Here is a 191877-nt window from a genome sequence, read left to right as displayed (position 1 = left end):
CGCAACCTCACCGTCATCGGTGACGCGATCGAGAACATCAAGGCCAACCGCGGCATCGACATCGACCTCGACACGCTGCCGATCGAGGACCCGGCCACGTACGAATTGCTCGCGCGCGGTGACACTCTCGGCGTCTTCCAGCTCGACGGCAGTGCGATGCGGGACCTGCTGCGGCGCATGCAGCCCACCGGCTTCGAGGACATCGTCGCCGTCCTGGCGCTGTACCGCCCGGGTCCGATGGGCATGAACGCCCACAACGACTACGCCGACCGCAAGAACGGGCGGCAGGAAGTCAAGCCGATCCACCCGGAGCTCGAGGAGCCGCTCAAGGAGATCCTCAAGGACACCTTCGGCCTGATCGTCTACCAGGAGCAGATCATGCAGATCGCTCAGAAGGTGGCCGGCTACTCGCTGGGACAGGCCGACATCCTCCGTCGAGCCATGGGTAAGAAGAAGCTCTCGGTGCTGGAGGAGGCCTACGCCGGCTTCCGTGACGGCATGCTGAAGAATGAGTTCTCCGAACCGGCCATCAAGGCGCTGTGGGACACCATCCTCCCGTTCGCCGGCTACGCGTTCAACAAGTCGCACGCCGCCGGGTACGGGCTGGTCTCGTTCTGGACCGCCTACCTCAAGGCCAACTATCCGGCCGAGTACATGGCCGGCCTGCTCACGTCCGTCGGCGACGACAAGGACAAGGCGGCGGTGTACCTGTCCGACTGCCGGAAGATGGGCATCACCGTGCTGCCGCCGGACGTCAACGAGTCGGAGGTCAACTTCGCCTCGGTCGGCGAGGACATCCGGTTCGGACTCGGCGCGGTGCGCAACGTCGGCGCCAACGTGGTGGCGTCGATCATCAAGGCGCGCACGGAGAAGTCGAAGTTCACCGACTTCTCCGACTACCTCGGGAAGATCGACGCACTGGCCTGCTCCAAGAAGGTCACCGAATCCCTCATCAAGGCAGGCGGATTCGACTCACTGGACCATCCCCGCAAGGGCCTGATGCTTGTCCACGCCGACGCGATCGACGCGGTGATGGGCACCAAGAAGGCCGAGGCCATGGGCCAGTTCGACCTCTTCGGCGGCGACGACGCGGACGAGTCGGTGACGTCGGTCTTCAACGTGAAGATTCCCGACGAGGAGTGGGACACCAAGCACCGGCTGGCGCTCGAGCGGGAGATGCTGGGCCTGTACGTCTCCGGGCATCCGCTCAACGGCATCGAGCACGTCCTCGCGTCGCAGTCGGACACCGCGATTCCGACCATCCTCGAGGGCGACATCAAGGACGGCACCCAGGTCACCGTCGGTGGCATCCTCGCGTCGGTGAATCGCCGCATCAACAAGAACGGCCTGACGTGGGCGTCCGCGCAGCTCGAGGATCTCTCCGGTGGTATCGAGGTGCTGTTCTTCCCACAGGCGTACTCGGTGTACGGGATGGATGTCGTCGAGGACTCGGTGGTGCTCGTCAAGGCGCGCGTGTCGATCCGGGACGATCGGGTCTCGCTGATCGCGAACGACCTTGCTGTGCCTGATCTTTCGGCGATCGGTGTCGCAAAGCCGGTCGCGGTGAGCCTGCCGGTACGGCAGTGCACCAAGGAGAAGTTGGGCGCCCTCAAACAGGTGCTCACCCGCCACCCCGGCACCTCCGACGTCCACGTGCGGTTGATCGGCAGCCGTGGAACGTCGCTGTGGAAAGTGGACGAGGTCTTGCGGGTGGAGCCGTCATCGGCGCTGATGGGCGACCTCAAGGCGTTGCTCGGGCCGAGCTGCCTGGCGGGCTGAGGTCGAGGAGGTCTCGCCCGCGTTGACGACGGTTCCCGACGTCGGAGCGTGGGCGAGTAGGCTGGAGGCTGTCGACGGCACTTCGCACGCGGGCATTCGAGGCCGCGTCGTCTGTCGATTGAAATGAACCGGCCGAATTCTCGGCCGAGGCAGGAGCGTCGTCATGACGCTACAGCGCACCCAGCTCGAGCCTACGGGGAAGTCCTCAGCCGGACCGGCCATGCACCGAGGTGTCGACGGTCCGCGGTACACGCCGCGGTTGAGGTTGAAGCCCAAGGCTCCGGGCAGCGGATACGTGGACGGCGCGTGGTGGCCGCGCTCGCGAAGTCTCGTCGACGAACTCCCGGACCTGCTGGCTGTGCTCTCGGTCCGAATCGGCCCGGTCGAGCGCGTCGTGTACAGCCTGGCCAATTGGTTCCGGACGCCCGATCGAATTGTGGCACTGGGTCGTTCGGTTCGCCTGGACGGGTACCACTATCAGCCGATCAACACGGTGTATGTGGTCGGGGTCAACCGCGAGCGCATGACCCTGCTGGTCCTCGCGCCGGAGACCGATCCGGGGTACGCGCATCGGACCATGATGCGGGCGGCCGCGCCGAACGACGCGACCACCGCGGACGATCTTCTGATGGCGGGCCTCCGCAGTGCTGCCCGAAGGGCGGACCGCGAGCTCGCGGAAGGTCGGTGGGACGGCGAGGGCGGAGCGTTGGCACGCTGAGGATCCGCGCGGTACGCGTCGTCCCGGATGGTTCTCGTGTCGAGCCGCGGGCGGATCGGGTGGACGTTCGGCGCGGTCGGTCCGGGTGTCGCGAAGTCGATCGAGAACATTCGGAATCGGATCACGTCATCCCGGTAGGCGCTGGACGGTGGGTGGACGATCTCGTCGGCCTCGTTCGCGGATGGCGATCCTCCGATCGGTCAGAGTCCGCCGATATCCGACAGGGTCTGCAGGGCGCCGTCGGTGGCGCGCCACAGCCCGTCGATCTCCTGGTCGGCGGGCTGTGCGGTCGCGGGGCTCTGCAGAGCGAAACCGTTGGCGAGGGTGATGGTGTTGTAGCCGGCGTCGGCGGCGCGCAGTAGCAACGTCGACGGCTCGCTGTTCCCGGCGAGGCGGTCGAGTCCCTCGCCGAGGAAGTAGAACCGCCACAGCGGTCCGAGATCGGCGCCGTAGAGCTCTTTCGAGAGCGTGACGATCGAGCCGCCCTTCACCGCAATCGAATCGACGATCTCGTAGTAGTCGGGAACATTCTCGGGGGTGGTCCCGCTGGTCGCGACCGCGTGGGCGAGGTCGACGGTGAGATGGGCGTTGTAGCCGGCCATCGCCACCCGCGCCGGGCTCAGTGAGCACTGCCGGGTCATCTCGAAGTAGTTCGCCCACGCGGGGTCGGTGGGGGCGCCGGAGAACTCGGCGTGAAGATTGCGGAGATAGCGGGCCAGTAGGTCGTAACTGATGGCGGGGGACCAACGCCGATCGGGGAGCGCGACGGGATCGCGCTGCAGCGGGAGGACGGCCTCGTACTCGACCGCGTTCAGGCCGACCGAGAACAGTCCACGCCAGTCCCGGTGGGCGACGAGGATTTCCGTGATGCGGCGGTGCCGCTCGGCCGCGACCTCGAGCCGATCGAGGCCCGAATCCGACAACGTGGACGTATCACTCAGATTGACGATTGCTTCGATCTCGTTCACGCCGCCCGAACTCGAGTGTCCTCACGCCACGCGCATGCCCGTGGGCAGGCGGCCGATCGGTGTTCTGAGCCGCCGGTGGCCAGCCGCGAGCGCGGCGGCTGCCACCACGGCCTGGATGCCCACGCCGAGTGGCCAGATCGGTCCGGGTCGTGCGGTGGTCGGTGCTGTCGGCGCGTTCCGGTCGGTCAGGCAGGGGATATCCTCGCCGCCGCCGCGCTGCGCGTCGCGGACGCCCGAACTGATCGATCCCATCACGCCGAAGTCCTGGGAGGTGTCGGATGCTTTGGGGACGGCGTCGGAGACGATGACGAAGGGATTGGCCGCGAGCATCCAGGCGGTGCGTTCGGTGTGCAGGAGTGTCCACGACGTCGTCTGGGTCTCGCTGCACATGTAGCGCCCACTGCCGCCGTCGTCGTCGGGTTCCCAGCCGACGACGCTGGGGGCCCGGATCTCCTCGCGGGTCAACGCCGAACCGAGGCCGAAGGCGATCGGCGTCCCCACCGTGAACGCAGCCACCAGCAGATAGGTCGCGGTCACCGCGAAGAGTGGTCGGTGCGAGCGAGCGGAGATCCCGATACCGATCGCGCACATCAGGCCGAGTTCGAGGGCCACCATCACGACGAACACCGGCAGGCTCGCGGCATGGACGCCGCCGCTGAACACCGCCCACAGTAGCGCGGGCACGGCAGCGGCGAGAAAGGCCAGCGACGCGACCCAGGCGGCCAGCCACTTGCCCCACAACAACTGGCCGGGGCGCAGCAGCGTGCCCTGCAGGATCGCGAGCGTTCCCGACGCGCGGTCTCCGCTGATCGAGTTCGCCGACATCGCCGGCACCACCAATAACGCGAACAGTAGGACGAACCCGACGACCAGTTCGAACAGGAACTGGCCGGCCATGTCGGTCGAATTGTCCGCGGCCTGCCCGAGCGCGGTGACCCCGCAGGTCAGGGCGAACCACACGACGAGTAGCACGTACCAACCGCGTGTGCGGAGCCGCTGCCGAAACTCGAGTCCGAAGATCGTCAGGACGCCGTCCAGGTACCCGAGCGTCGGTCGCGTGGTCACAGTGTGTCCTCCTGCATGCTCAGGTACGTCTGCTCCCACGTGCCGGTCGCCGGCGCGAACTCGGTCACGGCAACGCCCTCGGCGACGAGGGCCCGCAGTGCGTCGGCCGCATCGATTTCGTTCTCCACCAGGATCACCCGGTCCCCGGGGCGGCGATCGGTGGATGCGTCGAGTCGGCGTCCGGCACGCAGTAGGGAGGTATCGAGGGCGTCCGGGTCGAGGGCACGCACGACGAAGCGGCGGACCTGGGCGCCTGCCTCGGCGATCGTCTGCATGCGGACAGTCCGCCCGTCCGCCACGAAGACGGCACGATCGGCGGTCTCGTCGAGGTCCGACAGCACGTGCGAACTCACGACGACGGTGCACCCGTCGGCCGCCAAGCGGCGCAGTAGGATTCGCAGATCGATCCGCGCCCCCGGATCGAGACCCGAGGCCGGTTCGTCCAGCAACAGCACCCGGGGGTCGTTGACGAGCGCGCGCGCCAGGGACAGTCGCTGCTGCTGGCCGCGGGATAGTGCACGGGCCGGGGTGTCGGCGAGGTCGGCGAGTTTGACGGTCTCGAGGAGCTCGCCCGCTCGCCGGCCTGCGGAACTCGGGTCGATGCCGTAGAGCCGACCCATGGCGACCAGGATCTCCCGTGCGGTCAACGATTCCCAGACGCCGAGCGTGTCGGGCATCCATCCGAGCAGCGCGCGAACCGCCGAGGTCTCGGTGAGGGGATCGTGCCCGCAGATGTCGATCGAGCCGGCATCGGGGCGCAGCAGCGACGCGAGCATCAGCAGCAGCGTCGTCTTGCCGGACCCGTTCGGCCCGATGAGGGCGGTGACTTCACCGGGGTGCGCGACGAAGTCCATCGAGCGGACGGCCTGGACGGAGCCGAACGCGCGGGACAGGCCCTCGGCGCGGATGCCGGTCTCGGTGGTCGACAGGGTCATCGGCCGAACGCTACTGCGGTTCGGACAATTGCGACGCCGATTCGGGCGGGCGTTGCTCGTCCGGTACTCCGGGAGTGCGTGATTCCGGGGGTGCGTGCGGCTGGGTCAGCTACTCGGCGCCATCGAAAGGTCGCTCGGTGGGCATCATGCGACGCGCCCACCACACCACGACTGTGACACCCGCAGCGATCAGCACCGCGGTCTGCAGGACCTGCGCCACCGTGAGCACGAGCAGGAAGGCGACGAGCCCGGCTGCGATCGCCTCGAGCTTGTACAGCGGCCAGGCGGTTCCGGCCAGGTCGACGGTGGCGTGAGCGCGCCGTCGGTCGTGCCGGGGGAGTGCGGCAGTCATACGGTGCACCTCGGTTTCGCGCTTTGTTCGGCCGGGTCTGTCAATGTGTTCAGACTATCGCCACTCACAAGTTCGGTCCAGCGAACAATTGCAGGAGGCGGACGAAACTCCCAGCGTCCGGACGTTCGGGTGGTGAAGATCATGTACTCCGTGTTCACTGGTGGTCATGCCTCTCACCGGTGAATACGAACCCAGCCCCAGCTCCTGGGCCGCGGACCAGGTCGACCTGTACGAGCGCTCCGGCGGCACCGAGGGAACGATGATGGAGGGCAAGCCCGTCGTCATCCTGACCACCAAGGGTGCCAAGTCCGGCAAGCTGCGCAAGACGCCGCTCATGCGGGTCGAGAACGACGGGCAGTACGCGGTCGTCGCGTCGCTCGGCGGCGCGCCGAAGCACCCCGTCTGGTACCACAACGTGGTCGCCGACCCGCACGTCGAACTCCAGGACGGCCCGGTCAAGCGAGACATGGTCGCGCGCGAGGTGACCGGCGACGAGAAGGCCGTGTGGTGGGAGCGTGCGGTCGAAGCGTGGCCGGCCTACGCCGACTACCAGACCAAGACCGATCGTCAGATCCCGGTGTTCGTGTTGGCGCCGCAGGACTGACTCCGGCTCACGGGCGCAATTGTCGTCCCCGCGCCGAACGGTCCGGATCCGGGTAGCCTGCGAGAAGCAGGGGATCGATTCCGGACCGTTCGGACGGAGGCTGGCATGGCGGCGAAAACTGTTGCAGATCAACTTGTTTCCCAATTGATCGATGCGGGCGTGCAACGCATCTACGGCATCGTCGGGGACAGTCTCAATCCGGTCGTCGACGCGGTGCGTCGGTCCGGCGGATCGGCCGCCGGCGGCATCGACTGGGTGCACGTCCGGCACGAGGAGGTCGCGGCCTTCGCCGCCGCGGCCGAGGCGCAGATCACCGGCAGGCTCGCGGTGTGCGCGGGTTCGTGCGGACCCGGGAACCTCCATCTGATCAACGGCCTGTACGACGCGAACCGCTCCGGCGCGCCGGTGCTCGCGATCGCCTCGCACATTCCGAGCACCCAGATCGGGACCGGATACTTCCAGGAAACGCATCCCGACCGGCTGTTCGTCGAGTGTTCCCGCTACAACGAGATGATCAGCATCCCCGCGCAGGCGCCGCGGATCGTGCAGAGCGCGATGCAGCACGCGATCGCGCAATCCGGGGTCGCGGTGATCACGCTGCCCGGTGATGTCGCCGACGAGCCCGCGGTGGGCGCGGCGCCGCCGCTGGTGCGGACGGGCGCCCCGTCGGTGGTGCCGGCGGACGACGACGTCCGGGCGCTCGCCGACGCGATCAACGCCGCATCCGCGGTGGCGATCTTCGCCGGTGCCGGGGTCCGCGGCGCCCGCGACGAACTGCTCGCCCTCGCGGACACGATCGGGGCTCCGATCGGGCATTCCTTGCGGGGCAAGGAGTGGATCCAGTACGACAACCCCTTCGACGTCGGCATGACCGGTCTGCTCGGGTACGGGGCGGCGCACGACGGCATCCACGGGGCCGATCTGTTGCTGCTCGTCGGGACCGACTTCCCGTACGACCAGTTCCTGCCCGACGACGTGCGGACCGCGCAGATCGACATCGCGGCCGAGAAGCTGGGCCGGCGCACCGGCGTCGACCTCGCGGTGCACGGTGACACCCGGTCGGTGCTGCGCGCGCTGACGCCGCTCGTCGAACCCAAGGGCGATCGCGGCTTCCTCGACCGAACCCGGGACCGCCACGACAAGCTCATGACCCGCGTCGTCGGGGCCTACACCGAGCCGGCCAAGCAGCGGATCCCGATCCATCCCGAGTACGCGGCATCGATCCTCGACGATGTCGCCGCCGCCGACGCGATCTTCACCGCCGACACCGGCATGTGCAACGTGTGGACCGCTCGCTACCTCAATCCCAACGGCCGGCGCCGGTTCCTGTCGTCGGCGCTGCACGGTTCGATGGCGAACGCTCTGCCGCACGCGATCGGTGCGCAGTTCGCGCAGCCGGACCGTCAGGTGGTGGCGATGTCGGGTGACGGCGGACTGTCGATGTTGCTGGGTGACCTCGTCACCGTCGCGATGTACAAGCTGCCGGTCAAGATCGTCGTGTTCGACAACTCGACGCTCGGCATGGTCAAGCTCGAGATGCTGGTCGACGGTCTGCCCGATTTCGGGGTCGATGTCCCGTCTGTCGACTATGCGGCAGTTGCTGCGGCGCTGGGGATCTACTCCCGCCGCATCGAGGATCCGGCGGATCTCGAATCGGGACTCCGGTCGGCTCTCGACCACGACGGTCCGGCGCTGGTCGACATCGTTACCGACCCCAACGCGTTGTCGTTGCCGCCCACCATCACCGGCGAGCAGGTGCGCGGATTCGCGCTGGCGATGTCGCGGATGGTGATGAACGGCGGTGTGGGAGAAGCGGTTCAGATGGCGAAGTCGAATCTCCGGAACGTCCCGCGGCCGTCCCAGTTCTCGCGGAAGGACTGACGCCGTCCGCCGACAGCGGGGCGGTTGCGCGGCACCGGGTGCGCAGTGGGAACATGGTTGGGTGTCAAATTCGCCTGAACTCGCAGAACTGAAGGTCACCTCGCCCGCGCTCACCGCGGACGAGATCGATGCTGCTGCCGAGCGAATTGCGCACATTATCGACGCGACACCCCTGCAGATCAGTGATCGGCTCTCGGCGCTGACCGGCGCACGGGTGTACCTCAAGCGCGAAGACCTCCAGGTGGTCCGCTCCTACAAGCTCCGCGGCGCCTACAACCTGATCATGCAGTTGAACGACGCCGAACGTGCCGCGGGTGTCGTCACCGCGAGCGCCGGCAACCACGCGCAGGGTGTGGCGTTCGCGTGCCGGGCGATGGAGATCCGCGGGCGCATCTACGTTCCGGCCAACACGCCCAAGCAGAAGCGTGACCGGATCATGGTCCACGGTGGCGGCTTCGTCGAACTGATCCCGACGGGGGAGACCTACGACGCGGCGGCCGCGGCGGCCGCCGCCGATGTCGAACGGACGGGCGCCACCATGGTGCCGCCGTTCGACGACGCCCGCACCGCGGCGGGCCAGGGCACCATCGCGGCGGAGATCCTCGAGCAGTTGGGTCAGGCGCCGGACAGCGTCATCGTCCCGGTCGGTGGCGGCGGCTGCATCGCCGGCATCGCGACGTACCTGCACGAGCGCGCGCCGCAGACCACCATCGTCGGTGTCGAGCCCGTGGGGGCGGCGTCGATGACCGCGGCCCTCGTCGCAGGCGGACCGGTGACGCTGCCCGAGGTGGACCCGTTCGTCGACGGTGCCGCGGTCAAGCGGGTCGGCGACCTGCCCTACGCGGTGGTCTCCGAGCTCGGTGCGAACGTCGTCTCGCACGCGTCGCTGCCGTTGGTGGCGGGCACCCGCACGGGCCGGGGTTCGAAGATGGGCTCGGAGAAGTTCGCGATGACGCAGGTCGACGAGGGTGCGATCTGCACCGCGATGCTCGAGCTGTACCAGAACGAGGGCATCATCGCCGAGCCGGCCGGTGCGCTGTCGGTGACCGCGCTGGGGCATCTGGACGTCGCGCCGGGCAGCACGGTGGTGTGTCTGATCTCAGGCGGCAACAATGACGTCTCCCGGTACGGCGAGATCCTCGAGCGTTCGCTCGTCCACCTCGGGCTCAAGCACTACTTCCTGGTGGACTTCCCGCAGGAGCCGGGTGCGCTGCGCCGCTTCCTCGACGAGGTGCTCGGGCCCGACGACGACATCACGCTGTTCGAGTACGTCAAGCGCAACAACCGTGAGACGGGTGCCGCGCTGGTCGGCGTCGAGCTCGGCTCGGCGGACGGGCTCACCGACCTGCTCGACCGGATGCGCGAGTCGCGCCTGCAGGTGGAACAGCTCGAGCCCGGCTCCCCGGCGTACCGCTACCTCACGTAGCGGGGTCGTCCTTCGCCGCCGCGGTGGTGCCGAGCAATCGGTCCACCACCCGGCGGTGCAGGTCCGGATCGGGTTCGGGTAGGCCGAGCAGGGCCGCGAGGTAGATGCCGTCGCCGACCAGGCGCACGATCTCGGCCTGGACCGGATCGTCGATCTCGGCGAGCAGTCCGTCGTCCCACGAGCGCATGACATCGGCGACGGCCTGCTGCACCTCGTCGTGCTGCCCGTCGGCGCTGCGCATCGCCGCGAGCATCGATCGGTACAGCGCCATCTCGTCCGCGGAGTCGGCGCCGGGGTACTGCAGGTAGATCTCGGACACGGTCCGTCCGCCGGCTACAGCATCGGCGAGCTGCTGGTCGGACCGGTCGCCCAGGCGGCGGACCATCGATGCGAGCAGGGCTTCCTTGCTGGGGAAGTGGTAGAGCAGCCCGCCCTTCGAGACGCCTGCCGCCGCGGCGACGGCCTCGAGCGTCACGTGGGCGATGCCGACGTCGTGCAGCAGGCTTTCGAGGGCGTCGAGGATGCGATCGCGTGTGTCGGAGGCCATGAAAATCAATGTACCGGCTGGACGGTGAACTGCTACCCTAGGCAAGGGCACTGTACCGGCTGGACGGTTCACCTCCCGGTCGGTTTCCGTTCATCGAAGAAGAGTTCGTAGGAGAAGAGATGTCAGTGGGCGCGGTGCGGGATCCGCACGAGGTTCGGGCCGGCCGGAAGGACTGGCTCGGGCTGGTCGTGCTGGCCTTCGCGGTCCTGCTCATCTCCGTCGATGCGACGGTCCTGGATCTCGCTCTGCCGTTCATCAGTGAGGACCTGGCACCGAGCAGCACGCAGTTGCTGTGGATCATCGACGTCTATTCGTTCGTGCTCGCCGGTCTGCTGGTCACGATGGGCACGCTCGGTGACCGGATCGGGCGCCGGAAGCTGCTCCTGATCGGCGCGGCCGGGTTCGGCTTGGCCTCGCTGATCGCGGCGTGGTCGGCCAGCCCCGAGATGCTGATCGCCGCCCGTGTCCTGCAAGGTGTGTCGGGCGCGACGCTGATGCCCGCGACGCTGGGCCTGATCCGGACCATGTTCGTCAACCCGCACCAGCGCACCACCGCGATCGGCGTGTGGGGCGCGATGGCCGGTGGCGGCGCCGCGGCCGGACCGCTGATCGGCGGCTGGCTGCTCGAACACTACTGGTGGGGTTCGGTGTTCCTCATCAACATTCCGGTGATGGTCGCGCTCATCGCCTTCGGCCCGCTGGTGATCCCGGAGTCGAAGGATCCGATGCCGGGTCGCTTCGACCTCGCCAGCGCCGGTCTGTCGATGCTCGCGATGGTGCCGATGGTGTACGCGGTCAAGGAGACTGCGGTGCACGGGCCGAGTTGGATGCTCACCGCGATCGGTGTCGTCGGAGTCGTCGCGGGGTGGATCTTCGTCCGCCGTCAACGTTCACTCGCCGACCCGATGATCGACCTGTCGCTGTTCGCGCGGCCGGCGTTCTCGACGGCGGTGGTGACGAACCTGCTGTCGATCTTCGCGCTCGCCGGCGTGCTGTTCTTCGGTTCGCAGTACCTGCAGCTGGTGCTCGGCTACAGCCCGCTCGACGCGGGTCTGTTGATGCTGCCGGGCACACTCGTCAGTGCCGCCGCCTCGCTCGCGGCGGCGTGGCTGGTGCGCCGCTGGGCGCCCGGCCAGGTGCTGAGCATCGGGCTCGTGGTCGCGGCCCTGGGTGCGGCGGCGTTGATCGCACTGGGCACCGACACCGGGCCGCAGGCGTTCGTCATCGGGTTCATCCTGGCGGGCGCCGGCGTCGGCGTGGCGTTGACTCTCACCTCCGACCTGGTGGTCAGCGCGGTCGAACCGGAACGCGCCGGTGCCGCGTCGGCCGTCTCGGAGACGGCGTACGAGCTCGGTGTCGCGCTGGGTGTCGCCGTGCTCGGCAGCGTGGTGCTCGCGATCTTCCGTCGCGGACTGGACGTCTCGACGCTCGACCCCGACCAGGTGCACATGGCGCAGGGCACGCTCGGCGGTGCGATGGAGGTGTCGAAGTCGATGCCGGTGGACCAGGCGACCGCGTTCGTCGACGCCGCGCAATCGTCCTTCGTCGACGGCATGCACATCGCCGCCGGTGCGACGTCTGTCATCCTGTTCGCGACCGCGATCCTGGTGGCGCGGATGCTGCGTCAGCGCTGACTGTCACGGTCTACGCGGCCGACCCGATCTTGTCGATCGGGTCGGCCGCTTTCGCGTCTGTGGAGTGCCATTCCGGATGCCATGTGGCGCAGTGCGATACGTCACACCGAGCGCGCACCTGGCCGGATCAGGACCTTTGATTCAACATTCAACGGGTGAAACTGAGGGTGATTTGCCGGTTCACCCTCCCGCTTCGATCGCTCGACGGGATTCGGTTCGGTCGTCGAATCATGTTGCTGATCAGGGTGTTTCGATCGACTTTCACCCTGGGGTGAAGTGATCGGCGCGCCGATTCGGGTGGTGCGGGATGTATCGACGTTTATGTTTGTATGTCCGGCGTCGGGGTGATTGTCCATTCATCATCCATTTCGCCGTGGCGTGTCTGGCCGGGCGTTCATAAGAAGGGCCTCAAATGGGGAGGTTAGGCGGCGCCCTGCGTAAGGGCGCCATCCGAGCTGTGGTCATGGCCATGGTGGCCGGTGCGGTCACAGTCACGGCAGCGACAGTCGGTGCGGGGAACGCTGCGGCTACCGGCGCACCACTGAGTTGCGACGTGCTCTACTCAGTCGACAACAACACCGGTAAGGCGAAGGAAATCAACCCTGCCACAGGGGAGACGAGTGTTGCATTCGAGCTGAAGCCGAAGGATTCGAGCCACAACCAGCTCGGCATCGGTCCAGGTGGCAAGTACGCGATCTACACGTCCGGCAACGGCAAGATCTACAAGTACGACGCCGCATCTGGTGCGTCGTCTGACGGCGTGAACAAGCCTTCCGGCTTCACGACGACGCACGGCGCTGTGAATCCGGCGGATGGCCTGTACTACTTCGGCGGGGCATCTGGTGAAGGCTTCAAGTTCGGTGCGTACGACCCGGCCACCGACAAAGCAACGGGCACTGTCATCACCGTCAAGGTCAACAAGAAGCCTGGTGACAACGGTGATTTGGCGTTCGACGCGAAGGGCAATATGTATATCGTTGCCGCTTCTGCATCCAATGACGACAAGCAGGGCGTCGGTGTCGTGTATTCGGTCCCTGGGCCGATGCCGAAGTCGGGCGAATCTCAGCTTTCGGGTACCGCGATCACGCAGGTGACCGATGCCTTCGACGCGAGCAACTCGATTGCCTTCGGCCCCAATGGCTATCTGTATGTCGGTAGCTCCGATCATCTCTATCGAGTGGATCCGAGCACGGGCAAGTGGGTCGCGGAGCTGAAGAAATCGGACATGACGGACATGGGCTCCTGTGTCGATCCGAACACGATCGAGCTGCACAAGACTCTTCCGGACGGACGGGTCAGCAAGGACGATCAGTTCAGTCTGAAGATCGACGGAGACGGCCTGACGACGGGCAACACGGCGACCACGTCGGGTGCCAAGACTGGACTCCAGGACGTGGTGGCAGGTCCGGTTCTCGGGCTGGCTGGCAAGACCTACACCCTCACCGAAACCGCCCAGAACGGCGCAAACCTCGACAACTACGTCACCACGTGGGAGTGCGTGGACGCCAAGACACAGACGAAGAAGTCCGGCGAAGGCACGACCATCACCGTGGAGATTCCGGCTGGTGAGAGCGGCAAGAGCACCAGTTGCACGTTCACCAATGCAGCCAAGAAACCCGGTCTGGCGCTGGTGAAGTCGGTGTCGCCCGATGCCGCCTACAAGGTGGGTGACGTCGTTACCTACAGCTTCAAGATGACGAACACCGGTGCCGTCCCGCTCGCGGACGTCAAGCCGGTGGAGAAGTCCTTCACCGGCGCGCTCGGCAAGATGTCGGCGTTCATCTGCCCGGATGCGGGTAAGGCGTTGGCACCCAACGCATCTACGACCTGCACCGCGACGTACGAGATCCAGCAGGGTGACGTCGACCGCGGCACGGTCCTCAACACGGCGACGGCTACCGGAACCGATCCGGGTGGCAAGCCTGTCACGTCGAACGAATCGGACGCCAAGCTCGGGGGCGGCCCGGTCGCGCCCGGTATCGAGCTGAACAAGGTTGCGTCGCCGAATACGGAAGAGACCTACAAGCTCGGTCAGACCGTCAAGTACAGCTTCCAGGTCAAGAACACCGGCAATGTGACGCTGACGGATGTGAAGATCAACGAGGGCGATTTCACCGGCGAGGGCACGCTTTCGGCCATCGAGTGCCCGGTGAAGTCCGTGGCCCCGGGCGGCACGGTGACGTGCACGGCGGACTACACGCTGACGCAGGCGGACATCGATGCCGGCAAGGTCGACAACACTGCGACCGCGACGGGTACGCCGCCGGGCAAGGACACGCCTCCCGTCACCTCCGAGCCGGACACGGAGACGGTCAAGGGCAATCCCTTGAAGAAGCTCACGCTGGTGAAGGACGCATCGCCGTCGACGACCGAGTCCTACAAGGTCGGCCAGGAGATCGAGTACACCTTCACCATCACCAACGCCGGTGAAGTGACGCTCACGAACGTGCACCCCAACGAGGTCGACTTCTCGGGCGACAATTCGAAGCTGAGTGACTTCGTCTGCCCGGATGCTTCGAAGCCATTGGCGCCCAATGCCTCTACGACGTGCACCGCCACCTACGTGCTGTCGCAGGCGGACATCGATGCCGGTGAGGTCGTGAATGTCGCGACTGCCACGGGTACGCCTCCGGGCGGTGGCGAGCCGGTCACGTCGGAGCCGGACGGCAAGACCCTCTCGGGTGAGTCGAAGCCCGCGATCGCGCTGGAGAAGACCGCTGCGCCATCGGCTGCGGACGAGTTCCAGGTGGGCAAGACCGTCACGTACACGTTCAAGATGACCAACACCGGCAACGTGACGCTGAAGGATGTGCATCCGAAGGAGCTCGAATTCTCGGCGGGCCTGGGCAAGATCTCGGAGTTCACCTGCCCGGATCGGGACAAGCCTCTGGCGCCCAATGCTTCCGCGGAGTGCACCGCGACGTACACGCTGACTCAGGCGGACGTCGATGCCGGCAAGCTCGACAACCTCGCTGAGGCGACGGGTACGCCTCCGACCGGCGAACCGGTGACCTCGAAGCCGGACGATGAGAAGCTGACGGGCAACCAGAAGCCGGCCCTCGAGATCGTGAAGACCGCGTCGCCCAAAGGCGTCGAGGACTTCAAGGTCGGCCAGGAGATCACCTACACGTTCGACATCACCAACACGGGTAACCAGACCCTGACGGACGTCTCGGTCGTCGAGGGCGACTTCTCGGGCTCCGGTGACATCACGGACATGTCCTGCCCGGTCGAGGCGGAGTCCATGGCGCCCGGCGACAAGGTGACCTGCTCGGCGAAGTACACGATCACGCAGGACGACGTGAACGCCGGCAAGCTCGACAACGTTGCGAGCGCCACGGGCACGCCTCCGGGTTCCGAGACGCCGATCGAGTCGCCGCAGGACGAGGAGAACCTGACCGGTGACCCGAAGTCGGGGCTGACGCTCGAAAAGACTGCGGAGCCGCGAGAGAACGTTCAGGTGGGTGACACCGTCACCTACAAGTTCGCGGTCACCAACGCCGGTGATCAGACCCTCACCGAGGTGACGGTCAACGAGGAAGAGTTCTCCGGTACCGGCACGCTGTCGGACATCACGTGCCCGGACACCACGCTGGATCCCGGTGAATCGGTGATCTGTGAGGCCACCTACACGTTCACCGATGAGGACATGAAGGCAGGCTCGATCGACAATGTCGCCACGGCGACCGGTACTTCGCCGTCGAAGAATCCTGTCGAATCGAATCGGTCGGACGAGACCGTCACGGCCGGCGAGCAGCCCGGTGGAACCGGTTCGCTCGGTTCACTGGGCCTCGGCTCCCTCGGATCTCTCGGGGCGGGTTCGCTCGGTAGCGGTTCGCTAGCGGCGGGCTCTCTGGCGGCAGGTTCCCTCGCAGCCGGATCTCTGGCCGCGGGCTCGCTGGAGAACGCCGGCTCGCAGGACAACGCAGGTTCGTCCGGCTCGTCGGGTTCGGCCGGCTCGCAGGACAACGCAGGTTCATCCGGCTCGTCGGGTTCGGCCGGCTCGGACTCCGGTACGCCCGGTACGCCCGGCGAGAATCCCGGCACGCCTGGTGGCAACCCCGGTACTCCCACCGACCCGGGCACTCCCGGTAACCCCGGCAACTCCGGTAACCCCGGTAACTCGGGGAACGGGAACGCCGGCAACGGCGGCACCGCCGGTGATTCCGACACCGGGAAGGGCGCGCTGATCGATTCGGGTCTGGGCGCCGATGGTGACAGTGGTCTGAACGCGGGCCTCGTCGCCGGCGGACTGGCATTGCTGGTCGCCGCGGCAGGCGTCCTGTTCGTGGCACTGCGCAGGCGCAAGGCTGCGGAAGGCGATGTCACAGATCTGTGATGGTCGCTGATGTGTGACCGGGTGGCCCGGGACCGTGTTCGGTCCCGGGCCACCCGGCTGTCTCGGCAAGATTGTGGTGAACGGAGGACTTCCATCGTGGGCAGACATTCGGTGACGCGTCGGTCGGGTCGGAGCGGGACGATCGTGCTGGTGCTGATGGCGTTGGTGCTGCTCGCGGGTGGTGGTTTTCTGGTCGTACGTGGGTTGGAGTCCGGGGCGGCGACCGCGGCGCCGGTGCCGGAGTCGACGTTCGATGTGCCGGCGGACGGTGTCGGTGATCCGGTTGCGGGACCGTTGCCGTCGGTGGGCGACGGTGGGCGGGCGCGGAAGCCGGGGCCGGCGGCAGCGGATCCGGCGGCGCGGTCGCAGGTGCCGTTCGGTCCGGTGCCGGACAACAGTGTGGTGATTCCGGCGATCGGGGTGGAGACGGGGTTGGATCCGTTGGGGCTGGCGGGGGATGGGAGTTTGTTGTTGCCGCGGGACGTGGCCGAGGTGACGTATTGGACGGGGTCGGCGCCGATCGACGCCTCGGAGGGCGGGATCTTGGTGGCCGGGCACGTCGATGACGCCCATCAGGGTGAGGGTGCGTTGTACTGGATGCACACCTTGTTCCCGGGTGATGCGGTGTATGTGACGAAGGATGGCGTCGTGACGCGTTGGAAGGTGACGCGGATGGAGCGGTTCGTCAAGCAGGTGTTGCCGGAGTGGGTGTTCCAGGGGGCTGGTGGTCCGCGGGAGTTGCACCTCGTCACGTGTGGTGGGGAGATCGTGAAGGATGCGCAGGGGCGGGGGACGTATCTGGAGAACGTGGTGGTGACCGCCGTCCCATTCTGATCCGGTCGCGCACATCTCCGTAGCCGCCGCCGACTCATCCTGCCGAGCGCGCGAGATTCCAAGCAGGGCAGTGGCGTACGTCACTGAAATGCGGCAGAGTGGGTACCTACGCCCCAGTCTGCGGCCACTCCGTCGCCGCGGAATCGACGGCCTTCCGCCATTCGAACGACCGGCCGGAACTGGACGAGCGACCGACGAAAATGGGTGATTTCGGGGGTGAAATCTCTGTTCGCGCCTCCGCGGCCGTATGCTGCGACCTTGGCTCCTTTGATCCGCTCAATCACGTTGTAGCGCAACAGGGTTATCCGCGCCTGTGCGCTTGGCGGCAGTCCGCAAGCCCGGAATCAAACGCTGGTTTGTGTCACCGCTTGTGCTGCCAATCGGGTATATGGATGGTTGTCCAGTTTGTGGTGTTCAGGGGAAGGAGCCGAATGGCAAGCCTTACGGTCGCGTCGCACGCGTCCCGAAGACTGCTCGCCGGTCACGACTCGGACATCCGGGCTCGCGCACACCGAGATGCCCGAGCGATCGCACGCCACCTCGTCCGCAAGCTCGGTGACAAGGACGTGGCATAAGCCTCCAGTGACATCCGCGGTGACGGGACAGTGCGACCGGCCGGGCCTCTGGGAACCATCGGTGCTCGTATCGAGGCCGTAAGAGCGGGGCGGGGCTGATCCGAGGATCCCGTGTGCCAGCTCCGCAGCCTCCGGCACGCCGGACAGAACATTTGTGTGTGTAACGAAAGGTATAACTCATGCGTAACCGTGTCTTCCTGCGTAGTGCCGGAGAGGGGGTGGTGTCTCGGTGGGCGGCACTGGGGTTGTTGTTCATGGCCCTGACTCTGGTCTTGACGTCGTTCTCGCTCGCCCCGGTTGCTTCGGCGGACCCGAGCGAGACCACGACCACCACCACTCCGGCCACCTCGACGACGAAGGCCCCGCCCGCGTCCACGTCGGAGTCGCCTGCGACCACGACGAAGGCTCCCGCAACCACGACGAAGGCGCCGGCTGCCTCGACGTCCGAGTCGCCTGCGACCACGACGAAGGCGCCGGCCACCTCGACGTCCGAGTCGCCCGCGACCACAACCACGACGACAGCCCCCGCGACAGAGAAGCGGGAAGCAAAGGCTGCCACCCCTCGTGGACTGAATCCGGACATCCAGGTGAAGATCACCGACGTCCAGGTCGAGGGGAAGAACGGCGAGCAGATCACCGTCGGAGATTCCGTCTCGGTGAAGGGCACGTGGGACGCCTCGAAGGCCGACCCGCAGCCGGGCGACGAGTTCACGGTTCAGTTCCCCAAGGAGCTGAAGATCCCGGCGAACCAGCCGATCGAACTCATGGGCGGTGGCGTCGTCTGGGGCGAATGCAAGCTGGTGGCCGCCACCAACCTCATGACCTGCGTGCTGACGGACGCTGTGCTGGAAAACCCCGAGGAGGTGCGCGGCACGTTCGAGGTCTTCGTCAAGGCGGTCCAGTACACCGAGTCCAAGGACGTCGACTTCACGATCAACAATGAGCTGAACCAAGAGGTCCCGCTGCCCGGTGGCGGCGGTATCGGCGACGGTCAGAACCTCGGCGATGTGAAGAAGGCAGGCAAGCTCCAGTCGGACAAGCAGGCCGTGCGCTGGACCATCGACATCCCCGGCTCCGATCTGATCGCTCGGGATCCGGCGGGCACCGGCAAGGTGACGCTGAGCGACACGCTCTCGGAGACCATGAAGCTGTGCGGCGACGGCCGTCTGAACGCCACGCTGGCGTCCGGTCGCCCGAACGACCTCAAGCCGGTCGCGGGCGGCGTCTCCATCACCCAGGCCGAGGCGGGCAAGCCCGTCAGCATCGCGATCGACAACGGCAAGGCCTTCGAGGCGAACAAGCTCTACCGCATCGAATACACCTCGTGCACCTCCAGCGGCGTGGTGGACCCCAAGGACACGCAGTACACCAACTCCATCGACGTAGGCAAGGGCGCGAGCGCTGGCGTCGGGCAGGACTGGACGCCGGACACCAAGGCCAAGAAGTCCGGCAGCTGGGTCGGCGGCTCGCGCTACAACGAGATCGCCTGGACCATCATGGTCCCGGGCAGCGTCGTCGCAGCCAACGAGCACAAGGTCGCCATCGCGGAGACCCTCGGTGATGGGCACGAGGTTTGCGTGAGTGGCCTTGATGTGAAGATCAAGAAGTCCAACTACCTGCCCGGCGCGGACGGCAAGGACCCCGCGAGGACCGACGCCAGCGACCAGTTCACGATCACGAACACGGCGAAGGCGGGCGAGCAGTCGTTCGACATCAACTTCGAGGTGAAGGACAAGCAGTCCTTCGACGCGGAGCAGTACTACTACGTCGAGTTCCGGAGCTGCCTCGCGGACAAGGCCGTGCCGGATGACAAGAACGTCTTCGCCAACGACGCGAAGGTCAACGGCGTGGACGTCAACGCGTCGGTGAAGGGTCCCGGCTTCAGTGGCAAGAAGACCGGCAATCTCAACACCGACCCGAAGGACGTCGCCGGCGAGGCGCAGCCTGCCGGCACCACCATCGACTGGAAGGTGGAGGTCCCCGGACGCCACCTCGAGGGGCTCACGGAGCCGGCGGTCCTCTCGGACAAGTTCTCCGACACGCTGACGGTGTGCGAGGTCACCGGTGATCTGAAGAAGGACCTCAACTTCAAGGTCATCGCGAAGGACTTCCTCGGCAACAACCCCGCCAACCCGGAGCGCGACCTGACGGCCGCCACCGTGGTGACGCGCACCGCCGGCGGCATCGACATCACGCTCCCGAAGGACGCGGCCAAGGGCGACTACAGCCGCGAGACTAGGTACTTCATCGAGTACACGCTCTGCACCACCAGCGGCGGCGTGGACGATCGCGGCACCGGCTACAGCAACACGCTCTCCTACACGGGCGACAGGGAGCTCTCGCACGGCGTCACGCAGCAGTGGGGCGGCAGCGGCACCGGTGAAGGCGTTTCGCGCGGCTCGTTCTCGCTGCTGAAGAAGGCCGACCAGTTCTCCGAGGAGTTCCCGGAGGACACCGAGTTCACGGTGAAGGTCGAGGAGTTCGCACCCGGGAAGACCCCGGGCGTCGATCCGGCGAGCAGCACCTACGAGATCAAGGTGAAGGCGGACGGCACGCCCGTCAGCGGCGTCAACAACCGCGGCAACGGCTGGCAGATCCGGCTGACCGAGATCAACCTGCCCACGGTTCCGGGTGTCACCTTCGAGCCGGGCAAGTTCGTGCCGGCCGAGGGCGTGACGCTCAACGCGGACCGCTCCGAGGCGGTCGTGGCGATCACGCCGAAGACCAACGTCGCCGTCGAGCTCGTCAACAAGGCGGTGCTGGGCTCGGCGAAGATCACCAAGACCGTCGTCAGCGAGCCGGGTGTGACGCTGACCGGCAACGAGGTCTTCGAGTTCAAGGCGGAGATCGATCTCGGCGACGGATCGGGTAACGAGACGCGCGCGTTCACGCTGAAGAACGGCCAGTTCTACAACCTGGACAAGCTGCCGATCGGCGCGAAGGTCACGATCGCCGAGGTGCAGCCGGCGAACACCGACCTCATCACCTGGTCGGAGCCGAAGTTCGAGGCGAGCAACACGCTGACTATCGGTAAGGACGCGGCGGCGAACACCATCGCCGTCACCAACGAGGCCAAGGTCACCCAGGGCACCTTCGAGCTGAGCAAGAAGCTCACGGGCCCCGAGGCGTTCAACACGGAGGTGCCGAAGACCTTCGACGTGGTCGCCACTTGGGACGACGCCGAAGGCAACCCGCAGTCCAAGACCCTGACGCTCCCGTCGAACGGCACAGCGGTTCCGTTCGGTGAGAACCTTCCCGGCGGCACCAAGGTCACGCTGACCGAGACGGTTCCGGCCAACGGAAACGGTCTCGCCTACGGCGTGCCCGCATACACCGGGGACGTCACGATCGGTGAGTCCGGCGTGGTGACAATCGGCAAGGACCTGCGCGAGGTCGAGGTCGTCAACTTCGTCGACAAGAACGACGGCACCCTGCGCGTCCTCAAGCAGATTGAGGGCGAGGCTGCCGGCGAGATCGGCGACGACGTGGAGTTCACGGTCGAGGCCAGCTGGAAGGACGGCGTCGACTACGCCAAGGAGACGCTGACCGTCAAGAAGGGCGTGGCCACGCCGCTGAGCGCCAAGCTTCCCGTCGGCACCGAGGTGACCTTCACCGAGGTTGGTCGCCCGGATCTCGCCGAGGTCGAGTGGGGCACCATCCGGTGGGGCACCGACCCCAACGGTGCGTCCTGGCTCAAGGACAACGGCAATGGCTCCGTGACGGGCATCGTGTCCGACGACCCGACCGAGGGGCGTCTGATCACGCTGTCGAACGAGGCGCTGTGGAAGTTCGGTTCGGTCGAGTTCACGAAGTTCATCCTCGACGGTGACGACCCCGTCCGGGCCACCGATTCCGACCTGCCCGCAGGCGCGGAGTTCCAGGTGCGGATCGACGGCATCGATCCGGCGCTCCCTGTCGGCACCGATTTCCCGGCAGTGGGCGAGACCATCACCCTCAACGCAGGAAACGGCTTCAGCTGGAAGTCCGGCGACGTTCTGCCGCGGAACACCGTGGTCACCTTCTCCGAGGTCGATCCCAACCCTGTGCCCGGCATCGACTGGGCTCGGCCGTACTACTGGGTGGCTGAGGACGCCGGTGACGCGGACTACCGCAACACCGTCGCGATCGTGCCCGGAGCCGAGGCGAAGGTGGAGATCCACAACCGCCCCATCCCGACCACGGACGTGGACATCGAGAAGATCGTGACCGGGCCCAAGGGCAACCAGGTCACGAAGGACCCGTCCACGACGTTCCAGGTCACGGCAACGTGGACGGACGTCGACGACGAGGCGCGTACCTGCGTCCTCGACGTCAAGCCGGGCGGCTCCGTCACCCCGACCGCCCAGTGCGACGCCGCCGTCATCGACGGCCGGGTCCAGTTCCCGCTCGACACCGAGATCACTTTCGTCGAGACTGGCGCCCACACTGACGTGTCCAACGTCAAGTGGGGCGATGTGGTGTGGGGCGTCAAGGAGGGAAGCGCGGACGTCGCCAAGATCGACGGCGAGCCGACCGGGACCTCCGTCACCCTCACCGGCGACGCGAACGGATCAGTGGTGCTGGGACTCGAGAACAAGACCAGCAGCAACGGGCTGATCATCATCCCGATCCCGATCCCGCTGCCGCCGTGGGGCGGCTCGTTGATCCCGCCGGGGACGGGCTCCGAGTGGCCGACCCCTCCGGTCTCCAACCAGCCGGGTCAGCCGGGCCAGCCGGGTGGACCTGTCTCGCCGGAGAAGCCGGGCGAGACCGGCCACAACGGTGCGCCGGGCAAGCCCGCGCCGGGCAAGCCTGCTCCTGACCAGTCGTCGTCCCTGCCCGTAACGGGTGCGAACGTCATCTGGCTCGGCGGTGCAGCGCTCGCGCTGATCGCCGGTGGCGCATGGCTGACCCTGCGTAATCGCAGGCGGGTGTCCGGCGAGGGCTAGTCCCTCAGCCGGCACACGGTGGCGGGGCGGGTGCGACCTCCTCGGTCGCATCCGCCCCGCACCGATCGAATTGCCGCTCACCAGCGGACCAAGAATGTCGCGGCCGATCGTTCGGCCGCCCTCGAAAGGAGAATCTCTCGTGCTCGTCCTTCCGCTTTCTCTTACCTTCGACGTCCAGACGACGGGTTCTGCCGTGATCGACGGTCTCGGTCGACTGTCCGTCCTTCTCTATGATCTGCTCGGCGGCGCCGGGAGCGCTGCGATCAACCTGGGCAGCTAGCTAGTTCGACTCATCTGTGGAAGGGACTCCGGTCCGTGAGTGACAGCAAGATTCCGGGCTCGAATCGGCCACGGCCGGGCGCCGGGCAGATTCTCGGCGAACTGCTCCTCACGGCCGGGGTCGTCCTCCTGCTCTTTGTCTTCTACGAGGCGTTCTGGACCAACATCGTCTCGGGGCGGCTGCAGGACGATGTCAATGCCCGCCTGGATCAAACCTGGGGCAACGACTCCGGGGTGACCGGTGACGAGCCGGTCGCCCCGCCGACCCCGGCGCTCGGCGAAGGGTTTGCGCGCGTTCACATTCCCGCCCTCGACGCCGCCTACGCGGTCGTCGAGGGCACACGCAACGAGGACCTGCGGGCCGGTCCCGGCCACTATGTCGACACGCAGATGCCCGGCGAGCCCGGAAACTTCGCGCTCGCCGGGCATCGCATCGGGACCGGTGCGGTGTTCCAGTACCTGGATCGACTCGACGCTTGCGATGCGGTCGTCGTGGAGACCGAATTCCAATGGGTCACTTACCGAGTGCTCCCGCTCGAGACCTCCTCGCCCGAAAGGCGTGTTGCGGCGGAAGCCTGTCTGAGCCCCGAGCAGGCCGATCGCGTCGCCGACGGCGACTACGCTCAACTCCTGGGACGCCACATCACCGTGCCCACCGATGTCGAGGTCGTCAACCCGCTGCCTGGCGCCCCGTGGGTCGAGCCCGGCCCCGGGCTGGAAAGCATGCTGACGTTGACCACGTGCCATCCGCTGTTCTCGAACGCCGAACGCATGATCGTGCATGCCATGCTCGTCGAAACAACCCCGAAGTCCTCGGGCCACAGCCCCGCGGCATTGCAGGAGAGATAAATGTACGGCTACCTCTGGCGCGCACTCCCCGGCCCTCGTCCGGTGAAGGCCCTGCTGCTGATCGTCCTCGTCGCCGCGCTCCTGCTGCTGCTCATGGAAGTGGTATTTCCCTGGGTGTCCGAGCACATGCCCTACTCGGACGTCACCGTATAGACCGTCCTTGCGGGCTACGCGGTGTCGAGCACCGCGAACGAGTGCCCGGGCAGGACGATTGCCGACGCCGTCTCGTCCACCGTCGGTTCCTCCCACCACAGGATGGGAATCCCGCCGATGGGGACGGTCACCGGGTCGGTGCCCAGATTGCAGGCGATCCGCAGGTCGCCACGGATCAGCGCGATCCAGCGTTCGTTCTCGTCGTACTCGATTCCGAGATGTTCGAGCCAGGGATCGGTCAGTTCGGCACGGTTGTGCCGCAAGGAGATCAGCGCCCGATAACATTCGTGCAGCCGTCCGCGTTCGGGAGTTGACACCTCGGACCAGTCGAGTTTCGATCGCTCGAACGTTGCGGGGTCCTGCGGATCCGGGATGTCGGCGCCGTTCCATCCGTGTTCGGCGAACTCGCGTCGGCGGCCCTCCGCGGTCGCCTTCCCCAGTTCGGGCTCGGGATGGGATGTGAAGTACTGGAACGGCGTTCGTGCACCCCATTCCTCACCCATGAACAGCATCGGCGTGTACGGCGAGCACAGCACGAGTGCGGCCTTGATCGCCAGCTGGCCGTCCGTGAGGTAGGTCCCCGGCCGGTCGCCGGTGGCGCGATTGCCGATCTGGTCGTGGGTGCAGGTGTAGGCGAGCAGGGTGTCGGCGGGAATCCTGCGAATATCGATGGGGCGGCCATGATTTCGGCCCCGGAACGTGGAGTACGTACCGGCATGGAAGTAGCCGTGCGTGAGAGTGTGGGCCAGCGCTTGCAGGGAGCCGAAATCGCCGTAGTAGCCCTGGCGTTCGCCGGACACTGCGGCGTGGATCGCATGGTGGACGTCGTCGTCCCACTGCGCGTCGAGACCGTAGCCTCCGGCGGCACGCGCCGAGATGATCCGGGGGTCGTTGAGGTCGCTCTCGGCGATGAGGGTCAGTGGCCGCCTGAGGTGTGCGGACAGTCGGTGCACCTCGACCGCGAGATCCTCGAGAAGGTGCACGGCGGTGTTGTCGACGAGCGCGTGGACCGCGTCGAGGCGGAGCGCGTCGATGTGGAAGTCGCGGAACCAGTACAGCGCGTTCTCGATGATGTAGCGGCGGACCTCCTGACTGTGCGGGCCGCACAGGTTCACCGCACGCCCCCACGAGTTGGTGCCCTCCGCGAGGTACGGGCCGAACCGGTCCAGGTAGTTGCCGGACGGGCCGAAGTGGTTGTAGACGACGTCGAGGACCACCGCCAGCCCGCGTCGGTGGCAGGCGTCGACGAAGCGTTGCAGGCCGTCCGGGCCGCCGTACGCCTCGTGGACCGCGTACCAGAGCACGCCGTCGTAGCCCCAGTTGTGGGGGCCGTTGAAAGCGGCCACCGGCATCAGTTCGACGAAGCCGACACCGAGCTCGACCAGGTGATCGAGCCGTCCGATCGCGGCGTCGAACGTGCCCTCGGCCGTGAAGGTGCCGACGTGGAGTTCGTAGACGACGCTGCCCGCCAGCTGGCGGCCCGTCCACGCCCTGTCCGTCCAGCCCGCGGGATCGAGCCGGTGCAGCTGCGACGGCGAGTGGACCCCGTCCGGTTGCCGTCGCGAGCGTGGATCGGGCAGCACCGGCGGTGCGCCGTCGAGCACGAACCCGTACCGTGCGCCCGGTTCGGCGGCGACGGCGGCGCGCCACCAGCCGTCGGGGGAGCGGGTCATCTCGTGCGTGTACCCGTCCACCTCGACGCGTACCGACTGCGGAAGCGGGGCCCAGACCTCGAAGGTGTGCACGTGATCAGGATGCACCGATCACGTGCACACCGCAGCCGTCCGGGGTGGGTGTCAGCGAATCAGCGTGCCGAGATCGACGGGCAGCTGGATGCCGGTGACGTGCCGGGCCTCGTCGGAGGCCAGCCACGCGACGGCGTTGGCGATGTCCTCGGGCCGGCTGATCTGGTCCGGCAGGCTACCCATGAAGATCGGGGCCAGGGTGGTGGCGTGCTCCTGGACCAGGGCGTGCATGTCGTTGACCTGCATGCCGGTGTCGACACCGTTGGGGTGGACGCTGTTGACGCGGATGTTGTGTGCGCCGAGTTCCACCGCGAGGGTCTTCGCGAGCCCGGTGACACCGTGCTTGCTGGCGACGTAGTGGGCCAGGAACGGCAGGCCGCGCAGGCCGGCGACCGAGCTGGTGATGACGATCGAGCCGCCCTGGCCCTGCTCGATGAGGTGCGGGATCGCGGCCTTGACGGTGTAGAACACACCGGTGAGGTTGACGTCGAGGGTCTCCTGCCACTGCTCGGGCGTGATCTCCCACGACATGGCGCCCGAGCAGATACCGGCGTTCGCGACGACGACGTCGAGGCGGCCGAGTGCGTCGATGCCGGTGGACAGCGCCGCGGACAGCGCGTCGAAGTCCCGGACATCGGTCTTGGTGGCGACGATCTTGCGGCCCAGGCCCTCGACGAGGGCGACGGTCTCCGCGAGATCGGCCTCGGTGGCGCCGTCGTAGGCGGTGGAGGCGAACTCCGCGCACGCGTCGAGTGCGATGATGTCGGCACCCTCGGACGCGAGGCGGACCGCTTCGGCGCGGCCCTGGCCGCGGGCGGCTCCGGTGATGAAAGCGACCTTGCCGGCGAAACGGTTCGCGCTCATGGGTGTGTTCTCCAGTCCTCGACGATCATGTGATCTGGACCATATTCCGCCGAGAATGTGTGCGGAGGTGCGTTCTCGGTGACCGGGAGCGCGCTGGCGGTCGCGCAGCGGGTGTCTCGCGCATCCGGCCGGGTCACCGCAGGATGCGGGCGGCGCGGGCCGCTCGGAGCCAGTCGGGGTACTCGGACAGCAGCCGGCGGTAGAGCTCGGAGTCGGACAGGGCGTCGACCTCCCGCACGGAGAAGAAGCCGGCATTGTCCACCACCCGGCCCGACAGTGTGTCGAGCTTTTCGAGGATGCCGAAGCTGCTCTTGCCGATTCCGATGAACTGCCAGAACGCCGGTCGCGACGAGGCCTCGCGCATCAGCTTCTGGATCGCCGACCGTTTCTGGAATCCACCGTCCGTGAAGAACAGGACCAGGGTCGGCGTGCTGGTGTCACGGTCGATGCTGGAGAGCACCTCGGACATGATCGGTAGCTCGTCGTTGATGCCGCCGATCTGCTTGTCGTAGTCGATGCCGCCGTGCACGCCGTGCAGGTGCACATAGGTGTCGATCCACTCGTCGGCGCCGTCGACCGTCACATCGGGCAGTTTGGCGAACCGCACCCCGTACAAGTAGGCCTCGAGTCGACCGTCGGAATCGAGCTGCGTCGCTACCGGAACCATGCGGCGCACGATCTCCTGCACCTCTCCGCCCGAGTAGCGGCGGCTCATCGAACCGGTCTTGTCGATGACCAGGATCACCCGGCCCACGGAGTCGTGGGCGCCCTTGGTGAGCAGGATCTTCGCGACTTCCTTCTTGCGGAGGTCGAGCTTCTGCCGCTTCTCGAGTGACAGCCGTGCCTCCGCGGGCACCGATCGGACACCGTCTGCGTCGACCGATGCCGCACCCACCGCCACGCCCACTGGGGTGGACACCGGTGCCGCAACCACGTCCGTCGCGGCCGGCGTTGCCGGCTGGGACGGGGAGTCATCCACGGCGACCCCGTGTTCGGTGACCAGGGCGACCAGGCCACCGTTCCAGCCGGCGCAGACATTGCGGACCTTCCACGTCTCGTTCCTGCGATAGACCTCGAGGAGGACCGCCGAGCGTTCCGTGGTGAGGCCGTCGGTGGCCGCGGTGATCGTCTGCCCGCCGGGCTGGGTGAACGTGACGGCGAGGGTCGGTACCGCGGACAGCGGCCCGGGCACCGTCTCGTCCACGGACACCGCGACCGCGATCATCGTGACGTCGTCGGGGACCGCGGCCAGGTCGAGTCGGATCTGCCCCGACGGGTCGAGTGTGACGGCCCCCTCGGCGGATGCCGGATTGTTGAAGAAGACGAGGTCGTCGTCGCTGCGGACCTTGCGATCGTCTCCGAGTTGGAAGACGAACAGATCGACACTGCCCGGCGCGGTTCCGGTTACGGCGATGACGGCGGGTCGATCGGTGATCGTTGTGTTGGCGCCACGGGTCAGGGTCGTCACGGTGGGATGGGCTCCTCGTCGGGGATGCTTCGGGGCATCGACTCGTCACCCGTGCATGTTTCGGGTGGGGCTGCTAGGTTCGCACGAGCGCCCCAGATGGGCCTACACCGGAGGTAGTGGCTTCACGCTCGAGTCATTCGGCGACTCAGTGTTCCGTGCACTTTGCACCTGCCTCCGAGGTCCTTCGGGTCCTCCCCCGGTAGGTCGTCGGCGCGTGGTGGCACGCTTCTTCGATGTTCTCCCGAGCTGAACCACATCCCTCGGTTGTCCAAAAACCGAAAGGTCATCGAACGATGCCGGCAACGTTCAACCACACGATCATTCCCGCCAGGGACCGCCATGCGTCAGCTGCGTTCTATCGTGAACTGCTCGATCTGCGCGACGCGCCCGCCTGGGGAGTCTTCGCGAACCTGCACCTCGAGGGCGGTGCGCTGCTCCAGTTCGCCGAGCCGCCCTTCGATATCCAGATGCAGCACTACGCCTTCCTTGTCGACGACGCGCAGTTCGACCGGACCTGTGTGCGGCTCCGGTCTGGGGAGATCGAACACTGGGCTGATCCGCAGATGTCGCTGCCCGGACAGACGAACACGGAACACGGTGGGAGGGGCGTCTACTTCAAGGATCCGGCAGGACACGCCGTCGAAGTGATCACCCGCCCGTATCTCTAGCGACTCAGGTGTCGTTCAGGGTCGGTCGAGCCGCACCAGCAGCGCCACCGGGAGTCGCTCGAACACCTTCGTCAGCTGCGCGGCGCCGGCATACAGTTCGCCGGTGAGCCGATCGAACCACTTCCCGTTCGGCAGTGCGACGCTGGAACTGCCCCAGCCGGTTTCGTTCAGCCGCACACTGTGCCGCGTGGCGAGGGCGATGACGTCCGACGCCTGACCGGCCGGGCCCCGGGAGAAACCCACGAGGTGATCGTGCGCGGGCCCGACCGCGAACACGGGGCGGTAGTGGCCGCCGACGAAGCTGTCCGGGCGTTCCCGGCGCAGTCGCAGCGCGGTTCGGGTGACGTGCAGTTTCGCGGCCCCGGACTCGTCGAGCGGCGGTGTCTCCACGCCGGGGATGTCCATCGACTGCAGCAGTCTGCGACGCGGCCGGTAGTCCACCGGGCGCCGGTTGTCGGGATCGACCAGCGAGTCCTCCCACAGTTCGGTGCCCTGGTACACGTCCGGGATGCCCGGCCCGCACAACTGCAGCAGCTTCTGGCCCAGCGCATCCGACCGGCCGTGCGGGGCGAGTTGCTGTGCGACGCGTCCGAGGCTGCGGCCGACCGGGCCGTCGACGACCCCGTCGAGCCAGGCGTGCAGCGCGTGTTCGAAATGCTGGTCGACGTCGGTCCAGGTGGTGCGCACACCGGCCTCGCGGGCGGCCTTCTCCGCATAGCGGTGGAGTCGTTCCCGGAGGGCCGGTGCCGGGATCGATCCGTCCGCCGGCCACACGCCGAACATGTTCTGCCACAGGAAGAGCCCGGTGACGCCATCCGGGCTCGGGGCGGACATCTCCCAGTCGGCGACGCAGCGGGCCCACAGTTCCGGAACCTGCGACAGCACGCCGATGCGCGCGCGGACGTCCTCGCCGCGCTTGGTGTCGTGCGTCGACAGTGTCGTCATCGTTCGCGGCCACAGACGGGCCCGATCGGCGGCGCGGAGATGGAACTCGGCGGGGGAGCAGCCGAGCCTGCCGGGATCGCCGCCCACTTCCAGCAGTGAGACGAGTCGGGGCGTGCGGTAGAACAGGCAGTCCTCGACCGCCTTGGCGGTCAGTGCGCCGCACACCTGATGGAAGCGGGTGCTCGTCTCGGCGGCCGGGTCGGTGAGTGCGCCGGCCAGTGTCGTCAGCGCGGCCGCCCACTCGGGATGTCGATCGAGTGTCTCGCCGATCACCCGGGGGACGGTGCCGGTGAGGGGCGCATAGTCGGCGCGATACACGGGCATATGGACGAGGACCTCGACGAGCGCATCGCGCAACTGCTCCGGGTTGCAGAAGGTGGGCGAGTCGCGCAGCACCGCCCGCACCAGGCGCCGCAGCTCGGGCACCAGATCGGTGCGCGCGGCACGCCGGCGGAGTTCGATTCCGTTGTCGTGCAGCCAGACAGCATCGCCGGGCGCCCCCGCGCGGTCGGCGAGTGCGGTCAGCGTCGCCTCGCCGCCGGGATCGACGAAGACACCGCCGTACTCGGCGAGGGCGTCGTATCCGGTGGTCCCGTCGATCGGCAGCGTCGGGTCCAGCGGTTCCCCGGCCGCGAGAACCTTCTCGGCGAGCAGCCAGCGGTCGGGACCGATCACCTCCCGCAGGGTGCGCAGGTATCGCGACGGGTCGCTCAGTCCGTCCGGGTGATCGACACGGACACCGTCGACCAGGTCGTCCCGCACCCAGGACGAGAACTGGTGGTGGGTCGTGTCGAACACTCGCGGGTCCTCCTGCCGGACCGCGGCGAGGTCGTTGATCGCGAAGAAGCGCCGATACCCCACGACGCCGTCACGCCACCCGACCAGCCGATACGCCTGCCGGTCGTGGACCTCGCGGGGGTCGCCGTCCTCGGTGCCGGGGGCGATGGGGAACCGCAGGTCGCCGAGTGCGAGCATCGGTGTGCCCCGATCGTGGTCGAAACCCACTGCGCCGAGATCGGATTCGTCGGCCAGCACGGGCAGTGCGATCCGGCCGTCCGCGCCGTTGTCCTCGCGCCAGTCGATGTCGAAGAACCGGGCGAACGGTGAGCGGCGCCCGTTGGTCAGTACGTCCCACCACCAACGGTTCTCCCGCGGCCGGCCGATCCCCACATGATTGGGCACGAGGTCGACGATCAGCCCCATGTCGCGTTCGGCGAGCTCCGCGGACAGCGCGACCAGTGCGGCCCGCCCCCCGAGTTCGGCCGAGACGGTGGTCGGGTCGGTGACGTCGTACCCGTGCGTCGAACCGGTGGTGGCGGTGAGGACCGGGGAGAGATAGAGGTGGGAGACACCGAGCCGGTCCAGATAGTCGGCCAGGCGGCGGGCGTCGTCGAGGGTGAACGCGTCACCGCGCAACTGCAGCCGATAGGTGGCGGTGATCGGCCTCATGGCATCCGGTCCCGGCGCAGCACCAGCAGGGATCGGGAGGCAATGACGATCGTATCGCCCGGCAGCACAACAATATCGGTGTCACCGGTGGGCGCGGCGGTGTCCAGCTCGCCGACCCACGGGGTATCGACCCCGCTGCGCGGAACGGTGAACTCCAGGGCCTCGTCGTGGGCGTTGAACAGCAGCAGGAACGAGTCGTCGACCACTCGTCGCCCGCGCTGGTCGGGCTCGGGTATCGCATCCCCGCCGAGATACACCGCCAGGCCCTTGCCGAACCCGCTGTCCCAGTCCGCGGTGGTCATCTCGCGTCCCGTCGGCGTCAACCACGCGATGTCGCGGCTGTGTTCGGCGTCGCGGACCGGGCGGCCTGCGAAGAACCGCCGACGGCGGAACACCGGGTGCGCCGCCCGCAGGGCGCTGACCCGTCGCGTGAACTCGACCAGGTCCGCGTTGCCGTCGAGGAGTGTCCAATCCATCCACGACAGCGGCGAATCCTGGCAGTACACATTGTTGTTGCCCTGTTGGGTGCGCCCCATCTCGTCGCCGTGGGCGAGCATCGGTGTGCCCTGGCTGAGGAACAGTGTGGCGAGGATGTTCCGGCGCTGGCGGGCGCGCAGGGCGAGGATGCCCGGGTCGTCGGTGGGACCCTCGACACCGCAGTTCCAGGACCGGTTGTGGCTCTCGCCGTCGCGGTTGTCCTCGCCATTGGCCGCGTTGTGCTTTTCGTCGTAGGACACGAGGTCGGTGAGGGTGAAGCCGTCGTGCGCGGTGACGAAGTTGATGCTCGCCCCGGGGCGGCGCCCGGTCGCCTCGTACAGATCCGACGACCCGGTCAGACGCGAGGCGAACTCGCCGAGCGTCGCCGGTTGACCCCGCCAGTAGTCGCGCACGGTGTCGCGGTACTTGCCGTTCCACTCGGTCCACGGACCCGGGAAGTTGCCGACCTGGTAGCCGCCCTCGCCGACGTCCCATGGTTCGGCGATCAACTTCACCTGGCTCACCACCGGATCCTGCTGCACCAGGTCGAAGAAGGCCGAAAGCCGGTCCACGTCGTGCAATTCGCGGGCGAGGGTGGACGCGAGGTCGAAGCGAAAGCCGTCGACGTGCATCTCGGTCACCCAGTACCGCAGTGAGTCCATGATCAGCTGCAGTGTGTGGGGATGGCGCGCACCCAGGCTGTTCCCGGTCCCGGTGTAGTCCCGGTACAGCGCGGGGTCCTCGTCGTCCAGCCGGTAGTAGGCGGCATTGTCGATGCCGCGGAAGCAGATCGTCGGCCCGCGGTGGTCGCCCTCGGCGGTGTGGTTGTAGACCACATCGAGGATCACCTCGATCCCCGCCTCGTGGTAGTCGCGGACCATCGTCTTGAACTCGGTGACGACGGCGCTCGGCTTCACGGCCGACGAGTACTCCGCGTGCGGCGCGAGGAACCCGAAGGTGTTGTAGCCCCAGTAGTTCCGCAGTCCCCGATCGATCAGGATCTGGTCGTGCAGGAACTGGTGCACGGGCATCAGCTCCACCGCGGTGACGCCCAGCGACCGCAGATGGTCGATCACCGCCGGGTGCGCCATGCCGGCGTACGTACCGCGGAGTTCCTCGGGCACCCCGGGGTGCGTCGCCGTCATGCCCTTGACGTGCGCCTCGTAGATCAAGGTCTGGTGATACGGCGTCCTCGGCGCGCGGTCGGCGCCCCAGTCGAAGTACGGGTTGATCACGACCGTGGTCATGGTGTGCCCCAGTGAGTCCTCGCCGAAGGTGTACAGCGACGGGTGTCCGTCGAATGCGCCGTCGAACGCCTTGCCGTACGGGTCCAGCAGCAGCTTCGACGGATCGCACCGCAGCCCGGCGTGCGGATCGTGGGGTCCGTGAACCCGGTAGCCGTAGCGTTGACCGGGGGAGACCGAGGGGAGATAGCCGTGCCACACGTGCCCGTCCACCTCGTCCAGCGGGACGCGGGTCTCGGTGCCGTCCCGAGCGATGAGGCACAGGTCCACCGCGTCCGCCACCTCGGTGAACAGTGAGAAATTGGTGCCCGAACCGTCGTAGGTGGCGCCCAGCGGATAGGCGGATCCCGGCCACACCTCGATCGTCGGCGAGGACGCCGAGCCGCCGTCCGCCGGCGCCGAGGGGTCGGTGCGCTCCATGCTGCAGAACCCTAGCCCGAATGATCCGGATGCCGCGCGTGACGGCGACTGGTCGACCGACGTGGAAACCGGAGTCGACGTGCATTCGGGACAACTGTCCTTGAAAGTCCGGACGGGACGGAAGACAATGATTTAACGAATGTGTGCGGTTGTCCGGATCGATCGAAGCCGCCGACGGCGCTAGCGTGGATGCGGTACTCCTTTCTCGGACGAGGTGATTGCTCATGTTCACGGTCCGCGTCGTGGCGCGAGGTGTGGCTGCCGTGCTCGGTTCGGCAGCGGTCGGGGTAGGGGCGTTGGCGGCCGGAGGCGGCGTCGCCGACGCCCAGGAGCCGCCGCCGACGCCGGGCATTCTCGGCATCGAGTTGGACGAGGAAGACGGCCGGCCCACCGTCGAGGTCGACTTCGTCGATCTCCAGGGAGTCCATCGCGAGATCGAGATCGACCTTCAGACGGGCCGCATCATCGAGGACGAACCCGTACGCGGCCAGGTGATCGCGGCGTCGCCCCTCGTGGGGTGAACGAGCCCGCAGAAACCGTCGCATCGAGCCGGAGGGCTGACACTGCCCCGGCTGCGCACGATCAGCCGGTGGGTTTCTCGAGCGGGGCGAACATGTTCTCCCACATCTCGCCCCGCGGGCGGCGGCCGGCGAGTTCGACGAACGCCAACGAAGCGGCGAGCGGCGTTCCGAACAGCACCCCGATCGTCGCGGACGTCGTCAGCCACACGCCGCGTTGCGTCGGTAGGCGCGGCCACAGTCGCGCCAGGATCCACGCCCCCACCGCCACGTTGATCGCGATCAGGGGATTCTCCGGACCCAGACTCACGCCGGCGCCGAGGGCGAGGGCCACCACGAGCGCGAGCGACGGGAGCGAGCGTAGCGGGATCGGGGGGCCGACCAGCCCGGCCGTGGCCGGGTCGGGGCCGCCGTGACCCGGGATCTTCCACACCAGCAGACCGATGAGGAGCCCGATCCCGGTGAGCACGGCGAAGATCCACCATCGGGCATAGCCGTCGAACCCGACGAGGTCCGGGATCCATGTGTAGAGCAGGTCGGTGACCCGGTCGGTGACGATCACCATCCCGATCGGGATGACGGCTGCGGCCACGCCCACGACGACGGCGGGGACGGCCTCACGGGCGATCGTCCCGGTGCTCGGGAACGCGACGTCCAACGGTGCCTCCGACGGTCACGGCACGATGACGGCCCGCCCCCGCAACGTGCCCGCGGCGAGGCGGCGATAGGCCTCGACTCCGTCGTCCAGGCTGAAGCGCTCCACCGCGATGTCCAGGACGCCCTGGTGCGCGAGGTCGATGAGCTCGATCAGCTCGCTGCGTGAGCCCCAGTACGGCGCCGCCACATTGGTCTCGAAAGCGCCGGTGAAGAAGCCGACACGAGCGGTGGCCTTGCCGTCGCCGAGCCCGACGATCGTGACGTCGGATCCCACGCCGGCGACCGCGGTTGCGACGTCGAGCGTCGGCTGCACGGCGACGAAATCGAGAACGAGCGCGGCGCCGGCGGGGCCGGTGATCTTCCGGACGTTCGCGGCAGCGTCGGCGTCGGACAGCACCGCCTCGTGGGCGCCGACCTCACGGGCGAACTGCAACTTCTCGTCGTTGACGTCGAGTGCGATCACCCGAGCGGGAGACAGGTGTCGGAGCAGCTGGATCGCGACATGGCCGAGTCCGCCGGTGCCGATCACCACCGCGGACGATCCGGCCCGCAGCTTGCCCAGCGACCGCTTGATCGCGTGATACGGCGTCAGACCCGCATCGGTGAGAGGAACGGTGGCCACCGGATCGAGATCCCCGATCGGGACGAGGTGCCGAGGTGAGTCCACCACCATGAACTCCGCGATGGCACCGGGCGCGCCGAGACCGGGCGGGTTGATACCGAGTTCCCTTGCCCGCGAACAGTAGTTCTCGAGTCCCTGGGAGCAGTGCCAGCAGCGGCCGCAGCCCCACGGGCCATAGACAACGACGTTGGTGCCGACGTCCAGGTCGGTGACACCTGCGCCGACGGCGGCGACGCGGCCGGCGCCCTCGTGGCCGAGGGTCAGTGGCAGGTCGTAGCCGAACTGTTCCGCCGGCAGGCTCATGATGAACTCGTCCGAGTGGCAGACGCCCGCCGCGGTGATCTCGAGGAGCACCTCACCCGGCCCGGGCTCGGGTTTCGGGATGTCGACCAGCTCGGGTTCGCCGCCGATCCGGGTGTACTGGATTGCTCTCATACTGCGCTCCTTCGTCGATCGTCCGAGGGCCTCGCTCTCTTCGAGCATGGCACGACCGAGGGTCCGGCGCGCTCCGTCCGTGGGGTCGTGCGAGGGTGGTGGGACGGTTCGGACGGGGAGGGGCGAATGCGGTGGAAGAGGCCGATACTGCTGTCCATCTCGGGCCTGTTGCTCGGAATGCTGACGGTCGCCTGGATCCGTGACCACGACGAGTCCTTCTGGCAGTCGCAGATGGTGTGGACGAACCTTCCTGCCGCGGCCCTGGCCGTCGCGCTCGGTGTCCCGAGCGAGATCTGGCCGCGGTCGCGGTGGCTGGCCTGGCTGGGTAGCGTCGCGGCCCTGCTGTATGCGTTGAAGCAGAGCCCGTTCGTGCTGGTCGGCGTGATGGGGGTGGGAATGGGCGGGGTCGGGGATCCCCGGATTCTGTTGATGCCGTTCAGTTGTCTGCTGTTCGGTGCCGCATGGATCGCCTTCGCGGTACGCGCCGGAGGTGTCGAACCCGAAAGGACGGGTGAGCGGGCTTGAATGTTGCCAGATGGTGAATTCTGTGCGATCGGCACAATCGGAAGTCCTCGTCGCGCCCGGAATCGGGCGAAGTCTTGCGCCGGATTGTCGGTTCGATACACAATGGCGCCGACGGTGAGCCGCGAAGAGGGAGGTGGGCGGGTGGGAGACGACACGCGTGCCGATCTGTGGTTGCGGGACTACATCACCACGACGCTGACGAGCGAGCATCTGAGTGCCTTCCTCGCCTTCCTCGAGGAGTCGTTCGCCGCGGATGTGCCGGAACTTGCGGCAGACGCGGAACTGGAGCGGGATCTGCGGTCCGCCATCCGCAGTCAGTTCGGGGCATTCCTCGAGGCCAGTGGCCCGCTGGCCGACGGGCCTGCTGCGGCCCCGGTGTCCGACGCGACCCACGCGCTGGCACGCACCGTGGCCCAGCGGGGACTGGAGCTGCGGGTGCTCTCGCGGATCTACCACGCCGGCCACCGCGCGATGCTGGGCTTCACGTCGGCGCTGATCGAGCAGGAGCCGTTGGATCCCGATTTCAAGATCCAGGTGCTGACCACGATGTGGTCGCAGACCGGCGAACTGCTCAGTTCCATGCTCGACGAGCTTGCGGTCACCTACTCGCAGGAGCGTGAACGTCTGCTGCAGGGCGCCTTTGCGTACCGGATGACGGCGGTGCGGGAGATCCTCGACGGGGGCGGCGACCAGACGCAGGCATCGACCCGGCTGGGATATCCACTGCATCGGACACATATCGCGGTCGTGCTGTGGACGGAGGAATCCGCATCGTTCGGCGGATCCCTCGATCCGGTGGTGGCCCGGTTGGCGGGAGGGCGCCGCAGTCTGTCGATACCGTCCGGCGCGCACGGCGTGTGGTCGTGGATCGCGCAGTTCGGCGACGACGAGTGGGTGATCGATCGGAGTCTGATTCCGGACGGCGTGCGACTCGCGGTCGGTGAACCCGCCCCGGGGATCGAGGGATTCCGCAGCAGCCACCGTGAGGCGCTGGCAACCCAGCGGATCGCCGAGGTCGGCAGGCGTCGGGACGTTCTGACGCGCTACGCGAACGTCGAGGTCGTGTCGATGTTGTCGGCCGATCCCGATGCGATGCGCGCGCTCGTCACGCGGGAACTCGCCGGCCTCCTCGGTGCGGACGCCGCATCCGAACGTCTCCGGGACACGTTGCACGTCGTGTTGGCTTGCCACGGCAACTACGAGGCCGCCGCCCGGCGTCTGGGGATCCACAAGAACACCGTCCGGTATCGCATGCAGAGGGCGGAGGAGATCCTCGGTGGGGACATTCCGGCTCGACGTGTGAAACTCGAGCTCGCGTTGGCGTGTTTCGAGGTGTTTGGTGGATGACCGGTACTTCTTGCCGGCCGAATCGGCGAATCACCTTGGTATTCAGCGATTATGCTGACGGCGTAGCAGCGTCGGGGCACGTTCCACGATGGAGGCCCGGCCATGCGTTCTGTGAAGCGTTGGTCGATCGCTGCTCGGTTCGCAACCGCCGCGGCTGTCGCCGTGCTCCCGATGTACACGGCCGCAGCGGCACAGGCGGACCCACCCGCGAACACGGTGACGTCCTTCGAGATCCCGGTCGGCTACGCCGCGGGATGCCTGCTGACGATGTGGATGTGCTTCGGTGTACCGCCATTTGCCGCGGTGACCCCCACCGCCACGACGGGACCTCCCGGCACCGCGATCTTCGGAACCGAACCTCCTCGGGGTGGAGGTCTCGGCTGCCTCGACCTCGTGGTGGATTGGCGGAATCTGACGACCGGCGCCAACGGCACGACCGTGCTTCGCGAGGAACCTCTCGACGTCGACCGAGTCCTCGGACCGGGGGAGCGGTGCAGATACGTCCCGACTGCGGCAGTCACCGGCAGCGGAACCATCGCAGCAGTCGTGACTATCAACGCGTTCACTTCGTCCAGCGGATACCAGTTGCTGCTCAACCCCGGGCTCGGCGTGTTCACCGTCCCCTGAACGCCGTCAACTGCGCTCGGCACAGTCGAGATCATGGCGAGGGCTCGCCGAGCAGCGAGAGGGATTGCCTACGCCCGGGTTCCGGCTCACTCTGGGCGGGCAACCACTCTGATCTGGACGGTCGGGACTCAACCCCGGAGGTGTCGCAGATGATTCCCAGCGTGTGGCCACTGGTCGGCCTGGGACTGTTGCTCGCGACACCGCCCGTGGTGGCGGCGCTGGCAATGCGAAGGTGGGTTTCCGGGTTGGTCATTGCCGCACTCTTCGGTTTTGTCGATCGCTGGGTTGGTCAACTGGTTCTCCTACTGGGGATCGCTGCGCGCTTCGCGGTTCCCCTGGCACCCCTCGGTACGGTCGCCGCCACGCCGCAGCAGTCTGTCCCGCGCCCAGGGACGCCACCGAGCGGTCCTGTTGCAGAAGCGGGAGGAAGGGCTTGAAGACGCGCCCTGGTCGCGGTTCCCCGGCTCAGTCTCGATCTGCCCGTGTTCCGAGGATTGCTGCGAGTATCGCAGCCACGAGAAGGAAGAGCGCGATTCGTGAACTGCGTTCGGCGCTGTCCAGATCGGCCCACGTAAGTGCCTGGGCAACAGCTGCGATCAGTAGAGCAGAATCGCCGCGCACGAACATCTGTTCATGAACTCCTCCATCTCTGTCAGTCCTTGGTGGTGGAACCCGCCATCCGGCGATAGCCGGCACCCAGTTTCGGGTGCCGGCTGCGGCGTCATGCGGCCCGTGGTCCCGCCCGATTGTGGGCGGGGATGGGGCTCTTGTAGGGATCCACGGTCGAGGGTGGGGTGAACCACGGGTGTCGGTCTGCGCCGATTTGTACTTGCCAGTGTGAGTGGTGGAGGAGTCGGTGGTGGTAGCGGCACAGCAGCACGAGATTGTCGAGGTCGGTGGGTCCGCCGTCTGCCCAGTGCTTCACGTGGTGGCCTTCGCAGTGTGCCGGCGGTGCGCCGCATCCGGGGAAGGCGCAGCCGTGGTCGCGGGCGATCAGAGCTCGGCGTTGTTTCTTGGAGACGGTTCTACTGGTGCGGCCGAGGTCGATCGGTAAGCCGTCGTTCATGACGATGGGGGTGAGGTGGCAGTCGCAGGCGAGGCGTCGGGCGGTGGCGATCGTTAGTGGCCCTATCCACGGCATGACCGCAATACCTTTGTCGCCGAACAGGTCTGGATCGCCAATTGAATCCACGCGCTCGTGATCAGTCTCGGTGCGGGCGAGGTCTTTGGCGTTGACGTGCAGGGATAGGTGGGGGCGTTCTCCACCTTCGATAGGGGCGGCTCCGGAGTCGAGGTAGCGGCGCAGGATTTCCGCGAATGCGTCGGCGCGTCGATGTGCCGGTGTGCGGGTGCCGGAGGGGTCGTCGATCGGGTTCCGGGGCTTCGTGAGCGACGACAACGCAGTCAGGAGCATTTCGCCGGTGACGGCGTCGAGATCGCCCTTGACCACGACGCGTCCGTTCAGGGTGTTCGAGGCGTGGAACTCGTTGCGGTCGGTGTCCTCACTCGGTGGGAGTTCGTCGGATTCGAAGATCCGCTCGAGGCGCGCGATGCAGGTGCGGACGGTCGTCGTGGTCGCGGCAGGTCCGGTGGCGCAGTCCAGCAGCACTTTCCGACACGAGTCCAGCGCCTCGTGGGGCATGCCGCGGGGCGGGGTTTCGCAGAATTTGCCGATCAACGCGGCGTGTTCAGCCGACACGGTGCCGGTGTTGACGGCGTCGGCGATCTCGGGTTGCCGGCTCAGCATGCGTCCCAACGTGAGGATCCGTGCGGCGGCCGGCACTTCCAGCAGGGTGTTCGCGGCGAGCCACTGTTTGACGCTGCGGAATCCGAGGGTGTCGAACGAGACTGCGCGTTCGTCGACCTCGGCGACCATCGCGATCCGCAACGCTTCGAGGCGTTCGATCTCGCGGGAGATGTCGATCGTGTTCTGCAGCAGCGTGATCTCGGGGAGGCGGCGCACGTCGTCGGCATTCAGTCCGGTGGCTGCGGTGCCTGGTTCGATGATTCCCCCCGGATTCATGCTCCAAGCCTAGTTCGAACTGATGTTCGAGTCAATGGTGTTCTCATGCGTCAGACTTTCTGGCAGGTTCCCGGCGTTTGCGGTCCGGGCACAAGTCAAGAGAGGTGGGCGTCTGGCGAGGTCGCGGAGGACGAGGATCCCGGTCGAGGTGAAGATACGGGTGGTGTTGGCGGTGCTGTCCGCGGAGATGAGCGGTGCCGAGGCCGCGGCACCTTGGTGGAGCGCAGCCTGCGTAGCGAGAACGAACAGCTCGAGTTGGCGTTCGTCGAGGCGAGGGTGCAACTGAGGATTTGGCAGCACGGTGCGAGCTGGTCGATCAGGTCCCTTCGCGACCCTCGAATCCCTGAGAAAGGCAGCCGGGCTGCCGGTTTCGAGTTCGCACCACTGGCTCAGATTCCCGAACGCACCTACCGCCTCGTCCGATACCGCGGCGGTGACCCAGTCAAGAGGCCGTGGCCGGCCCCGAAGATCGACCACCACGAGTCGCTGGCCGCGAAGTACGCGCAGGACCGGCCCGCGTGGGGGCACCGCAAGATCGCTGCCCTCATGCGCGCCGACGGCCACGAGGTCTCCGACTCCACGATCGAGCGGGCTCTGCGGCGCGGTCTGCTGCTGGGGCACGGGGCGAAACGCCTCGCCTCGTCTTCGTCGTCAGTAGTCGTCAACCACAAGGTTCGAGAACGAGTACCAACCTGCATCGATATCGCTCAAGCTCAACCGCGCAATCGTCGCGTCCGAGAGGCCTTCTGGCGCATAGATCCATCCAGGATTGTCGCGCGGTGACAAGCCAGTGCGGGCGTCGTGGAAGTACACCGCACCCTCGCTGCTGGCATACACGTATGCGAGGTCGAAGCGGCCGATCCGCAGGTCACGATAGTAGCGATCATTCGGAGCGTTTTCGGGTTCTTGGAGCAGTTGGTAGGCGACCTTCTCGAACTCGCGCTGGGAATCGCTGAAGTCGGGCCGGCCGACTGCGGACACCCCAAGGGCGCAAACGACGACCATCGGCCACGCTGCGGTCGCCCAGGCCCAGCGGCGACGCTGTATGACGGTAAGTGTTATCACTGCGAGAGTCACTACTGCCGAACAGATCAACAAGGCAGTCGCACCTACCGCCACGACCGCGCCATCGGCCGGGGCCGGCCAGGGAAGGTGACACACAACCGCGATCAGCAGTACAGACGAAATGACAGCTACAACCATGTTCGCCCACATCACTCGACTGAACGACCCGATGTCGGAAACAGGGCTCGTCGAACTCGCCTTGAACGCCATCTAGTGAGAATACGGACGGTTTGCCGGGAACCCTCTACCTCACCGTGACGGAGATGCAGTAGGCCAACTTCTTGACGCAAGACACGGCTCGGCCCGGTTCGGGTGTGGGAGCCGGCGCCCCGGCGTGCGGCGTTTGCTCGGTAGAGCGGGCTGGTCAGGGATGTCCGGAATCTCTGGAGCGGTAGCCGAGTCGGATCCATCGGGCTGATGTTGCTGCGATGAGGCCGGTGATGGCGAATCTTCAGGCCTCGGGTGATGATTCCGGGGTGATCGTGGTTGATCTGGGAGGAGGGGCTGCCTGGATGTCACGGGAGTCCACGGACACGAGTGGAAGCAAGTAGGAGGCTCGCGGCCCCGCACCCTTTCGGGTGTGGGTGCTGGGGAGATCGGCGGGGTTTCGCCAGCACACACGTTCCACTCCGGTCTTGGACGACAACCTCAACCCGGAGGGTGATCCATGTTGGGGTTCAGCAGCTCTCGGGAAATGTCCTGCATGGCCGCCGGCAGTCGCCTGGGCTACCAGCCCGGCGCCAACGGATGCCTTTGGCGCAACGAAGATCCGCCCCGACCGGACCTGTGCGGTCTGGTCGGGGCGGATCTGTCACGCGGTCAGCGTCGCACCGGCGGTGTCACGGGAGGGGTTTGTTGGTCCACAGCGTCCGGACATCGACCCCGCCGAGGCGGAACAGCTGCGAGATGGGGCAACGGCGCTCGACTTCCGCGACGAAGGCCTGGAATCGGTCGGCGTCGAGGTTCGTTTCCACGACCACCTCCATCGCGACATCGCTGAAGTTCGAGACGCCTTCCTCCCCGAAGACGAGCACACCGTTGTGGAGGTGCGCAACCAGATCCACCGACCACGCCCCGAGAGCGATGGTCCTGTCTCCCGCGGCAATGATCCCGCCGGTGACCTGGGTGCACGACGCCAAGGCGCCCAGCGCGTAGTCCAGTGGGCTCGGCGCCGAGTCGGTGCCACCGAATGCCTTGTGCCCCTCTGCGTAGAATTCATTGGGGTTTCCAACGATGTCCAGGTGCTGTTTGACGCCGGTGCCCGTCGTCGTCAAAGTGAACTCCAGGACCGAGCCCTTGCTGCTCAAAACATCTCCTCAAACTCAGGTACCTACCTCGAACCATTGTCGAGCGTCGGGCGGTCGCAGCCAATGAATGACTTGCCACTGAGTGGAACAATTGCCCTTCACGGGCCGGTCCGGTAGGCGATCGGGCGCACTGTCTACCGCCGGGCGTCAATGACGGTCCCTCGCGGGGTCGCGGCGCCTGAGAAGCGCCACTCCGAAGTTGCTACGCCCCAACCGGGCAGCGCCCGTGTCCAGTCGGGGTGAGTGGGAAACGCTGCCGCTCCGACGAGGCCCACTCGCCAGACTCCTCGTCGTCGATGCGAACGACCACGCAAGCTGACCCGCGACCCCCTCGCCGTTGTGCGAATGTCCGAAAGGGGCTGCCGATCGTCATACAGGACACCCTTGTGCGATGCCTGCTCCGGCTGTGACCTTCAGCGGTTCCGTGGCGGTGATTCCTCAGCGGTAAGTGGCGGCCGGGGCTATGGCAAATCAGGGGGCGCCCACGATGAGGGTGCTGCGTGCGGGTTTCGACACCGTCGGCGGTGATCGTGATAGTTGATTCGCATGATGTGACGGATCTCCGCGGACCGTACCCGGTCGGCAGGACCGCTGCCGGTCGTCCGCCCAAGCCGCTCGACATCTGGGCGGAGCCGGAGGCTCCGTTAGACAGGTTCAGCCAGTGCACGTTTGACGGAAGCAGGCATCCCCACCGGCCTTCCTTCGGGCCGGTGATCGTCACCGTCCCGGGCTGTTCGCCGGCCACGGCCGCGCAGCGAAACGCGGGTACGTCGAAGCTGCCGTTCGGGTTTCCGAACGGCGCCGGGTCGATCTGGAACGGAACGGTGGCCGCGGCGGAGGCGATGGCCGCCGGTGCCAGAACCGAACCGGCCACGATGGCGGCGCAGGCGACGGATCGGCGAACGAAATCGATCATGACGACCTCCAAGGACCCTCGCGATCGAATCAGGCCGACCCGCTGTCGTTGTTCCAGGCGTCAGCCGGGCAGGTGGCCGTAGGTCAGCCAGTAGTTCACGATGTCCAACAGGTTGCCGATGGGGCCGAACCAAATCCCGTATGGGTCCATCCGAGTTCACCTCTAATCAGGGGCAGCGTCCGCCGAGGTCGCATGGGATCACGGCCCAGATCATGCGCCTCCACTCCCACAGCAATGGGAGTCCACCATCAAGCCATCAGGGATCACGTTCACCCCCCCGGGTGTCTGTCTCCCGACCCTGTCAGGTCAGGCTAGACCTCAGAGGTGGCCGAAAGAGAAGGTTTGAATGGACATCCACGCCACCAACAGCTGAAGATCACAGCGAACGGGACGACCTCCGTCACTCACCCGGCACTGGTCGCGCCTGACCGCCCCTCCGATTGGGCGCCTTTTTGCCGATCGTCAAACCCCTGCACGTCACCCACACCTACGAAGGCGTCATGTGGGACTAGCTGACACGTCTGCCCGAAGCGGGAGGGCGAACAGGTGCTGGCCGAAGGGTGCGGTCTAGAACGTACCCTGTGTGAGGAGTTGAGCCCCGGCAGGAGTCCAGGCGGCGGGCACCCCCTGCTTCCCGCCGCCCGGCTCCCGACACGCCCCTAGTCGGAGGCAGGCGCGCATCAGATGCTGCAGGCATGGGTTGGCCTGCAGCGATTGCGACGCTAACGCCCACACCTCGCGCAGGCTGGAGGAATGGTTGCCGGCCGTACGACATTCACCCCTTCCTTCATCCCGTCGAGGGTCCTCGAGTCCCGATTCGCAGGAACAGCCATTGAGTGCGAGCTGGTCGCCTGAGCCGGGGCACCGTCGATGCTCGGCTACGTCGAGCGAAAGATCACGGGCCTACAGGGGCTCACGTAACCAGCGCCAACCTGTTGTCGGAAGGACCCCGCACCCGAGGGGGAAAAGGTGCGGGGCCCGCGCACCGCGGACGCAGCCCCTATTCGCGCCGGCTACCGGTAGTGGCCTGTCGCCGAGCAGGTTCGGTCCGGGTCTGGTCCCTGCGTCAGTGGATGTCGGGCATTCGGAGAGGGATGAACGTCGGGAACGTGGCGTCGCTGGGGTGCTCGCGGAACTCGACTCGCAGGCCGGGCACGATCTGTCGTGGCCCTCGAATCCACGCGAACGACCACTGGCCGCTATCCAGGGCGAGGATGACCATCCGCGGGGGCGTCGGCTCCCACGCTCGAGGGATGTCTTGGATCGGACGAAGGGCCACCACTGTCCCAGTCTTCGATGGGTCGCAGGTGGTGAGCGAGTCGGCTACAGGTTGAAGGTTCTCGGCAAGCATGTGGGGCGCTCCCTGGGGGTGGGCTGTTCGAACAGGTCCACCCTGTCGCGCCATGGCTGGAGAGCACGACGGTACAAATACCCGGTTTGATACCTGTGTCCATCTGCCTGGTCCATCGGGATACGTTGTGAACGTGCCGAGCAAGATCGAGACCGTGGCCATCGCTGTGTCGGCACACGAGCTGGCCTCGTACCGGAGCGTCGAACAACGCGCCCGCCGACAGTGGTCACGACCAGTGGCCGACCGCGGCGAATCATCGTGTCACGCCGGCCTCAACTGGTTGACCGCCAGCCGGACGCAGACCTGGTCGATCACCTCGTCTACCGGTTCGAAGGCGCCGCCATCGAATTTGCGCCTGACGATTCCGCGGTCGATGGTTGAGTGGCACGTAGCGCGGCCCCGCCCGAACCAGTCACCACCCGGGCGGGGTCGCGTCTGCACTGTCTGAGGTGGTGCGAACTGGACAGTACGGGCGAAGCCGACTCACGGATAGACCTACGATCGACGAAGCTCTTATCCGAACATGATTGGGGTAGGGCTTATTCGTCAATCTTGGGTCACTGTGTGGAGGTGCCGCGGGCTTCGTTGTCCGAGGCGGCTAGCGTGAAGGTCGGATACTTGTCGCCGGCACCGTTACCCAGGGGCCGGACTTGGTCACCCTTCGAGCTCGTGGCGTTGCCGGTCACCTCGAAGGAGAGTGTGGGCGGTGTGTGGCTCTCGAGAATCGAGGTGTCCTTCCCATTCACGAAGGACGATGTCCTCCGGCTCAGTGCAGAGGGCCGATCCAGTAGTGCGTGTGGTCACCAATATGTGTGGCTTGCAGCGATAAGTGGCACGGTTGTGGTGGCCGAAAGTGGCACGGTGTGTCTGAGTATCTGCTGGGCACTGCCGCGCGATCAAAGGGGCGTTCGTGCTAGGCGGAGCGCTTCCAAAGCCGGGCGATCACGTACCCGTTGGAGGCAGCGATCACGAGGTATGGGACAAGTACCAGCGAGGCCGGGAAAGGCGAGAGGGACGGCCCCCAGCTGTACGGGTCTCGCCTCTCAGGCGGCGTAAGTGCTTCGGCGATGATGCCGTAGGTGAGAGCAGCGACGATGAGCATGACTGCGGCACTGCCGATCGAGACGAGCCAGCGTCCGAAACGGAATTGTTGCTTCAGAGCGGCGGCGCCGAACAGGGACACCATCATCGAGGGGACGAATACCAGCAAGCCGAAGGCGCCCACGAAAGCCCACGTGATCAGCACGTCGCCGAGCATCGGCCAGCGATTGCGCCGCCGGCATCGGGGACGAATCCGTTCGAGTCTGCTCGCTCACCCCGTCAGGATGCCACAGCGTCTTGGTCTCTGAGCCGGTCGAGTTTCTGTGCCGTGGCGTCCATGGCCACGTCGCCGAGAGCGTCAAGGCGATGGAGCTGTGCTGCTCGACAGCGATACTCGGGCTAGTTCAGAGGGTTCTCGCGCTCAGATGAGGTCCTGGGCCACGTACACCCCAATCGCTCCAGACAGAATGATCGCAGGGTGCGCGGCAGCCAGGTAAAGCCCCGATACCCCGTCTGCGTAGCCCAGAAGAGGACGGCCGCCGCGCGGGACCGGGCGGTCAGCCACCACTGCGTCGATCAGTTCAACGTGGTCACCACCAACGAGTAACCGCCGGAGCGCTCTCAAAGTAGGCTCGGCGAGCTCGCGTGCGTCGCCCCTGAACCCGGCCGGGACATCCTCGGCCGCGATCAGCGTCGTGTCGTCCAACTGCCTGATCTCGAACTCCGGGGTGGACAGGATCCCTCTCACGAGCGGATACGGGGTCGAGCATCTGATCAGGCAGCACGGTGAGGCGTCGATCTCAACGACGAGTCCGGCCGACGCCGCGAGGCGAGGGATCGCGGTGCCTGCGGCGAGCACGGTGGTCGAGCCGTAGATCGGCCCGTGAGTGGTTGCCACACCGCACACTCTGGCCCCTTCAGTGAGGAGCGAGAGCACGGGCCGCCCGGAATGCACTGTAGCGCCGTGACCTTCAGCGTTCCGAAGCAGCGCTCGAGTGAACGCAGCTGGGTCAACTCCGGCGTCGTGTGGCGCGTACGCGGCCACTATCGGGGTTTCACGCAGTCCCGGTTCACGAGCAAGAACGTCCTCCCCGCGCAGGAGTTCGATCGGATGGCCGAGCGCACGATGGGCGTCGACGAACTCCCGCGTCTCCGCCTCAGTTTCCTCCCACGTGATCGCGCCCTCGCGGCGCAAACCGAAAGGAACAGTGAGTTCACGCTCGAGGCGGTCGAACTCCTCGGCGGCGGTCCGCCGGAGCCGATCGGAGTAGGCCTCGCCGGCACTCTTCGAGAGGCCGACCCAGGCGAAAGAGTTGCCGGTCACCCCTCCTGCTGCGGAGCTCTGCTCCAGTACCGTGACTTCGTGACCAGCGCGAGCCAGATACGACGCGATTGAAGCACCAACGATGCCGGCGCCAACCACGAGGATCGAGCCGTCATTTCGATCATTCAACCGTGACATGAGCAAGACGGTATCTGGACGCTTCATTCGACAGACAACTCCTGGCCGGGTCTACATCCGTAGGCCCCGCGCTCAGTACGGCTACTCGGCGGCAATTCTGTCGACCGGGACCTGGCAGGTCGTCGTCACCGTCATACCCGAACCCGGCACGACCACAACGGGATTCGCAGCCGTCGACGTTCCGTAGGCGACGGCCCCGCGGTCCGGGAGGGCACGCGGGTCGCCCGCTCACCAGGCCCCGAGTGAGCTCAGTTCTCGATCCCGACAGTCAGTGGTCGAGGCCTTTTGGCATGGATCGGTGGGTGCCGGCGTCGGCGGTGCGGCCGTGCCGGTGAGGCCCCGCTCACCCCCTCGAGCAGCTCCAGTCGTTCCGAGGGGCGGCAGGCGAGTCGGTCAGGGGACCGTCCAGGCGCCGGCGCCAGGCGTGATGACGACTATCCGGTAGTTGATCCCGTCGACCCCACCGGGCGCCGTGGCAACGGCGACCACCGTCCCGGAACCGGTCTCGACCGATCTGCCGCCGGGGTGGTCGAGGTATGTGACACCCGCTGCGCCGGTGGAGATGTTTCGCCAGTGGATGTGGACACCGGCGAACGGCAGCCCCAGTCGGGTCACTCCGGGAGTGTCTGGGTCGGTGGTGGCGGTCAGGTAGGAGTAGCCCGAGCTCAGGAGTCCGGTCGTGCTGACGCTGATCCCGGCGATGGGAATGGGGAAGACCGTGTCGGTCGGTGCGGCGGCGGCCGGGTGTGCCGCGAGAAGCAGCGCTGCACCAGCCCCTGCGACGATGGATGTTCGGCGCAGACGGTGACGTGGTCTCATCGATGGACCTCCCAGCCCTGGTGGCCCGCTCCTGGTCGCGAACACCGGCGCTGGCCGAAGGATACTGTCAGCCTACGTCCACAACTGGTGGCCCCGACCGTGAAACACCCGTTCGGGGCCACCCGGCATCGACGATGCGTAGCTGCAATAGCTCCGCCACGTTCGTCCGTCAGAACCGCGCCACTTATCGCTGAAAGTCACAACCGTTTTCGGTCGTCCGTGGGTCGGCGAAACGCGACCAGCGCTGGCGAGTTACCGAGTCGTCCCTTCCGGCATGTTGGTCCGGCATAGGTAGTTGCATAGGAAGGGTGGGTCGACTTGGCCTGTCAGCGGCTCGCGCTACGGTCGGTTCAGCGGCGAAGAGTGGGCCGCTTCTCAACACGACATGGCTCGGGGCTCGACCGGCCCTGGCCCGAATCCGGAGGCGCGGTCTTCGGATTCGGGGTAGCGCCCGCTCATCGGCCGCGGACTTCACACCCGCGATCACGCGACTGACACCGAGGCATGTCGGCCCTGTGTCACCGAGTGAAGAAGCGTTGCAGCAGTTGACCGAGAGAACCCTCATTGAGGCGGGGGAGGATGTGCTTCCACACGCGCACTGGTGACGGACCATCCTCAGCTCCCTTCCATAGGTCAGCTGGGACGCCCGACCGCCTGGACGCGCGCCGTGAAGTCCGGGTACGGTACGCCTCCTGTGCCCGCCCACACCTGCTGTGCCAGGATCGGCAGACGGGTGAGTAGGGGCTCGACGATCTGTTCCTCGGTCATCGCGGTGGGATCGTCGCACCAGACGTGCAGTGTGGCTCCCAATACGCGCTGTTGATGCGAGAGGCTCAATCGTCGGCCGTCGACGAACAGTCCGACGTCCCACTCATAGAGCAGCTCCGGAGGCGCGTTCAAAGGTTCCGCGTATCCCCCGGTTGCAAAATAGGTGGGAGTGAACGCGGAGTTCACGATCAGACGTCCCTCGTCGATGAGCTGACCCGGTGATTTCCCATTCCCTGTCCAGGGGGTCAGTTCGCCACCGACAGTCCAGTAATGGGCGATGATCGACGGGTCGATCGGGATCAGCCCGGTGTGTGACATTCCGTCGTTCCACATGCGGGTCGTCTTGCCGTAGGACCTCACGATCCCGTTGGCCCAGTTGAAGAAGGACGACGACAGGTCCTCCGGTCCGTATCGGTCTCCGAGCGTGCGCTTCGCGTACGCCCCCAGTTGCGGATAGCGGGAATAGTCGGTGACGTACTCGTCTCCGCCGATATGGAAGTACCGGCCGGGGAACAGCGGCACGAACTCGCGCAGGATGTCTTCGATGAGGGTGTAGGAGTGCGGTTTGGCAAGGTCGATTCGCCCGTCGCGGCTTCCGGCGAGCAACTGGTCGGCCAGCGCATCGGTGGACGACGTGGATGCTGGGGTCAGCCTCAGATCGGGGTGCTTGTCCAGGATGGCGTTCATGTGTCCGGGAAAGCCGATTTCCGGGAGGATCTCCACACCGAAACTGTGTGCATACGAGACGATCTCGCGGATGTCTTCCTTGCTGTAGTGCTGGGGCGAGGTGATCTCCGGGTGCACGTCGCTCTGCAGCCGGAAGCCGCCCACGTCGGAAAGGTGCAGGTGCACCATGTTCATCCGGAAGTACGCGGCCTCGCGGATCCGCTGTTTCACCCATCCGACGGTGAAGAACTCGCGGCCGGTGTCCAACATCAGGCCCCGTTCGGGGTAGTCGGGCCAGTCGCTGACCGTCCCGCTCGCAACAACGCTCGTCTGACGGAGCCACTGGAGGATCGTCTGGGAAGCGAGGATTGCTCCTTCACGGGTGCGTGCCACCGCTGACAGCGTCGTGCCGATGTCGATTCGGTACGACTCGGGCCGATCGGGCGCGGAGTCGTGGAGACGGAGCTCCACGTCACCCGGCCGCGCCGTGTCACCGACCATGACCGGGAGGTCCCCCCGCCCGTCGCGGCCGATGTCGACGGCCAACTGTCGCGCGGCCGGCTCCGTCTCGGCGCTCGCGACGATTCGGGCCGTGTCTCCGAGGACGAAACGCCCCCCGTCCGGCGTCCACTGCTGCACACTCGGCACGGTCGGGGGCAGGGTGGCGACCGCGGGCATCGTCGTTCCGTCCGCGTTGGTGGCGCCACCCGTGGCCAGAACACCCGCAAGCAGTACGGCTGCCGTCGGCGGCATCACGACCATCATGGCGTTGTGACCGGGAGGTCCGCCGCCGACGGTGCCGAGAACGTGACGGCACTGCCCATCGGCGTAGCGCTGACGAATGGTACCGGGTCCTGCGATGTCACTGTCATTGTGAACCGGTGTCCGGGAGGAAGATTCCAGTCGGTGGGCGAGAGAGCCCAGTCGATCCGGTTCGGTTGCCCTGCTCTCAGGCCGTGCCGGGTGACGGGCCCGGATGTGATTACCTTGCCGATACCGCTCGGATCCTCGTCGTACAGGACGGCGATGAGGGTCAGGTCCGGAGTCGACGGGTCGACCGACAGCTCGAGCGTCGGTGTGCCCGTCAAACGGGCACCGCTGGCGAACGGCGAAGTGCGCCAGACTCCCGCTTTGTTTCGGTCGACCGACCCGAGGGGAATCGCCGGGGGCACACCGAGTTGCGCAAGCGTCCCTGTGACGTAGGGTACCGCTGCAACAGACGTGGTGATCCCCGATCGCAGCGGTTCGGCCCACTGTTGGTTCGGATCGGCACCCATCACGCCGACCGCCGGCGCGGCCAGCGGGAACGACCGCGGCGCATTGACTGCCGCCGCCACGGACGGATACCCGACGTACGGGCCACCGTTGGCCGGAGACATGTTGACCACTGGTTCGTTGTCAATCCCGTTGTCGACGCCGTTGACATGGTGGTCGATCCACCGGAGCCCAGCATCCCAGATCGGGTTGGCGAGTCCGGCGATCTGACCGGAGCCGCCGGCGGTCGAGTGATCGCCGGCCTGCATGTACAGCATCTTCGGAGAGGTCAGCTGGTCGAACATCGTGAACGTGGGCCCGGACGGTAAGAGGCTGTCCTGCCAGTCGTGGGCGAGGAACACGGCCGTGTTGTTCGCGTTCAGCCCCGCGATCGCGCTCGCGAGGAGTCGTCTGTTGCCGAGTGTCTGTACCGTGCTCGGATCGCCGGTGAGGATGGCGCGCCCGGCCTTGTCGACCATTTCGGCGCTGAAACGGTTGGTGGCGAATCCTGTCGCGGCGAGGGCCGCAGGGCCACCGGTCTTCATCGTGCCGTTCGGGGCGAGTGCCTCGGCGAGGTCTCCGGGCGGCGAATCGGCGACGACAGCACGGATGCGTCGATCGTGGGCTGCCGCTACAAGGCTCAGGCCGGCGCCGTACGAGCCGCCCGCGATCGCGATTCGACCGGGATCCGCGTTCAGATTCGTGATCGCCCAGTCGATGATCGCGGACACGTCCGCCGCGTCCTTCTCGGCGAAGAGGTTCACCTCCCCCTCGGACAGGTACATGCCCCGAGCGGTGTACTCGATCGAGACGAAACCCTGCTCTGTGGAGAGCTTGTACGCCGAACCAAGGCTGCCCATCGCCGGCATGCCCCAGCCCGACGGCTGCAGGACGAGTGGGTTCTTCTGGTTTGCGATGTTCGGTGGAGCGATGATGACCGCGTTGAGGCGGATTCCGTCGGCACCCGGTACGGCGATCGTCGTCGCCTGGCCGCCCGGAACTGGTACGGCACCGACCGCTGGCGTCTGCAGCACGAGTCCTCCCGCGGAGACGGCACCGGCTACCGCAATGACCAGCACCGAGCGCCTCGCACGCGGCCACCCCTTCATGTTCGGCATCAGAACACCACCGTGATGAGTTGAGCCAGGTTGGACAGGATCGACAGGGGCACCATGAGGACGTATCCGGTGAGCGTGCCGATCAGATCGGGGGGAGGAAGTTCGCCGTTCATCGAGGCCCTTCTGGTGCATCGGTGTGGACTGGCTCCAAAGCGAGTATGCAAGGTATCTCTTGCATACTGCAAGGGTATTCTTGCGCGGTGGCCAGAGACACCAGGGATCGCATCATGGACGCGGCACTCGAACTGTTCGCCTCCAAGGGGGTTGCCGGCACGACGGTGACCGCGATCGAGTCCGCGGCCGGACTCTCCGCGGGCAGCGGCAGCTTCTACCGGCACTTCGCCGACAAATCCGACCTACTCGGCCACGTGATCGAGCGGGAGATGTCCCGAGTGAGCAAGCCTGCGGTGCGCCTGCCCGGTCCCGGATTCGGCAAGACTGCCGCACTCGCGGCTCAACTCCTCGGCGACCTCGAGTTTTTGACGGACCTGCGTCCTATGATCTCAATTCTCATGTGGGAGAGGGGGTCTCAACCCAAGGTTGCCGACCGCGTGCACGAGGTGATGGTCGACATGGGGATCGACCTCGGCGTGCAGGACCTCACGCTCGGTGGCACCGCCCCAGCGGTCCGCGACGACCCGGAGGCCGCGGCGGCGGTGATGATGTCTGCAATGGTCGGATACTTCCTCAACATCACGTTCTTCGGCGAGCTTCCGGGCGGCGTCGACGCGGAACGGTTCACATCGACTCTCGCGCGATTGCTCATCGCGGACGACGACTGAACTGTCGCCGCGCGGCCGGGTGGTGTGGATGCACTCGGACCTGCACCCGGAAACATTCTGGTGAGTGACGGCCTACTTGTTGCGCCCAGACCGTGCAGTCGACAGAGCCCATGCGCGGCTACGTATCCATGTGTCCACGACCACCCCAACGCGTAACCGGCACCCCGGGTACTCGGCGTCAGCAGCGACCTTGCGACAAGGCAGTCGATCGCAGGGCCCCGAGAGAGATTCCGCCCCAATCGATCACGGCCGAAGGTAGCGGGCCGGTCCCGTTCGTCAGTGTCACCGATCGCGTTCGCGCGGTGCGGCTCGGCTCTCATGCCGGTGTTGGGTGTAAGGCTGTTCGGTGTGTTTTGCTGGGGACATGGGGATGAGTTGGCGGGGTGTGTCGTCGTGGCTGGATGTGTGGGGGCCGTTTGTTGCGCTAGTTGCGTGGGTTCTTCTGGGCGGGCTGGTCTTTGTCCAGGACGCTTTCACTGATCCGTCGGGCTGGCACTGGTTTCGGTTTGGGCTATGGGTGTTCGTCGTGGTGGGTGCGGGTTGGGAGTGTGTGGGCCGGTTCCGGCGGCGTGGTGGTGAGCCGGTGCGGGTGCTGGTTGCGCCGGAGGATGTTCCGGTGGTGGATGTGGAGTTTGCGGTGGCGTCGACGTCGGATCGGGTGTCGGCGGTCAGGGCGTTGCGGGAGCGGCATCCGGGTCCTGGGTTGAAGGCGGCTGTGGGTCTGGTGGACCGGGCGCTTGGCAGAGATTCGCCCTGAGGCGACACGTGGGGCCCTGACCCTTTCGGGTGCGGTGGCCGTTTGCTGTCTTGAACTGGTCGGATGGCACGTTCCGGATGACGACGGGGTGTGGTCTCCGGCCAGTTTGGTTGCTGCTTTGTGAGCGTGATGGCGCTTGTGGACCCGAGCCAGAAGAGTCGTTCGATCGGATAGTCGAGGGTAGAGCGCGAGCCGGAGTCGGATCATGGTGAAGGGGTCCGGTGTGCGGACGCGGATGTCTCGGTGTTTGCCTGTGCGGTACAGGTATTCGGCCAGGAGGCACACCGCCGTAACGTGATCGAACGCCGGTTCTGCCACCTCGAGCAGTGGCGCGGTATCGCGACCCGCTTCGACAAGCTCGCCATCTTCTACCCAACCGCGGTGGTCCTGAAAGCGGCCATGCCCTGTCGGATGCGGGGCTCATGGATCGCATGCGCGGGTGTGCGGGTTTCGAGACGTCGTATCTGGGGTTCGGAGACGCGTTCTGGGGGTGAGATGGTGGTCTGGTACGGGGGTTCAGGTGACAGGAGGGGAGTGGCGGTGCAGGTACGTCCCCAGTGGAAATCCAGCGTAGCCGGCATCGACACCACGATTGCGTGCCGCAACTTGACCGGATTCTTGCCGGTGCGGCCGGGTGTCGGCCGCCGCCGCCCTTCCTCCATACTCAGCGCCCGGACAAACCACTAGAAGTGGGCGACGAACGTCGGGCTCCGGCAAGCCCGACGTTCGTCGCCGTCGCAGGTCCGCGGCAAAGTGGACACCGATACCGCGGAACTGCCGCTCTGTTCCACTCAGCGCTGGACTGAATCGCCGGCGTGGAATCGTTCGAGTTCGGAACCGGTCGGCGCGGCCTCCCAGTCACCTGGTGTCAGACAGGCGAGTGCCCCGGCCATGACCGCTGTTTCGAGTCGATTCTGTGGACCTGCCCGGCGGAGCAGTTGGGCTAGATACCCGGCGACGAACGCGTCACCCGCACCCACCGTGTCGACGGGCTCGATGTCGACCGCCCGCTGATCGAGGATTCGGCCGTCGATCGATGCGGTACACCCATCATCGCCCCGCTTGATCACCGCGTCGACGCAGCCGAGGGAGACGAGCGCGGAAGCGAGATCCGCCGGTGATTCCAGTTCGGGAAACACCAGTCGGGCTTCCTCGACGCCGGCGAACACCACCGCGCTCCGCGGGATGATCTCCGCGAACACGGCAGCCGCTTCCGCCGGCGTCCAGAGCCGGGACCGGTAGTTGAGGTCGAACGAGATCGGAACCCCGGCCCGGGCAGCCGCATCAACCGCCGCCAAGGTCGTCTCGCGTGCCATCGGTGACAGCGCCGGCGTGATCCCGGTCAGGTGCAGGAGGGCGAAATCCGAGATCGATCCGAGGCCGAGATCGGCCGGTGTCAGCGCCGACGCCGCGCTGCCACGCCGGAAGTACAAGACGTCGGACTGCGCGCGGTAGCGCCTTTCCTTCAGCATGAATCCGGTCGGTCGATCCGGGTCGACCGAGATCCGCGTGTCGACGCGCTCTGCGGCGAGCTCCCGGAGGATCAGGCGTCCGATGACGTCGTCACCAACTCGGCTGGCCCAGGTCACCGGGATACCGAGCCGCCGAAGCCCGATCGCCACGTTCGTTTCCGCGCCACCGAAACCCAACTCCAGCGATCGGTCGTGGAGAATCGACCCGACCCGCGTGTTGACGGCGAGTCCCATCGACTCCCCGAAGGTCAGCACTCGCGGCTGCCGATCGCGGTTCATCGCCCTTCCCGTGCCTCTCTCACCAGCTCGAGGGCTCGGCATGCACGCACCCGCAGGCCGTCCAGATCGCCGTCGAAGGCGTTCCCGATCAGGGGGCTGCCGATGCTGACGGCGACGGCGCCGGCGCGGATCCAAGCCGGAATGTCGTCGACCTCCACCCCACCCGACGGCAGCAGAGCGACATCGGGGAACGGGCCCCGAATCTGCGCGAAGTAGTCGGGGCCGACGGTCGCTGCAGGAAACACCTTCACAGCGCTCGCACCGCAATTCCAGTTCCGCAGAATCTCGGTGGGCGTGAATGATCCAGGATAGATCGGTGTTTCGTGTGTGCGGGCAACCTCGGCGACCGCCTCGTTCACCGTAGGGGTCACGAGAAACGCCGCACCGCCGCCGAGTGCGGAAACAGCCTGCGCCCCGCTGGTGACCGTACCTACTCCGATCTCCACGCCCGCCGGAACCTCGTCGACGAGCGTCGCCAACTCGTCGAGCGTTTCCGGTGTGGTGAGAGTCAGTTCGATACAACGGATTCCGGATTCGATCAACGTCGTCACCACCGGCCGATACTGCGCGGCGTGCCGCGCGCGAAGCACTGCCACGACTCCGGTGTCGTTCAGTGCGGAGCTGACCGGGACTCGTGTCACCATCGGGAACCCCCAGGCGCCGATTCCGAATCGAGGAACAACGAAGTCGCGGGGTGCTCGCGTAGATACGAAGCCGGGCAATGCGATCCGATGGCACCGGACAGAGCGTTGTCGACCGCCTCTTGCTTGCGCGCCCCCGGTACCGTGCAGACGATCTTCGAAGCGCCGAGCAGGGTCGGCAACGTCAGCGTCAACGCGTGCTCGGGCACGTCCTCGAGGCGTGGGAAACACCCGTCGTTGACCTGCTGGATACGCGAGGTGAGGTCGAGTTCGACCAACCGGGTGGGCTGCGGATCGTGCCGATCTGCCTCGGGCGGATCGTTGAATGCGAGGTGGCCGTTCTCCCCGATCCCGAGCAGCGCGAGATCGAGCGGATGCTCCGAGACGAGTCGGCCGTATTCGTCGCAGCCGGCGACGGGGTCTCCGGTCAGGTCGATGTAGTGCACCGTTCCCGGTGACACCGCCCGGAACAGATGCTGATCGAGATACCGCGAGAACGTTCCGGGGCCCCCTACCGGCAGACCGACGTAGTCGTCGAGTTGGAACGCGACGACGCGCTGCCAGTCGATGCCGGGGGCATCGGCAAGCTCGGCCAGGCACCAATCCTGCGATGGCGCTGCCGCGAACGCGACACGGACAGTGGGTCGCTCGGTGAGTGCCTCGATGATTGCACGTGCCGCCGTCCTGCCGGCAGCCCGCCCCGCCTGCTCGGCGGTAGCGGACACCTGCACGTCGATCGTGCTGTCGTCGACGTCGATCTCCCTGGACATTCTGTGCCTTTCTTGTCGAATGCTTCTGTTTCGAACACGATCCATGCGAGACGGTGTTCGGTACTTCGGATTCACCGGCTGCCGCGCTCCAACCGGTTGAGCAGCAGCAGTGAGCGCGCAATGTGGAACGGGTCCTTGACCGGCAGCGCGACTACGCGGTCGAGCACGCTACCGTCTCGGGAACGGATGTGGATCCACTCGTTTCCGTGGCCGGCGGGAAAGGTCTCGAGCGTGTAGTCGCGAATTCTCTTGTACCAGTACTCTAATTCCGGGCAGTCGTACCTCGACGACAACAGTCGGGCCGCGTAGACGGCCTCGACGTGCACCCACCACAGCTTCGTGTCCCAGGTATCGAGGATCAACCGTTCGAGCGGGTCGTCATCGTAGGTACGCCCAACCGGCTGCGCACCGCCGGTCTGCCACCGGTCCACGTACCGGAACAAGCCTCCGTCGCTGCTATCCCATCCGAGTTCCAAAATGCGACAGGCTAATTCGGGCAGCCAGTCGGGAAGGTCGATCGCCTGCCCGGTGCAGTGGTCGACGGCATCGACCACCATCCAGAGGGTCTCAAGTACATGCCCGGGTGTCACGTGCCGACTCAACACGGTGTCGCGCTCGTCCGCTCGGTCCGGACGTAGCTCCCACGCCCACGCCGGACCCCACATCCCCGTGGTCTCCCGGTCGCCGACGAGGGCGGTAAGTGCACGCTCGACCACCTTCCTACTGTCGTCGAGGCGGTCGACCCTGTGGAGTTCACCTCCGACGTGCACGAGCAACATCAAGCTCGCCGCATCCGTGTATCCCTGGCGTACCGGGTAGGGCGCGGTCGGTGCGGACCGATCGGCGATCCGAGTCTCGGCATGGTCGAGTAGTGCTCGACTCGTCGACAGCCACTGCGCACGCTCGGCCGAGTCCTCCGGCAACAGGCGGGCCGCACCGGCAAGGCCGAGGGATACGAAAAGATCTGCCAGCACGCTGATTCCGTGTCCGGCTTCGTTGTCCACTGGCGCGCCACCCACAGGACCGGTGCAGAAGGCCGTGATCGGACCGTCGAGCACCGCGTGCGTATGGAGGAAGCGGGCGGTCATGAGTGACCGGCGCCGCCACGAGGCAGCGTCTCCACTGAGGATTCCCCGGTCGATGTCTTCGCTCAGTTCCGCGCAGAGCCAGGCCCATCTGCCCTGCGACCAGCTGAACTTGTCGGTGGACTGCAGGTGGCCGGTATTCGTGAAACAGGTGAAGACACCACCATTTTCGTCGTCGACACCGTTGTCGATCCACCACGGAAGAATGTCGCGTTCGAGCACTGTCCGCGCCCACGACCCGTCCTGCGAGATCATCACCGGGTCCCGTGCAGTTCGGCGCCCGGCACGACCACCGCGGATTCGTCGACGGGGTCGTGCGCGATCGCGTCGATCAGCTCGTCCGATTCCGAGTCGTGCCAGGGGCGGACGAGGCCGACGAGAACGAACACGGCGACGGACGCCAGGATCGGCGTGGAGACGGTCAGCGACTGCGCGGTGGCGACGCCGAGAGAGTCGAGTTCATCCTTGATCACGTACCGGTTCAGCGCGAACACCAGGATGCCGGCGATCCAGGACAGCAGTGCCGCCGAAGGCCCACAGCGCCGGAATTGAGGCAGCATCCCGAGCAGCATCGGGATCGCGATCGGGCCGACGAGTGCGCCGAACCACAGCACCAACAAACCGAGCACTCCGCCGAACGAATCCGCGGACAACGCGATCAGCATCGACGACCCGATGAACAGGAACGTCGCGACGCGGCCGGCGAACAGTTCCGAACGACCGACGAGCCGCCCTCGGGCCCCGCGTAGCGCGGGGATGATGTCGCGCACCACGACGGAGGAAATCGCGTTCGCGTCCGAGGACGTCATCGCCATCGTGTGCGCGAACATTCCGGCGAGAACCAGACCCACCAAACCGGTCGGCAGCAGGTTCAGGACCAGTTCGGCATACGACTCTTCCGGGTTGGCGAGATCCGGCAGCAGGATCGGCGCCGCCCACATCGGCAGGAACAGGACGAGCGGCCAGACGAAGTACAGAGCGCCGGACAGCAGCATCGACCGGCGTGCCTCCGACGAGCTCGGCGACGCAATGAACCGCTGGGCCAGATTCCACGTACCGCCGTTGTAGGAGACAAAGTTGATCAGGCAGTACGCGAGGAAGAAGCCGACCGTGAGGTTTCCGGCGAAGGGCTCGGAATGGCTGGGCGGCAGCCGATCCCACATCGTGAAGATCGAATCGAATCCGCCGAGCTTGATCAACGCAGCGACCAAGAGCGCGATCGCGGCGACAAGCTGGATCACGAACTGGCCGAGGTCGGTGAGGGCGTCCGCCCACAGTCCGCCGATCGTCGAGTAGACGAGCGTGACCCCACCCACCAGCAGGATTCCCGCCGGTAGTGAGACTCCAGTGAAGGCATTGAGCAGAATTGCACTCGCCGCCCACTTCGCAGCGACGTCGAAGACCTTCAGCCCAGCCCCCGACCAAGCGAGAACCTGCTGGGCCGGAAGGTTGTAGCGGATCGTGAGGTACTCGAGCGGCGAGATGATTCCCAGTCGTTGCCGGATGCGCGGCCACCGAGGTGCAAAGACGAACGCACCGATTCCACACGCGATGGTGATGCTCACCGCCCACCACACGTAGACGGCAAAGCCGGTGGTGTACGCCAGTGCGGCATACGCCACGAACACCGCCGCCGAGTAGCCGGACATGTGATGCGAGATGCCCGACAGCCACCACGGCATCGCGCCGCCCGCGGTGAAGAAGTCCTCGGCCGAGTGAACTCGTCGTTTCGCCCACCACCCGATGAACACCATCAACCCGAAGTAGGCGCCCAAGACCGCCCAGTCGGCAGAACCCATGATTTTCGCTCCCGATCTCGAGGCCGTGACCTGTGCTCGCTTCGCGACTGACGTCGCGGGAGGGCCCACGGCAGTGAACTGAGTGCCCACTGACATGGGCCGAGGTCAAGTTGTCTGACGTCTGCGCTGCGAGGAACCGATCCGTGTGACCACACGGCCGTACGGCACCCTCTGCCCGCAATCCCCTTGTGGGTTGCATCACAGATCGTTGCTGAAAAGGTTTGCACAGAGTCTTCTCCGTGTCAATGCAAAGCACGTATGATTCGCGTGAAAGCTGCTACCAGGAGAAACGGGGTTGGTCGATGTCCGCGACAATCATCGAGGTGGCCGCCCTGGCGGGCGTATCACCCGCGACGGTGTCGCGAGCATTCAGTCGACCCGACCTACTGAAGACCCAGACGCGCCACGCCGTCCTCGAGGCGGCGAGTCAACTGGGCTACACCCCGAATCGGGCTGCGAAGGGACTTGTCACCGGGAAGACGGGGAACGTGGGCATCCTCGTGCCGGACATCGTCAACCCCTTCTACCCACCGGTGATCAAAGGTGCCACCGACCAGACCGCCGCGACGGATCTGGCACTCTTTCTGGCCACCACCGACCTCGACCCGACCCGGGAACTGCGCATCGCCCGCGAGATGATCAAGCAGGTCGACGGCTTGATTCTGTGCGCGACGCAGCTCGGTGGCGGCGAGCTACTCGCGTTGGCGAAGGAGAGGTCGGTCGTCCTGGTCAATGCTGAGCACCCCGGGGTTCCGTCAGTGGTCGTCGACACAGATACCGGCATGCGTGACGCAGTGGACCACCTTGCCAAGTTGGGCCACACCCGGATCGTCTACCTGTCCGGGCCCGAGCGGTCCTGGTCCAACACCCGGCGACGATCGACGCTCGAGCGCCACTGCGCGACACGCGGACTGCCACTGGATGTCATGGGACCGTTCGCGCCCAGCTACGACGCGGGCGTGACCGCCGCCGATCTCCTCGTCACCGCCGGCGCGACCGCCGTCATCGCCTTTGACGACCAGATGGCACTCGGTGTGCTGTCACGGCTCCACGATCGGAACGTCGACGTGCCACAACAGATGTCGGTGATCGGGTGCGACGACGTCCTGCCGGTCGGGATGACGCGACCGGCCCTGACCACGGTGTCCGCGCCCTGCGAGAAGCTCGGTCGCGTAGCGGTCGAACTCGCATTGACCGAGGGCACCGGGGTGCAGCAGCTGTCCTTCCAGGGTCATCTGGTGGTGCGGAACTCGACGGCGGTCTCAGTCGACGCCTATCCGGTCTCGACGATCTGATCTGGTCCTTCATCACTTCCCGCGCCCGTCGGTCTTGACATGAAATCCTTTTCATCGCATGCTGGAGATCCGGACCGATGCAATGGTCGCGCACCGGCCGATCCGGCCACACGCCCCACTCGGCTGCCGTTCAGGTCCTTCGTCTCGGGAGAACAACATGGCCACGGAAATCATTGGTGTCGACCCTCATTCGGGTCGGTCACTTCGCGTTCACGTCAGCGACGGCGTGATCGATCGAGTCGCACCCGGACCTCCGGATGCAACAGGATGGTTGTCGGCGGGACTGGTGGACCTCCAGGTCAACGGGTACGCCGGCTTCGACATCAACGCCGCGGACGTCGACGTCGACGCGGTGATCGGCTTGACCGAGGCACTGAGGTCAGTCGGCGTCACAACCTACGTCCCAACCGTCATCACCGCGCCGGAAGAACGAATCATCCATTGCCTGAGGGTGATTGATCGCGCCCGCAGGCAGAGCCCGGCTGTTGCCCACGCCGTTCCGTATGTGCACGTGGAGGGACCGCACCTCTCCGACGAGGACGGTCCGCGCGGCGCACACGCGCGGGAATGGGTTCGACCACCTTCGCTGGACGAGTACCGAAGGTGGCAGGACGCAGGTGCCGGGCTCGTCGGCATGGTGACGTTGTCCCCGCATTTTCCTGAGAGCACGGAGTACATCTCCGGCCTGTGCCGCGACGGGGTGCATGTCGCGATCGGCCACACGCACGCCACGCACGAACAGATCGTGGCCGCGGTGATCGCCGGGGCGACCCTGTCCACGCACCTCGGCAACGGCGCGCACCAGCACATTGTCCGCCACCCCAACTACATCTGGTCCCAACTCGCGGAGGACCGGCTCACCGCGGGATTCATCGCCGACGGTCACCACCTGCCCGCATCGACCCTCACCGCCATGCTGCGCGCCAAGGGTCTCCACAGAGCACTGCTCGTCTCCGACAGCGTCGCCGTCGCGGGGCTCGAGCCCGGCGTCTACGACACCCCCATCGGTGGCCACGTCGAACTGTCGTCCGACGGGCGGCTCGCCAACCTGGGGACGCCCTTCCTCGCGGGAGCGGCGAGAAATCTTGCCGACGGAGTCGCGGGTGCGACGAAGATCGCCGGATTGTCGCTGGCGGACGCGCTCACCCTCGCGACGTCGAACCCGGCCCGGTTCGTCAACGGACGGGTACCGACCGCGCGCGGCGAGATCCGCCCCGGAGCTGCGGCCGACATCATTCATTTCCACTGGCAGCAGGGCGATTCCACGCTCACTGTCGATCAAGTCGGCGTTGTGCCCGACGCCTAGCGCACGCCACCCGAAAGCCAATTCGAACCAGCAGCCGTCGAGGAGACCCGTTCCATGAAAACCATGAAGATCGCGCATGCCGAAGTCATCGTCACCTGCCCCGGCCGGAACTACGTCACCCTGAAGATCACGACGGACACCGGGGTGACCGGACTCGGCGATGCAACCCTCAACGGGCGCGAACTCGCCGTGGTGTCGTATCTGCGCGACCACGTCTGCCCGCAGTTGATCGGACGAGACGCGTCCCGGATCACCGACATCTGGGAGTACTTGTACAAAGGCGCGTACTGGCGTCGCGGGCCGGTCACCATGACCGCGATCGCCGCCGTCGACTGCGCGCTGTGGGACATCCTCGGAAAGTCCACCGGCAGGCCAGTGCACGAACTGCTGGGTGGGCGGGCGCGTGACGGCGTCATGATCTACGGCCACGCCAGCGGGCGCACGATCGACGATCTGCTCACCGACGTGGGCAACTATCTGGAAGCCGGCTACCGCGCGGTGCGTGTTCAGGCCTCGATCCCCGGCCTCGACAGTACGTACGGCATTCATCACGACGGTACCGGCCACACCTACGAACCGGCCGACTCTCGGTTTCCGACCGAAAACCGCTGGGACACCTCCGCGTATCTCCGGTTCGCGCCGGAGATGGTGGCGGCGGTCCGGGAGAAGTTCGGATACGACTTCCATCTGCTGCACGACGTACACCACCGACTCACGCCCATGGAGGCGGCGCGGCTCGGGAAGTCGCTCGAACCCTTCAACATGTTCTGGATCGAGGACGCGACGCCCGCGGAGGACCAGGACGCCTTCCGATTGATCCGCCAGCACACGGTGACCCCGCTGGCGGTGGGCGAGATCTTCAACTCGATCTGGGACTGCCAGCATCTGATCTCGAACCGGTTGATCGATTACATTCGCTGCTCGGTCTCGCGCGCCGGAGGAATCACGCACCTGCGCAAGATCTTCGACCTCGCGGCCCTGTACGGCGTCCGGACCGGATCCCACGGCGCGGGCGATCTCTCGCCCGTATCGTTCGCCTCCGCACTGCAACTCGACATTGCCGTACCCAACTTCGGCATCCAGGAGTACATGGGTCATCTCGAACCGGCGAGCGAGGTCTTCCGGACCAACTACCGCTTCGAGGACGGATACATGCTGCCCGGTGACGAACCCGGACTCGGCGTCGAGATCGACGAGGCGGCGGCAGCCAAGTACCCCTACGAGCCGAGGTCGCTGCCTGTCAACCGGCTCCTCGACGGAACGATCCATGACTGGTGACCCCGCCCCCACCCTGCGCCTGTCCGCGGGCACCGTGACCGATCTGCCGAGAACGGTCCGGCCGCCGTCCCAGCGCGGCCGGGCCCCTGCCGGGATCGTCCATATCGGCCCGGGCGCCTTCCATCGGGCGCACCAGGCCGTGTACACCGAGGAAGCGATGGTCGCGGATCAGGACGACAGTTGGCACATCCTGGCCGTCAGCCCACGATCGGCGACGGTGAGCGACGCTCTCACCGCTCAGGACGGCTACTACAGCGTCACCGAGAGTGACGGCACCTCCGAGCGTGTCCGGGTGGTCGGGTCGATCGCCGAAGGCGTTTCGATGAATCGCGACTACGCTCGCGTCGTCGACCACATCGCCGAGTCCACGACCCGGATCGTCTCGTTGACCATCACCGAACAGGGCTACACCAACCACGCAGTTCTCTCTCCCGTGCTCGACGGTCTGTTGCTGCGCCTCGACCGGAACGCGGCGCCGATTTCTCTCGTGGCCTGCGACAACGTCCGCGGCACGGACCGTGTCCTGCTCCGGGCGATCGACACCCTCGCAGCCGCGCTCGAACCGGGCCGGCGTCGTGCACTCGAGGATTACCTGGACTCTGCGGTGTCGTTCCCGTCGTCGGTCGTGGACCGCATCACCCCGTCACCCACAGCGACCGACCTCCGGCGGGCCGCCGATGTCCTGGGCCGGTACGACAGCTTGGCCGTGTTCACCGAGCCGTACAAGCAATGGGTACTCACGGATGATTTCCGCGCGGGCCGCCCGGCGTGGGAAGCCGCCGGGGCCACGTTCGTCGACGACACCGCTCCGTACGAGCAGCTCAAGTTGCGCGTCCTCAACGGCGCGCATTCCACGTTGGCCTATCTCGGCGCGCTCACCGACCACGACACCATCGAGCAAGCGGTGATCAATCCGATCCTGGCGCGATTCGTGGAGCGATTCGCCGATCGAGAGATCGTTCCCGCCCTGACGGCACGGTACGGCGACCGGATCAGTCCGCGGGAGTACTTCGCGACCACACTGAAGCGATTCGCCAATCCCGCGCTGCGACACACCACCGAGCAGGTCGCGCGCGACGGATCGCAGAAGATTCCGCTCCGGATCCTCGACACCGTTCGGGATTCCATCGCGGCGGGACGCGAACCGGTCCACGGCATCACCATCGTCGCGGCGTGGCTGCTCTACACGGTCGGCGCGAGGTCGAACTCCGGCCGACCGCTCGGTGTTCATGATGCGATGTCGGACCGCCTACGGGGGATCGCATCCGGCGGCGGCATCGCCGCCCCCGACTCGATCATCGCGTCGATGCGGTGCCTCGGCCCGGCGGGCGACGAACTCGCGCAGTCGGCGAGTTTCGTCCGGGACCTCGGAACCAGACTCTCCGAGCTCGAGCGGCACGGCGTGTTCGCAGTGCTGTCCGAACTCTGAGGATTCGACATCACGCGAAGTTGAACGGCTCCGGGGCGCTCCGCAGCTCCCCGAGCTGCGCGACGACGGTGTAGCACCCGACGGCACCTGGTTGCGGGTGAGCGCGCCCCCCGGCTCGGACGTCTTGCCCGACCATCTCAAGGCGTACTCGTCGAGTCCTTCGCCGCACTCGAGCGGTGGCACGGGATGGCATCACCGTCGTCGACGGCATCGGTGCGCCGTCCCGCGGCCGGGGGAGCGGGAGGGGCGTCAGGCTCGACGTGGTGACCTCGAGACGTCGGTCGGCAGCCGGAGTGACGGCGGCGCCTGCACGGTCGGCAGATCGGTCCGCGCGCCCTGACGGCGGACAACACGGCGGACCTGATCGGCTGGGTAGGTGCTGATCCGCTTGTTGCCGCGGCTGGCGAGAAATGCACGGGCCCGCGACGTCGAGACACCACGGTAGTCGGCGACTTGTCCGATTGGCCAGAGAACCGACTCGAACTGGCCCGAGCTGTCGGTGCGGTGCAAGCTGGTCGGATCCGATGAGGCGGCCATGCGAGAAACATGCGAGCACGATCCTCGGATGTCAACGGCGGAACAGCCCGTATGCCGGCGAGGGGGCGTGTCATCTATGTTCACCGGCTCCCAGTCGGCGAAGTCCGCGACCGAGCCGCGGAAGAGGAAGTAGTCCCGGTTCGGGATCGAGACCTTCGGCAGCGGATCGTCTCCGCCGACACTGGGCCATCTGTCCCAGATGCAGAGTGGCAGTCATCGGGCGTTGCGGTGTGGCGGGTCGATTCAGTCAGGGCCACGCCGTGTTGTTCGTTGTCGGACAACTCATCCGGGGTGGCTGCGGGCTGCCCTCAGGGGATCCGGAACCCGCGGAAGGTCACGTCCCGGCGCCGCCGGAATCCGAGACGCGTGTAGACGTTGATCGCCTGCGTGTTCGTGCCGGCGACGTGGAGGAATGCCCTGTCTCCGCGGGTGGCGATCCGGTCGGTGAGCGCTTGGACCAGGCGTGCGGCGAGGCCGTGGCCGCGGGCTTCCGGAGCGGTGCAGACGGCGCTTATCTCGGTCCATCCAGGCGGCCGCAGCCTCTCACCCGCCATCGCGACCAACGCACCGTCGTGCCGGATTCCGAGGTAGGTGCCGAATTCCGGTGTGCGGGGCCGGAAAGGACCCGGGCGCGTTTCGGTCACGAGTTCGAGCATCTCCGGCCGGTCAGCCCGACCGAGTTCGACGAGTACGTACCCAGCGGGAAGGGTGTCCTCCGTCGCGGCTGGACGCGATTGCGTAGATGGCGGCGCAACCATCTGCAATCCGTCCAGGGCGAAGACCGGGTCCCAGTGTGCCGGTGGGGGTTCCGGACAACTGAAGAGATCGGCGAAGCCGCCGGTCCCGAGCAGTCGGGCGAGGTCGTCCCAGTCTTCGGGCCCCGGGTCGATGGGTACCGAGCAGAACGTCGACACGTCCTCTGCGTAGGTGGCCGCCCGGCCGACGGTGCGGGACAAGGGGGTGTGCGCACCGGCCAGGGAGAAGTGAACCGGGTGATCGAGGCCGATATCGTCGATCTCCGCCCAGTCGTTCGCGAGGAGTTCGCGGGAGTCCTGGTGTCCGGTCGGGCGGGTATCTGAACGAGGATCTGACGCCATGCGTACCAGCCTCGCATTTCGTGAAGCGGTCGGGGAAATCTGGCGGGATCCGTCAGCCGGCAACACTAACTGCAAGGTTCACCTCAATTTGTGCGGTCCGCACAATTCTCGACCGCCCCGCTGTATCAATCGTCCAAGCGGCGGCTCAGGAGGTCATGTGATCATGGTCACGTAAGCCGGCTGCGGTCGGTAACGGTCCCGAGAGAAGGTGTTTTGCGTGGCAGTTTCCGGTGTCCCCGACGGTTTCGATTTCACCGACCCCGACGTCTACGAGCAGCGGTTGCCGATCGCAGAGTTTGCAGCACTGCGCAAGTCGGCTCCGGTGCACTGGGTCGAGCAGCCACCCACGAAGGGCGGGTTCCCCGACGAGGGCTATTGGGCGGTGACCCGGCATGCCGACGTCAAAGAGGTCTCCCGCAACAGTGACGTCTTCTCGACGTGGGAGAACACCGCGATCGCGCGCTTCTCCGACGACATGCCCCGCGAGACCGTCGAGATGATGCGGCACCTGCTCATCAACAAGGATGCCCCCGATCACACCAAGCTCCGCAAGGTCATCGCACGTGGCTTCACGCCGCGGGCCGTCCAGAGCCTGCGTCCGGCGTTGAAGGCACGGGCGGAGCAGATCGTGCAGGATGCGGTCGCGGCCGGCGCCGGCGACTTCGTCGAGCAGGTGGCGTGCGAACTGCCCCTGCAGGCCATCGCGGAGTTGATCGGTGTGCCGCAGGAAGACCGGCACAAGATCTTCGACTGGTCCAACCAGATGATGGGCTACGACGATCCCGAGTTCGCGCAGGAGTCGGCGACGGCGTCCGCCGAGATCCTCGCGTACTCGTACGCGATGGCCGAGGACCGGCGCAAGTGCCCCGCGCAGGACATCGTCACCACGCTCGTCGAAGCCGACATCGACGGCGACGCGCTGGCGTCCGAGGAGTTCGGCTTCTTCGTGCTGCTGCTCGCCGTGGCCGGCAACGAGACCACCCGGAACGCGATCACGCACGGGATCATGGCGTTCATGGACAACCCCGACCAGTGGGAGCTGTACAAGCGGGAGCGTCCGACCACTGCCGTCGACGAGATCATCCGCTGGGCCACCCCCGTCGTCGGATTCCAGCGAACTGCGTTGTCCGACACCGAACTCGGCGGTCAGCAGATTCGGAAGGGCGATCGCGTCGTCATGTTCTATTCGTCGGCGAACTTCGACGAGGACGTGTTCGAGAACCCGACGACGTTCGACATCACCCGGGCCGACAACGACCATCTGAGCTTCGGCGGCACCGGTGCACACTTCTGCATCGGTGCCAACCTCGCCCGGATGGAGATCGAGCTGATGTTCAACGCGATCGCCGACCACATGCCGGACATCACGAAGCTCGGCGACCCTCGGCGGCTGCGGTCGGGGTGGATCAACGGCATCAAGGAACTCCAGGTCGACTACAGCGGGAAGTGCCCGGTGCCGCACTGAGCGGCCACGATCATTCCGGCCACGCGTTGGTCCGGATCATCTCGACGAAGTCCTTCCTCCGGAAGGACGGGTCGAAGTGGGCCAGGATGTCGTCGTTCATCGTTCCGAACGTGGTGTCCGGTCGGTCGACCATGCCTTGGTAGAACGCCTCGAGGATCCGGTTCTTGAAATCCGGTCGCGGGTGCGCCGCCACGACATCGGCGCGCTGCTCCTCGGTGATCTCGTCGAGGTCGAGGCCGAGCACGTCGGTCTCGACTCCGAGCGTCACGACCGCGACCTCCGGCGCGAGCCGGAGTGGCACCTCCGGAGTGGTGTGCAGCGCGATCGCCAGCCAGACGTTGCGTGCCTCCTGCTCGGAACGTCCGTGGTGGAGCAGAAAGGTCCGGGCAGCCTCGGCGCCGTCCAGTTCGAACCGCCGATCGTCGGTGGCGTAGGCCGGGGTCAAGCCGAGATCGTGGAACATGCCTCCCACGTAGGCGAGTTCGGGATCGACGTCGAGACCGCGCCGGGCGGTCTTGAGGGATCCCCAGAGAAACACACGCCTGGAGTGGTTGAACAGTGTCTCGTCGGATGCTCTCTCGACGAGTGCGGTCGCTTCGCGAACCAGGTCGGTATCGGGAATGGTGATTCCTGCGATGACATCAGCCATGTCGAGCCTCCGGAGTTGTGCGTCGATGTGTGGCTGGTTCCAGTCTCCCTGGAGGGTCCGGGGAGGACGAGCATCATCGGGCCGCCCGCATCGACCTCGTCGCGGGAATCACCGCCGATCCCAAGGTGATCGCGACATCCGCGGCACCGGCGGTCGTCGCCGCGCTCCACCGCACGATCGGTGACACCGGCTGCCCGAGATCGACGGACATCGCCGCGTTCCGGCGGTGCTGAAGTTCCTGCAACGCCGAGGGGCTCACGGCGCCCGTCCGCAGGTGCGTTCACCACCATCCGGTGGCGGGGCCGAGGCGGTTGCCGAGTTCGGGTGCGAGGCTGCGCACGTAGGTTGCGGTGAGGTGGTCGTCGTCGCGGTAGATCAGGACGTTGCCCTCGATCACGCGGCAGCGCTCGGTCCCGCACACCGCATCCGAGAGGTCGAGTACCTGGACGGTCGGCAGGTACGCGGTGGCGGCCAGCGCCGGGTCGACGGGCTCGAGGACCTCTGCGCGGTCGACGCCGCACGAGTCGGCGTCGCCGCCGCGCCGGGCGAGGCAGTCCGCCGCCCGGTAGCTGACGCCGTCCTCCTCGAGCCACGGCGTGTCGCGCAGTGCGATCACCGGTAGCTCGCGGTTCTCCAGCTCCTGCCAGAGTGCGACGTAGGTCTCCGGGGTGTAGTCGCCGGGTTCGCCGGGGCGGGGGCGGGTCGAAGTGCTGAACACGTAGTCGGGGCGTAGCTCCGTCAGGGCGTCGACCACCCCGAACGTCCACTCCTCGCACTCGCCGATCGGGTAGTCGGGACCGACGGGGAGGAGGGCAGGGCACCCCACCTTCAGGAACGTTTCCAGACGGAAACGGTGTTCGCGGGACAGGATGTCCAGTGCCGGAATCCAGTGCTCGGCGTGCGATCCGCCGATCACCGCGATCGTCCGCTCGGCGTCGAGGTCGCCGTACGTGCAGGTGAGGGCCTCGATCTGGCCGGCCTGTGACATGCATCCGTCGCCCGTGGTCGGGGGCAGGTCGGCATGGGCGACGAATCGGGACGGCTGCTCGCGCGCCTTGATGACGTCGGCGCCGGAGGTGAGGGCCGCCGCACCCGGATAGGTGACGGGATCGAGTGGCCCCTGCTGGGCCCATTGTTCGGTGCGTCGATCGACGAATCCGGTCCAGGTCACCGACGCGGCGGCCACCACGACCGCGAGTGTCGCGACGGCCGCGACGAGCGCCGAGCGTGTCCGGCCGCGGTCGACGGTCCGGCGGATCGGGGTCTCGATCAGTCGGGTCGTCAGCTCCGCCAGAACCAGCGACACGACGATCACGGCGGCGCCGCCGCCGACACTTGCTTCCGGGCGATCGGCGATCACCAGGTAGCCGATGAGGATCGGCCAGTGCCACAGGTACAGCGCGTACGCGACGGTGCCCAGGCGCAGCAGTGGGCGGGAGGTGAGCAGGGCCGAGACCGGGTTCGGCCGCGCGTCGTTCGCCGGCTGCGCACCCGCGACGATGAACGCGAGCGCGGCGCCGACCGGGACCAGTGCCCACGGTCCGGGGAACTCGCTGCGCCCGTCGAGCACCATGCCGCAGCCGAGGACGATCGCCAGACCGGTGACGGACAGCGCGATCTGCCACGCGCGCGGCACCCGGATCCACGGTGCGACGCATGCCAGCACGCCGCCGGCGAGTAGTTCCCACATCCGCGCGGCCGTGTCGTAGTACAGCCACGTCTGCGGCAGTTCGCTGGTCGTCGCGTAGAGCAGGGACGCCGCGGCCAGGACCGCGAGGATGACCGCGAGCGGACCGCGGACGGGCCACCCGCGGGTGCGCAGCAGCCACGCGATCGCGAAGACGACGACGATCGCGGCGAGATAGAACTGGCCCTGCACCGAGATCGACCACAGGTGCTGGAGCGGGCTCACCGACGGGTCGGCGGCCAGGTAGTCGCTCGCGGTATCGGCGAGATGCCAGTTCTGGAGGAACGTCAGCGAGGCGGTCGTCTGCCGCGCGGTCTCGAACCACAGCGTCGACGGGTGGACCCAGACAGTGAATGCGACCGTGGCCGCGAGCACCACGACGAGCGGCGGTCCGAGCCGTCGGGTGATTCGCCCCACGACCGGGCGCGGATCGAGCCGGGACGGCCCTTCCGCGACCCGCAACAGTGATCCGACGAAGAAGAATCCGGACAGGGCCAGGAAGATGTCGACGCCGCCCGAGACCCGTCCGAACCACACGTGGTAGACGACCACCAGCCCGATCGAAAGGCCACGGAGGCCGTCCAGATCGAGGCGGTGAGCTGGTCGAATGCGGTTCTCGGGGCCCGTGGGGGCGCCGAGGGTTCGGGCGGTGGAGCGGACTGACACGCGATCCTTTCGAGGCGGCTCGGGAGCGATCCCGTATTGCCGCGGAGCGGTCGCGGCAGCGACGTCCCCAAAATACCTGCAGCGGCGCCGGACCACCTACAGTCGAGCGCCGTGAACTCCTTGCGCATGTCTTCCGAGCGGATCGTCGCGATCGACGCCGAACATCTGTGGCATCCCTACGGCGCGTTTCCCGCGTCGACGGCCCCCCTGGTCGTCGAGTCCGCGGAGGGTGCCCGCCTGACTCTCGCGGACGGCACCGAACTGGTCGACGGCATGAGCTCGTGGTGGGCCGCGGTGCACGGCTACCGCAACCCGGTGCTCGATGCCGCGGTCACCGATCAGCTGGGCCGGATGAGTCACGTGATGTTCGGTGGTCTCACCCACGCGCCTGCCGCTCGTCTCGCGGAGTTGCTGGTCGAGATCACACCTGCCGGTCTGGACAAGGTGTTCCTCGCCGACTCCGGCTCGGTTTCGGTGGAGGTCGCCGTGAAGATGTGCCTGCAGTACTGGCGCGCCCGGGGGCGGCCGGAGAAGCATCGGCTCCTGACCTGGCGCGGCGGCTACCACGGGGACACGTTCGCGCCGATGAGTGTGTGCGACCCGGACGGCGGCATGCACTCGATGTGGACGGACGTGCTGGCCCGTCAGGTGTTCGCGCCCGCCCCGCCGCGCGAGTACGACGCCGCGTACGTCGCGGAGCTCGAGCGGCTCGTGATCGAGCATCGCGACGAGCTGGCCGCGATCATCGTCGAGCCCGTCGTGCAGGGCGCCGGTGGCATGCGGTTCCACCACTCCGACTATCTGCGGGAGCTGCGCCGGGTGTGCGACGAGCACGAACTGCTGCTGGTGTTCGACGAGATCGCCACCGGTTTCGGTCGCACCGGCGAGCTGTTCGCCGCCGACCACGCCGGAGTCGCGCCCGACGTGATGTGTGTCGGCAAGGCCCTCACCGGCGGCTACCTCACGCTCGCCGCGACCCTGTGCACCACGGCCGTCGCGGAGGTGATCAGCGGCGGGGAGGGCGGCGGGATCATGCACGGACCGACGTTCATGGGAAACCCGATGGCCTGCGCCGTCGCGGTCGCCGCGGTGGAACTGTTGCTGTCCCGGGACTGGCGGGCCGAGGTCGCGGCGCTGAACGAGGGACTCGAACGCGGGCTGGCACCGGCGCGGGACCTTCCCGGCGTCGTCGACGTGCGGGTGCTCGGCGGTATCGGCGTGGTCGAGTTGGCCGAGCCGGTCGACATGCAGACCGCGACCGATGCCGCCGTCGCGGCCGGTGTGTGGCTGCGTCCCTTCCGGAATCTGATCTACGCGATGCCGCCCTACGTGTGCACCGCGGAGGAGGTCGACCGCATCGCGGCCGGGATCGTCGCGGCCGCGCGGAGCCAATCCCCGGCGTGATCCGGTGAGACCGGCCGTACAGCCCACTTGAACGGCGTTCAAGTGGGCTTGTATCGTGCTGCGGGTGGGAACCGATCGCAATGCTCTCAGTTGGCTCGACGACGTCGAACGCGCCCGGCGGGCGGCCGGACTGCGCCGCGAGCTGCGGGCGCGCGGCGAATCCGACCCGGTGATCGACCTCGCGTCCAACGACTACCTCGGCCTCGTCCGGCACCCCGAGGTGATCGAGGGTGCCGTGGACGCGGTCCGGCGCTGGGGTGGTGGCGCGACCGGCTCACGGCTGGTGACGGGCACGACGTCGGATCACGACCTGCTCGAACGTGAGCTCGCCGAGTTCGTCGGGGCCGAGGCCGGGCTCGTGTTCGCGAGCGGATATGCCGCGAATCTCGGTGCCGTCACGGCACTCTCGGGCCCCGGTGCGCTGATCGTGTCCGACGCAGGCTGTCACGCCTCGCTGGTGGACGCGTGCCGGCTGTCCCGATCCCGGGTGGTGGTGGCGCCGCACGCCGACGTCGAGTTCCTCCGGCGTGCACTTGCCGAGCGCACCGAGGAGCGCGCGCTGGTGCTCACCGATTCGGTGTTCAGCGCGGACGGCGATCTCGCACCGCTCGACACGATGCACCGTGTGTGCCGCGAGCACGGCGCCGTGCTGCTGGTCGACGAGGCGCACGGCCTCGGTGTTCGTGGGGTCGGCGGGCGCGGGCTGGTGCACGAGACGGGGCTGGCGGGGCAGTCGGACGTCGTAGTCACCGCAACCCTGTCGAAGTCGCTTGCCAGCCAGGGCGGGGTGGTGCTCGCGTCGGGCAGGGTGCGTGCCCATCTGGTCGACACGGCGCGCACCTTCATCTTCGACACCGGCCTCGCGCCCGCCGCGGTCGGGGCGGCTCGGGCGGCGCTGTCGGTGCTGATCCGCGAGCCGGAGCGGGCGGCCGCGGTGCTCGATCGGGCCCGCGATCTCGCCCGTGTCACCGGCGTCGCGCGGCCCGAGTCGGCGGTGGTCTCGGTGATCCTCGGTGACCCGGAGGTGGCGTTCGCGGCGGCGGCAACGTGCCGGGAGCGGGGACTGCACGTGGGCTGCTTCCGGCCGCCGTCGGTGCCCGAGGGTACGTCGCGGCTGCGTCTGACGGCCCGCGCGACGATCGACGTCGGCGAGATGGACCGGATCGAAAGCGTTCTCGCCGAAGTTCTTTCGGGTGCTCGCGTAAGGGCGCCGGCATGAGCGTGCTGGTGATCTCTGGGACGTCCACCGACGTCGGCAAGACCGTGGTCACGGCCGCGCTGGCCGCTGCGCTGCGTCGGTCCGGGCGCACCGTGGCGGTGTGCAAGCCGGCGCAGACCGGTGTCGCCCACGCCGAGCCCGGGGATCTCGCCGAGGTCGCCCGGCTCGGCGGTGTCACCGCCACCGTCGAGCTGGCCCGGTATCCCGAACCGCTGGCGCCGGACACGGCTGCGCGCCGCAGCGGGCTCCCGATGCTGACCCGGTCCGAGATCGTGACGGCGGTGCTCGATCTCGACGCGCGCCACGACGTGACGCTGGTCGAGGGCGCGGGCGGCCTGCTGGTGCGCCTCGGAGTCGGCGGGTTCACGTTGCGCGACGTCGCGGCGGACCTCGGTGCGCCGGTTGTCGTCGTCGCCGCGGCCGGACTGGGCACCCTCAATCACTGCGCGCTCACCGCGGAGGCGCTCGACTCGGCGGGGGTGAAGTGCGCCGGCTTCGTCGTCGGCTCCTGGCCGGAGCGGCCCGACCTCGCGGCGCTGTGCAACCTCGACGACCTGCCGGCGGTCACCGGCGCCGACCTGGTCGGACGGGTGCCCGCGGGCGTCGCGAGTAAGGACCCGAGCGGGTTCGCGGCGGCGGCCCCCGCGTGGTTCGACGCCGAGTGGCTCGCCGGATTGAGCTGAACGATCCCCGGCGATCGCAGCTCTCCGAGCTTGACACACAACTGATCGGTTGTACGTTGAGGGTGTGAACGGGGACGACGAGGACAGGGCCGACGCCCTGTTCCACGCGCTCGCCGACCGCACCCGGCGTGACATCATGCGCCGCGTACTGGCCGGGGAACACTCGGTTTCCGTGCTCGCGGCAAGGTACGACATGAGCTTCGCCGCAGTGCAGAAGCACGTCTCCGTATTGGAGAAGGCCGGCCTGCTCACCAAGCGACGAAGCGGTCGGGAGCAGTTGGCCAGTGGCGATGTGGCTGCGGTGCGTGCGGTGGCGTCCATGCTCACCGAGTTTGAGCAGGTGTGGCGCGGGCGCATCGCGCGTATCGACGAATTGATCGCTTTCGACTCGACCCAGGAGGACTGAACAATGCCTGTCACCGATGTCAAGCACGATCTCGACTCGCTCACCCTGACCATCACCGCCGAGTTCGCGGCGCCGGTCGAGCGGATCTGGCAGGTCTACGCCGACCCGCGTCAACTGGAAAAGGTGTGGGGCCCGCCGACGTACCCGGCGACGGTGGTGGACCACGAGTTCGCGCCGGGCGGACGTGTCACGTACTTCATGACCGGCCCGGATGGTGAGAAGTTCGCCGGCTACTGGGAGATCTCGGCGGTCGACGCGCCGCGGAGCTTCTCGTTCGCCGACGGTTTCGCCGACGAGGACTTCACCCCGAATGACGAGATGCCGGTGTCGACGAACGTCTACACATTCACCGAGCGCGACGGCGGGACGCTGGCCACGTACACGAGCGCCTTCGAGTCGGCCGAGGCGCTGCAGAAGGTGCTGGACATGGGCGTGATCGAAGGGGCCACGTCGGCGATCGACCAGATCGACGGGCTCCTCGCGTCCTGACCGCACGCGGCGGCCGTTCGCACACCGGTGTCGGCGGTGGCGGCGGTACCACCGGTATTACGGCACCGTCCGGGTAATCGACGGCGACGACGCGGCGCTTGACGTACTGTGAGTGCCATCACATCGAGTAGGCAGATCGGGCGGCGGACCGACAGCCCTGGTACCGCTCCGATCGAGTCGACGATTCGACCAGTGCTTTTCGGAGGTACCGATGACCACCACCGAAGTGATGGATCTCCAGCGCACGATCGGCCACCTGCGCGAGTGCGTCGGGTCGCTGCGTGACGTCTACGGCGATGCGGCCGCAGTGCGGCGGCTCGCCAACGACGTCGATCGTCTGGACATCGACGCCCACGACCTCACCGAGTCACCCCCGCGGCCCGCGGTCGGGGCGGGCACCGAACGGGTCCAGGTGCCGGATACCCCGTACGACCGTTCGCTGTGGCAGGGGGCCGACGACGAAGGCCTCGGCGGCAATCCGCACGAGAACGCGTGAGGACGCCCCGCGTGACCGAGATCGGTGCACCGCCACCGGCTCGGGCGGACATCGGTGCCCGCACACTGCGGACCGACCGGTGGTGGCTGGCGCCGCTGCTGACGACGCTCGGGCTCGCGGTCTTCGTCGTGTACGCGACGGTCCGCTCGTTCGTGCGGACCGCGTACTGGGTGGACGACTACCACTATCTGACGCCGTTCTACTCGCCGTGCATCAGCGAATCGTGCGTGCCGGGGGCGAGTCACTTCGGCACGTGGGTGGGCGAGCTACCGATGTGGATCCCGCTCGGATTCCTGGTGCTGCCGTTCCTGCTCGGCTTCCGGCTCACCTGCTACTACTACCGCAGGGCTTACTACCGGTCGATCTGGTTGGCGCCGCCCGCCTGCGCGGTGGCCGAGCCCCACTCCACCTACACCGGGGAGACGCGGCTCCCACTGATCGTGCAGAACGCGCACCGTTACTTCTTCTACGTCGCGCTGGTGGTATCGCTGGTCAACACGTACGACGCGGTGCGGGCGTACCAGGGTCCGAACGGAAGCTTCGGTCTCGGCTTGGGAAGCCTGATCATCACGGCCAACGTGATCCTGCTGTGGGCGTACACATTGTCATGTCACTCGTGCCGTCACGTCACCGGCGGTCGGCTCAAACACTTCTCGGCGCACCCGGTGCGCTATCGACTGTGGACGTGGGTGAGCAACCTCAACACCCGGCACATGCAGTTGGCGTGGACCACGCTGGCGACGCTGATGATCACCGACTTCTACATCATGCTGGTCGCGAGCGGCACCATCTCCGACCTGCGTCTCATCAATTGACGGGTTCGACGGGCACGAGCGATTCCAGCCGGAGGGGGAGTACGTGGCAGAGGTGGAGCGGCACAGCTACGACGTGGTGGTGATCGGCGCCGGCGGCGCCGGGCTGCGGGCCGTCATCGAGGCGCGGGAGCGGGGCCTGTCCGTGGCGGTGGTGTGCAAGTCGCTGTTCGGCAAGGCGCACACCGTCATGGCGGAGGGCGGCTGTGCCGCGGCGATGGGCAACGCGAACTCCAAGGACAGCTGGCAGGTCCATTTCGGTGACACGATGCGCGGCGGCAAGTTCCTCAACAACTGGCGCATGGCCGAACTGCACGCGCGGGAGGCGCCGGACCGGGTGTGGGAACTCGAGACCTACGGCGCGCTGTTCGACCGCACCTCGGACGGCCGGATCAGCCAGCGCAACTTCGGCGGTCACACCTATCCGCGGCTGGCGCACGTCGGGGACCGCACCGGCCTCGAACTGATCCGCACGATGCAGCAGAAGATCGTCTCGCTGCAGCAGGAGGACTTCGCCGAGACCGGTGACTACGAGGCGCGCGTGAAGGTCTTCGCGGAGTGCACGATCACCGAACTGCTCAAGGACGGCGACCGGATCGCCGGCGCTTTCGGGTACTGGCGCGAGTCGGGGCGGTTCGTGCTGTTCGACGCACCCGCGATCGTCATGGCGACCGGTGGTATCGGCAAGTCGTTCAAGGTCACGTCCAACTCGTGGGAGTACACCGGGGACGGGCACGCGTTGGCGCTGCGGGCCGGGGCGAACCTGATCAACATGGAGTTCGTCCAGTTCCATCCGACCGGTATGGTGTGGCCGCCGAGCGTGAAGGGCATCCTCGTCACCGAGGGTGTCCGTGGCGACGGCGGCGTGCTCAAGAACTCGGACGGCGAGCGGTTCATGTTCTCCTACATCCCTGCGGTGTTCAAAGGTCAGTACGCGGAGACCGAGGAGGAGGCCGACCAGTGGTACGACGATCCGGACAACAACCGTCGCACCCCCGACCTGCTGCCGCGCGACGAGGTGGCACGTGCGATCAACTCCGAGGTCAAGGCCGGGCGCTCCACTCCCCACGGCGGCGTGTACCTCGACATAGCGTCCCGGATGCCGGCGGACGAGATCGTGCGGCGGCTGCCGTCGATGCACCATCAGTTCAAGGAACTCGCCGATGTCGACATCACGAAGGAACAGATGGAGGTCGGTCCCACCTGCCACTACGTGATGGGCGGCATCGAGGTGGACCCCGACAGTGGATCATCCACGGTGCCCGGGCTTTTCGCGGCCGGAGAATGCTCCGGAGGCATGCACGGGTCGAACCGGCTCGGCGGCAACTCGCTGTCCGACCTGCTGGTGTTCGGTCGGCGCGCGGGACTCGGGGCGGCCGACTACGTCCAGGCCCTCGCGACTCGGCCCGCGGTGGCCGAAGCGGACGTCGTGTCCGCGGCGGCCGCCACGCTCGCGCCGTTCGACCCGCCCGTGGAGGGGCTGGGGGAGAACCCGTACACCCTGCACACCGAGTTGCAGCAGACCATGAACGACCTGGTCGGCATCATTCGCAACGAGGAGGAGGTCGAGCGTGCCGTCGCGAGGCTCGACGACATCAAGTCCCGCGTCGGTGGCGTAACGGTCGAGGGCCATCGCCAGTTCAATCCGGGATGGCACCTGGCGCTGGATCTGCGCAACATGGTCCTGGTGAGCGAGTGTGTCGCGCGCGCCGCGCTGATGCGCACCGAGAGCCGCGGCGGGCACACCCGCGACGACTACCCGTCGATGGACGCGCAGTGGCGGTCGACGTTGTTGGTCTGCAGCACCGTACCCGGCGATCCGGCACTGGGCGACGACGTCGCGATCCCGGACGTGATCGTCACCCGCGAGGAACAGGTGCCGATGCGCCCGGATCTGCTGGCGCTCTTCGACATCGACGAACTGGGGAAGTACTACACGGACGCCGAGCTCGAGGGGCATCCGGGAAGGGCGACCTGACATGGGCTACGACGCGAAGTTCCGGGTGTGGCGCGGCGACGCGTCGGGCGGGGACCTGTGCGACTACACGGTGGAGGTCAACGAGGGCGAGGTCGTCCTCGACATCATCCACCGCATCCAGGCGACGCAGACCTCCGACCTCGCGGTGCGGTGGAACTGCAAGGCCGGCAAATGCGGATCGTGCTCGGCGGAGATCAACGGCAAGCCGCGGTTGATGTGCATGACGCGGATGTCGACGTTCGGCGAGGACGACGTCGTGACCGTCACGCCCATGCGCACCTTCCCCGTGATCCGGGATCTGGTCACCGACGTGTCGTTCAACTACACGAAGGCGCGCGAGATCCCGTCGTTCACGCCACCGACCGGGCTCGCGCCGGGGGAGTACCGGATGAAGCAGGTGGACGTCGAGCGTTCGCAGGAGTTCCGCAAGTGCATCGAGTGTTTCCTCTGCCAGGACACGTGCCATGTCGTACGGGACCACGAGGAGAACAAGGAAGCGTTCGCCGGCCCGCGCTATCTGATGCGGATCGCCGAGCTCGAGATGCATCCCCTGGATACCGCGGATCGACGCGACGCCGCACAATCCGAGTTCGGGCTGGGTCTGTGCAACATCACCAAGTGCTGCACCGACGTGTGCCCGGAGAACATCCACATCACCGACAATGCGCTGATCCCGATGAAGGAACGTGTCGCCGACAAGCAGTACGACCCAGTGGTGTGGCTGGGTAACAAGCTGTTTCGGCGAGGAAGGTAGTCCACCGGAACCGGGCGTCAGCTGCCGAACAAACAATTGGCACTCCTCTTGCAGGAGTGCTAATTTTGGGATGCACAGTTGATCGGCTGCCCGTCGGGTGGCGGGCACCGGAGATGCTCAGGAGGTGTGTTGCTGTGCTGCGCTTCGACCCCTTCTCGGATATCGATGCACTGACTCGAAGCCTTCTCTCCAGCCCGATGGCTGACACGCGCGTACCGAGGTTCATGCCGATGGACCTCTACCGCGTCGACGATCACTACGTACTCCATGCCGACCTGCCCGGCGTCGATCCCGGATCGGTCGACGTCAACATCGAGAACGGGACTATGACCCTGACGGCGCACCGGAGTACGCCCTCGCAGGAGCATGTCCAGTGGCTCGCGTCCGAACGGTTCAGTGGAACATACCGCCGGCAGCTTTCCCTCGGGGACGACGTCGATGCCGAAAAGGTCTCTGCCAGTTACGAAAATGGTGTTCTCACGGTGATGATCCCGATTGCCGAGCGTGCGAAGCCGCGTCGGGTCGAGGTCACCCGGTTAGGGACCGACACGCCGCGGACCATCGAGGCCGGAGCGGGCGAGAGGACAGGAGACAGCTAGAACCGACCGCCAGAACCGACAGCACCCGACGCCAGCGTCGGCCGAATCGGTACGGGCCCGGTCCCGTACCGATTCGGTCTGCGATCCCGCACACTCACCCCTGTCCTCCGCTCGAGAAAGCTCCGCTCCACCATGTCCGTCGTTGCCGACCGTTCCCCCGACTCCGCTCCCGAACCCTCTCCCGTCCCCGATTCCCGACTCGCACGTCCTTCCTCATCGCCGCTCGCGGCCGTCCTGGCGGTGCTGCGCCGCGCGGGCAGCGACACGTCGCTGGCCCTCGGGGCCCTGTCCGTCATCACGTTCTGGACGTTCGGTCTGGGCATCGTGCTCGGCATCGGTGCGATCGTCACCGGTGTCGTCGCGTCCCGGACCGAGGCTGTCGCCGACGACGAACCGAGGTCGCTCGAGGCACTGTTCGGGATCCTGAGCGGGGCGTTGGGCGTCACCGCCGGAGTCGTGTTCCTGGTGGTCGCGGGGCCGCATTGGTGAGGTGAGAGGGATCGACACGCAATCGTCACTCGCTCCGCCGCGCCGGACCGACGTATCGTTGGTGCAATGACGAACATCGACGCAAATCCCGCGTCGGCGAGCACACAGGATGCTCGGGCGCGGACGATCGGTTCACCCGGCACCGGCTGAGGTGACGGCGTCGGGCCCGGAGCCCGGCAAGCGGACCTCTCGGTCCGTGAGAAGCCGCAATCCTGCTGATGGAGCTTCCTTTTCGAGTCGACACGGCGCCCGGCGCAACGGACGCCGGTGGTCGCATGGTGGTCGGTCTCGGCGCGGGATGTTCGGACCCCATGCCGCTGACGCCCGCACAGACGGGGCAGTGGCTCGCGCAGCAACTCGACCCCGGTGTGCCGATGGCGGTGGCCCAGTGTGTCGACATCCGAGGGCGGCTCGACGTTCCACTGCTGTCGCGGGCCGCTTCCGAAGCGGCCCGCGATTTCGGTTCGGGTCTGATTCGTCTGGTTCAGCACGATTCTCGGCCGCACCAGGTCATCGATCCCTCTCTCGACACCGGAACCCGATACGTGGATCTGCGTGGTGAGCCCGATCCCGAGACGGCGGCGCGCGAGTGGATGCGCTTCGACATCGGAGCCCCGATCGATCTCTTCCGGGACCGGCTCGCGGTCTCCGCGCTCCTGCAGATCGCCGACGACCGCTACTTCTGGTACACGCGGACCCACCACATCGTGCTGGACGGTGTCGGTGCCGCGACGCTGCTGTACCGGATGGCCGATCTCTACAACGCGGCCGTGGAGCACCGCGATCCGCCGCCGAACACGGCCGACGACCTCGAGAAGGTCCACGACGCCGAGACGCGGTACGTCGGCTCGACCCGATGGGTGGCAGATCGCGACTACTGGAACGAACGGACCGCCGGGATGCCCGAGCGGTGCAGCCTCGCCGAGCGCGCAGCGCCGGCACACGCCTACGGTCGTGAGGTCGGAACCGAGGTCGACCCCGAGGTCGCCGAGGCGCTGGGGGGCGCGCAGGATCGATACGGGGTGACGCTCCCGGTGCTGGTCGCGTCGGCGATCGTCGCCTACACCGCACGCCACATCGGCGCGTCCGACATCGTGCTGAGCCTGCCGGTCTCGTCCCGGACGACAGCGGTGCTGCGCCGATCCGGTGGGACGCTCGCGAACGTGGTGCCGCTGCGGGTGTCGGTCGGGACGGGCACGACCGTCTCGGAGTTGGTGGCGGCCGTCGCGGCGGCGCTGTCCGGCGCCCTGCGCCATCAGCGCTACCGGCACGAGGATCTGCGCCGGGACCGTGGGGAGCACGGATCCGGACGCGGGTTCTCGGGCCCGCTGCTCAACCTGATGCTGTTCCCGACCGAACTTCGTCTCGGGGACACCCGGACCTCGCTCGAGGTGCTCTCGTCGGGTCCGATCGAGGACCTGCTGGTGAACGTCTACCGGTACGGCAACTCGGGTCCGATCCGGCTGGACTTCAAGGCGAACCCGGACCTGTACGACGACGACGCCCTCGGCAGGCACTACGAACGGTTCACCAGGCTGCTGCGCGAACTGGTGACTGCTGATCCCGATGCCCCCGTCAGCGAGCTCCCGATCGTCGACGACACGGAGACCGCGGCTCTGCTCTCGGGGTCGTACACCCCCGGGGTGCCGGGCGGCGGGACGCTGCCGGGCCTGGTGGCCCGTGCCGCGGAGGCGGACCCGGACCGTGTCGCGGTGGTGTGCGGCGGCGCCGAGCTGACGTACCGCGAACTTCGCGACGGGGCGAATCGTCTTGCGCGCAAACTCATCACGCTCGGGGTCGGTCCGGAGGCGCGGGTCGCGGTCGTGTCGGGCCGGTCCACCGACCTCGTCGTGGAGCTGCTCGCGGTCCTGACAGCCGGCGGGTCGTACGTGCCGATCGAGGTTCCGTCCCCTCGTGCGCGCCGCGACTACGTGCTGGCGGACGCGCGGGTGACGTGCGTGTTGACCAGCGCCGCGCCCGCCGAGGAACTGGACGGACTGGACGCGGCCGTCGTCTCCCTCGACACGCCGGCCACCCGCGACGAGCTGGCGCGGTTGCCGACCGCGCCGGTGACCGACGCGGAACGGATCCGACCGCTGCGGCCGGACCACCTGGCGTACACGATCTACACGTCGGGCTCGACCGGGCGACCGAAGGGCGTGCAGGTCAGCCATCGCAGTGTCACGGCACTGCTCGCGAATGCGAACCTCGAGTTCGGCACCACCGCCGCCGACGTGTGGACGATGTTCCATTCCTTCGCCTTCGACTTCTCGGTCTGGGAGATCTGGGGCCCGCTGACCTCCGGTGGCACGCTCGTGGTGGTCGACAGGGACACGGTGCGGAGCCCGGACGCGTTCGTCGACCTGCTCCGCCGCGAGCGGGTCAGCATGGTGAACCAGACCCCCGCCGCGTTCCTGCAGCTGGCGGAGGCCGAGCAGGGCGAGCCCGCACCGCTGCCGGGCATGCGCCGGGTCTTCGTCGGCGGCGACGAGTACGACCAGCGGCGCCTCGTGCCGTGGCTCGACCGTCATGCGGACGACGGGTCCACCCTCGTCAGCGTGTACGGCATCACCGAGACCACGGTCTTCCTCAGTTCGATGCCCATGACGTCGGCGCTGGCAGCGTCGGGCGGCGGCAACGTCGTCGGCCGGGGGCTGCCCGGCGTGCGGCTGTATCTGCTCGATCGTCGTCTGCGTCCGGTCCCGGCGGGGGTCGTCGGGGAGATCTATGCGGGTGGTGCGCAGGTGGCCCGCGGCTACGGCGGCCACCCCGGGCTCACCGCCGAGCGTTTCGTCGTCGACCCCTTCGCCGGCGACGGCAGCCGGATGTACCGCTCGGGGGACCTCGCCCGCCTCGACGACGAGGGACGGCTGGTGTTCCTGGGGCGCAGCGACTTCCAGGTCCAGGTGCGTGGCTTCCGCGTGGAGCCCGGTGAGATCGAAGCGGCGCTCGTGGAGTGCCCCGGTGTCGCCCACGCGGTGGTGGTGCCGCGCCGCCCCGTACCCGGAGATCCCGTGCGACTGTTCGCGTACGTCGTCCCGGAATCGGGTGCGGTGCTGGAACCGGCGGCGGTGCGGGAACAGGTGGCCGGCATGCTCGCGCCCTACATGGTGCCGGCCGCGGTGACGGTCCTCGAGTGGCTGCCGTTGACCGTGAACGGGAAGGTCGACCGGAAGGCTTTGCCGGAACCGGACGTCGGCGCCTCGTCCGGATCGGGCCGGGCGCCGGTGGGAGCCACCGAGGAGAGGCTGGCCGAGCTGTTCACGGAGGTCCTCGGGACCGAATCCGTGACTGCCGAGGACTCGTTCTTCGCATTGGGCGGCGACTCGATCATGGCGATCCAGTTGGCGTCCCGTGCGCGCACGGCCGGTCTCGCACTGACCCCGCGCGACGTCTTCGAGCGACTGTCGGTCGCGGGGCTCGCGTCCGTGGCCACCGCGCTCGCCGAGCCCGCCCCGGCACTCGAGGAACTGCCCGGTCGTGGTGTCGGTCCGGTGGCGGCGACACCGATCGTGCGCTGGTTGGTCGACCGCGGCGGATCCTGGACCCGGCTGTCGCAATCGGTGTGCGTCGTCGTGCCGATCGGGCTGGACGGCGACGATCTGCGCGCTGCGGTGCAGGCCGTCCTCGACCACCACGACATGCTGCGCGCACGCTACGTCGGCGGCACCGCCCCCGACGGAGCCGCCTTCGAGGTCTCGCCGCCGGGGGTCGTCGTGGCCGATGATGTCGTGCACAGGATCCCGCTGACGGCCGACCCCGGCACGGACCGGTTCGCCGAGGCACTGGTCCGGGCGCGCAGTGAGGCCGCGGACCGGCTCGACCCCGTGGCCGGCCGGATGCTGCAGGCGGTGTGGTGCGATGTGGGCCCGAGCCGGCCGGGCCGGTTACTACTGGTGGCCCATCACCTGGTGGTCGACGGCGTGTCCTGGCGGATTCTGCTGCCGGACCTGGCATCCGCGTGGGGCCAGGCGCGGGACGGCCGTGCGGTGCGGCTACCGCCGGTCGGGACGTCGATGCGGACATGGGCACACGTGCTGGACCGGCGCGCGCGCGGCGATCACGCCGCCGAGATCGACTACTGGCGAGGCGTACTCAGCGGCGCCGACCCGGAACTAGGCAGACGGCCGCTGGACCCTCGCATCGACGTGGCCGACACGGTCGAGACCGTCGCCGTCGACCTGCCGCAGGCCGTGACCGCAGCGCTGTCCACCGCGGTGCCGGAGAGCGTGCACGGGAGTGTCGACGACGCCGTCGTCACCGCGCTGGCCCTGGCACTGACAACCTGGCGCCATCGGCGCGGCACCGCGACGGACGCGTCGACGCTGCTCACGATGGAGGCTCACGGCCGCGAGGACCAGCTGGTGGCGGGCGCGGACCTGTCGCGGACCGTCGGGTGGTTCACCACGACACACCCGGTGCGGCTCGACCTCGCGGGCATCGACCTCGAGGCGGCATTCGCCGGTGGGCCGGTCGCGGGCGAGGCACTCAAGCTCGTCAAGGAACAGTTGCGCGCGGCCCCCGATCACGGAATCGGTTACGGCATACTGCGATACCTCGTTCCGCGTGCCGACGGCGCCGGGAGCCCCCTGGATGGGCTGCCGACACCGCAGGTCAGCATCAACTACCTGGGCCGGATGGTCGTGGCGCCGCACGGTGTGGGCGGTGACTGGCTCCCGGTCGACGAACTCGGCGACCTCGGTTCGGTGGTGGAACCGGACATGCCCGCCACCGCCACCCTCGACATCAACCTGATCACCGTCGACACCGACCGGGGCCCGACGCTGCGGGCGAGCTTGGCGTATCCGGGCGGCGTGCTCGATCGTCGTGACGTCGAGGACCTGGCCGAGCTGTGGCGGTCGGCGTGCCGTGCACTCGCGTCGGCTGCCGGCAGGCCCGGTGCCGGCGGCCTGACCCCGTCGGATCTGCCTCTCGTGCATCTCGACCAGGTGACCGTCGAACGTCTCGAGCAGGAGCAGGTGGGACTGGCCGACGTGTGGCCGTTGTCTCCGCTGCAGTCGGGTCTGTTGTTCCAGACGGAACTGACGGGCGACGAGCACGACCCCTACATGGTGCAGCTCGAGATCGCGCTGAGCGGAGCGGTCGACGCCGACCGGATCCGCCGCGCCGTCCAGAGTCTTCTGGATCGTCATGCGAGTCTTCGGGTTTCGTTCGCCACCGGGCCGGACGGTGATCCCGTGCAGCTCGTGCCCGAGCGCGTGGAACTGCCTTGGGCGGTGGCTGATCTGGGGAATCCCGCGGACGCCGACGCCGTTGCGCGGGTGCTGGCCGACGATCGGGCCCGGCGCTTCGACATGGGCGTCGCGCCGCTGCTGCGGGGGCTGCTGATCCGCACCGGCCCCGACTCGCACCGACTGGTGCTGACCTACCACCACATCCTGCTCGACGGCTGGTCGGTTCCCTTGCTGGTGCGCGAGCTGCTCGAGGCGTACGTCGCGCCCGACCCGGGCGCCGCCCCGGCGCCGCCGTCGTTCCGGGAGTACCTGTCCTGGCTGGCCGGCGCCGACCTCGCGGCATCGACCGCGCGCTGGGTGGACGCGCTGTCCGGCGTCGACGAGCCGACGCTGCTGGGGCCGCTCGAGCGCGGTCGGCAGTTGCGCACGGTGCCACGGGCGGACCGGCTCGTCCTCACCGAGGAGGTGACCGCGCGACTCGAGGCGGTCGCGCGTGAGCGCGGGGTCACGCTCAGCACCGTCGTGCGGGCGGCGTGGGGAATCGTGTTGGGGGCGTGGACCCGACGCGACGACGTGGTCTTCGGCGCGATCGTGTCCGGACGGCCGCCGCAGATCGACGGCATCGAGTCGATGATCGGGCTGTTCATCAACACGATTCCGGTGCGGATCCGCCTGCATCCCGCAGAGACGCTCGGTGAACTGCTCGACCGGGTCCATACCGAGCAGACGTCGCTGCTCGACCACGAGCACGTCGGCCTCGCCGACATCGAACGCGCGACCGGTGCGGCCGCCCTGTTCGACACCATCACCGTCTTCGAGTCCTACCCGGTCGACCGCGCCGGCCTGACCGTGGACACCGACTTCGCCGGGATGCGGGTGACCGACGTCGCCGTCCGCGACGCCACCCACTACCCGTTCGCGCTCGCGGCGTCGTTGGACGGCGGGCTGGAGATCCGAATCGACTATGCACCAGACCTCTTCGACGCCGTCGAGGTCGACGCGGTGGCCGACCGGCTCGAGCGGGTGCTGCACGCGTTCGCCGACGACACCGATCAGACGCTGGCCCGGCTACGACTGCTGTCCGACGCCGACTACCACCGGCTCGCCCCCGTGCTCGGCCGCCGCGGTGGCCGGCACCGGACACTGGCCCGGATTCTCACCGACGCGGCCGGGATCGATCCGGACGCGCCCGCCCTGTCGTGCGGGGATCGCACCGTCAGCTACGCCGACCTCGATGCCCGATCCACACGCACGGCCCGGTTGCTGATCGACGACGGCATCGGACCGGAGAGCGTCGTGGCGCTGGGGTTGACCCGGTCCATCGAGTTCGTCGAGTCGGTGTGGGCGGTCGCGAAGACCGGGGCGGCGTTCGTCCCGGTGGATCCCACGTATCCGCCGGAGCGGATCGACCACATGCTCCGCGACTCGGGGGCGGTGGCGGGTCTGACCGTGGGTGACCGTCGGGCGCGGCTGTCCGACCGGGTCCGGTGGTGGGAGATCGACACCGACGACTACCGGGACCGATTGGCGCACTACCCGTGCGATCCGGTCACCGACGCGGATCGTACGGCGCCCCTGCGGATCGACAACCCGGCCTACCTGATCTACACGTCCGGGTCGACAGGTGTGCCCAAAGGGGTCGTGCTCACCCATCGCGGTCTCGCGAACCTCGTCGTGCAGGAGCGCGAAAGCCTCACCGTGACCTCCCATTCGAGGGTCTCCCAGTTCACGTCGCCGAGTTTCGACGCATCGGTCTTCGAGTTGCTGATGGCGTTCGGGTCGGGTGCGCACCTGGTGATCGCCCCGCCCGACGTCTACGGCGGCCACGATCTGGCCCGGCAGCTGGCCGACGGGCAGGACACGCACGCGTTCTTCACCCCGAGCGTCCTGGGGTCGTTCGACCCGGACGGTGCGGGAGGTCTGGACTCGCTGCGGTCCCTTGCGGTGGCGGGGGAGCCGTGCCCGCCCGAACTGGTCGGCCGGTGGGCATCGGGCCGCGACATGTTCAACGCCTACGGGCCCACCGAGGGCACCATCATGTCGAACATCGCCGGTCCATTGGCACCGGACGATCCGGTCACCATCGGCGGCCCGACGCTCGGTTTCGTGGAACTGGTGCTCGATGCGCGCCTGCAGCCGGTCCCGATCGGTGTCCCCGGTGAGCTGTATCTGGGCGGCCCGGCGATCGCACGGGGCTACCACCGACGCCCCGGTCTCACCGCGGAACGGTTCGTCGCCAGTCCGTTCGTGGCGGCGACCGACGAGCCCACGGAAGAGGACGAGGGCACCATGCCCGGTGACCGCCTGTACCGGACGGGCGACATCGTCCGGTGGCTCCAGGACGGCGCCGATCTCACCCTCGAGTATCTCGGCCGCAGTGACCTCCAGGTCAAGGTGCGCGGCTTCCGCATCGAACTCGGCGAGATCGACACGGCCCTCGCCGAGCATCCGGCCGTCGAGTTCGCGGCGACCCTCGGCCGGACCGCGCCGTCGGGGGAGACCGTCCTCGTCTCGTACGTCCGCTCCGGTGACGACCCGGCCGTCGATCCCGACGAACTGGTCCGCCACCTCGCGAGCCGGCTGCCGTCGCACATGGTTCCGGCGTTGATCGTGCCGATCGCGGAGGTACCGCTCACCCCCGCCGGGAAGCTCGACCAGAAGGCTTTGCCCGCCCCCGACTTCCCGCGTCTCGTCGACGCCACGACCGCTGCGGTCCTCACCCCGATCGAGACGATCGTCGCCGCTCACCTTCGGTCCGTGCTGGGCATCGACCGAATCGGGCTGGACGACAGCTTCTTCGACCTCGGTGGCAACTCACTGATGGCCACCCGGGTCACCGGACGGCTCAACGCAGCACTGGACGTCGACCTCGACGTCCGCGCGATCTTCGAGGCGCCGACGGTACGCGGGCTCGCCGCGCGGGTGGAGCACGGCGGCGCGGGTGCCGAGCACCGACCGGTGCTGCGGCCCTACGACCGTCCCGACGTGCTGCCGCTGTCGTCGGCGCAGCTGCGCATGTGGTCGATCAACCAACTGGACACGTCGTCGCCCGCCTACAACATCGTGATGGCGGTGCGCCTGCACGGTGACCTCGACGAGCGGGCACTCACCGCAGCCGTCCGGGATGTCGTGTGCCGCCATTCGAGTCTGCGCACGATGTACCCGGTGGTCGATGGTGCACCGAGTCAGCAGATCGTCGACACCGGCGAGGCGTCCGAACCGCCGGTGCTGACGGTGCTCCGCGCCGACCTCGACACGCACCTGCTGCGCTTCGCGTCGACCGGCTTCGACGTCAGCGACGAGGTGCCGCTGCGGGCGGAGTTGGTGCGGGTGTCGGGCTCCGAGCACGTGCTGGCCGTGGTGGCGCATCACATCAGCGCCGACGGCTTCTCGATGACGGCACTGAGCCGGGACGTGATGCGCGCGTACGAGGCCCGTCGGCGCGGATCGACACCCGACTGGGCGCCGCCGGCCGTGCAGTACGTCGACTACGCCCTGTGGCAGCGGGAGCTGCTCGGGTCGCCCGACGACCCGACGTCGCGGTATGCGCGGCAACTCGACTACTGGAGCCGGACGCTCGACGGCATCCCCGACCTGGTCCCGCTGCCCACTGACCGTCCGCGCCCACCGCGGCAGTCGATGCGCGGTGCCGTCGTCGGTGTCGACGTCGGCCGGACGACCCACGCCGCCCTCGCCGAGCTTGCGCACCGCGGCAATTCGACCATGTTCATGGTCGCGCACGCCGCCCTCGCGGTACTCGTCGCGCGCCTGTCGAGTACCAGCGACATCGTGATCGGCACCCCGGTCTCGGGTCGGGGAGAGGCCGGGCTCGACGACGTCGTCGGCATGTTCGTCGGGACTCTCGTGCTGCGGACGCCGATCGACACCGGTGCCGGATTCGCCGACGTGCTGAGCACAGTGCGGGAGGTGGACCTCGGCGCCTTCGCGAGGACCGACCTGCCGTTCGAACGACTCGTCGACGAGTTGGCCCCGACCCGGTCGACGTCGTACGCGCCGCTGTTCCAGGTGCTCGTCGAGTACCGCACCGACATGTCCGACTACCTGCGGTTGCCGGGTCTGGTCGTGGAGCCGATCGAGCGTGACCTCGGGATCTCGAAGTTCGATCTGCAGCTGAGCGTGTCGGAATCGTTCGATCCGGACGGCACCCCGGGCGGGATGCGTCTGGATCTCACGTACGCGACCGATCTGTGGGACGCCGACACCGTCCGCGGGTTCGCCGATCGACTGCAGCGCATTCTCCGCGCCGCCGCGGTGGACCCGCACCATCCGGTCGGCGACGTCGACCTGCTCACGTCCTACGAGCGGACGGCGATCGAATCGGCAGGGATCGACGCCGCCCCGCCCGGAGCGGACACGCTCGCCGAGGTGTTCGCGGCCGTCGCCGCCGAGTACCCGGACGCGACAGCCGTGGTGTCGGGGGACGCCCGGCTCACGTACGCGGACCTCGCGGCGTCCGCACACCGGCTCGCGCGGCTCCTCGCACGCCGTGGTGGGGGACCGGAAACCGTCGTGGCCCTGGCGCTTCCCCGATCGGCGGACATGATGGTGGCGATCGTCGCGACGACCGCGGCGGGAGCGGCGTACCTGCCCGTCGACACGGGCTGGCCCGCGGAGCGGATCGCGCTGGTGCTCGGCGACGCTCAGCCCACCTGTGTGGTGACCACCGAGGCCGCGGCCGCCGGGCTCGGCACCGCGGCCGCCCCGATGCTGCTGCTCGACGACGACGCGACCCGTGCCGAACTCGAACGTCTCTCTCCGGCGCCGCTGTTCGACATCGATCGCGTCGCGTCGCCGCGCCCGGACAACGCCGCGTATGTCATCTACACCTCGGGGTCGACGGGACGACCGAAGGGCGTGCAGGTGACGCACCGCAGCGCGGTCGCCCTTCTCGCGAACGCGAGGACCCTGTTCGACCTGCGCTCCGCGGATTCTTGGACGATCTTCCACTCGTTCGCCTTCGACGTCGCGGTGTGGGAGGTGTGGGGCCCGCTGTCGACCGGCGCGACGGCGGTGCTCGTGGACCCGGTGACAGCCCGGACCCCGGAGGATTTCGTCGCGCTGCTGCGCCGGGAACGGATCACGGTGCTCAACCAGACCCCCGCGTCGTTCTACCAGTTGGTGGACCGCGACACCGCCGATCTGCCCCTGCGCTACGTGTTCGTCGGCGGCGAGGAACTCGCACTCGAGCAGGTCTCCCGCTGGTACGACCGTCGCCCGGACAGCCCCGGCCGGGTATACGAGATGTACGGGGTCACCGAGGCCACGGTCATCGACAGTGCCGCGCCGCTCGACCGCGGCCGTCTGGCCGGTATCTCCGGCACCGTGATCGGCCGGGGTATCCCGGGGGTCGGCCTGCACGTGCTCGACGCGCGGCTGCACCCGGTGCCGGACGGTGTGGTGGGCGAGATCTACATCTCCGGTGAGGCCGTGGCGCGCGGCTACGTCGGACGGCCGGGTCTGACCGCGGCACGCTTCGTCGCGGACGGTCGCGGCGGCGGGGGACGGATCTACCGGACCGGGGACCTGGGCCGTCGCGGCTCGGACCGGCAGCTGGAGTTCCTGGGGCGCACCGACTTCCAGGTGCAGGTGCGGGGCTTCCGTGTCGAACTCGGTGAACTCGAGTCCGCCCTCCTGCGATGCGACGGGGTGGCCCAGGCCGTGGTCGTGGCGCAGCGCGGCAGCACCGACGCCGGTGGTGATCGGCTGATCGGGTACGTGGTCCCCGCGGCGGGACACGCACTGGACCCGGTCGAGGTGCGCCGACAGGCCGAGGCGCTGCTGCCGTCCTACATGGTGCCCGCAGCGGTGACGGTGCTCGACGAGTTGCCGGTCACCGTCAACGGCAAGATCGACCGGAAGGCGCTGCCGGAACCGGATTTCGCGGCGTTCGCCGGCGATGGCCGCCGGGCGACCGGCGCGGTCGAGGAGGCGCTCGCCGGGCTGTTCGCCCAGGCACTCGGGGTGCCGGAGGTCGCGGCGGACGACTCGTTCTTCGTGCTCGGTGGAGACTCGATCACGGTCATCTCGCTGGTGTCCCGGGCCCGCGAGTGCGGGTTCGGGCTCACGCCCCAGGATGTCTTCGAGCATCCGTCGGTGGCGGGCCTGGCCGCGGTGATCCGGGCCGGCGGCGACGCGGGTGGACATGCGGTGCTCGACGAGATGGACGGCGGCGGCATCGGTCCGGTCGAGCCGACCCCGATCGTCCGCTGGCTGGCCGAGCGCGGCGGAAACTGGGACCACTTCTCGCAGTCGGTCACCGTCGCCGTCCCGGCGGAGTTGTCCGCCGCCGACCTCGCCGGTGCCTTCCAGGAGGTGCTCGACCGCCACGACATGCTGCGGGCCCGTCGCATCGGCGCCGGCGCCGACCTGCACCTCGAGGTACCCGAACCGGGCACCGTGGAGGTCGGCGAGTGCCTGCAGCGCGTGGACTGCACCGATGTCGGAGACGAGGGCGGCATCGACGCGGCGGCCGCGCGGGCACGGATCTTGGCGGTCGATCACCTCGACCCGTCGAACGGGGTGATGGTGCAGGCGGTCTGGTGCGATGCGGGTCGTGACCGGGCGGGCCGGCTGTCGGTCGCGATCCACCATCTGGTGGTCGACGGGGTGTCGTGGCGGATCCTGCTGCCCGATCTGGTGTCGGCGTCCGAGCAGATCCGCTCGGGTCGGGATCCTCAGCTGCCTCCGGTCGGTACGTCCATGCGGACGTGGGCGCACGAGCTGACGGTGGAGGCCAGCGCACCGGAACGAGTTGCCGAGATGAACTGGTGGACGGATACTCTCGTGCCGCCGGACCCGGTCCTCGGCGACCACCGGTTCGATCCGGACGCCGATACCGTCGTCGGTGTACTCGAGGTGACACAGACGGTCGAGGTCACCCGTCAGCTCCTCGAGCGCCTGCCCGAGGCATACCGGGCGACGCCGGCGGACGCCGTGCTGTGCGCGACGGCGATCGCGGCGGCGCGGTGGGACCGGTGGGGCGACGGCGGGGTCGGGCGGTGGGTGCGCGCCGTCGTGTCCGTCGAAGGCCACGGGAGGGACGAGGACGCGATACCCGGCGCCGAGTTGTCCCGCACCGTCGGATGGTTCACCACCGCGTATCCGATCCGGCTCGACCTGACCGACGTCGATCCCGCGGACCCGGGCGACGCCCTGCGCACCGTCAAGGAGCAGGTACGGGCGGTCCCCGGACACGGTATCGGCTACGGGCTGCTCCGGTACCTCAACCCCGACACCGGACCCACCCTCGCCGCACTCGCCACGCCGCAGATCTCGGTCAACTACCTCGGGCGGCTGTCGGGGGACACCTCCGCGGGCTGGGTCGCGGCGCTCGCCGGCACGGACACCGCCTCCGCCTCCGGCAGCGACGGCCCGGTGCCGACCACCCTCGCGGTCGACGCCTACGTCGCCGACGACGCAGCGGGCCCGCAGTTGATTGCGAAGATCCGATACGCGCGCGGTGTGCTCGACGCGGCCGCGACGCGCGAGTTCGCGACGTTGTGGGAGGACGGAATCCGCGACCTAGCCGAGCACCTGAGCGACCCGTCGAGCGGGGGCCTCACCCCATCCGACCTGGACCTGGTTCCCGCGGCGCGCGCGGAGATCGCGCGCTGGGAACGCTCCCACCAGGGTGTCGTCGACGTGTGGCCACCGACACCGCTGCAGGAAGGGCTGCTCTTCCACGCGCTGCTCGCGCAGGAGGACGTCGACGCCTACCACGTCCAACTGATCCTGGACCTCGACGGTGACGTGGACGAACGCCGGATGGCCGCCGCGGCGCAGGCACTGATGGACCGGCACGCGAGTCTGCGTACGGCGTTCGACAACCGGGACGACGGCAGTGTCGTGCAGGTGCTGCTGGACCACGTCCCCGTCGACTGGTCCGCGGTCACGGTCCCCACCGCAGCGGACAGCGACACCGTCATCGAGCGTGACCGCGGCACCCACTTCGACATGCGCGCCGCCCCGTTGATCCGCTTCTTGCTGATCGACGTCGGCGGGCAGTCCCATCGATTGGTGATCACCAACCACCACATCGTCCTGGACGGCTGGTCCGCGCCGCTGCTGGTGACCGATCTGTTCGACCTGTACGCGAACGGTGGGGCCGCCCTCGATCGGACGGCACCACCGTACCGGGACTACCTGGCGTGGCTCGTCTCCCGCGACACGGGCGCCGCCGAACGGGCCTGGGCGACGGCGTTGTCCGGACTGCCCGGACCGACACTCGCGGCCCCCCACGCGGTGGGCCGACAGCTGTCGGCGAGCGCGAGTGAGACCGTGCCGGTGGATGATTCGACGGCCGAGGCGCTGGTGCGGATATCGGAGTCGGCGGGCGTAACCGTCAACACGGTGCTGCAGGCGGCGTGGGGGATCCTCCTCGGCGAGATGAGCGCCGGGACCGACGTCGCGTTCGGCACCACGGTCTCCGGTCGACCGCCCATGGTCGCGGGCGCCGAGGCGATGGTGGGGCTGTTCATCAACACAGTGCCGGTGCGGGTGCGGCTCGATCCGGACGAGACCGTGCGCCAGTTGCTGGCACGGCTGCAGCGGGAGCGGACCGCGCTCATGGCGTACGAGCACTTCGGACTCACGGCGATTCAACAGGCGGCCGGGTTCGGTGGATTGTTCGACACCGCGATGGTGTACGAGTCGTATCCGATGGATCCCGGTGCGCTCGAGCGCCTCACCGAACGCACCGGACTCCGCGTGACCGGCGTGGTCGGCAACGATTCGACGCATTACCCGCTGTCGCTGATGGCCTTCGAGGACACGAGGCTGCGGATGCGTCTGCGCTACTCGCCGGAGGCGCTCGATCCGGCCGAGGTCGCGGATCTCGGGCAACGGCTGCGTCGCGTCGTCGAGACCGTTGCGCACTGCCCCGACACCGCGGTGGGACGGATCGACCTGCTCGGCGACGCCCGTCGCGCGGAGCTCGTCGACATCGCGGAGTCGGCCTCGGTGCCGCCGCGGACCTGGCCACAGATCCTCGAGGACGCGGCCGCCCGCGATCCCGACGCGATCGCGCTGCGCTGGAACGGAGCCGACACCACCTATCGCGAACTCGACGAGCGTTCCACACGGTTGGCGCGGGAACTGGTGGACCGGGGTGTCGGCCCGGAGGACTTCGTGCCGGTCGCGGTGCCGCGCTCGGCGGAGTCGGTGACGGCCACATGGGCGGTCGCCAAGAGCGGTGCGGCACCCGTCCCGATCGATCCGAAGCTGCCGGCGGGACGGATCGAGTACATGCTGGCAGACTGCGGCGCCGCCGTCGGCCTGACCGCTACCGACGACCACGTGCTGCCGGGTGGCCTCGAGTGGCTGGCCCTGGACGGCCTCGACCTGGAACACCGTTCGGCACTGCCGATCCGCGACGACGAGCGCACCCATCCGATCCGGATGGCCGACCCCGCCTACCTGATCTACACATCCGGATCCACCGGTGCGCCCAAGGGCGTCGTGGTGTCGCATTCCGGTCTGCCGCACCTGACTGCCGCGCAGGTGGAACATCAAGGTGTGACGGAAAAGTCGCGGATCCTGCACGTGTGTTCGCCGAGTTTCGACGTCTCGGTCCTGGAGCTGATGCTCGCGTTCGGGGCCGGCGCGACACTGGTGGTGGCACCGCCCGACATGTATGCGGGCGCCGAGCTCGCGACCTATGCGCGGGAGGAACGGATCACGCACCTGCTGGTGACCCCCGCGGTGTGCGGGACGATCGAGCCGGGATCGCTGCCCGACGTCGAGGTGATCGAGGTGGGCGGCGAACTGTTCGGCGCGGAGCTGGTCGACGCCTGGGCGCACCGCACGCGACTGCTCAACGCGTACGGGCCCACCGAGTGCACGGTGTGCGTGACGACCAGCAGTCCGCTCGAACCCGGAACCCCGATCACGATGGGCTCGGCGGTACACCGATCCGGTGTGGGCGCCGTCGTCCTGGACTGCTGGATGCGCCCGGTGCCCGACGGCGGGGAGGGCGAGTTGTACCTGTTCGGTCCGTGCCTGGCCCGCGGCTATCGGGGACAGTCCGGGCTCACGTCGGAGCGGTTCGTCGCGAACCCGTTCGGGGACACCGGGTCCCGGATGTACCGCACCGGCGACCTGGTGCGCCGATGCGGCGGACGAGGCCTGCAATACGTGGGGCGCACCGACTTCCAGATCAAGATCCGCGGCCTGCGCATCGAGATCGGGGACGTCGACGCCGCTCTCACCGCGCACCCGGACGTGGAGTTCGCCGCGTCGCTCGGCCACGATGCCCCGAACGGGGAGACGGTGCTGGTGTCGTACGTTCGGCTCACCCCGGGCGGCGTCGTCGACGGCGCCGCCCTGCGGAAGTTCGCGGCGACATCGTTGCCGGCCTACATGGTGCCGGCGGCGATCACGATCCTCGACGAGGTGCCGATGAACTCGAACGGCAAGCTGGACCGCGGCGCGCTACCCGCGCCGGTGTTCACCGCGGGGGAGTACCGGCCGCCGCGTACCGACGTCGAGCGGGTGCTGTGCGAGGTGTTCGCCGATGTCCTCGGAGCCGAGCGGGTCGGCATCGACGACAACTTCTTCGAGCTCGGAGGGAACTCACTCAGTGCCGTGCGGGTGGTCGCCGAGGTGCAGTCGCGGCTCGGCCGGGCGCTGCCGATGCGGTGGGTGTTCGGCGACGCGACCCCGGCGGTGATCGCGCGCCGCATCGCGGGCGACTCCGGGACCTCGGAGCGGACGGGGAACCTGCTCCGGATGCGGGCCGGCGACGGCGATGCCCCGCTGTTCTGCGTACATCCCGCGATCGGACTGGTGGGGTGCTACACCGGACTCGTGCCGTACGTGCCGTCCGGGCGCCCGGTGTACGGCGTGCAGTCGCCGGGCACGGTCGACGTCCAGCACGATCCCGGGTCGATGGAGGACCTGGCCCGCGAGTATGTCGAGCTGATTCGGCGGGTGCGCCCTCACGGCCCGTACCACCTGCTCGGATACTCGGTCGGCGGCGCGATCGCACACGCGATGGCGGTCCGGCTGCGGGACCTCGACGAGGACGTCGGGACCCTGATCATGCTCGACACCCAGACCGCCGATTCGGTTCCCGAGGCGTCCCGCACCCCGAGCCTGGGCATGCTGTTCGCCGAGTTCGCGGGAGTCGACCAGGTCGCCGACGGCGACGGCGACGATCTCACCCCGGAGCGTGCGGAACGGCTGCTGCGGGAGAGTGGCGGACCGTACGCGTCGCTGACCGCCGATGACCTGCGCCGACTGTACGACGACTACGTCCACACCGTGGGGCTGGGGCAGACCTACCGGCCGGCGGAGTTCGACGGCGACCTCGTCTACATCGCCGCCGGCGGCGGATCGACGCGGCCAGAGACGCCGTGGGATCGCTTCGTGAGCGGCGCTGTCCGGGTCTATCGGGTGAACCACACGCACAACCGGCTCACCACGCCGGAGGCGCTCGCGGTGATCGGACCGATCGTCGGCTCCTGCCTGGACGGCGATTTCCGATGATCTTGCGGGACAAAAGCGATCGGTGCTTGGATGGTGCGCAGCGTCGCGTGCCGATGGCGGACTACGTCAGGCATGGAGGCGTCGTAGCACAAGGGGTCTTCCATGACCGTCTCGTTCAATCACACCATCGTCTTCGCGCAGGACAAGCACGTTTCCGCGCACTTCTTCACCTCACTCTTCGGCCTGCCGGATCCCGTTCCGGCCGGTCCGTTCCTGGCGGTCGCGCTGGAGCACGGAGTGACTCTCGACTTCGCGGATCCGCCGATCGACGTCCTGCCGCAGCACTACGCGTTCCTCGTCAGCGAGGGGGACTTCGACCGCATCTACGGACGGATCCTCGACGAGGGGTTGGACCACTGGGCGGATCCGCACAAGACCCGGCCGGGCACAATCAACCGCAACGACGGCGGCCGCGGCGTCTACTTCCACGACCCGGCCGGGCACAACCTCGAGATCATCACCCGCCCGTACGGTTCCGGCGGCTAGACGATCGGATGCGGAGAGGGTAGGCGGGCGGGCGACGCCCCCGCTTCGTGTGGTGCCGGGTGACGGATCGACGTCGATGCGAGTTCCGCTTCTACGGGGAGCTGAACGAGTTTCTGCAGCCCGCACAACGCAAGCGCAGCTTCGAGCATGCCTTCGACGGGACGCCGTCGGTCAAGGACCGGATCGAATCACTCGGCGTCCCGCACACCGAGGTCGATCTGATACTCGTCGACGGCAGCCCCGCGGCATTCGACCACCGTCTGGCCGGTGGGGAGAGAGTCGCGGTGTATCCGGCGTTCCAGTCGCTGGAACTACCGGGAACAGTGCCGCTGCGCCCGCCGCTGCTGCAGCCGCGATTCGTGCTCGACGTGCACCTCGGGCATCTCGCGCGTTACCTGCGGCTGCTCGGCTTCGACACCCGGTACCGCAACGACAGCGACGACGACGAACTCCTCGAGCTGTCTCGCCGGGAGGATCGGATCCTGCTGACGCGGGACATCGGTCTGCTCCGGCGCGCGGCACTCGTCTACGGAGGCTTCCTGCACGAGACCGATTCCCGACGCCAACTGCGCGAGGTGCTCGACCGGTTCCGGCTGCAGGGACGCATCGCGCCGCTCACGCGGTGCGCCCGGTGCAACGGGCTGATCGGACCGGCCACGCCCACGTTGGCACGAGGCCGGGTGCCGGGCGGAGTCCTGCGGGAGCAGAAGAGATTCAGCCGCTGTCGCGACTGCGGGCAGTTGTACTGGCCGGGTGGGCATCTCGAGCGGCTGCGGGCGCGCCTGGCCGAGATCGGGGTGTGGTTCTAGTGAGCGCCAGTGGTGGTTGTCGGACCGATGGGAGAAAGTGGGGGCGTGGCCGACGAAACCAGGGCGAAGACATCCGATTCCATGTTGATGCTCGACCGCGTGACGTTGTCGGAGGCGGACCTCGAGTCGCGGGCCGGTGTACGCCGAATCAGGGCGAATGCGGTGCGTACGCCGCCGGCCTTCTACCCCCGGCTTCGGGGACTTCGATGGCTCGACATCCGCGGCGGGACAGCGACGAACGCCGATGTCGTGCGGGGCTGTGACCAGCTGGTCTTCCTGCACATGAGCAGCGTGCGCGGGATCACCGAGATGGATGCGCTGCCCGAATGCACGGGGCTGCGACTGCTGAGCCTGTACGCGCAGCCGCGAGTGACGGCGTTGCCGTCCTTCGCGGGTATGACGAGGCTGCGCCGGGTCGAGCTGGGCATGATGAAGAACCTCACGTCGCTCACCCCCGTCCTCGAAGCCCCGAATCTCGAGGAGCTGCTGATCGTCAAGGACGTTCCGGTGTCGGACGAGGACGTAGACCGCATCCTCGCCCATCCGACGCTGCGCGCCTTCGACTGGATCCACCTCGACGTCCCGGCCCGCCGCTTCCGGCCCGTGATCGAGCGCACCCACGGCTCTCTCGCGCGGACGAGGTCCGGGTACCCGGAGGACTGGTTCGAGCAGAACGCTGCCGGGCTGCTGGACTGACGCGCCGACGCCATTCGCGATGCACTCCGGTCCGTCGGGGCGGATACTCGAGTGGCAGAAGGGCGACAACACTCGTGGAGAGGGCGGGCCGGCACCTATGGAGCAGTCGAAGCGCGGCGCTGACGCGGGAGCAGGACAGGATTCCCCTTCACGACTGATCGACGCGAGAATCGCGGAACTCGGCGACTGGCGGGGCGACATGCTGGCCCGGATCCGAACTCTCGTCACGCAGGCCGATCCGGAGGCGGTCGAGGAGTGGAAGTGGCGAGGCGTTCCGGTGTGGTCGCACGCCGGAATGATCTGCACGGGCGAGACGTACAAGAACATCGTGAAGGTGACCTTCGCCAGGGGCGCCTCGTTGGACGACGCCGCGGGCCTCTTCAATTCCAGCCTCGACGGCAACACCAGGCGTGCCATCGATTTCCACGAGGGCGACGCGATCGACGACGATGCCTTCACGGCGCTCGTCCGCGCCGCGGTGGCGTTGAACACGACACAGGTGTAGTTCCCGGGCAGGTTGTGATTCGAATGCCGGCGCACACCTGGGCGTTTTGTCTATGGAGGTTGCTCCGTCGCCCGAATACCGTGGTAAGGGCTCGGTCGGTGTGGGCAGCTGATCGTCCGAGCCTTGCATCGCAGCGGCGCCCGAGTTCGGGCCGCTCGAAGTCGATGCGCGGTGCTCCATCGAGAGAGAGGGAACCTGGAGATGACTGACAAGCCGACAATTGTTCTGGTACACGGTTTCTGGGGCGGTGCAGCCCACTGGGCGAACGTCATCGTCGAGTTACACGAGCGCGGCTACACCTCGTTGTTCGCTGTCGAGAACCCGCTCACGTCCTTGGCTGACGACGTCGCACGGACTCAGAAGATGGTCGAGCAAGTGGATGGCCCCGTTCTGTTGGTCGGGCACTCCTACGGTGGCGCAGTGATCACCGAGGCCGGCGACCTGCCCAACGTCGTCGGGCTTGTCTACATTGCCGCCTTCGCACCCGACGCAGGGGAGAGCCCCGGAGCGATCAGCCAGCAGACACCGCCGGCCGCGATCGAGAACCTCGCCCCCGACTCGGACGGCTACCTGTGGATCAAGCAGGACAAATTCCACGAGAGCTTCTGCCAGGACCTCAGCGCCGAGCAGGCGCTCGTCATGGCGGTCACTCAGAAGGCGCCGCTGGCCTCGACCTTCGGCGACAACGTCACGACACCCGCATGGAAGACCAAGCCCGTCTGGTACCAGGTTTCCACCGAGGACCGGATGATCCACCCCGACAATGAACGTCGGATGGCCGAGCGGATGAACCCCCGCAAGATCATCGAGCTCGGGGCGAGTCACGCCTCCCTGGCTTCCCAGCCCGGCCCGGTGGCGGACCTGATCGATGAAGCGGTGGGTACCCTCGTCGATTCCTGAGCGCCACCGCCGAAACCAGCCGCAGCATCGGATCCGGACATCTATCGGCGGCCGTATCCAGGCAACGATGAACCACCACCGGAGGTGGCCGGCACGTGATGAGCGCACTTGCACTCGGAGGTCCACCGAGAGTGCTGTGTCGGGTAGCGTCACTGCGCCATGCGGCCCCCGAGTCTTGAAGACAGCGTGCTCTCCGTCGAGATCGTCACCGAAGCGCTTCCGAGTGACGGTGAGTTCTGGCCTGCACATGTGCACGAGCGGCATGAGCTCCTCAGCTCCGTGAGCCGTTCGGTCACGGTGATTGCCGAACACCGGGTGCATGTGGTCCCTCGCGGGTCGGCGATCTGGATTCCCGCCGGCTGCGAACACGCGGCACGTGCCGCGGCAGGAAACACCATGCGATGTACATGGTTCATGTCCGAAGTGGTCCCGGACGCGTTGCAGCAGCCGACGATGCTCACGAACTCTCCGTTGCTGGACGCCGTGCTCACACACATCGACAGCGACCTGACGGATGCGCGCAGGCGGAACGCGGAGGCGTTCGCCTTGGACTTGTTGACGCTCGGGGTTCGCGCTGACGCAGGTCTGCCGCAACCGACGACGCCCTGGTTGCGTTCGGTCACCGACGCGCTCGCCGACAGGCCCGCCGACGACAGAACGATCGAGGACTGGGCAGCTTCTGCGGCCGTGAGTGTGCGGACCTTCGCGCGATACTTCGTCGCCGAGACGGGGATGCGGTTCGGCGAGTGGCGCACACGGCTGCGCATGAAGGCCGCGATGGCGGCGTTGCTGGCGGACATGCCGGTCGCCGTCGTCGCCCGTCGTGTGGGATTCGATTCCCCGGCAGCGTTCACGACTGCGTTCCGGCGGGCGGTCGGCGCTACGCCCAGTGAGTTCGTTCGCGGCGTGGAGATCACCACCGAGTCGTGACCGATTCGCGAAAGAAGTCGACGCAATCCGGCAATCTCAGGCATTTCGACGGCCATCGGACCATGTCATTATTGGGTAACCCTTACCTGATACCGCAGGAGAGTCGTGTCCGTTTCCCGTCGTTTGACCATCCTCGTCGCACTCGCGGCCAGTCTGTCCCTGCTCGCCGGGTGCTCGTCCGCCGCAGCGCCCGCTTCGTCGGGAGATACCCGCAACTTCGGGGGCGCCTACGGCACGGTCGAAATTCCGGCCGAGCCGCTGCGAGTTGCCGCGGTTGGATACGACTCACCGTGGCAGCTGCGCTCACTGGAGGTGACACCGGTTGCGGCGCTGGACTACTCGCAGCAGGCCGCGTCCTACACGACGGAGCAGATGGCATTCGTCGAGGAGGCAGCACCGGTGGGTACGTTCCGGGACATCAACTTCGAGGCGCTCCTCGCGGCGAAGCCGGACATCATCGTGGGCGAACTGTTCGACATCGACGAGGAGACGTATCAGCGGCTGAGCGCAATTGCACCCACGGTCGTCGTGGGCGGTGGCGCCGAACGTGGCGATTGGCAGCGGATCACCGAGGAACTCGCCGACGCGCTCGGCCGTCCTCAGGAGTGGGAGTCGGCCAAAGCCGCATACGAACAACTGCGCGACGAGACGATCGCGAAGTACGAAGGCGTGATCGAAGAAAACCGCTGGGTCTGCTTCTCGCTCTCCGAGCCGGGACAGTTCTCGATCCAATTGCCCACCGGTGCTACCGGAAATCTGCTGGTCAACGAGATGGGGCTCACGTACGGCCCGAAGGTGCCGCTCGACGACGTCGACAAGAAGGGCTGGGCGTCGTATCCGCTCGAACAGCTTCCCGCGATCCTCGATGGTGTCACCGCGGCCGTCACCTTCGCCCAGGCGAACGGCGAGGTCTTCCCCGGAGTCCGAGAGATCATCGACTCGCGGGTGTTCCGGACGACAGCGGTCTCGAAGGACGGTCTCGTGGCGGGTATGACGACCCACGTGACCGACTATGTGACGGCACGTGTGTGGATCGAGGAGTTCACGACGAAGTTCTTCGAGCCGCTGAGTGGATGACCGCGCAGTCTCGGGACGTTGTGCCGTGGTCGAAATGTCCTCTTTGAGTTGTTTAGGGTATCTTTACTGAGGTTAACCAAACCTTAGTGACAGGAATCCTCGATGGCCGTGCTTCGAAGGTGCGTCCAGTACCTGCTGGTGATCTGGGCTGCCGCGACACTGAACTTCGCGCTGCCACATCTGGCGCCGGGGGATCCAGTGCTCTACGTCTATGGCGGTGACGGGGACGGCCCGCCCCCGGAGGTACTCGCCGATCTCCGCGCGAACTATGGCCTCGACCAGTCGATTCCAGAGCAGTACCTGGCTTTCTGGTCCGGGCTCTTCCATGGTGATCTGGGTGTCTCGGTCGAGCACAATCGACCCGTCACGGAGGTTCTTCTCGAGAAGTTGCCGTGGACTGTCGGTCTCGTCGGTTCCGCGTCGGCAATCGCGATCGTCGTCGGTACCGTGCTCGGGGCCTGGGCGGCATGGCGGCGGGGGTCGAAACGCGAGAATGCAACGGTCGCCGCCGTCCTCGCCGTGGACTCGATGCCGGTGTTCTGGCTGGGAATGATCCTGATCGCGGTGTTCTCCGTTCGGTTGGGCTGGTTCCCGTCCTACGGCGCCGGCGTGGGCGAGAACGATGGATGGGCGCGCGTCGGTGAGGTGGTCGCGAGTTCGGTGTTGCCCGCCGTCACGCTGGCGATCGCGATGGTGGGGGGCTTCTTCCTGCGAGCGCGCGCAGCGATGGTGAGTGTGGTGGACGAGCCCTACATTCGCCTCGCTCGCGCCAAGGGCCTGTCCGAAAGGCGGATCGTCCTCGCGCACGGCCTGCGGAACGCACTCCTGCCGATCTATACCAACGTCGTACTGGCCCTCGGAGCAGTGCTGTCCGGGGCCGTCGTCGTGGAGTCGGTGTTCGCGTATCCCGGGCTCGGGAAACTCACGCACGACGCGGTCACGGCACGCGACTATCCCTTGCTGCAGGGCAGTTTCCTGTTGGCGACGATCGGTATCGTCGCGGCCAACATCGTTGCCGACCTGACCTATCCGGCGATCGACCCTCGAGTGCGCCGGCCGCGCGGAGAGCGGGCGTCGCGGTGAGGGGCCGGCAGGTGACCGGACGACCGAGGTGGTCGGCGCGCGCCGGCGGGGCGATTGTGATCGTGATGGTGTTCGTGGCGCTCGCCGCCCCCGCGCTGTCCCCGTACGACCCGAATGCCCGAACGGGCACACCGTTCGACGGGCCCTCCCGTGCGCACTGGCTGGGCACCGACGATGTGGGGCACGACCTGTTGTCGATGTTGATTCACGGTGCCCGGGTATCGCTCGTCGTCGGGTTGGCCTCGGCCGTGTCGGCGACTGTGGTGGGCGCGCTCGTCGGTATCGTTGCCGGCTATCTGAGGGGTGGGGTCGACACCGTCCTCATGCGCATCGTCGATGTCGTTCTGGCGCTTCCGGTTCTGCCACTGACGATTGTGGTCGGGGTGTTCGCGGGTCCCGGGGTCGCGACCCAGGTGGCCGTGATCTCCGCTGTCCTCTGGGCGGGTCCCGCCCGCGAAATCCGTTCCCAAGTCTTGTCGTTGAGGGAGCGTGAGTATGTGCAGGCGGCGCGGTCGATGGGGGCGCGCCCGACGCACGTTCTGCGATGGCACATCGCGCCGGCCGTCCTCCCTCTGCTCGTCCCGCAGTTCGTCGTCGCGACGAACACCGCGATCGTGCTCGAGTCGTCGTTGGCGTTCCTCGGACTCGGTGACATCTCGGCAGCGAGCTGGGGCGGGATGCTGTCTCTTGCGCACGCGCGCAGCGCCTTTCTCACCGATGCGTGGTTGTGGTGGGTGCTTCCTCCGGGCATCGCGATCGCCGTGACAGTGCTCGGATTCTCCCTGCTCGGGCGGACGTTGGAGGAGCGGGCGCTCCCGTCGCTGCGACGGGCGGGGCCATCGCGGCCGCGGCGCTCGGGGGTCGAGTCTGCGCAGACGGCGCCGCTGGTGACCGAGGGCCTGACGGTGCGGTACGGGGAGACGGTCGTCGCGAACTCGGTCGACCTCGCGGTGGACGCGGGGGAGATCGTGGGATTGGTCGGAGAATCCGGCAGCGGTAAGTCGACCGTCGTCTCGGCGACAGTCGGACTGCTGCCTCGATCCGCAGACCATAGCGCTGGAACCGTGTGGGTGTGCGGGCGTGATCTGCTGTCCTTGCCTCCGCGAGAACAACGGAATGTCCGGGGAAGTCGGATCGCATTGATACCGCAGGAAGCGATGAGTGCGCTCGACCCCGTCCGCACGGTCGGGCATCACCTCACGGAGGCTGTCCGGGCTCGCGGCGGGTCGCGCCGTGCCCCGGCGCACGTCCGCGCCCGCGAGGCGCTCAGGTCGGTGGGACTGGGGGACCTGAGCATGAGGGCGTACCCGCACGAACTCTCGGGTGGGATGCGCCAGCGCGTCGTCATCGCATCGGCGCTGGTGGATCAGCCGTCCGTGATCGTTGCGGACGAGCCGACACGGGGACTCGACGTCATCACGGAACGTGAAGTCCTGGAACTGTTGAGCAGCCTGTGTCGCGGACGTGGCATCGCGTTGCTGATCGTTTCCCATGATCTGCCCGCCGTCGAACGGATTGCAGACCGTCTCCTCGTGATGCGTGAGGGGGAAGTCGTCGAACAGGGCTCGGTCCGTCGAGTCATGGCGAATCCGCAGCACCCGTACACACAACGACTGGTGGAGTCTGCACTGAGAATCGAAACCGCGCTGGAGGCGACCCGATGACCCCGGTGTTGGATATCAAGGATCTGCGCGTCGGATTCGGATCCACCGAGGTGCTCTCAGCGGTGTCGATGGTGATCGAACCCGGCGAATCGGTTGCGTTGGTGGGCGGTTCGGGCGCCGGAAAATCGACCCTGGCGCGAGCGATCGCGGGTCTCGTCATCCCGTCGGCTGGGCGGATGCTGCTCGGTGGCGAGGACACGACGACGGCGACCCGATCGCATGCTCGGCGCATTCGTCGAGCGGTGCACCTCATCTTCCAGGACCCCTACGCGTCGCTCTCGCCGACGAAACGTATCGAGGACATCGTGGCGGAGCCCATGGTGATCCACGGCATGGGTACCCGCGCCGATCGTCGCGCGGCGGTCGTCGAGTCTCTCGATACGGTGCACCTTCGGCCGGCGTCGCGATTCCTCGACCGGCGCGTGTACGAGTTGTCCGGCGGCCAACGTCAGCGGGTGGCGTTCGCGCGGGCCCTCACGGCACAACCACGGCTCGTCGTTGCGGACGAGCCGACGAGTGCGCTCGATGCGTCGCTGCGGCTCGAGATCGTCGATCTCATGCGGGATCTCGTTACCCGGCAACAGATTTCGATGCTCCACATCACTCATGATCTGGCACTTGCGGTTCGCGGTGCGGACCGGTTGGCCGTCATGCAGGATGGACGCATCGTCGAGGATGGCCCTGTGGTGGACGTCCTGCGTAGTCCTGCGCATCCCGGCACCGCTGCTCTGCTCGCCGCTGCGCAGGCGTGACGGGTGAAACCTGTCGTTCGATAGAAATTAGGTTATGCTGTCCTTACCGAAAGGTCTACTTCGTTCGAAAGAGAATCATGTACAACAGTATTCGAGGCCGGTGTCGGCTTTTCGCGACGGCTTCGCTCATCATCGTTCCAGCGCTCGTCGCAAGCGGCTGCGCTGCGGGGGATTCCGCGGTGACTGGTGGCAGTCCAATGGAGGCCGACGAGCTGACGATCGCGCTCGCGAAGGATGCTGGACCGATCAATATTTTTGCGGCACAGGCGGATCAGCTCAGCGAACTCGTCTACGACAAGCTTCTCTCGCCATCGCCCTGGGTCGACGATCCGCGCCCGTGGTTGGCGACCGATGTGCGCCAACTCGATCCGGTGACGTGGGAGGTCGACCTCCGTGAGGGCGTGACGTGGCACGACGGGGAAGCGTTCACGGCCGAGGATGTCGCATTCACGTTCGACTTCATGGGGAAGGCTCCGACCGGGCGCTTCACGCACCATGTCAACGACACGCCGTCGATCAGCAGCGTGGTCCCTGTCGATGCGTCGACGGTGCGGTTCAACTGCGAGTACGCCTGCCCGGAGCTGGGCACCGTCACACTGGCGGATCTCCCGATCATTCCCGAACACATCTGGTCGGAGGTCGAGCCGACGAAGGCGAAGCTGGTGACGGATCTACCGGTGGGGACCGGTCCGTACAAGCTCGTCGACTACTCGTCGACCTCCGGCTACCGGTTCGAGGCGAATCCCGGGTACTTCGCCGGTGAGCCGACGGTAGGCGCACTGGTCATGCAGGTGATCTCCGACGCCTCGGCCGCCTTCACCGCACTGCGGTCGGGACAGCTCGATGCGGTCAACCATCCGGTCTCGCCCGAGCTGATCGACCAGTTCTCGACTGTCGACGACCTCACTGTGGTGAAGACGGCGCCGCTGCGCATTCCGGAGGTTCTGCTCAACTTCACGAAGGCGCCGTTCGACAATGCACAGTTCCGGACCGCGATGAGCCGGGCGCTCGACCGCGACGATGTGCTCGAGACAGTCCTTCTCGGGAAGGGACGTCCGGCCACGAAAGGCTATCCGCATCCGGACGCTCCGTTTGCCAACCCTGACGTGCACACGCCGTACGATCCGGCCGAGGCCGAAGCTAGTCTGGACGAACTCGGATACGCGGACCGAGACGGGGACGGCATCCGTGAAAGCTCCGATGGGCCTTTGAAATTCACGATCCTCGCTGACGGCGGCAACCCTACCGACGTGCGTGCGGCCGAACTGTACGCCGAGGACCTCCGTGAGATCGGGATCGATGCCTCCGCCCAAGGGGCCGATGCCGGCTCGATGTCGGATCTCGACAAGACGCGGAAGTACGACATGTACATCACCACCATCAGTGCGCACGGTGTCGCAGATCCCACGCAGTTCGTCATGGCGCAGCGTTCGGGCCACCTCTGGAAGTCGGACATCGGCTACCCGGAAATGGATGCACTGCACGCGAAGTGGCGGAACGCCGAAACGCTCGAAGGGCGCCTCGCCGCGCTGGATGAGATACAAGCACTGTTCAATGCGGCACCTACCTCGGTGCCCCTCTACTATCCGGACGAGTACTGGGCGTACCGCACTGCCGGGTTCGGTGGATGGGTCGAGTCGCCCGGCTTCGGAATCGTCCACAAGTGGTCGTTCCTTCCCGAGCATGTCCGTCAGGAGGCGAATGCCGTGGCGTTGCCACGGTGATCGTCGGACGTCCGGAATCCGAATGTGCGGCGCCGATATCGGTGCCGCCAGCAAGAGCCCCGGCGGCCCCGGGCTCTCCCGACGCGACCGAGCGCAACGCCGTCGGTCGCGAGTATCACCGACGAGAGGATCTGACATGAGTAACACGGTTGACGTCGTCGACCACGGCAAGGCCCTGAGTTTCACGATCGAGGACGTGATGCGCTACCACGGGCCGAAGTACCCGGGCGGGGCGGCGCACGCCTTCAAGGTGCTCCAGCGAGCGGTCCCGCTACTCGGTGCCGACGGCCCGGTGGAGCGCCGAGAGATCGTCGTCGAGTCCGCCCACCCCGGCGCCGGTGTCCGTGATGCATTCGAGTTGGTGACGCGGGCAGTCACCGGTGGGAACTACACCGTTGATCCGGCGCTCGAGCGCACCGAGCGCGGCGTCCTGATGGAGATCTACTACTTCGTCTTGCGCTACCGCGGCACGGCCGTGACCCTGCAGATCAGGGACGGTTTCGTTGTCGAGGAGTTCATGACGCTGACGAAGCAGGCCACTCGAACCGACGGCGAGGAGGCACGCCTGACGGTGCTCAAGCAGGAGATGGCGGATCGACTGCTGGCCGCGTCGCCGGAGGACGCGTACGAGATCGTCGGCTCGGTCGACGCCTCCTGATCTCATGATCGGTCGAAGGGACCCATCTGCGCCTGAGCGTGCGGGAGGGTCCCTTCGCCCGGTGTTCAGCCTCCGTTCGGTGCTGTGGGTGGTCGTCGTGATCGGCACGAGTTGGCAATGCGTGAACGTGATTCGCCGACGCTCGAACGTGCCGGCTCAGGCGGTCGTAGCGCCGGACACGATTCCGACGACTGATGTGGACGGCGCGATCGCCACGACGGCGGACAGGATTTCGGCGACCAAGGCGCTGCGGGAACAGCATCGAGGTCTGGGATCGAAGGCTGCTGCCGATCTTGTCGATGCGGTCCTCCACGAGCGAGGTGAATGAGAATCGAGGATTCCCGGCCGATGTTGTGGATGCGAGAGGTGGCGTGGCGATGGTGGATTCAGGAATGGTGACTGTTTCCCGGACACGAGATCGAACCCCCGAGGCCGTTCGAGACTGATCGCGCCGGGCTCGGACGTCACGAGCAGACACCGCATGACCCGGTCCGGGAAGAAAGGCCTCAGCGGGTGCCGTCACCGTCGTGTACGTCTGTCCGGGGTGGCTGTCGGTGGGTATGGAACTCCGCAAGAGGTAGACGACGAGTGCGGCTCGACCAGACGCCGCGTTCGGCCGGCGGCCCGCGCCGAACTGCACACGCAGAGCCGAACCGGCCTCCGGGGTGTTCGAGACGATCGTCGGCGGCATCCGCCCCAAAGGCCCGTCGTGGGATCCGACCTGGAACGGCACCAGGCCACGCTCGACGATTGATGGGTCGGGGCGGGTTCACGGCGCCTGGCCGGTTCCCCGCCCCGGCGTGGGCGTGGAGTTCCGCCGCCGGACGAGAGCCCCGGCCACGTACGCCGCCACGACGACGGCGCAGACTCCGGGGACGTAGTTGCCGAACCGGCTGTAGGGCGTGCTTTCCGTGTGAAGGGGTACATCGACGAGGAGAACGCCGTGCTCGTCGGCAGGCATCGACCCGAGCCGGCGTCCGTGCGCGTCGAACGCCGCCGATTCGCCTGTCAGGGCGGCCGCGGCGACCGGGCGGCCGCTCTCCGCGGCCCGCAGCGCGCCGAACGACGCCAGTTGCGCGGGCGCCCAGCTGCCCTGGAAGGTGGCGGTCGAGGTCTGGTACACCAGCAGGTCCGCCCCCGCCCGCGCTTGCGCACGGGCCATGTCCGGAAATGTCTCCTCGAAGGAGATCAGCGGTCCGATACGGAACCCACCGGCATTCATCACGACCAACTGGTGGCCGGGCTGCCGGTTCTGCTTCGCCGCCGCGGTGACGTGGCTGAGCCAGCCGAGTTGGTCGCGGAACGGGACGTACTCACCGAACGGGACCAGCCGCACCTTTCGATAGGTGTCGCGGACTCCGGTGTCGTCGATCAGCACGGAGGCCTTCGTGATCGTGCCGGACTCACCGGCCGGCGCATCGACGTTCACCAGGAACTCCGCCCCGGTCGCCGCGGACAATGCGCTGAGCCGGGCGAACAGTGCAGGATCCGCGGCCGGGGCGGCGCCGACGCTGCTCTCGCCCCACACCACGAGATCGACCGGCACGCCGATCTCCCGGGACAGTGCTTCTTGAGACGAGAGCAGGTCGCCGTGCACGATCCCCGGCTGCACGAGCGCAACGACCTTGACGTCGGCCGGCGGGTCCGCCGTTCGGACTGCGGACCAGAGCGGACCCGTCGTGACCGCGACCGCCACTGTCAGCGCCCCGACGGCCCGTCCCGCCGTCCCGCCGACCATGCACTGGGCGAAACCGACGTTCGACGCCACGATCGCGAAGCTGACGAGCCAGACCCCGCCGAGCGCCGCCAGTCCGAGCACGGCGGGGTGTTGCCACTGAGTGGCGCCGAGCAGCGACCACGGACCACCGAGCCACTGCCACGAGCGGACCGCCTCGACCAGGACCCACCCCGCCGGGACGACCACCACGGCCACCGCCGCCCGGCGGTTGGTGAGCGGCGCACGTAACGCGTCCCGTACCAGCACACCCCACCCGGTCCACAGCAGCGCGAGCATGCCCACGGCGATGGGGAAGAACCAGACCAGGTTCGGTGCAACCCAGTATTGGGTACCCACGAGGAACCCGACCCCGGCCAGCCAGCCTCGCAGTGCGGCCTCACATGCGGTGTCCGCGGCACGCAGCAACAGAACCACCGGCACCAGCGACACCCACGCGAGCAGGCCGAGGTTCGGCTCGGGGAACGCCAGCAGTTGCAGTGCTCCTGCGGCCGCTACCCCGACCCGCGGCACCCAACGTCGACGTGTTGGCACTGACCGTCCATCCCGGTGCTTGGTGCCCGCAATTTGCTGCTGCCCGGAGATATTCCGTCGGGCACAGGTTCATTCTATGGCTGGGGGCGAGCCCGGCAGCGTCTACACGGACCAGCTGGAGCGCCATTGCCAACCCCGTCCAGATCGTCGATGCCGACGGATCGGTCGCAGATCGCGTCGATGGTCGATCGGACCTCGTCCAGTTGTCGTGGGGGCAATCCGCCCGGCATCGGCTCGGCACAGGCAGGCTCCGGCACGGAAGTCGCGAACGTGTGCGGCACCGTGGCTATCGTGGGTCCGGTGACTGTGACGACCGAGTTCAGAACCGAACGGCGTTCTCTGAGCGGGTGGGGCAGGCGTGCAGCAACACCAGCAGATGTGCTTGCGACCCCCGACCTCGACGTGATCGCTCGAGCAGTGCGCATGGCAGGCCCGCGCGGTGTCATCGCCCGCGGCCTCGGGCGCAGCTACGGCGACCCCGCCCAGAACGCCGGCGGACTCGTCGTGGACATGACCGCCCTCAACCGCATCCACCACATCGACCCGGGCACGGGGATCGTCGACCTCGACGCCGGTGTCAGCCTCGACACCCTGATGCGTGCAATCCTTCCGCACGGCCTGTGGGTGCCCGTACTGCCGGGCACGAGGCAGGTCACTGTCGGCGGGGCCATCGGCGCCGACATCCACGGCAAGAACCATCACTCGCACGGCAGTTTCGGCAACCACGTCGAAGCGCTGGACCTGCTCACCGCCGACGGGTCCATTCGTACGCTGACTCCGTCCGGCGGAGACAGCGACCTGTTCTGGGCCACGGTCGGCGGAATGGGATTGACCGGCATCGTGGTGCGGGCCCGCGTGCGCATGAAGCACACCGAAACCGCGTACTTCATCGCCGACCACGACCGCACCGCGAACCTCGACGAGACGATGGACCTGCTGACCGGTGGCTCCGACGAGGGCTACGACTACTCGGCGTCGGTGCCCGACATCATCTCTACCGGACCGAAGCTGGGGCGGGCCGGATTCACCCGCGGCTCGCTGGCCACCCTCGACCAGCTGCCATCGAAGCTTCGCCGGGACCCGTTGCGGTTCGACGCCCCACAGCTGCTCACCGTCCCCGATGTCTTCCCGAGCGGGATGGTCAACCGGTTCACTTCGAGGATCGCCGCGGAGGCCGCGTATCGGATGTACCCGAAGCACGGCCGGGGCACTGTCCAGAATCTGACGCAGTTCTACCACCCACTGGATCTGCTGGGTGAATGGAATCGGGCGTACGGCCCGAGAGGGTTCCTGCAGTACCAATTCTCGGTCCCGTTCGGTGCAGAGGCTCAGCTCGCCGGCATCATCCGCACCATCGCCGAGTCCGGCCACCGCTCATTCCTCAACGTGTTCAAACGCAGGGCCGGCAACCCTGCACCGCTGTCGTGGCCCGAACCGGGATACATGCTCAGCCTCGACTTCCCGATCCGCGACGGGCTCGGCAGGTTCTGCGACGAACTCGACGACCGCGTCCTCGATCTCGGCGGTCGACTCTACTTCGCCAAGGACTCACGCAGCACCCCGGAGCGCATCGCCCGGATGTACCCGCGCCTCGACGAATGGCGAGCGACCCGAGACCGAACAGACCCCGATAGGGTGTTCGTCTCCGACCTTGCGCGCCGACTCTTCCTGTTGTCCGACTAGACGTTCGCCAAGCTCGGTAGTGGGCCCTGGAATCTGGCCGCGCCTTCGGTCCGCGGTCGGTGGAAGGCCGAACACATCGCCGACGCCCGTCTCATTGGATGAGTCCGTCCGACGGGCGACGTCCCTGTGGTGGTGACAGATTCGGCGCGGTCAACGATCTCGGCGCGAGCGACACCGGTTCGGCCGGGAACGAGCTGCTGATCTCGCGAGAGATGTGTGAACTACTCGACGATGTCAATGCCGGACGAGGCAGTTTACGAGTGCCGTCCCCCAGCCGGCAGTCCTGTGTGTCAGGGGCTTCCGATCACGAGTTTTCTCGATCTCTGATGGTGGCGAGCCACACCAGACATGCGAGCCCGACGGTCACGTACAGGGTGCCGAGAACGTGCTGCCACAGCGCCCAGTCCAGCTCACGGTCCTCGGCAGTCGGCAGCAAGTGCTGCGGACCGATGAGGAACACGGCTCCGATAGTGGTGGTGGCGATGACATTCCGCGCAGTGGGCGCACGCAGCGTTCCGAGTGTCACGGCCAGCAGTGCCGGTGCGGCCCATACCCAATGGTGCGACCACGACACCGGGGAGGCGAGGAGAATGGCTGTCGCGTTGGCTACCAACGCCGAGACGAGATCGCCACGCTCGAGCGCGCGTCGGATGGCGATCGCCGCGATCACCAGCATGACGGCGACGATGACCAGCCACAGAACCGATCCGATCTGATCAGGCGGACCGAATCGTGTGATGACGGCTTTGAAGGACTCGTTGTTCGCGAAGTAGGCAGGACCGATTCGCCCGGTGTCCGGCAGGGTCTGCGACCAGTACTTCACCGACTCGTCGGGCATGACGACGAAGGCCAGAGTGGTGAAACCCAGGGCAGAAACGACGATGGTTCCGCTTGTACGCCAGTCCTTTCTGATCAGGAACAGCAACAGGAAACCGATGGGGGTCAGCTTGATCGCTGCTGCGAGCCCGATCAACAGGCCCCGCGGCCATCTCGGGTTCTTGGTCAGAACGTCGGTTGTCACCAGCGCCATCAGGACCATGTTGATCTGCCCGAAGCTGATGGTTTCGCGGACAGGTTCGAGTTGAAGTGCCACGGCGGCCGCGATTCCCGTCGCGGTCCACGCGGCCCGAGCCTCCAGCTGTGGCCACACCCGACCGAGTACCAGCCGAAGCGTCACCACCAGCGCGGCAATCGACACCAGGGTGAACAGGATTTTGCCGATCCCGAGGGGAAGCCAGGTCAGCGGGACGAAGAGCATCGCCGACAGCGGGGGATAGGTGAACGGCAGTCCGAAGTCGCCGGTGACCGGCGGCAGCGCGCCGTAGATGTCGCGGCCGTCGAGCAGCACGGTGGCACCCATCCGGTACACCAGCAGGTCGATGTAGTCGTTCCCGACAAGCAGGAGGAACATCAGGCCGGCGGACGCGGCCAAGGCTACCGACGCAGCCGCGGCGCCGGCACGGCTGCCGAGGAAACGTTCGGGTGACGTTCGGCGGACTCGGTTTTGCCCTGAATGTCGCACTTCGCCACCCTAGTCGCCGTGGTCGCTGCCGGCCTCCACTTTCCCCGGCGCGGCGGTCTGTGCGGTCGGCGCCAGCGACATGGCGTCCCGTGCATACCGTCTCGGCGGCAGCCGCCCTCGGACTCGCCCGACCAAGGGTCGTGCGGATCGCGCAGCAATCGGCCTGCGTCCGTGTCACCACGACACTGGTTCGGTGTCCTGTTCGGCGAAAGCCGGACAGCAGGCCCCTTCGATCTCGTGGTCGGCGGGCGTGTCCCTATGGTCCAATCAACCGCGTCAGTGTCGTTGGGGTGTCGACAGGTCAGGCCTGGATACGTTCTCGCTGTCGCACGCCGATTGCAGCGTCATACGTGCACGTCGAAGCCGAGGTCGACGTCGCAGGCGGCTTTCCCTCCCCGGATCCCCCAGTTCTCGGGCTGGATCTCTCTGAGGGTGATTGTGATGTGGTTTCGGGGGATGCCGAGCGCAGCAAGGCGGTCGACGATCTCGGTGTAGAGGTTCCTCTTCGCCTGCCCCGATCTACCTGCGAAGCAGTCGATCGAAACGATGGTGCAGAACTCTGGTTCCGGTAGCTCTGGGGGGCAGGCGAACCTGTGGGGCGCATGTGCGACCAGTCGCACATGCTTGTCCTTGGGCGGGATCAGGAACGCAGCGACAAGCGCGCCGTGGACCGCGTCTATGATGGCCACTTCCTCGGCTTCGGAATAGCGGCGGCGAACCTCGATCAGGGCAGTAGGCATAGCGGCTACCTTGTCAGGTCCGAAATCGGAAAGGGGCGAAATCGGTGGACTGCGGCGCATCTGGCGCGGCAAGCATGGCCGTCGCTGCGGGGGCGGGCGACGCAGATCAGGGCGGCGTCATGTTCTTGCCTCCGTTGCGTTCACAGCTGCCGTAGGCGCGACTGGTGGGGTCGTGCAGCGCCGGGAACGGCACCGACCTCGAATGAGGTTGCATGCGGCGGTCCTGTGCCGATGCCGGGCACGTTGAGCACCTCGCGACGTCCTCGGCAGAGCTCCTGCATTGCTGCAGAACCTCTTTCGATTCGTCGGTCAGGCTCCGGAGAACGATCTGGGCGGCCTTGTCGCCGGCCAGAGGCGTCCAGCCCGACCGCGTGATGCTCGCCGTTGTCCTCGCCAGTGCCGCACATCACGGCATCATTCGTACCCACGAATCAGTTCATCTTCCGGCTCTGCGGTCGAAAAGGGATGGGCCGCAGATACGACCACCTGCGAGACTGAAGCAGAAACCGGCAGCACCCTTCTCCAGGAAAGGAACTCATGACGACGACACTGCCGCTGTACGGACGCACCGCCCTGGTCACCGGCGCCAGCCGGACCGGGGGTATCGGTGCTGCGGTGGCCCGCCGCCTGGCCGCGATGGGCGCGAGCCCGGTGATCCACCACCACCGCCCCCACGACGCCACCCAGCCCTGGGGCGCCGACGACCTCGAACAGGTGCTGGACTCGATTCGCGCACAGCTGACCCCCGGCGCGACCCTGACCGACCTGCCGGGTGACCTGACCGCACCCGGCGCGCCGGAGGACCTCATCGACCGAGCTGTGACCGCGGTCGGTCACCTGGACATCCTGGTTTGCAACCACGCCCGTTCCGGCGGGGACGGCACCCTGGCCGACATCACGATCGAGCAGCTCGACGGGCATTGGGCCGCCGACGCCCGCTCTGTGCTGCTCCTGACGAAAACGTTCGCGGCACAGCACGACCCGACACGATCGGGCGGACGCGTGATCTGGATGACCTCCGGCCAGCAGGAAGCGCCCATGACCGGCGAGATCGCCTACGGCGCAGCGAAAGCTGCACTGGCCGGCATCACCCGGACCGTCGCCGACGAGCTGGCCGACCGGTCCATCATCCTGAACACGGTCAATCCAGGTCCGGTGAACACCGGTTACCTCGACCCGGGGATGGGCGCGGACGAGGAAACCCTCGACTCCCTGCGCGAGCGATTCCCGAGAAGGAGGTTCGGCACCCCAGATGACCCGGCCCGACTCATCTCCTGGCTCGTCTCGGACGACGGCGAGTGGGTAGTGGGCCAGGTCATCAACAGCGAGGGCGGATTCCGTCGCTGGTGAGACGTCGATATGTCGACTCCCCGCCGACCGGACTCCAATCGCCCACGGTCCCGAGGGGTGGTTCCGCTGCTGCTTGCGGTGGGTGGTTCCCCCGGCACCACACCATCCGGAGAGGTGCTCAGTAGCTGGTCATGCAGTCGCGGAGCAGTTCAGGCGAGAGTTCGACGATCGTGCAGGTGATCCTGCGCCAGCCCGGGCCACCCCCGAACTGGTCCCGCGACGAGTCGACCAACACCTCGACGTCAGTAGTGCCGGCCGCGGCGCGCAGGTAGTGCACGATGGGGTCGCCCTCGGTCGTGTAGAGGGTGAGCGCGAACTCGCCCCCGTCGTGTTGTCGGCCTTCCGACAGGCAGCCGATCACCGACGGGGTGAGTGACTCCTGTGGCTCGGTCCCTGGGCGAGGCGCCGCGTCGCCGCAACTCGGTAGAGCGGAGCGCCATGTGATTTCGGCAGGCTTCGGCGCGGCTGGCGGCTCCCAGCTGAAGTAGACAAGCGCGGTGACGGTGGCGAGAAGGATGGCGAAAGGAACGCACCGCATTGCTATCTGCATTTTCCCCGCTCTCATGACGATCAGGCTAGATGTTGCCGCGTGTCGGCCCGGTGCCAACGAGTGAGGAGGAGTTTCGTCAGTTCACCCAGGTAGTCCTGATCCACCATGGACTCTGGATCTGGAAGCCGGCTAGCCGCTGCTGTGCTCGGACCGGCTGCGTCGGCCCTGCGCGCTCGGGCAGACATCCGATCGTCACCGACAACTGAAGAATCACCCCCCATTGGAGAGTGCCGCCGGTACAGTCCGTTCCGAAGCTGCCCCTGATGATCCGGGCCACGACTGGGCGTGCCGATCAAGTACTGGACGTCGCGGTTGCGGGGCGCGCGGTGGTGGAGACGGCCTGTCGGGAGTGTGCGGGCGAGTCTTGTGTGAAGTGCTCCCGCGTCGGCAATGATGGGTCCGATCCGTGAAACGGGCAGAAGGAGTCGACGCGATGACGAAGTACCTGATCTCGTTCCCGAGTGGCGCCATGGTCGTTCCCGACGAGGAACTGCAGGCAGTTTCGGATGCGGCGCACGCGGTGGTGCAGGAGGCGAAGGACGCGGGTGTCTGGGTGTTCGGTGGTGGAATCGACGAGAGCGTTCTGCCTGTTCTGGTCGATGGGGATGGCACGGTGACCGAGGGCACGTACCCGCAGACGACGCAGCTCGAGGGCGGCTACGCGGTACTGGAGTTGCCCTCCCACGAGGCCGCACTGGAATGGGCTGCAAAGCTCGCGGTTGCCTGTCGGTGCGCGCAGGAGGTGCGCGCGTTCCAGTACGATCCCGCCAGCTGACGGGATTCGATGGCTGCGCGCCCGGTGATCTCGGCAAGATCCCCGAACGTGACGGCCAGACTGCGCACCGCCGGACGGAGCCGGGCCGGCCACCGACTTCGGCGCCGAACAACAGATGGGCGTCCGGTTTCGGCACGGACCGGGCGGCTACCGGCATGAATGCACCCCGGCGGGGTGTGTCACCGGCTGCGATGACACACCCCGCCCGGTGATCAGCTCCGGTAGTCGAGCCGGGTCATCATGCCCGCATCTTGGTGGTAGCCGTTGTGGCAGTGCAGCATCCAGTAGCCGGGATTGTCGGCGACGAGGTCGACTTCGATCTTCTCCATCGGCAACACGATCAGGGTGTCCTTCCGCGGCCCGGGGGTGCCGTCGGCGCGGACCACCTGGAAGGTGTGCCCGTGCAGGTGCATCGGATGCCACATCATCGACATGTTGGTGAACGTCAACCGGGCACGCTGGCCTTCTCGGACGGTCAGTGGCTCCATCCGGTCGAACATGCGGCCGTTGATGGTCCACTGATAGCTCATCATGTCCCCGCCGAGATCGGCCGTCAGGCTCACATCCGGCGGCCCCTGGGGCAGCATCACCTCACCGGTGGCGGAGAAGGAGTGCACGGTACCGACCTGCCCGTCGAGTTCGGTGGGCCGCAAACCGGGATCCGGAACTGCGCCGGTGCCGGTACGCAGCAGTGCCCGAGTCTGGGCGTTCTTACCCTCTGCCGCGGCGACGAACGGAAACACGCCGTCTGCGGCGGTCACTATGACGTCGTAGCGCTCAGACATTCCGATCAAGAGTGCATCGACTTCGGTGGGGACGACGGGGAAACCGTCGGTGTGCGTGACGGTCATGCGGTGCCCTGCGAGCGCGACCCGGAACGCCGTGTCGGCGCCGGCGTTGATGATCCGGATGCGAATCCGCTGGCCGGGCCTGGCGGCAAACGAGGAAGGAGCCTCCGGGACGCGGCCGTTGACCAGGTACAGGGGATAGGTGACATCCCCGGCGTCCCCACCGAGAAGGTTGGCGCTCTTCCCGTCGGACATGCCGGTGGCCGGCGGCTGAGCCATTCCCGACATGCCGGGCATGGAGCCGTGGTCCATCGACCCCATCCCGCCGGTCATTCCGCCGTTGCGGAGTTCGTCGAGAATCTGCTGAGGGTTACGACCGACACCGTCGGTCCAGTCGTCGAGAACCACGATCCATTCCGCGTCGTACGACAGGGATTCGTTGGGGTCGTCGACGATCACCGGCGCATACAACCCGTAGTCCGTTTGCCCACCTACATGTGGATGAGCCCAGAAGGTACCCGAATGCGGTACCGAGAACCGGTAGGTGAAGGACTGACCTGATTTGATGTCGGGGCTTGCGGGGGCGGCGCCGTCCATGTCGTTGCGCAGTGCGATGCCATGCCAGTGCACCGATGTGGGATCGGACATCTTGTTGTCGACCGTGACGGCCAACTCATCACCGACGCCGGCGCGGATGACCTGTCCCGGCACCGTGTCGCCGTAGGCGAAGGAACGGACCGTTGGTCCGCCGAGGTCGAGTTCGGTCATTTGCGGCGTGAGGTTGGCGGCGACGGTGCGGCCGGTGTGCGGACGCTTCGCCTCGGCCGCGAGGACCGCACTTTGCTCGATGCTCGCTGCTGTGGTGCCAGTCGTGGTCGTTGTCTTGTTGCTGCACGCGGTCAGCGCCAGACCGCCGACGCCCACAGCGGTGGCGGTGAGGAAGGTGCGCCTACTGACGCGGGGGTCGATGTTGCGGGAGGTGGACACGAAATTCTCCTGAAGAGTGTGGGCGCGTCCGCATTGCTCGTGGCGCGCCAGGGGAACAGACCAGAGGACCCGGATGCCGTGTCTGAAGGACATTGGTCGGGCCGGATCTGATCACGTGCGCAGGACACACTTCAGGTGCAGAATCTCTACGCCGGACGCTGGCGGGGCCCGCCAGCGCTGCCGCCGACCGAGGCGCCGGGCGTTGCTGCATGCGAAGGCCACGCACAACGCGGCCAGGGCGATCACGCCGCTCAGTAGGTCATTCGGCATGCCCACCAGACGGGGGATCGTGGCCACGCACGCCGCTCCCATCGATTCGGCCGCTGTCGTCGGGGCAGTGTGCTCGGCGAGCGAGGAAGAAGACGACGCCGGGTCGGTCCGGGGGACCGATGTCGATTCAGGTGCCGTCGTATGGGGAGGGTCGACCGAAACGCCGGTCGCCGAAAGCTGGATGTCACCGAGGCAAGCGGGCACGCCGGCACTGCTGGCGAGGCCATGCATCGCGATCAGCCCTGCCACGACCATCACGGAGAGAGCCGCAAGGCGCAGCGTCCGAGATAGGACAGCGGTGGAGCTCATCACGCTAGGTCTTTCCCGTGCTCGGCGTCGTAGTCGCTTCCACCATAGCCAAAGGCGGTGTTGTGGCCCTCGATCCGGAGCAGTGCCAGCTGCGCGGCTTCGGCGGACTTCGGGGGCTACGACCTGCACGTGGTCACCGAGGGTCCGCACATACACCTGCCCGAACAGACCTGGCGCGACCGTTCCGCGGTGAACCGAGGCGATGTGGGCTCGAAGCGGAGTTTGCTTCTTCACCACACACAGAGTTCGAGGCGAGTGCTCAGGACAGCTTGGTATCTCTTGCCGTTCCGGAAAGTGAAGTTTAGGCTTTCCGTTATGGAAAGTGAGTTTGTCGAGTCGTCACCCCGGGAAGCAGTCGCGGTGCTTGATGCACTGCAGGCGGACCGCGATCGACTCGTCGAGAACGCGAGGGTGCCGTGGCCGCTTCTGGCTGCGTTCGGCGGGGTCGGCGCTTGGTGGGTTGCTGCGGCGGGCTCCACTCGTCCGGGCGAGAACTATGAACCGCCGGCCTCCAGTTGGTTGGCGCTGGTCGCGGTGCTCGTGATCGCCTACCTCGTTCGGCGGGAGACCGGTGTTCGTTTCCGTGCGGTGGGTGCCGGGGCGGCATGGGCGTTCACCGGGATCATCGTGACGTGCTTGATCCTGTTCAGCGTGTCGCTGGGGCTTGTGTCCTACGGTCTCCAGTGGGCTGTCGTGCTCACGAGTCTCGGCGCTTTCGTCGTGACGACTCTGCTTTCCGGCGTCGCGTATCGCTCGGCGCTGGCGAAGATTCGCCATGGCTGAGGCTGCATTCGACGAGCTGATCCATGCACCGATCAGACTCCGGATCTGTGGCCTGCTCAGACCCGTCGACCGGCTCGACTTCGCTGTGACGCGTGAGGCATTGGGGGTGTCGGATGCCACCCTGTCCAAGCATCTCAAGGCGCTGGTTACTGCCGGATATGTCTCGTCGACGAAGGCCGCTTCCCTGTACCGGAGCGACGCTCGGCGGCTGACATGGCTCGCTCTCAGCCCGACTGGTCGTGCTGCCTTCGACGCGCACGTGCGCGCTCTCCAGGCAATCACCGGCGTACCCGGCGGGCGCAGCATCCAGTAGTGCCCGCGGAGCAGCGTCGGTGTCGTCGCGACGAGATCGGTTGCCGCATCGAGGTCGCCGTAGCGGCCGCCGATGTTCGACAGAAGGAGCCCTCGGGTGCCTGGCGTAGCTCATCGGCCCTCACGAAGCTGACTCTCACCCACAACGTCCGAGAATTCCGAGCCTCGGTCGCGGCCTCCATGTTCGACGATCGTCAGACAGGACGTCACCCACCACCATCGGGGCCATCAGTAGATCGTTCCCATCACGGTTCGCACCTCGTCGAGGGTCTGCTGGGCGATCCCGTCGGCGCGTTGGTTGCCCTGCCGTAGGGCGTCGCGGACGTAGTCGGGATCGCGGGTGAAATCGTCGCGCCGGCGGCGGTGTGCGGCGAGGAAGTCGTTGACCGCTTCGGTGGTGACCTTCTTCAACGCACCGGCTCCGGCGTCGCCGATCGCCTCGGCGATCGCCAGCTCGTCGCGGCCAGTGCAGAGCGCCGCGGTGGTCAGTAGTGCTGAGACCCCCGGACGGTTGGCGGGGTCGAAAGTGATCCGCCGAGTCGAATCCGTTGGGGCCTTGCGGATCACCGCGGCGGTCTCGTCGGCGGTCATCGACAACGTGATCGCGTTGCCGTGGGACTTGGACATCTTCCGGCCGTCCAGACCCGGTACCTCCGGGCTCGAGGTGAGCAGCGCCTGCGGCTCCGGGAACACCGCTCCGTATCGGTCGTTGAACCGCCGTGCGATCACCCGCGTCAGCTCCACATGGGGCAGGTTGCCCTTCCCGACCGGAACCAGGTTGCCCTTGCAGAACAATATGTCTGCGGCCTGATGCACCGGATACGTCAACAGTAAGCCGCTGAGCGCGCGCCCCGACGCGGCGTGCTCGGCCTTGACCGTCGGGTTGCGGTGCAGCTCGGCCTCGGTGACCAGGCTCAGGAACGGCAACAGCAGTTGATTCAGCGCCGGCACCGCGGAGTGGGTGAAGATCGTGGCCCGATCCGGGTCTATCCCCGCGGCCAGGTAGTCCAGGACCGCGTTGTAGACGTTGCCGCGGACGTGGCCGATGGCGTCGCGGTCGGTGATGACCTGGTAGTCCGCGAGGATGATGAAGGTGTCCACGCCGTCGTCGTGCAGGCGCACGCGTTCGGCGACGGTCCCGAAGTAGTGGCCCAGATGCAATGGGCCGGTGGGGCGTTCGCCGGTGAGGACGCGGTATCGGTCCGGGCGTTCGGCGATGTCGGCCCGTAGAGACTCGCTGCGTTCGATGGCGGTGTCGAGAGACGTCACGTACTGCTCCTGGAATGGTCAGGGGCTGCACGAACCTCGATCGGGTCGAACGGCGATCGCGGGCTGCGTACAGCCCGCGGACATGGTTAGACGGGCTGCCTGTGCAGCCACCACCATGCCTGTCGGATTGCGATCACCCAGCCAGGGTAGCAATTCGCTTCGCTGACTGATCGTCGCACCGGACGCGTCAGCCTGCAGAAGACACGACCGGACGGTGACGGGGCGTGCTCGTCGCAACAGCGAGTGATCCGGTCCCATTGATCGGCCACTCCCGTGCCTGGACCCCATCCGTCGCTACGTGCAGACATGGCGAGGTCGATGTGAGCCGACAACAGCAACACCGGAGCAGAGAGAAGAGAAGTGAGAAGGAGAGGAGAGAGGAGAGAGGAGACGGCGGGGTGCGTTGATGGCCGTTCGGGTGAGAACCAGGGAGTCCGTGAGCGATATCAACTCCTCGATCCGATCGTCGGAGTTGGGAAGACCCGCGCTGGTCAGGAGTGACGAGGTCACCCCTCGGGCAATCGCATGGACTTCGGACCGTGTAGTCAGCTTCCCCCTGAAGCGCGGGAACGTCGTCGAGTTCGAGGATGAGTGCGTAGCGGGCCTACACGTCGTCGCGGCGGTCCGCGAGTGTCTCGACGAGTTCGGCGATGACGCCGGCAAGCTCAGTGACGCTCAGCTGGTGTCCGCTCCGTAACGTTGCGCTCAGGGCATCTGCAGCGTGCTGGGCGTCAGCAATCGTGCGTTCAGCGAGCATGTCGACGGCAAGTTCGAGTAGAACGAGCCGGGTTTTGCATGGTGGGAGGTCGACCCCAGCGTGATCATGAGCGGCCGACCCATGCAACGACACATAGTCGAGCAGAACGTCCTTGTAGAGCGATGCCTGCTCGGGATGCCCGACGGGCCGAGAGCGTATAGACCTGTGGCTGGGACAAAAACGCGCGTGACGCGGCGTAGGGGCAACGACGAACGCGTTTCGTTTCGTACCGAAGGGGCGACCATGGCACGCCACCTATCTACGTAGTTGCATAGTAGATGGGGGCGGCGGTGGCCCCGTCGCGTGCTCGTGGCCGGCATGCGCCCGGAGCCCCGGCTTCGTGCCGTCGGGGGAGTCCGAGTTCACGGTCGGCAGGTGTCCCGATCGTTCGAGCCCGTACAGTGCCGCGGCGCTTCCCACACCGATAGCGATCAACACCACCCAGATCACCGATCCCAGATGCGCTGCTTGCAGGCTCCCGAATACCGCTCCGGTACCAAGGTTGCCCAGCAGGATCCCGATCCCGACGACGGTGTTGTAAAACCCGTAGTGCGTAGCGACCAGCCGCCCGCCCGATAATGCGACGACGGTGTCCATCTCGAACGGAAACACCGCGGCGGTACCCACTGCTACCAGTCCTGCTGACAAGAGCAGAGCCACTACCGCGCCGGTCGTGCCGAGGGGCATTCTGCTGGGAGCGATCGCCAGTGGCGCGAATGCCGCTGCCATGACGGACATGCCGACCACCAGGCTGCGATGCGGTCCCCACCGCCTCGAGAACCAGGCGGTGATCCGCATCTGCCCGGCGATCGCCACCAGGGACGAGACGACGAAGATGGAGGTCACCAGCGCAGCGCCGGTTGCTTCGCCAGTAATGATTCCCGCCTGCAGAGGAAGCGCGAGGTAGATCTGGAACGACAGGATGTAGGATCCGATCATCACCACCGCGAACAGCACGAACGGCCGATTCGTTGCCACTGTTCGCCAATCGTGTAGAACCGAGTTCGGCTTGTGTGCACGTTCCGTCCGTGAGGCGGGCAGCGCCCAGATCTGCACGATCGTCAGTACAGCGAAGACACCGGCTGCCACCAGACAGGTGATTCGGAAATCCAGGGTGGTCAGCGCCAGCCCGAGCAGAGGACCGAGCAGGATTCCGGCCTGGTAGAAGATATTGAACACGGCGAACGCCTCAACCCGTCGGGCGCCGGCATCGGCAGCGAGATAGGCGCGGACGGCCGGATTGAACAGTGCCCCTGCGAATCCCGTAGCAGCCGACGCGACCAGGATCGCCGGCAACGACTCGACCGCTGCCAGCAACCCGAATCCCGCGACCCGCAAGAGGCAGCCGGCAATGATGAGCGGCTTGTATCCCAACCGATCAGCGAGCGTGCCCCCGACCAGGAACAGGCCCTGTTGGGAGAAGTTCCGGACACCGAGAACCAGCCCGACGACCCACGCCGCCAACCCAAGTGGGCCCGCCAGATAGCCTGCCAGATATGGCATCAGCATGTAGAAGCCGACATTGATGGAGAACTGGTTGACCATCAGCACCCGGCTGGGGCGGTCGAAGCTACGGAACTCGGATACCAGCCTTCTCATCGCAGGTCCTCAGGGGCGACCACGGTCGTACACCGGGCCCAGGATCCGACAACACGCTCTGCCGGATGCGCGATGGTAGTCGGCCCGGCGGGGGCCTCGATGCCGAGGAGACCGTGCTCGGCGCAGTAGCTGTCGTTGTAGACGGTGTCGAAGTACCGTTCGGGACCGTCCGGAAAGATCGCGGCAATCCTGGCGCCCTCACCGCTAGTGCTGGCAATCCAGCCGGCCACCAGGGCCACCGCACCCACGCTCCAGCCGCCACTGGCGTGGTGGCAGGTCGCCGCTAGGGTTCGGCATGACCACACTGCCTCCGACGGTGCCACCCAGTGCACCTCGTCGAAGGCCGGGTAGTCGACATTGCCGGGATGAATGCTCGAGCCGAGCCCACGCATGAGCCGGGGCGCGGCGGGCTGACCGAAGATCGTCGAGCCGACGGCATCGACCCCGACCAGCTTCAACTCCGGATTGAACCGGCGCAGCACACGCGCTACCCCGGCGGAATGCCCACCGGTGCCCACCGAGCAGACCAGAGTGTCGATGCGGCCGAGCTGGACGATCAGTTCCGTGGCGAGTGACTCGTAGCCGGCGACGTTGTCGGGGTTGGTGTACTGGTCAGGGCACCATGATCGAGTGTGTGATTCGAGGAGCTCATGCACCTTCTCGCGGCGGGCTTGCTGCCAGCCGCCGGCCGGGTGAGGTTCTGCGACCACGACGACCGTGACCCCGTAAGCGGCGAGCATACGGTGGATGAGCGGCTCCATGCCCGGATCGGTCACCAGGGTGACGGGGTGACGGTGGACGATTCCGGCCAGGGCCAGCCCCAGACCGAGAGTGCCGCTGGTGGATTCGATGATCCTCGCGCCCGGGGCAAGGTCACCACGGGCCCTGGCCCGTTCGACCATGTGCAGGGCGGGACGATCCTTCATTCCGCCGGGGTTGCAGCCTTCTAATTTCGCCCAGAACCCGCGGCCATTTCGGGCGAAAGGGTCACCGATCCACAGGACCGGCGTGTTGCCGACCAGACTGCCCGGCTGCGTGCAAGGCCCGCCGATCAGGGGATTCGGGGAGCGGTCAGGAAGGGGAGACGCGAGAAGGGGAAAAGCACTATTCATGGTGTGTAATCCCTGCATATCTGATTGCGCAGCTGCGCAATACAAGTGATTCGGTCAGCGCAAAGTCAGGCCCCGAAGACGGGTGTTCGGTGCCTATTTGTACTGATCAGCACCTGCTGATGCAGAGCTCGTTCAAGACAGCGCGGCCATGCCGGACAGGGATTTTCCCAGGCGGTGGCGCCCGCGGACTCGCCGGTGCCACGAACAACATCGCGACCGAACCGATCGCGGCAATAGCAACGACAGCGATCATCGACAAACGCAGCGGACTGCTATCCGCGCGGGGCTTCGCGATGACGGCCAGCGGTTCGTTGGAGGGATCCGACGATGCGACATCGATGTGCGTATGCCCAGGCGCTTCCTCATCGATTGATGGCGCCGAGGAGGCCGACACCGACGGCACATGTATCTGCGGTCCGGGCTCTGGCCCGGAGATGATCCCGCACTGGACGATGATGTAAAAGACGAGGAAGACGGCAGTGGTCAGCGCGAACAGGTTCCGCGTCCGAGTGGGACCAAGCGCAACCGCGTTCACAACGCCCTCGATCCTGGCAATGCCCGGCTCGTTTCGTTGACTCGACGATCCATCCTGTCCACCCCCGATCATACAGAGCGTCCACCCATCGACAGGCGTCCACAACCGACCCGCCACTCACTGCTGCGGGCGGTCACCGCGACTGACATCCATCACCTCGAGGCGTGCACTTCCGGCCGGGAAGCCCGGCGCGAAGCGGGTTTACCCCACTCGGCGCCGCGGACTGCCGCACCGTGAGTGTCTTCCATTCTCCGGGAAGCGAACTCCCGCCGGCCGCGCGCCACCCCAACCCCAACTACTATGAACAATAGTAGATGGGACGTTCCCTTGTGGTGTCATTGTCGCCGTGACTGTGGCAGGTTGGTGACCTCCCGTACCTGCCGATGAGGTCACGGGTCGCAGCCCTCGTGCCCTATGTCGATCGGGCGGGAGCTTCGTTCCCGGCGAAGGGAACGGCGTCGTGACCGTCGACGGCATTCGACTGGGGGTTGCCACGTGCTGCGAGGTTGCCTTCGACGGCCATGTCGCCGAATCTGTCCGCGCCGGAGCGCAATTGCTCACAGTTCCGACCAGCAGCGCAACTATCAGGCGCACCGAGATGACCTCCGGTAGCTGGCATGTCGCGGTGCGGGCGGTCGAACACTCGCGAAGCGTGCTGGTCGCGGGGACGAGCGGCGTCAGTGCGGTCGTCAAACCCGACGGCGCTGTTCAGCGCCATACCGCCATGTTCACCGCCGACGCGCTGGTCGCCCCAGATTCCGCTACGGGACAACACCGGGCTGACCACCCGTCTCGGTGTCCTTCCCGGGATATCGGTCTCGATCGAGGACACACTGGCCGCCGGTATAACGGCTGTGTCACGGAGGAGGCCGCCGGGCAGCGCGGCTGCCGATGACCGAAGTCGTGACATGAGCGTGAACGCGCACGCTCGCACCAAGCCCGTTCGGTGTCTGTTATTGCTGGTCACGGTTCATTTCTCGGAATCTACTAGGTGCACACCTCCCGCCGCGAACTACTAAGGAGGATAGTAATTCGTCCCGAGTTCGTATATCTTTTCGTGACACGACAGGGTGCTTCGCACCGAACCTCTCCGAGTAAGGATCCCGTCTTGGCGCGACACCGGAAACCGAGCCAACCGATCCCGAGCCGCGTAGTCGCTTCGGCTCTCTCCTTCTCCGACATCGGTCACCGAGGACGTCACCGAAGCGTGGCCCGACCCGGCCGTGGAAGCAACGCCTTCGCCGCAGCTGCAACCGGGGCTGTGCTCTTCGCGGGATACCAGGCCGCAACACCCGCGCTGGCACAGGCGCATCCCGTGGTCGAACAAACCGATCAGGCGCAGCAGTACGTCGAAGACGCTCTGCGTGAATCGGGTGTTGTGCAGCCAGGTCACGAACAGTTGATCATCGACGCCCAAGTCCTCGGTAGCGTCGCCGCCGACACGCAGGCTGTGCTGGACGCGCTCGCCATCGGCGCGCAGCGAGCCCTCGCCGTCGCGTCCGAGACGCCGTCGCCGACAAGCGTCCAACCCGAGGGCAGTGCGGCTTTCGATGATGTGACCGCTTCCGACGGTGCGTGGTCGCCGGCACCTACCGTCGACTCGGTCCGCGGGTCCGTCTCGTCGTCGTCCGCAGTCCTGCCCGGTAGTCAACGGGCAGTCGCGCCGGTTTCCGGCACGTTGACTTCGGATTTCGGCCCTCGGTGGGGTACCACCCATTGGGGACTCGACATCGCCAACAGTATCGGTACCCCGGTGCTGGCCGCCGCCGACGGTACTGTGGTCGACGCCGGACCTGCGTCCGGATTCGGCCTGTGGGTGCGGGTGCTGCACGACGACGGCACCACTACGATCTACGGCCACATCGACGAATACCTTGTCGAACAAGGGCAAAGGGTCCACGCCGGCCAGCAGATCGCTACCGTTGGAAATCGCGGCCAGTCCACCGGCCCACATCTGCACTTCGAAGTCTGGGACGCGGAAGCGAACAAGGTCGATCCCAAACAGTGGCTCGCTGAGCGCGGCGCCGCCCTCGACGACAACACCATCGGCTCACTGTCGTGAACGGCCTGACCTTTCCTGTCAGAAACTCGGGAGATCCCTCGTAGGTAGGTTGCTCGGACGAAACCTGTGGCCCCACCGAACCTCGATCCGAGATCGACTGACGGGCGCGGATGAAGAGCCACTGCGGCTACGTGTTTCGCCTACCCCGTTCCGACACACGCCACGAAAAACCCCGACGCTATGGCGGACCCGCGCCCGAAACACTGTGCTGCTTACTGACCGTTTCAGAATGACTTCCGTAGTCGTCTCAAACAGATGATGCTGCAGGCAAGTTCAAGCAGTCCTTGGTGCAGGTCGGCTCGTACCTCGGAGCGGACACGCAAGCGTTTGAGTTGGTGCAATCACGCGAAGGTACGCTCGACGACCCACCGAACCTTGCCCAGAACGGAACCGTGCGCGACACCACGGCGGGCGATCTTCGGCGTTATGCCGCGGCTGCGCAGCAGTGCACGGTACTTGTCGTAGTCGTAGCCTCGGTCTGCGAATACGCGGCGTGGCCGATGCCGTGGTCTGCCTCGTTGTCCGCGGATGTGTGGGATCGCCTCGAGCAGCGGCAGAACCTGGGTGACATCGTGCCGGTTGCCGCCGGTCAGCGTCACTGCGAGGGGTGTGCCGTGCCGGTCGACGAGCACATGATTGTTGCTGCCCGGCGGCCACGATCGACCGGTGACGGGCCTGTGTGATCCCCCCTTTGAGGGCTCGCACGTGCGAGCCGTCGACCGCGACATCGTCCATCTCGAGCAGATCCGCAGCGCGAAGTTCGGTGAGGAGCAAAGCATGCAGCGCAGTCCACACCCCGGCGGCGGTCCATTCGCGGAGCCTGCGCCAGCAGGTGATGCCGCTGCACCCAATCTTCTCGGCCGGCATATCGCGCCAGCTCACATTGGTGCGCAAGACGAACCGGATGCCCCCGGGTGCGGTGCGGTCGTCGACTGGTTTGCGGCCCGGGAATCGGGAGCGTCGGGTAGGGCGGGGTGGTAGTAGCGGCGCTATCCGCCGCCACAGATCATCCGGGACAAGATCATCAGCCACATGGGCACCCTGCCTGACGGCGAAGGCGCATACATCACCGGGCCGCACCGTAGGCTGCTTTTCGTGAGAGCCCGCGACCTCGACCCGCAGACGATCCGGCAGATTCTGCCTGCCGCAAACAGCAGCGATGTGAACCGGCTGGCGACCTCGACCCCGCCGAGCTCCGTAGTGCATCAGTGGAATCGGCTATGCCCGCTACTCACGACGAATCTGCGGGTGGAGTACGCCGGCGCCGCCTACGAGGACGTCGCCGCTGCCGAGGAAGCGACCTGCCCTTGGCCGGAGGAGGTCCGTGAGCTGTACCGGTGTGTGGCCGGCGCCGATGATCGACGGGGGATGCTGCTGCTCCCGCCTGACTTCGAGCTGCTGTCGCTGAAGCGACTCGTGGAGGTACACGCACTGTGGCAATGCCTGGTCAGGGAGCAAATGCACGAGGCGGGAGGCGGCATCGCCGAGGAGATGGCCAAACCGGCGGGCTCACCCACGGCCGTCATGCTTCCTGGGTTCATTCCTTTCGCATGCAGCGACGCCGACACCCTGTTCGTCGACACCCGACACGGCCCGCTGCACGGAGGCGTCAACCTCTGGCCCGACCAGGACTGGGTCCACCGACCACCCCTGTGGCGGTCGCTCAGTGCGATGTTCGACGATCTCGCGTCCTGCCTCGAACGCAATGCCCCGATGACGCTGCGCCTGTCCGAGTGGCGCAAGTACCAGCCATTCATCGAGGGCGATCGGCTGGTCTGGGAACCCGTGCCCTGAACGAGCCCATCCTCATGCTGAAACGAGCAGTTAGTAGTTCGGGGGGTGGCATTCCAGCGGCGGCGTCATTTCACCTACATCGCACACCTTCCGGTGGCATCAGATTCGTTTCCGTCACGACCGCAGGCCTTGCTTCCAGACAACGCCGATCCGGGAAAGCCTTTGCCGCGGCGAGAATCCAGCCGTGTTCACGGCGGTGACAGCACGGGTTGCCCCTCACGCGTCAGAATGTGGCGCAGGAGGTCAGCGCCATTGTTGCGACCAGGGTGAGCGCCGGCAGCGCCGGTAGGGCCGCGGCGGTGCTGCAGGTTGCGACGGTACGGGCCAGTCGGATCGGGACACGGTGACGGGGGCGATCGGACGACAGCCGGCGGAGGCGCAATTCGATGCAGTCGCAGGCGATACCGAGCGCGGTAGCCGGGGCGGGATGTGGCTGAAGGCGCTGCAACGCACGGCGTACGGATTCGCGCCCATGCGCGTGTGCGGCACGCGTGTCGGCATCGAGTTCGACCAATGCTCGAACCAGAGACGGTGACGAGCGCATGATCGGCAGCCACGGGAAGGCGAAGGCAAGGGACTCCGCGATACCGACGAGCAGGTGGTGCCGTCTGCGGATATGTGCCCGCTCATGGGCGAGGACCGCTGACATCGCATCCGGATCGAGGTGATCGCGCAAGCTGTTGCTTGCAACCACAAGACCTGGCCTCCCCGCCAGGCTGTAGGCCAACGGTACGTCCAGCGGCAGCCACAGCGGGGATGTCTTCGTGGCCGCTTTCCCGCTGAGGATTCGGGCCAGCATCACATGCCGCTGGTGCAGGTCCCGGCGCTTCCGCCGGAAACGCAACATGTGAATCGCCCACCGCGTTCCTGCGACCACCAGGGTCAACAGCCCGACTATTCCGAACGTGGTTTCTACCCCCGTGGGCGCACCTTGCAAGGCGAGCCAACAACTCTGCGCAATGTCGCCGAGCGACGAAACTCCACCGTGGCTCGGGAGCAGGCTCAGCGCGACGGGCACAATCATACTGGTCAGGGTTCCGACGACGAGAGTCATCCATGCCATGAGCGTGATGTGAGGATCGAGTTCCCGGTGCACCATCGTGGCGAGGAGGTACGGGGCTACAACGGCGACCGACAAACCGCTGATTGCCCAAAGGAGAACTGCGATCATCGTTTACCTCGCTCGCGCAGTCCTCTCGCGAGGACCTTCGATTCGTCGTCGGAGGCGCCGCGGGCAAAGTGGAGAAGCACGCCTGTGGGATCGCCCGTCGAATCTAGTAGCGCCCTCACCGCCTCGGCTGCCGCCTCTTCGCGTGTCCTGGTGGCGAGATACCAATACGCGCGACCGTTGCGCTCGCGATGCACCCACCCCTTGCGGTGAAGATTGTCGAGCACCGTCATCACCGTGGTGTAGGCCGGTTCCCGGTCATCGTCGAGCCCGTCGAGGACATCCCGCACTCGAACAGGCTGAGTCGAACGCCACAGAACGTCCATAACCAAGGCCTCGAGCTCGCCCAACCCTTGCATCGTCCCTCCTCTTCCCCGACCGTCTGTGGGCATTGAACGCCCACCCGTTTGCACATCCTGCCCGACGCAGACAGCCTCTCCGCTCCGGATTGCGTCAGGCAAGCAGCGCGGCGACGGCATCTCGTATCTGCTGCGGATCATGAAACACCGGAGTCGAAGTGATTCGAACAACCGAGCCATCACCGCGCACCACGAAGCTCAATGGGAGCACCGGTGGTGCTGGCAATACCTTGTGGACGCCATCACCGTCACCGAATGACGGATAGTGCACCCCCAAATCCGCCAGCAGGCCCAATGCTGACGATTGCTTGTCTTGGACGTTGATTCCCACCACACGAATCGCATCCGGAGCATGGGCATAGGCGTCGAGCACCGGTATCTCTTCCCGGCAAGGCGCACACCACGAAGCCCACAAATTGATCAACGTCGGCTGTCCCCCGAGTGCCTGACCGATATCGATTGGGATGTCCGACCCGAGACACGGTGCCTGCACACCAGCAAGCACGCCAACCTCTGCTGGGGACCCCGCCGGCTCAGGGCACGGCGCGATCAGGGGAGTCGCCGTCAACTGCTCTTGATGTAAGGAATCGGTGGTGGTGGCCGAAGGCTCGTGAACCGTGCGTGCACCGGACCGTGACGAGGACTCCGAACGGGGCCAGATCGCCACTACCAGTAGGGAAATCACTGCTACACCGAAGAGCATCCACCGAGCTTCAGCGCGCACGATGCCTCCCTGGCGTCCTCGGACCGAGGAGTCGATGCCGTCCCTGCCCGTTCATGTTAACTCATTCTACTATCTGGCATAGTAGGTCGCGGTGAGTCGGAGAATGCCCCACCGGAGAAGCGTCGCTTCAGCCACGACAACGTGTGCCCGCAATCGGCAGACGTTCGGCGTGCGCGGCGCCTGCCCGGCGGCGTGGAAGACCACCGCCACGCGAATCCTGCGAACAGCACAGTCCCTCCGCTGTTCGCCATCCCGAGTACCCCGCGTCCAGACATGCGCGGCCTAGACGCGCGGGATGGGGTTGCCCGCGATCATCCCCCCGTAGAAGGAGTTTGAGCAGTGAAGTCTCACGTCGATCGCCCGCGCAGTCGGGTGCTGCGATTGATTCCCGCTGTGGTCGTCGGATCTCTCGTGAGCACCGCATGTGCGGGTGGATCGGATGCGGTGGCCACCGGTGGAACATTCGACTTCGTCGCGCCCGGTGGACAAACCGACATCTTCTACGATCCTCCGGAAGCCCGCGGCACGATCGGCCCGCTATCGGGGCCTGAACTCATGAGCGATCAGCCCGTCGATGTCTCCGCCTTCGCCGGTCAGGTCGTCGTGATCAATCTGTGGGGCCAGTGGTGTGCGCCGTGCCGTGCCGAAGCCGATGACCTCGAGCGTGTGTTCATCGCAACCAAGGACTCCGGGGTGCAGTTCATCGGCATCAACGTCCGCGATCCTCACCGCGACAAGGCTCAGGACTTCGTCACCGATTATGGTGTGACATACCCATCGATCTACGACCCGCCCATGCGTACACTGCTGGCGCTCGGTGGCAAGTACCCCACCAGCGTGGTCCCGTCGACGCTCGTTCTGGACCGCGATCATCGAGTCGCGGCCATCTTCCTACGGGAGCTGCTCGACGAGGACCTGCAACCGGTCGTCGAGCGAGTGGCGAGCGAATCATGACTCTGCTTGCCCAGGAGATCGGGAACAGTTTTCAGTCCGTTGCCGCCACCGGACCGCTACTCCTCGCCCTCGGAGCCGTGACGCTGGCGGGCCTCGTCTCGTTCGCCTCCCCTTGCATAGTCCCGTTGGTCCCCGGCTATCTGTCCTACCTCGCCGGCATTTCCGGAGCCGATACCGCCGCCACCGAGAACACACAGGTCAAAGCCTCCGACAAATGGCGGGTGACCGGCGCAGCGCTGTTGTTCGTCGCCGGGTTCACCGTCGTCTTCGTACTAGCAACGGCATCCGTGTTCGGCGTGATATCCATCCTCCAGATCAACCGCGAACTGCTCCAACAGATCGGCGGTGGAGTGACGATCGTGATGGGGCTCGCATTCATCGGGTGGGTACCCTTCCTACAGAAAGACACCCGGCTAAAGCCCCGGCCTGTCGGCCACCTAGCCGGTGCACCCCTTCTCGGCGCGGTTTTCGCGCTCGGGTGGACACCCTGTCTGGGCCCCACGCTCGCCGGCGTCCTGTCGGTGGCGGCTGGTACGCAGGGGACGACCGCAGCCAGAGGCGTCGTCTTGATCGTCGCCTACTGCCTTGGGCTCGGATTGCCGTTCGTGCTCCTGGCATTCGGATCCACCAGAGCCATGCGCGGTGTGAGCTGGCTACGCACACATTCCCGAACCATCCAGATCGTCGGCGGAATCACGCTCGTTCTCGTCGGCCTCGCCCTCTTCACCGGTGTGTGGGAACTGTTCGTGGCCTGGATACGGGACGAGTTCGTCACCAACGTCGTACTCCCGATCTAGCAGCCCACCGATCCGTTGATCGGATCAACAGCTACGACGAAGCACCGCCGAGACGGCGACTCGCCACCGGCGGAGTACGAGCCGTTGAATGAGCCGCAGAGCGCGGATCTCGCTGGTGCTGGTGCTGGTGCCCTACGACGGTGCAGAGGTGCTCCTCAAACCGGTGTTCGGCACCCTCGCCGATCGGATCGGTGCCCGCCCGGTCCTGATCGGAGTACTGATCGGGTTCTGTATGGAGTCAACGGCTTTCGTGATAGTCGATGATTCCGCGTGGCTATGGCTCGCGCGGCTTGGCCAGGGAACTGCGGCCTCCGCCTTCTCCCCGGCCGCTGGTGCGCTCGTCGCCCGGATGAACCCGGTCGCCGCTCACGGCCGGGCGTTCGGCACCTACGGCTTCTACAAGAGCCTGGGCTACACCCTCGGTCCGCTCCTCGGCGGCGCACTTGTCTGGGCCGGTGGTTTGGTCGCCCTGTTTGCCGTGCTGGCGGTACTGTCCGCGGTCCTCGAACGGGGTGTCGCGCCCCGTCTGAAACTAGGACGAAACTGCCGCCCGCAGCCGCCAGCGTTTCCATGATCGGTTATTGGCCCCAACGGACGGGTGGGCATCCAACGATCCAATCGCCGAGCGGGCCGAGAGAGGGGCCGAGCGAGAGGAGATAGTCGTCGTCGTGACAGCTGCGCTGTGGAGAATGGCTTGTCTACATTCCGAACAGTGTCCGGACGAAGGAGAGGCTCTCGGGTAGCGCCGCGCGCATCGTTTCGATGTGCCCGGTCGGGTACGTGCGGAAGGTGACCGGCTGGTGGTTGGTGGCGAGTTCGGCCGCGAGTTTCAACGCCAACGGTGCCGGCACCATCTCGTCCGTCAGACCCTGTCCGAGGAAGACCGGACGGTCATAGCCGGTGGTCGGGATTTCCAGCATGCCGCGGGCAGCGGCCAGGATCGCGGGATCGTCGAGCGGACGGTTCACCAGGTCGCCGATCGAGACGTCCTGCAGGTCCGGCGCCATTTCCTCGTAGCACTGGCGTTCGGCCCGGGCGAGGGCGTTCAGGCCGACCGGGGTCATGTATCGATCGATGTCGAGATCGGGTCGGGCAGCCCGGAGTCCGGCCAGGATGTACGAGACGAACACGGTGCTGCCGTCCAGCGGGAGTCGGGGGAAGCCCGGTCTCACGAGTGGTGTCAGGTTCTCCAGATTCGATGGTGCCCCCGTCGCAACCGCGCCACGGTAGTCGAGTTCGGGTGCGTACCGGGTCGCTAGCGCGGCGGTGGCCATCGCGGACTGCCCGCCCTGGGACTGTCCGAGCGCCACCCACCGCGGCGACAGTGACGGCTCGACGGCACGCGCGGCGCGCACCATGTCGACCACGCTGTGCGCCGCGGACGGGCCGTCCAGGTATGGGTGGACTCCCGGCGTGCCCAGTCCCACGTAGTCGGTTGCGACGATCGCGTAGCCCTGCGAGAGCCAGCGGGTGAGGTACGGACTGCCGACCGTCCCGGTCACAGTGGGGGCGCACTTGTCGGCGATGCCCACGGTGCCGTGGGCCCACGAGATCACCGGCCAGCCGCCTTCTGGTGGCGCGCCGGGCGGGAGGAAGACCGCGCCGGTACTCAATGCGGGGCGGTTGAGGGGGCCGGTGGACCAGTACGTGATTTTCGATCCGCTGACGGCACCGGGGACCCAGAAAGACTGTGGCAGGGGAGCCACCGCGGTCACGGTCCCGGGAATGGTGACCGGGGTCGAGGGCTGTGCCTGGGCGGGAGCCGTCGTCACGACCGCAGAGACGAGTGCGGTGATCATCAATGCCTGGCCGAATCGTCGTCGGATCATTGCACCGCTCCCGGGTTCCGTCCGCGTGTACGCCGATTCCCATTCTGCGCGAATCGGAGGGGAGGCGGACCGGTTCGGCCATGTTCGGGTGCCGCTCCCGCGCTCGACGGGCGGTACTACTATCCGATAAGCAGACGGGCGCAATGTAGTTCGCGCAGCATGGTCATTCTGGTGGGGGTGTATCGATGGGGCCGGGAGAGTATCCGGGCGTGTACTCGGGGGAGATGGTCGTCGCGCCGACATGGCTGGCGGTGGTCGCGATGATCCCGATCCTGCTGACGGTGCTGGCGCTTGTGGTGTTCGCGTGGAAGGAATGGACCGAGCGCAGACGAGCGAAGTCGTCTCCCGTGCACGCGGCGGCGTGGGCGATGGAGCACGACGAACTCGACCGCGCGATTCGGGCGTTGGCTGCCCGCGAACGTGAACTGCTGCTGGCGGGCGATTTCGAGGCGGCGAACCGGACCGCCGCCGACAAGGACATCTGCGTCCTGGTCAGCGAGCGCCGTCACGGTGTGACGGGAGGCTGACCCGGTCCGGTACGACGCGACGGCGGCAGTCTCCACCGCTGTCGCGCCGCACGGATCGGTCCCCGGTCAGTGTGCGTAGATCCCAGGGCGCCGCGCCGACCACGGCATCGCCCGCTCCAGATCGGCGGCGAGAGTGAGCAGGGTGGCCTCGTCGCCGTACCGGCCGACGAACTGCAATCCGATCGGCCAGCCGGTGCGGGATTCGGCGAGCGGCAGCGAGATCGCGGGATTGCCGGTCGCGTTGAACAGCGCGGTGAACGCGCCGTATTCGAAGATCCTGTTGTACCAACCCGGGGCGTCGAGGGTGGCGTCGTCGGCGTCGAGCTGTCCGAGCGGAACGTTCGGCTGCGCGGTGGTGGGTGTCAGGAACACGTCGTATCCCGTGAGGAATCGGGCGACCTCACGGCGAGCGGTGTTGAACTGGTGCTCGGCCGCGTAGATGTCGCGAGCGCTGAGCGACGCGCCGTACTCGGCGCACACCAGTGTCGTGGCCTCGAGGTGCTCCCGGCCCGGAGTCATGCCTGCCATCTCGGAGGTGGTGGTCACGATGTCGCCGAGGAAGCTGCACCAGGCATCGAGGTTCGCCTTGTCGAACGCGGCGGCGTCGATCTGAGGCGCCGCCTCCTCGACGTCGTGGCCCAGGTCCGCGAGTCGGGCGGCGAGATCGGTCACGGCCCGCGCACATTCCGGATCGACCGTGCGGCTCGCGTCGTACGGGACGGTGGTGAAGGCGATCCGCAGCGGTCGTACTCCCTGGTTGATCAGGTCGCTGAACGATGCCTTTTCCGCGGGGAACAGGTACTTGTCGCCCGGTTCGGATCCGTGCACGGCGTCGAACAGCGCGGCGCAGTCGCGCACCGTGCGGGTGACGGCGAATTCGATGCCCAGTCCCAGCAGCGGGTCGCCGTGGTCGGGACCGACCGTGGTGCGGCCCCGGCTGGGCTTGAGGCCGACCAGCCCGCACGCCGCGGCGGGGATGCGGATCGAGCCGCCGCCGTCGTTGGCGTGGGCGAAGGGCAGTGCTCCCGCCGCCACCAGCGCGGCCGATCCTCCACTCGATCCACCCGGGCTGCGCGTCGGGTCCCACGGATTGCGGGTGGGCCGACCGTAGGCGAGTGCTTCGGTGGTGGCGTTGAATCCGAACTCGGGGGAGGTGGTCACCGCCATCGTGGCCAGGCCCGCGCGGCGGAAGCGTGTCATCAGGTCGTTGTCGTGGGGGTGCTCGATTCCGGGACCGAACAGTCGGCTGCCGTTACGTTGCGGCACCCCGGCAGCGTGCGTGATCAGGTCCTTGATCGCGAACGGCACGCCGCGGAACGGCCCCGACGCGTCGTGGTCGAGTGGCTGCGCGAACCGCTCGCCGGCCACCGCGCCCAGCTGCGGTTCGACCTGGTCCAGTGCGGCGGCCGCGGTGGCGTGCACCTCGGCGGCGCTCACCTCTCCCGCGTCGATCAGCGACGCGAGTTCGGTCGCATCCCGCGCGGCGTAGTCGGCGATATCCATGGCATCCTCCGTGGCTGTTGATCGATGGAGGTGCGAACGTACGTCCGGCGCGCGGTCGGGGGATCCGTCGATCGACGGACGCGGCGGGACCCGTTGTGACGTAGGGCATACTTTCGTCATGGACTCGACGGTTGACCGGTTGGAGGCGGCCCTGTGCCTCCGGGCGGCCGTGACCTCGGGGTCGCTGGACGCGGATTCCTCCGGGATCTCCGCCGGCCGGGTCCTGTTCGACCTCGCCGCCGCCGTCCCGTACGGGCACGCGGTGCTGTCGTGTTGGGACCCCGTCGCGGGCGCCCACGTGACCAGCGCGAGCCTCGGCTACCACGCGGAGTCCGTCGAGGTCGTCAACACCTGTATGCCGCGCCACCCTCTCTTCCGGCAGCTGCGCGAAACGCGGATGCCCTTGAGGCTCTTCGATGTGCCCGAGGCGATGCGCTGGGGACCCGTGTTCGATCGGGTCATTCGCTCACGCAACTACAGCGATGGGCTGAGCCAGTGCCTGTTCACACGGGACGGCCGCTACATCGGGATGCTCAACATGAGCACCACCGGCGGGGAGCGATTCGACCAGCAGTCAGTCGTCACGGTCACCTTGCTGAGCGACGTGCTGGCAGATGCGCTCGATCCGTTGGCGCAGCCCCGACCGTCCCCACGGGTAGGTCCCGGTGACGCAGCGCTGGTCGTCGATGCCGACGGTTCGGTGCGCGCGCTGACCGACGACGCCCCGGTGATGCTGTTCGGCCCCGGCACGACCGGTGGTCGACTCGCCCGTGCCGTCGCGACGTCGGGGCAGGCCGCCGACTTCCACTTCGTGGGTGTGGGTTCGGCGCGGGGCGTGCGGATGGAGCCTGTCCGACGTGGCGGCACCCTGGTCGTGTGCCGCCCGAGCGACCCGCCGATGGGGCTGACGGGGCGGGAGGCGGAGGTTCTCGCGCTGCTGCCGACGGGCGCGTCCAACGCCGAGATGGCGGCCCGACTGGGGATCGGCGCCGCGACCGTGGCCACGCATCTCGAGCGGATTCTGCGCAAGATCGAGGCGCCCAACCGGACGGCGGCAGCGGCAACGGCCGCGCGGTGGGGGCTGACGCCGATCTGATCGCCCGAGCGGGCGTCCCCGTCAGGGGGTGACGATCGTGAAGTTCGGGTCGGGCTCGTCGACGTACCCGGCGAGTTCCGCCAACTTGGCGAGGTCGCCGTCGGCGGTGATCCGGCCGTCGGCCATCGCCTGGCCCAGATCCATGCCGCCGAGCAGGACCCCGAGCAGGAGGGGGCGGGTGAGGGTGAACGCCGCATCCGGGGTCGGCCTGTCCGCGACGGTGGTGTCGAGGTCGAAGTGCACCAGCAGACCGTTGCGCAACTGGGTCCTGTGTACGACGTCCTCGTCGGTGACATGCCAGTCGATGGTGATGTGTGCGTCCCACGCCCTGGGGCCGTCGACCCGCAGCGAGATCGCATCGAACACTTGCTCCACCGACAGCGCGGCCGCGATGTCGGGTGCGGCGCTCGCTGTGGGAGTTCCGACGGCCCCGTTGCGCAGTTCGTAGGCGCCGGTGAGATAGAAGTTGCGCCACGTCCCGTTCTCGGCGCCGTAGGCGAGCTGCTCGAGGGTGTCGGCCTGCAGGGCCTTCGCCTCCGCGTTGTCGGGCTCGGCGAAGACGACATAGTTGACGACCTGCGCGACCCACCGGAAGTCGCCGTCCGCGAACGACTCCCGTGCTTTCCGCAGGACCTCGGGGGACCCGCCCATGAACTCGACGTGCCGCTTCGCGGACTCCACCGGTGGGTGCTCCCACAGGTGCGCCGGGTTGCCGTCGAACCAGCCCATGTAGCGCTGATAGATCGCCTTGACGTTGTGGCTCACCGAACCGTAGTAGCCGTGCGTGTGCCAGGCGTTCACCAGCGCCGGTGGCAGCTCGAACTCCTCGGCGATCTCGATCCCCGTGTGGCCCTGGTTGATCCGCCGCAGCGTCTGGTCGTGCAGGTAGCCGTACAGGTCGCGCTGCAGCGAGAGGAACTCGGTGAGCCGCTGCGTGCCCCAGGTGGGCCAGTGATGCGAGGCGAACAGGACATCCGAGCGCGCGGCATACCGGTTGATCGATTCGGTGAGGTACTTCGCCCACACGTGCGGGTCCCGCACCAGGGCGCCGCGCAGCGTCAGCAGGTTGTGCAGCGTGTGGGTGGCGTTCTCGGCCATGCACAGCGCCCGTAGTTCGGGGAAGAAGAAGTTCATCTCGGCCGGCGCCTCGGTGCCCGGCGTCATCTGGAACTCGATCCGGACACCGTCGACGGTCTCGGTCTGTCCGGTTCTGGTGACGTTCACCGTCGGGGTGATCAGAGTGGGTGTGCCGGTCGACGTGGTCTGCCCCAGGCCGGCCCCGACGGCGCCGCGTGGTCCGCGGGGCAGTGCGGCGCCGTACATGTATGCGGCCCGGCGTGCCATGGCGGTGCCGGCGAAGACGTTCTCCTCGACGGCGTGTTCGACGAAGCCGACCGGCGCGATGATCGCGCAGTGACCCGCCGTCACGTCCTCGTCGGTGGTGACGCCCTTGACCCCGCCGAAGTGGTCGATGTGGGAGTGCGTGTAGATCACCGCGGTCACCGGCCGGTCGCCTCGATGTTCGCGGTATAGCGCGAGGCCGGCGGCCGCGGTTTCCGCCGAGATCAGCGGGTCGATGACGATCACACCGGTTTCGCCCTCGATCAACGTCATGTTCGACAGGTCCAGGCCGCGGATCTGGTAGATCCGCTCGGCGACCTCGTACAGGCCCTGCCGTGCCACCAGTCCCGACTGGCGCCACAGGCTCGGATTGACGGTGGGCGGGCACTGACCGGTGAGGAAGGCGTAGGAATCGCTGTCCCACACCACGGTTCCGTCGGGCGCGGTGACCACACCGGGACTCAGCGCGGCGACGTACCCGCGATCCGCGTCCGTGACGTCCGAGTCGTCGGAGAACGGGAGTGTTTCCGACGCGCGCGCATTGACTGCGCCGATCGCTGGGGTCGCACCCTCGCTCACCGTCATGTGGACATCCTTCCGTCAGGCTATCGACACGAATTCAGTTGTCTCGGCAGGGATCCGTCAGCCGAGGAGCTGCGCCTTCGCCGCCGCGAACTCGTCGTCGGAGAGCACACCGGACTGGTGCAGTTGACCGAGTTGCTGCAGCTTGGAAACCAGATCGTCGCCGGTCGGGGCGGCAGGCGACGGAGCGGGTGCTGGCGCGGGCTGCTGAGTCGCGGCTTGCTGTTCGGCGTATGCCTGCTGTTCCGCGGCCCGCTGCTGGCCGCGGCGGTTCACGGCGTTGGACGTGGCCTGCGCTGTGCCTGCGATCACCGCGGTGCGTGCGACGGTGCCGAGCAATCCGGGGCGACCCCTGCGGCCGGCTCGAAAGACCATGTGACTCTCCTGTTCCTAGAGTGCTGCTTCGACGGCGGCGATCACCGCGTCACGGGGAATCTGGACGTGCAGTGCGACCTCGCCTCCGGCGCCGCGGACTGTCGACGCGAGTTGTCGCGCCCAGGTCTCCTCGTAGACGATGATCGCCGCCGAGGTGCCGGGCTCGAGCGAATCGCGGACAACGTCGAGGTCCTCGTCGCTGATGAGCGACTTCGCCTCGATGGACAGGATCGCCAGGCCGACGTCGTCGAGGTCCTCGTCGACATCCACCTGGGTGACGTTCCCGTCGGTGTCCTTGGCGAGATAGACGAGATCGAGCAGGGTCACGTAACCGCGGTCGACGACGTCCTGCAGCGCAGCGACCGTGGCGTCGTCGACGCGTGATCCGGGGAAGGTCAGCACGACCAGTTCAACCGGTCCGATGTTCGATGTATCACCCATGCCCGCGAGCCTGCCACCATTGCCGCACGGACGCCGGATGTTCGACGGATGTCGAGTCCGCATCGTGCGGGTTTCCGGTCAGAGGTCGATGACGACGTCGTCGCGGGGAGTCGAGCAGCAGATCAGATCGTCGCCCGATCCCGGCGGGTCTACTCCGCGATGACCGGAAGTAGAACCCGGGGCGGCGATGCGGACGTCGTTGTCGGCGAGGCCGTCGACGGTGAGGTTCTCACCGAACTGCCCGCGGATGGGGTCGTCGCGTCCGAACTCCTGTCGCCAGTGGGCATACGAGTCGACTTGATACACAAGAACAGCGCGCATCTCACCGCCGTGCCCGGCCAGGTCGCCCTGGCCGTCCCGGTCGATGTCGAGGCGCCGGACCCTCACCGGTCCGGTCACCGGCGACTTCCAGATTCCGGTGTGAACCGTCTTGCCGTGCCACGGCACGTCCTGCGGCATACCCACATTGACCGAGACGAGACGGCCGGAAAGCGGCAGGCTGTCCCATGCCCCCCGACGCTGGTAGCCGGTGACGCGGTTCAGGGACGAGTACCGGGATCCGAGACGGACAAGCAACCTTCACCTTCGCCGAGACGCTTCACTCGTGAAGAGTTCGACGACGTTTCCTGTGGTACGCATGACCCCATGGGGCAGTGGGTGGGGCGGGAGATGTCGATCGCGATCGGATCGGGTGCGGTGTCCGGGGGTGTGGTGGCGTCGGTGCTCGGAGGTGCCTTCGGAGGCATCGGTCTCGGCGCCTTCATCGGTGCGGTGCTCGGCGCGGTCGTCGGTAGTGTGTCCGTCGCTGCCGGGCATCTGGCGATCCGGTCGGCAACGTATTGGCCGGCCCCGAGCGAGCGGTGCTGGAGGGGACGATTCGCGGCGTGTTCCGCGGCTGCGGTCTTCCTGCTGACGGCGGTGCTCTCGATTTGGGAGCTTTCCGCGTCTCCAGGGGAGCCGTCGATCGTGATGACCAGTGTTGCAGTCGTTTTCGCAGCCATAACCTTCGTCTGCACGTTCGCTCTCGCACCGCGATCGCTACCCCGGACGAAGTGACCGTCACGCACTCGTAGCGGTGCGGCCCGTCGTCCCGAGAGTGCCGGGACGGGCGGCGAGGTGAACTCTGCCACAGACGGAAGGTGCGGTTTTCCCGAATTCGGTGGGGCGGGCCGTGATCAGCTGCGGGCGGCCGGCTCGCCCAGTCGCGCGCGCACGCCGTCGATGAACAGTCCGAGCCCGAAGTCGAATCGGACGGCCGGGTCGCCGTCGAGGAGTTCGTCATCGGATCCCGGATCGGCGCCGGTCTCGGTGTCCGGTGAGGCCGGCGAGCGGGTGAGCGCGCCCATCGCCTCCATCTGTGCGCGGGACTGTTCGTCGACGGTGTGTCCGAGGACGAAGTACAGGAGCGTGTAGGCGGCGAGTTCCGCGTACGGGCGGGGCAGTCCGGCGCGGATCCCGGCGCCGACGAAGCTCTCGCGGGCCAGATTCGACGTCATCCGAGACGCGTAGGTCGCGGCCACGAGTTCCGCGCCGTCGCGGTGGGCGAGCAGCGCGCTGCGGAGGCGGTGGGCCAACTCGGCAATGCCGCCGTCCCACTGCGTCGACGACACCGGCGCGTCGACGCCCTCGAGGATACGATCAGCCATCGCGCCCAGGAGCGTTTGCTTGTTGGGGAAGTGCCAGTAGAGCGCGCCGGGCTGCACGCCGAGTGAGGTGGCGAGCCGCCGCATCGTCAGGTCGGCGAGGCCGTACTCGTCGAGGATGGCCATGGCGCCGTCGAGGACGTCGCCGCGTCGCAGCTGCACTGACTTCTCCTACTTCGATCGGCCGTTCGGGTGGGGGTTCCTTTGACACTAATCGACCGCGGCTCTAACGTGAACGCCGTTCAACTTGTACGGCGTTCAATTCGTGACGTCGATCATGTTGCTGTATCCGTCCGGCCCGCGCGAGTGGGCTGTTCGAACCCGAGGAGTTGCAGTGACCCAGGCCCCCGAGCGGACCGACATTCTCGCCACCGCCCGCGATCAGGTGCTCGAGCGCGGTGAAGCGTTGTCGCAGGACCAGGTGCTCGAGGTGCTCCGGCTGGACGACGACAGGCTCGAGGACCTGTTGGCCCTGGCGCACGACGTACGGATGAAGTGGTGCGGTCCGGAGGTCGAGGTCGAAGGCATCATCAGCCTCAAGACCGGCGGCTGCCCCGAGGACTGCCACTTCTGCTCGCAGTCCGGACTGTTCCAGTCGCCCGTGCGCGCGGCCTGGCTGGACATCCCGAGTCTGGTCGAGGCGGCGAAGCAGACCGCCAAGACCGGTGCCACCGAGTTCTGCATCGTCGCCGCGGTCCGCGGCCCGGACGAGAAGCTGCTGGCCCAGGTCGCGGCCGGCATCGAGGCGATCCGCAACGAGGTCGACATCCAGATCGCGTGCTCGCTCGGCATGCTCACCCAGGAGCAGGTCGACCAGCTCGCCGCGATGGGGGTGCACCGCTACAACCACAACCTCGAAACCGCCGAGTCGTACTTCCCGAACGTCGTCACCACCCACACGTGGGACGAGCGCTGGGAGACGCTGCGAATGGTGCGCGAGGCGGGCATGGAGGTGTGCTGCGGCGGCATCCTCGGCATGGGGGAGAGCGTCGAGCAGCGCGCCGAGTTCGCGGCCAACCTCGCCGCCCTCGAGCCTGACGAGGTGCCGCTGAACTTCTTCAACCCGCGCCCCGGCACGCCCTTCGGCGACCTCGACGTATTGCCCGCGAGCGAGGCCCTCAAGGCGGTGGCCGCCTTCCGTCTCGCGCTGCCCCGCACGATCCTGCGTTTCGCCGGTGGACGCGAGATCACCCTCGGCGACCTCGGGGCCAAGCAGGGCATGCTCGGTGGCATCAACGCCGTCATCGTCGGCAACTACCTGACGACGCTGGGGCGTCCCGCCGAGAGCGATCTGGATCTGCTGGTGGATCTCGAGATGCCGATCAAGGCGCTCAATGCCACGCTCTGACGCCGTGAGTGAGACCGGCGCGACGGACGAGCGCTACAACCCGTTCACCGGGCACCGCGTCGTCGTCGGCCTCGATGACGCGGTCCCCGCTGCCGCGCAACTCGGACTCGAGCCGCCGCGGTTCTGTGAGCAGTGCGGCCGCCGGATGATCGTCCAGGTCAGCCCCGACGGCTGGTGGGCGAAGTGCTCGCGCCACGGCGTCCTCGACTCGACACTTCTCGGACGCAGGTAACGTCGCACGATGTGACGACATCTCCGCGCCCGCGTCGGCGTCTCGCCCTGCGGATCGTGTGGTGGCTCGCCGTCCTCGGCGCCGCAGCGGGTGTCGTGTGGGCGTTCCTGGCGCCGCCCGAGCGGATGCTCGTCGTCGCCGAGGACCGGGGCGTGGTGCTCACCACGGAGAGCCTGCACCGCTTCGATGCGATCGCGATCTTCGCCGGCATCGGTGTGGTTCTCGGGGTGCTGTCGGCCGTCGTGGTCTGGGGGATGCGCCGCACCCGGGGCCCGGCCGCTCTCGCTGCGCTGGTGGTCGGTTCCGGGATGGGCGCGGGCGTGGCGGCGCTCGTGGGGATGGGCGTCGCACAGTTGCGTTTTCCGGAGGTCGAATCCCCGGTGGTCGGTGACATCGTCGCCGCGGCACCGGGTCTGGTCACGCCGATCGTGTTGATCCTGCAGCCCCTCGCGGCCGCGCTGATCTACCTTCTGTTCGTGTCCCTGAGTCCGGACGACGATCTCGGGATCTCGGATCACGAGCCTGCCGCCGCCGAATCGGCGCCGGACGTCGCCGTCGAGCGTTAGCCACTCGCGGAGATCGTCCCGCGCGTTCGGATCGGGCCCGGTCGGGCGGGCCCCGGGATAGACTCCTCGGCATCCGCCGCCGGCACCGTTCCGGCTCGCCGTCCGGCCCTTCGCGAACAGCCCTGCCGGGGCGCGCGCTGTGGTGACGGAGCGCCATCACGCTGTGTTTCGACGGCAGGAGGTCGCGGCGATGTCGATGCTCGACACAACCACCCCACCCGATCCGGTCGCGCTGAGGGCGCGCCGATCATGAGCGCGGACACCGGAAACGAGAACACCGGCCCCATTGCCGGCGGTGGTGAAGGAGCCTTCCGGTTCCGGCCGTATCACCACCCCGCGGCCGGCTGGGGTGCTGCCAGGAGCGTCGGCCGCTTCCTCGCCCGGGAAGGGGAATTCGTCGACGGGCCGCGGGCGATCATGCGGATGAATCACGAGAACGAGGGCTTCGACTGCCCCGGATGCGCGTGGCCGGACGACCTCAAGGGCATTCACCTGGACATCTGCGAGAACGGGATCAAGCACGTCACCTGGGAGATGACCCACAAACGTGTCGACCGCGATTTCTTCGCGGCGCACCCGGTCGGCGAGCTGTCGGGCTGGAGCGACGCCGCCCTCGAGGACCGGGGCCGGCTCACCGAGCCCATGCGGTACGACCCGGACACCGACCGCTACGTCCCGATCACGTGGGCCGAGGCCTTCGAACTGGTCGGCCGAACGCTGCGTGAACTCGACGATCCCGATCAGGCCGCCTTCTACACGTCGGGCAGGCTCGGGAACGAGGCCACGTTCCTGTACCAACTCCTGGCCCGCGAACTCGGGACGAACAATCTGCCCGACTGCTCCAACATGTGTCACGAGGCGAGCGGCCGCGCACTCCACGCGTCACTGGGCACCGGCAAGGGGACTGTGGATCTGGAGGACTGGGAGGCCACGGACGCGCTGTTCATCATGGGCGTCAACGCGGCCTCCAACGCGCCGAGGATGCTGACCTCGCTTGTCGAGGCCTACAAGCGGGGCGCCCAGATCGTGCACATCAACCCTCTGGTCGAGGCCGCGGCGCGACGGGCGATCATCCCGCACGAGTTCACGGCGATGGCGGCGTTCCGATCCACCCCCACGAGCACCCTGAACCTGCAGCCACGGATCGGCGGCGACATGGCACTGCTCCGGGGGATGGCGAAGGTCGTCATCGACGAGGCCCGTACCGACCCGAAGGCACTCGACGCCGAGTTCATCGAGCGTCACACCACCGGGTTCGCGGCATACCGCGCCTTGTGCGAGGCGACGTCGTGGGAGGAGATCGAGCACCAGTCCGGTGTCGCTCGCGCCGACATCCGCAAGGCCGCGCGGGTCTACTGCGTGGCCGATCGCAGCATCTTCAGTTGGTGTCTGGGTATTACCCAGCACGACCACGGTGTCGACACCGTCCGCGAGATCGTCAACCTGTTGCTGCTGCGGGGAAACCTCGGTCGGGAAGGCGCCGGGCCCTCACCGGTGCGGGGCCACAGTAACGTCCAGGGCAACCGAACCTGCGGTATCGATCACCGTCCGACGCCGGAGTTCCTCGACCGGCTCACCGCGGTTTGCGAGATCGACCCGCCCCGACACCATGGACTGGACACCGTCGGGACCATCGAAGCGATGCACCGCGGCGACGTGAAGGTCTTCGTCGGCATGGGCGGGAACTTCGCGCTCGCCGCCCCCGATACCTCGTACACGTTCGCGGCACTGCAGAAGTGCCGGCTGACGGTTCACGTGAGCACCAAGCTCAACCGCAGCCACCTCGTTCACGGCCACGATGCGCTGATCCTGCCCTGCCTCGGTCGCACCGAGAAGGACCACCAGCGGGCGGGCATCCAGGCGACGTCGGTGGAGGACTCGATGAGCATGGTGCACCTGTCGATCGGAATGAAGCGACCCGCGTCCCCGCACCTGCTGTCCGAGCCGGCCATCGTCGCCGGCATCGCCCGCGCCGCCCTGCCCGACAGCGCCACGCCGTGGGAGCAATACGTCGAGGACTACGACCGGATCCGCGACACCATGTCCCACGTGCTCGACGGATTCGAGGACTTCAATCGCCGGGTCCGGCTGCCCCTGGGCTTCCGCATCCGCCAACCCGCCCGGGAACTGGTCTTCGAGACCCCCTCCGGCCGTGCCGAATTCTCCACTGCGACACTGCCGGACGTGGTCCCCGGTGCGGACCGACTGGTGCTCGGCACGATGCGCTCGCACGACCAGTGGAACACCACGATCTATTCCCACAGCGACCGCTATCGTGGTGTGAAGAACCTGCGCACCCTGATCTTCATGAACGCCGACGACATGCGCGCCCGCGGTATCGGTCCGTTCGACGACGTCGACATCACCAGCATCGCCCGCGACGGCAGCACGCGCTCCCTGCATCGCTACACCGCCATCCCCTACGACATTCCCCGCGGCAGCGCGCTCGGGTACATGCCCGAGATGAACGTGCTGTGCGCCATCGGCGACTACAGCACGCAGAGCGATCAGCCCCTCATGAAGAACGTCCGGGTCGTCGTGCGGGCGGCGTCGTGACCCGGCCGGCACGTTTGTAGTCGGCGGCATACGCGTCGACGTACTCCTGGCCCGAACAGCGTTGCAGGACACGCATCAACTCGTCCGTGGCGGCGCGGGTCGAGCGGGTCGCCGACCCGTCGGTGACTCCGACGGCGCTGCGGTGTCGAGTCAGGTCGACCGGTGGGCAGATCGTGATCCGTACCCGACCGGGGCGCCAGATGCGAGTGCCGGGCGGGTTCACGGTGTCCGTCCCGCGGACCACGACGGGAACGACGGGTGCCCCGGTCGCCAGCGCTACGCGCATCACGCCGGTCTTCCCGCGAAACAGCCGACCGTCGGGTGATCGGGTCCCCTCCGGATAGATGCCCCACACGCCGCCGGTCTCGAGGATGCCCCGCGCGGCCCGCAACGCGCTCTCCGCGGCGTCGGCACCGCCACGATCGATCGGGACCTGACCGGATGCGGTGAAGAACCAACGGAGGAACCTGCCCTTGACTCCCGTGCCGGTGAAGTACTCGCTCTTCGCGACGAAGGTGATACGGCGACGGATCAGCAGCACCAGGAAGAAGGAGTCCACGACCGCGAGATGGTTGCCCGCGAGGATCACGGGACCGCTCGCCGGGATGTGCTCCGCGCCCTCGATGATCGGTCGGCCCAGGACCCGAAGAACGGGTCCGATCAGCACGTACTTGAACAGTCGGTACCACATGTAGGCCTCCCGGTCCCTGCACCCCAAGTCGAGTAGACAGTGTCTACTCGCATGAGGTTAGCCGAATGATAGACACTGTCTACATGGAGAGGGTGCGATCGCTGCGCGACGAGTTGGTCTCTGCCGGTGTCGAACTGCTCGAGGCGGAGGGGACGGGCGGCGTCAGCCTGCGCGCGATCACGCGCCGGGCCGGGGTGTCGCACGGTGCGCCGCGGCGCTACTTCCCGACGCACAACGCGCTGCTCGCTGCGATCGCCGTCGAGGGCTTCTCCGATCTGACGGCGCGGCTGCGCCCGGCGCTCGACGGATCCGACGCCCCCGCACGTGATCGACTCATGGTCCTCGGGATCGCGTATGTCGAGTTCGCCCGCGACCGGCCGGCGATGTTCGAACTCATGTTCCGGCACGACCTGCTCGAGGGTGCGGGGGAGAACCTGCGCGGGACGACGCTGCCGCTCTTCGCCACACTGCGCGCGCTCGTCGGCGAGGCGTCGAGCGGTGCCGGCGCGGGCGATCGTGCACTCGCAATCTGGGTGTCGCTGCACGGAACCGCCGTCCTCGTGGCGAACCGGAGCCTGCAACTCGTGGCCGAGGGCGTCGGGCTCGACGATCTGGTCGCGCGGGTGATCGGTGCGCACCTGGTCCGGTCGGGCGGAGGCATCGAGTCGGACGGCTAGATCGCGCCGAGCGAACCTGGGCGTCGCGGCGTCGTCGCGACCGCTGCCTCCCAGGTAGGTGGCACACTCGGACGCGAAGGGGGTACGAAAGTGGGAGCGTGGCTTCGCCGAGGACCCCCTCCACATGGGCTCGACATCTTTTCGGATGTTGCCCTAGGGGTACCGGTCCGCGGTGAATGCACTCGCGTGGGCGGCGAGGTGGTCGTGGAGCCGTGTCACGGCCGGAGTGGGGCGGTAGTTGCCGGTCACGAGCCCGATGCTTCGATCGGGTACTCCCCGTAGTGGGAGCGCCACGAGGCCCGGGCGCGGTGATTCGGCGGCCGGTAGTGCAGCTACGCCGAGTCCGTGCGCGACGAGAGCGCGGATCGTCTCGAACTCGGTGATCTCGAACGACACCCGCGGCACGAATCCTATTCGTGCGCAGGATGAGTCGAGAATCCTGCGAAGGTGGAACGACGGCGGGTTGGCGATGAAGGGCTCGTCCGAGAGTTCGGCGAGTTCGACGCGCTTACGGGAAGCGAGTGGGTGGTCGCCAGCCACGTGCAGGAGAATGCGCTGGTGTCCGAGCGCAGTGGCGGGTAGGTCGTCGGGGCAGGGGATCATCACCGCCAGGTCCAGGCGGCCGTCGCGCATCATCGCGGCGAGGGCGGCGCCGTGGTCCTGCACCAGGTGCAGGCGGATCCGCGGCGCGGTGGTGTGGAAGTCGGCGAGCAGGGACGGGATGCTCACGGGGCCGAGCGTCAGCGGGAAACCGAATCGCACGAGCCCGCTCTCGGGATCCGCATTGCTGCGCACCGCCGCGACTGCGTCGTCGAGTGCCCGGACGAGTCCGTGGGTCCGCTCGAACAGATCTCGCCCCTGCGGTGTGAGGGCGATTCGGCGCCCCGCCGGCTGGAACAGTTGTACCCCGAGCGTTTTCTCGAGGGTCTTCAGGCGTCTGCTGAGCGACGACTGCGGCACGCCGAGGAGTTCGGATGCGCGGGTCACGTGCCCTTCCTCCGCGGCCGCGTCGAAGGCCGCGAGCAGGGGTGCGACCGCGTCGATCTCGCCGGACATCGAATCATCCATATTCGGATCATAAAGTCACCAGATCATCATTGGACGGATGAGTTGCGCGCAGGCAACCTTGCTGGCACACCGGCGAGGAGAGGGGCACGGCATGGTTCACGCGCACTGTGGGGGAGCGGACGCCGGGAAGGGAGACGAGGTTCTCGACGTGATCCTTGTCGGCGGCGGCGTCATGTCCGCGACTCTCGGTGCACTACTGGCGAAGTTGCAGCCGGACTGGTCGATCGCACTGCTCGAGCGCCTCGGGGAACTGGCGGGCGAGAGCTCGAACGCATGGAACAACGCCGGGACCGGTCATTCCGGGCTGTGTGAACTCAACTACATGCCCGATGCCGGCGATCCCACCCAGGCCGAGGACATCGGCCGTCGATTCCACCTCTCACGTCAGTTCTGGGCGTCGCTCGTCGAGAACGGTGAAATACACGACCCCGCATCGTTCATCAATCCCACGCCGCACATGGATGTCGTGTTCGGTGAACGTGACATCGCCTATCTACGTGAGCGATTCGAGACGTTGCGGCACTTGCCGTTGTTCTCGGCGATGGAGTACACCGAGGACCCCGGGACCGTCCGAGAGTGGGCGCCGCTGTTGATGGACGGCCGAAGCGATGCCGAGGCGGTCGCGGCGACGCGGTACGAGGGCGGGAGCGACATCGACTTCGGGGCGCTCACCCACGCGCTCGTGCGTGTGATGACGAGCGCTGGAACGCGGGTGCGCATGCGGCACGAGGTGACGAACCTCGCGCGCGGATCGGACGGCATCTGGATCGTCACCGGGTGTGATCGCGAGACAGGGCACCGTTTCCGGATCAGGTCGCGATTCGTCTTCGTCGGTGCCGGTGGGTATGCGCTGAAGCTGCTGCAGAAGGCGCGGATCCCGGAGGTGCGCGGATACGCGGTCTTCCCGCTCGGCGCCCAGTTCCTGCACACCGGCAACCCTGCGGTGGTCGGCCGGCACGACGCGAAGGTGTACGGCCAGGCCGCGATCGGGGCACCGCCGATGTCGGTGCCCCACCTCGACAAGCGCGTCGTCGACGGCCGGCCCTCACTGATGTTCGGCCCATATGCCACCTTCAGTACGCGGCTTCTCCAGCGCGGCAGGTTGACCGACCTGTTCACCACCGTCCGCTTCCGGAATGTCGCGGTGCTCCTGGCGGTGGGAATCCAGAACCTTCCGCTCGTGCGCTATCTCGTCGCCGAGCTGTTCGCCTCGCGTCGACGGAAGTTCGTGCAGCTGCGGCGCTTCTACCCCGGAGCCGATCCGGCGGACTGGACCGTGGTGCAGGCCGGGCAGCGCGCCCAGCTCGTCAAGCCGGATCCGCGCCGGATCGGCGTGCTGACGTTCGGAACTGAGGTGGTCGTCGGAGCGGACGGAACGATCGCCGGGTTGCTCGGTGCGTCGCCCGGTGCTTCGGTCGCGCCGCCACTCATGGCCGAGGTCCTGGACAGATGCTTCCCGGAGAAACGCCCGGAGTGGGAGCCTGTACTGCGGATGCTGATGCCCGGCCTGGGCAATGCCGGCCGCGACCAGCGGGAGGTCGACCGCAACCTCGAGCGCACGGGTCGCTCGCTGCGTCTGGTGCGGCGATCGGGATGACGATTCGTCGGACGAGGGCCGCGTGCGTCAATCGGGAGGGATTGTGTCGGCGAACAGATTCTCGACCTCGTTCAGGTCCAGGCCCGTTGCCTCGGCGATTTCGTCCAATGGGTGACCGGCTCTGCACAGCTCGACCGCGCGGGAGCGCGGACCGTCGAGCCACCCGAGTCGAATCAGCAACTGCTCCGCCTCGCAACGGAGTTCGGCCCGCTGGTCCCGGGACCACGGCACGGACCGCGACAGCGACGCCTTTCCGATCCGCGCGCGGAGTAGTTCCCCGAGCGCCTCGCGTAGTTGCGCCGTGGTGAGTCCATCCACCTCTTCCTCCGTCACGCACAGGTCGACCAGCATCGCCGGCTCGGAGCGTTCGTAGCGTGTGAAGGACCGGCGGTCGCAGTTCGCGGGTAGACATCTCAGACACACCACGAGGGTCCCGGGGACCGCCGGGGTCGTAGCGGCGAAGGCGTCTGCGGCCTCCTGCAACTCGTTCGCCAGCGCGTACACGTCCCCGATCGAGCCGGTATCCGACGTGACGGCGAGTTCCATCCGCCCGACGCTACCGGAGCGTGACGTGCGCGGCGCCAGTGTGCGGGAGCCTCGGCCGAATAGACGGCTTCACTGAACTTTTCGAGAGGGATCGGCCGCCCCTCGGGCACGCGCAGCGCGCCGCTGTCGGCGAGGTGGAGTGTCCGGTCGATCGTTGCGGCCGTCCGGGCCCTGGGTGTGTCGGTGAACCAGCGGAACAGCCAGAACCCCCGGACGGTCTTGGTTTCGTAGATCAATGAGCGCGCGAAGATCGGGATGGTGAGTTTGTCGGGATCAGTTTGGCGGTGTGTGGACAGCGCTCCGTAGACGACCAGCTCACCGTCCGGCGTCAGCGCCCGTGACACGTCCGCACCTACCTGACCGCTGACGCAGTCGATCGCCTTGGACACGCCGTCGTGGCCCGCTATGTCGGCAATCCGTTCGCGCAGGTCCTCGTCTTCCGTGCAGATCACGGCGGTGCCCCCCAGCGCCAGGATGTCGTGGACGGCGGATCGACGGCGGACCACGTTGAGAGTCTTGAATCCGACGTGTGCTCCGAGTTGGATGACCGACTGGCCCACGGTTGATCCGGCCGCCGTCTGCAGGAGCCATTCACCCGGTCGAACATCGAGTTCATCACCGGTCAAGATCACAGCGGTGAGCGGATTGGTGAGTATCTGAGCGGCTGTGGAATTGCTCATGCCGACGGGAACAGGCAAGACCCGCTCGGCATCGGCAACGACATACTCCTGCCACGTGCCCGTTACTCCGACCGTGATGACACGTTGCCCGACGGCCAGACCGTCTGCGCCGCTACCGAGTTCGTCGATCACACCGACAGATTCGATTCCGGGTACGGCGGGGAACTCCGGGGTGAAGCCGTATCGGCCGCGGATGGTGTGCAGATCGCTGGCATGGACAGGTGCAGCTGCCACCCGGATTCGGACCTCGCCGGGACCGGGCTCCGGAATCGGGCGGGCCTGCAGGTGCAGAACCTCGGAAGGTTCGCCTGACGTGTCGGCAACGACAGACCGCATGGTTGGCATCTTGGTGCTCCCTCGGTCGGATTCAGATCTCGCACGGTTCCGTGTGCAAAGAGGCGGCGTCGCCATTTCACGGCCGAGATTCGAATCGCGGCCCGATTCCAGCCCACTAGCCCCAAGGCTGCCACCTCGGCGGAGTTGTCGGGTGGGATATCTGGTGTTTCCAGTCGCCGGAAGCGAAGGGCCGACTGTTCGACGGGCGTCCCAACTCTGGCTGCTGGGCTTCCTGTCGGGCCACCCACCGAGAGGCTAGGTCAGACACGTGGGGGAGGCCTTGCCCGTGCGCCGATAGAGGCCACTGCTGGCGTCAGCGGGTCCAGAAGTCCTGCGGTCGGTGGCCGGGCGTGAACCCGTAGTACTCGACCATTGCCACGGCTTCGGGGAAGTTGTCGGCGAGTGCTTCCGGAACGTGGGCGTCGCTGCCGAAGGTGACGGCGCGGCCGCCTTCCTCGCTCCACCACTGGGGAATCCACGGCCGCAGACGGCGGGTGTTGATCTCGAGGGCTCGTCCGCTGTCGGCGACAGCTCGCATGGCGGCCCGGAATCCTCCCTCGAAATGGTGGGGGTCGAAGGGGCCGGTGGTCACGGTCGGCCAGGCCCGGGCGGCGTAGTCGATGTGGCAGAACACCTCGAACTCATCTGATCCTGCGACCATCCGCGGGATTTCGTCGAGGTAGGCGTTGATCACGTCGTCCGGGTGCCACCTCCGGAAGAGGGTGTTCGGCTCGTAACGGTCCTCGCCGACGTTCAGTGTGTGCAGGGAGCCGTTGACACGGTCGATGGAGGACAGGTCGACGAGTTTCGCGGCGTGTTCGGCGTGCAGATGGGGTTGGCCGAACTCGACTCCGGTGAGAATCCTCAGATCGGGGAAGCGATGACGGCATCGGTCGATGCTGTCGAGGTAGCCGGCGATGTCGAGGGGTGGGGGCCGCAGGTATCCGTTCGAGTCGAGCAGTGACTGTTGGTGGGGGAGTAAGTCTTCGGGTTCGGTACGCCAGGTGTTGTCGAAGTCGAAGTGCTCGGTGAACACCACGGCCGGGAGACCGATCGCGAGGGCGCGTTCGCACATGAGGTTCATGCGGCCGGCGGCGGCGGACGATGCGCCGCCGGTGTCCCAGGACCATTCGGTGTGGACATGGCTGTCGGCGGGGAGATGGGAAGGCACGAGGACTCCTGAAACGGCGATGGGTGCAGGGGTGGCCCCCGGACCGCTATCGAACTCGGGATCTACCTCGGCGACTGCGCGCTGTGGGCCCCGTGACCGAGAAAGGGTCCGGGGCAGTCAAATCGGCGCAGGCACGCGTGCACGCGTCGAGCATACAGAGGAAATGGTCGGCGCTTGCACCGATTCGGGCGCGGGGTTTGTTGTGCTTTGGTCCGGCATGTCCCAGTCGGCGTACGCGCCGGAACCACCACATTGTTCGCCGCCCTCGATGTGGCCTCTGGCAAGGTGATCGGCGCGCTGCCGCACGCAGCACCGCGACGCTAGCAGCTGGATGGCCTGCAGCTGCGCCACACGCGGCGGACACCGCACCTACGAATGCCGAACCTGCGGCGTCATCCCTTACATCCCCGACCACGACGAACTCCTGGCGGCGGCGGTGCGAGTTGAATCGCAGCCCATCGATGGTCGACGGAGGGCCCGGGTACAAAGCGATGCCGTTCCCGTCCTCACCGCCGCAATGGGGGGGGGGCGTTCCCGGCGTCGTGCTAGCGGAGTCCGCGGCGTGCAGCCTCCAGGATAGCGTCCCGGCGGGAGTGCACACCGAGCTTCCGGTACAGGCTCTTGAGTTGGGATTTGACGGTGTTCGGGGAGACGAACAGCGATTCGGCGATCTCCGCAACGCTGCCGCCGCGGGCGACGCCGTCGAGCACGACGGCCTCACGCTCGGTCAGGGTTACCGGCGGTGCGGGACGTGGGTACGGTCCGTCGGCCCACTCGGCAAGTTTGTCCGCGAAAGGAATCGCGGCCTCGCCCGCGCTCAGCACCCTGCGGATCGCGGGCGGCACAGTCAACAGTGGTCGCACCAGGCCACTGTCTCGAGACATCGCCGTTGCTCGGTTCCATGCGGTCCCGGCGTCGTTGTCGCGACCCTGCTCGTGCGCGAGCGTCGCGGCGATTGACAGCGCCTCGAGGCGGACCCGGGTCTCGCTGACATGACGCCTGGTCAGAGGCGTGCAGAACGCGGCCGCGGCCGCGTGGTCGCCGGTAGACATGGCTGCCCTCGCCGCGGCCAGCCGCATCATCGGGTGCATCGGCCCGTCTGCCAGTCGGGCGTGGTCGAGCACCCACGTCGCCTGACCCGCCGCCGTCTGTAGGTCCATCGCAGCCGCAGCCAGTAGTGGGCCCGCAGCGGCAGCCGGCCCGAGTAGGCGCCGGAACCGGTGGCGGCTCCTTTCCACCCGGTCGAGGCCGACCTCGGATCGGCCCCGGATCAGGTCGAGTTGACTGCGCACGTACACGACGAACGCCCAGAGTTCGTCGAGTTCGTCGTCGAGTTCGTCCAGTTCATCCAGTGCGGCTTCAGCAGCAGGGACATCCAGTCGATCGAGTTGTTCCAGCGCCCGCGCAACGATCGCCGGACGTTCGACCAACGCTCGGATCCAGCCCGCCCGCTCCCCGAACCTGTCCTCCTGCCGGAGCCAGTGTGCCGCCCGCTCGGGCTCACCTTGTACCGCGTGGTGCAGCGCCAGATGACCGGCGGCTTGACGTGACGCGAAGTTGCCAGGATCGCCGATGCCGCAGTCGACGGCTCGGGTGAGGAGTTCGACCGTCCGCCCGTCCCCGCCGCGAAGCTGGCTGGCCAGCCCGAGGTGCATCCAGACCGAGGAGATCCAGCGCCGATCCAGGCCACGGGATTCGCCGCCTACCCGGTTCGCGAGTGTCACCAGTGCGTCGCGGTCACGCACGGCCTCGTCGTAGTCACCGTTCCAGCGCTGAACGCACAGGCGCAGTGTGCCGGTGAGGAGCGCCAGTTCGGCCGGGGCGCGCTCAGCGATCTCGGTAACGGAGATGTCCGGCAGCGGCCCGCACACCGGGCCCGGACTTCCTGCCGTCAGGCCGACTCCGGCGACGAGCAGGCGCGCGTACTGGACGGCAGGGTTCGCCCGTACCTCTGATTCCGGCAGTGCGTCCACCGCACGGACCAGCACTCCCAGCCCGGTGGTGACGATGGTGGGCCACTCGGTGGCGAGGATGGCGATCAGCAGATCCCAGTCCTGAGCGTCGGTCGCGTGTCGGAGTGCCTCGACAGGATCGCCGCGGTCGGCGAACCAGCGTGCGAGGGTCGCCGACGCCAGGCGCGGGGGCGTCGCAGCGTCCCGCTCCACGATCCGCAGTACGGATCTGCGGAGCGCTGGGGGCCACGTCCAGTATGGGTCCGGTGCCCCTGGCATCCGTCGCAACAGCCCGGCGCGTTCGAGGCTGCCGAGGGTATCTGCGACGTCATCGACCCCCAACAGTTCCAGCGCATCGGGGAACGGCCGCCGCAGCACCGCCAGCGTGCGAGCCATGTCGCCGATATCCGGTTCCTCGAGCAGCATGTTCTCGACATACCTGTCGATCTGCTCCTGTACTGCCAGGTTGGCGCGTTCCCGCTCGAAGTCCAGGTCGCTACCGAAGGCTCGGACCACGCCCTCGGCGATCGCAACCAGCGCAGGGTGGCCTCCGGTGATCCGCCACAGGTCCCGTGCCGTCCGCTCCGGGGACGACACGGCGCGGCGTGCGAGCAGATCGGCGACCTCCGCCTCGGTGAACTCCAGTTCCGCCGCGGTGACAACCGTCAGGTTCGGGGTGGGTAAACGTAAGGAATCCAACAGGGTGCTCTCGCGAATCGACATCACGACGCGCAACCCGCGATGCGCCGCGCGGATCGAATGCAGCCGCTCCCAGGTGGTCGCGTCGCGCAACCGATCTGGGCGGTCCAGGACGAGCACGTCGGTGTCCATGTTCACCCGCGCCGTGAGGTCCGACCAGTACTGTTCCGTGGCCGTGCCAGGATCGGGAACCTCAACTCGGATCACGGTGCGGTCCGGTTGCGCCGCCAGCCACGTCTCGACAAGTGTCGTCTTCCCGTACCCACGGGGACCCCACAGCACGATCTGCGGTGCCTCGTCGAGCCTGGGGAGCAACCGGGATCGCCCCCAGGGCAAACCGACAGGTGCCATCCTCATCCCCCTCTGGACCCCATGATGCCCGAACTTGGCTACAGACATCTTGTACTAAGCGGGCACCCGCCGACCGTGAGAACGGCCACCCGTGGAGCGGTTCCAGGCAGTATTTGGCGTCTTGAGGCGCGTTGAAGGCTCCAATGTCGACGTCGAGCGTGAGGGGGTCGCGGTCCGGGGTCCTCGAGCATGATGCGTTGGTCCCGAGGTTCGATCCGGTTTGACACAAGGTGAAGTCCCTGCGTGACGTGTCGTTCCTCTTGCAGGCAAGGGTCGGCACCAGCACTGACCCGGATGCGAGTGGACGGTGCCTCTCCGACGTCGGCACGAACTGTCCTGTTACCAGGCCGGAACACCACACAACACTGAACAGGGCCCTGCCTTGCTTGCCTTCCGTGCGACAGGATTGGCCGGCATCGAATCGCGGAATGAAGCGGCTTGGGTCGACATTGGGTTGAAGTGGCAGGGCACAGGCTATGTCCGGGGCAAGGAGCAGGCGATCAGTGCACTCGATCCGTATCGCGTCCTCGACGACGATTGGCTGAAGGCGTTCCTCATGTGGGAGGGCCAGCGATGGAGCTTCCCCACGAGCAGCTACGAGCGTGTCGCTCTGCGAGAGCTTTTCGATGATCGCCACCTTCACGATAGTGAATTGGGCTGGCTCAACGATCAGTACGAGTTCAGGCGCGACTGCCCCATTTTGGTTGACTCGTGGGGTTGAGTGGTTCGGGCCGCGTGTGCGGTCTGGTTGATTGTCTCAACCTCGATTGGTGTTCATGTACGAACTTCCGCGACCGGAATTGAATACCCCTGTCGGAGCGGACAATCGTTCCGGCCGGTGTCGCGTTGATCGACAGCGTTGCGTAGCGCTGCCGCCGCCAACGACGCTCTCATTCGGGAGTTGATGGAGTATCCGACGATCTTGTTCGAGTGCACATCCTTGATCGCGCGGAGGGCGAGCTTGCCTTCGTCGGTCCGGTGCTCTGTGGGGGCACCTCCCTGCACGAAGTGCTTGGGGGAATGTCGGTCAGCCAGACCTCGTTGGGCCGCTTAGCGGCGATCTGGCGGTCGACGAGGTCGTCGTGGACCGGCGGACCGGCCTTTCTGTTCAGGCCTCGCTTCTGCGAGAACACCGACCAGATGCGCTCCTGTGAGCACAGCCTGGCGACACGGTTCTCGCCGGCGGCGATTCCGTCGCTGGGCAGTTCGTCGGCGATGAATCGGTAGCCGGACGCGTGGTCGTCGGCATGTATGGCACGAGCGGTGTTGATCAGGTGAGCGTCGTCCCAATTACGTTGCGTGACCGGGTCTTTCTTCCATCTGTAGAAAGCTTGGGTGGAAATTTCGAGAACCCGGCAGGTCACCGTGACGGGCACTCCGTCAGCAGCGAGGTCGAGGACCAGCGGGTACATCATTTTGGGTTGACGTCCCGGGACAGATTGGCGACAGCGCGACGCATGACCTCGGCTTCTTGCTCGAGGAGTTTGATCCGTTTGCGGGCTTCCCTCAGCTCTACCGACTCGTCTGAGCCGGACGATTTTCCGCCGGCGTTGACACGTCCGACCCGAGTTCGAGGTGTAGCCCACGCGTCTACGACCTAGGTCGTAGACGGGTCGAGCCTCAGGGTGGATGTGCCGGTGTCGACCGGCTTCTAGTGTTCCGTGGCATGACTTCACGACCCCTCTCTTTCTCGACCCCCGTGATACGCCTCTCCTTGACGACGGCGGCAGTCCTGGCACTGATCGCGCTGGCTACTCTTCCGGTGCGTGAGAATCTCTACCTCGCTATCGCCGGTACGGCGTCCGACTCGAGCCTGCTTCGAGGGTTGGCCGGCCCAATTGCCTCCCGAGGGTTGTTGGTTCTCGTGGCCCTGGCCGCAGTGGTCGCGGTGTGGTCCTGGCTGCGGGATCGGACCGCGTTCTGGCGGCTCGCTGCCGGAGGGATCGGCGTAGTCGTCGCCTACTTGCTCAGCGAAGTGATCAAGCTGATCGTGACCGAGGAGCGGCCCTGCCGCGTCCTCGATGTAGACACGGTCAAGTCTTGCCCCGAAGTCGGCGACTGGTCGTGGCCGTCCAACCACTCCGTCATCGCGGCCGCGTTCGCCACCGCCTGCATCATCGCGCTACCACGCACGGCCTGGTTCGCGGTCCCAGTTGCTGTTCTCATCGGGTTCTCCCGCGTGGCCGCGGGCGTGCACTACACCCATGACGTCGCCAGCGGCCTCGCTTTGGGAACCGCAGTCGTGGCTCTGGTCGCTGTTGCCCTGCAACCAGTCGTAAGTCGGCTGCCTGAATCTTTGGTAACCAGTAATCCCGTCGCCCATGGACGTCGTTGACCTTCGGGTACGCGCTGGGGAAGCCTCCGGCCAGCCGGGCGCCAATCACGACGTACCGCCTTGCCCCGCAGCCGGGGAACTTCGCTACGCCCCGGAAAGAAGGTCTCGGCGACGAGCCCACGTTGTTCGATCCGCTGTACACAACCTCATGAGATGGAACACCTACGGGATCGGGTGATGTCACGATCGTTTCCATGAACTCCACAGATTTGGTCGGACTGGTCGCGGGCCTGTCAGGCGGCTCGGTACTGCTGATCGCCCTTGCACTGGCCATGCCGAGAGTTGCCGGGGATGAACCGAATTCGCTGATCGGGATACGAACGGCCGCGACGATGTCCACGCCTGAGGCGTGGCAGCTGGCGCACCGGGTCGCGGCGCCTGAACTGCGACGTACCGCCCGTGCGGGCGGGTTGGGGCTGTGCGCGCAGGCGGTGACCGCGCTGGTGTGGGGCCCGGTGTCGGTGGGCTCGGCGATCGCCGCTGCGGCTGTCTTCGCGGTGATAACCATCATGCTGATCGACGCCGCCCGACGAGGCGATCGCGCGGCCCGACAAGCGCAGGCAACGGACACGAACCGAACGAGGGGGCTTCCCTGATGACCGTCTACTTCCTGATCGCCGTGCCGATCCTTGCCGTCGGCGCGGCTGATCGCCACGGGCGGAATGCGGGCGGATCTACTCGAGGCCCGGGGCCTCCCGGCAGGCAAGTACCGCACCCGCTGGGAATTCGGGATCGGCGTCGCACCCTCGCGTGCGTGCTGACGACCATCGGGTCCCTCACCTCCGGCATCCCCGGCTGGATGAAGGCTGTGTCAGCGCTCGTTCTGCTGGCCGCCATCCGACCAAAGGCAGCCAGCCGCACCGCCGACTGACCCACCCGCCACAAAGAACCCCGGCCTTGCGCGAGGGAACCTACGCCGCCAAGGCCGCCGTATCGGAGTGTGGGGCGCAGCGTTGTGGGCATGGGGCACGGTATATCGTCCGTGGCCTGAGCCGGGGGACATATTCCGCCCGGGCCGGCGAGACGTGATCGGGGTTCGCGTGAGGGGAGCGGCATGGTTGCCGGCGGTTCTCGCCGCGGCCGGTCTTGTTCTCGTGCTGGTCGGGTTTGGTGCTATGTCGTTCCTGGGTTTGGGCAGTTCGGCGACCGATCTTTGTGTCAGCGTCCAGGACTCGGTCAGCGATGGAGGCCCCGTCTATAAGGCAACGCGCTTGTGGCTGCCTGTGGTTGGCGCGAGCTGTACGTACGCCGAGTCCAGCGATCAACATGTTCAGCGGTTCGTGTTCGACTGGTCGGCTTCAGTTACTGCTCTCGCGGGTTGGGCGCTGACGGTGGTCTCTGCGGTATGGGCTCACCGGCGGGGATACCACCGATGAAAGTGCGGGAGCGTCCTGTCAGCTGGCGAGGGTTGGTATGTGGTGGTGGGTCATGGGGTTATCGCGCTTTGTCGTTGTCGGGCGGCGTCGGTAGCCCCCCAGATTTGGCGGGTGTCTCCGTCGCTGAACGACACTCCGACTCCTTCGATTCCCCAGTTCACGATGCGGATCGTGCCGGAACGGTCGGAGCGGGATATTGCGCCGCTGTTGCCGATCGCTTGAACTGGTGTGGTGCCCCAGTCGTCGGGTAAGCAGATGGTGATGCCTTCGGCGTTGCAGTTGTGAAGCGAGGGTTGGTCGAGCTGGTCTACGGGGATTTCGTCTCGCACATCGCAGCGGGGTAGATCATTGCCACCTGGAGTGATTGGCATGTGGGGCGTGGTGTCTGTGCAGCCTGCGAGAAGTATTGCCAGGGCCGGCGCTGCCAGCGCCAGTGCCTGAATGAGTGTCGGCGGTGTGGCACGCATTCGGATCATGCCGGGCACTTTTCCAGACGGTTAGGTCTTCGCGGCCTTGCTGGTGTGTGGTGTGGCATCTCGTGCGCTGACCGGGGTGTGTGTCAGGCCCGCCGGCGGCGGGTCCCGGGAACGGCGATCCTGTCGTTGGAACCGGCCGCAGTCGCCGCCGCTACCAGAAGGGACGTCCGCCGATGACAGTGTCTCGTGGAACCGACACCTGCCGAAGACCCATTCGACGAGGTCGAGGACATGTCGGGTTCGACGTCGGTCCGTAGTTTCTGCACCCGCCGGTGCGCGGATCTCTTGCAGCGGCCACGGAACACGACGCGCGCGGTCTCGGCACCGTCGGAGTCGTCGGCGGGGCGGTCGATGATCGCCCAGTCCGGCCCGATGTTCAGGCCTGGAACCGCTAGCTAGCTGACACGGGTTGGACGTCCTTGATTGACCCACTTCTGGTGGGCTTTCACCTCGCGATCGAAGATGAAGGAAAGCTCGTCACTGGACCTTCGAATCAGAGCGACGCCGAGCATGTCCACAGGCTTGTAGAAAGGCAGCGTGTAGGGGGGATCGATAGCGGGTAGCAAGCTCTCCTCATTGAGAGGTTGTTGGGGAAGTGCGACCCATTCATCCTCGCTGACTCCGAGAAGGGTTTCGCCTTTCAGGAAGACGAACCGCATTGCTAGCGTGATGTTGTCGCTGAATGCCGATCGCTTGTCGATGAAGAGGGCGAGGGCTTCGCGTTCCGCGATGGCAAGTCCATCGCGTGTGTAGAGATGTCCCTTCAGTTCGGGCACGTCGTCGATGACGAACTCTAGGTCCATCGCCGCCGCCTGATGAACCAGCCAACCCTGGAATCGCTCATTGTTCTGAGCCTGACGATACTCCGGCATCTCGCGAGTCGGAGTTACCTTTTTCTCTTGTCCCACAGCTAGTTCACCTCGATGCAGCGGTAGATGAACCTGTCGGGAAATTCTTTCCAAGCGCATCCAGCTGAGCGAGTTGACCGGGAGACAGGGGCGTCTTCAAGTTGTATGTCACTTTCCAGCCGAGATCCACTGCTGCGGCGTCCTTTCGGTACTGGGCTACCCAGCCATCTTCCTCATCGATTGCGAGCTGCCGCTTCTCGTGAGCATCGATACCGATCACAAGGCCCGTGAACACATTCTGCCTGGGGCGATCGGTCGCAGCCGCCGCATCTGGGCAGCCCCGACAGACTGTTGGGTCGCTGACCCGACAGGCCTGTTCCGTTGCGACAACGACGATGGCCCACTCCACGTCGACGACCTCCCCGTCACGGCAGCCGCAGTCCTGGGCGAGAGCCTCTTCGCGTGCCACGCATCGGGACGATGGAGATTGCACCAACCCGGCAGTAACCCGATCCAGATCGACGCTCCCGATGGCCGAATGCTACTGTGCACCAGCGACTCCGACAGCGTAGGAGTGCACCATCCTCCCGACGAAACCGCGCGAAACGGAGGCCTTCCGCTGCCCGTGCCCAACACGTACACGGGCACCCGTCGCCAATTCTGGATGTTCACCCTCCTTGACAGTGGCACCCTCGAACCCGCCAGCAGGACACCGGTGTACACAACTCGACCCAGTGTGACGATCGACGACGCCGGAACCGCACGGATCACAGCCGATGGCGTGCGATCGATACCCACCATCAGCATGCAGTGGCCACCGGTGCTCGACGTCGCAGCCCTTCTCGACGACGCCGCCGCACCGCATACCTGACCCGCCGGGCGCGACTTGGTCCCAAACTGGCCAGTTGTTGCGCTTGCCCTGATCATCAACGTTGAAAACGATGACACTCGGAATCGAAGGATTGCCCGCCGCTGACAGGCACGTCCCTGCCGGTCACTACTCCACCGTGGCCGCGGTACACGGCTCAATCGACTGCCGGTCGACGCTCTTCCCGTTGCCCTCTCGTGCATCCGCTTCCATAGGTGGAATGGGTCTCGCTAGTGTCGAGTGATGACGGAGTGGATCGAGGTTCTTCAAGCGCTGACCGCAGGCCCCGAACTGCCGCTGCGCGGCACGATTCGGGCGGTGCACCCGGAGGGGCACACCGAGGACTTCGCGACCGTAGGGCGGACGTTTCTGATTGCTGTGGGTGATGGTAGCCGGGTGTGGCGCCGCGGTGCACGATTGCGAGTCGAGCGCGAGGACGGAACACTCGTCTTCATTACGGATGGGTCGAACGCGTGGGACTTCACGCGGGATCCGGAGCGGCCGAGAGTCGGGTCCGCCGACCAGGTGCAGTACCTGGGAGACAGCCAGTTCCTGCTTCGTCGCCGCAGCGCATCGGAATGGTCGAGCGACGACTTCGCGCAGCCAGTCGGTCCGGTCGAGGAGGTCGAGTTCGTGGGCCGGCGCTGCTGGACGGTCGAGTTGGCGCCACCTCCACGGAAGCCGTACCCGTTGCGAATCTGGGTAGACATCGAGACGGGACAGATGCTCGGCGAACGGGTCGAGCAGGCGGGGTTGGGGGCGCAGTTCGTCGACCTTCTCGTTGGCCAGCACATCGATGAGGAGATGTTCGTCTGGACCGGCCCGGTGCTCACCGCTGAAGAAGAACAGCAGATGTACCGCGACCGCCGCATCGCGCTCGAACGTGAGCAGACGAAGTGGTTCCGCGATGTAGTCACCGATTCACCTATTCGGACACGGGTGCCGTTGGACTTCACGCCCGATCGGGTGCCGTCCCAAGATCCGGAGACCGGGGCATTCGACGCGACGAACGACCGGACGATGCTCTCACGCCGCCCGCGAAGCACCGAGGGGTGGGATCCGCAGTGGGGTGCGCGGTGCTACGTTTGGTCGACGCCAAAGTGGGACTGGGCCGCCGGAGCCCTCCACACCGACCTCGACGACGAGGCGATCGCTCATCTTCAGCAGACGCTGCACCCGGGTGAGCCAGTGGATCGGCAACGCCGTATCGATAATCCCAGGCGGAGCCGGTCCGGCCGGCGATAGCGAAATCGCCGACGCTGGCGCTTCTTCGCCACTGGTGAACGACCGACTTTCGTGTGGCGTGGTCGAGTGCGTGCCGATGCGCAGACATCCCCGACGCACGTCACTCCGTCGTGGCTCCGTATCGGGCGAAGAGGGTGTCGAAGAACTCGGTGAGTAACGGGAGTGCGTGCTGTTTGGTGCGGAGTTCGTAAGCGCCGAAGCGGAACACGTCGTATCCGCACAACTTCGTGTCGCGGTCGGCCCGGACGTTGTCTGCGTATCTTGCGGGCGAGCGTGACCGCGGTCGTCGGTGTAATGCTGCTTACCGTCTACTTCGAGGACGATGCGATGGCCCGGTAGCAGTAGGAGAAAATCCATTCGGAAGTTGAGGAGGGCGGCGGTCCCGCGTTGCGACACGGTCTTGTGGTCCCAGTGCAGCCATACCTCGGGCAGTAGGGCCGGCAGGTCCGGGATCGATGCCTGGAAGATGTGGTGGTAGGCCAGGAACAGGTTCTGCTGGGGTGGAGAGTTGTCCGGCAGGCTGCGAAGAAGGCGGGCGTAGAGCGCCTTCTTGACTTCGGTATCGCTCTGGTCGGGGTGGGTCCGGCTCCACCAGATCTGCAGATCGCGCCAGCGGAGTCCGCGATCCCCGATGGGTTCGTCGTATACGAGGACGTCCGCTTCGGAGTCGAGGATTTCGATGTCGTTGTCGAGTGCATCGCTGAGTCGGAGATCGGGCTTCTTCGACGGGGCGAAGATGAGATTCTTCGGCCGCCGGGCCGGGGCGTCGCCGACACGGCAGAGGCGGAAGACGGGATATCCACGTCGCTCGTAGTCGCCCGGAGCTCGAGCTGGACCTCGTGTAGGTGGGGGTTGATGGTTGCCAGAACTGCACGTTGGTTCGGTTCGTGAACCAGTACCTCGTGAGAGACAAGGCCCTCGAGGAACAATCCGAACCGTCGATCGGATGCATCAAACGCACCGAGCTCGTCGAACAGCTTCTCGGCTGACCAATCGCCGGGGTTACGGAACACGTGGCGTTCGATCCGTTGCCGCAACGGTGGCTCTCCGAACGTCGGCGTCCCCCCGAAGATGCCGAGGAATGATACCCCGCCGAGTACCCACAGCCGGTCCAGCATTCGGGTGAAGCGTTCCGCGTCGACCACGAGTGTGCCGAGGTCCAGATCAGCGGCTATTTCCCGTCGAGTTCGCTTCTGGATCAGTGGGAAATCCCGCCCTGCCCACAGCGCGTCCTCGATGGCGTTGCGGTCGGCGGCATCGGAGAGGCCACTGGACAGGAGGGCTTTCGCAACTCGTTCGAGATCGCAATCATCGAGACCCGGGGATGTTCCCTGGCCACTTCTCGCCCCCGTCGCCGCAGAGCTTCACACCGCCTCGATCAGGAACGGTCCCCGATGGTTTCGACCCGGTGGCAGTCGTGACGTGCGATTTCGTCTCGGGCCGAACCTACTTCGGCGCGGACGGGCAGAATCCCGCCGGGACGGCATTGGTCGTGAACGAAGTACGGCGCGAGGGCGACCTCGGCGAGCTGCTGGGCGCATTGGACGCACGCTCGGATCCACAGGCGTGGGGGTTCGAGGCGTGGTGGGGTGGCAAACCAGGCCGAGGACCGACCGATGACCGCTGTACTCCCGGCACGACATGTCCGCTGATGTGGCTGGTCGACCGGGATGGTCGAGCCATCCGCCCGTCGTTTCCAGTCAACCGCTCCGGAGCGCCCAAGGTTGATGGCCACTACGCCATCGCCAGTCTGCTCACTGTCAGCCACATCGAACACCGTCTGGACGTGCCGGCACTCTCACGCTGATTCGACCGCTGCACGTTTCCACCCCCCTTCCCGGGCTGTCCTGTTTGACGATGGACGAGCAAGAGGTTGTCGCTGTTAGCGTCGCTTGCCATGACGACATTCGTGGTCGAGCCGACAACCGCTGACGTCGACGGTGTTGTTGACCTACTGCAACTCGCTGTGGGTGGATCAGATCCCGAGCGAACCAAGCGTGCCCGCACGAGCCATCTAGCCGGCCAGGCGAAGCTGGCGGCAGCGTCCTCAGAGGTCCGCCTCGTCGGGATCGTCGGATACCGACAGACTGACTATCCGGATACCTACGGCAGAACCGAGCTGCTTCATATCGCGACGAATCGGCGTTGGCAACGGAAAGGTGTGGGCGCCGCGATGATCCGGTGGGTTGAAGCCCAGTACCCCGGGGACCCGATCGAAGCTCAGACGGATCGCGAAGCAGTCGGGTTCTATCGGTCGATTGGATTCAGCACCACATCGCTCGGCGAGCTGCATCCCGGGGTTGAGCGCTTCCGAGTGGCCTTGCGGCCCGCGTTGCTCGCTGACCCTCACTGGCCTGGTTGGAGCTGCCCTGTTTGACGACCGGCCGACGGGACGAGCTCCACCAGACTTGATGAACCTTCGCCACATATCGTGAGGCCGCTGGCGGAGGTGGCGTCGGCGCCTCGGCGTCGACCTGTCCGCGTGGGCAGTTCCAGCGAGCTCGACGCGGATTCCATCGTCAAATCCGGATTTCAGTCGCGGTAGGAAGGCGGCCGCACCGTCAGTTCGGCAGAGACACCCACCTACTCGAAGCAATCGCCGGCAGCTCTGGCGCCTTCCGCCGTGATCGCACCTAGCGGGATTCCAACTAGGCCGCCAAGCGGAGGATTCATTTGGCCGCCGCCGATTTGGTTGATGCAAAAGGAGATTCAGATGGAGAGAAAGGTGGCGGTGCGCTCGGTCCAGGTCCTGACGTCGTCCACCGAAGTCGATATGTGCAAATTCGAATCCGAGATGAGGTGGTTGAGCTTCCTGGCAGTCGAGATCGGATGCAATGGGTCGGTGTCCCATGCCAGGATCATGGTCGGATGTCCAAGTGTCGCTATGGCCTCGGGTGCAGGTAGATCAGACAGTCCGACGCCTCTGAGAACCGGAGCGAGCAGCCAGTCCGGGACGTCGGGGGTGAAGTTGAACTCTGGATAGTCCGTGAAAATGGCCGGCGGATCGCTGTGCGCCCATCGATCAAGCCACACGTCCGGCCCCGCGGATTCAATCGTGTCAGCGGCGTCGAAGTACCATTGCCGCGCCGAATTCGGACCGCTCTCCCAGGCGACGGGTGGGATCATCAGCACCAGACGACGAAATCTGTGGGGTGCGGCGATCGCAGACCGCAGTGCCACGTCACAGCCCAGTGACGAGCCGATGAAATCCACCGGTTCGTCGAAGCCGACGAAATCCATCAGCCCGAGGAGATCTCGGCTGAAGTTCTCAAAACGGTAGTCGTCGACAACCGGGCGCCCCGTCGAGAAACCATGGCCTCGTTGGTCATAGGTCAGCAATCTGCGCCCGTGGGCCGCACCGTCGATATCGAACAAGTTCAGACCACGAACGGCTGAACGGCTGAGTAGAACGCCGTGCGCATATCCCACCGGGGCGCCGGTGCCAGCGAGTTGGTAAGCGATCTGTGCGCCTTGCCTTCTGAAACACATGTCCGTCGACACGTCGACCATCCTCCGGGATACGTGTACGGGGTATGGGTGCATAGTCTAGTTACACCAGCATCAGAATGCACCCCTTCGAGCCAACGCTCGCCCCCAGCCATCGGGCGTAGCGTCCCTTCCAATGCACCTCTCGATGAGCTGCCGCCCCGTGCTGGGTAGTTCTTCAGACTGGCGCGTGCCTGGCGTTGGATCTCGGCGTCGATCGGGGGAGGCGTCCGTCGCGTCTCGAGCAGACTGATCCAACCCGATCCCGAGGGACGGCGTATGGCTCGATGCCCACAGCGGCCCGATCCCGGGAGCGCTCCTCGAGTGTCCTGCCGAGATCATGCCCCGACTGAGTGCCTTGTGGCACTCGTTTACGAGGTGATGACCCAACGGGCTCAGCAGATGAAGCTTGACCAGTTGTGCGAGCAACTTGAAGGTCCTGCGCGCTAGGCGGTGACGGGAAGTCGGTGCGTAGCTGCGTCGTCAGCAGCGGCAGCCTGCGGCACCCAGTTTCAAACGCTTGCGAGACGACACGACTCCCGACAAAGGGACATGCCGGGTGCGCACTGATCAATCTGCAATGTCGGTCGGATCGCAATCGGATATCGCACCTGTACGGCGGATCGACCCCTTCAGATAGTCGCAGAACGACTTCACTGCGCACTGGTAGTTGCGAATCGTGGATCTCACCCGGTGGCGTTGACTCACCAAATCCAGCATCCACTCATCCAGGTGCTGCGCTGTCCAGTGCCATGGGCACTCGTTCGTGTAGTCGAGGAATCGTTGAACCACTCCGCGACGATCACGCACCGTGGTCCGCCGCAAACCCCGGCCGCCGACCTGCTGCGCTTCCCAGCTCTGCAGCATCGCCTTCAGGACAGCGTCTTCTGCGCGCAGCAATGCCACGCCGTCGACCGGCTCTAACCTCGCCGATCCCGGTGGCTCTCCGTCCAACGAAGCCATCGCACATCCTCGTTCAATGATCGAATCGTGCATCAAATGCGCGTTTCTTGACAAGGATGCAGGTTGAGGGGCCAATCAACAGACATAGGGGATGTGCCCTACCATCCTCAGCTACAGGGGCTTTCGGAGCGGGTTTCGTGCATCGGATGCAATTCTTCGCGGAAGACCCAGCCCACGACGATCGCCTCGGTGTTCTTGCGCAGCGGGGTCTTGATCCAGACCGGTCCCCGCTGGCCAGGCCGATAGGTGGAGTCGACGCGCTTCGCGACCACACCCTCGAGGTGGTGCTCGCGGGCCAGGTCGAGCATCCGGTCGCCATCGACGCCGGTCCAGACAAAGGTGGGGAACCGCTGGAGACCGACTGACAGAAGGCTGGCGCCATGCGGAAACTGATCTTTGGCATGAACCTGACCTTGGACGGCTACATCGCCGCGGCCAGCGACGACATTGGTTGGAGCGCGCCGAGCGACGAATTGTTCCAGTGGTGGCTCGATCAGGAGCGGGCGAGCGGCCTGTTGCTGTACGGGCGCAAGCTCTGGGAGGCAATAAGCTCCTACTGGCCTACTGGCCCACTGGCGACCAGCAGCCCAACGCCACCCCGGCGGAGATTGAGTTTGCGCGGAACTGGCGAGATACGCCGAAGGTGGTGTTCTCCTCGACGATCGAGAAGGTCGACTGGAACACCCGCCTGGTCACCGGCGACGCGGTCGCCGAGATCACCCGGCTCAAGGCCGAAGACGGCGGCCCGATGAGCATCGGCGGGGCAACACTCGCAGGGGCGGCCATGCGGGCCGGGCTGATCGACGAGTACGCACTGGCCACCCATCCGGTCCTGGTGGGTGGCGGCACTCCGTTCTTCACCGCGCTGGACAGTTGGGTGAACCTGAACCTGGTGGAGACGCGGACGTTTCCCTGCGGCGTGGCCATAACCAGGTACAAGACGAAGCGCTGAGCGTGATTCTCTGAGCTGTGGGGGAAATACTGCTGTTCGCTCGAGCGGCACCACAAGCGCCTGGGTCGAACCCTCAACCCGGACGGCAACTTCCGCATCATCGAGCGGTTGTTCCCCAGGTCCGGCGAGTTCTGCGGATGAACGAACTCGAGACGATCACCGACGGCCGTAATCGAAGCCGCCGCCAGCATCCTCGTCATCGGCGATTAACGGCACCAAGCTGTCACAGAATGCCGCCACTTACCGATCAACTCCACACCGCTCCCCAGGGTGAGATTCGTTCCCGGACCCGAATCGGGCGTCCTGGTTGAGGATCCATCAATCAGTACACCCGATCCGGGGTGGTTGTAGCCGCCGGCCAGCGGCTCGGTCGTCCCGCGGGCGTGACCCTGGAAGAACTCCTGGAGCCACAACGCACCGAAAATGGCGGCGAAGCTCTCCATCCTGTCGGAGGTGCAACAGCACAGCCGCGCCCCGAAGTCGGAATCCCCGCACTTCGGTCACTGACCGGCCCCGTGTAAGTCGGTGAAGCTCTCTGCTGCCGAGCCCGGAACCGCTCTCTAGTCAGCCGCTACGTCCTTCACGAGGCGCGCAGGCTGGAGCACTGGCATGCGGCCAGGGTGCCTTCCGCAACGCCGGCCTCCGTGATTGCCTCCGGGTTGGGCGCGGAGCGTACGGGTCCTGCGGGCACGCTCACGGCTTCATGGGCGTCATGTACGTCGTGTCGCGGCCACAAGGAGAGCGCGGCAACGGTCCCTGCCACGGCGAGCACGGCGAGGACGGACCAGGTGACGGTGAATCCGGAGTTCGTGCTGAGCCAGCCGGCGATGGGATAGGTGATCAACCAGGCGAAGTGCGAGAGCGAGAACTGGGCCGCGAAGACCTCGGGAATCTCAGGCGGCTGAACCGAACCGCGCAGGACGGCCCCTGTCGGGGTGACGACCAACGCCATGCCGCTGCCGATCACGACCCACACCAGGGCCGTTGCGACCTTGCTGGTCAGGTCCGACGCGGTGAGCGTGACCGCGGCCAGCGTGCCAATGACGAGGACCGCGGCCCCGGTCATCATGACGGTGCGCTCGCCGATCCGGTCCAGGATGCGCGGGAGCACGAGGGCCACCAGCAGGGTTCCGCCGCCAGAGGCGGCGAGCATCCACGCGACATCGGTCTGCGACCCGCCCAGGTTGTCGCGAACGTAGTTGACGGTGTTGACGATCACGATCGATCCCGCCGACGCGACCACCAGGTTCAGCGCCATGATGCCACGGAGCCGTGGTGTCTTTGCGAACCGCCTGATCCCTGCCGCGGCCCGGTCCCAGGCGTTGGCGTGGGCGCTGGGTTGGGCATTGGGAATGCGGGTCGACAGGACGAGGAGGGCAGAGAGGACGAAGCCGATCGAGGTGCCGACGAACAGCCAGTTGAACGTCATGAAGGTCAGGGCGACTGCGGCCAGCACGGGGCTGAGCAGGCTCTCCATGGTGTAGGCGACCTGAGAGGCGGACAGGGCGCGGGTGTAGTCGTCCTTGTCGGGCACGATATCGGGGATCACGGCCTGGAACGTCGGTGTGAAGGCGGCCGACGCCGCCTGGAGCAGGCCGATCAAGACGTAGATGTGCCAGATCTCGCTGATGAACGGCAGGGCGAGAACCACTGCGGCGCGCACCATGTCCAGTAGGACGAGGAACATCCGTCGGGGCAGCCGGTCGACGTACGCCGCTGCGAGCGGGGCGATGACCACGTACATGACCATCTTGATCGTCAGGGCGGTGCCGAGGACCTGGCCTGCGCGCGGGCCCGCGAGGTCGTAGGCGAACAGCGCGAGGGCGACCGTGGTCAGTCCGGTGCCGAACAAGGCGATGACCTGGGCGCTGAGCAAGTGGCGGTAGTCGCGGTTTGCGAACAGGCGCATGGTTTCCTTTCCTGTCCGCATCGAGGGGCACCGACTCTGGCGAGGGTGTGGTGTCTACGGACTGTTGTCGAGTTCTGGTGTCAGGCCGGCGACCAGGTTGAAGGCGCCGGTGAGGATGTTCAATGCGACGATGCCGACGACGTCGGCGATCGCTCGGTCGCTGTAGCCGTGGCCGCGCAGCGCGTCGACCTGCTCGTCGGTGATGGTCGCCGGCTCACGGTAGATCTGCAGGGCCAGGGCGATGATCGCCGTGATCGCGGGATCGGCCGAGGCGCCGGCACGGGCACGGGTGATCTCCTCGTCGTCGACCCCCGCGGCGCGGGCCGCGACGACGTGGGAGTCCAGACACAGTCGGCAGCCTTGCTGGGCCTGGATCGCGATAGAGATGCGCTCACCGACCCCGCGGTTGAGCTTGGCCCGCTTCATCGCCCGGCTGAGCTGGAGGTAGCCGCCCAGGACCGCTGGCGAATGCGCCATCGTGGAGACCATGTCCCCAACCTGGCCGTGGCGGGAGACCAGGTCGGACAGCAGATCCCGGGACGCGCCGACCGCCGTGTCGGGGGTGAGCCGGGCAAAGCGGGGCGTGGTGCTTCCGGGCGCTTGGTGAGGGGCTTCGGTGGAACTCATGGTGCGCCTGTCCGCTGGTGCGCTGCCGCGTCGCGGCGCCGATCAATGCTGGTGGTGGCCATGATGGCCGTGTCCTTCGTGTCCCGCGTGCGCTTCGTGTCCCGAGGCGGCGTGCACCGTGAACTCCGCCGTCCGGACCACGCCGTCGTGCTGGAAATCCAGGTAGAGGCGGTAGTAGCCGGGTGAGGGTGCGGACGCCATGAACCTGATGTCCGGCCCGGGCGCGCTCACGCCGTCGCCGGGCGCTCCCTCCGGGTGGACGTGGAGATACCCGAGGTCGCCGACGCGCAGCGCCACCAGGTGCCCATAGGCGGCGAGGTAGGGCTCCAAATCGGTGACCGGCTGGCCGTTCCTGCCGACGCTGAGCATGAGCTCGCTCGCCTGGCCGGGGAGGAGCTCCCCGTCGAGGGTGACGGTGTATTCGCCGATGTGCGCGGTGCGCACTGCCGCAGGGAGCGGCTGGGGCTCATACTGCCCGGCGACAGAGGCGTCGATCCCCAGTGTCATGGTGCCGTCGTGGCCGGTCGGGTGGAAATCCGCGAAGAACCGCCAGACCCCGGGGGTCAGGTCGAGCTCGACGCTCCAGGTCCCCGACTCGCCCATGATCGGGTGCACGTGCTGGAAGCCGGCCGTGTCGCGGCGAACGGCGATGAAGTGCAGCTCCTTGTCGTGCTCGGGTGTGAACTCGGTGACCGCCTGCCCGCCGGGGCCGATGACCCGGAAGGACACGGGCTGTCGGCCGCTGGTGCGGATGGGCGAGTCGAAGTCGAGGGTGTACCCGTGCTCGGAGACCGCGAGTCCGCCGGCCTGGGCGCTGCTGTGACCGCTGTGATCACTGTGGCTGGATTCGTGCTTCATGGTGCCTCCATCGTCGTGCTGTGTGTTCTCGTGCGCTTCCACCGAAAGGTACCATACCCCCCAGGGGTATGTATCTATAGATGGGCGTGACGGTGTCCGACAGATAATCCGGACACCGGCATACTCTCCGGCCAAACATCAACAACGGTGTCTTGACGCTGCACTCGCCGATCGGACCTGCCAACTACCGGATCACCGACGTCCCCGGTGGCGGATACATCGACTCCGGGCAGGGGTAGCGGTACTTCCTCGGCGGTGAGACCTTCTTCGGTCCCTCCGTGATCGGCCACAACACGCTGACCCCGCTCTGTTCGAACCCTGCCAGCGCACAGTTACACACAGAACGCCGCCTCGTGCTCCACGAGGCGGCGTTCTCCTTTCTCCACGACACGAACACCGCGGGCCGTCCGCGCCCTCACCAACCGTCGTCCCAGTCGTCCTTTCCCGCGGCCGCCGCGGCCACGCCGGCTGGCTCGGGGGCTCCTTGGGGCAACACCGGCTCCTGCGCAGGAGCCGGCTCCGGGGCCTTCGTCAGAGCAGGCGAAGGTATCTCCCCGACTTCCAGTGCCGGAGTATCCGCCAAAACCCAACGAGGCTCACGGCCACCATCGGAGTTCGGAACCATCACCTGCTGGTAGCCCTGGGCGGAGAGCAGCGCACGCAGGCGGTCCTTCGACCCGGTGATCATCAACGACGGATCCCACGGGCACTGCTCCGTCGCGTTCGGCAGATACGGCACGTGAACGACCTGGTATCCCAATTCGCTCGTGGTCGCTTACGCGCGGCCCTCCAGGGTGCCCTCCTCGGGGAACCGTGTGCCGTGGTTGGTATCGAGGATCTGCTTCGAGGTGTACTCGTTGACCGGGCCCACACACAGACAGAACTCGCACATCTCCTTGAGCTGCGTAGACATGCGGTCCTTGTCGGGCTTCTGCGCCACCAGGATCATGTTGATCTCGAGCGCGCGGGCGAGCTGTCCAAGCTCCTCCATCTGCGACCGGGCGGTGACCTTCTGCCCCTCGATGTCTTCGTTGTCGGACTTCATCCAGAAGTTCGCGAGCTCGTCGAAGAACAGGATCAGGCGCTTCGGTGCGGGGCCGTCCTCGGCCTCGAGCTCCGGATTCTCGGCATACAGCTGGCGGAGGTATCGCAGGTTCCGCACGCCGCGCTTCTTCAGCAGCGACTGGCGGCGGTCCATCTCCTGACGCACGTAGGCGACCGCGTCGACGATCTCGATCGCCCAGGCCGCGAACCGCATGACCGCGGGGAACTCGGGAGTCCACGTGAAGTCCGTTCGCTTCGGGTCACACACGATGATCTCCGCTACATCACTGCACCACAACGTGAGAAACAGGATGATGTCCAGCGCGACTGAGTTGTGGGTGGGGACAAGAGCTTCGCCGGCCAGGAACTGGCGGGTGGGGGAGTCGACGGAGATGCAGCGCATTGGTGTCGGTGCGATCTTGCGGACGTCGACGATGTATCGGCTGTCGTGGCGGGAGTGTTCGCCGCGCGGGCGCGTTCGTCGTGGGCGAGTTACGCGATGCCGCAGGCGACGCCGTTGCTTGGCTGGGTTCGCCCGTAGCGTCGCCCGGTAGCCCAGGCCGCGTGCCAGCTCGAGTGCATCGTTCGCGAGGTGCTCGTTGGTGTTGGTGAACTCGACTGCCCCACCAGGGGCCACGGTGCCGTCGGTGTCGAGGAGTCCAGCCAACAGTTCACGGCGCTGCTGTTCACCGGCCTCGAGGTAGCGGCGCGGAATCCGCTTCATTGCTTCGCCGGACCGCGTCTTGAGGAGCCCCTCTGTTCGCAGTGCGGTCGTCAACCCGCCCACCCGGTAGAGAGGCGCGACCGTGCCAGCGGTGTGTGTGACGACATGAACGTCGTAGCCGTCGAGCCGGATCCGGTCGATCACCTCCGGATCCATACTGGTGAGCTGTCCTCCGCGGGCAGTGCCGTCGCCCAGCCAGGCGCCGAGCGTGTAAGGGCCGATCGGCAGCACCGCGTCCGGGTACTGCAACGGCTTGCTCACGGGGACCGAATGGTTGAGGTGACCGCTGTCAGTGCGGAGGGAGTGACGGATCTCGTTGGTGGTGCGTACCTGCCCGATCGCCATCCGCTCACGCTGATCCCACAGCGGCTGGTCGCCATGGACGGCGACCATGCGTAGGAGCGCGCCCTTCGGATACAAGGCGACGGCAGGGCCGAGTCGTTCAACCGTCCGTTCCGGCACATCGAGTGTGACTTCACGAACGCCGAGCCGGCTGGACAGGTGGGATGCGTTGATCAGCCACTTCCGAACGGTTTTCGCCGCAATGCCAAGTCCAGCAGCGATGTCCTCAGCCGTCAAGTCGTCGTGGGTGCGATTGTGGGCACAGACCGCCAGCAATGCGTCCACATGGGTGACGAGTTCACCGCGCGCACGCGGGGACCGGACACGGCCGATTAGGTAGTCGCACAGCGCTGCACCCGAGTAGACGCGAACCTTCTGCCGCTGCCGAACCTGCTGCTGCGCGTAGTGGTAGGTGCGGTGGACAGTCCGGCGTTCCCGGGCCGCGCCGATCGACTTCGCCAGATCATGGATGCGCTTGGTCGTCCCTGACACACCAATGAGTTCTGCTACCTCGGGGATCGAGATGACGTCGTCCGGGCGCGCTGCATCAGCTTCCGCACGCAGCCGGCCAGTGACCTCGGGCGCCAGCCACGGCTTCCGCTGCCGAATGGACACAGAGGGGCCGCTTGCATTCGCCGAGCGAGACCGGCGCGCGGCGCGGTCTTCGGTCCGTCACAGGTGGGCGTCATCCGCGACGATGACGGTGCAGTCGGAGAACTCGACCTCGAAGCATGAGTCGGACAACGGCTGGTCGTAAACCCCTGTGACCGTGCACGGCCGCCCGTTCTCGTCGAACACCTGGTCGCCGATCGCAAGGTCACCGAGACGACGCCACCCGATGGTCGTCAGCATCGTTGTGTCGACCGACAGAGCTTCCCCAGCGCCGGTGCGGCCGCCGATCAACCCGTGCGCGCAATTGTTGAGGTCCCAGTAGAAGGTGCCGCCACCCTTCTGTGGGCCGATGTAGATCTTGCCATCGCGGAATTTGTCGACCACCTCCTCGAACAAAGGGGTTCCGTTCTCGGGTAACGGAATTGCGTTCGCGAGTCGGGGGACTGCGGTCAGCTGGACGAGGCCTTCGGCGGATCGCCAGTCGTAGTGCCAGTCGCACGCGGTATACAGGCCGTCGTAGTGCTGCTCGAATGCGTCTCGGGTGTCCGGCTTGGATACGTCCAACGCGCCGAACTGGACCTGGACCTGCGCCGGCAGCGCGACGGGTGCTTCTTCTCGACGGCGCGTTGGTCACGGCCGGTGGTGAAGGCGTTCGACCCGAAGTCTGCGGTGAATGCGATGGGCACCCAGGGGTCCCCGTGCACTTCCTCCTGCCAACCGGTGACCTGGGAGCTGACCGAATCCTTGCTTCGTGAGGCCTGTCCTGCGACGAGGTCGGCGACCCAGCGGGCCGAGCGCTTGCGTTTCGCGTCGCTGGAGTCGGAGTCGACTCCAGCGATCTCGAGTGTGCCGTCCATTCGAGGCCGCGGCGGTACTCGCTGTCGCAGCCGCGTTCGATGCCGTCCCGCACGTCCTGGGCGGCTACGTTGTGGGATCCGTACATGAACCGGATCCCGGCCGGGACGGGGACCGGTCCGTCGGTGGGGTGTTCGCGGGTCGTCCACTCGGTGACCTGCAGGTCGTAGTGGTCCGCGGCGAGCTGCTTGAGATTGATCTTGAACCAGTCGGTGAACTTCGTTCGAAGGAAAGCGATCTCACGATGCTGGTGCAAGCGTTCGTCGCCGGCCGGGACGGCTTCGGCCTGGAGCTGTCCAGTGGCCGGGTTGGTGGAGTACACTCAGCCGCCACCTGCCTCGCTGTGCGGGTTCGGGTTCGGGATCTGGTCGAGGGCCTTCTCAAGCAACCCTCGGGCCAACGGTGGGGCAGCCGGTGCGGTCTTGGAGATGGTGACAGCGAGCGCAGCGGGCCGGTTCTTCGTCCCCCACCGGGTGACCTTGACACGGGAAGCGGGCAGGACCGGCACTGACGTGGTCGACCTGGGATGGCCGGCAACCTGCCGGGTGTCCTCGATCAGAGCATCGACGAACCGGCGGCGGGCGGGCATGACCCGCGCCGCGCGGCCGACAGTGACGAGCAGTCCGACGCCGAGCACTGCAGCGATCACCAAGGGAGTCTTCGCGCCGACGAAGTAGCCGGCGGCCGCGGTGCCAGCGAGGAGGACCCAGTTCCAGACGTTGCGGCGGAGCCCGAACACTGGGGTGGAGTCAGTGAACCACGTCAGGGCCAGCCAGTCCCGGAGGACTTCGATTCCCTTCTGTTTCGCCTTCGCTTTCGCCGCAGCACCTGCGCGGGCTCCGAATGTGGAACGGGTGGGCATCGGTTCGGACCTCCCAGTTGACGATCAGGTCGGGCAGACCGTACGGGCAAGGGTCTCCGCCCTGTGCCGACCTCTCCCACGCCGCTCACGGTGAGGTCCAGTGTTGTTCTTCCGCGCCATCGGACACACGAAGGGCGTAGGGCGGGGCGAGCGAGCGTGCGTGGTACCAGAGCGAACGCGAGACCGGTCGGCCGGCCGACCGAGAGATCGATCGGTCTCGATCCCTGCGTCGCTAGTCTGTAGGTCACGCACGCGCGCAATCGTTTTCTGGGATCGCGGTCGATCTGGGTAGTGATGGGAGATTGAAGTGGCGCTCTACGACGCGTACGTCTTCGATGTGCAAGGCACTCTCATGGACTTCTTCTCGCCGGTGACGTCGGCAGTAGCCGACTACCTCGGATGCCCGCCGGATGCCGAGCTTCCTGGGAACATCACGCGAGCCTGGCGGCGAGACTACTTCGAGCGAATCGCGAAAGCCGATCAGTCAGCGCAGAACTGGCATCCGGTCCAGGACGCCTACGCTGCAGGTCTGCACTCGGTCTGCGCTGAACTCGGAATCACGATCCCCGAGTCAGACCACTCCCGATTGGCGGCAGCATGGAAGAAGCTCGTCCCGTGGACTGACGTACCGGATGGGCTCCGCCGTGTTCGGTCGGAAGCCATCGTGGCATCACTGTCGAATACTGACATGTCGACGATGGTCAGACTTTTCAAGGACCTCGGGATGGACTGGGATGCGGTCCTGACTGCGGAGGTGTTCGGGGCCTTCAAGCCTGAGCCGTTCGTCTATCAGCGAACGTGCCGCTACCTCGGGACCCGGCCGGAGCGGACCGCCATGGTGGCATCGCATCCGTACGATCTTCGCGCCGCTCGCGCTGAAGGACTGAAGACAATCTTCGTGTACCGGCCCGAGGAGTTCGGCCGCATCGAGGACGCGGTCGACGACACTACAGAGGAGTTCGATCACCGAGTGGACGACATCCGGATGCTGCCCTAGGCGGCCGAGGACCTCGAAACCGTGAGCATCGGTTGTCCGCCCCGCGCCGAAACGAAGCCGGGAGATTCGCGGGCCGGTGCAGATCGCCTCCCCCATCCATAGCTGGCTCGACGCCGACCTCACGGAGGAGACGGTCCGCGCGGTCGCGCGGAGGACAGAAGTTCGTGGCCGGCTGCCGGTTCTTCGGGCGAGCCGTACAGTGGGGGAAGGCGCCCGGAGACTTGCTTGTTCCGTGCCGACCTCTTCACACCCCAGACAGCGGGCTGGGTGATCGAGTACACGAAGTCAGCCGCGGCGTATACCTGCGTCGGCGGCGGGGCCTTCGACATCCTCGCGCGGAGCTGCGCCCGGTCGCCCGGGCGCCCGCCGCTTTCGTGCGATACCGACAGATAAAAGGGACACGCCGTGAACAGCAAGCATGATCCGGTCAACGGACGACTTTTCTACGATCCGCGGGCCGAAGCGGAGGGCGATAGCGGCGCGAACCACACGGCCACCGAAAAGATCACCAGTATCGTCACCACTGCTTCTCGCCCGGCGTCGAGAAGCAGCGAGGAGATCCATCGCGCACTCTTCAGCGCCCGATAGTCTTCTGCGACAACACTTTTCGTCACCGATATCGCGACCGACCATAGCGGCGTTCCGACCGAATGCGGGCTTACCGTCGAATGTGTGGTTGACTGTGTTTGGTCGTAGTTTTTGTTCGCGTTTTGCCACGCTCGCAAATCCTTATTGCGGGCGGATGGATCTCCTGTTCAGGAATCGCCGTCGTGTGATACCGGCCCAGCCCTACCCATTTTCGGTAGAGCTGTTGAGCATGACAAGAGGAGATATACATGGCAGAGGGCACCGTGAAGTGGTTCAACTCCGAGAAGGGGTTCGGCTTCATCGCACCTTCGGACGGTTCCGCTGACGTCTTCGCGCACTTTTCGGAGATTCAGAGCGGCGGGTTCCGCAGCCTCGAAGAGAACCAGCAGGTGCGGTTCGAGATCGGTCAGGGCGCCAAGGGCCCCCAGGCGACCGGTATCACCGTAATCTGATCCACCCCGCTCTCCCCCTCGCGGGGATGTGAGGCCACGTCGGGCCCCGCCCCTCCTATGCAAGGGGGCGGGGCCCGATGTGTTTCGCGTTATCGGGAAAACTCAAGCCGCGCAGACCGATCCGAGAACGCCGTGCCGTACCCCAGCCCCGGAGTGGGGTGTTGCCGCCGGGTGCGGTGCGCCTCTGCCAAGAGCGCGTTCTCCCCGAGCAGGCGTGCGCGAGCATCGTCCAGATCCAGGATGGTGGCGATGCCGGTGAGGTTGACCCCCAACCCGACGAGCTCGCTGATCCGTTCCAGTCGCCGTAGGTCGTTCGGGCTGTAGCGGCGGGTTCCCCCCACCGTGCGGTCCGGTGAGATCAGGCCGCGACGCTCGTACAGCCGCAGCGTCTGCAGGCCCACCCCGGACAGCTCCGAGGCAACCGAGATGCCGTACACGCCACGACTCGAGCGATCCGTCGAAACCGTATCCGGTGCCACCGTGCCCTCCGCATCGATCGTCGTTGCAGCTTCAACAACCCGACACCTGACACGATAGACCGCCCACACGCGGACCGCCCGACTCCAGGCGCGCACCGAACCCGGGCCACCGCCGTATCGCCGAACCTTGTGGGGCGAGCCCCTTTCAGGGGTGAACGACCCCGTGCAGGTTCTCCACGGCCCGCGCCACGGCAGCCAACTCCGCCCGTGCAGAGTTCATCGCTGCGGCATGACTGAGCGGGACCGCCCGCACCGCGTCATCCTCGACCGGCCGGCGTCTGCCTGTTCGGGTCACCCGTTCCCGCTCGTCGTGCACGTGCTGTCGGTCCGCATATATGCGGCGCCAGAACGCTGCATCGAGGGTGAGGGGCATGGGTTCCATTCTGTCAGTGAGCGGTTGACCGAAGCGAACCGGAGGCAGGATATGCGCAGTCCGCCCCTACCTCCGCGGATATGCCACCGCCGGAACCGCTTTCGATGCCGTGACCTGCACATTGGCGTGGGTGACGACTGTCACAGAAAGTCTGTAGCGGCGACTGTAGACAATCCTGATTGCCCGTTGTACTGTTCCTCTTGTCGATACAGAAGGATCCGAGAAGGCAGGTAGAGGACGAACTACCTGCATGAAGGAAAGAACTGGTAAGTAGGGCGGGACGCGTCGAGAAGGTGTGTTGATGTGTTTGTCGAAGGACTCGATGCGTCCCGCCATCTACCTGGCAGCTAGATCGCCTCGGTAGAGAAATGCAGGGAATGGGTAGATGCAGGACCTGCGGCGCCGGTGAGTTGGGTGCCGCTTCCGGGGCGGTAGCGAGATCGCTGCCCCGGAACGTCGAAGGAAGATCCCCGACTGGGAGGTGGTGCACGGTCAGCTGTTACACGATCGCGTCCCGTCCACCGAGGCGGGGAACAGGTAAGGATGCCGGCCTGATGGCCGGTCTGGGTAAGTAAATCCCCTCGGGCCCCGGCACCGTACAGGCGCCGGGGCCCCCGTCCGTGCATACGAAAGGCGTCACGCACATTCCGCCGAAGCCAGATAACAGCAGCCCGAACGCCAGCGGCCCGGGAGACAAGTTCGACGACGAGGACTTCCCGGCCTACAGCATGGGCCGAGCCGCCGAACTCCTCGGCGTCACGCAAGCCTTCCTCCGTAGCCTCGACACCGCGAAACTGATCATCCCGCTGCGATCCGGAGGCGGCCACCGCCGCTACTCCCGCTACCAGCTCCGCATCGCCGCCCGCGCCAGAGAACTCATCGACCAGGGCACCCCCATCGAGGCCGCCTGCCGCATCATCATCCTCGAAGACCAACTCACCGAAGCCCAACGCATCAACACCGAACTCCGCCAGGCGCAACAACACCCGAGTCAGGCCGAGCCCCCTGCGGACACCACCGACTGAGGATGGCCGGTGACACATGGACGCACTGATGAGGCGACCCGGGAGACTTCGCTGACCGACGTCACCGTTGTTCCGCACCCGCTCGAGGAACCTCGATGCATGGGCAGCGCCGGATGGCGGTGGGGACGTTTAGCCTGCAGCCGTGATGCTGCGTGACACCGATGGCGGTGCTGACGAGTCTGGCACCCGTAGCGACAGCTCGCACCTCGGCCGCGCCGGTGGCATTGGCTGCCGAATCCGCCAATCCACCGCCTATCAGGACGGCTGGCTCACCAACATCGACCTCGATGCCGGCCCTGTGGGAACTCGCACAACACCTCAAGGTCGGAACGGAAATCGACAACGAACTCGCCGATATGGCACCCGGAGTGGGCGTCGCGCCGACACAACCGGCGGACCCGGCCAGCGCTATCGAGCAATCCCGAACGGTTCTCGAATCCTGCGCCGAACACGTCCAGGGCGGATCGAACCGACTCACCGCCCTCGTTCAGCAAGTCGAGGCATTCGACGTGGAGCTCGCCGCACCAGCGCGCCGAGCCGCGATCGAGAAGACCCGAGCACAGCGAGAAGCCGCGGATGCTGAACGAGCAGCACGAGTCAACGCGAGCCATAACCAGCTCGAGGCCATCGAACCTGTACTCGACGACGTCGCAGACCGCATCGTCAGCCAGCTCGGCGTGTACAACGAACTCCGGATCGACGAGCAACCGGTTGCCGACGATCCCGACACCAACCACGCCGCCGACAACCGGCGCTGAACGCAACGCAACCGGGGGAAATGAAGGGGTTGGAGGGGCACCCCGGATGCAACGAGCATGGAAGGAACGCAACAACAGTGGGGGAGAATATGCGGTGGCGCGACCGCGGACCATGTAAGACCGCTCCGGACCTCTTTTTCCCGGAGAAGCTCGAGACGAGGAAAGCCGACAAGGCGATGCGGATATGCAGAGGCTGCCCAGTACGCGCGGACTGCCTGGAGCACGCCATCGCTCAACGTGAGAAGCACGGGATCTGGGGCGGAACCACACCCGCCGTACGTGACCGACTCCGCCGATCCCGGACCGCAGCATGAGAGAGGCCACCAACATGCACAGCAACGCCAACACCACCAGCAGCAGCAGACGGCCGGCGACGCCCAGACCGACCGCCGCGACCGCCCAGCCGGACCGGCCCAGCAAGACCGATCAGATCCACGCCACGCTATTCAGTCACTACCAGCGCTGACATGCCCGGCGCGCCAACAGATCACCAGCGCGGAGAAAGGCAGCAATGCGGATTGGGAGCCTGGTCCGGATCCGCCCAGACGGAGTGTCGGTCTTCGTGACCGATGCCCTCGACGAGGACGACCCCGACCGGATCATCATCAAGCCGGTCGACGAGAACGCGCCCGGCGCATACCCATTCCCGATGCGCCGCCACGAGCTGATCCCACACCAGAAATCCGGGCGGGACGGAACCTAAGGAATTTCGGACATTCCGAGGGTGAATCGCGGGACCGACACACCTCAAGCAAGCAGTAGGCTCGCACCGACATGGTGTCGGGGCGGGCCTACCTGTTTCGGTCACTCGTAGTGGTAGAACCTCAAGAAGTCCGGATTGTGGATCGGCCCGTAGATGATCATGCCGGCGCCACCGTTCCCCTGCGTGGCGGCCAGGTCGATGGACTGCTGGGCCGCGTCGCCCGCGCGGAGTCCGGGCGTGCCGTACCACACCTTCGTCATCTGCGGGTACAGCGGATTCAGCAGCGGACCCGCAATGCGGACCTGCGAGAGCGCCACAGCTTCACCGTGATTGACCTCAATCCTGGTGTTGCCCTCGATCGGCTGCACCGTGAACGCCGATGCCGTCCCGGCGCCGAGTACCTAGGCGGCACACGCGCTGGCCGCCGCGGCCGCGATCTTCACTACTGCCTTCATGCTCACCACTCCTGGATTATGTCGAAGCGGCTGCCCCAGATTGCGGGATCGTTCACGCTGAACTCCAGGTAGCCACCGCGAGCAACGGTCTCGTCGATCAGCTGCTGGCTCGTGGCGTCCACGTACGGCAGCGGGCTGTCGTAGATCGAGCCGTCACCGAGATACACACCGACGCGGTCGTGCGAATAGCATCGGCCGTGTGACTACTGCGTGGAAGGGCTCATGACAGGACGTCGAACGCTTTCCGTCGAAGTCGAAGCCGTCGCGATCGAGGATCGCGAGATACCGCCTCCTCGAGTCGGATCGGTCATCGCGTTCCCACTCCGGTTCGTCCAACTGCCACCCGCCGGTGACGGGGTGGTCACTGTGCGTGCGCTCCTCGAATCGAGCACTCGGACACCGATCTGGCAGTACACGCGCGAATCCACCCCGCGCCAGTGGGAGTGGTGTGCCCTGCTGCGCGGGGAGCGGCGGTAGTGGTGCTGGTGGCCTATGAGGGCGCTCCTCAACCAGACCTATCCGTCTACTTTGAGACCTAACCGAGATGCTCGGTTTGCCCGTTACGGGCCGAATACCCCTGCTGTCCGATTAGAACTAGGAGGTTCACAGGAAACACTCAGGAACGGGGGAATTATCTTGAATTACCAATCGCTAGCCGGCTTGGCTGGCAGGTCTCGACTCCGGAGGGCGGGGGCCCGGTCGCTCACTACGGTTGCGGTGGCGGCAACACTGCTCATGACCGGTGCTGGTGTCGCAGTCACTGAGCCCGCGAGCGCACCGACAGAGTCGGCGCGTCCAGCACCGCAGCAGCCGGTATCGGCAGACGATCCCGTGCTGTCATCGAAGACCGCTGAACCGGATCCGGATTGGGCGCCAACCGAGAACCCGAAATCGACGGTGGTTCCGGGGCAGATGCGTTCGGATCGCGAAGAAATTCCGGAGCCGTTCACCAAGGCAGATGCCGACAAGGCTGAGACCATGGAAGCCCGTCTGAAGATTGCGCGCGTCGCTCCGGGGTGCCAGGTGTACTGGCCGTCGCCCTACGAGGTGTGTGGGGCGATCAAGGACAAGTACAACAGCCTGGGCGGCCCCGGCAGCTTCCTGTCGTTCCCGAAAACGAACGAGCTCACCAACCCGGGGGACACCGGCAAGCGCACTGAATTCCTCAATGGACCGATCTACTGGTCGGTGGCCGGCGGCGCCCATCCAGTCGTCAACAGCTTCTTGAATCGCTGGGGAATCCATGGATACGAAGCCGGGTGGCTGAAGTATCCGCTCACAGACGAGATCGTACTCCCAGACGGCGGCCGCCTACAGGAATTTGAGACCGGCGCGATCTATGTTGCCATCCAGAACGCCATCGGCTCCGCCATCAAGAATGGGCCGGTCCGAGACAAGTGGAACTCCGTTGGAGGAACAGCGCCGGGGGGAAGCCTTCTTGGATACATCATCGGTGATGAATTCGGACTACCGGACGGCCAGGGCCGCATGGCTCGATTCGAACACGGCGTCATCTACTGGTCGCCCACGACCGGCGCCTACACCGTTCGAGGTGACGTCCTCAACCGGTGGGGGGACGATAGATACGAGGACGGCGGTTGGGGTTACCCGATTGCGGAGCAGATAGATCTGCCGAGCGGTACCATCACACAGGAATTTCAAGGCGGAACCATCGGAATTTATACTATCTTCAGCGGCGAGTTCGAGTATCAAGATGCGGCGGGCGGTCTCAAAATATGCAAATTCGACGGCAAGGCGGATTTGCCCCACTACTCGACATGGAAAATGCCCGACGGCACGGTCGTCAAAGATAAGGCTTCGGTCCACGGATGGTGGAAGGAGAGGAGTGGATGTGCTGAGGGAACCAGAGCCAACGTCACGGTCCAGTTGCAGAGCATGGAGCCCGATGGCTCGTGGGTGGACCGCGGAGCACTAGGCTCGAAGGACAACCTGTACTCGGGCGGCGGAGGCGCTAACCGAGCAGCAGCGAATACACCCTGCGTGGGCTTCGGTCCTAAGACTTGGCGGGGCGAGGTCGACGTCGATATCATTGGCGCACCGGATCCGGGGAACAAACACTACGGTCCGACAAGAGAATTCAACTGCAGCTAGAAGATGGGCTGAACAGATGGTAGTGGCGGCGGATGAGTGCTTCATCTCGATATACGGCACCCTCCGCCGCCACCCCTGGATCAATACCGAAACCATGAACGAAGACGCGTACAGCCTTTTCAACGCATACGCCGAGGCGCTCAAATGGTCTAGCTCAGCGACGTACCCCGAATACAGCGGCCTCACTCCGGCAGACCCCCAGCGCAAAGCTGAAATGTGGGGGATGAACGACGCCGGAGGAAATTGGTCCAGCGAGGTTGATGGCACCGCCGTCCACCTACTGTGGGTACAGACCTGTCCGTCAAATTTGGCGAAGCAAGTCGGTCTACCGATAGCTCAGTTGGGCGTGTGTGCTGAGAAGACGTTGGAGCGCGTAGGGCTCGTGTCCCTCGTCGGTGTGCAAATGATCCTTCCAGTCGGATACGCCGCTGCTCCGTGGCCGGAAGGGTTCGAAGGTTTGTGCGCCACGTCGGATCCAGCGAAGTCAGCTGTTTTGCGGGTCGAGATCGACGGCGGCGAAGACGACACCTGCGTACGCAATGCAACACAGATCGTCGATGAGTTGAATAAGGCTTGTGAACGGGATGGCATTCGCTTCGGCAGCGCTTCCATATCCGACTCTTCTTCATATCTTCTCGAAGAGCCTGAAGAGATGAATCGTGGCGCCTGGATAGGCAGCAGCACCCGAAAAGTCGCGACCTATGTTTCGTTGCCGGAATTCTCGATCGATATCTGTAGCTATCTGATGGCGCACATTGTTCGTTCCTGTAAAATGGCTGGCATAACTACTTCCATACTCACCAGCATTCGTCTTTGAAGAAGACTTGCCGGGCAAGCGTTTGTGACGGGCCCGGGTCCAGAGCGGGTGCCAGCAGATGGCGACTGAACCGACCCTCGGTATCAGTTTCAGAAGTCGGCTTTACGACGTCCTGGGCGAACGAAGGGCCGTGACGAGTCTTCTGATCGTCTGCTGTCAGACGTGGTGTGCACTATCGTCCGGCCCATGCCCGTAGGGAGCGCCGATGGTGGTGCCGGTGACCGTGGAGGGGAAGGTGGTCGCCGAGTCCGGCGTGTTGACGGCATCGGAGTCCGAGTTGAGATCGGCCCCGCGGTGGCCGATCCACCGCGCGCCCCGACATGGTTAAGCGTGTCGTCGTGGCTGTACCGGATCGCCGCCGTCTACCACCTCACCGTGGGCGAGCTGCTCGAACACGATCTCGGCCACCCGTCGGTCGATGCCGGCAGGGTAGACGTCAGCGAATCAGCGTGCCCAGATCGTGCCGTCGCCACATTCCTCTTCCCTCTGGTTGTGCTGCCGTCCCGCATGGGTGGGGCCGTCGAGCAACCCACGGTGTGGAACTGGGCCTTAGGCCCTTGACGGAGACCGTGGGATACCTGCCACTTTCGGCCGTCAGAACCACGCCACTTACAGCCGAAGATCACACCCGTGGCGGTCGGTCGCGGCCTCTGTTCGGAAACGTCCTTGGTCTCAACAGATCAGCGCATCACTGCTGATGAAATGATGCGTGACTGTGGGGGCTTGGATGGGCAGCAAGGCGCGCGGGTTCACTGCTGAGCAGGAGAATCTGATCTGGGATCTCCATCGACGCGGGGAGTCGTTGCGGGAAATAGAGCGCGTCCTGGGGGTGACGATGCCTCGGATTCGTCGTTTTCTGCGTGAGTCCGGTGGCATCCGCCCGACACCGCGACGACGTCGGGCCGAACATCTCACCGCAGATGAGCGTGAAGCGATTTCCCGGGGGATCGCTGCCGGGGACAGTGCTCGGGTGATCGCTGACAAGCTGGGGCGAGCGTCGTCGACGGTGTCCCGAGAGATCGCCCGCAACGGCGGCCGCGACGTCTACCGGGCTGTGACTGCCGATTCTGCGGCGTATGACCGGGCTCGGCGCCCAAAGGAGTCGATCCTGTCTTCGCGGCCGGTCCTGCGGGAGATCATCACGACCCAGCTGAACGAGCAGTGGTCCCCGCAGCAGATCTCCGTCTGGCTGCGGCTCGAGCATCCGGCCGATCCGCAGATGTGGATCTCACACGAAACCATCTACCGGTGTCTGTATGTTCCGGCTCGTAAAGTGTTCGACAGCAAACTCTTTCATCAGTTGCGAACCGACCGACCGATCCGCCGGCCGCGAGGGAAGAAGCGATCACACGGTCGGGGTCGGATACCCAACATGATCTCCATCGACCAACGCGGCAACGACGCGGACACCCGCAGCGCTCCCGGGCATCTGGAGGGCGACCTGGTCTTCGGCACACGGCCGTCGGCGGTCGCCACGCTGGTGGACCGACACACCCGTGTCACGCATGTGGTGGCGCTCCCGGACGGATACCGCGCCCATGCGGTGGCGGATGCGCTGATCTGCTATCTGGCGCAGCTGCAGCCGCAGCTACGTCGGTCGCTGACGTGGGATGGGGGACGGGAGATGGCCGAGCACGAGCGGATCACCACAGCCCTGGACATGCCGGTGTACTTCTGCGCTCCACATCATCCGTGGCAACGCGGGACGAACGAGAACACGAACGGGCTCCTTCGTCAGTACCTGCGCAAGAACGCTGACCTGTGCGGCTTCACCCAGGACGACCTCGACGTGATCGCGACCAGACTGAACAACAGGCCTCGCCGTGTGCTCGATTGGCACAGCCCACGCCAGCGGGAGGCGCTGGTGCTCGGCACCGCCGCAGCCGAATAGCGCCCACCTGCGGTTGGCATGATGATGGCTATGGCTGCCACCGGACTTCCCGAACTCGACGTCGCTCGGGTCGTGAAGTACTGCGAGAGCAGAGTTCCCGAACAGTACCGCCATGAGATCCGAGTCGAATGCGACATCGCGTCGCGCCATCTGACGATCTGCGAATGCCGGCCGCCGTGGCGGGAGGACCTCGGCCCCCAATGGGCCCGGTTTCCGATCGCCCGGCTGCACTACACCAAGAAAACCGGACTGTGGACCCTGTACTGGCGGGACCGCAACCTCACCTTCCACCGCTACGCGTTCTTGGAACCGAGCCCGTACGTACAGGACTTGCTCGACCACATCGAAAACAGCGGAGACCCGATCTTCTGGGGCTGACCCACTACAGTCTGTGATGCGCTGATCTGTTCCTCGAACTGGAATCGTCGCTACTACCGACCGCATCCCCACGACCCTGTCCGCTGTCTGATCAGCACCCGGACAGAATGGTGGGCGTGCAACGCCACAGAAGAGTCCTCGTCTCCTTCGCCGGTGGGGTCGGTCACCTCAATCCCCTACGTCCGATCGCGCGTGCACTCCGAACTATCGGACACCGGGTGGGCGTGTGCGGTCAGGCGAACATCGTCAACGGGATCGGCGGGTTCGACGCCTATTTTCCGGTCGGGACTACGACGTCAGCTCCCACTGGGGACTCGACCGGCAGGCTCGTCACGCCCGACCTCGACCACGAGTTCTCGGTGATCGGCACACACTTTGCGGGCGCACTCGCCGCCCGGCGCTTCGGTCACGTGCGCGGAGTCATCGACCACTGGAAACCGGATCTGGTGATCTGCGACGAGATGGACTTCGGGGCAATGCTCGCGGCCGAACAGGCCCACGTCCCGCGGGCCGTCGTCAATGTCATTGCCTCCGGCGCCCTAACCCGAATGGAACGAATCCGTGAGCCGTTGGCGCATCTCCGAGCAGTCCACGGACTGCGAGATGATCCCGCTGGCACCGAACTGACTCGCGACCTTGTCGTTTCACCCTTTCCACGTTCTTTCCGGCATCCCGACTTCCCGCTCCCCCCAACCGCACTATCGATCCGGGCCGAATCCGAGCCCGACACCGGTCGATACCCTGCCGTCGACTGGCTTGCCGCTGGCGACGAGCCGCGACGCGTGTACTTGACCCTCGGAACAGTCTTCAACACCGAGTCCGGCGACTTGTTCACACGCGCACTCAAGGGACTGCGTACCTTGCCCGTGCGAGTCCTCGCGACCACCGGCAGAAACATCGATCCCGCCGCCATCCCTGTCGCCGCCGACAACATTCGGATCGAACAGTTCATACCGCAATCGGCAGTGCTGCCGCACTGCGATCTTGTCGTCAACCACGCCGGGTCCGGAAGTGTCATCGGCGCGTTGGCCCACGGCATCCCCGTGATCACACTGCCAATGGGGGCAGACCAAGAACTCAATGCCCAGCGCCTGACCGCCCTGGATGCCGGGATCGCACTCGATGCGATCGCAGTGTCGTCCGACGAACTCCGCGAAGCAGCACGTACCACCCTGACCTCGGACCCCCTGCGGGACGGAGCCCAGCGTGTGCGTGACGAGATCGCCGAGCTGCCCTGCGCTGCATTGATCACGCCAGACTTGGAGAACATGATGGGTCAAGAAGTTTCGAGCGAATCGGTGTGAGCGCTGGCGTCCTTTGCGGCGCCTGGATCCGCCCGCCCAACGGCCGACTCGGTCGTACAGGCGTCGACCTCCGACCGTGACGCTGACATCGGTTCAGGTGTCCTGCTTGACGATCGTCAAACAGGACGGCCTGCGACCGGGCGCTCAAAGCGTGTGACTTCCAGCGATAGGTGGCACGGTTCTGAGGGATGAAAGTGACAGGGATGTCCGGGACCCGGTCCGAGAGGGTTCCTAATTGATTGCTACGCGGGCCGAAAGCCTGCGTGCGGACCGGCCCTCCGCGCCGTGTGGGTGTGACGCTTATGGGTTCCTGGCGGCCGTCTTTGCGGGATGCCTTTACACAGAACGGCGCGGCTCACCCGGCGTGGAGGGTTTCGGTGGTGTCCTGCTTGTGGTGCGAGCCGGCCGCAGGGATCGACCTCTGGTGATGGTGTTCACGAGCTCCGAGCTCTTCGATAGATCGAGGGGACTGCTGCACGATCAGGTGACAGATTCGGTCACGCAGCCTGAGTGGCTGGTGTGGTCATGGTGGTCTCGTATTCGGCGGGGGTCAATTTGCCGAGCCTGCTCTGGCGTCGGCGGCGGTGGTAGGTCCGTTCGATCCAAGTGACGATCGCGATCCGGAGGTCGTCACGGGTGGCCCAGGGCTGACGGTCGAGGACGTTCTTCTGCAGCAGCGCGAAGAACGATTCCATCGCGGCATTGTCGCCGCACGCACCGACCCGGCCCATCGACCCGACCATCGCATGCCGACCGAGAGCGTGGACGAACTTTCGTGATCGAAACTGGGCGTGTTCAACTGGTCGATGCAACACCGGACTGCTGGATTGAGCGTAGCTGTTCGTCGAAGACTTCGGCGGGGGTCTTCCAGTCAAGGATCTTTCGCGGTCTGTTGTTCACCGCCAAGGCAACCGCTTCAAGATCTTCGGCAGACCAACGAGACAGATCGGTTCCCTTCGGGAAGTACTGGCGCAGAATACCGTTCGTGTTCTCGTTCGTTGGTCGCTGCCACGGTGAGTGTGGATCGGCGAAGAACACTCTCGTGCCGGTGTCGAGCGTGAACTGGGCATGCCCGGAGAGTTCCTTCCCGCGGTCCCAGGTAAGGGTCTTGCGGAGCTGGCTGGGGAGCCTTGCCATCGAGGCTGCCAGCGCGGCGTTCATCGCGACGGCGCCGTAGCCGCCGAGCGAGGTGCCGTTCTTCACTGGTGGCTTCTCTCCCCAGCCGTCCAGCCGAGGAAGGTGAACGAGGAGGACGGATCGGCTGCTGCGCTCGACAAGTGTGCCGATCGCGGAGCGGCCGGTGCCGATGATCAGATCACCTTCCCAGTGGCCGGGGACCGCTCGATCGGAGGCTTCAGCCGGGCGTTCTGAGAGAACGACATTCGCGGTGACGTGCCCTTGTGGTTTGTTCTGTGACCGCGCCCGAGGCTCCCGCAGCGCGCGGCCGGTACGCAGACACGTCACCAGTTCGCGTTTCAGGGCGCCCCGGCCTTCGATGAACAGTGACTGGTAGATGGCCTCGTGGCTGATGCGCATGGACTCATCATCAGGGAAATCCACCTTCAGCCGCTGCGAGATCTGTTCCGGGCTCCACGCCGTCGCCCACCTCCTGTCCTGCCGATGCGGCTTGTTCAATCCCTTCCACACCGGTGTCACCGGGCCCGCAACGACGCTCCCGTCGGGGTGCCGAACGTTGCCGGCGAGCCGCTCCTGCACGTACTCCCGCAACACATCGTTGCCGACCAGCTTCGCAGTCTTCGGACGTTTCGCGGCATGCTGAGCCTTCCACTGCGCCACCAGAGCCCGGTAGACCTGCTTACCGCTCCGGGTGGCTGCGTTGCGACGCAGCTCACGCGAGATCGTCCCGGGGTCGCGTCCGATTCGGCGGGCGATCTCGCGGACTCCGAATTCCTG

At 66.6% G+C, this 191877-nt stretch carries 161 protein-coding genes and 8 pseudogenes; 91 read left to right on the top strand and 78 right to left on the bottom strand.

Annotated elements, in window-relative coordinates; genetic code table 11:
• On the top strand, nt 1-1779 hold a 1779-nt coding region (gene dnaE, locus AC1RIF_RS22980), incomplete at its 5' end, for a DNA polymerase III subunit alpha (protein ID WP_492603681.1).
• 220 nt (nt 1780-1999) lie between these two features.
• On the top strand, nt 2000-2497 hold the full coding sequence (locus tag AC1RIF_RS22975) for a DUF5994 family protein (protein ID WP_492603689.1): 498 nt from the start codon (nt 2000-2002) through the stop codon (nt 2495-2497).
• A gap of 200 nt (nt 2498-2697) precedes the next feature.
• On the opposite strand, the gene AC1RIF_RS22970 is transcribed toward AC1RIF_RS22975, so the two are convergent.
• The 4 genes from AC1RIF_RS22970 to AC1RIF_RS22955 all read right to left on the bottom strand — a co-directional run bounded on the left by AC1RIF_RS22970 (nt 2698) and on the right by AC1RIF_RS22955 (nt 5817).
• Entirely contained in the window at nt 2698-3465 is a 768-nt protein-coding gene (locus AC1RIF_RS22970; protein ID WP_492603680.1) for a DUF5995 family protein, read from the bottom strand.
• 21 nt (nt 3466-3486) lie between these two features.
• Entirely contained in the window at nt 3487-4530 is a 1044-nt protein-coding gene (locus AC1RIF_RS22965; RefSeq protein WP_492603679.1) for an ABC transporter permease, read from the bottom strand.
• Entirely contained in the window at nt 4527-5465 is a 939-nt protein-coding gene (locus AC1RIF_RS22960; RefSeq protein WP_492603678.1) for an ABC transporter ATP-binding protein, read from the bottom strand. Before AC1RIF_RS22960 ends, AC1RIF_RS22965 begins: the two co-directional genes overlap by 4 nt.
• Nucleotides 5466-5574: 109 nt before the next feature.
• A complete protein-coding gene (locus AC1RIF_RS22955; RefSeq protein WP_492603677.1) occupies nt 5575-5817 on the bottom strand; it encodes a hypothetical protein in 243 nt (80 codons plus the stop codon).
• Nucleotides 5818-5983: 166 nt separating this feature from the next.
• On the opposite strand from AC1RIF_RS22955, the gene AC1RIF_RS22950 reads away from it, so the two are divergent.
• The 3 genes from AC1RIF_RS22950 to ilvA all read left to right on the top strand — a co-directional run bounded on the left by AC1RIF_RS22950 (nt 5984) and on the right by ilvA (nt 9728).
• On the top strand, nt 5984-6421 hold the full coding sequence (locus AC1RIF_RS22950) for a nitroreductase family deazaflavin-dependent oxidoreductase (RefSeq protein ID WP_492603676.1): 438 nt from the start codon (nt 5984-5986) through the stop codon (nt 6419-6421).
• Between the two features lie 105 nt (nt 6422-6526).
• The gene (locus AC1RIF_RS22945) at nt 6527-8302 is read left to right on the top strand and encodes a pyruvate dehydrogenase (RefSeq protein WP_492603675.1); all 1776 of its coding nucleotides are present in this window, start codon (nt 6527-6529) and stop codon (nt 8300-8302) included.
• A 61-nt stretch (nt 8303-8363) separates the two neighbouring features.
• Complete coding sequence (ilvA, locus tag AC1RIF_RS22940; protein ID WP_492603674.1) at nt 8364-9728, top strand: threonine ammonia-lyase IlvA; 1365 nt, start codon at nt 8364-8366, stop codon at nt 9726-9728.
• Here ilvA and AC1RIF_RS22935 read toward each other — a convergent pair.
• Entirely contained in the window at nt 9721-10275 is a 555-nt protein-coding gene (locus AC1RIF_RS22935; RefSeq protein WP_492603673.1) for a TetR/AcrR family transcriptional regulator, read from the bottom strand. The two genes, ilvA and AC1RIF_RS22935, sit on opposite strands and share 8 nt — an antisense overlap.
• A 119-nt stretch (nt 10276-10394) precedes the next feature.
• Here AC1RIF_RS22935 and AC1RIF_RS22930 point away from each other — a divergent pair, with 119 nt between their 5' ends.
• The 8 genes from AC1RIF_RS22930 (at nt 10395) to AC1RIF_RS22895 (ending at nt 23866) form a co-directional block, all read left to right on the top strand.
• Nucleotides 10395-11909, top strand: a complete 1515-nt coding sequence (locus AC1RIF_RS22930; protein ID WP_492603672.1) for an MFS transporter — start codon at nt 10395-10397, stop codon at nt 11907-11909.
• 553 nt (nt 11910-12462) lie between these two features.
• Complete coding sequence (locus AC1RIF_RS22925) at nt 12463-16248, top strand: CLIPPER-2 domain-containing protein (RefSeq protein ID WP_492603671.1); 3786 nt, start codon at nt 12463-12465, stop codon at nt 16246-16248.
• Nucleotides 16249-16344: 96 nt separating this feature from the next.
• Nucleotides 16345-17082, top strand: coding sequence for a class F sortase (locus AC1RIF_RS22920; RefSeq protein WP_492603670.1), 738 nt, complete (start codon nt 16345-16347; stop codon nt 17080-17082).
• Between the two features lie 431 nt (nt 17083-17513).
• Complete coding sequence (locus AC1RIF_RS22915; protein WP_492603669.1) at nt 17514-17657, top strand: hypothetical protein; 144 nt, start codon at nt 17514-17516, stop codon at nt 17655-17657.
• 179 nt (nt 17658-17836) lie between these two features.
• A complete protein-coding gene (locus AC1RIF_RS22910; protein WP_492603668.1) occupies nt 17837-22585 on the top strand; it encodes a DUF5979 domain-containing protein in 4749 nt (1582 codons plus the stop codon).
• A gap of 139 nt (nt 22586-22724) precedes the next feature.
• A complete protein-coding gene (locus AC1RIF_RS22905) occupies nt 22725-22865 on the top strand; it encodes a hypothetical protein (RefSeq protein WP_181319382.1) in 141 nt (46 codons plus the stop codon).
• A 35-nt stretch (nt 22866-22900) separates the two neighbouring features.
• On the top strand, nt 22901-23713 hold the full coding sequence (locus tag AC1RIF_RS22900; RefSeq protein WP_492603667.1) for a class E sortase: 813 nt from the start codon (nt 22901-22903) through the stop codon (nt 23711-23713).
• Complete coding sequence (locus AC1RIF_RS22895) at nt 23714-23866, top strand: hypothetical protein (RefSeq protein WP_492603666.1); 153 nt, start codon at nt 23714-23716, stop codon at nt 23864-23866.
• Nucleotides 23867-23880: 14 nt separating this feature from the next.
• Here the strand turns inward: AC1RIF_RS22895 and treZ are convergent, their stop codons facing one another.
• The 3 genes from treZ to AC1RIF_RS22880 form a co-directional block, all read right to left on the bottom strand.
• Nucleotides 23881-25611, bottom strand: a complete 1731-nt coding sequence (gene treZ / locus AC1RIF_RS22890; protein ID WP_492603665.1) for a malto-oligosyltrehalose trehalohydrolase — start codon at nt 25609-25611, stop codon at nt 23881-23883.
• Between the two features lie 51 nt (nt 25612-25662).
• The gene (locus AC1RIF_RS22885; RefSeq protein ID WP_492603664.1) at nt 25663-26475 is read right to left on the bottom strand and encodes a mycofactocin-coupled SDR family oxidoreductase; all 813 of its coding nucleotides are present in this window, start codon (nt 26473-26475) and stop codon (nt 25663-25665) included.
• A 133-nt stretch (nt 26476-26608) separates the two neighbouring features.
• Nucleotides 26609-27943 (bottom strand): VWA domain-containing protein, encoded by a 1335-nt coding sequence (locus AC1RIF_RS22880; RefSeq protein WP_492603663.1) that lies wholly within the window; start codon nt 27941-27943, stop codon nt 26609-26611.
• A 233-nt stretch (nt 27944-28176) separates the two neighbouring features.
• On the opposite strand from AC1RIF_RS22880, the gene AC1RIF_RS22875 reads away from it, so the two are divergent.
• Nucleotides 28177-28611 carry a VOC family protein gene (locus tag AC1RIF_RS22875; RefSeq protein ID WP_492603662.1) on the top strand — a complete coding sequence of 145 codons (435 nt, stop codon included), beginning with the start codon at nt 28177-28179 and terminating at the stop codon, nt 28609-28611.
• A gap of 15 nt (nt 28612-28626) precedes the next feature.
• Here the strand turns inward: AC1RIF_RS22875 and treY are convergent, their stop codons facing one another.
• Nucleotides 28627-31005: a malto-oligosyltrehalose synthase gene (treY, locus tag AC1RIF_RS22870; RefSeq protein ID WP_492603661.1), complete on the bottom strand. Its 2379-nt coding sequence runs from the start codon at nt 31003-31005 to the stop codon at nt 28627-28629.
• A complete protein-coding gene (glgX, locus tag AC1RIF_RS22865; protein ID WP_492603660.1) occupies nt 31002-33146 on the bottom strand; it encodes a glycogen debranching protein GlgX in 2145 nt (714 codons plus the stop codon). Before glgX ends, treY begins: the two co-directional genes overlap by 4 nt.
• A 224-nt stretch (nt 33147-33370) precedes the next feature.
• Here glgX and AC1RIF_RS22860 point away from each other — a divergent pair, with 224 nt between their 5' ends.
• Nucleotides 33371-33667 (top strand): PepSY domain-containing protein, encoded by a 297-nt coding sequence (locus tag AC1RIF_RS22860; RefSeq protein ID WP_492603659.1) that lies wholly within the window; start codon nt 33371-33373, stop codon nt 33665-33667.
• A gap of 61 nt (nt 33668-33728) precedes the next feature.
• On the opposite strand, the gene AC1RIF_RS22855 is transcribed toward AC1RIF_RS22860, so the two are convergent.
• Together AC1RIF_RS22855 and AC1RIF_RS22850 are read right to left on the bottom strand one after the other, a co-directional pair.
• Nucleotides 33729-34322, bottom strand: a complete 594-nt coding sequence (locus tag AC1RIF_RS22855; RefSeq protein WP_492603658.1) for a chloride channel protein — start codon at nt 34320-34322, stop codon at nt 33729-33731.
• A gap of 15 nt (nt 34323-34337) precedes the next feature.
• A complete protein-coding gene (locus AC1RIF_RS22850) occupies nt 34338-35378 on the bottom strand; it encodes an NAD(P)-dependent alcohol dehydrogenase (RefSeq protein WP_492603657.1) in 1041 nt (346 codons plus the stop codon).
• A 126-nt stretch (nt 35379-35504) separates the two neighbouring features.
• Between AC1RIF_RS22850 and AC1RIF_RS22845 the strand changes: the two genes are divergently transcribed.
• From AC1RIF_RS22845 to AC1RIF_RS22835, 3 genes are all read left to right on the top strand, one after another.
• On the top strand, nt 35505-35903 hold the full coding sequence (locus AC1RIF_RS22845) for a hypothetical protein (RefSeq protein ID WP_492603656.1): 399 nt from the start codon (nt 35505-35507) through the stop codon (nt 35901-35903).
• 141 nt (nt 35904-36044) lie between these two features.
• The gene (locus AC1RIF_RS22840) at nt 36045-37250 is read left to right on the top strand and encodes a PucR family transcriptional regulator (protein WP_492603655.1); all 1206 of its coding nucleotides are present in this window, start codon (nt 36045-36047) and stop codon (nt 37248-37250) included.
• Nucleotides 37251-37352: 102 nt separating this feature from the next.
• Complete coding sequence (locus AC1RIF_RS22835; RefSeq protein ID WP_492603654.1) at nt 37353-37877, top strand: hypothetical protein; 525 nt, start codon at nt 37353-37355, stop codon at nt 37875-37877.
• Nucleotides 37878-38598: 721 nt separating this feature from the next.
• Here AC1RIF_RS22835 and AC1RIF_RS22830 read toward each other — a convergent pair.
• From AC1RIF_RS22830 to AC1RIF_RS22785, 10 genes and pseudogenes are all read right to left on the bottom strand, one after another.
• On the bottom strand, nt 38599-39900 hold the full coding sequence (locus AC1RIF_RS22830; protein ID WP_492603653.1) for an HNH endonuclease signature motif containing protein: 1302 nt from the start codon (nt 39898-39900) through the stop codon (nt 38599-38601).
• Nucleotides 39901-39909: 9 nt separating this feature from the next.
• Nucleotides 39910-40521, bottom strand: coding sequence for a hypothetical protein (locus tag AC1RIF_RS22825; RefSeq protein ID WP_492603652.1), 612 nt, complete (start codon nt 40519-40521; stop codon nt 39910-39912).
• Between the two features lie 30 nt (nt 40522-40551).
• A complete protein-coding gene (locus tag AC1RIF_RS22820) occupies nt 40552-41175 on the bottom strand; it encodes a hypothetical protein (RefSeq protein WP_492603651.1) in 624 nt (207 codons plus the stop codon).
• Between the two features lie 629 nt (nt 41176-41804).
• On the bottom strand, nt 41805-42272 hold the full coding sequence (locus AC1RIF_RS22815; protein ID WP_492603650.1) for an OsmC family protein: 468 nt from the start codon (nt 42270-42272) through the stop codon (nt 41805-41807).
• A gap of 568 nt (nt 42273-42840) precedes the next feature.
• Nucleotides 42841-43188 (bottom strand): annotated as a pseudogene (locus AC1RIF_RS22810) (hypothetical protein); the annotation flags it as partial.
• Nucleotides 43189-45452: 2264 nt separating this feature from the next.
• A complete protein-coding gene (locus AC1RIF_RS22805) occupies nt 45453-45797 on the bottom strand; it encodes a hypothetical protein (RefSeq protein WP_492603649.1) in 345 nt (114 codons plus the stop codon).
• Between the two features lie 204 nt (nt 45798-46001).
• A complete protein-coding gene (locus AC1RIF_RS22800; protein ID WP_492603648.1) occupies nt 46002-47069 on the bottom strand; it encodes an NAD(P)/FAD-dependent oxidoreductase in 1068 nt (355 codons plus the stop codon).
• 366 nt (nt 47070-47435) lie between these two features.
• Nucleotides 47436-47861 carry a hypothetical protein gene (locus AC1RIF_RS22795; protein ID WP_492603647.1) on the bottom strand — a complete coding sequence of 142 codons (426 nt, stop codon included), beginning with the start codon at nt 47859-47861 and terminating at the stop codon, nt 47436-47438.
• Nucleotides 47862-48494: 633 nt separating this feature from the next.
• Nucleotides 48495-50048 carry a family 20 glycosylhydrolase gene (locus tag AC1RIF_RS22790; protein WP_492603646.1) on the bottom strand — a complete coding sequence of 518 codons (1554 nt, stop codon included), beginning with the start codon at nt 50046-50048 and terminating at the stop codon, nt 48495-48497.
• An 8-nt stretch (nt 50049-50056) separates the two neighbouring features.
• Entirely contained in the window at nt 50057-51667 is a 1611-nt protein-coding gene (locus AC1RIF_RS22785) for a CocE/NonD family hydrolase (RefSeq protein ID WP_492603645.1), read from the bottom strand.
• Between the two features lie 200 nt (nt 51668-51867).
• Between AC1RIF_RS22785 and AC1RIF_RS22780 the strand changes: the two genes are divergently transcribed.
• Nucleotides 51868-52449 carry a TetR/AcrR family transcriptional regulator gene (locus AC1RIF_RS22780; RefSeq protein ID WP_492603644.1) on the top strand — a complete coding sequence of 194 codons (582 nt, stop codon included), beginning with the start codon at nt 51868-51870 and terminating at the stop codon, nt 52447-52449.
• Nucleotides 52450-53997: 1548 nt separating this feature from the next.
• Here AC1RIF_RS22780 and AC1RIF_RS22775 read toward each other — a convergent pair.
• The 5 genes from AC1RIF_RS22775 to AC1RIF_RS22755 all read right to left on the bottom strand — a co-directional run bounded on the left by AC1RIF_RS22775 (nt 53998) and on the right by AC1RIF_RS22755 (nt 59252).
• A complete protein-coding gene (locus AC1RIF_RS22775; protein ID WP_492603643.1) occupies nt 53998-54957 on the bottom strand; it encodes a sugar kinase in 960 nt (319 codons plus the stop codon).
• Entirely contained in the window at nt 54954-55601 is a 648-nt protein-coding gene (locus AC1RIF_RS22770) for a bifunctional 4-hydroxy-2-oxoglutarate aldolase/2-dehydro-3-deoxy-phosphogluconate aldolase (protein ID WP_492603642.1), read from the bottom strand. The genes AC1RIF_RS22775 and AC1RIF_RS22770 overlap by 4 nt, the downstream gene beginning before the upstream one ends.
• Nucleotides 55595-56368: a 6-phosphogluconolactonase gene (locus tag AC1RIF_RS22765; protein ID WP_492603641.1), complete on the bottom strand. Its 774-nt coding sequence runs from the start codon at nt 56366-56368 to the stop codon at nt 55595-55597. The genes AC1RIF_RS22770 and AC1RIF_RS22765 overlap by 7 nt, the downstream gene beginning before the upstream one ends.
• Before the next feature lie 71 nt (nt 56369-56439).
• The gene (locus AC1RIF_RS22760) at nt 56440-57708 is read right to left on the bottom strand and encodes an AGE family epimerase/isomerase (RefSeq protein ID WP_492603640.1); all 1269 of its coding nucleotides are present in this window, start codon (nt 57706-57708) and stop codon (nt 56440-56442) included.
• Nucleotides 57708-59252, bottom strand: coding sequence for a sodium:solute symporter family protein (locus AC1RIF_RS22755; protein WP_492603639.1), 1545 nt, complete (start codon nt 59250-59252; stop codon nt 57708-57710). Before AC1RIF_RS22755 ends, AC1RIF_RS22760 begins: the two co-directional genes overlap by 1 nt.
• A gap of 302 nt (nt 59253-59554) precedes the next feature.
• Here AC1RIF_RS22755 and AC1RIF_RS22750 point away from each other — a divergent pair, with 302 nt between their 5' ends.
• The 4 genes from AC1RIF_RS22750 to AC1RIF_RS22735 all read left to right on the top strand — a co-directional run bounded on the left by AC1RIF_RS22750 (nt 59555) and on the right by AC1RIF_RS22735 (nt 64560).
• The gene (locus AC1RIF_RS22750) at nt 59555-60547 is read left to right on the top strand and encodes a LacI family DNA-binding transcriptional regulator (protein WP_492603638.1); all 993 of its coding nucleotides are present in this window, start codon (nt 59555-59557) and stop codon (nt 60545-60547) included.
• 226 nt (nt 60548-60773) lie between these two features.
• Nucleotides 60774-61853 carry an N-acetylglucosamine-6-phosphate deacetylase gene (locus AC1RIF_RS22745; RefSeq protein ID WP_492603637.1) on the top strand — a complete coding sequence of 360 codons (1080 nt, stop codon included), beginning with the start codon at nt 60774-60776 and terminating at the stop codon, nt 61851-61853.
• Between the two features lie 63 nt (nt 61854-61916).
• The gene (gene manD, locus AC1RIF_RS22740) at nt 61917-63131 is read left to right on the top strand and encodes a D-mannonate dehydratase ManD (protein ID WP_492603688.1); all 1215 of its coding nucleotides are present in this window, start codon (nt 61917-61919) and stop codon (nt 63129-63131) included.
• Nucleotides 63121-64560, top strand: a complete 1440-nt coding sequence (locus tag AC1RIF_RS22735) for a mannitol dehydrogenase family protein (RefSeq protein ID WP_492603636.1) — start codon at nt 63121-63123, stop codon at nt 64558-64560. Before manD ends, AC1RIF_RS22735 begins: the two co-directional genes overlap by 11 nt.
• Before the next feature lie 845 nt (nt 64561-65405).
• Here AC1RIF_RS22735 and AC1RIF_RS22730 read toward each other — a convergent pair.
• The gene (locus AC1RIF_RS22730; RefSeq protein ID WP_492603635.1) at nt 65406-66194 is read right to left on the bottom strand and encodes a GNAT family N-acetyltransferase; all 789 of its coding nucleotides are present in this window, start codon (nt 66192-66194) and stop codon (nt 65406-65408) included.
• A gap of 217 nt (nt 66195-66411) precedes the next feature.
• Between AC1RIF_RS22730 and AC1RIF_RS22725 the strand changes: the two genes are divergently transcribed.
• Nucleotides 66412-67659 (top strand): cytochrome P450, encoded by a 1248-nt coding sequence (locus tag AC1RIF_RS22725; protein WP_492603634.1) that lies wholly within the window; start codon nt 66412-66414, stop codon nt 67657-67659.
• A 10-nt stretch (nt 67660-67669) separates the two neighbouring features.
• Here AC1RIF_RS22725 and AC1RIF_RS22720 read toward each other — a convergent pair whose 3' ends face one another.
• Nucleotides 67670-68308 carry an HD domain-containing protein gene (locus AC1RIF_RS22720; protein WP_492603633.1) on the bottom strand — a complete coding sequence of 213 codons (639 nt, stop codon included), beginning with the start codon at nt 68306-68308 and terminating at the stop codon, nt 67670-67672.
• 29 nt (nt 68309-68337) lie between these two features.
• Between AC1RIF_RS22720 and AC1RIF_RS22715 the strand changes: the two genes are divergently transcribed.
• Complete coding sequence (locus AC1RIF_RS22715) at nt 68338-68541, top strand: hypothetical protein (RefSeq protein WP_492603632.1); 204 nt, start codon at nt 68338-68340, stop codon at nt 68539-68541.
• Nucleotides 68542-68588: 47 nt separating this feature from the next.
• On the opposite strand, the gene AC1RIF_RS22710 is transcribed toward AC1RIF_RS22715, so the two are convergent.
• Complete coding sequence (locus AC1RIF_RS22710; RefSeq protein ID WP_492603631.1) at nt 68589-70661, bottom strand: acyltransferase family protein; 2073 nt, start codon at nt 70659-70661, stop codon at nt 68589-68591.
• A gap of 126 nt (nt 70662-70787) precedes the next feature.
• On the opposite strand from AC1RIF_RS22710, the gene AC1RIF_RS22705 reads away from it, so the two are divergent.
• From AC1RIF_RS22705 to AC1RIF_RS22585, 25 genes are all read left to right on the top strand, one after another.
• Nucleotides 70788-72065 carry an adenosylmethionine--8-amino-7-oxononanoate transaminase gene (locus AC1RIF_RS22705; RefSeq protein WP_492603687.1) on the top strand — a complete coding sequence of 426 codons (1278 nt, stop codon included), beginning with the start codon at nt 70788-70790 and terminating at the stop codon, nt 72063-72065.
• 64 nt (nt 72066-72129) lie between these two features.
• Nucleotides 72130-73284, top strand: a complete 1155-nt coding sequence (locus AC1RIF_RS22700) for an 8-amino-7-oxononanoate synthase (RefSeq protein WP_492603630.1) — start codon at nt 72130-72132, stop codon at nt 73282-73284.
• Nucleotides 73281-73967: a dethiobiotin synthase gene (gene bioD / locus AC1RIF_RS22695; RefSeq protein WP_492603629.1), complete on the top strand. Its 687-nt coding sequence runs from the start codon at nt 73281-73283 to the stop codon at nt 73965-73967. Before AC1RIF_RS22700 ends, bioD begins: the two co-directional genes overlap by 4 nt.
• 64 nt (nt 73968-74031) lie before the next feature.
• Nucleotides 74032-74373, top strand: coding sequence for an ArsR/SmtB family transcription factor (locus tag AC1RIF_RS22690; RefSeq protein WP_492603628.1), 342 nt, complete (start codon nt 74032-74034; stop codon nt 74371-74373).
• Nucleotides 74374-74376: 3 nt separating this feature from the next.
• On the top strand, nt 74377-74862 hold the full coding sequence (locus AC1RIF_RS22685) for an SRPBCC family protein (RefSeq protein WP_492603627.1): 486 nt from the start codon (nt 74377-74379) through the stop codon (nt 74860-74862).
• Between the two features lie 211 nt (nt 74863-75073).
• Entirely contained in the window at nt 75074-75358 is a 285-nt protein-coding gene (locus AC1RIF_RS22680; protein ID WP_492603626.1) for an Rv0250c family protein, read from the top strand.
• A gap of 11 nt (nt 75359-75369) precedes the next feature.
• Nucleotides 75370-76173 (top strand): succinate dehydrogenase subunit SdhC, encoded by an 804-nt coding sequence (sdhC, locus tag AC1RIF_RS22675; protein WP_492603625.1) that lies wholly within the window; start codon nt 75370-75372, stop codon nt 76171-76173.
• A gap of 43 nt (nt 76174-76216) precedes the next feature.
• A complete protein-coding gene (locus AC1RIF_RS22670) occupies nt 76217-78148 on the top strand; it encodes a fumarate reductase/succinate dehydrogenase flavoprotein subunit (RefSeq protein WP_492603624.1) in 1932 nt (643 codons plus the stop codon).
• Nucleotide 78149: 1 nt separating this feature from the next.
• On the top strand, nt 78150-78902 hold the full coding sequence (locus tag AC1RIF_RS22665) for a succinate dehydrogenase/fumarate reductase iron-sulfur subunit (RefSeq protein ID WP_492603623.1): 753 nt from the start codon (nt 78150-78152) through the stop codon (nt 78900-78902).
• A 134-nt stretch (nt 78903-79036) separates the two neighbouring features.
• Complete coding sequence (locus AC1RIF_RS22660) at nt 79037-79501, top strand: Hsp20/alpha crystallin family protein (protein ID WP_492603622.1); 465 nt, start codon at nt 79037-79039, stop codon at nt 79499-79501.
• 132 nt (nt 79502-79633) lie between these two features.
• Nucleotides 79634-79990: a hypothetical protein gene (locus AC1RIF_RS22655; RefSeq protein ID WP_492603621.1), complete on the top strand. Its 357-nt coding sequence runs from the start codon at nt 79634-79636 to the stop codon at nt 79988-79990.
• Between the two features lie 218 nt (nt 79991-80208).
• Entirely contained in the window at nt 80209-96690 is a 16482-nt protein-coding gene (locus AC1RIF_RS22650; RefSeq protein WP_492603620.1) for an amino acid adenylation domain-containing protein, read from the top strand.
• Between the two features lie 102 nt (nt 96691-96792).
• Nucleotides 96793-97176 carry a VOC family protein gene (locus tag AC1RIF_RS22645; protein ID WP_492603619.1) on the top strand — a complete coding sequence of 128 codons (384 nt, stop codon included), beginning with the start codon at nt 96793-96795 and terminating at the stop codon, nt 97174-97176.
• 59 nt (nt 97177-97235) lie between these two features.
• Nucleotides 97236-97985 carry a Mut7-C RNAse domain-containing protein gene (locus AC1RIF_RS22640; RefSeq protein ID WP_492603618.1) on the top strand — a complete coding sequence of 250 codons (750 nt, stop codon included), beginning with the start codon at nt 97236-97238 and terminating at the stop codon, nt 97983-97985.
• Nucleotides 97986-98030: 45 nt separating this feature from the next.
• Nucleotides 98031-98681 (top strand): leucine-rich repeat domain-containing protein, encoded by a 651-nt coding sequence (locus AC1RIF_RS22635; RefSeq protein WP_492603617.1) that lies wholly within the window; start codon nt 98031-98033, stop codon nt 98679-98681.
• A 97-nt stretch (nt 98682-98778) separates the two neighbouring features.
• Nucleotides 98779-99186: a DUF1801 domain-containing protein gene (locus AC1RIF_RS22630; protein WP_492603616.1), complete on the top strand. Its 408-nt coding sequence runs from the start codon at nt 98779-98781 to the stop codon at nt 99184-99186.
• A 201-nt stretch (nt 99187-99387) separates the two neighbouring features.
• A complete protein-coding gene (locus AC1RIF_RS22625) occupies nt 99388-100086 on the top strand; it encodes an alpha/beta hydrolase (RefSeq protein WP_492603615.1) in 699 nt (232 codons plus the stop codon).
• A gap of 159 nt (nt 100087-100245) precedes the next feature.
• Nucleotides 100246-101016, top strand: a complete 771-nt coding sequence (locus tag AC1RIF_RS22620) for a helix-turn-helix transcriptional regulator (RefSeq protein ID WP_492603614.1) — start codon at nt 100246-100248, stop codon at nt 101014-101016.
• Between the two features lie 105 nt (nt 101017-101121).
• Nucleotides 101122-102093 carry an ABC transporter substrate-binding protein gene (locus AC1RIF_RS22615; RefSeq protein ID WP_492603613.1) on the top strand — a complete coding sequence of 324 codons (972 nt, stop codon included), beginning with the start codon at nt 101122-101124 and terminating at the stop codon, nt 102091-102093.
• A gap of 102 nt (nt 102094-102195) precedes the next feature.
• Nucleotides 102196-103176, top strand: a complete 981-nt coding sequence (locus AC1RIF_RS22610; RefSeq protein WP_492603612.1) for an ABC transporter permease — start codon at nt 102196-102198, stop codon at nt 103174-103176.
• 11 nt (nt 103177-103187) lie between these two features.
• Complete coding sequence (locus tag AC1RIF_RS22605; protein ID WP_492603611.1) at nt 103188-104840, top strand: dipeptide/oligopeptide/nickel ABC transporter permease/ATP-binding protein; 1653 nt, start codon at nt 103188-103190, stop codon at nt 104838-104840.
• Nucleotides 104837-105592, top strand: coding sequence for an ABC transporter ATP-binding protein (locus AC1RIF_RS22600; protein ID WP_492603610.1), 756 nt, complete (start codon nt 104837-104839; stop codon nt 105590-105592). The genes AC1RIF_RS22605 and AC1RIF_RS22600 overlap by 4 nt, the downstream gene beginning before the upstream one ends.
• 179 nt (nt 105593-105771) lie before the next feature.
• The gene (locus tag AC1RIF_RS22595; protein ID WP_492603609.1) at nt 105772-107316 is read left to right on the top strand and encodes an ABC transporter substrate-binding protein; all 1545 of its coding nucleotides are present in this window, start codon (nt 105772-105774) and stop codon (nt 107314-107316) included.
• Between the two features lie 136 nt (nt 107317-107452).
• The gene (locus AC1RIF_RS22590; RefSeq protein WP_492603608.1) at nt 107453-107974 is read left to right on the top strand and encodes a hypothetical protein; all 522 of its coding nucleotides are present in this window, start codon (nt 107453-107455) and stop codon (nt 107972-107974) included.
• Between the two features lie 79 nt (nt 107975-108053).
• Nucleotides 108054-108302, top strand: a complete 249-nt coding sequence (locus tag AC1RIF_RS22585) for a hypothetical protein (protein ID WP_492603607.1) — start codon at nt 108054-108056, stop codon at nt 108300-108302.
• Between the two features lie 441 nt (nt 108303-108743).
• On the opposite strand, the gene lnt is transcribed toward AC1RIF_RS22585, so the two are convergent.
• The gene (gene lnt, locus AC1RIF_RS22580; RefSeq protein ID WP_492603606.1) at nt 108744-110243 is read right to left on the bottom strand and encodes an apolipoprotein N-acyltransferase; all 1500 of its coding nucleotides are present in this window, start codon (nt 110241-110243) and stop codon (nt 108744-108746) included.
• 282 nt (nt 110244-110525) lie between these two features.
• Between lnt and dprE1 the strand changes: the two genes are divergently transcribed.
• Nucleotides 110526-111926 carry a decaprenylphosphoryl-beta-D-ribose oxidase gene (dprE1, locus tag AC1RIF_RS22575; protein ID WP_492603605.1) on the top strand — a complete coding sequence of 467 codons (1401 nt, stop codon included), beginning with the start codon at nt 110526-110528 and terminating at the stop codon, nt 111924-111926.
• A gap of 304 nt (nt 111927-112230) precedes the next feature.
• On the opposite strand, the gene AC1RIF_RS22570 is transcribed toward dprE1, so the two are convergent.
• Together AC1RIF_RS22570 and AC1RIF_RS22565 are read right to left on the bottom strand one after the other, a co-directional pair.
• Nucleotides 112231-113337, bottom strand: a complete 1107-nt coding sequence (locus AC1RIF_RS22570) for a glycosyltransferase 87 family protein (protein WP_492603604.1) — start codon at nt 113335-113337, stop codon at nt 112231-112233.
• A gap of 455 nt (nt 113338-113792) precedes the next feature.
• On the bottom strand, nt 113793-114188 hold the full coding sequence (locus tag AC1RIF_RS22565; protein WP_492603603.1) for a tautomerase family protein: 396 nt from the start codon (nt 114186-114188) through the stop codon (nt 113793-113795).
• Between the two features lie 537 nt (nt 114189-114725).
• Here AC1RIF_RS22565 and AC1RIF_RS22560 point away from each other — a divergent pair.
• Nucleotides 114726-115538 carry an SDR family oxidoreductase gene (locus tag AC1RIF_RS22560; protein ID WP_492603602.1) on the top strand — a complete coding sequence of 271 codons (813 nt, stop codon included), beginning with the start codon at nt 114726-114728 and terminating at the stop codon, nt 115536-115538.
• Between the two features lie 118 nt (nt 115539-115656).
• Here the strand turns inward: AC1RIF_RS22560 and AC1RIF_RS22555 are convergent, their stop codons facing one another.
• Complete coding sequence (locus AC1RIF_RS22555) at nt 115657-115899, bottom strand: hypothetical protein (RefSeq protein WP_492603601.1); 243 nt, start codon at nt 115897-115899, stop codon at nt 115657-115659.
• A 622-nt stretch (nt 115900-116521) separates the two neighbouring features.
• Between AC1RIF_RS22555 and AC1RIF_RS22550 the strand changes: the two genes are divergently transcribed.
• On the top strand, nt 116522-116863 hold the full coding sequence (locus tag AC1RIF_RS22550; protein ID WP_492603600.1) for a YciI family protein: 342 nt from the start codon (nt 116522-116524) through the stop codon (nt 116861-116863).
• A 212-nt stretch (nt 116864-117075) separates the two neighbouring features.
• Here the strand turns inward: AC1RIF_RS22550 and AC1RIF_RS22545 are convergent, their stop codons facing one another.
• Both AC1RIF_RS22545 and AC1RIF_RS22540 read right to left on the bottom strand, forming a co-directional pair.
• Nucleotides 117076-118638, bottom strand: coding sequence for a multicopper oxidase family protein (locus AC1RIF_RS22545; RefSeq protein WP_492603599.1), 1563 nt, complete (start codon nt 118636-118638; stop codon nt 117076-117078).
• Between the two features lie 111 nt (nt 118639-118749).
• The gene (locus AC1RIF_RS22540) at nt 118750-119217 is read right to left on the bottom strand and encodes a hypothetical protein (protein WP_492603598.1); all 468 of its coding nucleotides are present in this window, start codon (nt 119215-119217) and stop codon (nt 118750-118752) included.
• A gap of 129 nt (nt 119218-119346) precedes the next feature.
• Between AC1RIF_RS22540 and AC1RIF_RS22535 the strand changes: the two genes are divergently transcribed.
• Together AC1RIF_RS22535 and AC1RIF_RS22530 are read left to right on the top strand one after the other, a co-directional pair.
• Entirely contained in the window at nt 119347-120000 is a 654-nt protein-coding gene (locus tag AC1RIF_RS22535) for a hypothetical protein (protein ID WP_492603597.1), read from the top strand.
• A complete protein-coding gene (locus AC1RIF_RS22530; RefSeq protein WP_492603596.1) occupies nt 119993-120313 on the top strand; it encodes a transcriptional regulator in 321 nt (106 codons plus the stop codon). Before AC1RIF_RS22535 ends, AC1RIF_RS22530 begins: the two co-directional genes overlap by 8 nt.
• Before the next feature lie 227 nt (nt 120314-120540).
• Here the strand turns inward: AC1RIF_RS22530 and trpS are convergent, their stop codons facing one another.
• The gene (trpS, locus tag AC1RIF_RS22525) at nt 120541-121581 is read right to left on the bottom strand and encodes a tryptophan--tRNA ligase (protein ID WP_492603595.1); all 1041 of its coding nucleotides are present in this window, start codon (nt 121579-121581) and stop codon (nt 120541-120543) included.
• A gap of 406 nt (nt 121582-121987) precedes the next feature.
• On the opposite strand from trpS, the gene AC1RIF_RS22520 reads away from it, so the two are divergent.
• Nucleotides 121988-122278 carry a hypothetical protein gene (locus AC1RIF_RS22520; RefSeq protein ID WP_492603594.1) on the top strand — a complete coding sequence of 97 codons (291 nt, stop codon included), beginning with the start codon at nt 121988-121990 and terminating at the stop codon, nt 122276-122278.
• Nucleotides 122279-122593: 315 nt separating this feature from the next.
• Here AC1RIF_RS22520 and AC1RIF_RS22515 read toward each other — a convergent pair whose 3' ends face one another.
• From AC1RIF_RS22515 to lpqS, 3 genes are all read right to left on the bottom strand, one after another.
• Complete coding sequence (locus tag AC1RIF_RS22515; protein WP_492603593.1) at nt 122594-123937, bottom strand: MFS transporter; 1344 nt, start codon at nt 123935-123937, stop codon at nt 122594-122596.
• Entirely contained in the window at nt 123934-125049 is a 1116-nt protein-coding gene (locus AC1RIF_RS22510) for a PLP-dependent cysteine synthase family protein (protein ID WP_492603686.1), read from the bottom strand. Before AC1RIF_RS22510 ends, AC1RIF_RS22515 begins: the two co-directional genes overlap by 4 nt.
• A gap of 106 nt (nt 125050-125155) precedes the next feature.
• A complete protein-coding gene (gene lpqS, locus AC1RIF_RS22505; RefSeq protein WP_492603592.1) occupies nt 125156-125584 on the bottom strand; it encodes a putative copper homeostasis (lipo)protein LpqS in 429 nt (142 codons plus the stop codon).
• A 1207-nt stretch (nt 125585-126791) separates the two neighbouring features.
• Between lpqS and AC1RIF_RS22500 the strand changes: the two genes are divergently transcribed.
• A complete protein-coding gene (locus AC1RIF_RS22500; protein WP_492603591.1) occupies nt 126792-127646 on the top strand; it encodes a M23 family metallopeptidase in 855 nt (284 codons plus the stop codon).
• 341 nt (nt 127647-127987) lie between these two features.
• On the opposite strand, the gene AC1RIF_RS22495 is transcribed toward AC1RIF_RS22500, so the two are convergent.
• Together AC1RIF_RS22495 and AC1RIF_RS22490 are read right to left on the bottom strand one after the other, a co-directional pair.
• Nucleotides 127988-128374: a transposase gene (locus tag AC1RIF_RS22495; RefSeq protein WP_492603590.1), complete on the bottom strand. Its 387-nt coding sequence runs from the start codon at nt 128372-128374 to the stop codon at nt 127988-127990.
• Between the two features lie 109 nt (nt 128375-128483).
• A pseudogene (locus AC1RIF_RS22490) lies at nt 128484-128852 on the bottom strand (transposase); the annotation flags it as partial.
• Here AC1RIF_RS22490 and AC1RIF_RS22485 point away from each other — a divergent pair.
• A complete protein-coding gene (locus tag AC1RIF_RS22485; protein WP_492603589.1) occupies nt 128742-129440 on the top strand; it encodes an SMI1/KNR4 family protein in 699 nt (232 codons plus the stop codon). The pseudogene AC1RIF_RS22490 and the gene AC1RIF_RS22485 overlap by 111 nt on opposite strands.
• Nucleotides 129441-129663: 223 nt before the next feature.
• On the opposite strand, the gene AC1RIF_RS22480 is transcribed toward AC1RIF_RS22485, so the two are convergent.
• The 3 genes from AC1RIF_RS22480 to AC1RIF_RS22470 form a co-directional block, all read right to left on the bottom strand.
• On the bottom strand, nt 129664-130611 hold the full coding sequence (locus AC1RIF_RS22480; protein ID WP_492603588.1) for a M56 family metallopeptidase: 948 nt from the start codon (nt 130609-130611) through the stop codon (nt 129664-129666).
• The gene (locus tag AC1RIF_RS22475) at nt 130608-130967 is read right to left on the bottom strand and encodes a BlaI/MecI/CopY family transcriptional regulator (RefSeq protein WP_492603587.1); all 360 of its coding nucleotides are present in this window, start codon (nt 130965-130967) and stop codon (nt 130608-130610) included. Before AC1RIF_RS22475 ends, AC1RIF_RS22480 begins: the two co-directional genes overlap by 4 nt.
• A gap of 94 nt (nt 130968-131061) precedes the next feature.
• The gene (locus tag AC1RIF_RS22470; RefSeq protein ID WP_492603685.1) at nt 131062-131670 is read right to left on the bottom strand and encodes a TlpA family protein disulfide reductase; all 609 of its coding nucleotides are present in this window, start codon (nt 131668-131670) and stop codon (nt 131062-131064) included.
• Between the two features lie 402 nt (nt 131671-132072).
• On the opposite strand from AC1RIF_RS22470, the gene AC1RIF_RS22465 reads away from it, so the two are divergent.
• The 3 genes and pseudogenes from AC1RIF_RS22465 to AC1RIF_RS22455 all read left to right on the top strand — a co-directional run.
• Nucleotides 132073-132645, top strand: coding sequence for a TlpA disulfide reductase family protein (locus tag AC1RIF_RS22465; RefSeq protein ID WP_492603684.1), 573 nt, complete (start codon nt 132073-132075; stop codon nt 132643-132645).
• Complete coding sequence (locus AC1RIF_RS22460) at nt 132642-133442, top strand: cytochrome c biogenesis CcdA family protein (protein ID WP_492603586.1); 801 nt, start codon at nt 132642-132644, stop codon at nt 133440-133442. Before AC1RIF_RS22465 ends, AC1RIF_RS22460 begins: the two co-directional genes overlap by 4 nt.
• Nucleotides 133443-133554: 112 nt before the next feature.
• A pseudogene (locus AC1RIF_RS22455) lies at nt 133555-133947 on the top strand (MFS transporter); the annotation flags it as partial.
• Between the two features lie 193 nt (nt 133948-134140).
• Here AC1RIF_RS22455 and AC1RIF_RS22450 read toward each other — a convergent pair.
• Nucleotides 134141-135271: a lipase family protein gene (locus tag AC1RIF_RS22450; protein ID WP_492603585.1), complete on the bottom strand. Its 1131-nt coding sequence runs from the start codon at nt 135269-135271 to the stop codon at nt 134141-134143.
• A 185-nt stretch (nt 135272-135456) separates the two neighbouring features.
• Here AC1RIF_RS22450 and AC1RIF_RS22445 point away from each other — a divergent pair, with 185 nt between their 5' ends.
• Nucleotides 135457-135798 carry a hypothetical protein gene (locus tag AC1RIF_RS22445; protein ID WP_492603584.1) on the top strand — a complete coding sequence of 114 codons (342 nt, stop codon included), beginning with the start codon at nt 135457-135459 and terminating at the stop codon, nt 135796-135798.
• 66 nt (nt 135799-135864) lie between these two features.
• Here AC1RIF_RS22445 and AC1RIF_RS22440 read toward each other — a convergent pair whose 3' ends face one another.
• Nucleotides 135865-137301 (bottom strand): amidase, encoded by a 1437-nt coding sequence (locus AC1RIF_RS22440; RefSeq protein ID WP_492603583.1) that lies wholly within the window; start codon nt 137299-137301, stop codon nt 135865-135867.
• Between the two features lie 118 nt (nt 137302-137419).
• Between AC1RIF_RS22440 and AC1RIF_RS22435 the strand changes: the two genes are divergently transcribed.
• Nucleotides 137420-138397, top strand: a complete 978-nt coding sequence (locus AC1RIF_RS22435) for a helix-turn-helix transcriptional regulator (protein ID WP_492603582.1) — start codon at nt 137420-137422, stop codon at nt 138395-138397.
• A 21-nt stretch (nt 138398-138418) separates the two neighbouring features.
• Here AC1RIF_RS22435 and AC1RIF_RS22430 read toward each other — a convergent pair whose 3' ends face one another.
• The 4 genes and pseudogenes from AC1RIF_RS22430 to AC1RIF_RS22415 form a co-directional block, all read right to left on the bottom strand.
• Nucleotides 138419-140323, bottom strand: a complete 1905-nt coding sequence (locus AC1RIF_RS22430) for an alkyl/aryl-sulfatase (protein WP_492603581.1) — start codon at nt 140321-140323, stop codon at nt 138419-138421.
• A gap of 57 nt (nt 140324-140380) precedes the next feature.
• The gene (locus AC1RIF_RS22425) at nt 140381-140695 is read right to left on the bottom strand and encodes an SHOCT domain-containing protein (RefSeq protein WP_492603580.1); all 315 of its coding nucleotides are present in this window, start codon (nt 140693-140695) and stop codon (nt 140381-140383) included.
• A 15-nt stretch (nt 140696-140710) separates the two neighbouring features.
• Entirely contained in the window at nt 140711-141136 is a 426-nt protein-coding gene (locus tag AC1RIF_RS22420) for a DUF6325 family protein (protein WP_492603579.1), read from the bottom strand.
• A 186-nt stretch (nt 141137-141322) separates the two neighbouring features.
• Nucleotides 141323-141595, bottom strand: a pseudogene (locus tag AC1RIF_RS22415) (MOSC domain-containing protein); the annotation flags it as partial.
• Between the two features lie 186 nt (nt 141596-141781).
• Between AC1RIF_RS22415 and AC1RIF_RS22410 the strand changes: the two are divergent.
• Nucleotides 141782-142192: a hypothetical protein gene (locus tag AC1RIF_RS22410; RefSeq protein WP_492603578.1), complete on the top strand. Its 411-nt coding sequence runs from the start codon at nt 141782-141784 to the stop codon at nt 142190-142192.
• A gap of 119 nt (nt 142193-142311) precedes the next feature.
• Here the strand turns inward: AC1RIF_RS22410 and AC1RIF_RS22405 are convergent, their stop codons facing one another.
• On the bottom strand, nt 142312-142941 hold the full coding sequence (locus AC1RIF_RS22405; RefSeq protein ID WP_492603577.1) for a TetR family transcriptional regulator: 630 nt from the start codon (nt 142939-142941) through the stop codon (nt 142312-142314).
• Between the two features lie 172 nt (nt 142942-143113).
• Between AC1RIF_RS22405 and bioB the strand changes: the two genes are divergently transcribed.
• From bioB to AC1RIF_RS22385, 4 genes are all read left to right on the top strand, one after another.
• A complete protein-coding gene (bioB, locus tag AC1RIF_RS22400; protein ID WP_492603576.1) occupies nt 143114-144127 on the top strand; it encodes a biotin synthase BioB in 1014 nt (337 codons plus the stop codon).
• Nucleotides 144114-144359: a biotin synthase auxiliary protein BsaP gene (gene bsaP / locus AC1RIF_RS22395; RefSeq protein ID WP_492603575.1), complete on the top strand. Its 246-nt coding sequence runs from the start codon at nt 144114-144116 to the stop codon at nt 144357-144359. Before bioB ends, bsaP begins: the two co-directional genes overlap by 14 nt.
• 11 nt (nt 144360-144370) lie before the next feature.
• Nucleotides 144371-144925 (top strand): DUF2567 domain-containing protein, encoded by a 555-nt coding sequence (locus AC1RIF_RS22390; RefSeq protein WP_492603574.1) that lies wholly within the window; start codon nt 144371-144373, stop codon nt 144923-144925.
• A gap of 249 nt (nt 144926-145174) precedes the next feature.
• Nucleotides 145175-147481 (top strand): FdhF/YdeP family oxidoreductase, encoded by a 2307-nt coding sequence (locus AC1RIF_RS22385; protein WP_492603573.1) that lies wholly within the window; start codon nt 145175-145177, stop codon nt 147479-147481.
• Here the strand turns inward: AC1RIF_RS22385 and AC1RIF_RS22380 are convergent.
• Complete coding sequence (locus AC1RIF_RS22380) at nt 147441-148172, bottom strand: lysophospholipid acyltransferase family protein (protein ID WP_492603572.1); 732 nt, start codon at nt 148170-148172, stop codon at nt 147441-147443. The genes AC1RIF_RS22385 and AC1RIF_RS22380 overlap by 41 nt on opposite strands.
• An 83-nt stretch (nt 148173-148255) precedes the next feature.
• Between AC1RIF_RS22380 and AC1RIF_RS22375 the strand changes: the two genes are divergently transcribed.
• A complete protein-coding gene (locus AC1RIF_RS22375) occupies nt 148256-148849 on the top strand; it encodes a TetR/AcrR family transcriptional regulator (protein WP_492603571.1) in 594 nt (197 codons plus the stop codon).
• A 153-nt stretch (nt 148850-149002) separates the two neighbouring features.
• Here AC1RIF_RS22375 and AC1RIF_RS22370 read toward each other — a convergent pair whose 3' ends face one another.
• On the bottom strand, nt 149003-149917 hold the full coding sequence (locus tag AC1RIF_RS22370) for a LysR family transcriptional regulator (protein WP_492603570.1): 915 nt from the start codon (nt 149915-149917) through the stop codon (nt 149003-149005).
• 91 nt (nt 149918-150008) lie between these two features.
• On the opposite strand from AC1RIF_RS22370, the gene mqo reads away from it, so the two are divergent.
• A complete protein-coding gene (gene mqo, locus AC1RIF_RS22365) occupies nt 150009-151514 on the top strand; it encodes a malate dehydrogenase (quinone) (protein ID WP_492603569.1) in 1506 nt (501 codons plus the stop codon).
• Between the two features lie 27 nt (nt 151515-151541).
• On the opposite strand, the gene AC1RIF_RS22360 is transcribed toward mqo, so the two are convergent.
• The 4 genes from AC1RIF_RS22360 to AC1RIF_RS22345 form a co-directional block, all read right to left on the bottom strand.
• Nucleotides 151542-152018, bottom strand: a complete 477-nt coding sequence (locus AC1RIF_RS22360; RefSeq protein ID WP_492603568.1) for an Imm44 family immunity protein — start codon at nt 152016-152018, stop codon at nt 151542-151544.
• Nucleotides 151928-153076, bottom strand: coding sequence for a zinc-dependent alcohol dehydrogenase family protein (locus tag AC1RIF_RS22355; protein WP_492603567.1), 1149 nt, complete (start codon nt 153074-153076; stop codon nt 151928-151930). Before AC1RIF_RS22355 ends, AC1RIF_RS22360 begins: the two co-directional genes overlap by 91 nt.
• A 313-nt stretch (nt 153077-153389) precedes the next feature.
• Complete coding sequence (locus tag AC1RIF_RS22350) at nt 153390-154247, bottom strand: PHP domain-containing protein (RefSeq protein ID WP_492603566.1); 858 nt, start codon at nt 154245-154247, stop codon at nt 153390-153392.
• Between the two features lie 545 nt (nt 154248-154792).
• A complete protein-coding gene (locus tag AC1RIF_RS22345; protein WP_492603565.1) occupies nt 154793-157249 on the bottom strand; it encodes a LuxR C-terminal-related transcriptional regulator in 2457 nt (818 codons plus the stop codon).
• 382 nt (nt 157250-157631) lie between these two features.
• Between AC1RIF_RS22345 and AC1RIF_RS22340 the strand changes: the two genes are divergently transcribed.
• A complete protein-coding gene (locus AC1RIF_RS22340; protein WP_492603690.1) occupies nt 157632-157970 on the top strand; it encodes a hypothetical protein in 339 nt (112 codons plus the stop codon).
• A 55-nt stretch (nt 157971-158025) separates the two neighbouring features.
• Here AC1RIF_RS22340 and AC1RIF_RS22335 read toward each other — a convergent pair.
• Nucleotides 158026-158765: pseudogene (locus AC1RIF_RS22335) on the bottom strand (IS3 family transposase); the annotation flags it as partial.
• 150 nt (nt 158766-158915) lie between these two features.
• On the opposite strand from AC1RIF_RS22335, the gene AC1RIF_RS22330 reads away from it, so the two are divergent.
• From AC1RIF_RS22330 to AC1RIF_RS22320, 3 genes are all read left to right on the top strand, one after another.
• A complete protein-coding gene (locus tag AC1RIF_RS22330) occupies nt 158916-159584 on the top strand; it encodes a phosphatase PAP2 family protein (RefSeq protein WP_492603564.1) in 669 nt (222 codons plus the stop codon).
• A gap of 194 nt (nt 159585-159778) precedes the next feature.
• Entirely contained in the window at nt 159779-160180 is a 402-nt protein-coding gene (locus AC1RIF_RS22325; RefSeq protein ID WP_492603563.1) for an SdpI family protein, read from the top strand.
• Nucleotides 160180-160455, top strand: coding sequence for a hypothetical protein (locus AC1RIF_RS22320; protein ID WP_492603562.1), 276 nt, complete (start codon nt 160180-160182; stop codon nt 160453-160455). The genes AC1RIF_RS22325 and AC1RIF_RS22320 overlap by 1 nt, the downstream gene beginning before the upstream one ends.
• Nucleotides 160456-161831: 1376 nt before the next feature.
• Here AC1RIF_RS22320 and AC1RIF_RS22315 read toward each other — a convergent pair.
• Nucleotides 161832-162344: a hypothetical protein gene (locus AC1RIF_RS22315; protein WP_492603561.1), complete on the bottom strand. Its 513-nt coding sequence runs from the start codon at nt 162342-162344 to the stop codon at nt 161832-161834.
• Between the two features lie 7 nt (nt 162345-162351).
• Entirely contained in the window at nt 162352-162753 is a 402-nt protein-coding gene (locus tag AC1RIF_RS22310; protein WP_492603560.1) for a hypothetical protein, read from the bottom strand.
• A 267-nt stretch (nt 162754-163020) separates the two neighbouring features.
• On the opposite strand from AC1RIF_RS22310, the gene AC1RIF_RS22305 reads away from it, so the two are divergent.
• Entirely contained in the window at nt 163021-163155 is a 135-nt protein-coding gene (locus AC1RIF_RS22305; RefSeq protein ID WP_492603559.1) for a hypothetical protein, read from the top strand.
• A gap of 240 nt (nt 163156-163395) precedes the next feature.
• A complete protein-coding gene (locus AC1RIF_RS22300) occupies nt 163396-164397 on the top strand; it encodes an ethanolamine-phosphate cytidylyltransferase (RefSeq protein ID WP_492603558.1) in 1002 nt (333 codons plus the stop codon).
• A 308-nt stretch (nt 164398-164705) separates the two neighbouring features.
• Here the strand turns inward: AC1RIF_RS22300 and AC1RIF_RS22295 are convergent, their stop codons facing one another.
• On the bottom strand, nt 164706-165542 hold the full coding sequence (locus AC1RIF_RS22295; protein ID WP_492603557.1) for an AbiJ-related protein: 837 nt from the start codon (nt 165540-165542) through the stop codon (nt 164706-164708).
• 263 nt (nt 165543-165805) lie between these two features.
• Between AC1RIF_RS22295 and AC1RIF_RS22290 the strand changes: the two genes are divergently transcribed.
• Nucleotides 165806-166204: a hypothetical protein gene (locus AC1RIF_RS22290; protein ID WP_492603556.1), complete on the top strand. Its 399-nt coding sequence runs from the start codon at nt 165806-165808 to the stop codon at nt 166202-166204.
• A 90-nt stretch (nt 166205-166294) separates the two neighbouring features.
• Nucleotides 166295-166774 carry a GNAT family N-acetyltransferase gene (locus AC1RIF_RS22285; RefSeq protein WP_492603555.1) on the top strand — a complete coding sequence of 160 codons (480 nt, stop codon included), beginning with the start codon at nt 166295-166297 and terminating at the stop codon, nt 166772-166774.
• A gap of 332 nt (nt 166775-167106) precedes the next feature.
• Here the strand turns inward: AC1RIF_RS22285 and AC1RIF_RS22280 are convergent, their stop codons facing one another.
• From AC1RIF_RS22280 to AC1RIF_RS22270, 3 genes and pseudogenes are all read right to left on the bottom strand, one after another.
• On the bottom strand, nt 167107-167898 hold the full coding sequence (locus tag AC1RIF_RS22280) for an alpha/beta fold hydrolase (protein WP_492603554.1): 792 nt from the start codon (nt 167896-167898) through the stop codon (nt 167107-167109).
• Nucleotides 167899-168453: 555 nt separating this feature from the next.
• Entirely contained in the window at nt 168454-168846 is a 393-nt protein-coding gene (locus tag AC1RIF_RS22275) for a site-specific integrase (protein WP_492603553.1), read from the bottom strand.
• Nucleotides 168847-169010: 164 nt separating this feature from the next.
• Nucleotides 169011-169178, bottom strand: a pseudogene (locus tag AC1RIF_RS22270) (ATP-dependent DNA ligase); the annotation flags it as partial.
• A gap of 48 nt (nt 169179-169226) precedes the next feature.
• Between AC1RIF_RS22270 and AC1RIF_RS22265 the strand changes: the two are divergent.
• A pseudogene (locus tag AC1RIF_RS22265) lies at nt 169227-169798 on the top strand (dihydrofolate reductase family protein).
• A 580-nt stretch (nt 169799-170378) separates the two neighbouring features.
• On the opposite strand, the gene AC1RIF_RS22260 reads toward AC1RIF_RS22265, so the two are convergent.
• The 7 genes from AC1RIF_RS22260 to AC1RIF_RS22230 all read right to left on the bottom strand — a co-directional run bounded on the left by AC1RIF_RS22260 (nt 170379) and on the right by AC1RIF_RS22230 (nt 177631).
• Nucleotides 170379-171707 (bottom strand): MFS transporter, encoded by a 1329-nt coding sequence (locus AC1RIF_RS22260; protein ID WP_492603552.1) that lies wholly within the window; start codon nt 171705-171707, stop codon nt 170379-170381.
• A gap of 54 nt (nt 171708-171761) precedes the next feature.
• Nucleotides 171762-172334 (bottom strand): carboxymuconolactone decarboxylase family protein, encoded by a 573-nt coding sequence (locus AC1RIF_RS22255; protein ID WP_492603551.1) that lies wholly within the window; start codon nt 172332-172334, stop codon nt 171762-171764.
• Between the two features lie 42 nt (nt 172335-172376).
• Nucleotides 172377-173192, bottom strand: a complete 816-nt coding sequence (locus tag AC1RIF_RS22250) for a DUF8832 domain-containing protein (protein ID WP_492603550.1) — start codon at nt 173190-173192, stop codon at nt 172377-172379.
• Between the two features lie 415 nt (nt 173193-173607).
• Entirely contained in the window at nt 173608-173931 is a 324-nt protein-coding gene (locus AC1RIF_RS22245) for a hypothetical protein (protein WP_492603549.1), read from the bottom strand.
• Between the two features lie 36 nt (nt 173932-173967).
• Complete coding sequence (locus tag AC1RIF_RS22240; RefSeq protein ID WP_492603548.1) at nt 173968-175794, bottom strand: LAGLIDADG family homing endonuclease; 1827 nt, start codon at nt 175792-175794, stop codon at nt 173968-173970.
• A gap of 180 nt (nt 175795-175974) precedes the next feature.
• Nucleotides 175975-176478 (bottom strand): hypothetical protein, encoded by a 504-nt coding sequence (locus tag AC1RIF_RS22235; RefSeq protein ID WP_492603547.1) that lies wholly within the window; start codon nt 176476-176478, stop codon nt 175975-175977.
• Nucleotides 176479-177091: 613 nt separating this feature from the next.
• Complete coding sequence (locus tag AC1RIF_RS22230) at nt 177092-177631, bottom strand: hypothetical protein (protein ID WP_492603546.1); 540 nt, start codon at nt 177629-177631, stop codon at nt 177092-177094.
• Between the two features lie 307 nt (nt 177632-177938).
• Here AC1RIF_RS22230 and AC1RIF_RS22225 point away from each other — a divergent pair, with 307 nt between their 5' ends.
• From AC1RIF_RS22225 to AC1RIF_RS22215, 3 genes are all read left to right on the top strand, one after another.
• A complete protein-coding gene (locus AC1RIF_RS22225) occupies nt 177939-178628 on the top strand; it encodes a haloacid dehalogenase type II (protein ID WP_492603545.1) in 690 nt (229 codons plus the stop codon).
• 405 nt (nt 178629-179033) lie between these two features.
• The gene (locus AC1RIF_RS22220) at nt 179034-179216 is read left to right on the top strand and encodes a hypothetical protein (protein WP_492603544.1); all 183 of its coding nucleotides are present in this window, start codon (nt 179034-179036) and stop codon (nt 179214-179216) included.
• Nucleotides 179217-179464: 248 nt separating this feature from the next.
• Nucleotides 179465-179668 (top strand): cold-shock protein, encoded by a 204-nt coding sequence (locus tag AC1RIF_RS22215; RefSeq protein ID WP_107987593.1) that lies wholly within the window; start codon nt 179465-179467, stop codon nt 179666-179668.
• An 89-nt stretch (nt 179669-179757) separates the two neighbouring features.
• On the opposite strand, the gene AC1RIF_RS22210 is transcribed toward AC1RIF_RS22215, so the two are convergent.
• Both AC1RIF_RS22210 and AC1RIF_RS22205 read right to left on the bottom strand, forming a co-directional pair.
• On the bottom strand, nt 179758-180165 hold the full coding sequence (locus AC1RIF_RS22210; protein WP_492603683.1) for a MerR family transcriptional regulator: 408 nt from the start codon (nt 180163-180165) through the stop codon (nt 179758-179760).
• A 127-nt stretch (nt 180166-180292) separates the two neighbouring features.
• A complete protein-coding gene (locus AC1RIF_RS22205) occupies nt 180293-180520 on the bottom strand; it encodes a hypothetical protein (RefSeq protein WP_492603543.1) in 228 nt (75 codons plus the stop codon).
• A 620-nt stretch (nt 180521-181140) separates the two neighbouring features.
• Between AC1RIF_RS22205 and AC1RIF_RS22200 the strand changes: the two genes are divergently transcribed.
• The 4 genes from AC1RIF_RS22200 (at nt 181141) to AC1RIF_RS22185 (ending at nt 183006) form a co-directional block, all read left to right on the top strand.
• Entirely contained in the window at nt 181141-181545 is a 405-nt protein-coding gene (locus AC1RIF_RS22200) for a MerR family transcriptional regulator (protein WP_492603542.1), read from the top strand.
• 161 nt (nt 181546-181706) lie between these two features.
• The gene (locus AC1RIF_RS22195) at nt 181707-182303 is read left to right on the top strand and encodes a hypothetical protein (RefSeq protein ID WP_492603541.1); all 597 of its coding nucleotides are present in this window, start codon (nt 181707-181709) and stop codon (nt 182301-182303) included.
• 20 nt (nt 182304-182323) lie between these two features.
• The gene (locus AC1RIF_RS22190; RefSeq protein WP_492603540.1) at nt 182324-182617 is read left to right on the top strand and encodes a WhiB family transcriptional regulator; all 294 of its coding nucleotides are present in this window, start codon (nt 182324-182326) and stop codon (nt 182615-182617) included.
• A 248-nt stretch (nt 182618-182865) separates the two neighbouring features.
• Entirely contained in the window at nt 182866-183006 is a 141-nt protein-coding gene (locus AC1RIF_RS22185; RefSeq protein WP_492603539.1) for a hypothetical protein, read from the top strand.
• Nucleotides 183007-183107: 101 nt separating this feature from the next.
• On the opposite strand, the gene AC1RIF_RS22180 is transcribed toward AC1RIF_RS22185, so the two are convergent.
• A complete protein-coding gene (locus AC1RIF_RS22180; protein WP_492603538.1) occupies nt 183108-183323 on the bottom strand; it encodes a hypothetical protein in 216 nt (71 codons plus the stop codon).
• Nucleotides 183324-183463: 140 nt separating this feature from the next.
• On the bottom strand, nt 183464-183628 hold the full coding sequence (locus AC1RIF_RS22175) for a hypothetical protein (protein WP_492603537.1): 165 nt from the start codon (nt 183626-183628) through the stop codon (nt 183464-183466).
• A gap of 550 nt (nt 183629-184178) precedes the next feature.
• On the opposite strand from AC1RIF_RS22175, the gene AC1RIF_RS22170 reads away from it, so the two are divergent.
• From AC1RIF_RS22170 to AC1RIF_RS22150, 5 genes are all read left to right on the top strand, one after another.
• Nucleotides 184179-185573: an LGFP repeat-containing protein gene (locus AC1RIF_RS22170; RefSeq protein WP_492603536.1), complete on the top strand. Its 1395-nt coding sequence runs from the start codon at nt 184179-184181 to the stop codon at nt 185571-185573.
• A 16-nt stretch (nt 185574-185589) separates the two neighbouring features.
• On the top strand, nt 185590-186390 hold the full coding sequence (locus AC1RIF_RS22165) for a hypothetical protein (RefSeq protein WP_492603535.1): 801 nt from the start codon (nt 185590-185592) through the stop codon (nt 186388-186390).
• Between the two features lie 727 nt (nt 186391-187117).
• A complete protein-coding gene (locus AC1RIF_RS22160; RefSeq protein WP_492603682.1) occupies nt 187118-188281 on the top strand; it encodes an IS30 family transposase in 1164 nt (387 codons plus the stop codon).
• Nucleotides 188282-188311: 30 nt separating this feature from the next.
• Nucleotides 188312-188659 carry a DUF3024 domain-containing protein gene (locus tag AC1RIF_RS22155; RefSeq protein WP_492603534.1) on the top strand — a complete coding sequence of 116 codons (348 nt, stop codon included), beginning with the start codon at nt 188312-188314 and terminating at the stop codon, nt 188657-188659.
• A 218-nt stretch (nt 188660-188877) separates the two neighbouring features.
• The gene (locus tag AC1RIF_RS22150) at nt 188878-189963 is read left to right on the top strand and encodes a glycosyltransferase (RefSeq protein WP_492603533.1); all 1086 of its coding nucleotides are present in this window, start codon (nt 188878-188880) and stop codon (nt 189961-189963) included.
• A gap of 497 nt (nt 189964-190460) precedes the next feature.
• Here the strand turns inward: AC1RIF_RS22150 and AC1RIF_RS22145 are convergent.
• Together AC1RIF_RS22145 and AC1RIF_RS22140 are read right to left on the bottom strand one after the other, a co-directional pair.
• A pseudogene (locus AC1RIF_RS22145) lies at nt 190461-190754 on the bottom strand (integrase core domain-containing protein); the annotation flags it as partial.
• 4 nt (nt 190755-190758) lie between these two features.
• On the bottom strand, nt 190759-191877 hold a 1119-nt coding region (locus AC1RIF_RS22140; protein WP_492603532.1), incomplete at its 5' end, for an IS30 family transposase.

It is taken from the genome of Prescottella sp. GW823-FHT02E09 (assembly GCF_058797375.1).
Note: the sequence above shows the minus strand (reverse complement) of the source record. Positions and strands in the feature narration are given on the sequence as shown.

Coding starts and splice junctions, on each gene's coding strand:
- AC1RIF_RS22975 (WP_492603689.1), top strand. CDS start 2,000: ATGCACCGAGGTGTCGACGGTCCGCGGTACACGCCGCGGTTGAGGTTG.
- AC1RIF_RS22960 (WP_492603678.1), bottom strand. CDS start 5,465: ATGACCCTGTCGACCACCGAGACCGGCATCCGCGCCGAGGGCCTGTCC.
- AC1RIF_RS22955 (WP_492603677.1), bottom strand. CDS start 5,817: ATGACTGCCGCACTCCCCCGGCACGACCGACGGCGCGCTCACGCCACC.
- AC1RIF_RS22950 (WP_492603676.1), top strand. CDS start 5,984: ATGCCTCTCACCGGTGAATACGAACCCAGCCCCAGCTCCTGGGCCGCG.
- AC1RIF_RS22945 (WP_492603675.1), top strand. CDS start 6,527: ATGGCGGCGAAAACTGTTGCAGATCAACTTGTTTCCCAATTGATCGAT.
- AC1RIF_RS22935 (WP_492603673.1), bottom strand. CDS start 10,275: ATGGCCTCCGACACACGCGATCGCATCCTCGACGCCCTCGAAAGCCTG.
- AC1RIF_RS22930 (WP_492603672.1), top strand. CDS start 10,395: ATGTCAGTGGGCGCGGTGCGGGATCCGCACGAGGTTCGGGCCGGCCGG.
- AC1RIF_RS22915 (WP_492603669.1), top strand. CDS start 17,514: ATGGCAAGCCTTACGGTCGCGTCGCACGCGTCCCGAAGACTGCTCGCC.
- AC1RIF_RS22910 (WP_492603668.1), top strand. CDS start 17,837: ATGCGTAACCGTGTCTTCCTGCGTAGTGCCGGAGAGGGGGTGGTGTCT.
- AC1RIF_RS22895 (WP_492603666.1), top strand. CDS start 23,714: ATGTACGGCTACCTCTGGCGCGCACTCCCCGGCCCTCGTCCGGTGAAG.
- AC1RIF_RS22885 (WP_492603664.1), bottom strand. CDS start 26,475: ATGAGCGCGAACCGTTTCGCCGGCAAGGTCGCTTTCATCACCGGAGCC.
- AC1RIF_RS22875 (WP_492603662.1), top strand. CDS start 28,177: ATGTTCTCCCGAGCTGAACCACATCCCTCGGTTGTCCAAAAACCGAAA.
- treY (WP_492603661.1), bottom strand. CDS start 31,005: ATGAGGCCGATCACCGCCACCTATCGGCTGCAGTTGCGCGGTGACGCG.
- glgX (WP_492603660.1), bottom strand. CDS start 33,146: ATGGAGCGCACCGACCCCTCGGCGCCGGCGGACGGCGGCTCGGCGTCC.
- AC1RIF_RS22860 (WP_492603659.1), top strand. CDS start 33,371: ATGTTCACGGTCCGCGTCGTGGCGCGAGGTGTGGCTGCCGTGCTCGGT.
- AC1RIF_RS22850 (WP_492603657.1), bottom strand. CDS start 35,378: ATGAGAGCAATCCAGTACACCCGGATCGGCGGCGAACCCGAGCTGGTC.
- AC1RIF_RS22845 (WP_492603656.1), top strand. CDS start 35,505: ATGCGGTGGAAGAGGCCGATACTGCTGTCCATCTCGGGCCTGTTGCTC.
- AC1RIF_RS22835 (WP_492603654.1), top strand. CDS start 37,353: ATGCGTTCTGTGAAGCGTTGGTCGATCGCTGCTCGGTTCGCAACCGCC.
- AC1RIF_RS22830 (WP_492603653.1), bottom strand. CDS start 39,900: ATGAATCCGGGGGGAATCATCGAACCAGGCACCGCAGCCACCGGACTG.
- AC1RIF_RS22820 (WP_492603651.1), bottom strand. CDS start 41,175: ATGGCGTTCAAGGCGAGTTCGACGAGCCCTGTTTCCGACATCGGGTCG.
- AC1RIF_RS22805 (WP_492603649.1), bottom strand. CDS start 45,797: ATGCTCGGCGACGTGCTGATCACGTGGGCTTTCGTGGGCGCCTTCGGC.
- AC1RIF_RS22800 (WP_492603648.1), bottom strand. CDS start 47,069: ATGAAGCGTCCAGATACCGTCTTGCTCATGTCACGGTTGAATGATCGA.
- AC1RIF_RS22795 (WP_492603647.1), bottom strand. CDS start 47,861: ATGAGACCACGTCACCGTCTGCGCCGAACATCCATCGTCGCAGGGGCT.
- AC1RIF_RS22790 (WP_492603646.1), bottom strand. CDS start 50,048: ATGCCGCCGACGGCAGCCGTACTGCTTGCGGGTGTTCTGGCCACGGGT.
- AC1RIF_RS22785 (WP_492603645.1), bottom strand. CDS start 51,667: ATGCCGAACATGAAGGGGTGGCCGCGTGCGAGGCGCTCGGTGCTGGTC.
- AC1RIF_RS22775 (WP_492603643.1), bottom strand. CDS start 54,957: ATGAACCGCGATCGGCAGCCGCGAGTGCTGACCTTCGGGGAGTCGATG.
- AC1RIF_RS22770 (WP_492603642.1), bottom strand. CDS start 55,601: ATGGTGACACGAGTCCCGGTCAGCTCCGCACTGAACGACACCGGAGTC.
- AC1RIF_RS22765 (WP_492603641.1), bottom strand. CDS start 56,368: ATGTCCAGGGAGATCGACGTCGACGACAGCACGATCGACGTGCAGGTG.
- AC1RIF_RS22760 (WP_492603640.1), bottom strand. CDS start 57,708: ATGATCTCGCAGGACGGGTCGTGGGCGCGGACAGTGCTCGAACGCGAC.
- AC1RIF_RS22755 (WP_492603639.1), bottom strand. CDS start 59,252: ATGGGTTCTGCCGACTGGGCGGTCTTGGGCGCCTACTTCGGGTTGATG.
- AC1RIF_RS22750 (WP_492603638.1), top strand. CDS start 59,555: ATGTCCGCGACAATCATCGAGGTGGCCGCCCTGGCGGGCGTATCACCC.
- manD (WP_492603688.1), top strand. CDS start 61,917: ATGAAGATCGCGCATGCCGAAGTCATCGTCACCTGCCCCGGCCGGAAC.
- AC1RIF_RS22735 (WP_492603636.1), top strand. CDS start 63,121: ATGACTGGTGACCCCGCCCCCACCCTGCGCCTGTCCGCGGGCACCGTG.
- AC1RIF_RS22730 (WP_492603635.1), bottom strand. CDS start 66,194: ATGGCGTCAGATCCTCGTTCAGATACCCGCCCGACCGGACACCAGGAC.
- AC1RIF_RS22720 (WP_492603633.1), bottom strand. CDS start 68,308: ATGGCTGATGTCATCGCAGGAATCACCATTCCCGATACCGACCTGGTT.
- AC1RIF_RS22705 (WP_492603687.1), top strand. CDS start 70,788: ATGTCTTCCGAGCGGATCGTCGCGATCGACGCCGAACATCTGTGGCAT.
- bioD (WP_492603629.1), top strand. CDS start 73,281: ATGAGCGTGCTGGTGATCTCTGGGACGTCCACCGACGTCGGCAAGACC.
- AC1RIF_RS22685 (WP_492603627.1), top strand. CDS start 74,377: ATGCCTGTCACCGATGTCAAGCACGATCTCGACTCGCTCACCCTGACC.
- AC1RIF_RS22680 (WP_492603626.1), top strand. CDS start 75,074: ATGACCACCACCGAAGTGATGGATCTCCAGCGCACGATCGGCCACCTG.
- AC1RIF_RS22665 (WP_492603623.1), top strand. CDS start 78,150: ATGGGCTACGACGCGAAGTTCCGGGTGTGGCGCGGCGACGCGTCGGGC.
- AC1RIF_RS22655 (WP_492603621.1), top strand. CDS start 79,634: ATGTCCGTCGTTGCCGACCGTTCCCCCGACTCCGCTCCCGAACCCTCT.
- AC1RIF_RS22650 (WP_492603620.1), top strand. CDS start 80,209: ATGGAGCTTCCTTTTCGAGTCGACACGGCGCCCGGCGCAACGGACGCC.
- AC1RIF_RS22645 (WP_492603619.1), top strand. CDS start 96,793: ATGACCGTCTCGTTCAATCACACCATCGTCTTCGCGCAGGACAAGCAC.
- AC1RIF_RS22630 (WP_492603616.1), top strand. CDS start 98,779: ATGGAGCAGTCGAAGCGCGGCGCTGACGCGGGAGCAGGACAGGATTCC.
- AC1RIF_RS22625 (WP_492603615.1), top strand. CDS start 99,388: ATGACTGACAAGCCGACAATTGTTCTGGTACACGGTTTCTGGGGCGGT.
- AC1RIF_RS22620 (WP_492603614.1), top strand. CDS start 100,246: ATGCGGCCCCCGAGTCTTGAAGACAGCGTGCTCTCCGTCGAGATCGTC.
- AC1RIF_RS22610 (WP_492603612.1), top strand. CDS start 102,196: ATGGCCGTGCTTCGAAGGTGCGTCCAGTACCTGCTGGTGATCTGGGCT.
- AC1RIF_RS22600 (WP_492603610.1), top strand. CDS start 104,837: ATGACCCCGGTGTTGGATATCAAGGATCTGCGCGTCGGATTCGGATCC.
- AC1RIF_RS22590 (WP_492603608.1), top strand. CDS start 107,453: ATGAGTAACACGGTTGACGTCGTCGACCACGGCAAGGCCCTGAGTTTC.
- AC1RIF_RS22570 (WP_492603604.1), bottom strand. CDS start 113,337: ATGTTCCTCCTGCTTGTCGGGAACGACTACATCGACCTGCTGGTGTAC.
- AC1RIF_RS22565 (WP_492603603.1), bottom strand. CDS start 114,188: ATGCCTACTGCCCTGATCGAGGTTCGCCGCCGCTATTCCGAAGCCGAG.
- AC1RIF_RS22560 (WP_492603602.1), top strand. CDS start 114,726: ATGACGACGACACTGCCGCTGTACGGACGCACCGCCCTGGTCACCGGC.
- AC1RIF_RS22550 (WP_492603600.1), top strand. CDS start 116,522: ATGACGAAGTACCTGATCTCGTTCCCGAGTGGCGCCATGGTCGTTCCC.
- AC1RIF_RS22540 (WP_492603598.1), bottom strand. CDS start 119,217: ATGAGCTCCACCGCTGTCCTATCTCGGACGCTGCGCCTTGCGGCTCTC.
- AC1RIF_RS22530 (WP_492603596.1), top strand. CDS start 119,993: ATGGCTGAGGCTGCATTCGACGAGCTGATCCATGCACCGATCAGACTC.
- AC1RIF_RS22520 (WP_492603594.1), top strand. CDS start 121,988: ATGGCCGTTCGGGTGAGAACCAGGGAGTCCGTGAGCGATATCAACTCC.
- AC1RIF_RS22515 (WP_492603593.1), bottom strand. CDS start 123,937: ATGAGAAGGCTGGTATCCGAGTTCCGTAGCTTCGACCGCCCCAGCCGG.
- AC1RIF_RS22510 (WP_492603686.1), bottom strand. CDS start 125,049: ATGAATAGTGCTTTTCCCCTTCTCGCGTCTCCCCTTCCTGACCGCTCC.
- AC1RIF_RS22495 (WP_492603590.1), bottom strand. CDS start 128,374: ATGTCGCGGTCGACGGCTCGCACGTGCGAGCCCTCAAAGGGGGGATCA.
- AC1RIF_RS22480 (WP_492603588.1), bottom strand. CDS start 130,611: ATGATCGCAGTTCTCCTTTGGGCAATCAGCGGTTTGTCGGTCGCCGTT.
- AC1RIF_RS22475 (WP_492603587.1), bottom strand. CDS start 130,967: ATGCAAGGGTTGGGCGAGCTCGAGGCCTTGGTTATGGACGTTCTGTGG.
- AC1RIF_RS22470 (WP_492603685.1), bottom strand. CDS start 131,670: ATGCTCTTCGGTGTAGCAGTGATTTCCCTACTGGTAGTGGCGATCTGG.
- AC1RIF_RS22460 (WP_492603586.1), top strand. CDS start 132,642: ATGACTCTGCTTGCCCAGGAGATCGGGAACAGTTTTCAGTCCGTTGCC.
- AC1RIF_RS22450 (WP_492603585.1), bottom strand. CDS start 135,271: ATGATCCGACGACGATTCGGCCAGGCATTGATGATCACCGCACTCGTC.
- AC1RIF_RS22445 (WP_492603584.1), top strand. CDS start 135,457: ATGGGGCCGGGAGAGTATCCGGGCGTGTACTCGGGGGAGATGGTCGTC.
- AC1RIF_RS22440 (WP_492603583.1), bottom strand. CDS start 137,301: ATGGATATCGCCGACTACGCCGCGCGGGATGCGACCGAACTCGCGTCG.
- AC1RIF_RS22435 (WP_492603582.1), top strand. CDS start 137,420: ATGGACTCGACGGTTGACCGGTTGGAGGCGGCCCTGTGCCTCCGGGCG.
- AC1RIF_RS22430 (WP_492603581.1), bottom strand. CDS start 140,323: ATGACGGTGAGCGAGGGTGCGACCCCAGCGATCGGCGCAGTCAATGCG.
- AC1RIF_RS22425 (WP_492603580.1), bottom strand. CDS start 140,695: ATGGTCTTTCGAGCCGGCCGCAGGGGTCGCCCCGGATTGCTCGGCACC.
- AC1RIF_RS22420 (WP_492603579.1), bottom strand. CDS start 141,136: ATGGGTGATACATCGAACATCGGACCGGTTGAACTGGTCGTGCTGACC.
- AC1RIF_RS22410 (WP_492603578.1), top strand. CDS start 141,782: ATGGGGCAGTGGGTGGGGCGGGAGATGTCGATCGCGATCGGATCGGGT.
- bsaP (WP_492603575.1), top strand. CDS start 144,114: ATGCCACGCTCTGACGCCGTGAGTGAGACCGGCGCGACGGACGAGCGC.
- AC1RIF_RS22385 (WP_492603573.1), top strand. CDS start 145,175: ATGAGCGCGGACACCGGAAACGAGAACACCGGCCCCATTGCCGGCGGT.
- AC1RIF_RS22380 (WP_492603572.1), bottom strand. CDS start 148,172: ATGTGGTACCGACTGTTCAAGTACGTGCTGATCGGACCCGTTCTTCGG.
- AC1RIF_RS22375 (WP_492603571.1), top strand. CDS start 148,256: ATGGAGAGGGTGCGATCGCTGCGCGACGAGTTGGTCTCTGCCGGTGTC.
- AC1RIF_RS22370 (WP_492603570.1), bottom strand. CDS start 149,917: ATGGATGATTCGATGTCCGGCGAGATCGACGCGGTCGCACCCCTGCTC.
- mqo (WP_492603569.1), top strand. CDS start 150,009: ATGGTTCACGCGCACTGTGGGGGAGCGGACGCCGGGAAGGGAGACGAG.
- AC1RIF_RS22355 (WP_492603567.1), bottom strand. CDS start 153,076: ATGCGGTCTGTCGTTGCCGACACGTCAGGCGAACCTTCCGAGGTTCTG.
- AC1RIF_RS22345 (WP_492603565.1), bottom strand. CDS start 157,249: ATGGCACCTGTCGGTTTGCCCTGGGGGCGATCCCGGTTGCTCCCCAGG.
- AC1RIF_RS22330 (WP_492603564.1), top strand. CDS start 158,916: ATGACTTCACGACCCCTCTCTTTCTCGACCCCCGTGATACGCCTCTCC.
- AC1RIF_RS22325 (WP_492603563.1), top strand. CDS start 159,779: ATGAACTCCACAGATTTGGTCGGACTGGTCGCGGGCCTGTCAGGCGGC.
- AC1RIF_RS22320 (WP_492603562.1), top strand. CDS start 160,180: ATGACCGTCTACTTCCTGATCGCCGTGCCGATCCTTGCCGTCGGCGCG.
- AC1RIF_RS22300 (WP_492603558.1), top strand. CDS start 163,396: ATGACGGAGTGGATCGAGGTTCTTCAAGCGCTGACCGCAGGCCCCGAA.
- AC1RIF_RS22285 (WP_492603555.1), top strand. CDS start 166,295: ATGACGACATTCGTGGTCGAGCCGACAACCGCTGACGTCGACGGTGTT.
- AC1RIF_RS22275 (WP_492603553.1), bottom strand. CDS start 168,846: ATGGCTTCGTTGGACGGAGAGCCACCGGGATCGGCGAGGTTAGAGCCG.
- AC1RIF_RS22260 (WP_492603552.1), bottom strand. CDS start 171,707: ATGCGCCTGTTCGCAAACCGCGACTACCGCCACTTGCTCAGCGCCCAG.
- AC1RIF_RS22255 (WP_492603551.1), bottom strand. CDS start 172,334: ATGAGTTCCACCGAAGCCCCTCACCAAGCGCCCGGAAGCACCACGCCC.
- AC1RIF_RS22250 (WP_492603550.1), bottom strand. CDS start 173,192: ATGAAGCACGAATCCAGCCACAGTGATCACAGCGGTCACAGCAGCGCC.
- AC1RIF_RS22230 (WP_492603546.1), bottom strand. CDS start 177,631: ATGCCCACCCGTTCCACATTCGGAGCCCGCGCAGGTGCTGCGGCGAAA.
- AC1RIF_RS22215 (WP_107987593.1), top strand. CDS start 179,465: ATGGCAGAGGGCACCGTGAAGTGGTTCAACTCCGAGAAGGGGTTCGGC.
- AC1RIF_RS22205 (WP_492603543.1), bottom strand. CDS start 180,520: ATGCCCCTCACCCTCGATGCAGCGTTCTGGCGCCGCATATATGCGGAC.
- AC1RIF_RS22195 (WP_492603541.1), top strand. CDS start 181,707: ATGGCGGTGCTGACGAGTCTGGCACCCGTAGCGACAGCTCGCACCTCG.
- AC1RIF_RS22190 (WP_492603540.1), top strand. CDS start 182,324: ATGAAGGGGTTGGAGGGGCACCCCGGATGCAACGAGCATGGAAGGAAC.
- AC1RIF_RS22165 (WP_492603535.1), top strand. CDS start 185,590: ATGGTAGTGGCGGCGGATGAGTGCTTCATCTCGATATACGGCACCCTC.
- AC1RIF_RS22160 (WP_492603682.1), top strand. CDS start 187,118: ATGGGCAGCAAGGCGCGCGGGTTCACTGCTGAGCAGGAGAATCTGATC.
- AC1RIF_RS22155 (WP_492603534.1), top strand. CDS start 188,312: ATGGCTGCCACCGGACTTCCCGAACTCGACGTCGCTCGGGTCGTGAAG.